We start from the raw sequence: 221,824 nt of genomic DNA, 5'->3' as shown, positions 1-221,824 counted from the left end.
GGTCAGATCGAAAATCTTTCCCATAAGCGTTTGGATATTCAGATCTTTCGTATTGCGCATTTTGACCTTTGCCGAATATGGCGAAGGCTTCACCGTGCGGTTGATCGTGCCATCCTGATTAACAACCGCATCGGGCTCAATGTTCGACTCGTCCAGATCAATCTCTCCAGCCGTACTGTAAGGGACGCCATCGATCGCTACGTCGATACGGCCGCCGACTGTTTCTCGTGCCATGCTAAAAGCTCCTAATTTGTGCTGCTTGAAAGGACGCGCCGGCGAGCGGCTTAGGCGGCCGTGATCGCGTTAGTTTGGTCGAGTTCGAGTTGCATCCAATTGACTGCCGCAGCCGCCAAAACGCGCAGCTGATTGACGTGATCAAGGTTCATCATCACATCGACGCGGTTCGGATCCTGAGCATTGCGCTCAACAACCAGCGACTGCTGAAACGCCTCGAGGTTCTCAAAAACGCCGTAGGTATCAACCAGCTTTTTGTAAGCGTGCGTGATCGTTGCCTTGATATCGTTCGGCGTGACGATCGCAGCGACGCGGCCAGGATTATCGTTCGCGAGCGCCTGGCGCCCATGCTTCGACGTAACCTCGGTCCGGATAAAGCGGATTCCGAACATCGATTGCGCCATCGTTTCGACATCGAGGTAAGTCCAATCCGGATCCCCCCAGCTGTTCGCATGGTAGGTCGTGATAAGTCGCTCGATCGCGACGTTTCCGGCAGTATTGATAAAGTAACCGGAAATGCCACTGAAATAGAGCGTCTGTTTGTCGACCAGCTGCAGCTGATCGGCGATTAACCGCGGCCCCTTGATGCCTTGGAGCTCGAGTGTCTGCAGAGGCCGTGAAAGCTCAGGAGCGTCCTGGAGGTGTGCGGCAGCAATGGCACCGATGGCCGCAATAACCTCGTATTGCGGCGAGAGGAATTTCCGGCAAGGGAAAAACGTAATGTGCTGGTTGTTGTACCCAGCGCCGAGAGTCTGCAGCGCACCAACGGTCGCTGTAGAGGGGCAGAAATAGTGCCCATAGATCTGTTGCGCCCAACTCCAACGACCTGAGACGTCGTTCAAGAGATCAGTAGCATGGCCGACGTTCGCTGCATCGGCATAGGCCGAGGCGATCCAATCAAATTCAGCACTGCCGAGGTTCGCGAAAGCAGTTCCGAGATCCGGATCACCAGCGCCGCTCGCCATCGCGGTGATTGTGAGCAGCGTTGCGGCTAGGTTGTTGCCGTCCTCGGTAACAATGCCGCTTTCGATCTCAACGGCGTTGCCGAGCGTGCCTTTATGCACGGCCGTGAGGTCGATCTGATAGGCAGTCGTACCGTTGACGGCGGCCGTAACCGGTAGGCCTTCGCTCGCTGCGACAGCATTGATCGCAGCAACCAGGTGCAGCGCGATCGTCGTTTTGGTGTCGGTTGTGAGAACGCCGCAGCGAATGCGTCGGCCGGCAATGTAGATCGTGAGCGTTGCAGCCTGCGAGAGCGCCGGATCGCCGACGACAATCGTGCCGGCCGCCTTTACGCCGGCGTTGAGATCCGCGACCGGCAGAGCCCAGATTTCCTGCAGCGGCGCATTCTTGCGCGCCTTGCGATACATATTCGCCAGCATGGAATTCTGGCCAAACAGAGCGCCGACCGTACCGTCGCGAACGAGTACGGGCTGGTTTTCCGTTGCGACGCCAGAGCTCAGTTTCTGGCCGACGAGCAATAGCCGCGCATTCGCGGAGTACGGCGTGCCGCCAGGCTGAAATTCGGCATAGAAAAACGGAACGCGGACGTTCCCAGGGATGTTGTTGAACAGCACGCCGCTCATTGTCGGAGTCTCCTAAATTTCGGGTTGTTTGGGTTTACTTTTTCGATGGCCTGGCCGCCGGCGCAGCTGTTGCCTCTGCAGACGCCGGCGAGATCGCCTCTGTTACGTCACCATCACGTAACCGCGCGCGCCAGTACGGCGTGAGCTCGACGAGCGCGCCCTCTGGCGGAAGTTTTGCCATGTTCCGCTCAGGCATAAGCACGACGTCGTGCTGGCCCGGTTTCACGAAAAGCGTGCTAGGCATTCAACAATCTCCTTTTGGGTGTCAGGTCGAATAGTCGATTTCGGCAACACCGTCGGCGCGAGGACCTGCAGCGTCGCCGGCCTCGTTTTTCCGCGCCTGGTTTGCTTCGATGAATCGAATCCGGTCGAGTTGCGGAAGGTTGAAAGGCGTTGCGCCAGCGTTGCCGAGCAGCTGCTCTTGAATGAGCGTCGCTGTCGGAGCGTGCGGACCGTCGCCGTCGATAATGGCTTGCAGCAAGCTGTTGTAAGGCTCTGGGATATACGGGTCGCCGCTCCCGATCCTCGGATCCTCTGGCTGCACCAGGCGCACCGCAAGAGTTATCTGCCGAGAGACGAGACGAATACTCGTTTCGTGATCGACGAACCGTTTCGATTCCCACGATTTGATGCGATTTATAACGGCGTCAAGTTGTGCGCCCCATGGGCCGGCTTTGTCGCGAAAAACGCGATAGATCTGCGCCTCGAAAGCGTCGATCGACGCCTCAAGTTCGGGCTCCGACTGCGGAGGTATGAGGACTAAAACCGGGTCGCTTTCATCATCGGCCTTGTATTCGGTGGCCTGTCCGAGCGTAATCTCAAGAATTAGATGCGTTTCGTGATCGAACGGCGGTCCGTCCTGGTTATTTGAGATCGCGTGCCCGATATCGTCGTCCGTGTAGACGATAACCATCGGCACGACTTGGCCGACCTCGATACCTTGAATTTGATCCTGGCGGCTATCGAAGACACGGTTTTGCGCCATCGTCGGCCAGGGTGCCGCATAGCCGTTCGTTAGCGCCATGACAGTTGCCAGGCGCAGCGCCGCTCTCTCGAGGCTCATGGGTTAGGCGTCCTTAAAACCGTCAGCGAGGCGGATTTTGTATCGTCGCTCGCCGTCCTGCATGATCTCGGCGACGTCGTAGACGATGTTGGTATCGAGACGTTTGAAACGATCCTTTTGCCGAGGACCCTGACCAACTGCGAATTGGCGTTCGTCAATGCTCAGCCAAATGTGCCGAATAACGGCCTGCGTTGAGCGCCTGGCGACCTCGCCGAGAGCTTTCGAAACAGAGGAACGGTCGTCGAAAGCGCCCGTTACCTGGCGAACAGCGCGGCTATTGTCGATCGCCGGCCGGCCGCCGCCGACGCCTGGCGTCATAGGACGGAATTCGAACAACTCTCCGAACACGGCGTCGACGTGGTCAGAGAGTTGATCCTCGAGGCCTGCGAAGATCGACGGCATTAGCGCGATCTCCGCGGCTTCGTTGTCGCCTGCGTCGCATCGGTTGAAGCTTCGGCAGATTCACTTGTTTTTGACGGCGTTTCGCCTGACGCGGGCGCCGGATCCGTAGGCAGCAAATCCGGATTTTCCTGCCGCAGCTGGTCGATACGATCGTAGTCGTTTGCCTTCGCCGCTTTCAAAATTTCGACGGCGAGAGCCTGGTCCTTTGTGAGAGGACTGCGCGGACGCGCGGCGCCGATCGCGATAGCATATGCTGCCGCTTCCTCGTCGAGTTCGCCACGCCATTTGAGAGGAAGAACGCGCGTCGTCCGCGCGTTCTCCGGATATCGATGCTCTCGAAGCATCTCGATCGCGATAACCGCCATTTTATGAGGCCATATCGGTCACGTTGTTACCGCCTGACCCGGTTGTGCCCTGAATTAGAAGTTCCGGACGAACCCAAATTGGCAGCACGTTCGACTGCGTGAGGATATCCCGGCCGCGGTTCCACTCGTCGGGCTTTTCCTTCGCATAGAACACCTGGCCCGGAATATTTGCCGACTCGGCGAAATCGCCAGGTGCGACGTAGGTATATGCCGAGTTTTGGGTACCTAGCGGGAAAAAGATCGCCCCGCCAGAAGGGATGGCGCGCTGAATAGACGACGTACCGTTTGCGGCGATGGACGAGAACGTCGCGTCGTACTCGACAAACGTAATGTCCTGCACCGTGAACGAGAACCGACGATCCGATAGCGTCGGATTGAGCGCGATGAAGTTTTGCCAAGCAGCCATCGCAGCATTATAGGCGGCCTTGATGTCCGCATTCGAGAACAGCATTTCCATGAATTCATACGATGCGAGACAGGCAACACCCGTCATCACTTCACCCATGAGACTGCGCTCGATCTGCCGTTTAATTGTGCGTAGGCGCGCTGGAATGTCAGCGCCGCCACCAAACGCCGCGACCGGCTTTGTAATGCCGAATTCGTCGTAGAGATCGAGCATAACGGAGCCGTCTGAATCGAGAATCTGGCCCTGCAGAGCGCCGATGCGATACCACTCATGCGTCACAAAATGCTTTGACGCCATGGTAACGAGCTTCTGCGCGACCATGTCCTCGAGATACATAGCCGCCGCGGACCCGAACGCACGTAAGTTCTGCACGTCCGCAACCTTAACGCTATCCTGATGCGTGATCTGCGGAATTTCGAAGATCTTTTTATCACGTTTACCGCGACTGCCGAGCGTGCCAGGTGCACCGCGTTCAGTTGCCGGCAACAGGTTGAGCGCCCAATTTTGCCGCTCGAGCGTAACGTGCGTTACGGGAAGCGGAATCGGATCCCCGAAAATCTTCATATTCGTGACAAGGCCGTACTTGTTCGGCACCTTGTTAATGATCGTCGTGAGCTCCGGAACGGAAAACTCGCGATCAGTAAACCCCTCGATAGCCAAGTCGGTCATTGGTCGATTTCTCCAATTGAGATTGAGCAAGCGCCGGCGGAATCGCGGGCGCAAAAATGCGAAACGCGGCCCTTTTTCGAGGACCGCGCTTTATTCGTGTGGCGTTGTGACGGAGCTTTAAGCGCTCTGGCGAGCCAAGATCAGCTTTTTTGCCAGAACAGCGAGTGCCGCGTCACGATGCGCCTGCGTCGTCACGTTCGCACCCCATTTCAGGCCAGCCGGCGATATCTCTGCTGGACCATTAGCGAGAATAACAGCGCCGGCGACGTCCGCGCTCGTTGCGTCGACCTTGTGCAACAGGACGCTGTCGGCGATCTGACTGCCGTCATTTGCCGTTGGATCGTAAGCCACCAATTTTCCTGAACCTGCAGCGACCGTAATATCGAAACCGTCGCCCGCGATGAATGCAGTACCCCCGGCCGCGATCGTAAAGCCGAGATCGTCGGCGAATGCTGTGCCGGTCGCACCGTTGCCGCCGATAACGTTTCCGTCAGGATCCAATACCTGAAACACGGTCGCGGCCGTAAATCGGACCTTGTAAACACCGGTTTTGGCGCCTTGGTTGACGGCAACGGCGCCGACAGTGCCCGTTCCGGTGTTGCCGCCGGCTTTTGCAGTAGCCGTCGCCGCGCCCGTCAATATTTTGCCGAGCACGAGGCCAATATCGCAAACGCCGGCGCCGCTCTTAATCACGCCAACCCCGCGGCAAAAATGGCCTTCCTTTTCCGACTTGAGAACGTCCGAAACGGCTGTCGGTTCGTCCCATGTCGCAGTTCTAAGCGCGCGTCCCATCGTATCGAGCTCCTAAATAATCAATTTTCAGATTGGTGAAAGCGCCGGCACTTAGACCATTGCCGCGAAACGCTTCGCTTGGCGTTCGATATTCGCTTGCGCGCGATCTTTGGGCTGCGCGTCGCCGCCACTTGTCGCGACGTTCGGCTTCCCGCCATTCGCGGCCATAGCGTCGTAAAACGAGCTCGCGCCGGCGGCCGGTTTTTCCTCGGCGGCCTTCGCCAGCATTTTCGAGCACTGTTCGGCACTCATATCGCTGCCGGTTGCAAGCTCGATCGCGAGTGCCTGGCGGCCTTTCGCTTCTGGCAGAGCCAGGATCGATGCAATGCGAGCGCGTTCCTCAGTACGGCCTGCCTTGACGCCATCGGCGCGCGCGGCGTCGAGAGCGGCCTGGTCCGTCCCGCTTGCCGCTTCCGCGGCCGGCTGGTTCGTCATAGCTTTCTTCTCCTTTGGGTTGCTTTCGTAGCCCGCCGGCGCCGCCGGCAGTTTTGTGATCTGCTGACTCATCACTTCCAGAACGCGATCAAACGTTGAAACACCGTCCGCCAGGCCGATCTTGACGGCGTCTTGGCCCATAAACACGGCCGCCTCAGTTGCTCGGAGATCGGCCTCTTTGAGGCTCGGGCGGCCATCGAGGACCGTCTCGATGAAAAGCGAGTGCAGTTTCTCGATCTCGGCTTGAAAATTGGCTTTCGTTACTCGAGAGAGCGGCTCGAAAGGATTGCCCTCGGCCTTGCGCGCCCCGGCGTGCAAAATCGTCGGCTTAATCCCCTCGTTCTGCATCTGCAAAGAGCGATCGAAGTGCACCCAAACGACGCCGATCGAACCCATCATGCCGGTTTGCGTCGTATAGATCTGGCTCGCCGCCGAGGCGATCGCATAGCCGGCCGAGCACGCCATATCGGCGACCATCGCGACAACCGGCTTTTTCTTGCGGATCTCCATTATCAAGTTCGAAACTTCGAACGTGCCCGCCGCTTCGCCGCCTGGCGTATTCATGTCGAGCAGGATCCCGCGCACCTCGGAATCCGTGCTCGCCTTTTTTAGCTGCTCGCTAATGCCCTCATAACTCGTGAGGCCGGAAGATGCGCCGATATAGGCACCGCGGTTAACCAGGCTGCCGATAATCGGAACGATAGCGATACCGTTCGACGTCACGCGATACGGGCCGCGCTGCGATTCCCGGCCTGCAAAACGGTTCGCATCCGGCGCCGGCGCCTGAAATACGTCCTCGATGCCGATCCGGCCGCCCAAAACTCCGAGAATTACCTCAAGTTTTTCGGTCGTGATTAGCAGCGGCTGGCCGATGATCCGGTCAGCCAAAAGCGGCAGCATTGTCATAGCGGTTAAACTCCGTCCGGCGAGTTGCTTTGTTCGTTCTGCAGCGGCGGCGCGAGCGGAGTGCTGCCGGGATAAGGCAGGCCGAGCCCTTCGAAATACTTCTTTTCGGTCGCGATCTGCTCGGCCTTGTCGCGCCAGTTCGCGCCTTCTTCGGCGGCAATATCCTCGACCGTTTCGACGCCCATTTGAACGCCAAGTTGCTGCGCCTGGCGTTCCTTGTAGGGATCAATCATTGGCTTGCCCCAGGCGATGAACTCGCCGCGGACGAGATAGGGTTTTGCCGCGAGAAAATCCGTCACACCGACCGGCAATTTGATCGTACCGATCGCAACACCTTCTTCCAACCAGGCGCTAAAGAACGGCATCGCCCAATGCTGCACCAGATGATTCCTGCGGGCGCGATACGTCCGCCAAACGGCAAGCAATGCGGCGCGCGCAGCGGAATAATTGACCTCTTTGTAATTTTTCGCGAGTTCATGCGCCTCAACACCGAGGCCGGCCGCCAAATTCTTGAGAAAGGCGCTCTCGAAACCGTCGAAATTAGTATTCGGATGCGTCGGTCGATTGAATTCTAGGCTCTCATTTGGCAGCAAATGAGGTATTTTGTTGCCGTTGAATGTAATATCATCGTTCGCATTGTGATAGTCGCTGGCGAGTTTCATTGCGCCCGTAATGCCGTCGACCAGCGGCCCGCCGCTGCCGCCCGCAGCCTTGGCACCGTGCAGGCCGATGACTTGAAACGCCGCGCCATAATCGAGCTCGGTTTTTATTACAGCGGTAAATCCCGCCTGCGTAATGGCCGACTGCAGTTCTGTGTCTCGATAGGTGCCGAGCATTTTGAATGCGTGAATAACCGACGCGAATTCTGAAACGCCGCGAGTCATCTCCGGGCGCTGCTTATTGAAAACGTGCAGCACAATCGGTCGGCCCCATGGTGTCTGTCGCGGGACACGTTGCCAGCTGAGCGATGAAAGCTCGACGCCGACGTCATCGGGATGCGATAGCCGAATATAGTACGCCAGCGGTTCTCCAACAGCGTCGCGCTCGATTCCGCCGCGAAGAAATTTTGTGTCCGGCGCTCCCATCGGGTTTGAAAGCCGGTCGATATCGATCAAATTTATGCAAGTTTGATAGGCTCCGGTGCCTTGCTTAAGTTCGAGCACAGCAAGCGCGTCGCCGTCGATAAACCGAGTGCGATTTACCAGAGCAAACATTTCTGAGAACGTGCTCTGCCTCTGAGCATCGGCCTGAAATTCAACGCCCTCCGCATAGGCTTCCCATTGGCGCGTGACGTAATCCTGCCATTCGCTCGCGATTTCCTTGTCATTGATGCCGAGCGACCGCCAGTCGATCCGCAAAGCGAGCTTGACGCCAGAACCAGAAACGGCGTCGTCGTTCATCCTAACGGCGTTTTTGGCGTGTGCGTTGTTGCGCACCAGGTCACGGGCCCGCGCCCTGAGCATGCCAGCATCATAAAGCGCCGCTTTGTCAGCCGAGAGGTTGCGCGGGCGCCAAACAGCGACCTCGCCACCGCCGCGAGTACGGCCGTCGCGATAGGCGTGCACCCATGACGTGAGCGCAGCCGTATGCAGCGCCAGATGATCGCCTGGTGCGTTCGCGTTGTCTGTCATGTGCAGAATTTACCTTGGAATGCGCGCCGGCGGGCCGCGTAGGACCATGCTCGAATCGGAAAGATCGACTAAGCCGCTATCAGCACCACACTGGCGATAAAAAACCCGGTACAGCTTCTGCAGATCCGGGATCTGCTGCTGATAGTATTGGACCGATCTTTCGCCAATGCTGACGCCGACGACGCGCTGACCAGAATTCAGAGCCATTATGGCATTGTATATCTTCGTCAGTTCTTCCACGCACGTTCCGGCCATTCGTCACCTTTTGAAAAAGCTCGCGATTAACGCGCCGTCGACCTTGCGCGCAGTGCCTTGCCGATCGGCCCGACGCTGGTCGTAATCGATCGCGAGCGGCGCGCGTGCCGCCATGGCATAAATGAAGGTATCGAGAGCTTCGTTTCGCTTGCCGCCGGCCGGCGGCATCCAAACGCGGACCGGACGCCCCTTGCGATAGTCGATCTTTAGCGTTTCAGAGACAAGCTGCTCGAAATATTTGAGCTCTAGGTGCTTCGGAAAGTGTACACGATAGCGCTGAATTCCAGCCTTTTCGTCCGGCACGACGGCGAGTTCGTGATAAAGCATCGTTTTTCCATCGTCGACGCCGATCAAATGCAACTTTGCGCCGAGTTTGAATTTACTCTCCGACTCGCGCATCAGCTGCCTACCTGCGCCGTCTTTGCCTTTGGTGGCATAGTACGGCTTGAAAGCGGCGCGGCTCGCGCGGACAAACTCCATAACGACCTGAAACCAGTTGCCGGCGTCGATTGCGACCGATTCAACCGCGAGCGTTTCGCCGTTCTCAAGGTCGAATTCTCGAAATAACAGCGCTTGTTCCATGCGTTCGAACGCGCCGGGCGCCGTGGGATCGTCGTAATGGATCACATGATCGAGGACAAATTTCTCATCGCCCGCGGCCCAGCCAATATATTGGCATTCGAAGCGATCGGCCTGGACGTCGACACCGGCCGTTATCGCGAGGACCTCGTCGGGAATGACATAGCCATTTGAGCTTGGTCCGTAATCTTCGCGGCGGTCGAATAGTTCTTGCGGTGTCGTCTTCGCCTTTTTCGACGGGTTATAGACACGGCCTAATTTTAGATTCCAGAAGGTCTGCTCCTCGGCCGGCTTGCCTTCGCAGTCCTCCCACTCTTTGACCAGGTCCGCCATACTTACCCATGGCGAATAAATGGCCCAGATCTTAAATCCGGCAACGCCATTGAACGGGGCGCGCGCTTTCCAGAGGCCTTTCCGGACTGCGAGTAAGACCTGGCGCTGATCCCACGGCTCACCGCAACCAACAATCTCGCCGGTTTTCTCGTCAGTATGACCACAATGATAACGGGCTGTTTCCGGCTTTCCCTTGTCCCATTTGACGGATTCCCATTCGAGCGCCTGAAACAGGCCGCAATGCGGGCAAGGGACCTCGAAATAACGCTGATCCGAGCGCAGAAACCAGGCGTCGATTGCGCTCGCGCCTTCGATCGTCGGCGTTGACGCCAGAAATTTCTTCCGATTCCAAAAATTCTGCGTTCGTTGAAAGCCCTGCTTGATCGGGTCGCCGTCGTTGCCGATCGAGGCTTTATACTTGTCAATCTCATCGAAAATCACGATGCGCCGCGGACGAGACGCCAGGCTCGACGCGGAATTCGCACCAGCGAAAACGATATCGCCACCGGCGTAAGATTTTTCGAGCTTCTTTTGATCGCTATCGCGCGACCTGGCACGACCGATCCGCTCGAGCAGCCGCGGCGACGCTTCGACGGTCGGCGAGAAACGGTTCGTCGAGAACGATTCCGCAAGGTTGAGATCCGGCAACACAAACATTTGTGGGCTCGGATCCTGGTCGATGTAGTAACAGGCCGCATTGAGCAGGACTTCGGTCTTACCGACCTGCGAAGACCATTCGAGCACGATAATTTCGACGTCAGGATCGCATGCTGCGTCCATCGGCTCTCGCGCGAATGGCGTCCGGTCGGTGTTCCAATGCCCAGGCTCTGGTCCGGTACCGGCCGCAATATGCCGATGCTCGTCGGCCCATTGGCTGATTTTGAGCCGCGGCGGTAATTCTAGGCCCTCAACCCAGCCCAATCTGACGACTGAGCGGATCGCCTCCGAAACACCTGCCAGCATTAGTCGACGTCGCCCTCGGAGACGCGCTGTGCGTCGGATTGAAGTTCCTTAACTAGCTTGTCGCATTCATCCGTCAGCATCTGCATGGCCTCGGACGGAATGAATTGCTGCAACTTTGTCGGAAAGCCGCCGATCCGGTCCCGGAGCTTGCGCGCAATGGCGAAATTCATGGCGACAACCTCGTCCCGCGGGATTAGTCGCCCTTCTTCCTCAAGCACGCGCAGCTGCGCCAAGCGCGCGTTCGATCGCTCGCGTTCCGTCTTTACGGCGGCGAAATCCATCTTTTCGAGCGAGAGTTCGCCCTGTTCGGGCTCGTCAGCGTCGCCCGCTGCCGCCGGCGAGATCGAGGTCCTAGTCGGCGGCGATCGGAGCGGCTCGGCCTGCGTGGCGCGAGCGCGTTCGCTATGCTGCCAGGCCATCTGTTTGAGCGGGTCGGCATGCGCCGCTCTGAGTTGCTTAAGCTTCTCGACGTCAATTTTGCCGTCGACCTTAACCTCAGGCCATCGCTCGGCGAGCTTGTTTACGCGCTGCCGGCTGATGCCTCCGAGCTCGGCACCGGCAGCCGCAGGCGATACCAAACGGACCGCCTCGATGGTCAAAACGTCCCCCATAGTGCAACCCCATTTGCAACCCCCTATTGCACCCCCCGTTGCACTTGTGAGGTTTTAGGCTCTAACCGATTCCAAAGACTCTAACTTTGTTGGTTTAAGCCCTTGAAACTCAAAGGGGTGCAACTCACAAAAAAAATTCGCACCTAGCACGGTTTCGGGGCTGCGTGGCCCGCAGAGGCAAAATCGACCCAGCAGGGACCCGTGGCGGGGTACGGGTTGCATGGGCGCCATTGCTCGCGTTGCATCGACCAATCAGCGGCGCGCGGCGCGCGCGACGGCCATCGCGAGCAGCCGCTCGCCGGTTGCCAAAACACGCGTTCGAACGATCGCATTAACTTCGGCTTCGACTTCGCCGCGATGCCGATCAATTTCGCGCGGCAAGGCCGGCCCCCATATCGGCGCGATAGGATACTTACTCGATCCGACCCGCTTAAATACCGGCGCCTTGCCAGGGATCATAAACGCATGGACCGCTAACTGCCTTCGATTCCAGGCGGAATGAACCGCCCCCGGATTGGCCCTCGACCAGGATGCTCCGAAATAGTCGGCCGTGATGCGCACAAACCTATCGCGGACGCGGATAACAGCGGCGAGCGTCGCCGGCGTTGAATAGACGGTCGATATAGCTCGCACGATGCGCGCCTGGTCCCGCAACCCGGTCCAAGCCTGCAGTTTGCGCTTGATGGTCGTATTGTATTTGCGCGCGCCGTCGTTGATTGCCTTCGACAGGATCGCATGACCCTCGGCGAGGATAATACCGGCAGCGGCGAGGCCTTCCGAGATTTTCAGAATATCGCGCGTGTCGATAATGATCTCGATTCCCGCACCGCCAACCATACTCGCCTCAGCCTTGCGCGCCATGTTCTGAACGCCCGCGCCGCTGCCGAGATAGCCGGCCTTCGCCATTCTCCGGAGCGATGCCATTGAGGCCGCGACGGGCGCTGTGGGCATGCCGGCCGCTTGTGCGGATCGCAGCGTCTCTGTTCCGGTTTGGATCAGAAACCCGCCCTTCGCCGTCATGCTGACGTTAGGCGTCGGATTGGCCGTCGGCAGCGCCAACGGTCCAGAGCCAACCGGCGCCGTTTTGAGATTGAGCGGCGCCGAGATCCGCCCGCGGGCGATCGGCGAGGCCGTATTGATGATCTGGCGATTAGCCATCGATTGCGAAATCGCTCATTTCGACCAGGATAGCGCGAGCCAAGCAGAGCGCCTCATCCGAATGCAGCGCGATCTCAGTCGATCCCGTGGACGTCGCCACTGTGAGAAACACCTTGCGATCCTCTGCCTCGGCATTGAACGACCAGGCGCCCTCGGACACTCCCATAAGCGGCTTTTTCATCGTTTACCCCTATTCGCAGCCAGGCGCGCAACAGCGGCCGTTTTGATCCGACCGACGTCTGCACGGGTAGCAGCCGCGAAATCGGCTGTGGCGGCCTGCAGCGCATCCTTATCGCCGTTTGCGATTGCGACCATGCCGGCTCGGATCGCTTCGGCTCGCTTTTGACAACCTCCGCAGGCCATTTACTTGCCCTGAATTGTGACGTTGACGCCGCGGACTCGTTGCGAGGCTGCTCGAGCCGCGTCCGTCCAACCGTGGTTGATATGAGCAACGCTCTCGGCCGCTTGGTGCGGCGCCTGCTTGTTAGGCGTCACGGCTGGCGGCGTCTGTGCCAACGGCGTCAATTCGAGCGTATGCTCACGCGCCGCAGCCTGGCGGCCAGCTGCTTTGCGATCAGACGAGACGCTCGCAGCGTCACGCTTGGCCGATCCCGCAAAGCGATCGAACAGGCGTTCGACCAGGCCCTTGCCTTCCGGCATCACGAGGGAACTCGGATCGAGCGCGTTAACGCCCTCTCGAACTGCGCCGCGAATCCCGTCCTCTTTGTAGCCTTTGACGGACTCAACGGTGGCAACGACTGCTGCGACCGGCAAAGCAATCTTACCACCGACCTTGCCGGCGACGCTCAGCACTCGGGATGCTAGCGACGGCGCTTTCGTTGCGACCTCGGCGGCAATGCCAGCCTCGCGCACCATGGCGCGGCCCTGCTCGACGAGCCCCAGAGCTTTAGCGTCGACCGTTTTTGTCGGTGCTGCACGGTTCGCAAGGTCCTTAACGCCGACAACTGCACCGGCCACCATTTCGGCAGTGCCAGACGCATTGAGCACGGTCTTAATCGTCTCGTTGTCCGTTTGCGAGGCAGCTGTGCGGCTGACAGCGCCAATTGCGAGCATACCGACGGCCGCAACCGGCCCTGCAGGTCCTCGAGCGACTTTCGTCAAGCCGATTTTATCGGCTGTCGTTACGAGCGCGTCGATTTTCGTTAGCGTCCGCTGCACCAGGTTCGCGGATTTTTTGGCGCCGGCTGCGGCGTCGACCTTGCCGATAAGCGGCGTCAGTTCCTTGGCGACCTTTTTGAGCTCTTTGTTTTTATTCGCCAAGCCCTCCGCAACTTTCGCGTCGATCGTCTTGGCGGTTTTTGTGCCAACGGCGACGCCAGCGGCATATGACGTTGCCGTTATCGATGTATCGAAAATCCGCTTACTCGTTTCCGCTGCCGCATCATCGGCACGTTTCTTCGTGTCAGCGTCAAGGCGCGTCTTTTCCGTCTCTGCGCGAGTCCTTTCCGCGTTCGCCTTCGCTTCCTCGGCTTTCGCGTTCGCCTCGGCCGCTGCTGCATCTGCCTTTTTTGCATCAACCGCATTCTGCGAGGCCTTGTATTGGCGCAGCGCGTTCTGCGTCTGAGGCCCATCGTTGCCGTCGACATTGACGTCATAGCCAGCGGCGCGCAGCATTTCCTGAATATGCCGGACGTCGGCTTTCTGGTCGGCCATGTCTCGAGATCCTTACGGCTTTTCCGATTTCATCTTTGCCGCCATGAGCAGCAGTTTCACTGGATCGGTCATTACAAAAATGGCGCGTCCATTTTCTTCCCTAACGCTCACAGCGCCGGGATGGCCGAATTCCTTACAGAGGTCGGCGATAGTCTCGCGAATTTCGTTGAACCGCGCCTTATCGCCCGGGAACTTTGATCGGAGCCGCGCGAGGATCTCGTCGCTGATTTGTTTGACAGCGATATCGACTAAACCGTGTTTCATCGCACCCCGAATATCGACAACCGCCATAAGCGAAATTCGGCCCAGCGCCGGAGCAATCTTTGTCGCTCGCGATCTTGAACGCGATCCCGGTGCGCAGACAAAACCTTGATCGCTTTTCGCGTTTGTCGGCGACGTGGCGGACCGATTTTTATCGGCCGGCGCCATCGCTTAATGTTCAATTCGACACCGGAGCCGTTGCAACAGCGCGGTGCTGACGCCCGCCTTCGATATCAGTCCAAGAAATCGAAACGTCGGAGATCTGCGCGTCGTCGTCGCTCAGGCTAGCCAACAGGACAGCGAGCAAAAGACGTTCGCTCGGGCATAGCGCATCTATGTATGTCGAGAGCACGCTCAGTCCGGCTTTCAACTTGATCGCATCACGGTCAGGCATCAAGCCCCCAGACATTTGATCGGCGGCAGCGACGGCTTTCGGTTGGTCCGGCTTGCTACATAAAATTTATGCTTCCGGGCGCGCTTGAATTGCGATCGCTTGAAATGGCCGCCGAGCTCCCGAGACTGGTCGCTTTCGCGGACAGTGTCCTCCAGCGCCTCGAGATCGGATCTCGAGTCGATATAGCCGTCCATCATCGCTCGAGCGCTCGTTCCGCATACCGAGAGGCATTGATCTGGTCCTGTGCGCCTTTGAGCAGCGCCACGACGCCGAGCCCTGTTACGATCGCGACCAGGACGGCCAGATGCGTCACCAAGATCCGGAGCAAGTCTCGGTTTTTGAACATTGCTGCACCTTTTGAATTTTTGGGCCGACGGATGCAGGCCCGCCGGCCCAGCGCCGCGAGATTGCGGACGGAAATACGCAAACCGGGCGCTATTCCTTTGGCATGTCCGCCATTGTGCGCATGGCGTTCGCAGCATTAAGCGCGGCTTGCGAGAATTTGAGAGCGTCGTCTGATTTCTCCGCAGCCGCCGCTTTGTCGATCATGCTCTCGATTGTCGTTGCTTGTGTCATCGGGTTCTATCTCCGAAAAACGATCGACGCTCGGTTGCTTATCCCAGCGGATGCGCCGACCAGAGACCCGCTGAAATGTCGTTGTGCGAATTGCTTCCCGCCCCCTGCCTGCTACGCGGCAGAGTCAATCGGTCCCATGAGGGTTGCGCGATGTATTAGCCGCAAATGGCAGCGGGAATTTCTTGTGCGATCGAGCGGGGAACGCGATACCGATCCCCTTTCGCTCGCAGGGTATTCAAGCCCAAGCGAAGAAACGGCCGAGACGGGCAGGCCCTCAACTGCCGATCTCGGCCGTTGTGCAGCGCTCCCGGTGCGGGCGGGATCGCAGATTAGGACCTGGCGAGATCGGTACTGATCTACACCTAACGCTTTCTTCAAAACGCCTGACGCTGATCTGGCGGTTACATGGCGGCCCCCTTTGTCAGAGAGTGGCGCGGCCTAGAGTTGCAAGGGCTCTGTCAGATATTCCGAACCGGGCGTGTTCTGCAGACCAACGCAAAAACCCGGCTCTTTCGAACCGGGTTTCAGTCTCGTGCACATCTATCGCGACGGTATCTGTTACATGCCCTGAATCATCGATTCTTAAAACACCGATTTCGCGCTAAGTGGAAATTTTGCGGACCAATGGCGAAAGTGAGTCAGAATTGCAACGATACTTGTACCGCCTATTCCTTGCGAACGGTCATCTCAGGCGTCGTGAATTTCGCGTATAAATCGACGGCCTGCTGCCGCAGAACGGCGGTTTCGTCGAGAAATCGTTTCTGCAGTTCCTGATATTGGCCGCTCATGTGCGCAATGTACTGGCCACCGAATATCTCATTCCCGCGCTCTGTGATTTTCCGCTGTATCTCGTCGTAGTGTGCCTTTGCTTCTTTGGACGTCCAACGGATAGAGGTTTCAATTTCCATCATCCCACCGCCTTTAAGAGGTTCTCGAGCAGGTCGCGAACGGCCTTTTTAGCGGCGCCGGCGCCTGGCTCGTAGGGCGAATTACCGAAATACGCAATCATGGCCTCGAGCTCGTCATCGCGGATCTTGCGCTTGCCGTTCACGATTTTGCTGATCATGGGCTCGGATGCCTGCAGCCCGGCTTTCTTCATGTGCCGCGCCAGACCGGCCTGAGACTTGCCGCTGGTTTTGATTTCTTGCCGCAGCCAGATCTGCGCCTGCGTCAGTCGCATGATCGCCATTTTTCAACGCCCCGTTAAAAATTACCAATACGGTACGGGATCGTTGCCACGTCGGCAATTCGTTTCGATTCAGCCGCAGCTAGAACCGCAGAACCTTTCCGATTTAGATTCTTTCGATCGGCGGCGGCAGTTTTACGGTGTAATGAACCTCTCGATTCTCGATGTCGATTGACAAAACCTCGACCTCGTAGGGAAAAAAATGCGTTATCAGCTGTTGGAGCGCAATCGCCTTTACCTCGGCCGCGGTCATGGCCTCGAGTGGCTTTGCGTCGGCGGACGATGCAATGCTGTCGGCGAGATATTTTTCGATCAACCCTGGCAACCAGGCGGCAGGATCTTTCGCCATGGCGCGGAATTTTTCGACAACGTCGTCTGTCATTGGTTTTCCGGATCCTCGTTCGCCTTGAGCTCGATCTCGTGTTTCCAGGTGCGCCGATCGCGAACGATCAGATTGCCGGCGTCGTCGAACGCGCATTCGACCTCCGAGCAGTATTCGCCAATGCCGGGGTCACAAGCGAAAAACCGCGTCGGCTCATCCTGCTCGATGAACCGCCGCCTAACCCAATTGTCTGTCTCGCTTGGCAAGGAGACGAGCCGATACACTGGAGCGCTCTTCGATCGCCACCGCTATCTAAATACGCGCGGACGCTGTCCGTTGCCGCTTTCCAGCCCTTAGCATAAGCCTTTGCAGCGAATTCTCTCAGCAATTGGATGCGAGTCTCATCGTCTCGTGCCACCACGATTTGCCGGGCGTATTCCTGGGCGTAATCCCCTAGAGGCTTATCATCACTGGTGTGGATCGAATCAATTGCCTCAGCCATTTGTGTGTTTCCGGAACGTCGACCAGTAGAGCGCGATCGCCAAAGGCACCGGCAAAATCAGTGCGCCCGGCACTCCCCAAAACCAGCCGCCCATCACAAGCCCAACGAGCAACCCGCCTGCAGCCATTCTCGCCGCTTCCTTTTCCGCCATCATGCGGGTTTGCTTTTTGAGCTCTGATAGGTGCGGATCATTTTGCATTTTGATAGTTCTCTATCATGCGACGCGCTTCATTCAGAGCGTCAATGACCGGGCCGGCCTTGATCGCCCTCTCATGCATGCGCGCGATGCCCATTGCCGCTATCATGCGATCAACCATCCGAGATTTGTTCTCGGCATTCAGGCGTGAGACAATGACGTCCTCATCTAGTATCAGCGTCGCAACACGAACGGCGAGGTCGCGATCGTGCTCCTCGCGCTGCTGCTGCTCATCTTTAATTGCCGTCATCGATCGCCCTTGATCTCAAGCACCTTGTCGATTTCACGATACCGCCGGATATCCCGGTCGACCATCGACTTTGCTCCACCCGTCACCAGCCAAGCTGCGATGCATGGCAGGCTGATAACGCCGGCAAGCTGTAGCCATTGTGTGAGAGTGAACATTTTTCAATCCTCAATGTTCTTGGTGTTCGCAACGGTTCGATAAGCACTGGCGATCGTCAACGCGAACCAGGCGAATTGCCCGAACAAATCCCGATCAAGTTTCGAAATCGCCACTCCGCGTGTGCCGTCGGACATTTCGCGGCATTCGCGACACACCTGGTCCCAGACGGTCGCGTGCATTGTCGCGTCCTCGATCTGTCGTTCTGTCGCTTCCACGGTCATTTCCGCTTACCTTTCTGCAGCGCCAGGCCCGCGAGAGCCAGGTCGCGAAGCGTGGCGCTGATGCCCTTCCCCTCTCGCTCGGCGAGCTTTGTAATCGCCTCGGCGTCCTTATCATCAAACGCCGCCTGAAAGACCGTTTTACGGCCAGTGCGTGGCCTTCCCCCAAGATTCTTAGGCGGTTCAGCCATGGCGAGTGCATCCATCACGTTTACTCCGGTTTAGGGGGTTAGGTTATTATATTTGAAAAACTTGGTCAAGGGGCTTGACTATGCCAGGTTATTTTAATAACGTAACAGAACCGACCAGCTGAAAACCCCTTGCTTGGAGCTCATGTTATGAAATTCGAAATCGGAAAAACCTACAGCTGCCGCTCGATCTGCGACTATGACTGCGTTTTTTCCTTCACGGTCGTTGGCCGCTCGGCCGCGTTCGTCTCGATCCGCAACTCGAGCGGCAAGGTAACGCGCCGCAAGGTCCGCGTTTCCGACGGCGTCGAGTGCATCGAGCCGCACGGCTCCTATTCCATGTCGCCCGTTCTTCGCGCTCAGTAAGGGGGAAACCATGTCCTACATGATCGAACGTCGCTTCGGCCGCTTCAAACGGGATTGGCTGCTGCATTTCGATCCGGCAGACGCTCAGCCGGTGTTCATGCTCGGCGCTCATCGTGCAGCGCTCTATGCGTCCAAGGCCGGCGCGAAGAAAGCCGCCGAGATCTGCCGGCAGGCTGCCCGCAAATGGGACAACGGCGCCGACTTCGAATTTGTCGTTATCCGTGATCGCCGGCATATGCCGAACTATTTCGCATCCATCGCAGCATGACGCGGCGTTCGGGAATTGGGGAAATTTTCCCCAATTCCCGCACCCTGCGCCATGCAGGAAACGAGCGAGCCCCGCAACGGCAGCCACCGCGGCGAGGCTCTTGATCTCAAACCTTACCTAGAAGGATTGAAACCCATGTTTAGAACTAAACCTCGGAGCGATGGCGAGGCAAGCCCAGCGCACGGCTCTAACCACGTAAATATTATCGGCCTCGGCGCCGCGCTGCTTTCCGGCACGGTGCTCTACTTCAACGGATCCTACGGCTATCGCGAGGCCGGTTTCGGCCTCTGCGTCGGCTTTCTCGGTTTCGCGGTCGTGAAAGACGGCGCCATGTCTTACGCCTGGTCGGCCCGCGGTGAATACGGCCGCATGGCTGCCGGGATCCTCTCGCTTATCGCCTTGTGCATTTCGTGCCTGGCGGCGATCGGCGCCGCCTCCAGCGGCAAGCAAGCGGCCTCGGATCCGAAAGCGGCAGCAATCGAGCGGTATGAGAGCGCCAGGCGGACGCGTGATTCTGCCGACAAGCGCCTCGCCGAGCTCGGATCCGTCAAGCTCTCGAGATCTCAGGCCGAGGCAAAGGCTGCGGATCTGCTGAGCAAAGTCGATCTGTCGATCTCCAGGCGGACCGGCGGCTGCACCGAGCTCGCGCCTAAGAGCAACGGACCGCGCCAGGTTGCCGCCAATCGCGAGGCGTGCCAGCCCTGGATCGAAGCAAAGGCCGTCGCTGCTACCGCCGGCGAGATCGAGGTGCTGACGGCCAAGCGTGACGCTGCAGAAACCGTTATGTCGGAGGGCAAGCCAGCGTCTGCCGATGCCCAGGCGTCAACGATCGCTTGGCTGCTGTCGCTTTTCACAAAACTGCACGGGATCGACAGCATTCAGGCCTTCACAAACCTGATGATCGGCCTCGGCCTCGAGATCTCGTCTCCCCTCGCCTGGGCTGTCTATGCCAGTGCGAAGCGGGGTCGCGGTAACAACTTCCGAAAGTCGACCTTCCCGAAGGTCGAAAAAGTGAAGTCCGAACCGTCTGTCGCTGCCGAACAGTCCGATTTCGTGGCGCTCGATGGCCCCGAACGGTTCGCCGAAGCCAAGGCGGCGTTGCTCGGCCCGAACGGTCCGTCGGCGGAAATCCTGGCATTTCCCCCGCCGAACAGTTCGCCGAACGGTTCGCCGAATGGTCCGAAGCCCGGCAACCGTGCGCGCACAGCGGCAAAAGAGGCCGCGCTCGTCGACCTGCAGGGGCGGATCGCGGCGGGCGAACGGTTCGGCGCGCAGGTTGAACTCGCCGATCGATACGACGTCGCCCCTTCGACAATGTCCGAATGGCTCGGCGAGTGGGAACGGTCCGGCCTGATCCCGCCGCGCATGTCCGTCGGACGATGCAAGGCTGTGGCCGGCGGCTAATTGGGGAGAATTTCCCCAATTCCACCTAGTGTAAATCAGCCCCGGCGCACCCAGCGCCGGGGCTTTCGCTTTAAGGGTGCAGCCCATAAAGCATGACGTCGATTCCGGCGAAAAACTAAAGCGTGGCAGCGCGCCGTCAGTTCGCCGACCACCAATTCCAGCAATCCTCGCACTCATACTGATAGACCATGCCATGAATGGTTCTCGGACGCTTCTGCATGTCCCGCTTTAATGGGCCTGACCGGCTCACAGCCTGCGATCTGCACTCGGGACACCGCACGCCCTTCACGTTGGTTTCCAGCCGCAGGGCACGCTCGTCTTTTAGCGGTCCGACGTGATGCGATGGCGCCATCATAATTACGTGCGTGCCGTTGCAGCGGCTGCATCTTATGCGCCGCTCCATTTGCCGGGATGATAGATTTGCCGCGATGTCACGATCGGAGACCAACGTCACCAGCGGCACGGTTCGGTCCCGATAGCAATCAGAGCAGTGCAAGCGGACGCGAATGTCAGCATCTACCATCTCGCGGAGGGTTAGGCGCTTCTCATCCATGCGCGTTATCAGTGAATAACGTTGATCCAATAAGCGGGCTCGGTTGCGAGAATACGAAGCAATTCGAGATACCGCTGCTCGTTAGGCCATCGACGCTCGATTATTGCAGCTTCCCATTTGTCAAACGATGACGGTCGGACAAGGTCCTCATTAGACGGTGCCGTGTGGTGAGGCAATTCAAACACCATGTCACCGAATTCCATATCGTTTTCGTGTTGTGCGTCATCCCATTGCGGCCAGGGCGACGTGTCGGGCTTTTCAATTCGAATGCTGACTTCCATTCCAAACCACCCCCAATTTGCTCACCATACCCATATCTCGTTTTAGATAAACCTGCCAAGCCGAGCAATATCCCGACTTAGGCGTGCTCCCTCGGTTTGGCGCCTTCGCTCAAACACGCTTCGATGCAACTCCGACAACAGAACATTGACGGGACCAGCGTTGCCGGATCCGCCGGCAGCCAATACCAATCGGCGACCTGGTCGTTTAGATGCCTGCAGGCCGTCTCTGCAGCGTCCGTCTCTCTCGATCGATGGCGCTCGATCTCTGCCTCTGTGACCGCAATTCTCTGCATGGCGGCCTCACAGTAATCGGCGGCTGATGTTGGGCGGCGGGATTCTCGATTTCGACGCGATGAAGTCCCTCGCGGTCGTACCCGCTCTCAACCCATCCGGTCGTACTCCGAGACGAGTGATTGTCGACATTGCTTCCTCTTTTGCCCCGCAATTAAAGAGCACCAGCGCCTTTTGCACGGTCGCAAAATCCTCGGCCGCTTGCTGTCGATCGTAAAGCGCAGCGCGACGCTCAATTCGGGCCGCAACTAACATAGCGAGAGCCGCCGCATACAGGATTACTGCAGCGATGAAGACTTGAACCGCGAATGACATTTGAACCCCCATCATCAGAATTCCCCGTTTTCGTACCGTTCCGGCGGCCGGCTGGCTTCAACGATCCATTTCGGCGTTTCGTCGGAATGCTCGAAACACCAGTGAGCCGCCGAATTGAATTTCCAGCCGAGCCAATCAAGGAAGCGCCGCCAGTGCTTCATCGCTCAATACCTCTTGCCGCCGGCGGCGCGGGCCTCGAGCTTGTGATCGGCGCGCTGTTGGTTGAAGCGGTTCTTTTCAATGATCGCGCCGGGAAGGTCCAAGCCGAGCGCCTGCGCGGTGTCGAAAATTCGGATAATGCAGTCAGCGAATTCGACCTCGATCCCGCTGCGGTGAGGCAGCTTGTCGTCCATCAGATTTTTGCGATCGGCCTCGAGCGCTTCCGAAAGCTCCGAGTGCATCAGCGCAACGACTTCACCGAAATTCCGCTTTACCGGCTCGCCCGTTTCAGGATTCCGGTACCATCCGGCATTTTCTGCCGTCGTGTGCGCTAGCCCCATGGCAGCGCTAATTCCGAGGTATGCAGAACGTTCTGCGGAATCCATTTTCTCAGGTACTGTTCTCGGCATTGCTAAGTCCCCCGTTGTTAAACTCTAAGCACCAACCTCGGCCTGCATCATTGCGACCATTGACGGCTGACGAACCGCACCACGTTCGACTGCAGCCTCATTCATCCAGAGGCTCTCGGTTCGCTTTTCCCCACGATCGGCGCGCGCTTGCAAATCGATGCGATGCCAACGACCCAGCGCATCGTCATAAATTTTGCTTCGGTAACCGGACAGAACGACCATACCGACACGCGAGCTCAAGCAATCCAAAAGCTGGCCGTGATCGTCATCGCTCATCTCATGGCGATAGCCGTGATATAGATCGCCCCCGAGGCGCTTCTGAGAACGGGTTGAAAAGACATATGGCGGGTCGACGTAAAACAGTGTGTCAGGCTCGTCGTGCCGCTCGAGCAGCGAGAGCGCCGGTCGCTTCTCGATCATTACGCCTTGCAGACGATCGACAATTGCCGGAAGCGCTTTCGGCCAGTTCGCCCAATCAATAGACGACGTTGTATGCTCTCGCTTAGACCCGAGGCGGAAACCGGTTTTATGCCCGCGGAGGCCGGACGATCCGTGCCCCATCCATGATCGGACGAGCGTTCTGCGGCTGCGCTCGAACTCGTCCGCCGTTTCGCCGTATGCTTCTTCAAACTCGGCCCTGGCGTAAGGCGTCATCGCAACCAGGTCGCGCAGCCGCTCAGCTTTCGCCGGGTCACGCAAGAGACGAAACAACGAGACAATTTCGTCGTCGAGATCGTTGTATATCTCGCAATAGGCTCGAGGCTTCCGCAAAAGAACAGAGGCCGCACCGCCATATGGTTCGACGTAGATCCTATGAGGCGGGAAATGCGAAATAATCCAGGGCGCGAGCCGCCACTTCCCGCCGTGATACCTGAGTACAGGCCGCGATGGTCCGCGTTCGCTCATGTCAAACCCATTGTTTCAGATACCTTGCGGGCAAGCTCCAACTGCCAAGTGAGACTGCGCAGCAACTCTCGATCGGTAAGCACTTCATACTTTTTCGAGATCGAAATTCTCCGGATCTCCGCGTCGATCAGATCGAGGCCGAAATCTGGATCAAACGACAGCCATGCGCCTTTGGCGTCCTCGTAGATTTCCCGGCGCATGAGTTCGTTAAGCAGATCGCAGCGGACGCGGTCGGCCATGTCGTAACTGTCGAACCACCAGCGGCCGATAAAATCCATGTCATCCCAGGGTAGCGCGTCGCGGCCCTCGAGCTTTTCGTCCTTACGCATGCCCCAGTACGCAGTGCAGCTGATTTTGATCGGCCAACCTCCGCGGTTATCGCCCCATCCGCGCGGGATCGCGCCGCGCAGAGGACCGGCTAGCCAAATGGCACCGGGAGCCATGTTGTTGAACGCAAGCTTTTCCTCTTGCGAGAGGACTCGGAAACGCAGCGGCCGATAAAGCGGCTGGTCGTCGTTGGCCCCGTGAAAGCTCATCGGCGCATGTCCTCTTTCTCTTTGATCTCGGCGAGGCCTTCCAAACGCTCGACGTGCGCCGGCCAATCCCAGTACGTGACGCTTTCCTGCTTTGCTGCGACCTCGAGCGCCGCCTGCACGTCGTCTGCAGTTCCCAGGATGATCGTTCGCTGATCGCCGAGGACCGCCTGACGGATCCGCTCAGCCTTCCCGCGACCCTCGACAAAGATCAGCGCGCCGAGCCTCGGCGTCATCGCCATGAGGCCGGCCCACTTGCTTGCATCGTTGGCAACCTTGTTCGGCTGCGTTCCGGTGAGCGACAGCTGCCAGGGTCCAGACGGCCAGAGCCCGATCGCGACAATCGCTGTTAGGTCGCGCCTTTCCTCGAGATCCTCACGCGCAGATTTCAAATATTTCTGATTTCCCTTCGGCTTGAGCTCGAGGATCGATGGCGGTGGCACGAACCCGCCGGGCTTCAACCCTTGCGGGCTCGTTTGCAATTGCCGTGAGCCGTTTAAAGACGGCGTCTGTCCCGCGTCGTGCGGCTTCATTATTGCCCCCAATGTGCTTTGCTACGGTCGAATAAGAAATGTCGCGAGCCCGCCACCAAACGAGCCACTGCTCAGGTGATAGCGGCAGCTTCCCCTTGCGAATGAGCGCCATGCGCTCTGCTGGTTTCAGGTTCAGAACCAGAAACCATTCGAGCGGCTCGTCCATGTCGCGCAGATGCGCGCGCGACGGCTCGAACTTGGACTTACGCAACGCTGAATCTTTATTGTCGTGATTTTCATCACGCGCGACGAGGTCGGCATATTCGGCGACTGTCGTCGGCCAGTTGACGCGATTGCCGGCGGTCAGGAATTTCCATTCGGGATCGCGCAACGCCTGCAGCGTCTTGATCGCCCAATAAAGCCGGTTTCTGACCTCGTCCTCTGTCAACTCTCCCGAACTCGCCGGCATGAGCTCGTCCGGCATTTCCTGCGCCGGCGGCCTGGCGTCGATTGCGAGCGGACGTTCGAATTTCACAGGTTCAGCAATGAGGGGGCGCGCAGGGAAAAAGTATTTAGGACGATCATGGTAGGGAATCGGAATTTCCTTGCCGCCGGCTAGCTCGTAAAACACGCGCTTATTTTTCGATCCCCTTGAGGCTTGCCAACGCCAAAAACCACGCACATCGCGCGTAGGAAGCGCGAGCAAGCCGATCGCGCCCTCTGCGAGGCTCTTGATAGGATGCGCGCCGATCGGCATGCGCTCGGCCTCGAGAGGTTCCTTTTTCGCCGGAGCAGAAATCGCCTCGATCGGCGCAGGTTTGCGCGGCGGCGGGATTCGCGAGTCTCGCCATTCGTGGCCCTTGACCTGGCGCAGCCGAAGAACACCGAGAGTAATTGCCCTTTCGGCAATCTTTGCGAGCAATCTTTCGCGGCGAACTCGTCTGCGCTCGCGAATTGCGTCTCCGACGCGCTCAGGCATCGGCGCCTGCAGCTGCCTGATCCACTCGCGATGACGGATAACATCGCCCGTCCGTTCTGGAAATGGCGGCGAAAGCATCACGCCGAGGCCCTCCATCCCTTCGGCCGGACGAGACGAGAGCGACCGTTGTGCCAAACCCAGAATGTAAGCGCACCGTTAAGAAAACGGCGCGAGGCCCAGCCGAGATAAACGACCTCGACGCCCCAACGGCGGCCGAGCAGCAGTTCGATATCGAGATCGAGCGGCGGCTCGACCGCAGTCCGCAGCCAGATCGAGCGCGAGTTGCCGCTATCGATCAACACCGGGCCGCGCCGCAGCTTTTCTAACGAAGATATGGCAGCGCGTTCGGCGCTAACAATCTCGGCAATAGACGGCTCGAGCTCGCACTCGGCCAAGATAGGATCTAGGCTCATGGCGCGACCTCAGTTCGGTTTGCCGCCGGGGAACTGAACGACCTTGCTCGATTTCTTGCGTTTGGCTTTCTTCTCGTCGGGATCCTCGGAGGCTTCCCGGCGAGCGCGTTCCTGCGCTTTCTCGAGGTCAGTCGCATTGCCGACAGCCTTGCGGTAGCTGTCGAGGACCATTTCGAGCTCAAGCTGCTGAGCTTGGAACCCAGCGCCTTTGCGCTTTTCCTTTACGACTTGGCTAAGCGCTTTAAGATCGTAACCGCTGGCCTTTGCGTTAGCCTTTATGTCGGCGAGACGGACCTTCGCGTCATCGATCTCATCCATAACGGCGATAATTTGATCGGCCCGGCTGTTCAGATCCGCGCTCTGATTGCCGCCGAGGATTTCTGGCTCATCAGACATTGACGCGATCCTGCGCAACGGCTTGCGCTACCGAGAGCGCGTCGTCGCCGATCGCGATCGGCGGCGCGTCATCCGATAGAAAATCACCCAGAATAAAGCCGAGCGGGACACCGAGCGCAGATTTCAACACGCATTCGTGCGTACCGAGATCGATTAGATATTTATCGTTCTCATGGACGAGAAAACCAGTCAGCACGCAGCGAATTATTTCACCATCATAACTTTCAAGAGGCTCACCGTACTCTGTACAGGTGAGCCACGGCTGCAACGCTTGTTCGGCTGCAGCATGCAGAGCCTTCAGATCGGGGTCTGCGGCGACGGCTGCGTTAATCTCCGCTTCGCGATCTTCCTCCGTCCTATCTTCGCCAGGCCGCACTGCTGCGATACCACGCGACACGCAGGCCTGCGTGAGCGCGACCTCGGCAACGTGCGCAGCCTGCCAAAGCTTTTCCGCGGACCGGCGCTGCTCAGCATCAGTAACGTTCGCGACAAAATTTGCGCGTTGTTCTGGCGTCATGTGCTCGCCCCCGTTTGAATGGTTTTGAATTCTACCGGCGGATAAAGGCCGACAAGATCACCGACAGCATTCAGCTGACCGTCGAGATAGTGCTGGCCACAACGACAGGGCACGAACAGTCCGCAATCGTCGGAATGGACGGTGACGCGCTGATCGGGGTCGAGACACGAGAAACCATCGTCCGCTATGAGCGTGTCACCAGGTTTAACTTGGCTGATGTGCATTTATTCCCCCTCAAAAAAGACTGTTCTGTTCAGACGCAACTGACATTCGTTTCGGCTTCGGAGCCGGTGCCGCAAGATGGCTGTTGCCCTGCAGATAGAGTTCGGCGAGCTCTCGAATTCGTGAGACGTCAGAGATCTGATCACGAGGCGCGCTGAACGGGTCGACGATGCCCTGACTTTGGGACGACTTGAGCGCCAGGACTCCAATCATCGACGGGTCGCTACCTCCATCCGCGTGAAGATATATTTCGTCGACCTGCTGCTCCTGGCCGGGTCGATCGAGCCGACCCGTGCATTGCTCATGGACTTTCGGCGACCAGTCGAGCTCACCGAATACGATCGTCCGGCAACGATGCTGCAGCCCGTTGAGCCCCGCTCCGGAACGCAGCGAAAGTATGAAAAGGTTCGAATGCCCTTCGCAGAACATCTGAACCGATTTCTTTTTCTGCCGCGGGGTCTCAGTGCCGGTATAAAAAACGGGATTGAAGTCGGCGAGCTCGCGTGCCCAAATTTCATAAACGTCACGGTGCCAGCCGCAGAGCACGACGGGCTGCCGGGCCTCGAGTAGAATTTTGACGAACGCTGCGACCTGTGGCGCTTTCGCGACGCCGGTCGCATGCCGCATCCTGAGATCAAATTCTCGCGCCGCGTTACCTGCTTCGCCACGCGCGAGTGGTGCAGTCGCCGTCACTCGTTCCGCGAGAGCTCTGATTGCGCCGGCGTCCGCGGCGAACGATTGCGCATCGAACGGTATTTCGTGAATGATCTTGTTCGGATATCGCCGCTCGTCGCCAATATCCGCCCGCGTCCGGCGCAAGGACAGGTGGATCTCGCGCAGGTGCGTACCGAGCGCCTGGGGATCGGTGACGATCCACTTGCCGCCCGGACCCATTTCGCACCATTCGGTTTTAAATTCGTCGAAAGTCCCGAGAACGCCTTCCTCAAGAAAATTGCAGATTTGCCAGGTTTCTGAGGCGTAATTATAAATTGGCGTTCCCGACAAGCCGATGATTAGGCTTGCCTGCTCACAGAACCGTTTTGCGGAAATGCCTTTTGACGTTTCGATGCCGTTGCGAAGTTCTTGAATCTCGTCGAACACGATCGACTTGAAACCAGCCGTGGGGGCATAGTCGATCCAGCCCGCGAGCTTCGAATAAGGATTAATGTAGACGTCGGCGCGCGGTAATTCATAGGGCTTCGTGCGCTTGATGATATGCGTCGTCAGCGTCGTGAATTCACCGATTTCGATTGCCCATTGTTCAGGCAAGTGGGTCTGCGGAACCACCATAGCCGGCAGATAATCCGGAGCTACAATTGCCGCTATGGCCGAGACTGTCTTTCCAAGGCCAAGCTCGTCCATAAGCAGCAAGCGGCCAGTGCGACGCGCAAGCTCAGCAGCGGCGCTCTGATAGTTCCAAGGCCGCTGATTGCCTTTGAAACCGACTATTTTTGAAGGCATCCAGCCCGGCGCAAGAATTGCTCCGAGCTCTTTCTGCCCGACTTCAAAAAGCGTTTTCTGCTCGTCCATCCGAGTCTTATCGGCGTCAGAAATCCGGAGTGGAAAGCGCAAGAGAAACCAGGCAAGCGTCGCGTCGACGTGCGCGCCCCCGGAAATCGTGAACGGCGGCTTAGCCGTCTTAGGGATGCGCGGGAAATTCGCCTTGAGCATGATCGCGACGTGCGGCTCGAGCTCGGTAATTTTCCAAGCATTCCCGTCGTGCTCGATCGCACCATAGGTCCGCTGATGATCAAGGAGCGTTTTCACAGCCACGCCCTCGCCATGTCGAATACGGCGACCGGTTTCCCGCCTATCGTCGGACCAAGAGCGACCGGCTTCGACGTTACGAGAATTAGACCAGAGATTGCTGGCTCGTCGGCATAGGCTCTCAGCTGGCGCATAATCGATGCGGCCTGACCTTTTATTTTTACCTCGATGCCAACATCATCAATCAGGAAGTCGATAATTCCGCCCGCGACGCGAACCTCACGCGATGCGCCGTACACCGTCTGAAAACGAAACACGTCCCAGATAGCGGACTGCGTCGCCTTCTCATCCTCGAGCGGGAAGCGCTTGCCGGTCAGCGCCACCATAATTTCGCGCATGAGCAGTGTCATGGCGCCTCCTGAAACATATCGGCGCCCACCGGAGGGCCAAAGCGTCTGCGATCGTCTGGATGCTCGAGGCTGTTGCGCTGTCCCGGCGGAATCCAAATCGTATCGGTCCGGCCGCCGCGGCGCTTTTCCCAGACAAACCAGATATAGCTGGTTGCGGTATCGCCGTCGGGCAGCCAGACGCCCTTATGCATGGGAATGCGTTCAACGGAGATCGCGATTAGCGTCGGCGGAATGACGCTGAAAATGTTTTCGTAACGCCCGATACCCTCGAGCCAGCGCATCGGCATGACAATCGCCACGCCTTCGGTCGCTTCCTGCAGCGCGCGAATGACAAATTGTTCCGCTAAACTGAAAGGCGGGTTCGTCACGATCCAGTGAGGCCGAAACGGGCACCGCGCCAAATCGTCGACTAGGCCTGTTTTCTCGACAACGAACGCCCCTTGCGCGTAGCCTCGACCGTAATCGAACACATCGGATGCGTACCCCTCAGCGAAAAATTCGCCGAGCACTTCATGCATATGACCTTCGCCTGCAGCCGGCTCCCAATATTTTTTCGTCGAAAGATCGATGCCGCAATGGTTCATCAGGACGTGTACGCAAAACGCCCTGGTCGCCCACGGGCCTGTGGGGAAAAACTCGAGCGAGTCTGGCGGCTCCCGACGCGAGGCCATGACTGCGCGATGATTTTTCGGCATGGCTTTCGGCTTTTTAGCCTTGTCTTTACCGAGAGCTTTTTTCGAGGCTTTGATTGCAACTGCTTTCATCGTGACACCTCGAGATCGGCGATAATTTTCCGCACAAGCGACAACGGCAGCAGAAGCTGTCGAGCAATGCCGCGATCTGACCAGCCGCGCTGCCTGAGCGAGCGGATGCGTGAAACGTTCGTCTGTGTGGTCGGATATGTAACGTCCATCTACTTCCTCGTTTGCTTACGGAGCTCGAGCAGGACGTTTGCGAGCTCGGCTAGGGCTTTGTGTGCTTCGTGCTCAGCAGCCGTCAGACGGCGCTGTGTGAGGCGCGCTGGCGCATTGCGAACCATCGTGAGAAATAGATCGGTGAGCTTGTCGTCGGCCGCAGCTGCGCGAGAAACGAGATCCGGCAGCGCTTTGCCGAACGGTTCGCCGAACAAGTCGGCCGCGGGTGGCGGGACGAGGTCGGGAAGCAGGCCTTTGACGATTGCCAACAGTTGCGGCTCGCAGTCCTGGCTTTTCGCGAACGCGATCGCGCTCTCGAGCATGGTTCTAAGCATTCCGAGGACCGCATTCCGAGGATCCTGATCGGCGATCGATTCACGGTCGATCGCGTGCGCAACGGCGCTCATCGTGTCGCCCCCTGTGTTTGTGCGATGAAATCGACGCTGGTTATGTTGGACTGGATCGCCTGACAGACGCGGCGAACGAGGTCGCCGTAGTGCTGCCGGATCCAATTGCAGACGAATGGCAGCGGCGCTTGCACGCGAACAATGTCGCCGGTCGTTTCAAATCTGACCTTCGAAAACCACGACTCGAAAACCTTCTCCCCGAGCTCGGCTCGCAGAGCTTGGCTAACCTTCACTTCAAAAGCAGAAATTGAATCTTCTCGCGCGCTTAGACGCGCATCTTCACTTGTACGGTTCTTAGTACGGTCTTCTATATGCCCGGACTCCTGTTGTCCGGTGCCCCCGGACAAAGCTGTGTCCGGTGCCCCCGGACAATCTGGCCGACCCCCCAGGTCATTTTGTCCGGTGGTAGTTGAGTCTGCCCCCCCGGACATTTTGTCCGGTTGTGAGTCATTTTTTGAACGACCCTTTCGGTTCCGCGTACGGTCAAGATACCAGACGTCAAAACCGACAATCTCGATCGCATCCTCGATCCGAGCGCCAGTGCTATCGAATTGAGGATGACGCTTGATGAAAACAGGCTCTACGACGCTCTGCGAGCCGTCAGCAGCGCGCTCAATACCTGAAAGCGTATCTAGGTGCCGCCGAAGCGTGCGCACAGACATGCGCCCAGCCTCGAAAGCAATCTGATCTTGACTGAGACGGCAGCGAAAACTGTCATTGAACGTGTTTTCGCCGAGCACGTACATAACGAAACGCGTCGCGGTACTCTCGCGCTCTCCAAGCTCAAGCATTTTCACGTAGGCGAGCGCCTCGACGGACAAGGAAAATCCCCTCAAAATTTCGCGACAAACCTCGCGCGGAAAAGCTGGCGCTATTCCGCGATTGCATTTCGTACTCTGTTGGAAACTCAACGCCGCACACACTGCACGCCGGCAACGGCTCGAACACGCGAAACCGCTACCGGCGGCAGATGACTGACGCGATGCCGATGAAGCTCCCCCCGGAGATCAGCAACCGTTACGCCACGCTACAAACGCAACTTCCCTCGGACGCAAAAAGCTCAGGCCGCTTTTAGTGGCCGATGTTGCAAATCAAATTTCTCTCGATCTTCGACGGACATAGAGGCGAGGTATTCGGCCCATGTGAGTTGTGGCATGGCCTCTGCGAGACGCCTTCGTTCGGCCATCTGAGCGGCTTCGCGTGCACTCCGCTCTGCCTTCGTCTCTCGCTTGCCTTTCGGCTTCTTCGATGCGCCGTCGTCGATATCGCCAAGCGCATAGAAGTAATCGCGTAGCGGCGTTCCAGCGGAATTCTTGAGAACCCGTCCTGAGCGAGGATCCTTCCTCCTCTCCCGCGTTTTTCGAATCCCCGGCGCGTTTCCGAGCAGATTGAGAAATATGCTTTCTGGCATTGCGCCTACCGCATGCACAGAAGCCCAATGCCGATACGCGGAAACCCAATCGGTAGCCGATCGCTTGAGGCTCGCTCCTACGGCATGCGCGATCTCGAAAGCGAGAAATTCGTTGATTTGATCGCGCGGGACCATCAGCAGCCGCACGTTATCGGCGGAAACCATATCAGGACTCGTTACCTGGGACTCTGCCAAAGGCCTGTTTTCTGGCTCGTTTTGCGTAGTCTCCGCCGCCGCAGGCCCTTCATCAGACCTCGACAATGACCCAGGTCCCTCGGCCGACTGCACCGAGGCCCGACCGTGGTACTCGTCCCGGATCAATGCCGATTGGGCCGGGACTCGGATCGAGGACTCGCGGCGGACGCGCGCGCGGACTCGCGACAATGTCCTACGCCTTCGTTCCGCTCCGTGCCGAAAATCGTAGATCGATATCCCAAGAATGCGCGCTTGCCGCCAGTCAACGACCCAGCGCCATGCTGACGTCGCTGCGAGTGTTGTGCTCGCAGTGACAATGACGGCTGGCGATAGCAAATCGAGGACCATTCCCACCCTCGAACCTACGTTAAACAATTTCTTTGAACGTCGTGCGGTACGGTCGCGGCGTGCGCTAAATCAGCGTCAAAGTCCGCGATAAACTTGTCGACTTTCTCGATCGTAGAGAGCCGGAACTCTCGCTCGCCCGAATTAAGGTCGGCGACGAAAGAACCGTCGTTCACGGCCTGCCTTCCGAATGCAGACGGCGACATGCCTGTCCGCTCGAGGAATCCGTTGATGCGATCTTTGAAGTCATCGGCGAGGCTGTGAGTCATGGGGAAAACTTATCGTCGGATTCTTCCGACGCGTCAACCCCATTGATCGGAAACCAAAACGAGTGTCTTTTCGTTAACCGACGGGTAGCGTTCCAGCATGCAAGATTCGAACGCTATCAAAGAGTTGATTAAGGAACGCGCGCGAGAACTCGATCTTGAGCTCGCGGACCTCTCTAAGCGCTTGGGAAAGAAGCGCGGATATTTGCATGATTATCTAGAGCGCGGTTCACCCAAAGCGATGCCGGTCGACCTCAAGATCAGACTTGCTACAGAATTAAAAATTCCGCCTCACAGGCTCGGGGTCAGTTTCGCAAATTTTCCGCGCCCATCGGGTCGCGCTAGCGACGTGGAGCCCGTCGTCGACGTGGCCGAATTCGCGCATATGTCCGCAAACATGGCCCCCTTTCGAGTACTGACGAATGTCCTCGACAAGAGCCATCCCAAGCGGATTCTTCCTGGCGAGATCCTCATCGTAAACATGGACGAACCATCCTCCCGGCAGCTAGCCCGAGGAGATATCATCATCGCATATGTCTATGACCGGGCACACCCAGATCCATACGCAACCGTTCTTCGAGAATTCATTCCGCCAGATTTCCTAGCCACCACAAGCAGCGGCCCCAATGAGATTATGGCGCTCAACGATCCCGACAACGAATTCCGATTCGAAGTCGTTGGCGTAGTCCACCACCAATATTTGCCACTGCGTCGACCCTGATTTCTGCCATAATTCGATTTTGATCGTCGGACGATAGTTGACATGTCGTCGGAAATATCCGACGCTGCACCCTCATTGCGATTGATTTGCTTCGGGGGCGGCCGATGTGCACTTCACGGTTAAAAGCACCGGCTCGGCCCGAATTTTTTGCCGCCGAGCTATCAGAGAGGGATTCCCGTCTTCTCCCGGACGCTCTCGACGGCATTCGGCGGCGAGCGCCGGAACCTCCATCTTGGTCGCTCGCCGTCACTGCTTCAGGCGAGGCCTGCTAATGAACGCGGTCGCGGCAGTGGGGCACGCCGATGTTGCTGCAGCGGATCCAGAGGTCGGCGCCTCTATGTCCTCTGCAGCAACGCTGCCCAGACCGACGATCGAAGATCAGCGCGACGAGGTTGCGAGAGAAATCCGCCAACGCGAGCGGCTCTATCCCGAATGGGTTCAGAAAGGCCGCTATAAGCCAGAGACGGCCGACAAAAAGATCCGCGATATCCGAGCGGCACATGCCTCGCTCGCCTTTCTAGCCCAATACGCCGAGGGCATACGCCTAGTCATCAAGGTTCTGCAGCGCGTCAAACGGTTCGGACCGGCGAGCGACGATACAATCATTTCCGATAGCGAGGCCGAGGACATGCTGCGCCAGCCGGCAGTGCGCGCACTCGTCGAGGCGTTCCCGAATGGCAAGGTGGAGTTTCGCCGAATTGGATCTCAGTTCTGCGCCGCCGGCGAAAGTAGCGACAGTGAGGAATAGCAATGGCGCAGCAAATTTTCCGCCCGCACGTCTATGGAAACTTTAAACCGAGCCAAGTCCAAAAGGAAAAAACAAAGCGCGCCGCGCCAAAAAAACGGCGAGAAAGCCGGACGGGAAATAGCGACGCGCACAAAGCTGCGATTTGCAAACTACCGTGCCTCATTCCTGGCTGCACTGTCGTCGGCGTTGAGCCGCATCATTTAAAACACGGTCCAGCTGCGAGAGAACGATCTGTCGGCAGGAAAGCAACCGACCGCTGGCTGCTGCCTCTCTGTCACAACCATCATATCAACGGCGTCGAAATCGACGGCAGAACGGCACGAACCGAGCCGAAATGGTTTCGAGACCAAGGCATCGCTGAACCGATAGAAATCGCGGCGGCTCTCTGGTCGGCGAGCCCTAACGCATCCGCCATGGCTCGCATTATCCTGACTCATAAAGGGCTTCTTCGCCAAAATCGCGGGGAGGACCAATCGTGAAGCCTCGCTGCAAACATTGCAATAGCGCATTCCTCGAGCTCGACGCTCGAGGCGCTCCACTTGCCGGAAAAATCAAGTGCGAAATCGACGACCAGGTGCACGATACCGCACACTCTTGCGATTATTTCTCTGCGGCATCGGGATCTGAGCCCGCAAAATGACCCAGCGCGGCGACCAGGTCAGCACGCAAGAGCTCGAGCAAACGCTTCGGGTCCTAGCGAAGCTCGTCGCCAGCAATGGGGGCGGTGACTATGTCCCGCTATTTGTGCGCATCGAGGACGAACTCAAGGCCAGGCGCGCATCAAGCGACGCCCGGTCAAGAGCGCGTGCTCTGCTGCAGCAGGAGCAAGCAATTTAATGTCCCCGGCGCACCGCAAATTCCTAAGCGAAGCGGCCTCAAACTATCTTGGCGTCGCAAAGCTGTTCAACACATGCGGTTACGCACGCCGGTCACGTCGAGCTATGGCGCAGCGACTTTGTGAAGAAGGGCTGATGCGCCGTTACGTCCACGGCAGCGACGAGTTCGAAATCACCGACAAAGGCCGCGCCGCTTTGTCTGATAGTGAGGGACGATGACGGTCCTCACCATTCGAGAATTGGATCTCGTGCGTGCACTTGAGAAGATTGCAACCGGCGCAAGCGGAGACGGTGCGCATACGGACGTTGTTGTCATGCGGCAGATCGCAGTGGACGCGTTGGCCGCAATTCGATGGGGCAATTACCGCGCATCACAGTCAGAGGGACAGGAACGATGACGTTTATCGTCAGCAAGCAATCAGGATGCGGCAAGGAAGGTTGCCACGCGGGCGTCGCGATGGACGACGACACCTATTTTGAAGGCTATGAGCCCGACGTCATCTATCGGCCGTGCCAGTGCCATCCGAAGTGCTGCCCGACTTGCGGTGGCTCAGGTGAAAAGGAAGTCGATTTCGGCACGGCGGACTGCCCCGATTGCAACGCCGGTTGGCGCGGCGATGCTGAGCATCCTGATTGCCGTTACAGCGATCCTGCTACGTGGCGCGAGATGATGGCGGAGAACGACGCGCCGCTGCCAAATCTCGAAACGAAGGTTCGCGCCCGCATCCAAGAGATAAGGGACGAACTCAACATGCTCGCGATCATGGGGGCGGTTCCCATGTGGGGATCTCTCATAGGACGGCTGGATGACATGGTCGAAGAATTGTTCGGCGCATCACAGAACAAGAAGGAAACTTGAGGATGACTGACCGGCGTATAGTTTGCTGGTTCAGCGCTGGAGCGGCGTCCGCTGTGGCGACGCGAATGATGCTGCGCGAGCATCCCGACGCCGTCATCGCTTATTGCGAAACCGGATCTGAGCACCCGGACAACGAACGCTTCATCGCCGATTGCGTGCGCTGGTTCAATCGGCCCATTGAGCGGTTAAAATCGGATCGTTACGCCGATACATGGGACGTCTTCGAAAGGCGGCGCTATCTCGCGGGAAACGATGGCGCGCCCTGCACGGTTGAACTTAAGATAATGCCGCGTTTGGCGTGGCAACAACCGACCGATATTCATGTATTTGGCTACACCGCCGACGCGCCTGACGAGAAGCGCGCTCAGCGCCTCCGTGACAACTACTTTGAATTGACGATCAAAACGCCGCTTATCGAGCGCGGGCTGACCAAAGAGGCGTGTCTAGCGATCATCGATCGCGCTGGCATCACGCCTCCGCCGATGTACGCGCTAGGCTTCCAGAACAACAACTGCATCCCATGCGTTAAAGCGACCAGCCCGGCGTATTGGGCGCTCGTTCGCAAGCATTTCCCGGCCGAGTTCGAGCGCATGTCGGAACTCTCGCGACAACTAGACGTGCGCCTGACGCGCATCGACGGCGAGCGCCGGTTCATCGACGAGATCCCCGACGACTACCCTACGATCAATCCCATTCAACCTGCTTGCGACTTCCTTTGCCACATCGCAGAGCAAGAATTTTCTGAGGCACCCACACCATGACAGACACAGCAGCGCCAGAACGGACGGCGGATACGTGCCGAGATTGTTCGCAGCTTATCGATGAACGCGACCGCGCTGAAAACGCGGCCGACGAGCTTGCGCACGCCATAGCCGATTATTTCGGTAGTGATGTTGGGGAGCATTCGAACCTCAATTGTCCCTGGACGAACGCGTTGAATGTCATCCTTGCCGCATCAGATACGAGGACAAAATGAGCGAAGCTGACGATAAAATGTTAGCGCGGTTGGACGCGCTCGACACCCTAGAACCCGGCGAACTTTTACCGTGCCCATTCTGCGGCGGGACGGCAGAGCGCATTGATTTTCAAGATGAGGAAGTCGAACCCGATAACTTCGGCGGCTCCTGCATATCCTGCACGCAATGTCACGTTTCAACGGCTGTCGTCTTTGGTTTCAAGGAAACGCTTCATTCGAGTTGGAATGAGCGAGTGAGGACAAAATGAGCGAAGCTGAAGCAATGGATAGGACGGCGGCAATTCGTGACGCTCTAAAACCGTTTGCAGACGCGGCGGAAATGTTCGCTTGGCCGGTATTCGAGCGAGACGACTACAATCTAGTTCCGGGCACCAAACTGACCGTTGGCGATCTCCGCAAGGCCCGCGCTGCATACGCCGAAATCGAACGTCTCGACCGCGCCGCATCTACGACAAAGGAAGGATAGAGGATGAGTACCCAAGCCAACACCTACATCATGCGCGGGGCGCTGTTCACCTACGACGAGGTGAAGCAGCATCTCGGCAACGAGATGCACGACCGGCTCAGACCGTACGAGGATAGCGCCTTCAAGGGCATCGAGCATCACAATGGCATCTGCGTGCTCTCAGACGGCATGAACGGCAAGTACGTCGCCGTCGGGCAAGTGATCGCCAAGACCGAGAACGGTCAGGGTTTCGAGGAAGTGCACGGCTTCGCGGACGGGGCATTCGGTGCCAACAAGGATCACGTGCTCGAACAGAAAATCTGGGAGTTGATCGACCTCCACGCCGACGTCGAGTGGCTGGTTTTAACGCATTACCGCTGAAAGCGAAGGACGCCTAGCCATGTCATCAGACCGCATCGAAACAATGACGCCCGCAGAGGTTTTCCCGCTCGCGCAGTATCTCGCGGAGGAAATGGAGGCGCGCAACTGGACGTGCTCGGATGTTGCCAAGCGGATGCAGACACCGAGCGGCTATAGCTTGGACTGTTTCCGCATTGAGATCCTACTAGCGGTTCAGGACGAACATCTAATCATCGACGACGAACTGATTGCGGGCTTAGCGCGCGCTTTCGGTGTGAGCAACGAATTCTTCCGCAACCTGCATCAGATTTGGCTCGATAACCCAGCCGCTCGCGTCGCGTTCAGATGCCCCGAGGGACTGTTCCATGACTGACATTGAAACCCTCTGCAGGCCAGCATTCGCGAAAGCAAGGGCGCTGACCATGTCATCAGACCGCAGCGCCCCAAACGCGCGCAATCCAGGTCGCGCGCTGTTCTAAAGACGGCCCACTACCATATTCAACCTCGCGAACAGCGTGTCCCATAAGCGCATCCTGCACGCGCTGTGGTGCCTCGAGAGCGATTAGCCGATCCTTGAACGTGTGCCGCAGAGAGTAGAGTGTATATTCCGGTGTCGGCCGTAGTCCTGACTCTGATAATGCTTTGTTGACCGTCGCGCTCAATGTGTCCGGTGCATCGCGATAGCGCGGGAAACCTGCTTTGAATTCTCTCATTGTCTCGAGCGCCAGGCCGACGAGCGGCATATCTCTCTCGCTGTGCCTGGTTTTCAGTTGCCGGGCTTCCGGCTTGATACTCACGTAGGGAATGTTCGCCTGCAGAAAGACCCGATTCTCAGACAGCGCGGCAACCTCTGACGGGCGCATGCCTGTCATTGCGACCATAACGGTTATGGCTCGAGCCTCCGCATTCAAATTGGACAGCCGATCGCCGGCGAGAAAGTTCTCGCGAACAAACTTCGCAGAATATGCAGTGCGCTTGTTGTGCTTCTCTCCCGAAACGCGCAGGCCCGCGAACGGATTATCTAGCTTCAGCCGCCAAGCCAGATCGAGTTCCTGGAACATCGCTTTCAAATGCCCCAGGTCCTTATTCGCGCTGCCTGGGTCATAATCTTCCTCAAGGACGCGATCGAGCCACCAAGCGCGGAAATCGAGGCCGTCGTCGCGCGATATCGACTCGAGCGTCTTGTCACCAACGACCTCAACGAAATTATTGACAGCGCGGATTCTCGGATTTTTCCATTTCCGCACCTGATCGACAGATTTTCCGCGCAGCCGGTCGCGACCATGTTCCTCGAATTTTTCGAACAGCTGCGAAATCAAAATCGATGGTTTCTTTGCTGCGCCTAGAACCGCGGCTGCAGCCGGCGGCGAGTCGGTCAAATTCTTTTCCTCAAGCAGCGCGACCCGACGAACGATTTCCGATAAGTCGCCTTCCGCAAGCTCGTTGACGGCGCGGTACGATACACCAAGCGTCCGCGCCATGCGGACGGACCTCTCAAATTCCTTGCCTGGATCCAGAGCCGCACCAGGTCGGCCCTTGCCATCACGAAGCGCGCACCAAAACGCCTCGAGCTCGTCGTTCACCTTTGTGGCGACAATAATCGCCGTTGCAAAGTTGTCAGTTTTCGTCGATCGCCAGATCTCGCGTCGACGATCAAGCGAACTCACGTCAGCGGGGACGCGACGACGGAAATGCCAAACGCCATTTCGTTGAAAAAGATATTCGCTTATCATGCTGCAGCGACCGTAAAGGTTGGCTCCCTGCTACACAATATGCTACACGGTTTGCTACACAGAAACAGAAAAAAGCGTTAAAAATCAATGGCGTTGTTGGCTCTGGAATCCTACCCGCGGAGCCATGATGCAATGCCGGAACATTCCCAAATTCCCATCAGATTGAGTTTGCGCGTGACCTCGCGCGGTTTCGCTCAATAATCGGCGTCTGATGGCTTAAGATGGCTGCACGACGCCGTCGTTTTTCGCTCTGGTCCGTGCATGGGCACATCCGCTACCCCCGACATCGAAACAGTTGTGATCGGCGCAGGCGTGATCGGTCTCGCAATCGCTGCTGAATGCGCGGAGGCGGGACAGCAGACCTACGTGCTGGAACGCCAGGCCGCCATCGGACAGGAAACCAGTTCGCGATCGAGCGAGGTGATTCACGCCGGGATCTATTACCCGCCGGGTTCGCTGAAGGCGCGGCTGTGCGTTGAAGGCAAAAGCCTGCTCTACGCTTACGCCAGAGACCACGGCGTCGCCGCCCGGCGCGTCGGGAAACTCGTCGTCGCGACGTCGGAAGCAGAAACCGCAGTTCTCGACGTCATCGCGCAGCGCGCGAAAGCCAGCGGCGTCGATGATCTCCAGTGGCTTGGCACGAGCGACGTACGGAAACTCGAACCCGCGATCAGTAGCGTCAAAGCTCTGTTGTCTCCATCGACCGGGATCGTCGATAGCCACGGCCTGATGCAAGCCCTTGCAAGCGACATCGAAAACCGTAGCGGCGCTATCGTCCTGCAGACGGACGTTCAGAATGTCATTCGCCGTGCGGACGGACTTTTCGAAATCGATATGGTGAGTAGCGGTGCGCCAGCGAGAATTACGGCTCGAAACCTGATTGCGGCGGCTGGCCTTGGGATGACCAAACTCGGCCCCCTGTTGCCGCGCGAAATGCGATATCTCCCGCCGGCGCTCCAATTCGCCCGGGGTCACTATTTCACTTATCGCGGCAAATCAGAATTTCAGCATTTGATTTATCCCGTACCGGTCGAGGGCGGACTCGGCACGCATCTCACGCTGGACCTTGAAGGCAACGTGCGCTTCGGGCCGGATGTGGAGTGGATCGAAAGCATCGATTATCGGTTCGACGATCGGCACGGCTCGCGGACGGCGGAATTTGAACGCTCGATCCGCCGCTATTGGCCTGGGCTCCCGGATGGCGCACTCAGCCCGGGCTATACCGGCATTCGCCCGAAGATTGCGCGGGGAAGCGCAATTGCGGAGGATTTTGCGATACACGCGTCAACCGAGCACGGCATCCAGCGTCTCGTCGCGCTTTACGGCATCGAAAGCCCCGGCCTGACATCCAGCCTCGCCATTGCAAAATATTGCAAGGCGCTGCTCGACGCGAATTGAAAGAAAAAATCGATTGAAATTCCGATGCTTGCGAAAAGACCCCCGGATCGGGATCCGGGGGTCTCGCAGGAAACGCAGCGATCCTACGGTTCACCGCGCCGGTCTTTCCACCAGCATGCGCTAGCCGGAGATGCAGACATCATTGACAGCGGGATTCCGAATGCGAAGCTCAATGCAATGAGAGACATGATTGCTTTTTTCATTGGAAATATCCTCTGCTAACCGAAGCGCAACGCTTCGAGCAATTCGAGGTTCCTTTGTGCGCACCCGTGTTTTTCAACTGAACGGCTTTTTGTTTGTCGCGCATCGCGCGAATAGCGACGTTAAGCATCGCGGTCCACCAGCGATCCAGTCTCTCTGACATGCGCGACCGCCGCTCTTCAAAACGGTAGACATCTCTGATCTGGCTCAATCTCGAATTAATTGATGAATCGCGATGTTCAGACAATCCGCAAAAATGCTATGGTTGCTTTCACAAAGCACGCGAAAAACATTTATCTGAATCAATCCGAAAAGTGCGATAACCGTTGATCAGCCATTATTAATATTGTGACCGTTGTTTGCTTGCTGACAGACGCCGGCCAATTACTGAATCTCATCATGTGAACGCTTTGGGCGGCGCGCCGGAGGTTCACTCGGAGGCGACGATGGCATCACACTCTCGCAATTCGGCAAGCCTGATCTTTGCAGTTCTCACCCTGTCAACCGCTGGCCTTTCGATTCCAGCGGTTGCCGACGATGTCCCTGAAAGTCTCAGGCTCGAACAGAAAGCCAAGAAAGCCTACTCGCAGAAGCCCGTCGTTCCGATCGATCGCGGCAATGCCCATCATCGCGATACCGGCGGCTCCGCAGGCGACGGCGCAACACCCGACAGGATTTCACCTGCGCTCCCGAACCCGACTGTGCAGCCGTCCGTGCAATCCGATCCCAAGAACTCGAAGCCGAAGTAGAGAGCGGCGGATCAAGGCCGGCTGCGGTGCTTCAAGGCTCTGCTTTCACCGTCGAGGTCACCACCGCCGCGACGGCCTTGGCGTCCTTGGCTGTCGGCTCTCGGTCACCCGGCACCGCTGTCGTTCCGGGCGATTGCTCGATTGCCGTCAGCCACTGCTCGGTGCGCGCGAAATCCGGATCGGCCAGGAAGCGTTCGCTCGGAGCAAACCCATCGGCCCGGCTGACGGCCTGCGCCACGAGCTTGCGGAATTCCGGCACATCGAAATACGAGGCGTGCACCAGTTCCTTCCAGGTGAAATACGTGCTGATCGCGGAGTCTGCGCTATGCGGCGGAACGGCGAACCGGATCTGACCGATCGCCTGCCGGAATTTCGCGATCGAAAGGCTTGCCGCCATATTGCTGTAGTCAGTGACCAGATCGGCGACAGCAGCGGGCAGACGCGGTTGCGACCGATCAAGCCACGCTGGACGGTCGGCCGCACCCGACACGACCTCGCCTTCGGTGTCGTTGCCGAACCCGGCGCGCTTCACCTCCGCGTTCGTGATGCTGTTCAGGAATTTGCTCGACACCCCGCTGATCACCGACGCCAGCGCCTGAATCGTCGCCATCAGCACGAGCGCGATGATGCCGAAGATCAGCGGCGTCACGACCATGGGCACCGCCAGCGACCAGATCCAGCGCTGACTGCTCATGCCGCGCGCGTTGTTCGCCCCCAGGAACCACGAAAGCTCGTCCGTCACGAGATGCAGCAGAAGCCCGCTATTGTACGTCAAGTCGCGGCCACCGCCGCAGATGACGCCGCCTTCGCACGGCTGCCCGTCCTTGGTCTCGAGAAAGCGCTGACGAAACCGCATGGCGCGCTCGATCTCGGAAAAATTGGGATACTTGGCCTCTAGCGCGCCACGCTTTTCGCGGAACTGCTTCCAAAGCGCAGACCGCTCCTGCTGCGTTCGCTCGGTCGGCGCCGCCGCAGCGGCCGAAGTGGCCGCTTCGGTCTCGCGGTTTCGACGAATGGCGCGCATCTCTTCTCGCAGCGCCTTCACGTCGGCTTCGGCCTCGGGCGTGAGGTTCACCTCGTAAACGTGCGTGTAGAGCCAGTTCGACAGCCCAACGATCGTCGGAGGCGAGAACAGGACCGCGAGATAGATCAGCGGCAGCGCAATGACGGACGTCAGCGTGATCGTCGAAATGGCGAACGACCGGTCGAAAAACGATAACCGCGCCTCCGGCAGCAAAGCCAGACCCTGAATGGCTTCATCGTCCGGGTGCGCTAAAGCCCGCCACCGATCGCCGAAACTTTTCCGCGCCCGCTTCGTCACGCGGCGGCGATGATCGAGCATCGAGCGAACGTCGAGATATTTGAAAAGAAAATAAATCAGGAATGCGGGAATGCTCATGAAGGCGATCGTCCAATACTGAACGCGCGGAAACAGTCCCCCGAACAACAGGCGATCGCCGGTGAGGATCGTTGCTGCCTGATAAATGAGCAGCATCAGCAGGAGCATCATAGACGCGACGAATATAACCTTGCGAACGAGGCTCAGGCGCGTCAGCAGCCACAGTTCTTTCCGCAGGTTGATGAAGGGCGTGCCGACCGTGATCCAGCGTTTCATGTTGGGGAGCGACCGCTTGCGCGCCGCGCATTCCAACAAAGCGGCCGAGACAACCGAGCCGCCGTGGCTATGGCCGATGACGCAGTACGGCTCGCTGCGAACCTCGAGATCGTGCATCATCCTCGCAAGCTTCGCACCGGCCTCGCGGCGCTCGACCTCGCTGTTATCCCCTGACCAGACGAACGGTTTCACGTCGAGCTTGCCGTCGCGTCCCTCGACGAGTTGATTGAGATCCTTCTCAAACGTGCTCTGCGATTCCCACCATTGGAGGTCCGGCTGCGGGCCGCCATCGGCATTCGCCTCCGTCGGCTTCGCAAACGTGCCGTGCACTGTAATGATGGTCGCCATAATCCCCTCGTTGCCCGCATCCTTCTCACCCTGCGATCACCAACCTTCTAGTTGAATGGCAGCGCGAACCGGCCTTATCCCGCGCGGAATACCGTGACGCCGGACGGTGACGGGATGATGCCGCAACTAAGCCGGTCCTGGCATTACAGACGGCCGAATAAGGGTCCGAATGTCTCCGGATGTGGCCCTAAAACCGCGGCCTTCCGCTTCGAGGAGCACAAATTCCGGCCAACCGTGCAAACCCAGGAAAATGTCTTTATCGCCACGATCTGGACCTGCGCCGCATGTTGGCGCCGAAGCGATCGCGCAAACTCCGCGCCGATACAGAACAAGCCATCTCCTCTTGGTTCTATTTTCAGAGCCCCGGTAATCGAGACTTGATGCGGCGGCTCGTGCTTTCTCGGCAAGTGTTTGCATGCTGATGAATGCCCTTCAGGGCTGGGAGACGCGACATGAGTCAGAACAATTCCGCACACTTTCAGCGATCAATCTTGCATCTGCTCCGCCGGGTCGATCAGTGCGCGACGCAACTTTACTCTGACGAAACAGGCGATAGCGACCTGACCCTCAGGCAGCTGGCGATCATGACGGCGATTTCGCGCGAGGATGACCTTAGCCAGACCGATCTCGTCGCCATTACCGGCATCGACCGCTCGACGGTTGCCGGAATCGTCAGCAGGCTGATCCGCAAGGGGCTTCTGGAACGTCGCCGCTCTCCGGTCGACGGCCGCGCGTATTGCGTGAGATTGACGAAACGCGGCCTCAAAGCCGTTGCCGGCGCCGATCGCCTATACTCGCGCATCGAGAAAAAACTGCTGTCCGGAGTTTCTTCGGCGGAAGCGGCTCAATTCGTATCGACTCTTAAAAGTATTCTCGGCTCGCAAACGGCCTAATTATACTCAAGCCCTTAATGTGCGCTTTAAGACATAAAATACCAACAGATATCCCGAATTTGCATTTGACCGGCTCAGCATAGAATTTATCATTCCGTGCGTTATCCGCACGGTGACCCTATGTCGAGCACGCCCCCATTGCGTCAAATCTCCCGGTGATATCGTGAAGCGCCGCGCCTCTGAGACGGCTCTCGTATCGACCGCCTCCGTACATCCGCGAGACCGCTTCGACTACTGGCATGAAGCGGCCTGCAAGGCCATGGTTCCGTTTGACTGTAGGCCGCGTGATCTCTCCACCTTCGAGGGCGAGATCACGGCCCTGCCGTTCGCCGGTGCGTTTCTCACAATCGCCAGCAACAACGGTCTGAGCACCTGGCGCACCTCCCGCCAGCTCGCGCAGTCGAAGAACTCCGTCTTCATCTGTGCGCAGATTTCCGGATCCACGAGGATCAGTCAGAACGGCCGCGACGTGGTTCTGAAGGCCGGCGATTTGACCCTCGTCGATAATGCCGCCGCAAGCACCTTCGAGTGTTCGACAGGGTGCAAAGAATTCTTGCTCGAGATCGAGCGGCGCAATTGCGAAGCCCGCCTCGGCCGCATCGGACAACTCACCACGCGGCGCATCGATGGGTCGAGCGGCGCCGGCGCGCTGGTCTCGAACTTCATCCAGCTGCTTCCGGTGCAATTGGCGCTGCTCAGTGACACTGCCCAGAAACAGATTTCGTATCAGCTGACGGATCTCGTCGCCTTGGCGCTTACTGAAGGCGACGGCAGATCGACGGCGCGCTCGTCAGGACGACTGATCTCGCTTCTGCGGCTCAGGGCCGTCGTTGACGCCAATCTCACCAACCCGAACGTAACGTGCGACGAACTCGCCGCGGCTGCGGGCATTTCGGTACGCTACGCCAACCAGCTTCTCGAAGCCGAGGAAACATCGCTACAACGTCTGCTGTTCACCCGCAGACTTGAAAAATGCCAGGATGCGCTTTCCGACCCTGCTCAGGCGCATCGGCAAATCAGCGACATTGCTTACTCGTGGGGATTCGGCGACGTCTCGCATTTCGGCCGCCTTTTCAAAAGCACGACGGGTCTTACTCCCAGGAGTTACCGGGTGCAGGCGCAGAACCCAGGCGCAAGAGTTTAACAGCTCTTTATCTTGCACATACGCCGGACCACTCCCGCACCCCGGAACCAGCGGCCGAGCGTCGTCGTTTTCATCAGCACCCGCATCATATGCTCCGCGATGGCGAAATTGCTTGAGCGGCCACCTCTCGCCCTAATCGAAACGTAACCAGGATATGCGATGCTGGCGCGATGCCCGCCAGATTTTTGTTGGAGCTTATGGTGAGCGCCCGGCACGAAGTTCTGATCCGCGCACGGGCGCTGCAAGCGCGCGCAAAGGTGCTGCAGGCGCGCGCCGAAGCGCTGCGGACTCTTGCCGTCGCCAGAGCGGTGCACTTTTTCATTCGCGCTTCGATCAACCTGTCGCGCGCCGTTTTCATCGGGCTGGTTCTTCTCGCCGTGTTGCATGCCTACCTGACCGAGCGCGGGCCAACCGCGCCCTCGATCGAAATCGTTCGGACGCATCCGCTCGCCCCGGATGCCCACGAACCGGACGCCGGTGCTCCCTCCGGAGCAAAGGAAGCGGCAGTGGATCCGGCGGCGCCATCCTCCCCGGCAACGGATCCAAAAGTTGCCGCTCCCGTTCCACCCGCCCTACAAAAAGTTCCCGAGTGGACCGAGACCGAAATCGCGGACGCCAAATCCGAGTGCGAGCGATTGCTCGATAAGGTGACAATCGTCACCGAGCCACTTCCGCCTGCGCGTGAGGGCGCCTGCGGAGCGCCGGCGCCGCGTGAGCTTCAGAGCCTCGGCGCGAGCAAGGTAAAGTTCCAGCCCCCGGCAACGCTCCGCTGTCCGATGATCGCCGCGCTCAACACATGGATTTCCGACAAGCTGCAGCCCGCTGCCAAGAAAAGCTTCGGCTCGCCCATCGCGCGCGTTCTGGCTGGTTCGTATTCATGTCGCAATCGCTATGGGCTGGCACGCGCACCCATCAGCGAGCACGCGTATATGAACGCGATCGATATCTCGGGTTTCGTGCTCGAGAACGGCAAAGTCATCCGGATTTCGAAATCTTGGGCCGCGCCCAAGGAGGAACCGGTCGCTGACGCCAAGAAGCCAGCAAGCACTCACGGGGCCCACGCGAAAACAGTGACCGTCGTCGCGGTTCGGATTGCTGCATCAAAGGTTGCCGCAACCGACGAAACCGACAAATCGAAGACCAAGCCGGACGAAACCAAAAAGCCGGAAAAAGACCCGACGTCCGAATTCCTACATGTGGCCCACAACGAAGCGTGCGAAATATTCGGAACCGTCCTCGGCCCCGACGCCAACGCGGCGCACCGCGATCACTTCCATCTCGACATGAAAGAACGGAAGTACCGTTCGATCTGCCATTAGCCGTTAGTCTACAACGGCGAACGCGCGCGGTGGCTCGCCGGCGCGTGCGATGTCGCACATCATGGAAAGCGCGCGCTCGAAGTTCTTCGTGTAGCGCATGCTGTCGAACAACGGAGCGGTTTCCCGCTGCCTTGAAAGTTTCGCATTGAGATCAGCAAGCTTGGATTTATCTCGCGCCAAGGCGAGTGCAAGCTCGGCATAGTCGTCGAGGTTTTTCGTGACAAGCTCCGGCAATCCCACTGCCGTCAACAGGCTCGCCGCAACGCGCCCGGAGAACGTTTCGCCCGTCGCGGTAATGACCGGCAGTCCCGCCCACAATGCGTCGCTCGCGGTCGTGTGGGCGTTGCAGGGAAGCGCATCGAGAAAGAGGTCGGCCAACCGATGCCGCGCGAGATGCTCCGCAATCGGCTTGCGGCTTGCGAACACGAGCCGGTCTGGATCGACTCCACGCTGAGCCGCCTCGCGCCGAAGATTTTCGCGGCATGTGGCTGTCGGGACGAGAAGCCAAAGCACGGAGCCGTCAACGTTCCGCAATAGCGACATCCAGACGTCGAACATCGTCGCGTTTAGCTTGTAGCTGTTGTTGAACGAACAGAAGACAAAGGCATCCTCGGGCAAACCGGCATCGGCCCGCGTCACGGGCAACTCTGAAATCGTTCGCTTGCGATCGTTCGGCTGATAGCAATCCGGCAGATGAACGATGCGCTCGGAATAATCTCCCTGATGCGCCATCGGCGCGACGATCGGATCGGCTACGATGTAGTCGATGCCGTCCATGCCCATCGAGCCCGGATAGCCGAGATAGTTCACCTGAATGGGTGCTGGCCGATAGCTGAGAATTTCCGGCCGCCCATCGCGCGTATAGCCTTTGAGATCGACGAGGATATCGATGCCGTCGTCGTGGATCGCGCGCGCCGCGTTGCGGTCGGTCATATTGCCGATCGGCACATAGTGATCGAACGCCGCCACGACCCGACGGCGCAGATCGCTGCCATCGTCCGGGCTGAAGCAGTACCCGAAAAGCTCGAAGCGGCTGCGGTCGATGTTCTCCAGAACCTCGACGAGCAGCATCGCCGTCGCATGATTGAAAAAGTCAGCCGACAGAAATCCGACGCGAATGCGCTGCCCGACTCCGAGGCCGTTGCGATGCTGCGTGAAGCGCAACGCAACCGGAGCCGACAGCGTCGCGGCGTTTTTTCGTCCGGCTTGCAACTGATCGGCACGCGTCGATGGAATAGAGATCAACTGGAAAGGGGCGACGAGTTCCTTGCGCTGGCGGAACTGATCGAGGCAATCCGCTTCCTCGCGATCAAGCCCCTCCCAGTCGCACAGAACGCGGCGCAGGTTCATCCGCTCGAAGCGGTTTGCGACCGAGTCCGGCGCATGCTCGACGGATCTGGAAAATGCAGCAAGGGCCTCGTCATAGCGCTCGCGCTCCTTGAGCGTTACCGCAAGATTGTAATGCGCGAGCGCGAGCGTCGAATTGAGATCGATCGCCTTTTCGTAGGCTTGGATCGCGCCGTCCGCCATGCCCATGCCGCGAAGCAGATTGCCGACGCTGGCGTAAGCTTCGGCACGATCGGGATCGATCGCGAGGCCCGCTTGATAGCTCGCAAGCGCTTCCTCTTTACGGCCGAGGCTCGTGAACGCGAGCGCCATGTTGAGCAGCGCATCCGCCGAACTCGGGTCCGTGAGCGCGGCGCGGCTGTAGACGTCGATGGCCTCCTCGTATCGCCATTGCGTCCGCAGATAGTCGCCGAGCTCGTTCAAGTTTTGGGCGATCTCTTCAGGGCTTTTTGTCTGCTCCGAAAGCGTCGCTTCGATTTCGTTGATCGAACCTGAAGCAGCGAGTATCCGCTGCTCCAGCCGCCGCAACTCGTCGAGCGAAGGATCGATCACGAGCGCCCGCCGGCAATACGTCAGCGCCTCGGAACACTTGCCACTTTGCAGCATCATTTCGGCAAGCCGCGCCAGCACGCGCGGCTGCTCCGGCTTCAAGCGGAGCGACGTCAGATAGGCGTCGATCGCCTCCGCGTTGCTCTCGGCGACTCGCAGCAGGTTGCCGAGCACTTCAAAGGCCGCCGAGTTTTCAGGCTGCAGGCCGACGCACTGCTTGCAGGCTTCAATGGCTTCCTGCGAGCGTTTGAGATCGGCAAGAATGATCGCGAGGTTCAGCCATGCCTGATGATATTTCGGATCAGACGCGAGGCTTTGGCGAATATAGTCGACCGCACGCGCGCCGTCGTTGCACTTGAATGCGATCAGTCCGAGGTGATGCAGGGTCGGCGGATGGCCGGGCGCTTTCGCCAAAACGCGCCGGTGCGCCGTTTCTGATTTCAGCCATTCGCCGGCCTGAAGATAGTTCACCGCCTCGCGATAATCGGCGGCGATCGCGGGATCGATCTGATGCGGCGCTACGCTGGCCGTCGCCTGCGCACGCCGTCGCTCTTTGCGATTCATGGCTCACTCGATGATAGCCGTTTCGGCACAATCGAGGATCAGACATGACTCCGCCAGCGTGCACGGAGCTTGCGAGCCTAAGGCAGTGACCAAGCTCCGGCGAATGCGTCGCCGGAGAGACTTCGCTATTCTGCGGGGTGGAGTTCAGGCTCTGCCCGCCGACGCCGGCCGAGGCCCGCGAGCCAGCGGCAGATCACGTAGAACACGGGCGTAAAGATCAAGCCGAACACCGTGACGCCGATCATGCCCGAGAACACCGCCGTTCCAAGCGCCTGACGAAGCTCGGCACCCGCGCCGACCGCCCAAACCAGCGGCACGACGCCGAGAATGAACGCCAGCGACGTCATGAGAATCGGTCGCATTCTGAGTCGCGCGGCTTCCGTTGCGGCCGCGAACCGATCCCGTCCTTGCGCCTCGAGTTGCTCCGCGAATTCGACGATCAGAATCGCATTCTTCGCGGCGAGGCCTATGAGCACGATGAAGCCGACCTGCGTCAGGATATTGTTGTCCATGCCGCGCAGGATGACGCCCGTGATCGACGCGATGAGACTCATCGGGACGATCAGAATGACGGCAAGCGGTAACGTCAGACTTTCAAACTGAGCCGCAAGAACCAGGAATACGAATGCAACGCCCAGCGCGAATGCAAATATCGCCGTGTTGCCGGCGCGAATTTGCTGGAACGCCAGATCCGTCCATTCATAGCTGAAGCCGGGAGGCAGCGTTTCGGCCGCAAGCTTCTGCATGATGTCGATCGCTTGCCCCTGCGAAAATCCGGGCGCCGCAGAACCATCGAGTTCTGCTGCCGGATACAGGTTGTATCGAGGAACGCGTGACGGGCCGGAGACGTCGCTGATGGTCGTGAACGAACCGAGCGGCACGGCATCGCCGTTGGCGTTCCTGACCCTGATGTTGAGCGCATCCTTGCTCGTCAGACGATAGGCGCTGTCCGCCTGCGCGGTCACGCGATACGTTCGGCCGATGATGTTGAAGTCGTTGACGTAGATCGAGCCGAGATACGACTGCAACGCCGCGAACACTTCAGGAATATTGATCCCGAGCATCTCTGCCTTGACGCGGTCGATGTCGAGATAAAGCTGTGGCGTCGCTGTTTCGAAGAGCGAGAACACCTGCATCACGCCCGGCGTCTGCGCCGCTTTACCCATCATCGCGTTGACCGCATCCTGCAGCACGGTGGACGATGCGCCGGAACGGTTTTCGACCATCATGCGGAAACCGCCCGCACTGCCGAGCCCGCGAACCGGCGGCGGCGAGACGACGAGAACCATGCCTTCCTGAATCGCCGAGAATTTCGCCAGCAGCGCGCTCTGAATTCCTTTTGCCGACTGCGCCGGATCGCGCGAGCGCTCTTCAAATGGCTTCAGCACGATGAACACGGCGCCGGCGTTCGAAGCGTTGACACGCGTGGCGCCGGAGAAGCCGACGATGCTGACAGCGTGGGCGACGCCAGGTACTGTCAGCGCGAGATCGACGATGCGCCTGTTGACGGCATCCGTCCGATCGAGCGCCGCAGCCGGCGGCAATTGCACGACAGTAATGAGATAGCCGCCGTCCTGGTCGGGAATGAACCCGATCGGCGTCTTACGGAACTCGTTCAAACCGAACGCGATCAAGCCGACATATACGACCAGCATGATGACCGCGAAGCGGACGATCTTGCCGACAAACCAGCTGTAGCCCGACGAAAGCTTGTCAAAGCTCCAGTTGAATAGCCGGAAGAATGCATGCACCGGCCACATGATCAGACTGGAGCGATGCGTCTCGGCATGAGGTTTCAGCAACAGCGCGCACAGCGCTGGAGACAGAGTCAGTGAAACGATCAGCGAGATGACCGTCGCGCCGGCGATCGTCAGCGCGAACTGACGATAGAACTGGCCTGAAATACCCGTGATGAACGCCGACGGCACGAACACCGCCGTCAGCACGAGCGCGATGGCGATCAGCGCGGTGCCGACCTCTTCCATCGTGCGATAGGACGCCTCGCGCGGGCTCAATCCGTTCGCGATATTGCGCTCGACGTTCTCGACAACCACGATCGCGTCGTCGACGACGATGCCGATTGCGAGCACCAGACCGAACAGGGACAGGTTGTTCAGCGAGAAGCCGAACATCGCCATGATGAAGAACGTTCCGACGAGCGACACGGGAATGGCAACAATTGGGATGATTGCGGCACGCCATGTCTGTAGAAAGAGAACGACGACAAGGACGACCAGAACGATCGCTTCCAGGATCGTTTCGACGACCGCGTTGACGGACTGCTGAATGTAATCGGTCGGATTGTAGATGATGTCGTACTTGATACCCGGCGGGAAATTCTTCGAAATTTCCTCCATCGTATCCTTGATCTTCTGCGCCGTATCGATGGCGTTCGAACCCGGCAGCTGGAAGACGCCGAGGCCGACGGCCGCCGTTTTATCAAGATAGGAGTTCACGCCGTAGTCGAGGCCGGCGAGCTCGGTTCGCGCGACATCCTTCAGCCGCACGACGGCATCACCGCTTCTCTTGACGATGATTTCGCCGAACTGTTTCGGATCGGCGAGACGGCCGAGCGTCTGGACCGTGATTTGAAATGCACCCGGATCTTTCATCGGCGGCTGATTGAGGATGCCGGCCGCAACCTGCACGTTCTGCCCTTGCAACGCTGTCACGACATCCCCGGCCGTCATCGCCAGGGATTGCAGGCGGTCGGGATCGAGCCAGACGCGCATCGAGTAGTCGCGGCCACCGAACACCGTGATCGAACCAATACCCTGAATACGGCTCAAGGTGTCGACGAGGTTGACGTTGGCGTAGTTCGAAATGAACAGCGTATCGCGCGAATTATCCGGCGATAGCAGATGCACGACCATCATCAGGTCCGGGGATGCCTTCGCCACCGTGACGCCGATGTTGCGAACATCGGCTGGCAAGCGCGGCTGCGCGATGGCCACGCGGTTCTGAACCTGCACCTGCGCAATATCGAGGTTGGTGCCAATATCGAACGTAACCGAGATCGAGAAGCGTCCGTCATTCGTCGAGTTCGACGAGATGAACAGCATGCGCTCGACGCCGTTGATCTGCTGTTCGAGCGGCGTCGCAACCGTCGCGGCCACCACCTCGGCGCTGGCGCCGGGATACTGACCGGTGACGTTTACGACGGGCGGCGCGATATCGGGATACTGCGCGATCGGCAGGCGCGTCACGGAAACCGCGCCGAGGATCATGATCACGATCGAGACGACGGCCGCAAAGATCGGGCGGTCGATGAAGAAATGCGAGATGCGCATTCGGTCTGCCTGTTCAGTTGGTGCGGACCGACTGGTCCTTCGCCGTCGCTGCTTCGGCTGTCGCCTGCTGAGGAGCAACCTTGACGCCCGGGCGCACGCGCATCAGGCCATTGACGATGACGGTATCATCGGCCGCAAGGCCTGCGGTGATGACCCTGAGGCCATCGACGACCGGACCGAGCGTCACGTACTTCGGCGTCGCGACATCATCCTTGCCGACAGCGAGAACATACTTGCGCACCTGCTCGGTGCCGATCGCGGTATCAGGCACGAGCAGAGCCTCGGCCGGCGGAGATGCCGAAAGCCGGATGCGGCCGAACATTCCGGGCGTCAGCTTGCCGTCGGCGTTTGCGAAGACGGCGCGCCCACGGATTGTCCCCGACGCTCGATCGATGACGTTGTCGACGAAATCAATCTTGCCGTTGTGCTTGAAATCCTGCTCGTCGATGAGCTTCAGCGACACGGGAAGCGTCATGCCGCGATCAACGGAGTTCGCCTGCGATCCCGACGCTGCGCGCAAATAACGGAGATAGGACTGCTCATCCATCGTGAATTCGAACCGGATCGGATCGACGGAAACGATCGTCGCGAGAAGCGTCGTCGTACCCGCGGAACCTCCGCTGACGAGATTGCCCGTGGAAACGCGGCGATCGCCGATACGGCCGGAAACCGGTGCTGCGAGTTCGGTGAAATCGAGATCGAGCTGCGCCTGGCGCGTTGCCGCCTCCTGCGCCGTCACATTGGCTTCCGCAACGCGCATCGTCTGCACGCGCTGATCCAAGGTCTGTTGCGTGATCGTCGTGCCGCGCACGAGACTTTCGCCGCGCTTCAAATCGGCTTCCGCGAAGGCGAGGTTCGCCTGCGCCTGCGAAACCGCGGCTTTCGATTGATCGAGCGCAGCCTGAAATGGGCGCCGATCGATCGTGAACAACGGGTCGCCCGCTTTCACCATCTGGCCGTCGGTGAAATGAATCTTATCGAGATAGCCCGAGACGCGCGCACGAACCTCGACGAAATCGACAGCAATGAAACGGCCGACATACTCGTCGTAATCCGAAACGAGCTTCTTAACGGGCTTGGCAACTGTCACGACGGGCGCGGGGGGAGCGGCGGCCGTCTGCGCATTCGACTTCTCCTCGCCACATCCGGACAGACCGAAGGCGACCAGCAGCGTCGACGTTGCGATGATGGCGGATCTGGTAAACAGCTTGAATCTCCGTCTGTCTGACTTTGCCGGTGGCTGCATCATTGCCGGAGCACCAGATGCGTTTTTTGTTGACGGCGCCCCATACGCATCGCCGCATCGCGTGACGTCTCGCAGGCCGAGAGCTGCATTGCCAAAGAAGCAAATGACAAGGAACTGCGAGTCATGATACTTGTTACCGATCGGTAACGCGTAGGTACCGACCGGTAACATCCTCGTCAAGGGGCCATGAACACACTGCAGATCAACAGATTGCGCATGGACGGCTCTCCGGAGCTCGCGGAACTGCCGCCGCGAGAGCGTATCATGGTTGCGGCACGCGACCTTTTTTACCGGTACGGCCTCCACCCCGTTGGGGTCGATGCCATCGCCGAGACCGCTCTTACCAATAAAATGACGCTCTATAGGCATTTCAAATCAAAGGACGATTTGATCGTCGCCTACATCAAACGGCTCGCAGACGAAGGCGACGAGGTCTGGGAGCGCATTATTTCCGAGAACTCCGGAAACCCCGAAAAGTGCCTCGATGCGTGGGTCGATTACGTCGAGGACGTCCTGACCAATAAGCTCGAACGCGGCTGCGCCATCGCCAATGCAGCCGTCGAACTCGACGCCGAGCATCCCGCGCGGGCCGTGATCGAGGCTTATAAGAGCCGCAAGCGCGCCAATCTGGTAAAACTGTTCAAGTCCGCGCGCTACCGCGAACCCGAGCTTCTCGCCGACGAAGTGTTTCTGCTGTTCGAGGGCGCACGGATCAACATTCAGTGCGGCAAGAAAGGTCCAGCCTCGCGCCTCGTCCGGATGTTGCGCAATTTGCTGGCGGCAGCGCCTCGCCTTCCGGCGTCAAAAGTCCGCCGAAGCCCGACGATTGCGTGAGAAAACCTGCCGCAATTTCACAACCCGTTGATTTTGAACAAGTATAGCAACCACCTATATATTCCAATGAGGCCGCGCGCATCTTGCGTAGCGGATGACTTGCACGACATGCTGGTGTAGCATCGGGAAGGTTTGGCAAACGCCAAGGACCGTTTGCTTGGCGATCTCTATCCTGGACAAAGAGGTAGCATGCGCAGCATAGCGATCCGGTCGGCAACATTGGCACTGCTTGGCATGGCGTTGGCGTTTGCAGCGCCGAACTCGCGCGCTGCCGACGACACAGCCATTTGGGACGGAATCAAAAGCGCCACCTTCGGCAGCCGCGATCTCTTGGACGGCGCCGGAAAAGTGAAGCTCGAGGCGCCTTATCGCGCCGAAGACGCCTCGACGGTGCCGATCACCATCCGCCTCCCCGCCGAGTTCGCGAAGGACGTCAAATCGCTGACGTTGGTCATCGACAAGAATCCTTCGCCCATCGTCGCGACATTCAACTACGGCGATGCAGCCGGGACCGGCGAACGGGTTCTCGCGACGCGCGTCCGTATCGATCAATATTCCGACGTGCGCGCCATCGCCGAGACGGCCGACGGCAAGCTCTACATGACATCGAGCTTTGTGAAAGCCTCGGGAGGCTGCTCGGCGCCGGCTTCGAAAGATGCCGAGGAAGCTGCCAAGTCGATGGGCAAGATGAAAATCCGAACGGCATTCAAAGATCCTGATGCAGCAGCCGTCCAGGAAGCCGAGGTCATGATCCGGCATCCCAACAATTCCGGACTGCAAATGGATCAGGTGACCGGCCTCTACACGCCGGCGCATTTTGTCGACAAGATCGAGGTTCGCACCGGCGACAAACTCGTCTTCGCGATGACGGGCGGAATTTCGATCAGCGAAAATCCGCACTTCCGGTTTTCGTATCAGGGCAATCCGACCGACGTCATGAGCGTGCACGCGGAAGATTCTGAGGGCATGGCCTTCAACGGCAAGTCCACACCGAGCCAATCGTAGCTTTCACGCCCACGGTCCATGACCGGTAAATTTTCAGACAGTGATCTGACGCCAATTGCAGGCGGTGGTCTTTTAGACCGCCGCCTTTTGCTTAAGCGCGGCGCACTCTTTGCGGTCGCCGCGGCGGCGACCGCCGAACCCGCGCGAGGCGATGCCGCGAAACCGGCGCAAGCTGAAGACTTCGCCGATCCGGCTTGGCTGCACCGGACAGGTGGCGCGTTCACCAGCTACGGCACGCCCTCGAAGTATGAAAAATATGTCGTCCGCAACATCGGCGGCAATCGCGAACCCGCTGGCGATGGCGTCTCTTGGACGCCGCTCGAAGATCTCGAAGGCATCGTCACGCCGAGCGGATTGCATTTCGAGCGCCATCATAACGGCGTGCCTGATATCGACCCGAAACAGCACCGCCTCGTGATCCACGGCCGCGTCCGTCGGGAACTTATGTTCACGATCGAAAACCTTCTCCGTTATCCGATGCGGTCGCAATTTTTGTTCATCGAGTGCGGAGGCAACAGCAACGCCGGCTGGCACGAAGAACCCATACAGCGCTCCGTCGGATCGTTTCACGGTCTCGTCTCATGCTCGGAATGGACGGGCGTACCGCTTTCCATTCTCCTTGACGAAGCGGGCGTCGATGAAGGCGCGTCCTGGGTCATCGCCGAGGGCGCCGATGCCAATCTTTTAAACGTCAGCCTGCCGCTCTCAAAACTCATGGATGATGCCATCGTCGGGCTCTATCAAAACGGCGAGCGCCTGCGGCCAGAGAATGGCTATCCTGTCCGTCTTATCGTACCGGGTTGGGAGGGCATCACGAATGTCAAATGGCTTCGGCGATTACACGTCACCGACCAACCCTCCATGACACGCAACGAAACGGCGAAGTACACCGAGTTGCTTCCCTCGGGCATCGCGCGAATGTTCACGTTCGTGATGGACGCGAAATCCCTGATCACATCGCCGTCGCACGGCCAAACCCTCGAGGGACCGAACGTCTATCAGATCCGCGGTTTCGCATGGAGCGGACGTGGCAAGATCGTCAAAGTCGAAGTCTCGGCGGACGCCGGCAAATCATGGGCGGATGCCCTTCTCGATGAGCCGGTGATGACACGCTGCTTCACGCGCTTCCGCATGCCTTGGCATTGGAGCGGACAGCCCGCAATTCTCAAGAGCAGGGCAACCGATGAAACCGGCTACGTGCAGCCCGAACGCGACGTTCTTATCAAGGAACGCGGGCGCAACGGATACTTCCACTACAATGCCATCGTAAGCTGGGCCGTCGACGAGGACGGAGCAGTCACCCATGTCTACGCCTAAGCTCACAAAGCTCTTCATGTGTCTTGCATGCGTGGTCATCGCGACCGACGCGGAGGCTCAAAGTCGCGCGCAAGCGCCGCAGCTCGGAACGCCGATGTCGAAGGCTGACGTTGCCAAATGGGACATCACGGTCTTTCCGGATGGTCGCGGCCTGCCTTCCGGCCACGGCACGGCGAAAGAGGGCCGAGCCATCTACGTGCAAAAATGTGCAAGCTGTCACGGCGACCAAGGTCAAGGCGCAACTGCGGAAGACCTCGTCAGCGGCCCAATGCCGCCGACGGCTGGCCATCCGAACAAGGCCATCGGATCCTACTGGCCCTACGCAACGACGATCTTCGATTATCTCCGGCGCGCGATGCCGCCTTCGGCGCCGGGCTCTCTGTCGTCCGACGAACTGTACGCACTGACGGCTTATCTTCTCGCGGCCAACAAGATCATCTCAGAAAGCGATGAAATGGACGCACTCTCTTTACCGAAGGTTGAGATGCCGAACCGAAATGGTTTCGTCCCCATCGACGCCAAGAAGTGAGCCGCCGAAAGCATTTGCACTGTCATAATCGGCGCCCGCCGCGCCGCAACGCTCCCGCAGCTCTCGCCCAATCGGCTAACGTCTTTGAATTAGTATTGAAATACCCGCCGACGTGCCCTATTTCCGGCCCCCAGCGATGCCGCCCAGGCGGCGGATCAAAACAGGAGCGGACGAGTGGACAACGTACTCATCATCGGGGCTGGCGCGGCGGGTTCGGTCGTTGCGAAAAAATGCGCGATGAACCGCGACGTTTTCAAGAAGATCCATCTTGCCTCGCGCCGCATCGAAAGCTGCAAGAAGGTCAAGGCCGAGTGCGTCTCGCCGATCGATATCTCGCAGGTCGATGCCGACAACGTCGCAGAGACGGTTGAGCTTCTCAACAAGGTCAAGCCCGACCTCGTCATCAACATGGCGCTTCCGTACCAGGATCTGCCGATCATGGACGCCTGCCTCGAAGCCGGCGTCAACTACATGGACACGGCGAACTACGAGCCGCGCGAAGAAGCGAAGTTCACGTACAAATACCAGTGGCCTTACCACGACAAGTTCAAGGCCAAGGGCCTGATGGCCGTTCTCGGTTGCGGTTTCGATCCCGGCGTGACGAACATCTTCTGCTCCTATGCGCAGGAGAAGCTCTTCGACGAGATTCACACCATCGACATCATCGACTGCAACGCCGGCAGCCACGGCAAAGCCTTCGCGACCAATTTCAATCCGGAGATCAATCTCCGCGAAGTGACCCAGCGCGGCAAATACTGGAAGAACGGCGAATGGATCGAGATCGACCCGCTGTCGATTTCGACGATGATCGACTATCCGGAAGTCGGGCCGGTCAAGTCCTACCTGATCTATCACGAGGAAGAGGAAAGCCTCGTCGAGAACATCAAGGGCCTGGAGCAGATCCGCTTCTGGATGACGTTCTCCGACAACTACATCAAGCACCTCGAAGTGCTCGAAAACGTCGGCATGACGCGCATCGATCCCGTCATGTACAAGGGCAACCCCGTCATTCCGATGGAATTCCTGAAATCGCTCCTGCCGGAGCCGTCGTCGCTTGCCGAGAACTACACCGGAAAAACGTCGATCGGCGTCGTGCTGAAAGGCGAAAAGAAGGGCAAGAAAAAGCGCTACATGATCTGGAACGTCTGCGACCACGCCGAGACCAACAAGGAAGTCGGCGCGCAGGCCGTGTCGTATACGACCGGCGTGCCGCCCGTCGTCGGCGCCATCATGATGTTCCGCAAGGAATGGAAGGGCAAAGGCGTCTTCAACGTCGAGCAGTTGCCGCCCGTCCCGTTCCTCGAAGAGCTTGGCAAGCAGGGCCTGCCGTGGCACGTGGAAGAGATCGAGAAATCCGATCAGAAGAAGCTCTTTGCCGTCGAGACCTGATGAGCGAAGCCGACATTCTCAGCGTTCGCAACGACCTGACCGGGCTCGTCATCTCGGTCGTGTCCGTTAGCTTCGGAATGATTTCGGCTTATATTGCCGGGCTCTGGCTGTTTCTGCGCGAGGCCCCGCTCTCGCTCCGGCTTCTCGCGTTCGCGCTGCTGTCGTGCGGCTTGGCCTTCATGGGGGCCGTGACGGCAGGCTTGAACGGTCTCCTGATCGGCACCGATCACGCCTGGGCGAAGTTGACGGCGCGCGCGACGGACATCGACAATTTCGGCGATGTCCGGCCGCCCTGGCTATATGGCTTCAGTCTTTACGAAGCTTCCGCCGGGCTCGGTGCGTTGGCATTCGGCGCAATCTATATCGCGCTCGCGTATCTGACGTTCGTCTACAAATGGCCCGGCACGACCGCCGGCCCCGTTCGCGTTACGAATTAGCGCGAGTTCGAACTCGAATTGGTGGCAGGATTGGCAGAGACCTCAGAGATTCTGGTGCAGTCGTCGGATTGGGTGCAGAGCATCGCAACGCCCTCGTACGTGCTCGACATGGCGGCGCTCAAGCGCAACCTCGCGCGCGCGGCCGAGATCAAGCGCGAAGCCGGTTGCAAGATTTTGCTCGCGACGAAGGCCTTCGCGCTCCCCGCTGCCTTCCCCGTGATGCGCGAAGTGCTCGACGGCACGACGGCCAGCGGTGAGTACGAAGCCCGCCTCGGCCACGAGGAATTCGGCAAGGAAGTGCACGTCTATTCGCCGGCCTATGCACCGGGCGAAGTCGAACGTCTGACAAAGCTGGCGCAGCACATCTATTTCAACTCGCCGGAGCAGATCGAAAAAAATCTCGCGACTTTGAAAGCGCATCCGAACGTCAGCGTCGGCCTCCGCATCAATCCCGGCTACTCCAACGCGACTCTCGGCGGCGCGCTTTACGATCCGTGTGCGCCCTACTCGCGCTTCGGCGCAACGCGCGAGATGCTCGACCGCGTACCGTGGGAGCACGTCGGTATCCTTCACGCGCATTCGCTCTGCGAATCCGGCGACGCCGGATCGGTCGGTCTCATCGAGCACGTCGCCCGCGCGTTCCCGGACTATATCCGCCGTGTCGATGCGGTGAACTTCGGCGGCGGCCATTTCATCAACAAGCCGGGATACGACATCCAGAAACTGATCGCGGCGATCAAGGCATTCCGGCGCGAATTCAATGTCGAAGTCATTCTGGAGCCCGGCGCGGGTCACGTCGTCGATGCGGGCTATCTCGTCGCGACCGTTCTCGATCTTCATCACAACGAGAAAGACATCGCGATCCTCGACGCTTCGGCGTCAACGCATATGCCGGACGTACTCGAAGTTCCCTACACACCCTCGATCGTCGGCGCCGGTGCACCCGGCGAAAAACCGCACTCCTATATTCTCGGCGGCAAAACCTGCATGACCGGAGACATCATCGGCGAATATTCCTTCGACCGGCCGCTGAAGCCGGGCGATCGGCTCGTCTTCACCGACATGATGCAATATTCCTTCGTCAAGAATAACACGTTCAACGGCGTCCCTTTGCCGGACCTCGCCGTCCTGAACGAAGACAACACGTGCACCGTGCTCCGCGCATTCGGCTACGATGAATTCCGTCGCCGCCTCGGCTGAGTTCGCGGGATAGCCATCCGCCGGACGATTAGTTATTGTCGCCTCGATCGTCCGGCGAACCCAATCCGAAGCAATTGCCGGCGCCGGGGCGCACATGAAATCAGAACATCCTAAGCCAGTTCTTCTCGCTGATTACCGCGCGCCCGAATACCTGATCGATACCGTCAACCTCGACATCGCGCTCGATCCGACAAAAACGCGCGTCGTCTCGAAACTGTCGATCCGCCGCAATCCGCAGTCGAAAAGCACCGCTAAAGCGCCGCTGAGACTCGACGGCGAATTGCTGCATCTCGAAAGCATTTCGCTCAACGGCAAGAAGCTGCGTCGCCCCGCGTATGCAATCGACGACACCGGCCTGACGATCGCGTCGCCGCCGAAAGAGCCGTTTACGCTTGAAGTGACGACGGTCGTAAATCCCGAGAAAAATACGGCGCTCCAGGGAATCTATCTGTCGCGCGGTGTCTATTGCTCGCAATGCGAAGCGCAGGGCTTCCGCCGCATCACCTATTTCCTCGACCGGCCGGATGTTCTCGCGCGCTACACCGTGCGCCTGGAAGCCGACGTCGCAACAGCCCCTGTCCTTCTCGCCAACGGCAATCCCGTGGCGCGAGCCACGCTCCCCGGCCGCAAACGTCACTACGCCGTTTGGCACGATCCGCATCCGAAGCCGTCCTATCTGTTCGCGATCGTCGGCGGCGATCTCGCTCTTTTGGATTCGACCTTCACGACCAAGTCGGGCCGCAAGGTCGATCTCGGCATCTACGTCGAGCATGGCAAGGAAGCGCGCGCGCATTGGGCGATGGATTCTCTCAAGCGCTCGATGCGGTGGGATGAAACCCGCTTCGGCCGCGAATACGATCTCGACGTCTTCAACATCGTCGCCGTGTCCGATTTCAACATGGGCGCGATGGAGAACAAGGGGCTCAACATCTTCAACGACCGCCTGATCCTCGCATCCGCCGAAACGGCAACCGACACAACTTACGAATCGATCGAAAGCGTCGTCGCGCACGAGTATTTTCACAACTGGACCGGCAATCGCATCACCTGCCGCGACTGGTTCCAGCTCTGCCTCAAGGAAGGTCTGACCGTCTATCGCGATCAGGAATTTTCCGCCGAAAGCCGCAGCCGCACGGTGCAACGCATCACCGACGTTCGCCAACTGCGCGCCCTGCAATTCCCTGAGGATCAGGGCCCGCTCTCGCATCCCGTGCGGCCGGACACCTACATCGAGATCAACAATTTCTATACGGCGACGGTCTACGAAAAAGGCGCCGAAGTCGTGCGCATGATCGAGACGATCCTCGGGCGCGAAAAATTCCGCGCCGGTATGGATCTCTATTTCGAGCGCCACGACGGACAGGCCGTCACCATCGAAGATTTCGTCGCGTGCTTCGCCGACGTGAGCGACCTCGACTTTTCACAATTCATGCGCTGGTACACGCAAAGCGGAACGCCAGAACTTGTCTGCGATCTGACGTTCGACCGCCGCAAGAAAGCCGCCGAACTTACCGTGCATCAGACGCTGAAGCCGTCGCACGGCAAGGCAAAGAAACAGCCGCAGTTCGTGCCGCTGGCAATCGCCCTCCTCGGCGAAAACGGCAACGAAATGGATTTTACCGTCGAAGAGGGTAAGGAAATTCGTCCAGGCGTTCTCGCCATCACCGACCGCACGACCAAGTTCCGTTTCGGCAACGTCACCTCGCGGCCCGTTCCTTCGCTGCTTAGGAATTTCTCGGCGCCGGTCAATGTCACGATCGCGCTCTCGGACGACGATCTCGCTTTCACGATGCATCACGACAGCGACCTCTTCAATCGCTGGCAGGCGAGCAACAAATACGCCGCGCGCAGCATCCTGACTTTGCTCGACGCGAAACGGCCAAAGCCGCTTGTCGCCTCCAAGGCAGCGAAGTTCGCCGCGGCGCTGGAGCACGCGCTGCGCAATCCTGACCTCGACGACGCCTACAAGGCCGAGCTCCTGAAACTCCCCTCCGTTGCCGACGTATCGCGCGAGAAATCCGTCCGCGTCGATCATGCGGCGATTTTCGAAGCGCATCGCGCCTTCAGCGGCGCGGTCGCCGAAAAGCTCGCCGACACGCTGGACGACGTTTACGCCCGCACCTCGAACGGTCGAAAATTTTCACCCGACGCCAAAAGTGCCGGTCGGCGTGCACTGAGGAATGCTGCACTGTCGCTGATGACGATGCGCGGAATGGACGAAGATTACACTCGCCTCGAAACGCACTATCGCAAATCCTCGAACATGACGGACGCGGCGCACGCTCTCGTCCTCATCGCCGGGGTGGACGCGCCGGCGCGCGAGAGCGTCATTCAGCACTTCTTCGAGCGCTGGAAAGACGATCATCTCGTGATCGACACGTGGTTCTCAGCGCAGGCGCAGTCGCCCCGCGCCGAAACGCTGGATGACGTCAAGGCGCTATGCACACATCCGCTTTTCAAGATCACGACCCCGAACAAGGTCAGAGCGTTGATCGGCGCGTTCGCGATGGGCAATCCGTTGCAATTCAACAGGGCCGACGGCGCGGGATACGATTTCCTCGCCGAGAAAGTTTTGGCGATCGACGCCCTCAATCCGCAGGTCGCATCGCGCATGCTCGGGGCATTCCGAAGCTACCGTTCGCTCGAGCCCAAACGCAAAAACCGGGCGAAAGCGGCCTTGAAACGAGTTGCAGACGCCACGCACCTCTCGCGTGACTGCCGCGAGATCGTCTCCCGCATGCTTGAAGACTAAATCGCGACGCCAAACATGGCGTCATGATTTTGCTCAATGCCACGCTTTCGAGATTTGATTCTCTGCCGATTTTTTCTCCCTCGACAGGTGAGTCGCAAATCGGTGATTGTCGAATCAATGGCACGCGGCACCGATTCGGTTCCGGCCAGGATTGGGGCACTTACAAAATTCGGCAGGGGAATTGGAAGATGGCGCGGACTTGGTCCGTTCCTCAACGGGGGAACTTTGCCAGCTTGACCGCAGACCGGACGCGCGCACACGCGCTGTCCCGGACACTGCTACAGGCAAGCCGCCGCGATATCCGGCGCGCCCCGCTGCTGATGGTGTCCGCTCTGCTGACGGTGATCGGCATTGCTGTCCTGAATATTGATTCGCAATCGTTGGGAACGATACTGCTCGTAGCTGGCGCGGGGCTGGCTGGCGCTCTTATCCTGTGTTCGGGAGAGAACTCGGACGCCTCGACGGGCCAGATCAAAGCCGCGCGCCAACCCGAAGCTACCCGATTCACCGAACTCCTTGCCAAGCCCCAGTCAAGCGCAGGCATCGACCGCGCTGCCTGGGCGAAACTCACCGCTCACATGAGCCACGAACTTCGCACCCCGTTGAATGCGGTTCTCGGCTTTTCCGAACTGATGTCGAAAGAAGTCTTCGGCCCCCTCGGATCGAGCGCCTACGGCGACTATGCTCGCGACATCCATGCCAGCGGCCGCGTGCTGTTGAAATCGGCGGAAGACGCCCTGGCCATTACAGCCCTCCTGACGGCCCCCTCTCACAAGGGAACGCCGCAGTCCTGCCAGCTCAAATGCATCGTCGATGAGGCCTGCGCGTTCGCCGCCTGCGATCTCGAAGCTCGCGCCATCACGATCGATTGCGATGTCAATGCCGACCTCGCGATCATCGGCGACCCTCAGGCTGTTCGGCAGATGCTGATCAACCTTTTGGCTCAAGTATCGCGCAATGCCTGCTCGGGCGCCGTCGTCCGCATCGATGTGCGAACCACGAACGACACCGCCGAACTCTCAATCAAATTGTCTGGTCAGGAATGCACCTGCGCCGCGATCGACGAAGACTTTCCCATGATCCTCGCACGGACGCTGTGCGAGCTTTCGAATGCCGAGCTTCGGGTCGGCAACACGCCTGAAGGCGTTCGCTCGTGGTCCGTGCAATTCATTGCAGCGACCCAGAATGACCTGTTCTCGGGACGCGTCTGACCGCACGCAAACTCTTCGAGACGGCGTCCGCTTAAGTGCGATTTCAGTCAGGCTTTATGTCGCCATCGGCCTTGTGAGATTCGACATCGCCGCGCCTGAGGAAGTTGGGCTTGCGCTTGTCGCGCCATGCCTGCAGGAGCTTGCGTTCTTCGGGCGTGACGCTCTCGGCAATCTCTGCGAACGAGTTGTTGAGGCCGGCTCTGAACTGACTTTCAGTCTCCCTGAGCTTCACCAACGCAGTCTTCAGCTTTTCCTTGTCGAAGGGTTCGCTGGTCAGAATGGCATTGACGTCGAGCCAGGCGCCTCGAACGGCTTCGCGCTCGTCCTTCAGTGAGGCGCGAGCCTCCAGAACTTGCTTACGAAAAGCGTCCTGGTGCTCCGGCGGCAACTGACGCGCAAAAGCCAGCAGGCCGAATTCACCGCGCACGTGGCGCTTATTGAAATGCCAGGCCGCCGCGGCCATTCCGCCAATGAAAAGCAGATTCAGCGCCAGCGATACAATCAGCGCGGGATAGACCAGACGCGAACGTCTGGAAGCACTCGCATTTCCGTCGACCGTCACAGCATATCCTCGTCGAGCAAGAAGTCGGCATCATCGGTTTGGGCGACCTGACGCGACGCGTACGCTGAATTCGTTCCAAGAAGCGAACTGACGACACTCGACTGTCCTGCCAGAACGCCAAGAACAAGCGACGCCGCCAGCGCCGTCACGGCCCAACCCTGACGATGGTGCGGAACCGGCCGGGGTAATGACACCTGAGGCTGGGTGACAACCAGGCGCGGCTGATGCGCCGCAGCCGAAACAATCCGCTGCTTGAGACCGTCGAGACGCGAGGCATCATACTGCGGCGCGCGATCCAGGAGCGTGTCGAAAAGCTCCGCATCGCGAAGCATCTTTCGTGCCTCGCTGCTGTCGGCGATCAGGGCAGACAATTCGTGCCGGAGAGGCGCAGGCCAACGCGTGCGATCAGCGCCGTACGTGTCGAGCGCCGCCTCCAATCCGTCAAGCCCTGCAGGCTTCAGGTTCCGTGTCATTGTCTCACCGTCTCCCGCATATCAGGGCTCGCTGTCATTGCGCAGCGATTCCCAATCCGATTTCAAATCCGCCTTCAATTGCCTGCGTGCCCGGCTCAGCAGCGATTCCACCGCCTCATCCGAAACGCCGAGGATATTTCCAATCTCGATCTGGCTGAGCCCTTCGAAGTGAAAGAGCGTCAGCGCCAGACGTTGCCTTTCGGGAAGCTTCTGCATGGCGTCGCCGACGCGATGCTGAACGTCCTGACTTTCGAGAGCGGCCAATTGCTTGGCCGGCTCCGGCACCTCCGGCAATTCATCAACCACCTTCACGCGCCCCTGTCCGCGAACGCGGTCAAGGCACAAATTCGAAACGACACGGCGCAGCCACGGCCTGATGCCTGCCGGCCCGATCTCCAACGTCGCGCCCGAACGCCAAAGCCGCAAGAACGCCTCCTGCGCAACATCTTCGGCTTCGGCATCGTCGCGAAGCATCCGCCGCGCCACCGACACCATCGTTCCGAGATGCCGTTCCATCAGCACACCGAACGCTTGGCTGTCGCCCTGACCGGCCCCGGCGACAAGGACAGCCTCGTCGTTTCGGGTCTCGGCCGCAGGTCGCGGACGAGGTGGGCTGCCGTCGGTCTTGATCGCCGCCACGTATCCCCTCGACATGCTTTTCGCTGCCTACCTGGCTTTCGACTGCCGCTCGGCGCACAAGGTTAAGGTCCGGCGCCAGTTTGCATCATTCGATGATAGGAACGCCATAGGCGGCGCGATCCGTCGCTGCCGCGGCGCTCAGACGATCAGACGGTCGAAAGCACCGCGGATCTCTGCGAGAGCGTCTTTCAGCTTGCGTTCCAAGTCGTCGAAAGACTGGGCCTCGCCGGCCCGTACAAGCAGGGATTTCAAGCCTTTCGGAGCCGAAGCGGGATGGAACGGCCCCTCGAGCGTGAGGCGCAGAATTTGCGTCAAATCATGCAAAAGCTGCCCGGCCGCCGACAGCCGGCGATGCTCCTCGACCGGGATCAAACCTTCGGAGGCAGCCACATCCAGCGCCACCAGCGTCGTCTGATCGAGGATGCGCGGATGCTCGGCGGCGAACACAAGTTGCAGATGCTGAACAATGAACTCCAGATCGACGAGCCCGCCGCGCACCTGTTTCAAGTCCCAGATGTCGCTCGTGGCCTTTTCAGCTTCGATCCGGTTTCGCATGTCGCGGATATCGGCCGCGATCCGCGCCCGATCGCGCGGCACCGTCAGCACATTGCGGATTTCCGTTTCAACGCGTGCTGACAATTCCGGCGAACCGGCGATCACGCGCGCCCGCGTCAGCGCCATGTGTTCCCAGGTCCACGCCTCATTCGCCTGATAGCTCGCAAAACTCGAAAGCTGCGTCGCGACCGGACCCTTCTGGCCCGACGGCCGGAGACGCATGTCGACGTCATAGAGCGCACCCTCCGCCGTGTGCGCGGTGAGCGCCGTGATCAACCGCTGCGTCAGTCGCGTGTAGTAATGCTGCGGCGCGAGCGGACGCGGCCCGTCCGACTGTTCCGCGCCTCGCTCGAAATCGTAAACGAGTATGAGATCGACATCGGACGACGCCGTCATCTCGCGCCCGCCGAGCTTGCCCATCGCGATCACGACCGCGGAGCCGCCGGGCACGCGTCCGTATTCGACCTCCATCTGGCGGCCGACTTCCCGCAGCAGCCCGGCGATCAGACGTTCCGCAACGATGGCATAGGCGAGCCCCGCTCCCGCCGCCGAGATGCTTCCCGTCAGCGCCCTGACACCGATTAGAAACTTCTGTTCGCTGCCGATGATGCGTGCTGTGTCGAGCACCTCCTGCATCGGATCGCCGGTGCTTGTCTCGCGTGCCGTGGCGAACGACCGGATCAGCAGTTCATCGATCGCATCCTCGTCCAGGCGGCTACCGAGGACATGCGGATCGAGCACGGCATCAAGCAGACGCCGCCGCTTCGACAGGATATGCGCGAGACGCGGCGCCGATCCCATGATGTCGGCGAAAAGCCGGATCAGACCCGGCTGCGCCTTGAGCAGCGAAAAGAACTGCACGCCGCCCGGCAATTCCGACAGGAAGCGATCGAAGCTCGCGATCGCGGCATCGGGATCGACCGTATCGGCGAGAGCCGCGATCAGCAGCGGCTGGACTTCGGTCAGGCGTTCGCGGGCACGCGGCGACCTGACCGACGGAGTCCGGCCGTGATGCCATCCACGAACGATGGCGAGGACTTGAGCAGGCTGCGAATAGCCAAGGCGCTTCAATTCAGCCGCCGTCTGGGGGTCATCCTCGGCACCGCTGAAGACCATGTTCGAGCTTTCTCCGCTCAATGCCGGAGCATCCTCGAACAGTTCGGAATAGTGCCGTTCCACCGTTTCGAGTTTTGCCGTCAACTCGGCCGCCAGCTCGTTCGTGCTGGGATAGCCCGCGAAATGCGCGAACGCCTCAAGCGTCGCCGGGTTCGCGGGCAACTCGTGCGTCTGCTCGTCGGCGACCATCTGCACACGATGTTCGAGACGGCGCAGATATCGGTAAGCTTCGTCGAGTTCGGCACGACAGCCAGCCTTTACCCATCCTCGCTCCTCGAGTGCCGCAAGCGCGTCGAGTGTCGCCCGTACGCGCAAATCCGGTTGCCGACCACCCGCGATCAATTGCTGCGTCTGGACGAAGAATTCGATCTCGCGAATGCCGCCGCGTCCAAGCTTCAGATTTTGCCCAGGAACGGTGATCCCGCCGATCTCGCGATACGCATGAATCTGACGCTTCATGGCATGGATGTCGGAGATCGATGCGAAGTCGAGATATTTGCGCCAGATGAACGGCGACAATTCACTTAGGAAATCGTTGCCCGCGCCGATGTCGCCACCGATCGGCCGCGCCTTGATCATCGCGGCACGTTCCCAGTTCTGGCCAACCGTCTCGTAGTATCCGTGCGCGGCAGCCGTCGAAAGCGCAACCTGCGTTGCCCCAGCATCGGGCCGCAGGCGAAGGTCCGTACGAAACACATAGCCGTCCGGCGTCCGCTCATCGAGCAACACGACGAGGTCGCGCGTCAGACGAACGAAAAACGATTGCAGATCGCCGGAGCCTGCGAGGCGCGATTTCTCGCGGTCGAAGAAAACGATCAGGTCGATGTCGCTCGAATAGTTGAGCTCGAAGGCTCCGAGCTTGCCCATCGCCAAGACGAAGTAACCCGACGCCTGTTCAGGGGCGGTAACATCGGGCGGCTGCCACACGCCTTGCTCGGTCGCCTTGCGAAACAGGAAACGAACCGCGGCCGCGACGGCTGCGTCGGCGCATTCCGACAGAACACGCGTGACCGTCATCACCGGCCAGACGCCGCCGAGATCGGCAAGCGCCGTCAGCACCGCGACTTCGGTCTTGTATTTCCGCAGAACTTTTTTTGCCGCCGCCATGTCTGGCACCGCGCTCATGGTCTGAGCGAGGTCTCGCGTCATCGCCGCGAAGTGATCCTCAGGCACCTGTGTCAGAACGCGGCCGAGCCGTTCCAAATCGAACGTCGCCAGCATCGTCAGAAACAGCGAGCCATCGAACGTGCCGCGCAGCAAGTCAGCGACCTTCGGATCGCGAAGCACCGCGGCGAGCGCCGGGGCATTGGCTTCCGCCTCCGTCATGAGCGAACTCAAGCGTTCCGCTCCCCGCCCGTCAGGCGCGGAAACCGGGGCTTCGACGATGCGGGAGGCGAGGCTCGATTCGATGGGCTGGTCCATGCGCTTATTGTGCCGCATCACCGGCCGCCACGTCACTAGGCGTGCTGACGCCGCCCGGCAAAACTGACGTCAAGCATTTCCCGGACAACAGCACCACGACCTTGAGGCCAGGATGATTGTCCTCGAGCCGAACTTCTCCATGATGCAGCCGCGCCACCGCAGCGACAAGGCTGAGGCCGAGACCCGTCCCCGGCTGCGTGCGGCTGGCCTCAAGGCGCACGAACCGCTTGAGCGCCCGTTCCCGGTCCTCGGCCGCAATGCCGGGACCATGATCGCCAACGGAAAACGCCGGCCTGCCGTTCTGCCGATAGGCGCGAACTGTGATGGCGCTGCCCGGCTCACCGGCACGCGAATATTTAATCGCATTGTCGATCAGATTGGCCACCGCCTGCCCGATCAGCTGACGGTTGGCGCGAACGCAAACGCCCTTCTCAGCCTCGATCGATAACGCGAAGCCCGCCTCCTCGGCGGCCGGCATGTAGAGTTCCGTCACGTCCTCGACGAAGCGCCCGAGATCGAACGTCTCGACGCTGTCCTCGAGCGGCCCCGCCTCCAGGCGCGCGATCAGAAGCAGCGCGTTGAACGTTTTGATCAACTCGTCCGATTTCTCGATCGTGCGTTCCAGGCCCTCGCGGTAGGCTTCCGCACCACGCGGATCGCGCAACGCCGCCTCTGCCGAGTTACGAAGACGATTGATCGGCGTCTTGAGATCGTGCGCGATGTTGTCAGAAACTTCACGCAGCCCGCTCATCAAGCCTTCGATGCGATCAAGCATCTCGTTGAGGTTTCCGGCCAGTTTATCGAGTTCGCCGTTTCCGCCGCTCGTCGGAATGCGGCGCGTGAGATCGCCGTCGATGATCGACCGGCTTGTCGCCGTGATCGCGTCCATGCGGTTGAGAATGAGACGGCTGACGGCCAATCCGCCAATCAATCCCGCAACCGACAGAATGCCGAAACCGAGCAGAAACGCCACGCGGATCGAATCCGCGAAGGCGCGCTGATCTTCGATATCGCGCCCGACGATCAGGCGGACTTCAGGGCCGAGTTCGACCGGAATGGCGACGGCGAGATGTGCGTGCGCGTTGCCCGCTTCACCTGCCGGTTGATAGTTGAACACGCCACCGCGCGCGTTTTCGACCAGTTCCGGCGGTATGCGGTTCAGGTTGCCCGCGATCTTCACGCCGTTCTCATCGGAGAGATAATAAAGCCCGGCGCCCTGCAGTCGCGACATCGCGCTGACCGTCTCGGCAAGCTTCGGCCGGCCACCGGCTTTCATCTCCGACGCCATGATCCGGGCTTCTGCCGTCAGCACGCCGAGGACTTGATTGGTCAGGAGATTATTGGTCTGCCAGAACAGGAATCCGACGACGATGGCGGCTGCGAGAAGGAAAAAAGCAACCGCCGCCGCGCTCAATCCGAATGCCGTTGTCGACGCCGCCTTTGCGACGCGTTCAAGTAGGGCCGTCACGGATCGTATATCCTGCGCCCCGAACCGTATGCAGCAGCGGCTTGTCGAAATTCTTGTCGATCTTGGCGCGCAGGCGCGAGACATGCACGTCGATGACGTTCGTCTGCGGATCGAAGTGATAGTCCCAGACATGCTCGAGCAGCATCGTGCGCGTCACGACCTGCCCCGCGTGCTGCATCAGGTATTCGAGCAGGCGATATTCGCGCGGCTGCAGAAGAATGTGCTCGCCGCTGCGCGTCACGCGATGGGACAGCCTGTCGAGGACAAGATCGCCGACCGAGATGCGCGTCTGCTGCTCTTCCGGTGCCGTGCGCCGTCCAAGCGCCTCGACGCGTGCCAGCAATTCGGAATAGGCGTAGGGCTTCGTCAGATAATCGTCGCCGCCAGCGCGCAGACCTTTGACGCGATCGTCGACTTCGCCAAGCGCCGAAAGAATGAGAACCGGCGTGCGGTTGCCCTCGGCGCGCAAAGACTTGATGACCGAGAGTCCGTCGAGAAGCGGCAGCATGCGGTCGACGATCAGAACGTCGTAGGCGCCGTCCGTCGCAAGCGCCAATCCCGCTTCGCCGTCACCGGCGAGATCGGCTGTGTGCCCATTCTCTTTCAAAGACTTCTGAAGGAACTGCGCCGTTTCCCTGTCGTCTTCGATTACGAGCACGCGCATGGCGTTTTTCTGATCCTGGCCGTCTCTCGAACTACTGTTTAGCTGGGCGGCGTCCAAACGTCGAGGCAGCCCCGTCGTGTGGTTGACGGGGCTGCCCGAGCTTGCCATGGCGTTAACCTCAGCCCTTCTTGGTGGACAGCTGAACGGCCACAAACCGTTTCTGATCAGACGATTTGATGTGCAGCAGCACGGCTTTGCGCTGCAGACCCTGGGCTTTCTTCACCCCGGCCGACACGTCGTCAGGCGTCTTAACGGTTTCGCCCGAGACCTCGAGGATCACGTCACCGGCCTTGAGCCCCTTCTCGGCGGCGTCCGATGAAGGATCGACCTCGGCGATGACGACACCTTCCTGGTTCGAGCCGGAGCGCGCCGGCATCAGCGTCACGCCAAGCTGGCTCAGCTCCGTCTGCGCAGGCTTGCTGTCTTCCTTGTTGCTGTTGTTGTCGTTCTGGTCGTTGTCGCCGCTCAACAAAGCTTCAGCGTTCTTCGGGAAGAGACCGAGTTTGACGTTGATCACCTTCTCGGCGTTGTTGCGCCACACCTTGATGTTGACGGGCGAGTCCGGAGACAGCTCTGCGATCTTGCGTGCCAGGTCACGGCTATCGGCGACTTTGGAATCGTTGACCTGCAGGATCGCATCCTGCGTCTTGATGCCGGCAGCCGCGGCCGGGCCGTTCGCGGTGACTTCGCTGACCAGCGCGCCGTGTGCCTCGTTCAGACCAAGGCTCGAAGCCGTATCTTCGTCGACGTTCTGAATCTTGACGCCGAGCCAGCCGCGCTTGACCGTTCCGGTCGCCTTGAGCTGCGTCACGACCTCAGACACCGTCTTGGCAGGAATGTCGAACGCGATGCCGACGTTGCCGCCCGACGGAGAGAAGATCGCCGTGTTGACGCCGATCACGTCGCCATCGAGGTTGAAGGTCGGACCGCCCGAGTTGCCGCGGTTCACGGCGGCGTCGATCTGCATGTAGTCATACGGTCCCGATCCGATATCGCGCGCCAGTGCCGACACGATACCGGCCGTCACTGTACCGCCAAGACCGAAGGGATTGCCGACCGCCAGTGCCCAATCGCCGACGCGAGGTGCCTTGGTCGAGAACTTCACGGCAGGAAACGTCTTTGTGCTGTCGATTTTGAGAAGCGCAACGTCGGTCCGCTGATCGGCGCCGACGAGCTTCGCTTCATACTTCGTGTCGTCGTTATCGAAGGTAATGACAATCTTCGTCGCGCCATCGATCACGTGATTATTCGTCACGACATAACCGTCGGGCGAGATGACAAATCCCGAACCCTGGCCTTGAACGATCTTCGGACGCTCTTCCTGCTGACCGAAATCCTTCGGCAGATTCTTGAAGAAATCGTGCAGCGGATGATCCGGAGGGAGGTCGGGCATATTGAAGTTGCCGCCGCCACGCTTGTCGAATTTATCGTTCTTCTTGTTCTCGGCCAATTTCGAGGCGCCGCCGTCATTGACGACCGACACCGAGACGACCGCCGGCTTCACGCGCTCGATGAGATCCGCGAAGGAAAGCGGAGCGCGGCCCATCGGCGTTTCGATGGTTTGGGCGGCATTGGTGTCGGCCCGGACCGTGTAGGACGGAATGAAATAGCCAAATCCTGCCGTTGCGACGGCGGCGAGCGCCACAAAAGACGGAGCAATTTTCGTAATACGAGAGGTAGCAATCTTTGGCGCGCGATTGGGGAACAGCATCCCTTGGGTCTCCAAACTGAAATGGCCCTTGTAGGCTTGGCGATTACAGGTAATGGAGCGGGGATTACCGCAGGATGTCAGTCACGTTAACAGTTGGTAATCTGCATCCAGCCAGCGAAGCTGTCCGCTGCGAGCGTCGACAGTGCGAGAGGATCGCGCTCGCTAGCTTTGGTCGCTGGAAAGGATTTTCGAGAGCTTGTCTTTCTCGTCATCCGAAAGCGCCGCACTTGGAGCAGCCTTCGGTCTCGCCGCGGCCCGCGCCGCCAACGTCAGCCCCGCGATGAACACCAGAATGGGCGTCAGCCAGAGCAGCAGCGTCGACAACTGAAAGCGCGGCCGCAACAGCACGAATTCGCCGTAGCGAGCGACGACGTAGTCGATGACTTGTGCATCGCTATCGTGAGCCACGAGGCGTTCGCGCACGAGACGGCGCAAATCCGCTGCGAGTGGGGCATCGCTGTCATCGATCGATTCATTTTGGCAGACGAGGCAGCGCAACTCGGACGAAATCGTTCGCGCCCGCTTTTCCAGCGCGGGGTCGGACAGCATTTCACCAGGTTGAACGGCAAGCACGCCCGCAGCGTTGGCGACGATCGCCATCGCAAAAACCGCAATCGCAAATAGCCGCCGCATCGCGCGTTACTCCGCTGGAACGGCGATCGCACGCCGTCCCCGACCCGCCGGAACGCCGATCCGCAGCCGCCGGTCGGAAAGCGAAATGCCGCCGCCGAGGAACATGATCAGCGTACCAAGCCAGATGAAGCGCACCAGCGGATTGAAGTACGCGCGCACCGCGTAGCCTCCATCCGGCTGTGAATCGCCGATGACGAGATAGAGATCGCCGCGCCAGGACGCGTGGATGCCGGCTTCCGTTGTCGGCTGCGGCGGAGCATCGTAGAGCCGCTTTGACGGACGCAAACGTCCGATCGATGTGCCGCTGCGCATGACATCGAAGTCCGCGAAGTCTTCGCGATAGTTCGGCCCGCGACCGCTTTCGAAGCCTGTGAACTTCACGTCATAGCCAGCCACTGAAAGTGTCTGGCCGGGCTTCATGACGAGGATATGTTCCTCGCGATAGGCGCTCGTCGCGATGATGCCGACGACAAGCATGCCGACGCCGAAATGCGCAAGCAGCGTTCCGTAGGCGGAGCGCGGGAGATTACGAGCGCGTCGGAAACTTTCCGACACCGGCGCCTGAGCAAGCTTGATGCGGCTCGCCCATTCCGCAATCGCGCCCATCATCACGTAAACGCCGAGACCGATGCCGAACGGCGCCAGCCACGGGCCGCGATGGCCCACGGCATAGGTGGCGACGATCGCGATGATCGCGGCCAGCACGGCGAAAGCCAAACGCTGCATGACACCTGCGAGATCGCCGCGTTTCCACGCGAGCATCGGACCGATGGGAAGCGCCAGCAGCAGCGGAATCATCAGCGGACCGAACGTCGAATCAAAGAACGGCGGACCGACCGAAATTTTCTCACCCGTCAGACCTTCGAGCGCCATCGGATAAAGCGTGCCGACGAGAACGGTCGCGGTCGCGGTAACAAGCAGCAGGTTGTTCAGTACGAGGCTGCCCTCGCGGCTGATCGGCTGGAAGATGCCACCGGTCTGCATCTCGCTCGCGCGCAACGCAAATAGCGCCAGCCCGCCGCCCGTGAACAAAATCAGGATGGCGAGGATGAACACGCCGCGCGCTGGATCGACCGCGAACGAATGCACCGACGTCAGCACGCCGGAGCGCACGATGAACGTCCCCATCAGAGACAGAGAGAACGTCAGGATCGCGAGCAGCACCGTCCATACTTTCAGTGCTTCGCGTTTTTCCATCACGAGCGCGGAATGCAGCAGCGCGGTCCCCGCGAGCCAAGGCATGAAGGACGCGTTCTCGACCGGGTCCCAGAACCACCAGCCGCCCCAACCGAGTTCGTAATACGCCCACCACGACCCCATCGAAATGCCGATCGTCAGAAACATCCACGCGGCGAGCGTCCACGGCCTGACCCAGCGCGCCCATGCGGCGTCGATGCGGCCTTCGATCAGCGCGGCAATTGCAAACGAAAACGCGATCGAGAAGCCGACGTAGCCTGTGTAGAGAAACGGCGGATGAAACGCCAACGCAGGGTCTTGCAGGATCGGATTCAATCCGCGCCCGTCGGATGGCGCCGGGACGAGACGCAGAAACGGGTTCGACGTCAGGATCGAGAACAGCAGAAACGCGACGGCGATCGATGCCTGCACCGAAAGAACGCGTGCGCGCAAGCTCGGCGGAAGGTTCGTGCCGAACAGCGCGACGGCAGCGCCGAACAGGGCCAGGATCAGCACCCAAAGCAGCATCGAGCCTTCGTGATTGCCCCAGACGCCGGCCATTTTGTAGATCAGTGGCTTCGTCGAATGCGAGTTCTCCGCGACGTTCGCGACCGAGAAGTCCGACGTCACATAAGCGTGCATCAACGCTACGAAGGCGATCGCAAGCAGGATGAACTGCGAGACGGCGGCAGGCTCGGCGACGCGCATCATACGTTCGTCTTTGAGAGATGCGCCGGCCATCGGCAGGACGACCTGCACCACGGCGACGAGCAGCGCCAGGATCAATGCGAAGTGTCCGAACTCGATGATCATGGCATGGCCTCCTTAAGGCGTCTCGGTTTTGGCACCCGAGGGATGCGCGCCCGAACCAAGTTTCACGCCCCTTTCTTCCAGAGCGTTCGCGACCTCTCGCGGCATGTAATTCTCGTCGTGCTTGGCGAGCACGCTGTCGGCCTTGAAGTCGCCGTCGCCATCGAGCACGCCCTCGGCGACGACGCCCTGCCCTTCCCGGAATAGATCGGGCAGAACGCCGGTGAATGTCACGGGGATTTCCTTCAAGGTGTCGGTCACCTTGAATTTGATCGTCGTTCCCTCGCGCACGACCGAGCCGTTTTCAACGAGACCGCCGAGCCTGATGCGCTGGCCGCTCGGCACGCCCTTTTCGGCGATGTCGCTCGGCGTATGAAAGAAGACGACGCTATCCTTCAGCGCGAAGAGCACGAGGATCAGCGCGACCGCGAGCGTCGCAACGCCACCACCGATCAGAACGCCGCGCTTTTGTTTCCGTGTCATTCGATACCCGCTTCCATCGCGCTTCAGCCTCCAAGTCCGAGCTCGCGCGCGAGATCATCGACGCGCGCCAGGCCGACCTGATCGTTTTTGAGATTGGTCCGCGCATCCGACAAGGCCTTCACCGCATCGTCCTGTCGTCCGAGAACCTGATAGGCGCGAATGAGCTTCAGCCAGCCTGCCGCGTCCGTGCCGTCGGTTTTGAGGCGCGCCGCCAGCCCATCGACCATTTGCGTGATGAAGGCTTGGCGCTGCTCCGGCGTCATCGACATGACCGCCGACGGCGATCCCTCCGGAGGCCGAGGCATGGACGTGTCGCCCGCGTCTTTCTTCGGCAGCGCTAGCACCGAAGGCGGCTTGCCGTCTGCGGATGTCAGATTGGCGAGGCGCGCTTCGAGCATTTGCCGCCATGGCGCGTCGGTCGGCGCCTCCTCGATCAGCTTGCGATAGTCGGCTGCGGCTTCCGCCAGCTTGCCGTCCTGCTCCTTTGCGAGCGCCAGCCAGATGCGAGGTTCTTTTCTCTCGGGAGCAATCACCAGCAGACGTTCGAGCGTCTTGCGCGCGTCTTCCGGAATGACGCCGTTCTCGAGCCGGATTCTCGCGTTCGCGAAACCTTGCAGCCGGTCCGGGGATTCGCCGACGATGCGGATTGCGTTGGCGTAGGCGTTCGCCGCGTCGGCATAGCGACCCATCGCGTAATAGACCGGCGCGATCACGCCCCAGCCCGTACCGTCCTCGGGGTGCGCGCGAAGCCGCTCCTCGACCTTGGCGACGAGATCGTTCGGGTTGTTGGAGTTCTCTCGTTGCGCGAGCCGAGTGCTCAGCGGATCGCCCGGCATTCCCGGTGCTCCGTACGCGAGATAAAGCCCGAGGCTGACGATCGGCAGCGCGATTGACGTCAGGATCGACGCGTAGGCGGCAAAACTCGCCCGCTTAGGAAGCTCAGCCGTATCGATCCGGTCTTTGTCTGCGGTCGAGCGAAGCAGCCGCCGCGCGATTTCGGAACGGGCGCTTTCCGCTTCTTCCGACGCAAGAGTGCCGCTTGCCTCATCGGCTGCGACTTCCTTGAGCTGATCCTTGTAGACCGCGATATCGGCGGCCGCCGTGACGGCGTCCGGGTCCTCGACCGTTTTCGGCGAAGCTCTGAGCAGCGGGCGCGTGATGACAAGCGTCACCACCGCCACAAGACAGGCCACTAGGATCCAGAAAACCATCGCCGCGCGTTCCTCGACTTTAGAAACGGAATAGGATCGCGGCGGCGGGCAGGCAAGTCAGCACTGCCCGTTTCAGCGCTTCTGTCGCGGATGTGACTTAACCTCGATGGTGGCCACAGCGCACTTCTGCAGTGCACGCGGCGTCATCAGCCGACGCCTTGCCACGTCCCATCCTGACCCCGGCAGGCCGTGCCGCGCATCTGTTGCGGCCGTCCGTCGACGTAGACGGTATGCGTGTAGTCGCGGCAGTCGGCGACGCCGCGCTTGTAAGGACGGCTCGGAACAACCTCGCCGTAATGGCCGGTGTCGGGATCACGCCACTGGCGCGAAACGCCGGACTGTCCGCGCTCGAGCGCATCGAATTCCGCTTCCTCGGCAAGACGCCGGTCGCGTTCGTCGAGATTCTTGCCGATCTGGCTGCCGACAATGCCGCCGACGACGGCGCCAGCAACGGTCGCGGCGACGTTGCCGCTGCCCTTGCCGAACTGATTGCCGACGAGCCCGCCGGCGACGCTGCCGAGAACGAGCCCCGTATTCTGATTATCTATGCCGCCCTGGCCATTGCTGCACCCGGCCAGCATGGCGACCGCCATCAGCGGAATCGAAAAGCGCACGACGCGCATGGCGAACCTCGTTCCCGTTTTCCCTCGCGCCATGCCCGATGGGGCGACCCGATCCGGCGCGTGTCCCTTATGTTGGCTAGACCGATATTGTGCGCGCGACAAGGCAGAAATCCACCACAATTCGGGCGAACAAACGACACTTGTCGATGATGCCGTCCGGCAACACGCGAACCGAGCACAAATAACGGAACAACAGCCCTCTAGGCCGCCGGAAGCTCTAGAATGGCTTTGAGACCCCCATGCTCGGAGGCGTCCAATGCCAGGCTCCCCCGGTATGACGTGGCAAGATCGCTGACGATCGACAGGCCAAGTCCCGAGCCGGGTTTGGTCTCATCGAGGCGCAGGCCGCGCTTGCCGATCTTGGCGCGTTGCTCGGCCGAAAGACCAGGACCGTCATCCTCGATCGTGATTCTGAGCCGCTTCCGCCGAGGCGCAGTCGCCGGGGCATCGACGGTCGCCGCCAGATAGGCGTGGGCTTTGCCCCACTTGCAGGCATTGTCGAGCAGATTGCCGAGCATCTCCTCGAGATCCTGCTTCTCGCCCTGGAATTGCGCGCCGGGCTGCACGGAGAAGGAAATCGCGATGCCTTTTTCGCCGTGAATACGTTCGATCGCGCGCACCAGCGGCTCGACCGTGGGGTCGACCGGCGTGACACGGCCGATGGCGCCTGCCCGCGCGGCCATCCGTGCCCGGTCGAGATAATGGCTGATCTGATCGCGCATCAATTGCGCCTGCTCGGCGACTTTATCGCCAAGCTTCGAGCGATCATCGCGCGCCTCATTGGTGATCACCGCAAGCGGCGTCTTCAGGGCGTGCGCCAGATTACCGACCTGCGTTCGGGCACGTTCGATGATGTCCTGATTGGAATCGATGAGCGCGTTGAGTTCGGTCTGCAGCGGTTCGATCTCGGCCGGAAGCTGCCCCTCGAGACGTTCAACCTCGCCGGACCGGATGCTCGCCAGTCCACGCTCGATGCGGCGCAACGGCAAAAGTCCGAAGCGCACCTGAAACACCGTCGCCGCCAGAAGTCCGATACCGACCAGCGCCAGCGCGCTCGTCAGACGGGTGCGGAATTTCTTCACCGTCGCTTCGAACCAATCGAGCGGGCCCGCGACAATGATCGAGTATTTCGTGTTCTCGGGGTCATGCCCCGGAGAATCGATGAATTCGAGAATGCGGATTGTGGAGTTCGTCGGTCCCGGGACATTCATCCAGCGCGTGCCGGACGTGTCGGTCGGAAATCTGCGCTCATAGGGAGAGGGAAGCACGGCGGTCGCGAGCGAGGGAGAAACCAGCGTTCGCCCTGGTGCGCCGTCGATCGGACGGATCTGCCAGTACCAGCCGGACTGCGTCACCTCGAACAGCGGCTCGTAAAGGTTCGGCGGAATGACGGGAACGTCGCCGCTCGTGCCCATGCTGTCGACGGTGATCTGCGTCAGCAGTTTTCGGAGCTGCGCGTCGAAGCTCAGCTGCACGTCATCGCGATACAGAGAATAGATGATGTAACCCGCAAGCGGCAGCGCCAGCAGCGTCCAGGCCGCCGAGGTCGCGAACAGCCGCAACGCGAGCGAGTTAAGCCTCATCGGGTCCTTGGCTCATGCGATAGCCGAGACCACGGACGGTCTGGATGACGTCGCCCGGGATTTTTTTTCGCAAGCGGCCGATGAAGACCTCGATGGTGTTCGAATCCCGGTCGAAGTCCTGGTCGTAAAGATGCTCGACCAGTTCCGTCCGCGACACGACGCGGCCGTTGTGATGCATCAGATAAGCGAGCAGGCGGAATTCGTGCGACGTCAGCTTGACGGGAAGTCCGTCGCACGTCACGCGCGCCGACTTGGTATCGAGACGGATCGGTCCGCATTCGATTTCGGATTTGACATGACCCGAGGCGCGCCGGATCTGCGCCCGGACGCGTGCGAGCAGTTCTTCCATGTGGAACGGCTTGGCGAGATAGTCGTCCGCCCCCGCATCCATGCCGGTGACCTTGTCGCTCCAGCGGTCGCGGGCGGTCAGCAGGATGACCGGCATCTTGCGGTCGCTGCGGCGCCATTGTTCGAGAATTGAAATGCCGTCGATCTTCGGCAGGCCGATGTCCAAAATCACGACATCGTAGGGTTCGGTATCGCCGAGAAAGTAGCCCTCTTCCCCATCGGCTGCAGTATCGACGGCAAATCCCGCATCCGCGAGCGCCGCCGCCAGCTGGCGATTGAGATCCTTGTCATCCTCAACGACGAGCGCGCGCACGCTGATCCACTCCCCTCAATCCCGAATCCGCAAGTTGTAGGGGTGTTGGAGCAAATTCGCTACCCCGGCAACCGCTACTCTTCACCGGACTTTCGCAGTGATGATGGTGGTTCGGAGTTGTCCCGTCGGTCCACGGACGACAATGCGATAGAAATATCCGTCGGGGGAACGGCACAGGGTGGTTTTTACCAGTTCGCCGATCCCGTCGGCGGCGAGCGATTGCGAGACTTCCTGGACGGTTATGAGATTTTCCCGCCGGACGATCTGCCCGGCCATGCCCCAGTCGGTCAGGCAGTCTTCCGCGCGCGCGGCGCCGGGCAGCACCATCGCCGCCGCAGCCGTCACCGCTACTGCACCCATAAATCCGGTCATACGCATGTCTTCCCGACGTTCGACCGCATTTAAAGGTATCTCGTTGAACGGTCCATGAACGTCATGGACCGCGACGACGTGCCGGCCCGTACCGTTAATTTTTCCGCAGGACGAGCGGCGTGTCGGCCTTGAGGCGTCCGTAAATGGCCAGAGCCGTGCCAAAGAGCCCCGCGAGCGCCTGCGCGGCGGTCACCACCTGATCGCCGAAGCTCGTGATCAGATCCGCCGGGAGAACGATACCGACGGCCGGACCGAGAACCGGAATGACGGTCGCGGCCGCAGTAATCAGCGTACCCCACATCGTCTTTGAGTTCAGCCACCATTTGCTGTCGTCGCTGCTTGAAATTTCAGTCTTCGACTTTTCACCCATCTTGCCTTCTCCTTTTGCGATTTGCTGGGGCTCGATCAGCCCCCTGTTCGTGGCCTCGGCCGCCGCCCACGTGCGCGCCAGCGCCAGCGTTGCGTCGACCCGCTTCAGCCAGCCGCGCCCGAAGCGCCAGAAATGCGGAAGCGCGCGGTAGCGTGCGCGCCGTGTCTCGGCATAATCGTCGAGCAGATCGGCGAGGCTTTTGGCGCCGATCGCCGCGAGCGTCTCGGGACCGATTTCACCATCGACCGTGACGCCGGCGACGCCTTGCAGCATCCGGATCGCAGCGCCGACACCATGGTTCACGGCGGCATCGAAATGCATCAGCGCCAACGGCGCGGTGAAAACCGGACACGACGCCGGATCAAAGTAGCGTTGCCGGTAAATTGCGGTGACGATCGCATCGGGGATGCGCTTCAGCTCCGCGATCAGCCGCGCACGCGTTCCGTCATCGAGTGTTTCTTTTCTGAATTTCGCATAGACCTCGAGCGTGATGCCGCGATTGGTCGGTCCTCCAGGATCATAAGGATCATTCGAAAATCCGCCCTCCATCTCGAGCACGTGCGCGAGCACTCTCGAAAAAATCGCGTCGTCGCCCTTGCTCGCAGCCTCGACGTTTTCCTTGGGCCAGCGAAGCCCGAGAAGCCGCGCCTTGTCGAAGCTCGCGACCGTCACCGCATCGCCCTGATTGCCGCCGAGCAGATAGAGCTTGCCGTTCGTATCGCTGAGCAGGAAACCGACATGCCCGGCGTTCGGATCGTCGCCGCGCGACAACACCGCAACGGCACCGAAGCGCGCGTCATCGAGCCGGTCACCCCAATCGAGATACGACCGCGCGAGCAGCGATCCCGTCCCCGCATAACCGGCGCGCTTCAGCATGGCGCCGAGAAACGCGGCGCACCACGGCGTCGCTTCCGTTTCGACGTTCGTATCGCCGGCATCCCGGAAATAGCGCAGGATTTCGGGCGCATCCTCCTTGCCTGGAATTTCGCGCACGCCGAATTCGGCCCACGCGGCTTGAAGCCACGGCGGCTGATCCATGTTTTGCCTCTGAGACTATGTTGCCGGAAAATTTGAGCGCACGCTCAACGTTCGGAGACCAGCGCGAAGCGCGATCGTACTAGCCCCGCGAATATTGCGTCATCGCCTCTGCATCACGCTCAATTAGTCGCCCACCCCTAACCCCTCCCCGCAAGGGGGAGGGGAATTAAGCGCGCAGTTCGCATGTGCTCTCGTCCTTGCAAGAAGGAGAAGAACAGAGCAACGAATGTTCCCATGCGTTGCTTCCCCTCGACAGCGAGAAGGCCAGATTAAATCGCAACGCGCTTCCCCTTCTCCCCTCCCCTTGACGGGGAGGGGTCGGGGGTGGGGTGAACAGCTAGGCGGATCTCTACGATCAATCGCGATGACGTCACACCACCGCCGCGCGCGGAGCCCCCCTGCCGAACAGCATGTTGGTCTGATAGATCCTCACCGAAACTGCCGGCTGCAAGCTGCCGAAGTCGACGATCTGCTCGGCGCTTGTGTAGACCGCATTCGGAACCGCCACGGAGATCGTGCGCTTGACCGTCTCGCCGTCGAGAATATCGACCTCATACGTTTCGCTGTCTTCTCCGAGCGGCACCTCGGGAAGCTCCCAGTTGTCGCCACCCGTCCGCGTACGGCGTATCCACGAGATGTTGAGATCGCTCGCCGCACGCACGCCCTTGATATGCACGGGCGACAACGGCCGTCGGCCAAGTCCTTGATACGCGAACGGCGACGTCGCGTAGGATGCGTCTCCGATATCGCGATTGCCCGGACCATACCGCCAGTTGAGCGCGAGCTTGAAATCGCTGTCCTGCAGCGGAACCCGGCTCACGGCGCCATCGAGCATGACGAATGGCGCGCCCGCAGCGAGCACGTCGCTCATCGCGCCTTCGGTTCCGAACTGCCCGCGCAGCAACCGGCTCAGTTCATACGTCTCCGCATCGACGAGCGTCGCATCGAGAAACTGGATGATCTCCCAATCGCCCGCCTCGTTGCGCACCGCTGCGAGGTTTGCGCCTGCAAGTGTCGCCAACAGATCCGCCGATGCGAGTGTGCCATATGGCAATCGCACACGCACGCGCGCCCGATTGTCGATCAGGCCTTCCGGACCACTGAACAGCGGATCGAGCGTCGCCCCCAAGGTCGCCGGAGCACTCGCGAGCGCGCGCAACTGATACGCGGTCGTCTGCGGCGAGACGTAAAGCGCAACGCTGCCCGGCCACGGCTTTTGCATCGCCGCGACGTAACCGGACTGCGCATCGGCGGACATTGTCCACGACGGCAAATCCATCAGCATAACGGCCGGCGCTCCAACCTGCACGGGCGCTGGTTCGATCGCTGTCCGCGACGGCACGTCGATCTGATCGTAGACATCAGGATCGATGCTGAGCGCCGCGATCTCGCGAATGCCGCGCTCCGTGACATCAGTGAGGCGCAGCAAGCGATTGCGCCCTGCGATATCGACGGAAACGACATCGCCCGGTTCGAGCGCCAGCGTCGAAGGCGGCAAGCTGAACGACGCACGTTCGCGCGCGGCCCACGTCTCATACAGCCAGCTCTCGACGAGCGATCCCGCAAGACTGTCGTCGAGAACGATCGCCAGATCCGCTTCGGCGACACGCCCGCTGGCGCCTGTCAGCCGTCGCGCCTCGGCGACCGCTTGCTGATAAACGTCAGCGCTCGAAATGTACCGCACTTTCGCGCTCGCAGGCAGATCGGTTTCCTGAGCGCGCGTCACTTCGTAAAGCGGATCGCCCGCGCTCTCTTCGACAAGTGCGTCCGCCATTAGCGTCATCTCGGGCGAAGCGCGCCCGCGATGGCGAAAGACGATTTTGCCTCCGCTTTCGATACTATCGAAGAAATACGCAAGGCTCAGCGGCTGCAGCGTATCGCGCACCGACATCGTATCGTCGAGCACATAGCCCGGCACTGTTCCTGTCAGACCTGACGCATCGAAGTCCGCGAAGTCATTGTCCTTCATAATTTGCGCAACAAGATCGCTGAGCGACGCGCTGCCCAGCCGTCCATTGAGCCAATGGCCGAGCATCCAGTTTCCGCCGTCGCCCCAATACGTCGTCGCATATGGAAACGCCGGATACGGCCGCGCATCCCAGCAATAAACATGCATGCGGCTGAGATCGACCATACGCGCGCCGGTGAGTTCTGACACCGGATTGAGGCCCGGAATATAACCACTCTTGGTCCAGTCGAATGCGTCGCGCAGCGCTTCGAGAAAACGCGTCTGCATGAAGTCGTCGCGAATGCCGCGCGAATAATAGGGCAGCATCGACTCCGAGCTTTTCGGATCGACGAAGACGTTCGGCTGATTGGCGCCCTTGTCGACGGCGGGACAGCCGACCTCCATGAACCAGAACGGCTTCGACTGCGGCACCCACGCCGTCGCCGTCGCGCTTTCGACGCCGCCCGGACGATTGTAGTGCGCATTGCTCCACCATGAGCGGATGTCCTTGTAACGGAACACCCAAGGCTTCCCCGCACCATCGGTGATCGGCGTGCGGACCTGCGCGTCGCGATCGGCGGCCGACGCATAATACCAGTCGAAGCCCTCACCGCCCGCCACGTTCGATCGCAAGTACGCGCCGTCATAAATTGACGTAGCACCTGCGATGGCATCGAGATGATCGCGTCCGTCGCGCCAATCGGCGAGCGGCCAATAGACATCGACGCCGATCGCATCGATATTCGCCGACGCCCACAGCGGATCGAGATGGAAATAGACGTCGCCCGTTCCGTCACCAGGCTGATGCCCGAAGTATTCCGACCAGTCGGCGGCATAAAGAACCTTTGTCGCCCCGCCGAGGATCGCCTTGCAGTCGGCAGCGAGCGTGATCAGCGCGCTGACGAACGGATAAGCGTTCGCGCTGGAGCGCACGTGCGTCAGACCACGCAGCTCGGTCCCGATGACGAACGCGTCGACACCGCCCGCAGCTTTCGCGAGATACGCTTGGTGCAGAACCATGCGCCGGTACGACCACTCGTTCGGTCCGGAGTAATGAATCGTGCTCCCCGACACCGAGAAGTCCGTGCGCGACGCTGAGCCAACGAACGACGCGATCTGGCTCGCCGCAGCCGCAGTCTTGTCCGGCGTGCCTGAAACGCCCGGCGCCGGATGGCATGTGATGCGTCCACGCCAGGGATAGACGGGCTGACCGCTGCCGCCATAGGGATTGGCAAGCACATTGCCCTCCGCGATGTCCATCAGAATGAACGGCGTCAGTGTCACGCTCAATCCGCGCGCTTTGAGATCGGAGATCGCCGCAATCACGGTTTGATCGGAGGGCGTGCCGCCATAGGCTGCGTTGCCGCCGCGCGAACTGATCAGGTGCGCGTTGTTTCTGTTGCGACCCGCGACAGACCAGTTCAGCGGCGATGTCTTTTTATGCCGCGTCTCGACGCCGGGTTCGATCGTGCAGTTGCCGGCGCGCAAATCGGTTCCGAACCAGCTGACGATCAGCGACACGGACTTTGCATTGGGCAACGATACTTCGAGCTGATCGACGGCCACCTGCCAGTCGGTCGGACCAATCAACTGGTGGACGTTCTCCGACTGCGAGATGCCGTCGTCGAACGTCTGATGCACCGGCTCCGTGGCGTAGACAAACTCGCCGGAGCCCGGAATCATCACGACGCCGCGAACGTCCTTCTCCGTGCTCGAAATACTACGGAACACTTCGAACGAAAGCTGCGGCACGCGATTGCCGAACTCAGCAAGCGGCAAACGCTCAAAGACAATGTAGGCGACACCGCGATACGCTGGCGCGTTCCCAGTCCCATCGCGCGCCGCGATGAGACTGTCCGGCTCTTGCGTCTCTGTGCCGGTGTGCAAACGAAATGACGTGCGTGACAGATCGAGTTCCTGCTCGTCGGCCCAGATGCGCCCGATGCGCGTCACGACGCCCTCGCCGAGCGCCACCGCGAAATTCGCATAATAGCGATATTGCGTCAGCGTTGCGCCGCTACCCGAGCCGCCTTTGCCGCTGCCCGCCGACTCCGTCGATTTGACGATCTCCTCTTCGAGATCTGTCGCCCAGATGATCTGACCGCCGACACGCGCGCGTCCATAAATGCGCGGCAACGGCGAACCTTCCGTCGACGCCGTAACGCGAAGATCGCTGAGGCGCGGACCTTCGACGGCGCGACCCTGCCCAGAGGCCCCGAACAAAGCTGCATCGACATAAGCGCCCGCGAACGCACCGACCTGCGATCCAATCGTCGCGCCGGACAGCGCCACACCGAGGAAGCCGACACCGGCAGGAAGCACGCTGCTGCCGACCGCAGCTCCGACAGCAGCCAGGGCAAGCGTCGCCATGTCTCAACATCCTTCGTTCAAATCTGGAAACCGGAACGCACCGGCCACGCGCCGTCGCCACCAGTGCGAAAACGACACTTCGCAGACCGACGCACCTTCCATCGCGTGGATCATCGTCAAAGCGCTGGCGACGATGGCCGCATGCTTCGCAACGACGCCTGCACGCAGCCGAAACACGACGACATCGCCCGGAGCGAGTTCCGGCGCTTCAATTTTTTCGAGATGCCGCGCCGCGGCAGCGAGCATCGTTTCCTCGCCGCCGGCTTCCGCCCAGTCGCGACTGTAGGCGGGCGGCATCTCCGCATCCAACCCGTAGACATCGCGCCAGACTCCGCGCACGAGGCCGAGGCAATCCGTTCCGATGCAACGGACGCTCGCCTGATGATGATAAGGCGTGCCGATCCAGAGGCGCGCCGCCTCGACGATGCCTGCGCGCGTCGCTCTTGCTTGCATCGATCAGCTCCGGCGTCCGACCTGCGTCAGGAATTTGTTGCCCGGCATCGACGGAAAGCCGCGAAAATTGATCACGTTCGCAAAGCGCGCTTTGCACGTCTCGACACGCTTGTCGCATCCGGCGGTGACAATGAAGTGGTCGCCCGCGGCAGGGATGCCTTCGGCGTCCGTCCACAGCTCGATGGCATCGGCGCCTGCGAGCTTCGCATGCGATTTGACTTCGATCTTCAATCCGTCCGACGCGCCAGATGTGAACGTCAAAAGCCCGCGCGCGAAAAATCCGCTTGCGAAACTCCCGAGCCCCGACACGGTGAAGCGACGCGCCGAAGCCGCCGAAACAACTGTTCCCGTACCGCAATAGGCTGGCGACGAGAGATCGACCTTGCAGCGCGCGTCCCCGAGATCGGCGTCGCACGTCAGCTGCAAAAGCCGGCCCTTCGGCTGCTGCAGATAATGGGCGAGACCGCGCAGCTCCGCCGCAAAGCTCGTTCCGCTGCGACGCACTTCGCCGATGCTTCCCGAACGCATCAGCACGCGCTGACTCGTGTCGTTCCAGTTGACGCGATGGATTTCGACGCGCGCATCGTCATAGCGCCCCGCCGCGAGATCGGCGTCCGTCAACGTCGCCGACGACAGCGCGCCCGACACTTCCAGGTTGTCGACGGCGAGGCCAAGGCCGTCCTTGATGTCGCTTGCGGTGAAGCCGCTCGCTGCCTCATACGTCGTGCCGTCGAACGTCAACGTCTTGTCGTGATCGGTGAACCCCATCACGACGCCGTCGCGGCGCGCGATGCGCCAGCACCAGCAGAGCCTGGTCGCTCCCGACGCGAGGTGCGCAGTGAACTCCGGAGAAAGCGCTTTCATAAACGCACCTCCACAATCGGAATATTCGGAATAGCGCCCGACGTGAACCCGGAGAGATTGATTTCCAGCTTGTCGGTGTCAAAACGCACAGGCACGTCGAATTCGAATCCCGCCGTCACGCTTTGTCCCGCAGCGGGGATGTGTCCTGCGAGAAACGTCACGACGCCGGTGGATGGATCGACTGCGAAGTCCGTCCCGCTCACACGCTCGACACCCGCGACGGCGATGCTCACCGTATTCGCAACCGGCTTTTTGATATCGCGCGCCCACGGAGCAAACGCAGTTCCATATATTCTGCGCAGCTGAAACTCTGTCTTCGCTCCGTCGCCACTGCCGAGATCCTGATCGAGCGGCGACACACTCGCGTTCGGCGCGCACGATTTCCAATCCATCGGATCGCGCCAGCGAAACGCGTGCAGCCGGCCGCGCCGTTCCTCGAAGAACGCGATGATCTGATGCAGATCGTCGAGCGACTTGGCTCCGTAGCCCGCATTATAGCTGCGACGGCTATCGGCCCAGCGGCTGTTGCGCTCTTCGTATCCGGAGCCCAGCACAACGACATCGGTGCGTCGCTCCGGTCCGCCTTGCGCATTGCGCGAGATCGCCGTCGGAAATCTGACGTCATGAAACGACATGAGATCACTTCTCTAGAGGTTGCGCTGACCATTCGCGGCGGCGCGTGCAATCATCGCCGCAATCTGCGTCTGCGAGCGGTTGAAGCTCGCCGCATCCGGCGTTGAAATATTGATCGTGATGTTCTGACCGCCGCCGCCAGATGCGGCGACGCCAAGACGTCCATCCGGGCCGCGCGTCAGCGGCATGATCGCTTCCGGACCTTTTTCGCCCGCGAGGCCCGAGGTGCCACCTGCGAGCGGAAATGTAATTGGGCTCGCGATGACCCCGCCGCTCGCGAACGGAACCGGCGTGCCATTCTGAATGACGCCGCCTTTCGCAAACGGCATCGCACCGCTGATCACGCCCTGAAACATCGAGGCAAGCCCCGCAGTCAGGGGCTGCAATGCCGCCTTCAATGCGAGATTGGAAATGTTCAGCGCCAGCGACTTGAAGACATCGCCGACGTTCTTGCCTTTGATGGCAATATCGCCAAACGCCGACGCAAGCCGGTTTGAAAACTGCTGTCCAAGGCGGCTCGTCGTCGCCAGGCTCGTCTCGAGTTCGCTCGTATCGGCGATAATTTTGACGTTCCACGTCTCGAGCTGTTGCTCGTCGGTCAACGGCATCGTTTCATGCCTCCCTGTCTGGGTATTGCCGCATCAAGGCATCGAGCTGCACGCGGGTCGGCGCTGCTCCTTCGCTCGAAACTCCGAATTTTCCGCGCAGGATGGCCTGCAGTTCGCGTGGCGTGAGGGACCAGAAGACGGCGGGTGCAAGTCCGAGCACACCCAATCCCGTTTCCATCACAAGGTCCCAGCGAAAGGGTCGCGCGCTTCCCCGCTCGCCTCCGCTGTTGTGTTTTGCACCTCGGCGTTTCCGCCGCCGAACGTCGCTGTCAGAAGACGTGCGACGATGTCGACGTAACCTGCCGCACCGGCCTCGCACTTCATCGCCGCGACATCGGCATCGCTCGCGCTGTGTCCCGCGCCTCTAAGCCCTGCCGCGATGACACGCACACAATCGCGCGCTGAGAGACGACCCGTCTCGAAGCGCGCCGCGAGCGCCAGCATGTCGCTATCGCCGAACGCGTCTTCGAGCTCCGCAAGCGCACCGAGCGTCAGCACGAGCTTGACGGTCGAACCATCCAGTCGCGCCTCGATCTCACCGCGATGTTTATTGGCCATGATCGTTCTTCCATTTCATTCGTCATCCTCGGCCGAGCGACAGCGAAAGCCGGGGATCCAGCACAAAAGTGCCGAAAGCTCGATACTGCGTCTTCGACAAGTTTTGTGCTGGATCCCCGAACGCACTCGCAAGCTCGTTGCGTTCGAGGATGACGAGGACGCTACGCCGCCGCAAACGTCAGCGCACCCGCGCTTTCGAGCGAAATATCGAACGTCACTTCAGCATCGTGACGTCCGCTGAATTCCAGCGCCGTGATCTGAAACGCGCCCTCGATCGTTCCGAAATCCGGAACGATGATCTGCCAGTCGCGGATCGTGCCGTTGAACGCGTAATCGCGGATCGTCGCATCGGACGCGCCGTCCTTGAACACACCCGAGCCCGTGATCCGCGCCGACTTCACGCCCGCGCCGGTCAGAAGCTCACGCCACTGCCCCGCGCTTTCGGTGTTGGTGATCTCGACCGTCTCGGCGCTGATCGAAAGACTGCGCGCGCGAAGTCCGGCGACCGTCATGTAAACGCCCGCGCCGGTCGTATCGACCTTCAGAAGAAGGTCCTTGCCTTTTTGTGCTGCCATGTTGGGGGACTCTTTTGTTTTGTGCCCGGCGACTCGCGTTCCGCGAGCCGGACGCCGGGCACGGACTTAGTGATCGAACTTCCGTCATCCTCGAACGCAACGAGCTTGCGAGTGCGTTCGGGGATCCAGCGCAAGACACGTCGAAGACGCAATATTTCTTACGCCGCTTCGACTTCCGTCACGGCGCGAAAGCGTGCGATGCCGTGAAATGTTTCGCCGTCGCTGTCGCGACGAGCTTCGGAAAACTCATGTCGCAAATTGATCAGCCGATGCCCTGAGAGCGACAGGTCCTGATCGTGCAATGCCGCACGCGCAGCCGCGATCACTTGCTCCGCTTCCCGCCTGCCACGCGCCCGCGACCAGACGTGCAGCGTCACCAGATGTTCGTAACCGTCATCGCTTCCCGTGGACCAATCGCGCTCGGACGATTGCCCAAACGTCACGAACGGAAACTCCGTGCGCGCCGGCGCGTCATCATAAATGCGCGGACCGCCGAGCGCCGCTAGCGTCGGCGCGTCACTCGTGAGTTTCTCGAAGATCGCCTTCTGAAGCGCAAAGCCTGCACTCGACATCATTTGCCTCGCGTGTGTTGATGCTGATCGTCGTTTTGACTGCCGGAGCTTGCGCGCCTTTCGCCTTGAGCTTCCGCCTCGCGCTTGGCGATCGCGTCGCGCACGAGCGCCAAGGCCCGCATGCGCGCCGCCGACGTCCCAATTCCACCGATACTGACGCTCATTTTCATAAATCACGCTCCTCCACCGGACACTTCAACCACGCGCCGCGATCCTCGACATCGATCACACCGAGAATGTCGAAGATGCGAACACCGAAACGGATGCGCATCTCGGGCCGGACGTCGCCGCGATGGCGGATCCAAACGTCGTGCGTCGCCGTTCCCGCGACGCGATCGAGTGTGAAATTCTCGTCCGCGCTCCGCGACCAGATCGCGGCCCAGACTTCCGCGATGGGCGTCCATTCCGTCGTCGAGCCCCCGGCGCCATCGCTCGTTCGCTCCGGCCGTTCGATAACGATGCGATGCCGGAGATCACCGGCTCTGACTGGTGCTTTCATAGCCGGATCGTTCGAAACGGAGTGATGAGGTCGCTGATGGCATCTGGAATGCGCGCGCCGTCTTGCCCGATCTCGCGCGGATCGCGGTGTTCGTACCAATGCGCGGTCAGCATCAGAATGGCGTGCTTCAGCGGCGCAGGAACGCTCGCCGCGCTATCGCCGAAACCCGCCGTCAAGTCGATCTCGATGCCCTTCGCGGCGCGCCCTGGCAGCGGCGGCACGCTGTTGTTCCAGATGAGACGCGGCGGCCGCGATGCGAGATCGACGAGATAGCTCTGATCCGAAACGGTCGTCGCATTCCCGGACGCGTCGATGACGCGAACACCTCCGACGGAGCGCAACGGCGCCAGTGGCAGCTCGATCTCGCGCGACTGCGGCCAGCGATCGAGCGTGAATTTCCATGACTGCGTGATGAGCGCCAGCGACAACGCCGTCTCGATGTGTAGCCGCGACGTCAGAACGAGGCTGCCGATCAGGATATCTTCGACATCGGTATCGATGCGCATGTGCGCCTTGGCTTCGGCAACCGTCACCGGTTCAACCGCCGGCGGACTCGTCATCACGAGAGACATTGCATTTCCTTATTTGTTGGCGCCCGGCGACTCGCGTTCCGCGAGCCGGCCGCCGGGCGCGACCGCGCGTTGCGGCCGGCTCCGCGAAGCGGAGTCGCAACGCGCAAACAAAAATGCGGGATCACCGTTTTGCGATGACCCCGCACACATTCCGCGCAGGCGGGAGGGGAACCCGCGAGGAATTGGGATGGACGTCATCCTCGAACGGCCGAGCCTGCGAGGTCGCATGCGCTCGGCCGAGGATGACGAGCGACGCTTACTCCGCGAACTTCAGGAGCTTGATCGCGTCGAAGTCCTGCACGCCGCCGCCGACACGCTTCGTCGTATAGAAGAGCACGTACGGCTTGGCGCTGTAGGGATCGCGCAGCACGCGAATGCCCGCGCGATCGACGATCAGATAGCCGCGCGAGAAATCACCGAACGCGATCGACAACGAATTGCTATCGATGGCGGGCATGTCCTCGCTTTCGGCAACGGGATAGCCCATCAGCGACGGCCATTCGCCTGGTGCGTTCGCCGGCTGCCAGAGATAATTGCCGTCGCCGTCTTTCAGCTTGCGCACCGCCCCGACCGTCGAACGGCTCATGACGAATGTGCCGTTGGCGCGATATGGCGCCTTCGTCGCGTAGATGAGATCGAGCAGCTTGTCGCCCGGAGCAACTGCAGGGAATGCCCCCGCCGCGCCCGTCGCGACGAACCCGAGCTTGCCCCACGCCCACGAGGCGTTGGCGACGGTATCGTAGGCCAGGAAGCCTTTCGGCTTGTTCGTGCCGTCACCCGTGACAAAAGCCGTGCCTTCCTGCTCCGCGAAGGCAATGCGGACTTCTTCCGCCAGCCACTCGTCGATGTTGACGATCGTGTCGTCGAGCAGCGACTGCGATGCGGCGGGCATCGCATAAAGCTCCATCGTCGGGAACTGCAGGTTGGCGAGCGTCGGCGTCGTGGTTTGCGTGCGTGAGGCGGTTTCCGCGACCCAGCCGGTGCCGACGCCAGTCGTTGCGAACGGACGGTTGTAAACGGAGCCCGAAACCTGACGCAGCCCGGAGATCGCGCGCATCGGCGAGATCGCTTTCAGCGCGCGATTGACGGCAGCTTCCGTTTCGGCCGGGACGAGATAGCCTCCGTCGGGCGCAGAACCCGCCGACAGCGCCTTCTCCTCGATCCGCGCGATGCGCGAAGCGTCGCCGCGGCGAACGTAGCCGTCGAACGCAGCTTTGTGCGCAAGTTCGGATGCCGGTGTTGCGCGGCTTCCGGCCAGATGCGGACGTGCCGACTTCAGCGCCAGGTTATCGGCAACGCGCTTCGTCGTGTCGAGCGTCTCTTCGATCCGCGCAAGCTTCTCGGCGACGAGTGCATCGGACGCGCCGCGCTGCTCGATCTCCGAGAGACGTTGATCGTTGGTTTCCTTGAAGGCTTCGAAGGCTTCGAGGAATTCTTCGAAGGCTCGCGCGGTTTCCCCGCCCGCCCCCTTCGTTTCGAGGGAAGTCGTATCGGTCATGTGATGTCCTGTTTGTTCGAGCTTACGTCATCCTCGGATGAGCTCGGCAAAGCCGTGTCGAAATCCGGGGATCCAGCGCAAGAGTCGTCGAAGACTCGATATTGAGCTTTCGGCGATTTTCACCTTGGATCCTCGAGCGGCCTCGCAAGCTCGTCCGTTCGAGGCTGACGAAATTAAGTCACCTGCATCAGCCGCGCAGCTTCGCGAAACCGCGAAGCGAGCATGGCATCGTCGTCGACTGAGCGGCGCGCATCCCGCAGGGCCTTCAGTCCATGAAAGCCCGAGCGGAGAACCGCCTGAGCTTCCGTTCGCGTCAGCCCAGCATCACGCGTAAGCCAACGCTCGAAGTCTCTCATCGTCGGAGCCGCCGTTGCGAACGGCCGCGTCTTCACGCTTTGCACGCGCGCGCCAGGCAGCATCGGAAACGTGACGACGGATATTTCCCAAAGATCGATCTTTTCCAGGCGCCGCACGCCGCTCGCCGCGTCGCGCCGTGCCTTGACCGTCTTGAAACCGATCGACAGCCCGTCGAGTGCACCGGCGCGCATGAGCGCCAAGACCTCTCGCGCTTTCGAGACGGCGGTCATCAATCGTCCGCGTACGTAGAGACCGCGCGCATCCTCGTGGATTTCATCCCAGACGCCGATTGGCTCGGCAGGATCGTGCTGAAACAGCATCTTGATGCGCGCGGCGCCGCGGCTCGCGAGACTTTCGCGAAACGCACCCGGCGCAATGACGTCGTGCCCGAGATCCTCGCGATTGAAGAGGCTGGCGTAGCCCTCGAACACGCCGTCATCGAGCGACTTCGCCTCGAACGGCAAGGCGCGGCTGCGTTTCGACAGCGAAGCAGGCAGCAGAAATTGTTCGGTCGCGTGCATGTGCGCTCCGTCGGTTTGCATACTGATGTTATGAGTTTCGACCTTGCTGGCGACCTAGATTTTCCCAACGCGCCGAGCGGCCGGCTCGACGAAGGAGAGTCGCTCGGCGCAACTAAGAGAGAGGCGTTTCCAGAGTGCATCGCGTTCGGGCGAGGGGCATAGGCTTAACGCTTCGGTCGCCACCAATTGTGACCAATTTTCTCCACCACCGAGACGCTCTTCTCAAATCCAGCATCTGTGAGGATCACCTCAGGCTCTGGCGTTTGATAATAAGGCGGTCCGCCAAACCGCGAATCCAACCAGATGCCATCGCTCGGGTGGAATTTATAGTGGGCCGATATTTTCCCAATCTCGGCCAACCCCTCGTCATCGGTGAGAGATTCCCGCCCGCGGGGAATGCATACCGTCCCCATCACAATCAGGCCGTCTGCAAACAGTTCACGAAGGCATCTTTCGAACATCGCAGGCTCCGTCGGATCGCCCGTAGGATCGATGACTGTATTCAAAAGCGCATCCGCATGCTCATTGCCAGCTTCTTCGAGAGCGGCGAAAATTCTTTTTTTCATCTCTGTGCTATCGATCATGACTTTCAGTCTTTCTGCGGTTTATCTGGAATCGTTATGTGACTCCCTTCTGGCTTTCCTTTACCCGGTCGATACCGGTAATAAAACGAATTATAATGTTTTTGATCACTATCGATTCTGCACCTCTGACGTGGCCGCTCCATTATGCGCACGGTCGCACCAGACGAGTTTTCGTACTGTAATCCAGGCGCTCGTGTCGGCCCATCGAGACTGAAGCCGCGATCATAGAGTTCTTTGGTTAGTCTATTCACACCCCAATCAGGATTAGTATTCGGAATCGCATCTCGATGAAGTTCCTGAAGCCGCGCTTCCGCTTCGCGAGCCTGTGCCTCATTTGCACGGATCTCACCCTCGATGGTTTGTGAGAACTCGGGAGTCGGACGCCAGTTGGGGTCGAGTCGACGAGCACGCGCAATCGCATCTCTTGCCCATGCGTCCGAAACTGCCCAGCGTGCCTCTTGTGCAGGCGTTGCTCCAGGAAAGCGCGCGAGGATTGGTGATCGATCTCGACCACCGCGCGCTTGCGCCACACGAACGCGACCATCATTTGAGCCTGACCCGCCGCCATCCGTCCACTGCCCTCCGCCGGATTGGCCTGCGGGAACGCGTGGTTGGTCGTCTCTATATTTGGCGCTCGGCGACTCGCGTTCCGCGAGCCGGCCGCCGAGCGCATCATATCCCGCCGCAGCCCGTTTCTCGTCGCTGGTGAGGAAGCTCGCGGCCTCTGACGCGCCGAGCGGCCGGCTCCGCGAAGCGGAGTCACTCGGCGCAATCAAAAGCTAGGCGTTTCCAGAGCGCATCGCGTTTGGGAGTAAGGATTTAATCTTTTTGACGCCACCACTGATAGCCAAATTCCTGAAGAATTTTTCTTCCTTCGACTTTACCCATCTCGGTATAGACGACTTCGGGCCAGGGTCGTGCGCCTCCTGTCCAGTGTCCCGATTGTGTTTTAAACACGAGGTGCTCTGTGATTCGAGTTAGCAGAGCAAACGAATCCTCATCAGACATATTTTTGAGCCGCCTGTTAGCGTCTCGCTCCAATCCAATTTTTATGAACCCATTCTGCAGCAAATTGGTCAGCGCAGTTTGAAATTCATTTCTCTCGCTTGCATTCCCAGTAGGAGTGACAATTGTGTTGAGTAGTGTTGGGAAGTTTTCCTGGCCCGCCTCTTCGAGTTCGGACAATATTCGTTTCTCGAATTCTCGCATCTTGATGTCCACTCATAATTCCTAGTGCTTATCCGGTATTGTTATCGCGGCGCCCCACGGCTGATCATCTGCTGGCCGATAGCGGTAATAATTTTCGTTGTAAAATTTCTGAGCGGTTTCATTTCTAGACGGACCACTTGTGGGTCTTCTCATTATCCGAACTTGCTCCCTTGTATCGTCATTTCTGTACACTTCGCCCGGACTTCTCGCAGGTCCCTCGTATATGTATCCTCTGTTCCGAAGCTCCTTGCCCAATCTATTAGCGCCCCACGATGAATTTGTATTGGGTATCGCATCTCTACGAAGTTCCTGAAATCGCGCCTGGGCCTGACGCGCTTCGGCTTCGCGGGCTGATATTGCGCCTTCGACCGTTTCATAGACCTGCGGCGACGGACGCCAGTTCGGGTCTATTTCGCGGACCCGTGCCGTTGCAGCGTTCGCTGCAGTCGTCGCGTTCGACAAACGCATGATCTCAGCCGGGGTCGCTTCGACCGGTTGTCCGCCAATTCTGATAGTCGAGGAAGGTCGACGTGCCTGTGCTACACGCGTTTGGCCGTCGCTTGGTGCCGTGGCACCATCCGCGTGTGTAAAGCGACCAAGCTCGTCATGATAGGGGTTGTACTTTAATCCGCCCGCGCTGCCGGCTTGCGCATCATATCCCGCCGCGGCGCGCTTCTCGTCGACGGTTAGGAAGCTTGTTGCCTCCAGACGTTTCCACAGCGCGTCGCGTTCAGGCGCAAGCGCTTCGATCTGGTCGAGGTCTGGCCTCAACTCTAGAAACAAGCCCGTGCCTCGCGGCCGGCTCGCGGAACGCGAGTCGCCAAGCGCAAACAAAGACTCATCCCTGGCTCCGAACGCCGAGTGTCTCTCAAACCCCGGCGCCAGCCAGTTCGCCAGCGCCCGCGCCGTGCGATTCACCAGCGGCAGAACGGTTTGACGCCAGAAGGCGCGCTGCGCTTCCTGATAGTTCGAGTACGTATTGTCTCCCGGAATGCCGAGCAGCATCGGCGGCACGCCGATCGCCAGCGCGATTTCGCGCGCGGCGGCGTTCTTCGCCTCGATGAAGTCCATGTCCTTGGGCGACAGCGACAACGGCTTCCAGTCGAGACCGCCTTCGAGCAGCAACGGACGTCCGGCTGCGCGCGCACCCTGGAAGTTCGTTTCGAGTTCGCTTTTCAGGCGCGTAAACTGATCGTCCGTCATCTGACCGTTCGACGCGGCATAAACGAGAGCGCCGGACGGCCGCGCGGAGTTGTCGAGCAGCGCCTTGTTCCAGCCCGCTGCCGTGTTGTGAATATCGATCGCGGTTGCCGCCGCCTCGATCGGGCTCATGCCGTAGTGATCGTTGACGGGATGAAAGAGCTTCAGATGCAGGATCGGGCGCACGCCCTCGACAACATCGTCGGCGAAACGCACAGACCGTCCGTTGACGGAGTATTCGTAACCCTCTGGCCAGCCGTCGACGCCCGGGATCACCTTCATGCGGTCGGGGCGCAGAATGTGCAGCTCGCGCAGCTCTCCATCGAGAGCAACGGCTTCGACGTAGGCGTTGCCCGAGACCAGCAAGAAGCCGTACCAGGCTTCCAGAAAATCGGTGCCGGTGTGATCGAGGCTCGGCCGCCGGAGCAGCCCGATCAGCGGATGATCCTCGATCTCCGTCGTGCCCTCGTAGAGAAGCAAGGGGATCGAGGCGGCGGCCTCCGCTATCATGCGCACGCAGCGATAGACGATGGCATTCTGCATGAAGCCTTCGCGTGCGAAGGCGGAGTAGTCACGCGGCGCCCACACCGGCTCACCGAGATTATGATAAGCAATGAGCGGACCCGTCGCGGTGGCTTTTGCTTCTCTTATATTTGCGCCTTCCGACTCCCCTCCGGGGAGCCGGCCGGAAGGCGCAGTCGCACCTCGAAACGTATCTGAACTTTTTGTGCCACCTTCCGACGCCGCTTCGCGGAGCCGGCCAAAAGCGCCAGTCGCACCGCCTATGTTGCCTGGCGCGCGCAGATGCATCGGCAGCCAGCGCGTCAGCGCCTCCGAAAAAATCGACATGCATTGTCCTTTTGAAGTTCTGCAGGCGTCCGCTCTCCCCGCACGCGGAGAGAGGAAGTGAACCAACCTTCCCTCTCCCCATTCTTCATGGGGAGAGGGTCAGGGTGAGGGGCAGCCTCGCGAGCAGTACTTGCCGCCGCCCCTCACCCCAACCCTCTCCCCGCACGCGGGGAGAGGGAGAAGATCACAACATCCTCACCGTCGGTTTCAGCGCGTCGCTCAACAGCAAATCCGTGATTGCCCAGACGAGCGCGTCGGAGCGATCGGGGCTGCGGCCCTTGACCGTGCCGTCGGACCCAAACGTACACATCTGATCCTCGAGCGCGTCGAGCCGGCCGACGTGCGCCACGCGGCCTTCCGCGTAGAGCGCCGCGACCGGCTCGGCCCTAACCCATTTTCCCCGCGTCGCTCTGACTTTGACGACGGGGAAATTCTGTCGAAACTGCTGCAACACGGAGACGACGAGATCTCCGCCTTGATTGACTTCGGCGACCATGCGGTCGGCTTCGTAATCGTCGAACGCGGAAAGCGCCGCACGCGCCCAGATTTCAGGCGTTCGTCCCTGTACGGTGCGATCGGCGAGAACGTAGGCGCGCTTGTCGACACCCAATCCCGCAACGACAATTCCGCACGCATCCGACGCGGCCGTCGCCGTTACCGGCGGATCGACAGCCACGACGACGCGTTGCATCTCGGGCGCCGCATCGACGCGCGCCTCCTCGATCCAATGCCGCCGCCACAGGCCGTCGCTCGCATCCTCGACGATTTCGCCGAGCAATTCCTGCCGCCCGATCGCCGAGCCCGCGTAACGCCGCGTCATCTCCGCGAGGAACGTCGGCGCGAGGTTCAACGCGTTGTCCGCCGTCGCGAGATTGACGGTCACGGTCGCTTCGTCCGCGATAATCGATTTCAAAAGCTTCGTCGCTCGCGGCGTCGTCGTCACGCAGGCGCGCGGCGCATCTCCGAGACGAAGCGCAAACTGCAGCATGTCCCACGCCTTTTCCGCGTTCCGCCATTTCGCAAGCTCGTCGCACCAGGCGGCGGTGAACTGCGGCCCGCGCAGAGCTTCCGCTTCGTCCGCCGAGAACAATTCCGCCACCGCGCCGTTCGGCCATATCAGCCGCCGCTTCGACGGCTCGAACACCGGCCGTTCGCGCGCCGGATGCACCGCGAGCAAACCCGATTGCCCTTCGATCATCACGTTGCGCACGTCTGCGAGCGTCTTGCCGACTAGCGCAATGCGCGGGGATTCTTTTGTTGGCGCTCGGCGACTCGCGTTCCGCGAGCCGGCCGCCGAGCGCGGCCCTGGCTCTTCGCCGCAGGCAAGGCCTCTGATCCACTCCGCACCTGCGCGTGTCTTTCCCGACCCGCGTCCGCCAAGCAGCATCCACACGCGCCATTGTCTGATTGCGCCTTGCGACTCCGCTTCGCGGAGCCGGCCGCAAGGCGCGGCGTTGTTGGGCGAATCTCGTGCATCATCGAGCGCGCTCGGCGGCCGGCTCGCGGAACGCGAGTCGCCGAGCGCCAACAAAGGACTCAACTGTTCGTCCCGCGCCCACAATTCCCAATCATGCGCGATGAACTCCAGCTCGGCGGCGGAAAGCTCATTCAGAATGTCGCTGAGACGTCCGTTTGCGATTGAGGCGTTCAAGACGTTCCGCAATTTCGCGGCGTAAGTCTTCCGCATGAGCCAGCGCCTCCTTGCTCTTGGCGTCGCCTCCCGTTGCCTTTCGCTTCGTCATCTCGCGTTGCATCTCAACGGCTTTCTCCAATGCATTGACCATCTGCGACAGAGCCCGGGACGCACGCTCGCGATCCTGCGACGTGAGCCCCTTCTGCTTTTCGAGTTTTTCGAGTTCGCCATCGATCGTGTTGTAGACACGTTGCACGAGGGCGCCAGGTTTTGACTTCTTTGCTGGCGCGCTGCGACTCCCCTGCGGGGAGCCGGCCGCAGCGCGCGGGGCAATTTTCTTCGAGCGGACACGCGTCGTCGTTCGCCGCGCGCTCGATGCCGCTGCCATGCACTGCTCACCTTTTGAAGATTTCGGGAAACGCGTTCGGCGCAACGGCCAGGATTTCGGTGAGATCGTCGTCTCACACTTTCCGCGTTATACAGAGATGATGCCCGAGAAGCGTCACGCTGTCAATTGAGAAAACGACATAACTAATTGAAAATATTTGAAATTATAGAGATCTGGAAGTCAAACCGTCCAAGTATAAATCAGCTCCGGCAAGCGAGGATAAGTTTCTCCGCGTCAACGTGATCGACCCGAAGAAGCCACGCGTTCCTTGCGTTGGCGAGGCTGCTCAGGCGCAGCCTGCTGCTCCTCAGTGCTTAAATCCGGGATGATGTAGCGCCAGTAGTTCTCTTCCTTGACGCGCTTCTCGCTCATCGCGAACGAGCTGACCGCGATGCCCGCCTGATGCACCGTCTCGGGCGACCCGGAAATCAGCGGATGCCACCACGGCAGATCGCGCCCTTCGTCGACGATGCGATAGCCGCACGTCGGCGGCAGCCATTTCAGCTCGCGCGCCCGTTTGACGTCGATCTGCAGGCAATCCGGCATCTTGCTGAAGCGATTCGCATAATCCTTGCACTGGCAGGTCCGCACGTTCAGCATACTGCAGGCGAGCTTCGTGGTGTAGACCTCGCTCGTGTCTTCGTCCTCGAGCTTGATCAGGCAGCAGCGGCCACAGCCGTCGCAGAGCGATTCCCACTCTTCGGGCGACAGCTGTTCAAGAGTTTTGGTCTTCCAGAAGGGTTGGCTGTCGCCGTCCAACGTCAGTCTCTCTTTCACTTGCCAGCGCCGCCGAATTGACCACAATTTGGTCGCCTTGCGACGCCTAACGTCCGTCGCTGAAGGTTTGCGGTGCATCCAGCAGGGAGGCGCCGCAATAGTGCTTGCAATGCGTCACGTGTTTTGGTGCTGAAGGGGCTTAATCCCACGTGCCCCGCAAGGCAAGTCTGCCGTCGGGTCGACGTGGCAAGGGGTGACGGGTCTTGAACGACTGGTTCTTCAGACAGGGCGGACGCGACCGTTTCATCAACTGGCTTGCCCTTGATTCGAAACTCAACTCGACGCTTGGCGAGGCTTGGTCTCGCATCAAGGATTACTGGAACGCCGGCTCGAGCTACTTCGCGCGCTTCCAGCTCGTCGGCTGGCGGCGCCTGCTGAACGAATTCGCCTCCGAAGGCCTGACGATGATGTTCGGAGGCCTCGTCGTGCTCTACGGACTCGCGCTCCCCGCCTTCCAGGAATTCGACGAAAGCAAGTTCCTCACCGGCAAGTTCGCCGTCACGTTCCTCGACGTCAACGGCAACGAGATCGGCAAGCGCGGCATCCTGCACAACGACGCGGTGCCGCTCGATCAGATTCCAGACGTCCTCATCAAGGCGACGCTGTCGACGGAAGACCGCCGCTTCTTCGAGCACTACGGCATCGACGTGCTCGGCACGATGCGCGCCCTGCTGACGAACGTGCAGGCGAACGAGGTCGTGCAGGGCGGCTCGACGCTGACGCAGCAGCTCGCCAAGAACCTGTTCCTGTCTTCCGAACGCTCGCTGCAGCGAAAAATCAAAGAGCTGTTTCTCGCCTTCCTGCTTGAGAGCCGCTACACGAAGCGGCAGATCCTGAAACTCTATTTCGATCGCGCCTACATGGGCGGCGGCACGTTCGGCGTCGAAGCCGCGTCGCAGTATTATTTCGGCAAGTCGGTGCGCGACATCACGATGGCGGAAGCGGCCATGCTCGCCGGACTGTTCAAGGCTCCGTCGAAATATTCGCCGCTCGTCGATCTCGCGGCTTCGCGCGCCCGCACCAATCAGGTGCTCGATAACCTCGTCGAAGCCGGATACTACACGGCAGGGCAGGTTCATGCCGCGCGCATGAGTCCGGCGCGCGTCGCCGAGAACCGCACGTCGACGAGCCCCGACTGGTTCCTCGATTGGGCGTACGAAGAAGTTCAGCGGCTCGCCGAAGGCAAGGACCAGTACGTTCTGACGGCGCGCACAACCGTTGATCTCACGCTGCAGCGTCAGGCAGAAGAAGCGCTCAACGCCACGCTGAAACGCAACGGCCGCTCCGATCATTTCAATTCCGGCGCCATCGTCGTGATGGAAACTGACGGGAAGGTGCGCGCCATCGTCGGCGGCCCCGACTACGGCGAAAGCCAGTTCAACCGGGCGACGCGCGCCAAGCGTCAGCCCGGCTCGTCGTTCAAGGTCTACGTCTACGCGGCAGCATTGGAGAACGGCTACAAGCCCGACACGATGGTGCGCGACGCCTCGCGCTCATGCGGAAACTGGTCGCCGTCGAACTACGGCGGCGGCGGCGGCTCGGGCGGCAGGCTTCCGCTCTGGCAGGCGCTGGCGAAATCGCTGAACACGGTCGCGACGGAACTCTCCTTCGCGGTCGGGCGCGAGAAAGTCATCGAGATGACCAAGCGTCTCGGCATCGAAGGCGTCAAGAAGACGTGCTCGATGGCGCTCGGAGACGGCGGCATTACGGTGCTCGAACACACCGGCGGTTTCGCGACCTTCGCCAACGGCGGCAAGCGCGCCAAGCCCTACGGCATCCTCGACATCACGACGTCGAAGGGCGACCTCCTCTATTCGCGCGAACGCGATGAGCCCCCGGCCGAGCAGGTTGTCTCGCGGCAGGTGGCCGAAGGCATGAATACGATGCTCTATCGCGTCGTCAACGAAGGCACCGGCGGCATGGCCAATCTCGATTTCACCAACGTCGCGGGCAAAACAGGCACCTCGACCGGCCCGAAGGACGCGTGGTTCATGGGCTTCACCGGCAAGTACGTGGCGGGCGTGTGGATCGGCAACGACGACAATCACGCGATGCGCATGGGCGTCACCGGCGGCCATCAGGCGGCGCCCGTCTGGCATGATTTGATGACAGTCGCACACGCTGACATGAACATTCCGACGATCCCGGGTCTGCAACCGCATCCGCGTCAGATCGAGGAGCAGCAACGATTGGCGGCGATCAAGGCCGCGCAGGTCGCGGCCGGACTTGAACCGGCGACGAAGGACGAAACCGGCAAGCCCGAGACCATCATGTCGGAAAAAACCCGCGCCGTGCTGAAGTCGCTGACGACGGCGCTACGCAAGGCCGAAGGCGGTCCTGGCGATCCAGCGACGCCGCCGCCATCCAATGCGCCGCAAGATCCGAAGGATCCCAAGACTCCCGAACGCGCCGACCGGCGCGCGACGCTGTTCGATTCATATTCCGGCGAGCCGGGCGCATCCGGCGCCCAGCGCGCGCAGTAGGAGGATCAGGGCGTGGCGTCGCTCGAACTCAAATCCTATGAGCGACCGTCGGCGCTGGCGCTTGTGCGCACCGTGGCGGCGATCATCTTCCGCGCCGTCAGTCTGATCGCGGCCGTCGCACTCGCAACCGGCGTCGGCGTCTGGTCGAGCCGCTATATGATCTCGCGCGGCTCTCCGCTCTCCGTCGATTCCTACGGACCTTGGCAACACTGGCGCGGCCTCGGCCGCGAAAATGCCGACCCGTATTCGAAGGCGCATCTCGCATCGACCGGCAAGCTCAGGATCTCGGCCGATAGCGCCGGCATCTTCGAAGCACGGACGGACTCCCAAGGCGCGCGCCTGCACTCTTCCTGCAACTACAAGATCGATGGCGCTAGCTTGCCCGGACTTTGGTGGAGCCTTTCGGTCTTCGATTCCCGTGGCCGCCTGATCCGCAATGATGCGGATCGCTACACGTTCACCGCCGATACGATCGCACCCAATCCGAACGGATCGTACGTCGTGACGCTCGGCCGCGACGCGCGCCCCGGCAACTGGATACCGACCGGCGGCGCCGGACGCCTCGTTCTCGTGTTCACCGTGCTCGATCCCGCGAACGGCCTCTCCGACGAACAGCGCGTTGAACGCAACAAGCGGCTACCCGTCATCACGCGGGAGAGCTGCTCATGAACCTCTTCAAGCGGATCGACTGGCGGCTTTTGGTGATCTTCGTTTTGGTCGCGGTGATCGTCCATATCGTTGCGACGTTCCTCGCCGTCAACGATCAGCGCGGCACGGCGTACGCCCGCCTCGCGAATGTTCTGCCGCACAACACGATGACGATCGTCGGGCCGGTCGACACGCAGCAGGCGCTGCTGCCGTATCTGTCGCCGGACGCGCGATACGCGTTCTGCCCGTTCGATACGGCTGACCGCGCGATGCGCGTGCATGCATTGCTGCCCGACCTCGGATGGACCGTCGGAGTCTATGCGCCTGACGGGACGAACCTCTATTTCGCCGCCGCCTCGTCCGAGCGCGAGACGACGATCAATCTCTCGATCATTCCGGCCGATGATCGCTTCTTGGGCCTCTCGAGCGAAGCTCCGCAAACCGGCGATACCGATCAGACGATCGCCGCGCCGAAAGGCTTCATCGTCGTGCGCGCACCCGACCGGGGCGATCCCTATCGCACCGAAACGCAGTCCGTCCTCGAAAAAGCCTCGTGCTCCGTCCGGCGCACTTAATGCTCGCTGCCCGGCGCGTCAGCTATCGATGTCCAGCGTGTCGCGACATGGCTTGCTCTTCTTCGGCTTTTCGGCCGCAGGCTCCTCGGGCCGTTCATACCTGACACCCGGAAAGAAAACGATGTCGGCCGAACCGCCGGCGTTGACCGGCCCGGAGTTCACCAAAGACTCGGTTCGTCGCGAAGTGCTCCTGAATTCCACGATTGTCGCCATGCGTGGCCCCCCAAAACACGAAGCTCCCTTCGTGCATGCGGCTCCGCCCGTCATGAGGCTCGTCAACCACCCCGTTATGACACCGTACAAAAACGGTTGCGGCGAAGATGCGTTGCGGCCGCTCGAATCAGCGCATGCCTCGATTACAGGCGCCGAGGCATTAACGGAGTGTAAATCTTCCAGCGTCGCGCGCGGAAGCAGCCTCCACTATGGCAGCAATTCATCGCCGAGGAAATTGCGCCCCTCGCGATCCTCGATTTCGACGATCCAGAGATCGCTGTCGAAACTCGTTTCGCGTTTCAGAAGCGTCTCGGCCTCCGCCTCCGGAACAAAGCCCGGATCGAAGCGCGCCACCCAGCGCCGGTCGTGATCGGCGTCGTCAAGTCCGGCCGGAGCCGGCGCATAGACGGCCGCCATCAGATCCTGACGCACGATCTTGATGAAGATTGCACCTGCGTCGTCATCGCCGTGGCGCACGACCACACCGCTGGCGCCGTTGACGGTGCACCGGCGCAAATACGCCTTGACCCAGATTTCCGATTTAAGCCGCATGCTCTCAAGTTAACAGCAAGACCGGCGCAACGCCTAGCGCGAGGCGGAGCGCGACGACGCACCCTGGCGCAACTTCGCCTGACCCTGAAGACGGATCAGCCGGCTCATCATCGGGCCTGAGATGCGGCCGCTGGCCTTGAGCTTCTGCTCGGTCTCGAATTCGCGGATCGCGCGCCCGAGTTCCGGCGTCAGCGCCCCGCCCGCGGCCCCCGTCTGATAGCCGAGCGCGGCAAGCTTCAGCTTGACGTCGCGTACCAGCGCCTCGCCATCGGGCGAGATCGTTTTGCCCGGCCGCGCGCTGTTCTGTTCGAGCGACGACGAGCCGAGAACGATCTGGCTCAGCAGCGGCTCGCTCGGCTTGCCGGTCAGCACCAGCCCGTTGTCGTATTCGTAAGCGAAGATCGCAGCGCGCGTGACGAGCCCTGCGACGCCATCCGGCTGCCCGACATCATAGCCGCGCGCATCGAGTTCGCGCTGAATGCCGCGCGTGACTTCCGCCGTGTTGGCATCGTCCTTCAGCGGACCTGTCGGAGGATCGGTTGGCCCCGGCAACGGCGGCGCGGCCGACGGCGGCGTTGTCGGCCCCATTCCGAGGCCCGGACCTTCCACCCATCCGCCGCGCGACGGCAACCCTCCGGTCTCGATCGCGCTGGCCTGACTTGCTCCCGGTCCCTTACCCTGGAACGCAGCCATGTTGACGGCGACGCTGAGCGTCATCAGCACGGAAGCGCCGATTGCGATTTTGCGATCCCACCCGATCATGTCTCAACGGCTCCGTTCGCCCCTGCGCGGTATCGCAAGACTATGCCGGCCAGCCGTTAAGGTCTTCTTAACTGTCGGAACTTGGCCCGACAGAGATGCGAAGCATTTTATCAAAATTTGCCTCAAATTCGCATCGAAGACTGATCGAATTGTAGCGCACACGCTAGCGTCGTCTTGAATTGGCTTTGGTATGAGAATGCTGCGGGAGCCTCACGTCTTTCCCGCTCAACTCTGCGAAGGTCGACCATGGGCTTGTTGCGTACCGCCATAATCGTTGCCATCGGGGTTGCCGTGCTGCCATCGGATCACGAGCAGCAGCAGCGCTTGTACGAGCGCGCCGGCGCCACCGCGCAATGGGTCGTCACGTTCTGCGATCGCAACGCCGGAACGTGCGCGAAGGGTTCGGAATATTGGTCGGTGTTCGTTGCGAAGGCCCAGTTCGGAGCCAAACTTGCCTACGACATGATGCGCGATAGGCAAGGTGGGGCAAGTGAGACGGCTGCGGCCGATCATGACGATCGGCCGTATAAGCCGGCCGTGCTCGAACGCGAGATGGGAACGCTCACTCCGCTCGACAAAGAACCGGCCTGGCGCGGCAAAAAGTCAAGCAAGGGTAGCATCTAGGCTCAAATCGAGCCTTGCCGCGACAGGGTCCGGCCACCTATTTTCAAGTAATGCCCGATAAGCGGGCTGCTTGGAATTTCCGATGACGATTGACGACATCCGCGCCGATTTCGCGCTCCTCGACGATTGGGAGGACCGTTACCGGTACGTGATTGAACTCGGCCGGGCGCTCCCGCCGCTCCCCGAAGACCTGCGGACTGAGGCGAACAAGGTTCGCGGCTGCGCCAGTCAGGTCTGGCTCGCGACAAAGCCGGTCGCGAACGCGAGTTCCGGCAGGGCAAGCGGCATGGACATGCAGGGCACAAGCGATGCCATGATCGTCCAGGGACTGATCGCCGTGTTGTTCGCTATTTACCAGGGCAAGACGCTGGAAGAGATCGTCGCCACAGACGCGCAGCGCATCTTCGGCGAACTCGGATTGAGCGAGCATCTGACCCAGCAGCGTTCGAATGGCCTCGCCTCGATGGTGAAGCGCATCCACTCCGACGCCGAGATGATGCTGGCTGCCTGATCACGCGCTATCCTGCTCGATCGCCGGACGATAATCGCTCGCACCCCAGTGCCGGACCTTGACGGGTCTCGCGCCGGACGGCTCCGGCGCGCGCAACAAACCATAGTGACGGGCGAGCTGACGCAGCGCGATCTGCAGAATGATCTTGCCGGAGCGTTGCGGCCATCCGCTCGCCTTCTCGCTGGCTTCGAGCCCTTTCAAGTGACAGCAGACGTCGATCAGAACACCGGCGAGATCCGGCCCGACGCTCGCCAGCGCGCGCCGCACCCGCTCGCCCGCCGCGATGACGGAATCTCGCATGTCCGGTCCGAGGTCCGGCGCACCCCGGATGCCGCCGCCGCCACCGAGCAGCAGCGACCAGTTTGCGGTGACACGCGGCGTCATCTGAGCGAACCAGAAATCGGCGCGCAGACGCTCTCCGGCATCGAATTCCTCATCTGACAGCATCGGCCGTCCGTCCTTGTCCTTGCGTCGCGCGAGCCACGCCAGCGGGCTCTCCTTAAGATCGCGCTCGGGCGTTTGATGGTCAGCAGCTCTCGCTGCCGAAGCCGCGGAGCTTCGTCTCGTCGCCATCGTCTTACCTCGTGGGGATTTGGTTGCTTAAGAAAGTCGCGTCAGTGCGGACGTCGCTTTTCGGCGCGCATGACGAGCGTCGGCAATGCCCAGCCGAGAAGGTCTAGCGTCCGGTCCAGGATCGGATCGTCACGCCGGTATTCGACCTTCAGACAACCATAGGAAACCGTCGTCCGATCCCTGCCGAACATCGTGCCGACGTCCGTCAGCGTCATCCCGCACGACACGTGGGCGAGATACATCGCAATCTGGCGCGCAGACGCGATGCCTTTAGCGCCGCGCGTGCCGTGCCAAAGCGCGCCGCTCTCGACGCCGAATACGCTCGACATGGCGAGATCGAGCGCCAGTCGCGCCTGACGATAGTGCTGCTCTTCCAGGGCATCGGAAAACGCCGGGCCGCGCGGACGCGTTTTCAACGCGAGGCTGCGAGAGACTTCAAGCATGTGTTCTTCTTCTCATGTGCTTAGATCGGCTTCTCAACGCGGGATGCGCTTCGTTGCAGTCGGGGCCGGTAAAGATCGCTCTGCGGTTCGATGCAGAAGCGACGAGCAGAAGATAGAACCGGCGCGAGCAGCGGGGATAAGTTTTTTGTTCGCGCATCCGTTCACCTTACTCAAAAAACAAATCCCACGAACTTATCCCCGCGCCCGTGCAGTGCAGCACTGTGTGGCGCCATGCCAGATAACGTCTCGATACGGAACATCACTACGCGGACGAAAAGCTCAACGGGCTCCCGCTTCAATTCGAAGGCCAAATGCGCGGACGATCTGCAGCGCGCATTGCCGCTGTGGCCGCGCGAGCGCGATGATCGAAGCGTGGAGGGTCGCGAGAAACTTATCGTGGCGCTCGAACGCGCCTTGCGGAGGGAGCGGCGGAACGGTCGCGCAGGGCATCCCGCCTACGACCTTGAACGCCACGCATCGCTCAATCGGATTCTGAAAATGGAACGCGCCGCACTTGCGGCGCTTCCATGTCGTATTCACCAATCGCGGCAGCAGCCGCAAAAGTAAAATGATGCGGCGCGACGAAAATCAGCGCCGCGTCCCGAGGCCCATCTTCTTGGCAAGCTGCGAGCGGGCGTTGGCATAGTTCGGCGCGACCATCGGATAGTCCGGAGGCAGGCTCCACTTCTCGCGATATTCCTCGGGCGATAGATTGTAATGTGTCCTGAGGTGCCGCTTCAGCGATTTGAACTTCTTTCCGTCCTCGAGGCAGATGAGATAGTCCGGCATCACGGATTTCTTGACCGCGATTTTGGGCTTGGCCTCCTCGCGCTCCGCCGGCGCGCTGCGGCCTGCGGCACGGCTCAGCGCGGCATGCGTCTCGGCGATCAGACCCGGCAGATCCGTTGATGAGATTGAGTTATTGCTGACATAGGCGGCGACGATGGTCGCTGTGATGGTCACAAGCTCAGGCTGGGACGGACTGTCCATCGTTATGTTTTCCGCTGCTGTTTCTAGCCGAGTTCAGAGGTGCGCCTAACAGATGGCAAGCTTCGACGCAGATCGCTTTGACGACGTCTTAGCCATATTTTGCCGATGTCTGAACTCGCCCCGAATAGAACTTGTCTTCACTTATGAAAGCTTTGACTACAGCTAATGTTCATTGTCAATTGCGGCTCCTCAACACTTCACAGCATCACTAATGCTTGGCGCGATCTGAACTCCATTGTGACGTTGCTTCAAATTGAGGCCCGCGCGTTGACGCGGGCGCTTAACGCGTGAAGAAACCATGCAACGCCATGCGCTTCCCAATGAAAGGCCTCCCCAAATCATGACCGCGCCGATCGCCTCCGCTTCTCCCGATCAGGTTCCTGCGAACGAACAGGTCTGCCCGCCCTTGGCGCGCCGCGAACCTGTGACGGCGATCCATCACGGCATCACGCTCACGGACGATTACGCCTGGCTGCGCGCCGCGAACTGGCAGGAGGTCATGCGCAAGCCTGAGACGCTCGCGGCCGACATCCGCGCCTACCTCGAAGCCGAGAACGCCTACACAGATGTGAAGCTCATCGACACGAAAGCTCTGCAGGAAACGCTGTTCCTCGAGATGAAGGCGCGGCTCAAGGAAGACGATCGGCAAGTGCCGCAGCCGGATGGCCCGTACGAATACTTTCCGCGCTTCGTTAAAGGCGGCCAATATCCCGAGCTGTGCCGCATCCCGCGCGGCGGCTCGGCCGACGACGCCGAGGTGCTTCTCGACGGCAACGCCGAAGCCTCAGGCAAGAAGTATTGGGACCTCGGCGGCACGGCCCATTCCGAAGACCACCGCCTGCTCGCCTACTCCACCGACGACAAGGGCTCGGAGCTTTACACGGTCAGAATCCGCGACCTCGCGACCGGCAAGGATCTCGCCGACGAAATTCCCGACACGCGCGGCAGCCTGGAATGGTCGCGCGACGGCTCAACCCTGTTCTATATCAAGGTCGACGATCACCAGCGTCCGCTTTTCGTTTACAGCCACAAGCTCGGGACGCCCGTATCCGACGACAAGCTCGTCTATGCCGAACAGGACTCGGGCTTCTTCGTCGGCCTGTCCGCGACGCAGTCGGGCAAGTTCATCCTGATCGACATCCACGATCACGAGACGAGCGAAGTTCATCTGATCGACGCCGACAGTCCGGAAGACGCGCCCCGCCTCGTCGCCGCCCGCCGCGTCGGCCATCAATACAGCGTCGAGCATCACTGGTCGCTGCTGGTCATCACCACCAATTCCGCCGACGCAGAGGATTTCCGCATCGTCGTGACGCCGGTCCATGCGACCGACGAGGCGAACTGGCGCGAGATCGTTCCGCACAAACCCGGCCGCCTGATCCTCGACGTCGGCGTCTATGAGAATTTCATGACGCGCCTCGAACGCGAGAACAGCCTGCCGCGCATCGTCGTCACGCCGATCACCACGGGCATCGTCGTCGATCGCGACGTTCTCGATCTCACCAAGGAGCACACGATCGCCTTCGAGGAAGAAGCATACGCTCTTGGCCTCGCATCGGGCTACGAATTCGATACGAGCCGCATTCGCTTCACGTACTCATCGCTGACCACGCCCGCCGAAACCTACGACTACGACATGGCGACCCGCGAACGCGTTCTGCGCAAGCGCCAGGAAGTCCCGAGCGGCCACAACCCGGCCGACTACGTGACGCGACGGCTGCTCGCGCCCGCCGAGGACGGCGCGCTCGTTCCGGTCACGCTGCTCTACAAGAAGACAACACCGCTCGATGGCTCAGCACCGCTGTTTCTCTATGGGTACGGCGCGTACGGCATCTCGATGCCCGCATCGTTCTCGACCGCGCGGCTGTCGCTCGTCGACCGCGGCTTCATCTACGCGATCGCACACATCCGCGGCGGCAAGGACAAGGGTTTCCGCTGGTACACCGACGGCAAGATGAAGAAGAAGAAAAACACCTTCACCGACTTCATCGCAGCCGGCGAGTATCTCGTTGCACAGGGCCTCACCCAGCGCGGACGCATCGTCGCCAACGGCGGTTCGGCGGGCGGCATGCTGATGGGCGCGATCGCCAACATGGCGCCGGATCTCTTTCTCGGCGTCATTGCCGACGTGCCGTTCGTCGATGTGCTGAACACGATGCTCGACAAGGATCTGCCGCTGACGCCGCCGGAATGGCCGGAATGGGGAAATCCGCTGACCAGCAAGGACGACTTCGACTACATCCGAAGCTATTCGCCCTACGACAACGTCGAAGCAAAGCGCTATCCGCACATCCTGGCTTTGGCCGGCCTCACCGATCCGCGCGTCACCTATTGGGAACCGGCAAAGTGGATCGCGAAACTCCGTGCGCGGAACACCAGCGATAATCTCGTGTTGCTGAAGACCAACATGGGCGCAGGACACGGCGGCGCTTCCGGCCGCTTCGACGGCCTCAAAGACACCGCCCTGAATTTCGCGTTCGCACTGAAGGTCGCGGAGCTGGCGGAATAGCGGCGCGCGACGCCATCGTGCTTCGTCACGCCCCAAAAAGTTATGGCCGCGAAAGCGGCCATTCACATCGTCTGAAAATTTCTTCGAAACAAACCTCCAAAAACAAAAAGGCCCGCAAAAGCGGGCCTTTCGTTTCAAAGGAGCAGCGCTAGGCTGCGACCGTGCCGAAGGTAGGCGATTTCGTAGCCTCCTCGAGTGCCATGTCGGATTTGAGTGCGATACCAATATACCGGACTCGACCGGCCACCTTCTCCTTTTTCACGCCAAGCTCGGCGAATTCACGCGCGAAGCTCGGAAGTGCTGCGGGTTCCTTGTTCTTGGAGTCACACCAAGAGCAATAGTCCTCGTAAAGTTCAGTAGCCGTTACACTTGATCCGTCACGGACCTCGACATTCTCCTTGTAGAAACGTTCGGTGTTATTTTCAGGGGCGAGACGCGCAACCGGAGCTGCGACTCTCGCTTCGACAACCTTCTGCTCGACCTGATGCACTTCTGCGGGACGAGCTTCGATTGCTGGCACTTGGACAACTTCGCGTTCGAGAGGAATCTCGATCGAGCGGTTGTCGTTGGCGCCGGAACGCGGCTTGCTTGTCTCAACGGCGATCGGTGTAAGCACCGGAGCCGCCACCGCTGCCGCAGCGGTGATTTCCTCTGCCCTCGCCAGTTTCGGCGCGGCAGACTGACGGTCATAGAGCCGCCACTGACTGAATGCGACGTACATACCGAATCCAGAACCGATTTCGAGCAGCAGCGCCACGAACAACGTCAGGGCCATCTGCACATTCTCGATCTTGACGCTCGGGAAGAAGGCCGAGGCAAGCTCAGTCAGAACCTTGGCTTGCGGATCGGCTTCCGACAGCGCAGGCTTGCCTGCAGCCGCGTCGATCTTGGATCGGAGCTCGGAAATGCGAACGTCGGCGGTCTTCGCAGCGCTCGCCGAAGCAAGCTCAGCGTCAAGACCGGTCAGCTTCTGACAGAAGCCGCGCTCCGTCTTCGAATTGACGTCCTTGCAGCCGTTCGTCCACTTCCAGGCTCTCTGCATCTTGAGACCGTCGATCTCACTCTGCACCGCCTCATAGGGCCGATGCTGAGGAATCCAGCCAGCTTGCTCTTCGGCACGCTTCAGCTCGGTTCTCAGATCCTGATACGACTGAGCTTCCTGCGCGCGTTGCCCGGTCGAGTCGAAGCGGTTCAACGCTGCGTGTCCGAGCGCCGAGGTCATGGAATAGGTCGTCACGACCGTCCAGACCAGCGCCGACGCAGCCGCCTGCGACCAGATTCGATTTCGAACAGCGGCGAAGAAGAAGAATGGTATCAGTGCTTTTAAACAGTCGGCCGCAGCGGATGCTGCGCCATAAATCTGGCCGTCCAGCTCGGACCGTCCGAGACTGAAGCCAAAACGCCAGTTCATCGCGGCCGACACGGCTAATAGAACGCCGGCTGCTAGAACCCCCAACACGCCTAAAACGTGTCTCATTTCGTGTGCCCTCTCCTGTGAGGGCCGGTTTACGTGACGCGATACAGACCGGCCATTTCGGCTTGTGGCTGCGCACCTGAGGAGGGAGGCGGCGACCAATGCTCCGGAACGCACAACCGGCACGGCTGCGAACGATATCCTGTTTGACCGACTGTGAGCTCCACTGTCATCCCCATGACAGTGGCAGACGAGCAACTGGGATACTGCGCAACCACGCGAGCCAAGAGCTACCAATCTCCGCCGAGTTGAAGATGCCATACCGGTTCGCCGCTCGAATCCGGTGGATGACTTTTCCTCAAGGTCGACGCGAGGCTGGAAAACGTAAACGCGAATTAAACTCCCCTCGCCCCCAGCCGTAACTGAGTCGACCTGGGTTGTGAATCGTTTTGATAGGAGAATCAGAATTCTAGGTTTCGCCGCGCGCTGAGTTTTGAACCTCGCGCGCCTCTGTGCACAACAACTAGGCGCAGTTGATAACAGAGCGGTTTTCAAGAGGTTTTGCACCGCTTGTCCCAGCTTTGTCATACGAACAGGCTAGCCGCGCAGGCGATCGACGCGTTTGCGATGAGGCGAGCAAATCCGCAGCCCTGTGTCGATCATGTTACACGCGCGCGACACGAGTTACCTCTTACAACCGCCTGCGCTTTGGTGCATGCTCGGAGGTGGCGCGGATGTATGCGGCCGCGCGACCGCAGAACCTTCAGCTGGCATGTTCGAGGCAATGCGCAGCCGCTGAAAGGGACGAGGCTCGAACTCGCAAATCGCGATGTCGATCCTGCTTCTGCGCGTCGCCGAGTTGAGTGGAGTTTCGCCATGCAGCAGTTCGGTGGATGGCTGTTGTTGCTCTCAGGCGTCGTAGCGTTGGGCGGTTATCTGACATTGCCGCCGGCATCGGACGAGGTTGCCGCTCCCGCCGAAGTCTCACACGTCTCGGTCGTGCCCTATCATGCTCGCCGCCCCGGCGAGGCCGTCACGCGCACCTTCTCTCCTGTCTCCGCGACCTATCGCGAAGCCGTGCTTGCGAATGGGCAGCCGCTCCCGGCGCGCCAGCCGCAAACCGCGACATGGGCCGCGACCGTAATTTCCGAACCATCGCCCAGCGCGGTGCTCAGATCGGCGAAACCGGCCGACGCACGCACACGCTACGAGCTTGCGCGCGATGTGCAGAAGGCGCTCAAACGCGCCGGATGCTATTGGGGCGAAATCAACGGCCTCTGGAATCCTTCGACCAAACGCGCGATGTCGGCCTTCATGGATCGCGCCAACGCGACGCTGCCGATCAAGTCGCCGGACTACATTCTCCTGAGCCTCGTCGAGAACCGCCGGGAGATTTCCTGCGCGTCCGGCTGCCCGACGGGTCAGGCGATGGATCATTCGGGACGCTGTGTGCCGAACGCGGTCATGACGCAAGCTTCGAAACGGTCGAAGCGGCTCGAGACGCGCTACGCATCCGAAACTCGCGCGCCTGCTGACTCCGGTCGGATCGCCGCGACCAAGGCCGAACAACTGCCCTGGCTCGATCGTAACGGCCGCTCGATCGTTGCAGACACGACCGCACGCGCCGCGCCGCCACCCGGCATGATGTCCGTCGGCGGCCCCAGCGCCGGGCTCCAGCCTGCTCCCGCGTTGCCCCTCGCACAAAAGGTCGTCATCGAACATGACGACGATCGCATGGTGGCCGAAACCGCGAACGGCGCCGATCCGACAGCGAACCCCGATAAGCTTGCAGCCCTCGCGTCCGATGACGCGACAGCGCCCGAGTACACGCCCGTCGCGAAGCCTGCGAAATCCCGCCGTGCGCGCCACACGCGCGAATGGCGAGACGACCGTCCTCGCCGCTCCGCTTACGGAGGCCGCTCGCGGCGTGGCGATCCAAGGCCCGGAACAATCCGCTATAATGTGGCGCAAGTGCTCGGCGGCATCTACTGACGGCGAGCGAGCAAGCAGCTGACGATCAGAGCTTCGTCCCTTCGCGAACCCAGTTGAGATATTCGGCGTTTCCGCCGGAAACGGGCAGCACCAGCACCGCCGGGGTTTCGTAGGGATGATGCGCAAGAATGTGAGCGACGGCGCGCTCCGCGCCTTCTGCTCCGAGCTTGGCGATCAGCACGGCCTCGTTCGACGTCTCCGTCACGCCCTTCCAGACATAGACCGATGTCATGCCTGGAAGCACATTGACGCAGCCCGCGATCCCCTGCTCCACCATGGCCCTCCCGGCCTCAAGGGCCGCGTCACGATCCGGGTACGTCGCATAAATCATGACCACGGCTCCCGCTGGCGCGGCAACACCTGCTCCTTTATCAGCCACTAGGGGCTTGTCGTTTCCCGGCACTTGAGCGAGCCTCCCTGCCGCCATAGGCCCGCATCAGCCGCAAAGCCATTCATGTCCAAAGAGAAAAACAAGTTTGAACGCATCGCCTTCGTCGCGAGTGACGTGCCAGAGGCGATCGAGGCCCGCGAAGCGCTGATCAAACGCTACGGCAAGACCGATCCGGCGAACGCCGATGTCATCGTCGCCTTGGGCGGCGACGGCCTGATGTTGCAGACGTTGCACCGGTTTATCAATGACAAGATCCCGACCTACGGGATGAATCGCGGTTCCGTCGGCTTCCTGATGAACGACTACAGCGAGGACGATCTCCGTGAACGTCTCGCCGCCGCCGAGATCAGCCGCATCCATCCGCTGTCGATGATCTCGACCGATAGCACCGGCAAGGCCCAAAAGAGCCTCGCGATCAACGAGGTCTCACTGTTCCGGCAACGCTATCAGGCCGCCAAGCTGAAAGTCGCCATCGACGGCAAGGTTCGCCTTGAAGAGCTGATCTGCGACGGCATTCTCGTCGCGACGCCTGCCGGATCGACAGCCTACAATCTTTCGGTGCACGGGCCGATATTGCCGATCAAGGCCGCGCTCCTCGCCGTGACGCCGATCAGTCCGTTCCGCCCCCGGCGCTGGCGTGGCGCGCTCGTCTCCAACAAGGCGCACATCACGATATCGGTGCTGGAAGCGCAGAAGCGTCCGGTCAGCGCCGCCGCCGACCATTTCGAAACCCGCGATGTCGTGAAGGTCGAGATCGAACAGGCGCGCGCCATCGAACTCTACATGATGTTCGACCGCAACCACGGCCTCGAAGAGCGCCTGCTGGCGGAGCAGTTTAGTTATTGATCGACACTGCGATCCAGCCGCAAAACTGGGACGTGAGCTAAGGCCCGCTACCGTAGATGGCCGCCTCCGCGGCCATGACGGGAAGTTGCGCTGCTATCCCGCTCGCTTTTTGCCATCGTCAAAAGTCAGATAATTCGTCATGGCCGCGCAGGCGGCCATCCACGACCGGCCTGTGCGGAACGATCACGACCCCAAAAACCGACTGGCCTCCTCGGCCGGACGGGAGAACCCGAGGGCGGAGAAGGCCATGATTTGGTGAGTACGCTCTCGGCATCTCTGCCGCTGGCGGAGCGGTGCTGATCCCGCCGCAACGGATGATGCCCGGAGCACGCATTTCGTTAGAATGCCGCCGATCCCGTTAACAACCGGTTAAGATTTCCAGATCGAGGGGCCAAAAGCCGACGCGACTATGCCGTCCACTCGGTGATGAGGTTTTCGATGACCGGCCGCTCGCGCTCTTCCGGCTTCTCCATCGGCTGCCCGATATAGAGGAACCCGGCGATCCGCTCCGACTCCTTGAGACCAAGCGCCTCGCGCACCGTTTTGCTGTAGGCGATCCATTCCGTCAGCCACGTCGTTCCAAAGCCCAGCGCGTTCGCGGCGAGACACGTGTTGTAGCAGACAGCCGCCGCGGAAAGGATCTGCTCCCATTCCGGCGCGCCGGGCCGCGGCTTCAGCGACGAGACGACCGCCACGACCAGAGGCGCACGCAGGAATCGCTCTCGCTCCATGTCGAGCCGGACATGCGAAGGCGGCTGGCTTTCTTCCGCTTGGCAGGCCTTGGCGAAAACTTCCCCAACACTTTTTCGCGCGTCGCCTTCGAAAACGATAAACCGCCACGGTGCCAGCTTTTTATGGTCCGGAACGCGCGCCCCGACCGTCAGAATCTGCCGCAATTGCTCAGGCGTCGGTCCGGGCGCTGCGAGACGATCCGGCTTCACTGAACGCCTTGCCGCAAGAAATTCAAAAATCGGGGTATTCATGTCTTATTCCGTCTCGTTCTGGTTGCCGTCTCGCTATCGCAGGCCGCCGCCTGTTACAATTGGAATCAGGACGAAATCGGCGTGAGGGGACGATGCGCCTAAGGATTCTGCAATTCGCCGCAGTGGTGACAGCCGCGAGCGCTGCCGCGCTCTCGGGCGCGCGCGCCGACGATGCACCGACGGCCATGCTGATCGTCGACGGATCGGGGTCGATGTGGGGCCGCCTTGCACCCGACAACAAGCCGAAGATCGACGTCGTGCGCGAGAAGCTCGCGACAATTCTGCAGACGCCGTCGTCGACGCGTGTCGGGCTCGTATCGTTCGGCCATCGCCGCCGCGGCGATTGCAACGACGTCGAACTGATCGCCTCGCCCGACAGCGAACGCGCCGCGCTTCTCGGCCCCCTCGCGAAATTGAATCCAAGAGGCCCCGGTCCTGTCACCGCAGCTTTGGAAATTGCAGCCGACGCGATCGGCACGTCGCGACCGGCGCAAATCATCATCGTGGGCGACGGCGCCGACAACTGTCAGCAGGATAGCTGCGCCGCCGCGAACGATTTCGCGAAGTCGGCGCCGGGCGTCGCCGTTCAGGTCATCGGCATAGGCGTGCCCGCGACGGAACGGCCGCGCATCGCCTGCGTCGCCCAGGCGACGGGCGGACGTTACTACGATGTCACCGACGCTGCTGGATTGAACGCGGCGCTCGATGAAGCGACGCAACTCGCGATCCTTGCTCCCGGCGCACCGGCCGTGGCCGCGAAACCCGACGAACCGGCTGCTCCGCCACCGCCCGCAGGCGCGACGCTGCGCGCGTCGGCAAACCTTGCCGAAGGCAGCCCGCTCCTCACCGTGCCGATGCGCTGGAGCATCTTCAAGGCCGGCGAAAAGGATATCGCCGGGCGCTCGACCGGTCCCGACATCAGCGCCAAGCTCGCGGCCGGCAGCTACGATATCGAGGTCGAGCTTGGCTCCGTCGTCGCTCGGCGGCAGATCACCGTCACGGACGGCGCCGCGGAAAGCATCATTATTCCGATCGACGCCGCGCACCTCAAGGTCAACGCCATCGCCGCCAAAGGCAGCCCGCCATCTGAGACTGCGACGATGACGGTTGCGGCGGGAGACAAACCCGTAGGGCTCGCGCGCAACGGCGTGATCGATCTTTATCTGCCGCCTGCGGACTACACCGTGACCATCGCCGATGGCGTCGCGCATGCGAGCCGCACGATGTCGCTCAACGCCGGCGACGTCAAAACCGAAAACGTGACGCTCGGCACCGGCCGCGTCGAACTCTCCGCCACGACGGGTACGAACGGCGTCGTCCCCGATGACCTCATCTACACGATTTACGAGGACGATCCCGAAAGCCCGACCGGGCGGCGCGAAGTTGGCCGCTCGCACGCCAGCGAAGCGAGTTTCGTTCTGCCGTCCGGAACGTATTACGCCAGCGCGCGATCCGGCGCCGCCGATGTGCGCCAGCGCATTGCGATCGGAGCCGGCGAGACCGTGAAGCAAACGCTGACGCTCGCACTCGCGCCGCTGAAGCTTTCGACGGTCGTCGCAGGCTCACCCGCGACGGCAGCGCAAGGCATCGTCTATCGCATCGACAAGGCAGATGGCGACAAGGCGCGCATCGCCCGCGCCGTCGGGCCGGACGCAGCCTTCTCCTTGCCACCCGGCCGCTATAAAGTGACCGCTACGCTCGCCGCTTATCCGCTGTCGACGGCGCAGGACTTCACGCTCGAAGCCGGCAAGCCCGTCGAAGCGACACTCAGGATCGAGGGCGGCATGGTCAGCTTCCGGCCACCCGCGGACATCGCGACCAGCGACGTCTACTGGGAAGTGATGGACTCGAGCGGCGCGCCGGTATGGCGTAAGACGGGCCGCGATGCGAAGACGCTGCTCGCACCCGGCCGCTACAAAGTTCGGGTTGAATCGCAAAGCACACGCCGTGAAACCGACTTCGACGTTCGGGCCGGCGAAACGAAAGAAGTTGAGATCGGCCGAGGATGATGCAGGCTTCGAAACAATCGAACCTCCGCAGTGACGGTGCCCGTAAAACGGCATCACGATCGAGCATGCTGATGCGTGCGGCAGCCCGAACGCGATTGGCAATCCTGGCGCTCGCCGCGACGGTCCTGCTCTCGGTTCCGCAGCCGGCGCTCGCACTCGATCCCATCCCCGACGGACCGCCGAGCGGTCCGCTCAATCTGCATATCCCGCCGCACAAATCGGCGCCGAAATCACCCAACACGACGGTCATCGAACGCGAAGGAAAAACCGGATTGCCGTCGCTCAGGCTCGTCGCGCTGCTCACCGGCGACGGACAGCAGATCGATGAAGGCCTCGTCTGGAGAATTTTTCAAAGTACCGGCCCGACCGGCAAAGCGAAGCTCGTGCTGGAATCGCATGAGGCGACGCCGCTCGTGAAGCTTCAACCCGGAGACTACACCGTCAATGCCGCCTTCGGCCGGGCGAACCTGACGCGCAAGATCGCCGTTAAAACCGGCGGCCCACCGTATGAAGCCTTCGTTCTGAACGCAGGCGGACTGCGCCTCGGCGCGACCGTCGCGGGCGCGCCTGCGGCTCCCGGAGCCGTGACGTATTCAATTTATGCCGACGATCACGACCAGTTCGACAGCCGCTCCGTCGTCATCAGCGGCGCCAAGCCCAATCTCATCATACGGCTCAATTCCGGCATCTACCGCATCGTATCGCAGTACGGCGACGCCAACGCGAAAATCGAAGCCGACGTGACCGTCGAAGCGGGCAAGCTGACCGAAGCGAGCGTCACGCACACCGGCGGCAAGGCGACATTCAAGCTCGTCACGCGTTCCGGCGGCGAAGCCGTGCCCGACACGCGCTGGACGATCCAGACCGACGACGGCGAAATGGTGAAAGAAAGCGTCGGCGCTCTGCCGACGCACGTGCTGGCGCCCGGCAAATACATCGTCACGGCGTCATCGGGCGGCCATCTCTACAAGAACCGTTTCGAGATCGCGGACGGTGAAGTGAAAAACGTCGAAGTGCTGATGGCGGCGTCGGCCCTTGGCGCCCGCTCGGCCGGTGCGACCGATATCGCTCCGACAACCGGCGACAGCCTCGACGGCATCGGCAAGCCGTCGTTCGATTTCAAAACTCCGTAAGCACCCAGTCTGTCGGGCAGCCGTTTTCGCGCATCAGCTTTTCGACGCGGGCATGCTCTTCCGAATGGCCGCTGGCGTGAAAAGCCTCGCGCGCCAGATGCCAGTGCTCGCAGGCGCTCGTCATGTCGCCGGTGCTGCGCGCGGCATCCGCCAGATGCATCCGTGCGATGGCATGCGTCGACTCAGGACCATGAAGCGCGGCATATCCCGCAGCAGCCGTCAGCGCCGTCATGCGTGCTTTCTCATCACCGAGCTTCTGATAGGCAAGCGCCTGAGCAAGGTAGAGATCTGCGACCGCCACGTTGTTGTTCCCCGCCTTCGCTGCCTCGATCCGAGTTGCAATCGCGCCTGCGTCGTCGACCGGCATCGCATAGGCGTGCGCGACCGTATCGCGACGCCCCTTAGCCCGTTTGATCGCTATGCGCCGCAATAACAGAAGCACCAGCGTCAGCAGGACGGCTAACGGAATCGCAAAAATCACTTCGCCCGGCAGCGTCTCGAATATCCTCTGGATGGTCACTACACTGCTCTTTCAACGTGAACCGGAATTCCCGTGACCAAGCCGTTCGCCTGTTAGCGCATCGGCACCGAATACATCAGCCCGCCCTTAGTCCAAAGGTTGTTCAACCCGCGATCGAGCTTCAGCGCCGATCCCTGCCCGAGCGTGCGATCGAAAATTTCAGCGTAATTGCCGACCTGCCGGACGACCTGATAGGCCCAATCGCGCGCCAGCCCGAGCGGCGCGCCGATGTCCGCCTCGAGACCCAGGAATCGGCGAACGTCGTGCGATGGCGAAACTTTCATCATCTCGACGTTGCTGCTGTTGATGCCGAGTTCCTCGGCGGCAACGAGCGCCATGTACGTCCAGCGCACGACCGCAAACCAGGAATCGCGTCCGACTTTCACGGCCGGTCCCAGCGGCTCCTTGCTGATATATTCCGGAAGCAGCATTTGATCGGCGCCGTTGGCCAGCCGGCTGCGCTCGTAAGCGAGCAATGAAAGATCGCCGGTAAGAACCGTGCATCCGCCGCTGGAGTACGTCTTGACCAGCTCATCCCAACGATCCGATGTGATCAGCTGGTAGCGCATTCTCCTGGCACCGAAATAATCCGCGACCGCGCTGGCATCCGTCGATCCCGGCAGTACGCAGATCGATGCTCCGGAAAGTTCGAGCACGCTCGAAATCGAGTGGTTGCGCGGCACGATGAAACCTTGCCCATCGTAGTAGAGGGCCGCCACGAAGCGCGCGCCGAGCTCGGTATCGCGCGTAAGCGTCCACGACGTCGCCCCCATCAGCACGTCGATTTCATTGTCCCGGAGCGCGTTGAATTTGTCGCTGGGCATCAAGCTCAGAAACTTGACGGAGTCCTTGTTGCCTAAAACTGCGGCAGCGAGCGCTGAACAGAATTCAACATCAAAACCTTTCCAGGTCCCACTGCCACTGATTTCGCTGAAACCGGGAGCGCGTTCGCTGACGCCGCAGACGACGTGCCCGCGCTTGCGAATGGTGTCGATGAGGCTGGCTTCGCTCCAGGCCGGGCCGCAAAATCCACCAACCATCGATCCGATGGCCAGGATCAGCGCCGCACACCTCATTGCAATTTTCATATGCACTTTCCAGCGAACCCTTTACCGGGCATTCGATTGCTTTGTTGCCCGGCGAGGAACACGATCGCCCGTCATGGTCCGTTAATCGTCTCGATCGCAGGGGCCACACACATCCCGCGCCAGAGCTTAGCGGTCAAGGCCTTGACCGCGCACGAAACTTGCGCCACGAGGTCCGATCCTACGGCCGGAGACGCGAAGAAATGACGGATAAAGACGATCATTCAAAGCCTGCGACGCGTCCGGAAACAAAGGTCGTTCACCTCGGTCGCGAACCCTTTGAACAGCATGGCTTCGTCAACCCGCCGGTTTATCGCGGTTCAACGGTTCTCTACAAAACGCTCGACGCCATCAACTCGCGAAAGCAGCCCTACACCTACGGCCGCCGTGCGACGCCGACGACGCGCGCGTTGGAAGACGCAATCACCGATCTCGAAGGCGGCGCGGCAACGATCCTGACGTCATCGGGACTCGGCGCGGTATCGACGGCTCTGCTCGCATTCGTGACTGCCGGCGATCATATCCTTATCACCGACAGCGCTTATCAGCCCGGACGCGCGTTCGCGGACCGCATGCTCAAGCGGCTCGGCGTCGAGACGACATATTATGATCCGCACCTCGGCGCGGACATCGTGAAACTCTTCCGCCCGAATACGCGTCTCGTGCTCGTCGAGAGTCCGGGATCGCAGACGTTCGAAATGCAGGACATTCCAGCCATCGCGAACGCGGCGCACGCACGCGACATCTGGGTGCTGGCCGACAACACCTGGGCGACGCCGCTCTTCTGCAAACCGCTGGCGCTCGGAGCCGATGTCTCGATCCAAGCGGCGACGAAGTACACCGTCGGTCATGCCGACGCGATGCTCGGAGCGGTAACCGGCAACGCCCGCGCGGCGCGCTTGCTCGATCACGCCAAGGAAGCTCTCGGAACCTGCCCGGGCTCGGAAGAAACCTACCTCGGCCTGCGCGGGCTTCGGACGCTCTCCGTCCGTCTCCAACAACACCAGAAATCGGCGCTCGCCGTTGCCGAATGGCTGGCCGCGCGCCCCGAGGTCGATCGTGTTCTCTATCCGGCTTTGCCGAGCGATCCCGGACATGCGCTCTGGAAGCGCGACTACACCGGCGCGAGCGGATTGTTCGGCGCCGTTCTGAAGCCCGTTTCCGAAACCGCGCTGGCGGCATTTCTCGATGGATTGAAACTGTTCGGAATGGGCTACTCGTGGGGCGGCTACGAAAGCCTCGTCATCCCGTTCGACCCGACGAGCTACCGCACGGCGACGAAGTGGATTGGACCCGGCCCTGCGCTGCGCTTCCACATCGGCCTCGAAGCCGTCGAAGATTTGCTGCGCGATCTCGACGCCGGGTTCGAGCGGCTCAAAACCGCGTAACCCGGGCTCTGATCAGAACCCGAGCTTCATACGGATGATGTCGCCGACGCTATCGTTGTAGCGTTTGTAACCCGCGCTCGAGAAACTGTTGGTGACGCCCATCGGCGCGCCAAAACTGTCGCCACCCTTTTTCACGCGACCTTCTCCACGCAGCCGCACCTGCTTCAACATCGACGTGTCGATCTCTGCGAGGTGATCCTTACCGACGTCGATCTGTTTCCATTTGCCCGCCAGCGCAAGCGTGATGCGCTTCTGGTGACCGTAGTAGTCCTTGAAATACTGCGGCTGGCCGTCGTCGCCGACCCACACCGTGAAGTATCCGACGTGCACCGGAATTGGCGTCTCGAGGGTCACGTTGTTGTCCTTCGGACCCTTGCGGACGAGGCGTTTGACGTCAAAGGCCGCCGCACCGCGATCGATATCCAACAGATCCTGAGCGAAGACCTGCGGGTTGCGCACGCGCACGCAGCCATGACTGTAGAGGCGCACGCGCTCATTGAAGAGATGCCGCGACGGCGTATCGTGCAGGTAGACCGCGTGCTTGTTCGGAAACAGAAACTTGACGAGACCGAGCGCGTTGTCGTCGCCCGAGGGCTGGAAGATCGTGTACTCGCGCAAGTTGGCCTTGGCCCAGTTGACACGCGTGCTGTCGATCGTGCGCCCGTTACGCATGACGACGTAGCCCTGCTGTTCGACTGAGCGTCCCGACAGCAGCGCGGTCAATTTGATCGAGTCCGGCAAATTCCATTCCGGCCGGAGCACGATCGTCTTCATGCTCTTCGAAAAGATCGGCGTCTGTTTGTCGGCCGTCCCGACCACGACACGATCTTCGAATACCGGTGCACCGTCTTTCGTCAGGCGGATGGAGAACGCAGGAATGTTGACGAAGACGTTCGTCGCGCCGAGCTCTTGTGGCATCCAGCGCCATTCTTCCATGTTGGCGATGACCGCCGCGATCCTGTCGGCATTGTTTTCGGGACCGCCGCCCGCAAGCGCGGCGCGCGTCGCCGGACCGACAAACCCATCCGCGCGCAAGCCTGCGGAAGCTTGGAACGTCTTCACAGCCGCGACGAGCGCGGCATCGAACACCGTTTCTTCGCCTTGAGCCGACGCAACACCGAAGCGCTTCTTCAGTGTCGCGACTTCAGGACTCTTCGACTTGGACTGCAACGACGATCCGCGGCGCGCGATCTGGAGATCCTGCGGTTCGCCGGACTGCTTGCTGCGCAAGTCGGAGAGCAAAGCCTTCAACTTCAGAAACTGGTCTGCCGACGGTTGCCATTCGCGTAGCGTAATGTCGGGCTCCTGCGATTGCGAAATCTTTGCCAGGATGTCCTGCGCGCTCGAAAGCGAGGGTTGCCGATCGATGTAGGACGACAGTTGCACTTCCGGGTTCGGAATGCGTCCGCCTTGCGCCTGATGCGCATAACGGAGAACCGACGCCGTGATCTCGAGCTCCGCGTCGGCGGTCTCGTCGCTCGTCCAACGCCCTTCTGCTTTCGGCCGGCTGAGAGCCGCGAAGGGGAAATTGGCCGACCTCAGTCCCCATTCGTCGGCGCGGCGCATTTCGGCGATGGCAAGGTCCGCAGCGCGCGTCGTTCCGGTCTCGTCGACCCACAAGGGACGGCAGTCCCGCGCCGCATAGAAGGCGGTAACGGCGGGACGATCCTCGCTATCGAAGCCGTCGAGAGCCCCCAACGCTGTCCTCGCGCAAATGGCGGACTGGGCCATGCTCCGATCGTCCGCGAAGCTCCGCGACGCGGTTACCGGAAGTGAGACGGACAATACTGAAAGGAGCCAAAACATGGCTTTGAAGGTCGGACGCACCACGAAACCCACTCTCTTCAATCACGATGAAAATTGGCTCGTTCAATATAGGGCGTTTTTGCGTCACGACCACAACCGCGCCGTAAAAACGGCGCCGCTGCTTAACCCTTTATGACCGTGTCATGAGAATCGGCGAGTTGGCGATCCCGGCAGGGGTCGAACCTGCAACCTTCGGAGTCGAATTCCGACGCTCTATCCATTGAACTACGGGACCGCAGCGCGACGCGAGTCGCTAGGCGATTTCTTATCGGCTGGGACCAGAGTTGTCGACACCCCACACGCGCCCAGATGTCAGTCAGGGATCGGCGCCTGGTTAATACGAAAAATTTTTAACTCCGATATCGGAACTTCGGCGCGCCGCACAGAGTTGGGAACATTTGGGGAGTTGGTGTGCAAACTTCTACTCAGGGAATGCGAACCTGATGACCTACGTTGATCGTCAAATCGGAAATGCAAGCACTGTGCATATCCGAAATCACCTCGACGCCATATTCAGCGGTGCAGCCGCTGTCCGGAAATTTCTGGGAGAAGCGCATTCCGCGTGCTCTTCCCTTCTCGCCTTCATTTCACATGCGCACGGTCCGACCCATTCGGCGTCGGCGCTCGTCTACGGCGGCGTCGCAGCTGCCGGCACTGTGCTCTACGAAGCATGGGATGACGCCGCCGAAGAAGGCCGCCCAACCCGCGGCTTGATGTGCGAGCGCGGATGTCTCCGCCGTTTGTCGAAAAGATTGCATGTCAAAGCGACCGACGAACTCCGTCTGCATCAGGATGTTCTCGATCGGCGCTTCCGTTATCGGGCGCGGACGCTGAGATCGCTGCGAAGTGCCAACCGTTGAATTTTCCACGGTGACGATAGTCCAATAGAATTTCGAGCGCCGGTCTGACAGGTCGGCGCTTTTTTTGCGTCCGACCTTACGCGCCATACCCGCCGATCACCGGCAGGATCTCGCCCGTGATGTAACTCGAACAACAGGGCGCGGCCATGAACACGAAGGCGGGCGCGATTTCCTCGGGCTGAGCCGCTCGATGCATGGCCGAGGTCGTGCCAAATTTCGCGACATCTTCCGCTGGCCGGTCCGCTGGATTGAGCGGCGTCCAGACAGGTCCCGGCGCCACGGCATTGACCCGGATACCTTTGTCGATGAGTTGCGACGACAGCGACCGCGTAAACGCATGGATGCCGCCCTTGGTCATCGAATAGTCGAGCAGTTCCTTGCTGCCTTCGATACCCGTGACAGAGCCGGTCATCACGATCGATCCGCCCGGCTTGATGTGCGGGATAGCGGCGCGCGCCATGTAGAAATAGCCGTAGAGATTGGTCTTCAGCGTGCGATCGAAATGCTCGTCGGTGAGATCCATGATGTCGGACGTGTGTTCCTGAAAAGCAGCGTTATTGACGAGCACATCGAGCTTGCCGAAGTCCGCGACGGTTTTCTCGACCGCCGCCTTGCAGAAATCCGAATTCGAAACGTCGCCCTGGATCAAGATGCAGCGCGCGCCTTCCTTCTCGACCGCAGCCTTCGTGACCGCCGCATCGTCCTTCTCTTCCAGGAAGCAGATGCCAACGTCGGCGCCTTCCCGCGCGAAAAGCACGGCAACGGCGCGTCCAATCCCGGAGTCGCCGCCCGTAATCAGCGCGACCATATTTTTGAGCTTCTGCGAACCCTTGTAACCCGGTGCTTCGAACATAGGCTTCGGCTCGAGCAGTTCCTCGCTTCCGGATTTCCTCTGATGCTGCGCGGGAAACTTCGAAGGATATTCCCTCACGCCTGCCTGCATCGGCGCTTTCGCGCTCTCCGATTTCGACGACGATGACTTCTCGTCGACGACATCCACACCGGCCTGCACGCGCCGCCCCTCTTCGGCAGTTTCTTTCGCTTGTTTTGGTTTTGAAGCCATCGAAGGAAGTCCTCTTGAACAAACATCAGCGTGCGCGCCGAGAGGCGCGTGAAAGCATACGGAAGTCATTGATGAACTGTCCGCGCGCTGCACAGTTCCTGCGCTTTTTGAGGAACCGCCGGATCAGCAAGACGTTGGATCGCACACCATAAAGGCTGCGCGATCGGACGAATGCGGTGTTCGGCCAGAGGCTCAGTCCTTCGCACAAGGAGGTTGATCTAATGAACTTCAAAGCTCTTTTGACAGCAGCTGCCATTCCGGCTTTCGCGACGGTCGCATACGCGCAAACAACGACACCCGCTCCTTCGACCGCGCCGTCTGCAACTACGACCACGACACCGTCGGTAAGAGCAACGGGCGATGCGATGGCTCCGCAATGGTATTCCACGCAGCAGGGCGAATGGCGCACGAGCAAGCTGATCGGTTCGAAGGTGCAGAATAAAGCCGGCGAATCCATCGGCGACATCAACGAGATTATTCTCGCGAGCGATGGCTCCGCCGCGGCTGCCGTGATTGGCGTCGGCGGATTCCTCGGTATGGGCGAGCATCAGGTCGCCGTGCAGTTCAAGTCGCTGAAGATCGGCCGCGACACCAACGGCAACAGCGTCATCACGCTCGACACGACCAAAGACGCTTTGAAGAGCGCGCCGTCGTGGAGCAAGACCAATACCTGATTGATGGCATCTCGAACGTCTGTGCGCGGATTTCGTATCCGCGCACAGACAGCAGTCTCAAACGAACATAGATGGAGACAGTAATGAACCCTGAAATGACAATGCTCGAGACCAGCAAGGTGCCGGGAACATCCGTTTATGGCGCTTCGCGCGAGTCGATCGGCGAAGTCGACGATTTGATCGTCGACACGGTATCGGGCAAAGTACGTTATGCCGTCTTGAGCTTCGGCGGCTTCCTCGGACTCGGCAAGAGCAGCTACGTTATTCCCTGGACGTCGCTGAAGTGGGATCAGGAACTCAACGGCTACGTGACAGGCGTCACCGAGGAGCAGTTGAAATCCTCGCCCGATCTCGATCCAACGTCTTTGCGCAGTCGCGATTTCGAGCAGCGGTTGCACACCAACTACGGCGCGCCAAGCTACTGGGACCTCGAAACGCGTACCAACTGACTGACTGACTGACTGACGAAAAATACACGTCGATCGGGCATTCGCGAGCTTCAGCTTGCGGATGTCCTTTCCTTTTGCGACGTCGTCAAACCTTCGTCGGAGCCGACCCGAAACCATCGTGAACGGAATTTTCCGGATCGAGCATCATCAAGGCTCGATTGACTTCATCGAGCAGGTTTGGCTCCTCGCCGCCCATATTTTCATCGGTGGCGCGTTGAAGCGCGCGCGCGTCCAGTTCCCAGCGCTTCAGGATTTCGATCTTCTGATCCCACGACAGCCCGGGACACGCGACCACTTCGAGCGGAAAATCGAATACCGAAACCGGACTCGTGATCGCATCGGCGAGTTCCTGCTTCGTCAGAGTGACCGACTCCGTCTTCATCGCAATGATCCTGGCGAATAAATTTCACTCTCGTAAAACGCGTGCGAATAAACCGCGGTTCCGGCCAGCACCTCCGCCGCTCCGTGCGCGAGAGCGTCGAAAGACCTCGCCACTTCTCTGGAACAAAGACTTGCAAGGCCGGGTTTTCCGACCTGGACAGCAAGAAAAGGAGAAGATGAATGAATGTTCTGAAAATTGCAGCTTTAGCAGCTTCGTTGTCGGCTCTTGGCTGCGCTGGCGCGATGGCTCAAAGCAACGATACCGTTCAGCGGCCGCCGTCGATGGCGCCATCGGAGACTCCGTCAACGACAGCGCCTTCCAGCGAAGGCGTGAGCTCGGGTGAATCTGGCGTGACGTCTCCGGCCGGCATTCCGGCTGATCCGAACACCAATCAGAATGTGCAGCCAGGTCCGTCGACCGGCACGCCATCGGATCCAGCCGCTGGCTCGAACCCTGGCGCGCGCGTTTCGACTTCGCCGCCAGGCACCGGAACGTCCAGTCCGTAATTCGCGGAACACACGCCGCAAAAAGAAAGGATCCGAGCGAGCGCTCGGATCCTTTTTATTTCAGCCTGCTACACGACACGCTTTTAGTACGTGCATTGCTCATAACGCCGCCACCAATACGGGCTTCCGGTCGTGATCGCTCGCCGATACAGCCAGCCGCAATCGCTACCGTAATAACCGTCGTTGTAATAACCGTAGTCGTAGAAGTAGGGCGCTCCGATGAAGATGCGCCGGCCGCGATGATGCCGCCAACGACCGTGATTGCGCCCGCCCCAATTCCCGTGGCGCGCGAAGTCCCGGCCGCGCATACCGCGACCGTCACCGAAGTTGCGGCCGGGCGTAAACGATCGCCGGTTGAAGTTGCCGCCACGGAAACCGCCCGAACGCGGACCGCTGAATGCACGATTTCCGCTGAAACCGCGATTGCCGCTAAACCCGCGGTTTCCGGCAAAGCCACCGCCGCCGAAGCTGCGACCACCGCCACCGAAACTGCGGCCACCACCACCGCCGCCGCCAAACCCGCCGACGCTCGGACCGCCGCCACCGCCACCCTGAGGCCTTGCCTCGGCGACAGCGCCGCCCAGCGCCAGGAGCAGAACCGCTCCCGAGGCTATTACGAATTTTCTGATCATTGCTTTAGGCTCCTAGCTGGATTTCCGTCGTGCACGTATTCAACAAACCGAAAATATCAACGCTCAGTTCCTGCATTGCTGCTTCGCCCGAATGAGCGACGGAATTGGAACAGCGCGGATTAAGGCGCGTTGTAGTCTGGCGCTTTCATAAATCGATAACTCCTATGGCAGCCCAGGACTTTGAGCAAAGCCCCGCCGTCGGCCCCAGTAAACCACGTCTCTTCAAAGTTTTAGGGCCCGGCCTCATCACGGGCGCCTCGGACGACGATCCGAGCGGCATCGCGACGTATTCGCAGGCTGGAGCACTGTTCGGCTTCGGGCTGTTATGGACGATGGTCCTTGCCTATCCGTTGATGGCAGCCGTGCAGGAAATCAGCGCCCGCATCGGCAGAACCACTGGCAAGGGCCTCGCGGCCAATATCATTCCCAATTATCCGCCAGTCGTCGTGTTCGGTCTCGTCGGCCTTTTGTTTATGGCTAACATCATCAACATCGGCGCCAATCTCGGAGCGATGGGTGACGCCGTTGCGTTGCTCGCAGGCGGCCCGCGACTGATCTACGTCATAGCATTTGGCGTTCTTTGCACTCTGATGGAAGTCTTCATGAAGTACACGCGCTACGTCGCCGTACTGAAATGGCTGACGCTCGCGCTCTTCTCCTACATCGCAACAATGTTCGCGATCGACATCCCGTGGACCGGCGTCATCTCCGGCCTGCTGGTGCCGAAGCTCTCGACCGACGGCAACTACTGGCAAACCGTCGTCGCAATCCTCGGCACGACGATCAGCCCCTATCTGTTTTTCTGGCAGGCCTCGCAGGAGGTCGAAGACATTCATGAAATCCCCAAACGCGAACCGCTTCTGACGAGCCCTCGCCAGGCTCCGTCCGCCGAACATCGCATAAGGATCGATACCCTCGTTGGCATGGCGTTCTCGAACATCGTCGCGATCGCGATCATCGTTACCGTCGGAGCGACGCTTCACCCGGCCGGCATCACGGACATCGAAAGCTCTGCACAGGCGGCATCGGCATTGAAGCCGATCGGCGGCGCGTTCGCGTTCGACCTGTTCGCGCTCGGCATCATCGGAACTGGGATGCTTTCAATTCCCGTTCTCGCAGGCTCCGCCGCTTATGCGTTCGGCGAAGCGCTCAAGTGGAAAGTCGGACTGTCGTTGAAACCGACGGAAGGCAAAGCGTTCTACGGTATGATCGCTCTTGCAACGCTCGTCGGCATTGCGATCAACTTTTCGGGATTGAACCCTATCAAAGCGCTATACTACAGCGCCGTGATCAATGGTCTCGCGGCCGTCCCCATCATCGCGATCATGATGCTGATGGCTGGAAATAAGAACGTCATGGGTCAATTTACGGTTCACGGCTGGCTGAGCTACCTCGGCTGGGCGACCGCCGCCGTAATGGCGCTCGCGAGCGTCGCTATGTTTGTTGGAATGCTCTAACAAGCGACGCCGATCTCAGCCTTTGTCGCCATCGCCATCATCCGAAGTCAGCAGCCCGTAATCCTGCGATCTCAAAGGCTTCACGGCTCCTTCCAGCTGCTTGATGCGAAGGCCGACATTCAACAACTGACGTATCGCAGCCGCGCGGCTCGGCATGCGCTGTTGAAACCGCCAATTGTCGATGGCCGCCAATTCCTCGTCGCTCAGCATGAGCTGGATGCGCGTTTCGCGAGACAATCCGCCCATAGCCTCTTCCCTTCCCGCGCCTGCGACTAGCGTTACTTACTCATTCGACATCAAAACGGCATTTGTTGTAGAATGTTCCCTCATTGCATTAACCTCGGATTTGGTATTTCGCGGATGGTTTCCCCTACTGAGATGCAGTATGCCGTCGAGCTGAAGGTAGAGTCAGTGAGCAACATGTCCTCAGGGTTTAATGTGTTCGGACCGGAAGAACTCGACCGCGCCGAAAGTATCCTCAGCGAAGTCTGGAACTCGGTTCCGGGCGACGTTCGCAAAGGCCCCGGGGCTGACATCTTGCGCGAACGCATGGCCCGCCACGTTCTCGCAGCTCTCGCAAACAGCGGCGCCGACCGCGATGAACTCAAAGCCTCGGTGATGAGAGCTGGTGAGTCCGACTGGGCTCGCGCGTAGCCGAAATCGGGCGGGAACTTTCTTCCTCATTTTGTCGTTCTTAAACCAGACGCATGTACCAACGTGTGTCAGGCGCCGAAAGGTGCTGGGCCGTCCGGGAGCCTCCATGACTCCCCGGCGGCTTTTTTCTTTATGTTTGCGGCATCCGCTGGCGGCAGGCGCAAGCCGCAGCTAAGCTCTCGAAACTTTTCGCGGAGACTGAGGGATGGCGTCGAAGCAGCTTTCCGAATATCGCGCCAAACGCGATTTCACCAAGACAGCCGAACCCAGCGGCGCGAAATCGGTCCGCCCCGCCAAGCATCTCCGCTTCGTCATCCAGAAGCACGACGCAACCCGCTTGCACTATGACCTGCGGCTTGAACTCGATGGCGTGTTCAAATCCTGGGCCGTGACCAAGGGGCCGTCACTCGATCCGAAAGTCAAACGCCTCGCCGTCGAGGTCGAGGATCATCCTCTCGATTACGGGGACTTCGAGGGGACGATCCCAAAAGGACAATACGGCGGCGGTACCGTCATGCTCTGGGATCGCGGCTTCTGGGCGCCGCTTGGCGACGAAACACCCGAGCAGCAATTGCGCAAGGGCGATCTGAAATTCGTGCTCGTCGGCGATAAGCTCGAAGGAAGCTGGGTTCTGGTCCGCATCAAGAACGACCGCGCCGGCAACAAGCGAACGAACTGGCTCCTGATCAAGCATCGAGATCAAATCGCGAAGCCCGGCGACGATGACAGCATTCTGGAAAAGGATCGCTCCGTTGCGTCCGGCCGGTCGATGACCGATATCGCTGCCGGGCGCGGCAAAGGCCCCGAGCCCTTCATCTCGAAACGCCGTCACGCCGCCAAGCCGGACGCCATTTGGAATTCGAACCGCGCCGACGGCCAAGCGAAGGAAGACGAGAAAAAACCGGTGCCGTTGCGCCGCGTTCTGGTCAAAAAAACAACGAAGGCCGACAATCGCCCGGCAAGCCAGCGCTCGGCAAAGAGTAATGACGGCGGCCCGAACACCGTCTGCGGAATCACGATCTCGAACCCCGATAAAAAGTTGTGGCCAGCGAATACCGGCGCCGCGGTTTCGAAGCTCGACCTCGCGCATTATCTCGAGGCGGTCGGACCTTGGATGCTCGAACACATCAAGGGCAGGCCGTGCTCCGTCATCCGCGCGCCCGACGGCATCGACGGGGAAACGTTCTTTCAGCGCCATGCGATGCGCGGCATGTCCTCCGAGATCGACCTCGTCCGCATTTCCGGCGATCGCGAACCCTATATCGAAGTCAACAGCGTCGAAGCGCTCGTGGCGCTCGGGCAGATTGCAGCGCTCGAATTCCATCCTTGGAATTGCGAACCACTCGAACCGGATGTGCCGGGCCGCCTGGTGTTCGATCTCGACCCGGCGCCGGACGTTCCTTTTGATCGTGTCGTCGATGCCGCCAACGAATTGCGCGAGCGCTTGCAGGCGATCGGCCTTGTGCCCTTTTGCAAGACGACCGGCGGCAAGGGTCTGCATGTCGTGACGCCGTTGAAGCCGCGCCGCGGTGACGGCATCGGCTGGAACGAAGCGAAGACGTTCGCCGGCGCGCTCTGCCAGCAGATGGCGGCCGACGATCCGAAGTCGTATCTGATCAAGATGACGAAGAAGCTGCGCACAGGCCGGATCTTCCTCGACTACTTGCGCAACGATCGGATGGCGACGGCGGTCGCGCCGTTGTCGCCGCGTGCGCGGCCGGGTGCGACTGTCTCCATGCCGCTCACCTGGAGCCAGGTTCGCAAAGGCTTAGATCCAGCGCGCTTCACCGTGCACACGGTTCCTGATCTGCTCGCCAAATCCAAAGCATGGAACGACTATTGCGACTCTTGCCGTCCGCTCGGAGCTGCGATCAAATCGCTGCTCGGCAAGTGAGCCGTCTGGTGGCGCGCGACAGGACGACCATCGGAGCACGAACGCGGGCTGCAACGACGAAACCGACCGCAGCGTCTCGCAACGGTACGCGAACGCCCAAAATGCCCGTCGCTGCCGTCAAAAGCACGCTTCCCGACTTCGTCGATCCCTGTCTTGCGACGCTCGTCGCGGCGCCGCCCGAAGGCGACGATTGGGTGCACGAGATCAAATTCGACGGCTATCGCATTCAGGCCCGCATCGACGGCGGCGACGTTCGGCTCATCACGCGCAGCGGACTGGATTGGACCGACCGTTTCGGTGCGCTTCCCGAATGGTTGCTCAAAGTCCATCGCGGCAAGGCGCTGATCGACGGCGAACTCGTCGTCGAAGACAGCTCCGGACATTCGAACTTCTCAGAACTCGCCTCAGCGCTGAAGAGCGGAGATTCGGGACGCTTCGCTTTTCAGTGTTTCGATCTTCTGCATCTCGACGGCTTCAATCTGATGCCCACTCCTCTGATCGAACGGAAAGATCTGCTTCGGCAAATGCTGATGCGCCGCCAAGTACCTGGCATTCGCTATAGCGAACATCTGACCGGCGACGCCGCGCGCATGCTGAGCGAAGCATGCCGTCTCGGCCTCGAAGGACTCGTCTCCAAACGCGCCAGCAGACCGTATCGCTCAGGCCGTCACGACGACTGGCTGAAGAGCAAGTGCATCGAAGTCGATGAATTCGTCGTCATCGGATACGTCGTCTCGAATGTCTCGGCGAATGCCGTCGGCGCACTGGTCGTCGGCTATTTCGACCGCAAGCGCCTGGTGTACGCCGGACGCGTCGGAACCGGCTTTTCCCAAAAGTCAGCCGCCGATCTGATGAAGGAACTGAAGCCGCTCGCAATTGCCACGCCGTCCTTTGCTTCCAGTTTGACCGGGCTTCAGCGGAAGGGCGTCGTCTGGGTCCAGCCCGTGCTCGTCGCGCAAATCGAATATCGCGCCTGGACCGGCGACAACCTGCTGCGCCACGCGGCTTTCAAAGGCTTGCGCGAGGACAAGCCCGCCGTCGATGTCCGCCGCCCTGTCGTCAAGTCTCCGAAAATCTGATCCGCCGCGCCTGCCTGATCATCCGCGCGCGCGAGTTTTGGATTTCGGTTTCGGCTTGCTGCGCTTTGCCGGCTCGCGTTTCTGCTGCGAAGCCGCTGTTTTAGCCGAAGGTCGCCCGCTCTTCGCCGGAGCCTTACCGGTCGAGCGGCGCAGCGCATCCATGAAGTCGATGACCGTGCCGCCGACCGGGCGCTCGTCTCCGCCGCCGACTTCCGTCGACTCTCCGCCCTCGACCTTCTCCTTGACGAGATTGCGAAGCGCCTCGGCATAATGGTTCTTGAAATCGCCGGGTTCGAATTTGCGCGTGCGTTCCTTAATGAGTTGCTTCGCCATTTCGATCAGCTCCGGCCGAAGCTTGCCGTTGCTGATTTCGGAAAAGACGTCGTCGGCATCGCGCACTTCGTTGGCGTACCGCAGCGTCTCGATCATCAAACCATCGCCGCTCGGCTTCATCGCGATCAGATTCTCGCGTCCGCGCATCGTCAGCTGTCCGACGCCGAATTTCTTCGACTCCTTCAGCGCATCGCGGATGATGCGATAGCCTTCCTCCGCGACGTCGCCGTCAGGAAGCACGTAATACGGATTATCGAAGTACAGCGGATCGATGGAGCACGCATCGACGAATTCCGTCAGCTCGATCGTGTGCCGCGTCGAGAGCTTGAGCTTGTCGAGCTCGTCCGGCTCGAACAGCACATAACTGCCGTCATCGAGCTCATAGCCTTGCACGATGTCGGATTGCGGCACGACCTTGCCGGTCTCTCCCGCCACCTTCTGATAGCGGATACGCTGTTTCGATTTACGATCGACCTGGTGCAGCGCGATCTTGTCCTCGGAAGAGGTCGCGCTGACGAGCCGGATCGGAATGGTGACAAGAGCCAGGCGGAGATGCCCCTTCCAGAACGACCGCGCGGTGGCCATGATTTACTCCCTGGGACGCAATACAATGGGAGGATTATAGCGCAGAAACGCGCGAAATCCCCCGTTTACGCCGAAGAACGCCGCGATGCGGGCAACAGTTCCGCTTAACGCTGTTCCGGTTGGTTATTTCGGCTCCGTGATCGCCACCCAGTGATAGCGGTTGGTCAGCGTACGCCGATGCTCCTCGGCCTCTTGCCTCGTTGCAAACGTCATCGCGTCATCCACGTCCGGGACGCCGCTGTTGCCCTTGCCCAGATAGATTTCCGTGCCGCCGGAATAAATGACATCGGGCTTACGTTCGACGAGCATCCACTTCATCGCCAGGCTCTATGATCGCTTCCGGCCCCCGCGCGACCATCGGCCGGGCCCGAACGGAAGTTGTAGCCGAACGGGCAGCCGGAGAAATTGACAATTCTGGCGTACTCCAGCTTTTTTTCACCTCCAGCCACGCCCGATGCCTGCCTCGACTGACGATGCCGGTGTCAGCCGACGGCACGAGCCGCGGGCCGGCGTTCGGACAGGTCGCCGGCGTCGAAGTTGACAAGATCTTCCGCCCCGCGCGGCGGCGAGAAATAGTAGCCTTGGAAGCTGCCGCAACCCATGCTCTGCAACAGCACGAACTGCTCGTACTTTTCGACACCTTCGGCGGTGACGCGCAGTCCGAGGCTCTGTCCGAGCTGAACGATGGCCTTCACGATCGACAAACTTTCGTGGTTCTCGTGCATGTCCTGAACGAACGAGCGATCGATTTTCAAGCGGTCGATCGGGAACGCCTTGAGATGCGTCAGCGACGCGTAGCCGGTCCCGAAATCGTCGAGCGCGACTTCGACGCCCAGCGCGTTGATGCGATGCATCGCATCCGCGATGTTCGTGACGCCGCCGCCGAGGAAGACCCGTTCGGTAACCTCGATGCAGAGCTTGCTCGCCGGCACATGATAACGCGCCAGCGTCGCCTGAAGCCGCGTCGCAAGACAGCCGATCGTGAAATCCGCCGACAGGACGTTGACGGCGATGCGCCCGAACTCCTTGCCTTGCGCCATCCATGTCGCCGCTTGCCGTATCGCCATCTCGATGACGTAGCTGCCGACGGAGGAAGCCAATCGCGGGTCGTCGAGCACTTCCTCGAAAAGCCCTGGCGTCAACAGGCCTTCCACCGGATGCTTCCAGCGCAGCAGGGCTTCGAACGATACCGGACGCTTGGGATCGGCAGCGATGATCGGCTGGAAGTGCAGGATGAACTGACCGGATTCGAGGCCGTGACGCGCTTCCTGTTGCAATTCCACGCGTCTGCGCAACGCGCGCCGCATGTCGGGAACGAAATGGACGACGCGATCGCGCCCATCGGATTTGGCGCGATACAGCGCAAGATCGGCGCTTTTCAGAAGCTCGCCTGCCGTCGTTGCGTCTTGCGGAAACTTGGTGACGCCGACGCTGATCGTGCAGATTCGGCGCGTGCCGCCGATCGCGAGCGGTTTTTCCAATGCTTCATGAATGACGTCGAAGGCTGCAGCGATTTCCTTGTCCTGCCCTCGTATCAGGACGGCAAACTCATCGCCGCCCAAGCGCGCGATCTTTCCGATCCCGCCCAACGCGTCCTTCATCCGCGCCGCCAATTGCTTCAGCATCTGATCGCCGACGTCGTGGCCGAGCGTGTCGTTCACCTCTTTCAGCCGATCGATATCGAGAAGCGCGACAGCAAACGACGCGCTGGTCAATTGCGCGAACTGTATTTCGTTGAACAGCAGTTCGTTGAACGACAGCCGGTTCGGCAGCGACGTCAGGACGTCGAGGTTCGCGAGCCGCCACAGCTCATCGCGGATCTTGTTCCGCTCCGAAACCTCCTCCGTCATCATCATCATGCCGCCGATGCTCTGATCGGGCAGATACCAGGGACGGACTTCCCAGCGAATGATGTTTTCGTGGCCGTCGGCCCTGATGAATTTCTCTTCCTCGCAGCGCTCCATTGCGCCTGCGAGGATGCGCTGATGCTTGCGCTTCCAATGCTCCGGAATTTCAGGGAACACGTCGTAGTGACAGCGTCCGGTGAGATCGGCGGTTCCAAGACTATAATCCGCGAGCCAGCGATCCGTGTAGGCGACGTAGCGCATGTCGCTGTCGAACATCGCAACCGCCGCTGGCGCATGCTTGACGAAGGCCTGCAGCCGGGAGTTTGCCTCCTTGAGCGCTTGCTGCGCGCGGCGCTTGTCGCTGACGTCGACACCTACTGTCGTCAACGATTGCAGGACGCCTTCTGCATCGCGCACTGGCACGACGATCGCGCTCATCCACACCAGCGATCCGTCCTTGGCCTGATCGCAGAACTCGCCGCTCCAGGACTTTCCCGCGCGGACCAGTGGCCACATCTCTGAGAGCGAGGCATTTTCGTCGTCGATCTGATGCCGTGGCAGCTTGCGCAGCTCTTCGAGCGTGTAGCCGATGCGCTCGAGATACCTCTCGTTCGCGTCAACGAGCTGGCCGGCCACGTTCCACTTCAGCACGTAAAAGAATTCTTCGATGGACGCGTCGTGGGGCTCCAAATGCCCGACGCGGAGCTGCCGGTTCGACGTAAAAACCGCGGCGCCCGCAATCGTGATCGCAAATGAGGAAAGAACTGCAGCCGTTGCAGCGGCCCAAATGGAGACGTCCGTTAACACGTAGACCAGCACGCCTTGCGCGACGCCGAATCCAGCAACCGCCCAAATGCGTGGGCTCATTACATATTTAGCGATATTCCAACTCGTCATGCTTATGCACGCTTCTTAATTCAATTTCGGAACCTCCACAGCGTAAGTCAAAATGCTAAACGGACGGCGAACAGACGCATCATTTCGCGCTTGCGAAGCGCTATTGCGTCGCACGATCAAAACATCGCCTTACGATTTGATATGGATCAGCGTTTTTGCGCACCGCACATTAAGTGGCCGTCGCGCGCCGTTCGTTTTACCGATGCGCCTGCTCAGCGACACCGTGGTAACGGCGGAACGCTTCGGAGGGCAGTTCCCCGAACATCATGTTGTAGTCGCGCGCGAAGCGGCCGAAATGCCAGAAGCCCCAGAGAGTCGCCGCCTCCGCGACCGAGCTTTCCGTCTTGATCGCGCGGCGCGCGCCGTTCATGCGAACGGCCCGCATATAAACTGATGGCTTCACGCCGAGCGTGTCCTGAAACGACTGCTGCAGCGCCCGCCGGCTGACACCCAATTCACGACAGAGATCGGCGATCCCTTTCAAATCCTGCGACCATTCCGAAATCAGGTCACGCGCATCGCGGACGATCAGCGCCCGCCTTGCCTGCGGAACGTCGAACCGGTCGCCATAGCCGTGCGCCAGACCGCTGACGATCGCTGCGATCAGATCGCGTGACATCGACGATAGCCGCACCCGGTCTCGAGCCGAAGCATCAGGCTCCGCCAGGATCTCGCAGACATCGAGAAAAATGGAGCGCATGCGATTGAGCGCGGCGATATCCGCGAACCGCAGATGCGGTATTGCGAGCGACGGCATGACGTCCTCGAGTTCGTCATGTGTCAGGGCGCTACGCAGATCGCTTTCGTCCAGCACGAATCCGACGATGTCCAATCCCCGCGGCGAGAAGAATTCGAATTGATCCTTGCCCGAGAACACGTGCAGTTGCTGGCCATTGCAAGACCGCCCGCAAAAGGTGGCGCTGCCATGCAGCGACAGCGGCGCGCCGACGGCGATCGTCCCCTCAGGAAGTGCACCCGTCTGCTGCAAGGAATTGCTGGTGACTTCGCGAAACAATTGAACGCAGTCAATTTGCGTTTCGAGAAACGAGCCATTGAAGCGCCCAGCTGAAATCTGTTCGTAGGTCTGGTTCCAGCCACGCAGCAGAGCCGCTTGCTCGTCGATGTCGGACGTGCTGGCCGCGTGGATAATGGCAGTCTCGCCCGCAGGCACGCTCATCGGAAGTTCGTGAGAGTCGGACCGCAATTCCATCCCGCACAACACCCTATCTCAAGTGCTTCCGATTGCCGTTCGCGCACTGGACTTAAGTCGGCGTGCACGCGTGCCGAAAATGGATAGACGGCATATTAGCGCAGTCCTACCGTCCTACGCTACTCGGAACCAATGCGTTCCGTCGCTCCTTTTGGGGCCAATGATGATGCCGGCAGTAATCGTCACTTGCAGCACTAGGCGTGCCCTTCGGTCCGGCTAGCCGGATGCGCCGCCACTCGGAAAAAATAATAACATTCAAGAGGATTGGGTATGGAGACGACGGGACAGGGTGGAGTCGAATACGACAAAGTCGGTAATGAATACTTCGAGAAAAGGCAGCTGAAGCGCGGCGCAGCCGGATGGCTGCTGCTCGTCGGCCTCGGCGTTGCTTACGTGATTTCAGGCGATTACGCGGGCTGGAACTTCGGCCTCGCGCAGGGCGGCTGGGGCGGTCTGTTCGTGGCGTCGCTGTTGATGGCGACGATGTACACGTGCATGTGCTTCGCGCTTGCCGAACTCGCGACCATCGCTCCAACAGCCGGCGGCGGCTACGGCTTCGCGCGTCGTGCGTTCGGTCCGTGGGGCGGCTTTCTTTGCGGCATCGCCATCCTGATCGAATATGCGATCGCCCCCGCTGCAATCGCAGTTTTCATTGGCGCTTACTGCAATTCGTTGTTCGGCATCGACGGCTGGGTCGTCTATCTGGCCTTTTATGCTGTATTTTTAGGCATCCACCTCTATGGCGCGGGCGAAGCCCTTCGTCTGATTTTCGCGATCACGGCGCTCGCCGTCGTGGCGCTGATCGTCTTCCTGGTCGCGATGATCCCGCACTTCAATGCCGACAACCTGTTCGACATTCCGGTGACCGACGCCGCCGGAGCAAGTCCGTTCCTGCCCTTCGGTTACATCGGCATCTGGGCAGCCATTCCCTACGCCATCTGGTTCTTCCTCGCGATCGAGGGCGTTCCGCTCGCGGCGGAAGAAACCAGCGATCCGAAACGCGATCTGCCGCGCGGCTTGATCGGCGGCATCCTCGTGCTGCTCGCGTCCTGTGCTCTCATCCTGCTGTTCGGACCCGGCGGAGCCGGCGCCGACGCTCTCAAAGCCTCGGGCAATCCGCTCGTCGAAGCGCTCGAGTCGGCGAAAGTCTACGGGGGGCCGACATGGGTCAGCCGCTTCGTCAACTTCGTCGGCCTTGCCGGTCTGATCGCGAGCTTCTTCTCGATCATCTTCGGCTACTCGCGTCTGGTGTTCGCGATGTCTCGCGCCGGTTACCTGCCGCGAGCCCTGTCGCTGACCAACAATCGCAAGACGCCGTACGTCGCGCTCATCGTTCCGGGCATCATCGGCTTCCTGCTGTCGCTCAGCGGCCAGGGCGATCTTCTGATCTTGATCGCCGTCTTCGGAGCGACCATTTCCTATGTGATGATGATGGCGGCGCACATCGCGCTGCGCGTGCGGGAGCCCGATCTCGAGCGTCCATATCGAACGCCGGGCGGCATCCTGACATCCGGCATCGCACTCGTACTCGCGTGCGTTGCGGTCGTCGCCGGCTTCCTCGTCGACCCGCGCGTCGTGATCGGTGCCGCCGTTGTCTATGCGGTATTCATCGCATACTTCGGACTTTATAGTCGCCACCATCTCGTGGCGGCGGCGCCAGGCGAAGAAGAAATTTTCTAAGCTCTCGAACCTCCAGCAACGGCGAGTGTCACATGAGCTACACCTATTCCATCGGAGGACACCGGTTCAGCTTCGAGAACCTCAAGGTCCTCATGGCGAAAGCCACGCCTGCGCGATCCGGCGATTATCTCGCCGGTGTCGCGGCGGGCGACGACGAGGAACGGGTTGCCGCCCAGATGGCGCTCGCCGATGTCCCGCTCAAGGAATTCCTCGTCGATCATCTCATTCCTTATGAGATCGACGAGGTCACGCGTCTGATCATCGACGATCATAATGCCAAGGCGTTCGCGCCCGTTTCGCATTTGACCGTCGGCGCATTTCGAGACTGGCTGCTTTCGGATGAGGCGACGGAACGGTCCCTCGCTATGCTCGCACCCGGACTGACCCCGGAAATGGTCGCGGCGGTTTCAAAAATCTGCCGCGTGCAGGACATGGTTCTGATCGCGCAGAAATGCCGTGTCGTGACCAAGTTCCGCAACACGATCGGGCTCAAAGGTCGACTTTCAACGCGCTTGCAGCCCAATCATCCGACCGACGATCCGACCGGCATCGCGGCGAGCATCGTCGATGGGCTGATGTACGGCAACGGCGACGCCGTGATCGGCATCAATCCCGCGACCGACAGCACCGCCGCCGTCACGACGCTGATCGAGATGCTGCACGAGATTATCCAGCGCTATAACATTCCGACGCAATCGTGCATCCTCACGCACGTCACGACCAGCATCGCCTGCATCAACAAGGGCGCGCCCGTCGACCTCGTGTTCCAGTCGATCGCAGGCTCGGAAGCAGCCAACGGCAGCTTCGGCATCAATCTCGCGATGCTGAAGGAAGGCTACGAAGCGGCGCAAAGCCTGCAGCGCGGCACGGTCGGCAACAACGCCATGTACTTCGAGACGGGTCAGGGCAGCGCGCTTTCCGCCAACGCCCACCACGGCGTCGATCAGCAGACGCTCGAAGCCCGCGCTTACGCCGTTGCCAGAAAATTCGAGCCGCTGCTCGTCAACACCGTCGTCGGCTTCATCGGCCCCGAATACCTTTACGACGGCCGCCAGATTATTCGCGCCGGACTGGAAGATCACTTCTGCGGAAAGCTCCTCGGCGTGCCGATGGGTTGCGACATCTGCTATACAAACCACGCCGAAGCCGACCAGAATGACATGGACACCTTGCTGACGCTGCTCGGCGTCGCCGGCATCACGTTCATCATGGGCATTCCGGGCTCCGACGACATCATGCTGAATTACCAGACGACGTCGTTTCATGACGCGCTCTATGCCCGCAAGGCGCTCGGATTGAAGCCCTCGCCGGAATTCGAAGACTGGCTCTTGAACGTCGGCATTTTCGAGGACGGCGATGCCATGAAACTCTCCGACACGTTGCCCAAACCGTTCCAGCGCGCACTTGCACATCTCCACTGAGGTCAAGCACGGCCATGTCGGATAAAAAGATGCCGGATGAAAAGAAGCCCGTCGTCGTCACCAATCCCTGGGACAAGCTCCGCCAATACACGCCCGCGCGCATCGCGCTCGGGCGCGCCGGCACGAGCCTGCCGACGAAGCCGCATCTGGAATTTCAACTTGCCCACGCCCGCGCACGCAACGCCGTCCACCACGAGCTCGACACCACGGCACTTCAGTCGGCGCTCAAGACGCGCGGTCACGACACGTGCCTCATGCACAGCGCCGCCGCCAACCGTCCGATGTACCTGCAGCGCCCGGACATGGGCCGCCGTCTGGATGAGGAGTCACGCGCCGCGCTGACCGACATGGCGCGCGCAGGCAGCGGTTACGACGTCGTCTTCGTGATCGGCGACGGCCTGTCGTCGTTTGCGATCGAAGAGAACGCCGCTCCGTTCCTCGACGTCATCCTGCCACCGCTCGTCAAGGAAGGCTGGCGCATCGCGCCGCTCGTCATCATCCGCGAAGCCCGCGTCGCCGTCGGCGATGAGATCGGGCAGCTGCTCGGCGCCAAGATGGTCGTTGTTCTGATCGGCGAGCGCCCCGGCCTCAGCTCTCCCGACAGCATGGGCATCTATATGACGTTGAACCCGCGCGTCGGGCTAACCGACGAAGCGCGCAACTGCATCTCCAACGTCCGGCGCGAAGGGCTGAACTACGAAGGCGCCGCCCACAAATTGTTCTACCTGATGACCGAAGCGCGCAAGCGCGGCCTCTCCGGCGTGCACCTGAAGGACGAAGCCGAGGCGCATCAAAGCGCAGTTTCAACGTCGAGCAAGAGCTTCCTGATCGAACCGGATTCATCACCGGGTAGCTGAGCGTGATCGCTTTTCCGCCAACACATCACGCAGCACGACCGCCTGATTGTGCTCGGTATCTTTTGCGCCGTAGAGCAGCGTGACCGGCTCTTTTTTCGCGCGGGCCCGCAATTCGTCCAGCTTATCGCCAAGCTCATGCAGTTCGGCCCGATACTTTTCTTGGAATCCAACCCACCGCGCCGGATCGTGGTTGAACCATTTGCGCAGCGCAGTCGACGGCGCGATGTCCTTCATCCAGAGATCGATCTGCGCGGCGTCCTTGCTGAGTCCGCGCGGCCAAACCCGATCCACCAGCACGCGATATCCGTCAGATTTCTGCGGCGGTTCGTAAATGCGCTTCAGCTGAACTTGCACCATGACGGCCTCTCGCGTTTTGGCTCGACGCTTACCTAAGCGCCAATTTCACGGCATCGCGAAGCTCCGGAACGACCTCGGCTTCGAACCACGGATTCTTGCGCATCCAGATCGTGCTGCGCCAGCTCGGATGCGGCAGCGGAAAGAACCGCGGCGCGTACATTGAAAAATCTCTGACCGTCGCCGTGACCGAAGATGCGCCGCGCAACCCGAGATAACGACGATGCGCATACTGCCCGACCAGCACCGTCAGCTGAACCTCGGGCAAATGCCTGAGCAATCGTTCGTGCCAATGGGGCGCGCATTCCGGCCTCGGCGGATTGTCGCCGCCTGATTTGCCGACGCCCGGATAGCAGAACCCCATCGGCAGCAAGGCAATCTTCGCAGCATCGAAAAACGTATCGCGGTCGAGCCCCAGCCACTCGCGCAGCCGGTCGCCGCTGGCGTCATTCCACGGCACACCCGTCAGATGCACTTTCCGCCCCGGCGCCTGACCGACGATCAACAGCCGCGCGCCGCTTCCGAGCTGCACGACCGGACGCGGACCGAGAGGCAACTCCGCCGCGCAGATCCGGCAGGCGCTGACATCGCGCAACGCTTTCGCCAGGGATGCGGAATTTTTTTGCATCGAAACCGGAATTCAAACGCTCGCCGTCAGGCGATCAATCCATTTGCGCCCAAAATCGCAAGCGGACGAGACTAGTTTACGCAACCCGGCGCGACACTTCGAGCCTGGCGGTGCTCCGATGGCGAATTTCCGTCCAGAGCCGCCTTGATCTATGATGGCCCGACAATGCTCCGTTGACAGTACGTTCGCATGAAATTATCTGCCGCAGACGCAGGGGCGGCGCATTCGTGTATATCATCACGATCACGACCAGCATTCGAGCCAGCATTCGAGAAAGCCGACTGAGGACTGCCGATGACCGCGCGCATTTTCAAGCCAGCCAGATCCGCGATGCAGTCTGGCGAAGCTCGCACCAAAGAGTGGGTTCTGGAGTTCGCCCCGGCGACGCCGCGTGCGGCCGACCCGCTCATGGGATGGACGAGCACCCGCGATACGCAAACGCAGGTGCGGCTCGAGTTCGAAACCAAGGAAGAGGCGATCGCCTACGCCGTGCGCGAAGGCCTGAGTTACTCGCTCGCCGAGCCGAAGCCGCGGAAGCCGATCCGCAAATCCTACGCCGACAACTTCCGCTTCGGACGCGCCACGAACTGGACGCACTGAGCACCCTGCCGTCGCACAGTCCTACGCGTTGATCGGCGACTTTGATCCGCGCATCCCGCGCGGCCGAAAACCGGCCGCGCAACGACGCGGCTCGTAATCACCCGAACAACGCCACCGCTTTCACCAGCGTATTCCAGACGCCCCACAGGAACGGTATTCCAACGGCGAGCCACGCGAGTAAGACCGCAGGGCTGAAGCCGCCGAAGCCGATGCCATGCGAGCCATCCGGCAACGTCGCCGTCGAAGCTTTCGTCTTGAGCGCCGCAAGCTGCTCATCCGTCATCATGTATTTATGATCGACCGGTCGTACGAGCGCGTTGGCGATGAGGCCGATGAGCAGGAAGCCGGTCAGGATATAGAGCGTATAGTCGTAGACGGCGGCGCGCGGCACGCCGGCCGCGATTTCCGCGTCGCGAATGTATCCGATGACCAGCGGCCCCAGAATGCCGGCCGCCGACCACGCCGTCAGGATGCGGCCGTGAATCGCGCCGACGAACTGCGTGCCGAAGATATCGGCGAGATACGCCGGAAGAGTCGCAAAGCCACCGCCGTACATGCTGATGATGATGCACAGCGTACCGACGAACAGCGCCACCGATCCCATGTGCGCCAGCGTCGGCGCCAGTACGTAGAGGATCATGCCCAGAATGAAGAAGGAGAAATAGGTCACCTTGCGCCCGAGGATATCGGACAGCGACGCCCAGGCGAAACGACCGCCGCTATTGAATAGCGACAGGAGGCTGACGAACCCGCCTGCGATACCGGCAATCACAGCATGCTGCGAGGCGTCGAGGTCGCCGAATTTCAAGTCAGGGCGGCCGATCAGCGATCCGCCGAAGATTTCCTGCAGCATCGGCGACGCCATCGACAGCACGCCGATACCGGCCGACACGTTCATCCACAACGCGACCCAGATCAGCCAGAATTGCGGAGTCTTGTGCGCATCGTTGAGATGCACGTGGCCGGTCGTGATGAGCGCGTGCGTTCGCTCCTTGGATTGTGTCCATCCGTCGGGCTTCCAGCCGTCGGGCGGCACGCGGTACCCGAAGGCGCCGCACAGCATGAACACCAGATAGATGCAGCCCATCACGGCCATCGCCTGCGCGACGCCGGACGATTGATCGTCCTTGAAATGGTTCATCAGCAGGATGGCCAGCGGCGAACCGATCATCGCGCCGCCGCCAAAACCCATGATCGCCATGCCGGTGGCCATGCCGCGCCGGTCCGGAAACCATTTGATCAGCGTCGAGACCGGCGAGATGTAGCCGAGCCCAAGTCCGATGCCACCGATTACGCCGAGGCCAAGCCAGAACAGCCAGAGCTGATGAATATAGACGGCGAGCGCCGCGAGCAGGAAGCCGCCGCCCCAGCAGAGCGCCGCAGACACGCCCGCCCGGCGCGGGCCAGCCCGCTCGAGCCAGCCTCCAAACGCCGCGGCCGACAGCCCGAGGAAAACGATCCCGAGTTCGAAGGTCACGAGCAGGCTGCTGACGCGCCAGTCACACGTCGTCGTGAACAGTTCCTGCATCAGCGACATGTCGGGACACGCCACCGGCTTCGAAATGCCGAGAGCCTGCGACAGGGGCAGCCAGAAGACGCTGAGCCCATAGCTCATGCCGATGCAGAGGTGGATCGCAAGGGCGGCGGGGGGCACGAGCCACCGGTTGAAGCCCGCCCGCGCAACGATGCGGCCGCGGTCCAAAAGCCCCGGTGCCTGATCGGACGCCATCGCCGTCATGTTCCCCTCCCCACGATGAATCTGTTCTTTTTCGTTTTTTGCCGGTGTTGTCGCACGGGATCTGCGACACAATCAACAGCGTTGCCGGGCTTGCCGTTCCGAACGATTGATGCCGGCGATGACTTGCGCTCGGGAGCGGCGGCCATTATCGGTTTTTCGCGGCGCTGACGGAGCGTCGTGCCGCCGGTTCGGCTGATAAGGGCGAACTTGTGGCACCGCAGCAATGCGGGATCCCGTAGCTCAGTTGGATAGAGCATCTGCCTTCTAAGCAGAGGGTCGCAGGTTCGAATCCTGCCGGGATCGCCAGCTGCACGCTGGTTCGAGTGTCCGATGAGGTTTTGCTACCCCAGCCCGAGGAACCGCTTGATGCGGTGGCGCGGCGAAACATCGACTCGTCGCAGCTTTGCGCCAAGGCCAGGAACGTGCTGCTCGCGATCACGCGCGACCGCCTGCATATAAATGTCAGCGAAGAATGCCCGCTCCTTGCGCTTCGCAAGATCGATCCTGCCGAGCATTGAGGGCTGATAGGAATTGTCTGTGAAGATCGGCGGGATCTGATCCGTCGCGATCAGAAACATCAGCTTCGTTCGAACGCATTTCTGGCAACGCCCGCAGTTGACGGGCCGCGACTTGCTATCGGTACAAAATGAAATCGCATCGCACGCCATCTTGTTTGCAGCGATGGCCTCGATCTTTTCCGTTCTCGAAAAGTCGCTCGTGACCGTTTTGAGCGACCAGTCGGAACCAGCGAAATACCTGTTCGTGACGTGGTTCGTGCCCCACGGCCACGACATCATGTCTTGCTCCCAGGTGTAGTCGGCCGCGATCTGTACCGTTCCGAAAACATCGGAGAGCAAGCTCGCGCAGCCGGCGAGCGTGAAGCCATGCAAGATGGTTGCTTTGCCGTATTGCGCGACGTCGCTCTTGATCGTCACACGCTCGATTCCAAAATGCTTCAGAAGCGGCTCGGTCTTTCTGACGAGCGCAAGAAAATTGCGGTCATTGTCCGGCTTGTAATCCATTCCGTGGATCGTCAAAGCGCGCGACGGCAGATCGTCTTTTGGCGATGCCATCAAATGGAACGTTGAATCGACGCCGCCCGAATAAAACGCGAGCACACTGCGCTTGCCGCGCTGCGGCGCTACGACCTTCGATGCGTGGATTTTGACGGGCTGCAATACGCCCGGGCTCCACATGGACCAGACGCGGGCGAGCTTTTCTCCATTGGCGATAACGACAGGATCGACCGGGCCATCGATCTCGATATCGCGCCCCGTCAGCATCGCGGTCGGCAGCGTATGCCAGACCGCGAAACTGTGATCGGAAAGCTGCGGCAGTTCCAACCCTTCGACTTGGTAGCTTATCGTCCGGCCGCTGTCCGACAGCCTGACCTGGTTCCCGTCCTGCTCGACCTTCCACATTGCAATCGCCTTTTCCCGTCAATTCCAATCACGACTGCACAAATGGCAGAAGAGCGTCAGGACAATCGGGCTTCTTTCGCCAATGCTCAAGCGCCGTACTGACGGATATTCATAAATGGCAGTTCAGGTCTGGCGCGCCACCAGCAATCGGTGTGCCGCAATGGAACGCGCACCGCTTGCAAACCCGGCGCGACCGGCTGCTGTATCGTCTTAGATATGTCGCTGCCGGGACACGTTACGCGCGCGCGCGTTCAACCGCGATCTGCGCGACCACGTCATCGAAGCACTCCGCAACGGCTTTCTGGGCGTTCGCGACATAGCTTCGGCAACGAGCTTGGTCCGCGTCGCTCCACGTTGCGGCGGCGAACAAACTATCGAGGCGCGTCGTCGACTTCAAAGTTTCCAGGTCGATGAGCTTGTGCGAGAGCTGCGCGTCATCCAGCAAGCTTTCCACTTTGTGCGTGATCGATCGCACCGCCAGAAAAGGGACGCCTAATCTCATGGCGAGACACGCACCGTGGAATCGTCCGGAAACGATGAATTTCGTACCGCCTGCAATAGCGCGAAGAAAAGCGTCCGCTGACCCGACGGAGCATCCGAAACGATCGGCCGTGAAATTTCCAGGCAGCACATTTCCAATTTTGTGCCGCACCTCGTATTTCACGATCCGCATAAAAGCTTTTTTGCTCGAAAAGATCGGCACCTGCGGACGTGTTCTCATCGGCAGAAACGCGGCGTGCGTGCGGCGCGCGAATGCATGAAGCAGCTTATTGACCGAGCCGAGCGTCGAATCCGTGACGATGACTTTCTCGCCCGCGTGCCACTTGATATCTTTTGGCGTTTCGATTGCGAGCGTGACATCGGGACAAAGCTTCGCCGTCGCGCCGTATGACTTCGCCCTCTCGAGACTTCTCGGTTCTCGGCAGAACACGCCGGTCAGAGCGGGAAAGCCTTGAATGACCTCCTCGTCACATTCGTCGATGACGGTATTCACGAGAAAACAGGGAATGCCAATGTCTCGTGCGCGCCGGGCGAATTGGGATATCAAAAGCGCCTTTGGACTTCGAACGTGCAGCGCGCCCTCACCGTTGATGACGACCCCGTCGAATGTACGAAGACGCGCAACGTCGAATTCGGAGCGAACCGGCCCTGCAATGGCGGCATCGGCACCCCGATTAGCCAACTCGCGCACAATGGCTTCCATAACCAGCGTGCTGCCATGGTGACCGACCGCACGCGTGTCGCCCATCACTAAAATCTTAGGACGCCGGCCGCCCACAAAAGATGTTGTTTCTGTAAGCATATCTGGTTGGCAACCCGGCAGCAGCGATAAAGCGTCCGTGCCCGTTCTACGTGACGGGGTGCACCTTGCCAACCACGACGACGCAATCGCCAACAGCGAATTGCCAGATTACATAGGCCGCACCACTATTTGCGTGCCTGAGTACGCAAGCACTCGACGAAGCACACAAAAATCCGGTGCTGAAAAACTGGTCTACTCTTTGCGAAGCGAGAAGATGTAACCGGCCAGATCGCGGATCTCCAATCGCGTGAGACTGAGATTGGGCATCGGCGGATGCGGCTCGGTCAGCCATGTCGTCAGATGATCGAGCGTCTGGTTCGGGCGATTGGCGACGCCTGAAAAGCTGGGCACGTCAGCCTGAACGGGTCGATCCGATGCTTGCCCAATCAAGTGACAACTCGTGCACAGCGTTTTCGCCAGCCGCGCGCCGTTCTCGATATCGGGCTTTGAGGATTCGAGTCGTCCCGGCTCTTCCCGGATGACCGGACCTTGCGGTTCCACTTGCGCGACAGCCGCTGACGAATGCGCCGCGAACGCCAATCCGGCGGCAAACAGGCAAGCAACTGTTCGCGTTGCAATTAGAAATGCGCCCGCCATATTTCCCTCCCGCTGCTGTTCAAGATCAAAACGCTTCTAGGGTGCGCGCGATATGCTGGAATTGATCGAGCGCAAACGCTTTCGAGGGAGACGACATGGGATTCAATCTTCGCGCCGATCGGGTGGCGCTGGTCGCGAGCCTGTTGTTCTGGCTCGGCGGTGGCACGGCCGTTGCTGCGCCCGACACACCGCAAATCGACGGCGCGGCAATCCTCGAAAAGAATTGTTCCCGCTGCCATGCAATCGGCATGACGGGCGACAGTACGCACAAGGAAGCGCCGCCGTTCCGCGAGATCGTCATGCGCTACCCGCCCGAGAACCTCGAAGAGTCCCTCGCCGAGGGCATTGTCTCCGGCCACGCGGATATGCCGGAATTCACATTCTCATCGGAAGAGGTCAGCGCGATCGTCGGCTATTTGAACGATCTCAAAGCTCAGGTCACCGGCAAGTGAGGGGCGACCGCGAGAGCGCCTGAAGCGCGCACTCAATTGAGCGAAAGACTTGGTCGGGGCGACATGATTCGAACACGCGACCCTCTGCTCCCAAAGCAGATGCTCTACCAGGCTGAGCTACGCCCCGACAAAAGACGGGGCTTAGTAGCATGTTCGCCCGCGCGAACAAATGGACATTTGCAGAACGAATAGCCGCGCCCCGGCGGGTGATCGACGCTCCGGCCGGGTCGCAAGCGGTCTCAAGCAGTCGCAGGCGGCCGCGCCGGCCGGAAGTGTCGATCCCGTGCCACGCCCGTCCGGCTGATTGGCATCAGTGGCGACAGTTGCCTTTGCCAAAGCCCCCCTGAAATAGTAGCGAATTGGTGAAGCTCGGCCGCCCCGTCTGGCGGTCCCGTATTGTTCTGTTCCTGTTGGCGTTGCTCGCGAGTGCGTATCGTGAATCTCGTGCGTTCCGTTTTGCCGAATGCGTATGCCGCCAAGGCACGAGGTATCGTGCTCAGCGCAATCGCCCTCAGTGCGTTTTACGTTTATTACCTCGCCGTCGACGCGGACGACGCCATCCCACCGGCCGCAGCCGAAGCGATGCCAATGCCCCCTGTCGTTCGGGCATCTTCGATCACATCTCCGATTTATATCATCCCCGACGCTTCGGCGCAGGAAACGCCACGACCGGCAGCGCCGCCGCGCGCCGAGCTCGCACGCGACTTGCAGGTCGCTCTGGCGAAGGCGCACTGTTACGACGGCCCAGTTTCGGGACGGTGGAGTGCCGCCTCGCAGACGGGCATGAGCGCATTCCTAAGCGTCGCGAATGCTCACATGTCCGTCGACGATCCTGATGAAGCGCTTTTGGCGCTCGTCTCGTCAAATACGGACGTAACGTGCTCGACTCTCCCGACGCGCGTCGCCGATGCGAGCAATATGCATGCGGTCGCGACCTATGATCGAAGCGCCCTGCAAACGAAAGTCGCGATTGCGACTGACGCGCCCGTCGCTTCACCGGCAGGCTCTGTCTCTACAGTTGCGGGCGACGAGCGATCGATGCTGGATCATCCTTGGGCGCAGCCGGAAATGCTCGTGCCCGCCGCTGGGATGACGCCGCCTGCGCCCGCCGTGAGCCCCATCTCGACGAGTAGCACTCGCCCGGCAGGTCGCGAGGCAATCCAGAGCGTAGAAGATCCGAAGCCCGGCATCGCCGCCGAGCCTCCTCCGCCAGTCGCGACCGTGACGAAGGTCAGCACCGCCGCGAGCGAGCAATCCGGATTGCGCTTTGAGGGCGGCAGCGTCATCGCGGACGAAAAGCCGGAACTCACGCCCGTACCGCGTGCGGCCCTGAGCCAGCCCGCGGCCGTCAACGACGCGACGGAGTCAAGTCCGCCGGCAAAAGTCGTCACCCAGCGCAAGAAGACTACGAAGCGCCGGGCTCCACGGCCCGATGACTCGGGCTTCGGCGTAAGCTTGGATTCAATTCAGCGATCGCTGACGTCACTGTTTAACTGATGCGACCGAAACACCTCACATCCGCAAACCGAAGGCTAACGCTTTGCGCCTTTGAATAGCGGATAGATCACCTTGTCGCCCGCCTTGATGCCAAGTCGCGCGGCCGTCCCAGCCTGCAACTCAAGCACGGCCGCCACAGCAACCCTCGACGAGATGACCCGATCTGAAAGCGGCTCGGCGCGTTCCTCGATGCGCGCAATAGTGCCGTTCGCGCGGATGAACACCATGTCGAGCGAGATGTAGGTGTTGTGCATCCACATCGAGATTTCGCGCTCGACGCCATACGGGAACAGCATGCCTTCGCTCTCGCCGATGCTGGTGCGATACATCAGACCGAGACGCTTTTCCTGCTCGCTGGAGGCGACCTCGATATCGAAGGCGTGGCCTTGTCCGCCCGCCGCCGGCTCGATCGTCAGCTTGTCCCGCCGCATCTTGGCGTAGGCCGGCGTGACGAACTCGAGAAGCCCCGCTTCCCGGAGCGCAGGAAGGCTCGCTCCCGCAAAAGCGAAAAGGGCCACGCAGATGGCGGCCCTTTTCGTAAAACTCGCTGACACGATCGTCATGAATCCCGCGTTTAATTCCGCGACGGCAGTCCTGTCGACACGCCATCCGGGCGAAGCTCAGCAGCCATGCAGCCCTTCGAACCGTAGCCCCAGCGGACCTGAACGATCTGACCGGGACGAAGCTCGGTAAAGCCGAAGCGCCGCAACGTCTCCATATGGCAGAAGATATCAGGCGTGCCCTCGCCGCGTGTCAAGAAGCCGAAGCCCCGGACGCGATTGAACCACTTCACGTAAGCCCGTTCCCAATCGCTTTCAGGCTGCACGATGACGTGCGTGCGCTGCGGGAGCTGAGAGGGGTGGATGGCCGTGCTTTCATCCATGCTGAGAATGCGGAAAGCCTGCATTCCCTTGGAGCGGCGCAGAACTTCGCAGTGAACGCGTGCGCCTTCATATGCGGTCTGGAAACCGCCAGCGCGCAGGCACGTCACGTGCAGAAGAATATCAGGCAGTCCGTTGTCCGGGACGATGAAACCGAATCCCTTGGAAGCGTCGAACCATTTTATCATTCCAGCGACCTCGAAAACCTCGATCGCCGCGTCGTCCATCACTTCCGGTCCGGCCGAAACCGGTTGTAGATCATCCAGAAGACCGGGACGCTTTGTATCCCCCATCACTTGATACCCCGCATACTGTGCGTCAAACGATTATGACAGCTCGCGTCCGAAGCTTCGGTGATCGGTTCTGGAAGAGCCCTCTTCAGAATCGAACACCACCGCATCATCGCGAAGCGGCACGAAACATAACACCGGCTCTGCGCAGGGCCAGCGGCATTTTTTTGGCCCGCCTCTTGACGCTTGTTTCCCCTGATTCAATCCACATTCGATGACGCACCTTAAGCGTATGATCGGACAGCGATAAAATCGAATTTCGATTCATCCCCAGTTTCGCACGGGCACATGTTTGCGCTGCAAAGCCATCCACACCACCACATTCGTCAAGTGTGCACGAATTGCGTTTTCACTGATTCGATTTTTACGCACGAATAGCGATGCTTTTGAACGCTCGCTCGCGATGCGCTCGCCGATTTTTCCAAAGGTCTTGCACAGGCGGCAAAAAATGACACTGACATCGTCCGGACACGCCGTGCGCGATTCGAAGTCGAGTGTGGCAATGCTGCCGCTCACGGCGTGGCGCTCGATGCCAAACCTCGACAGCGCCGCCAAAATTCGCAATCCCAGACGCAACATCCGTGCGACGCTTCACACACGGTGTCCGCTTCGTCTGCTTGGTTCGGAGGATTTCAGCGTTGGTTCCCACGCAATGCAGGAAGAAAACATCGCGACTCACGAACGTGACGAACAACGCTCTGGACGTTGATCACAGCACGGATGCTTTCGGCATGGGCTCATTATGACGGTCGCGCCTGAAACCTCGCGGAAGGTCGCCATCGTCGGCGCCGGGCCAGCCGGACTTTTCGCAGCCGATATCATCGCCGCGCGTGGACACCACGTCACCATCTACGAACGGATGGCATCGCCAGCGCGAAAATTCCTGCTCGCCGGGCGCGGCGGCTTGAACCTCACGCACAGCGAGAACACCGCCGCCTTCCTCGACCGTTACGGCGACGACGCGCGTTGCGTGCGCGCGGCCGTCGAACGCTTCCCTCCCGAAAAGCTGATCGCATGGGCGAACGGCCTCGGCGCGGAGACGTTCGTCGGCAGCAGCGGCAGAGTTTTTCCGCGCGCGATGAAGGCGTCACCCTTGCTTCGCGCGTGGCTCCGCCGTCTCACTGGTCTCGGCGTGACGATCAAGACCCGGCATCGCTGGACGGGCTTCACGCCGTCGGGCGGCCTGCAGTTCGAACTCGCAGACAAATCGCAGATCGAAGTCGATGCCGACGCCGTTTTGCTCGCACTCGGCGGGGCGAGCTGGCCGAAACTCGGCTCCGACGGATCGTGGGTCGAACCCTTCAAACAGACCGGAATTGACGTGACGACTCTCGCGCCCGCCAACTGCGGCGTCATTGTTCCGTGGTCTGACATCTTCCGCACGCGCTTCGAAGGCTCCGCCCTGAAGCGCATTGCGCTGACGATCGACGGCACGACCCGGCGCGGCGAGGCGATCGTCACGCGCGACGGCCTCGAAGGCGGGGCCGTCTATGCCCTCGGCCCATATATACGTGCAGCCCTTGGCAGAGATCGGACCGCAACGCTGCTCGTCGACCTCAAACCGGACATGACGCATGCCGACCTCGTCGCGCGCCTCGCTCGGCCGCGCGGCAAGGACACCGTGACGAACTTCCTCCGCAAGGCCGTCCATCTCGACGCTGCCGCAGCCGGGCTGTTGCGCGAGGCCGGATTGCCGGACGGGGTGGACGCGCTCGCGACGCGGATCAAGGCCGTTCCAATCCAGATGACGGGTCTCGCCCGGATCGAGCGCGCGATCTCAACGGCGGGTGGAGTTGCATGGCAATCTCTGACCGGCGGCCTGATGCTCTCGACGCGGCCGGGCGTATTCCTCGCTGGAGAGATGCTGGACTGGGAAGCGCCAACGGGCGGCTATTTGCTGCAGGCGACCTTCGCAACATCAGCCGTCGCCGCAAATGGTTTGCTCGATTGGCTGCGCACGCAGGATTAACCCGTCCTCAAAGCGCGCCTCCGGACACGCCTATGCTCAGGCGTCGACAAAATGGAAAACGGCAATAAGCGCCGATCACAGAAATAATATCCTATTCAAGTTTAGTTATATGGCTTCTCATGGGAAAAATATTCCCATATGGTGGGTTCAACCGGAGGCCCTTTATGACTTTGTTCGAAGCAACCGCGTCCCCCGCTAGCGGAGGGGCGAGCGACCCTCATGCCGCGACGCAGCAGGCGACGGCTGCCGACCTCGATCGGGTCCTGGGCGACCTGCCGACGCTCGGCGAGCGGATCAAAGCCATTCGCGCAGCCATCGACGGCACGATCGCGTTCTCGACCAGCCTCGGCATCGAGGATCAGGCGATCACCCACGCCATCGCCGAGACCGGTGCCGAGATCGACATTTTCACCCTCGATACCGGACGCCACTTCCCGGAGACGCTCGACACCCTGTTCGATACCGAAGGCAAATACGGCCTACGCATTCGCGTCATGTATCCCGACGCCGCGGAAGTCGAAGACCTGGTCGCCAACGACGGCATCTACGGCTTCCGGTACTCGGTCGACGCACGCAAGGCATGCTGCGAGGTACGCAAGGTGCGTCCGCTCAACCGCGCGCTGAACGGCGCGGCGGCCTGGGTCACGGGACTTCGACGCGAGCAATCGCAAGGCCGCGCCCACGTGCACTTCGCGACCTATGACCCGGCGCAGAAGCTCATCAAGCTCAATCCGATCGCCGACTGGTCGCTCGCGACGCTCGAGGATTACGTCGCGACGAACAAGATCCCCGTCAACGCGCTGCACGCGAAAGGCTTCCCGTCCATCGGCTGCCAGCCCTGCACGCGCGCCATCAAACCGGGCGAGGATATTCGTGCCGGTCGCTGGTGGTGGGAAAGCGAAGACAAGAAAGAATGCGGACTTCATACGCAACGTGAAGATCCGGGATTTGAAGAAAAGGATCACGCCGCATGACGGCCTCACCTTCCCATCTCGATCTCCTTGAAGCGGAGAGCATCCATATTTTCCGTGAGGCTGCGGCGCAGTTCCGCAAGCCCGTGCTGATGTATTCGATCGGCAAGGACTCGACCGTTCTGCTGCATCTCGCGCGCAAGGCGTTCCATCCGCAGAAGCTGCCGTTTCCGCTGCTGCACGTCGACACGACGTGGAAGTTTCGCGACATGATCAAATTTCGCGACCAGCAGGCGAAGGAGCTTGATCTCGATCTCATCGTCCACACCAACGAGGACGGCATCAAGCGCGGCATCAATCCGATCGATCACGCTCCGTCCATTCATACCGACGTTCTGAAAACGCAGGCACTGAAGCAGGCGCTCGACAAATACGGGTTCGACGCAGCATTCGGCGGCGCCCGCCGCGACGAGGAAGCGAGCCGCGCGAAGGAACGCGTCTTTTCGTTCCGTGCGAGCGGCCATCGCTGGGACCCGCGCCGCCAGCGTCCGGAGATGTGGAATCTGCTGAATGGCCGCCTCGGCACAGGCGAAACGGTTCGCGTGTTTCCGATGTCGAATTGGACGGAGAAAGACGTCTGGCGCTACATCCTGCGCGAGAAGCTCGATGTCGTGCCGCTCTATTTCGCCGCCGAACGCCGGACCATCGTCCGCAACGGACAGATCTTGATGCAGGACGATGACCGCCTGCAGCCGCGCCCCGGCGAGAAAGTCGAAACGCGCAGGATCCGCTTCCGTACGCTCGGCTGTTATCCGCTGACGGCCGCTGTCGAATCCGACGCCGACACGATCGAAGCCGTCGTCGCCGAGACCATCAACGCGCAAACCTCCGAACGCCAGGGCCGCCTGATCGACCACGATCAGGCCGGCGCAATGGAAAAGAAAAAGCAGGAAGGCTATTTCTGATGTCCATCCACGCTCTCAAAACCAATCCTGGCCTGCAGACGCCTGCGCGTGCGCAAGACGTGCCGAACCTCGTTCGCGAACTTGGCGGCATCACGCATCTTCTGACCTGCGGTTCCGTTGACGACGGCAAGTCGACGCTGATCGGGCGCCTGCTCTGGGATGCCTCCGATCTTTACGAAGATCAGCGCGAGAACGTTCGCCGCTCGGGACGCAAGGCCGCCGGCACCGATCTTCCCGACTTCTCGATGTTGCTCGACGGTCTGGTGGCCGAACGCGAGCAAGGCATCACCATCGACATCGCCTGGAAGTATTTCGATACCGATACGCGCCGCTTCGTCATCATCGACTCGCCAGGCCATGAGCAGTACACGCGCAACATGGCGTCGGGGGCTTCCCATGCCGACGTTGCGATCGTGCTCATCGATGCGCGATCCGGCGTCAAGAAACAGACCAAGCGTCATACGGCGATCCTCGACCTCGTCGGCGTGAAACACGTCATTCTCGCCGTCAACAAGATGGATCTCGTCGGCTGGTCGGAAGACGTGTTCCGCAAAATCGAAGACGATTTCCGCACGCTGTGCTGGAAGTTCAACTTCTGGGATTCGACCGCGATCCCGCTCTCGGCCGTTTTCGGTGACAACGTTTCGGCGCCCTCCACGAACATGAGCTGGTATTCGGGCCCAACGCTCATTCAGCACCTCGAGAAAGTGCCGAGCCGCGTCAACGAGGCGGGCTCCGTCTTCCGCTTTCCCGTGCAGATGGTGCTTCGCGACGGCCAGGATTTCCGCGGCCTCGCAGGCACGGTCGCCTCCGGCACGGTGAGAGTCGGCGATACCGTCACCGACGCGCTCAGCAACGCCAGCGGCAAGGTCGTCCGCATCGCGACGTTCGATCGCGATCTGCAAAGCGCGTCCGCCGGCGAAGCGGTTTCGCTGCAGCTCGATGTCGATATCGACGTCTCGCGCGGCGCCGTGCTTTCCGCGCCGGAAATGCGCCCCGTCGCGGCGCAAACGCTCGAAGCGCGGTTCGTCTGGCTTTCGGAAGACGCGTTCAGTCCGACAGCCGGTTATCTCGTTCGCACGGCGACCGACCTGATTCCGGTTTCCAACATCGAGATCAAAGCCCTGCTCGATCTCGAAACGATGGCGTCGCGCCCAGCCCGCGCGTGCTCGGCGAACGATATCGCCATTGCGAAAATCTCGCTCGGCCGCGCCGCGGCGATCGACGTTTTTTCGGAAACGCCGGAAACCGGCCAGCTTCTGCTCGTCGATTCCGTTTCGGGTGCAACGGTCGCTGGCGGCATCGCGACATCCGTCGATGCCAAGGCCGAAACTCCGTCCGAAGGTCACTTCGTTCTGAAGCGCGATATGCTCGCCAACGGCTTGAACCGCGATCTCTCGATGAACTCGAAGGATCGTGAAGAGTTCATGCGCCGCGCAAACGAGGTCGCGATCATTCTGCGTTCGGCTGGCGTATCGGTCGCCATCGAGCCACCGCCGCCGCTGGACGACGGCCTCGATCCGGGACTCTGATCTTCACTCGTAGCCGATCAAGGAAACCGCGAGACAGCTTCCACCACACCGACACCAAAACAGCGAGGATTCTGCAATTGCAGCCCTCGCTATTCTCGCGTACCTCAATCTTTCGCTTTTTTTCGGACCAAAATGCCTGACGTCGATCTCCAAACACTTTGGCCGATGATCATCTCCGGCGGCTTCGTCGTCGGATTTCTCGTTGGGTTGACCGGCGTCGGCGCCGGCTCGCTGATGACTCCGTTTCTGATCACGAAGATCGGGATCTCTCCGGCGCTTGCCGTCGGCACCGACCTGCTGTTCGCATCGATCACGAAGGCATCCGCCGCCTGGCCGCACCACAACTTCGGCAACGTCAACTGGCGGCTCGTCGCCTGGCTCGCGGCGGGCAGCGTGCCGGGCTCGCTTGCGATGCTGGCCATTCTGCACGTGCTCGACCCCGATACCGCGCGCCTCGCCGCGCTTATTAAGCACGCACTGATAGCGGCTCTCGTGATCAGCTCGCTCGCGATCATTTTTTATCCGCTCATCACGCGGCGCGGTGCGCAGGTGGTCGAGCCGACCGACGTCCCGGTTCGCCATCTCTCCACGCTGCTGCTCGGTCTCTGCCTTGGCTCGATCGTGACGCTGACGTCCGTCGGCGCCGGCGCGATCGGCGTCGTTATCCTGACGCTGCTCTATCCGACGCTCAGAACGCGCCGCTTGATCGGCACCGACATCGTGCACGCCGTGCCGCTGACGCTGGTCTCGGGCCTCGGCCATATGTCGATCGGCAACACGAGCTTTGAATTGCTCGGGCTGCTGCTCGTCGGCTCGATCCCAGGCATCGCCATCGGATCGCGCCTGACGGGCCGCTTGCCGGATTGGCTGCTGCGCCTGTTCCTGGCGACGATCCTCTGCTTCGCAGCTTATCAGCTCGCGCAAAAGCTCTAGCGGACGAGCCCCGGCCGTGTTTCAGCCGGGAACCTGAAGCTGCATCGTGCGATTGCCGCGCTTGACCGCGACCTGCCACATGCGCTGCCGCTCAGCGACGGCATGTTCGGCATCGATCACGTTGGCAATCTTCTTGCCGCCAATCGACACGATGATGTCGCCCGGCTGGAATCCGAGACTTTGCGCAACCGATCCATTGCGCACCGACGTGATCACAACGCCCTCGGTCTCATCGATGCTGAGTTCGTCGGCGACCGACGGCAGGATGTTCGAAACGCGCGCGCCGTCGAGCGGATTGTTGCCCGAGAGATTGCGGGCATCGTCCTTTTCCGGCTTCGGAGCGACGACCAGAGGCAGCGGAATATCGACCGGCTGGTTCTTGCGAATGACGCTGAGATGCGCCGTCTGACCGATGCCCTTGGTCGCAAGACGATAATAAACCGCGCGCGCGTCGGCGACTTCAACGCCGTCGACATTCGTGATCACGTCGCCTTCGCGCAACCCGGCATCCGCTGCCGGACCTTTGTTGTAGAGCCTTGTCACCACCGCGCCCGCAACGCGATTGAGACCGAGCCCTTCCGCAAAATCATGCGACATCGCTTCGAGCTTCGCGCCGATCCACGGCCGCTCGACCTTGCGTCCGTTGGCAGCGCTTTCAGCATAGACGCGAACGAGGTTCGAGGGAATGGCGAAGCCGATGCCGACCGATCCTCCCGACTGCGAATAGATCATCGTGTTGATGCCGACGAGACGGCCGTTCATGTCGACGAGCGCGCCGCCGGAGTTGCCGGGATTGATCGCGGCGTCCGTCTGAATGAAAACCTGGCTGTCCGACGCCGCCATTTCCGATCGCGACAGCGCGGACACGATACCGCTCGTCACGGTCTGGCCGACGCCGAACGGATTGCCGATCGCAAGCACGAGATCGCCGACATCGAGCCGGTCTGAATCATCGAACTGCAGAAACGGAAACTTGCCGTCGCCGCCTTCGATCTTCAGGACGGCGATATCGGCTTTCTCATCCTTGCTGATGACTTTCGCATCGTACTCGCGACGGTCCGACAGCGCGACGCGGATTTCCGTTTCGCCTCGTCCCCTGACGACGTGATTATTCGTAACGACAAGGCCATCCGGATTGACGATGACGCCCGAGCCGAGCGAACTCATGACGCGTTCCGTCGGCTGACCGAAAGCATCGCCGAAGAAACGGCGAAACCACGGATCGTTCGCGAAGGGCGACGCGATCGTTTGCACGTGCGTTCTGACGTAGACGTTGACGACGGCAGGCGCGGCCTTGCGGACGATCGGCGCGTAAGAAAACTGGATCGCCTCGCGCGACGGCGGCGCGACTTTCTCCTGCGCAAGCGCGGTGCTCGGAGGGGTCTTCGGCGCAAGCGCAAAAACGCCGGCGACTGCCGCAAGCCCGATCATCACTACCCGTTTTTTCATCATCATCCGAATGCTCCACATGAGCGCGATTGCAGGTGCCGCCGGGACAATCCGTCGGCGGCCAGACTCGTATGGCAGAGGAATATGTAGGGTTCGCGCCTCAGATCAACCTAAGGTCTCGTAATGATCGGACGGCCGCCGTCACCGCGTCGTCGGCGCTCCGGAGGTTCAGCCCGAGGTCCGTGCGAACCCTTGCATTTGTGTAATCTTTCTCAGCCCCAAGCTCAGGGAGGATCGTCCGCAACCGCTTGTCGAACACGGCAAGCGCGCGAACCGCGGCATCCGGCAGTTCGAACTTCGGCACCTTGCCGCGCAGATCCGGCAGCTCGCGCGCCAGGACCCGGCCAAGCTCATAAAGGCGAAACTGGCCCTCGCCGATCAGATAGCGTTTCCCCGCCGCCTCCGGCCGGAGCGCCGTTTCCGCATGCGCCGCCGCAACGTCGCGAACGTCGGTGACGGGAAAGCGAATGCGCGGCGCCGCCGGATAAAGCCCGCGCGCCATCAGACGGAACAGTTCATGCGACGTCGACAGATCATCGTCGAGCGCCGGACCTTGCACGAATGCAGGATTGATGACCGCCAGCTCCGGCGCGCCCGCGGTTTCCTTGACGAACTGCCACGCCGCCTTTTCCGCGATCGTCTTCGACTTGATGTAGGGCGTCAGCCCGGCGCGCGTTTCGTCGGTGAAGTCATCTTCGGAATAGATGTGCTCCGGCGGCAGTCCGCTTCCGTAGAAAATCGCAACCGACGAAGACGTCAGCACCACGCGCTTCACCTGCGCGCGCGTCGCCGCTTTGAGAACGCGGAGCGTGCCCTCGCGTGCCGGGCGGATGACATCATCCGCATTGTCAGGCTGCGCGATCGGAAACGGCGACGCCGTATGCACGACGATGCCCGCGCCTGCGATGGCATCGTCCCAACCCGCATCGCTCTCGAGATCGGCGACTGCGAAGGAAAGTTGCGAGGGATCACAGCCGAGCCGCGTCACCGCCCGGCGCACCGTATCCGCCTTGTCCAGCGTGCGAACCGTACCGCGCACCAGATAACCGCGCTTCAGGAATTCGCCGATGACATACTTGGCAACGAGGCCTGACGCGCCCGTCACGACGACCAGAGGTTCCGTTGGCATTGAGTCCCCACGGATGGCGGCCGCAGAGCCAGCGGCCTCTGCAGGCATAATCCGCCAGAAGATGACAGCAAGGCAATTGCATTGAGCGGCGCGCGAAAACAAAAACCCCGGCGTTGCGCGCCGGGGTTTTCAGAATTCTCAAGGTCGCCGCTTGGCGATCAGTTGGACTCGGCCTGCTCAGCAAGCTGAGCTGCGTGCCGGGCTTTGTCTTCGGCGCCCTTCACGCTCTCGTCGCGATCGACGAGTTCGATGACGGCGCGAGGCGACGCGTCGCCATAACGGAAGCCGGCTTTGAGCACGCGCGTGTAGCCGCCGTTGCGATCCTTGTAGCGGGCCGCGAGCACGTCGAAGAGCTTCTTGACCTGATCTTCGTCGCGAAGGCGCGCTGCCGCGAGACGGCGCGAGTTCAAGTCGCCGCGCTTGGCGAGCGTGATGTACTTGTCGACAACGCGCTTCAGGTCCTTCGCCTTCGGCAGCGTCGTGATGATCTGTTCGTGCTTGATGAGGGCAGCAGCAAGGTTCGAGAACATTGCCTGGCGGTGCCCGACGTGACGGCCGAAACGGCGGCCGAGTTTCTTGTGTCGCATCGTAGTGTTCCTTTGTTGTGAGATTGTTTTTGGGAGGTTCTACGGCCTCGCCTTTTGATAGGGACTAGGGATGAGGGAATAGGGATTATTCCCTAGTCCCTAAAACCTAATCCCTAAATCAGTATTGGTCTTCGAAGCGCTTCGCCAGCTCGTCGATGTTGTCCGGCGGCCAGTTCGGCACTTCCATACCAAGATGCAGGCCCATCGTGGCCAGCACTTCCTTGATCTCGTTGAGCGACTTGCGCCCGAAGTTCGGCGTGCGCAGCATCTCGGCTTCCGTCTTCTGGATCAGGTCGCCGATGTAGACGATGTTGTCGTTCTTCAGGCAGTTCGCGGAACGCACCGAAAGCTCGAGCTCGTCGACCTTCTTGAGAAGCGCGGCGTTGAACGCCAGCTCCGGATGACGCTGCTCTTCCTGCGCCTTCTTCGGCTCTTCGAAGTTGATGAAGACTGCGAGCTGATCCTGCAGAATGCGAGCGGCAAGCGCGACGGCATCCTCGGGACGAACCGAGCCATCCGTCTCGACGACCATCGTCAGCTTATCGTAATCGAGGATCTGGCCTTCGCGCGTATTCTCGACCTTGTACGAAACCTTCTTCACCGGCGAGTAGAGGCTGTCGACCGGGATCAAGCCGATCGGCGCGTCTTCCGGACGGTTGCGGTCGGACGCGACGTAGCCCTTGCCCATGTCGGCCGTGAATTCCATACGGATCGATGCGCCCTGGTCGAGGTGGCAGATCACGTGGTCCGGATTCAGGACTTCGACTTCGGACGATGCTTCGATGTCGCCCGCGGTGACGGGGCCGGCGCCTTCCTTCTTGAGCACCATGCGCTTCACGCCTTCCGAGTGGATGCGCAGCGCGATTTCCTTGATGTTCAGGATGATGTTCGTGACGTCTTCGCGGACACCCGGGACGGACGAGAACTCATGCAGCACGCCGTCGATCTGCACCGTCTTGATGGCGGCGCCTTGCAGCGACGACAGCAGCACGCGGCGCAGCGCGTTGCCGAGCGTCATGCCGAAGCCGCGCTCGAGCGGCTCTGCGACGACCGTCGCGATGCGCGAGCGATCGCGGCCCGTCTGGATCTCAAGCTTCGAGGGCTTGATCAGGTCTTGCCAGTTCTTCTGCAGAACGTTCACGAGATACCTCGTCAATTATGCGCGGACGGGGGAGCGGGCCGCGGAATCTCTTAAGCGGTAACATGCGTCAGCGCGCCGGAAAGCGGCGCGCGATCGATGATCTCTTAGACGCGGCGGCGCTTGCGCGGGCGGCAGCCGTTGTGCGGGATCGGCGTCACGTCGCGGATCGAGGTGATCTGGAAGCCGACGGACTGCAGCGCACGCAGCGCCGACTCACGGCCCGAGCCCGGACCGCAGACTTCGACTTCGAGCACCTTCATGCCGTGCTCCTGCGCCTTGCGGCCGGCGTCTTCGGCCGCGATCTGCGCCGCATACGGCGTCGACTTGCGCGATCCCTTGAAGCCCTTGGTGCCCGACGACGACCAGGCAATCGTGTTGCCCTGAGCGTCCGTGATCGTGATCATCGTATTGTTGAAGGAAGCATTCACGTGAGCGACGCCCGACGTGATGTTCTTCTTCTCGCGCTTTTTGACTTTGCCGCGCGCTGCACTTGCTTCTTTGGCCATTGCGTCCGTTACTCCTAGCCTCTCCGATGCCGAGGCGAAAATTCAGTTTGTGCGCCTCGACGGAGGTGCGAATGCGATATCGCGCCGAACTACTTCGTCGCCTTCTTCTTACCGGCGATCGGAACGGCCTTGCCCTTGCGGGTGCGAGCGTTCGTGTGCGTGCGCTGGCCGCGGACCGGGAGGCCCTTGCGGTGGCGCAGACCGCGGTAGCAACCGAGGTCCATCAGACGCTTGATGTTCGTCTGCACTTCGCGGCGAAGATCACCTTCGACGGTGTAATCGCGGTCGATCGTCTCGCGGATCTGCAGCACTTCGGCGTCCGTCAACTGGTTGACGCGGCGCTCAGCCGGGATGCTGCATTTCGCGCAAATCTCTTTCGAGAATTTGGGGCCGATGCCATGGATGTAACGCAGCGCGATTTCGACACGCTTGCCGGTAGGAATGTTGACGCCTGCGATGCGGGCCACTTCGGTCTCCTGACTTTATCTCGTCGTTTTGTTTCGTCTTGTTCAAACGTGTTTGGTCGAATTTCGATTTCTGAAGCTACCGGAACGCGTTGCAGCGTTCTTGCCAATCCTCAAAAGCCAATAGGCGCAACGATCGCGAAACCGGAGCTACCGCCCAGGTCCGGATCAAGTTGAGCCCTAAAAGAAAAGTGGGCTGTTTTAGCTCGGTCGCTCCCTTCCGTCAATGCTCGCTTTTTACCTTAAGCCACCTGGTATTTGTTCAGAATTTCATCGATTTGCTGGCTGACTTCGGCGATCGGAGCCATCCCGTCGATCGATTTCAGCAGACCGTGGGCGAAATAGTAACCAATGATCGGCGCCGTCTCGCGGTAGTAGGCCATCAGGCGCGTTTTGAGCGCTTCGGCGTTATCGTCCGCGCGTACCGTGCCGCCAGCCGCCAGAGTCTCGCGGGCGCGATTTTCGATGCGGTCGACCAGCTTGCCGTCGTCGACCTTGAGCTCGATCACGCAGTCGATTTTGCGGCCCTTGGACTTCAGAAGCTTATCGAGCGCGTCGGCCTGAGCCAGCGTGCGCGGGAAGCCGTCGAGAATGAAGCCCTTGCTGCAATCAGCTTCGGAAATCCGGTCCGCGATGATGCCGATGACGATCTCATCGCTGACAAGACCGCCTGATGCCATGACCTGCTTGGCCTTGAGGCCGACCGGCGTCTCCGCCTTGACGGCCGCCCGTAGCATGTCACCGGTCGAAAGCTGAGGAATACCGAGCTTCTCGGAAATCTGCTGAGACTGTGTTCCCTTACCCGCACCAGGCGGGCCGAGCAGCATCAGGATCATCGGCGTGTCCCACGAAGCTTGGCCTTCTTGATCAGGCCTTCATACTGTTGGGCGATGAGATGGCCCTGGACCTGAGACACCGTATCCATCGTCACGCTGACCGCGATCAGCAGCGATGTGCCGCCGAAGTAGAGAGGAATGCCAGCGTACGACGTCAGAATTTCAGGCAGGACGCAGACTGCAGCCAGATAAAGAGCGCCGACGACGGTAATGCGGGTCATCACGTAGTCGATGTATTCCGCGGTCTTCTCGCCGGGACGAATGCCAGGCAGAAAGCCGCCGTATTTGCGAAGGTTGTCGGCCGTCTCTTTCGGATTGATGACGACAGCCGTGTAGAAGAACGTGAAGAAGATGATCATCGCCGCATAGATAAACAGATGCAACGGCTGGCCGCTGCCGAGCATCGCGACGGCGGTATTCAGCCACTCCGGCCCCTGGCCCGCCGTGAACTGCGCGACGGTGATCGGCAGCAGCAGCAGCGACGAGGCGAAGATCGGCGGAATGACGCCCGACGGGTTGAGCTTCAAAGGCAGATGCGAGGCTTCCCCCTGGAACATCTTGTTGCCGACCTGGCGTTTCGGATACTGCACCAGCAGCCGTCTCTGAGCCTGTTCGCAGAACACGATCGCCGCGACGACAGCAAGCGCGAGAACGATAAAGAACAGCAGGATGGCCGGGGAAATCGAGCCCGTGCGCGACAGCTCGAAAAGCTGCACGACTGCGCCCGGAAGTCCGGCGACGATACCGGCAAAAATGATCAAGGACGTGCCGTTGCCGACGCCGCGCTGCGTCACCTGTTCACCGAGCCACATCAGGAACACGGTGCCGCCGACCAGCGTGATGACCGTCGTCGCGCGGAAGAACAAGCCCGGATCCAGCACGACCGCGCCAGCAGAGTTCTGCGAACCCTCGAGACCGACCGCGATTCCGTACGCCTGCAGCGCTGCCAGAACGACCGTCAGATAGCGCGTATACTGGTTGATCTGCTTGCGGCCCGCCTCGCCTTCCTTTTTCAAGGCTTCGAGCTTCGGCGAGATCGACGTCATCAACTGCATGATGATCGACGCCGAGATGTACGGCATGATGTTCAGCGCGAAAATCGCAAGACGTTCCAGGGCGCCGCCCGAGAACATGTTGAACATGCCTAGGATGCCGCCGGCCTGCGACTTGAACGTCTCGGCGAACGCCGCCGGATTGATGCCGGGCATCGGAATGAAAGTGCCGAGGCGATAGACGATGAGGGCGCCCAGGGTGAACCACAGGCGCCGCTTCAGATCCTCCGCCTTCGCGAAAGCGCTAAAATTCAGGTTCGAAGCGAGCTGCTCGGCAGCGGAAACCATTGCTGTCTTCTCCTAAGCGCCGTCGCGGTGCTTTTGGAAGCAACACGTCAGCCTAGACCTGATGCCCGCGATCATGCGCGAGCCTCGGTCCGGATACGAGCACACGGGAGAACGACGCGCTATCGTCTCCCGCGCGATCGTTATTCCTCGGTTTTCGCGGCCGGCTTCTTGCCCGAAGCTACTTTCTTCGCCGCAGATTTTTTGCGCTTCTCTTCGTCGGCCGCAATCACCTTGCGTTCGATCAGGCTGATGCTGCCACCGGCCTTTTCGACGGCGGCTTTCGCCTTCTGCGTCGCGTGATTGACGGTGATCGAGATCTTCGCCTTGATTTCGCCGTCGCCGAGCAAGCGCACGCCATCCTTGGGACGACGAACGATACCAGCTGCGACCAATGTGGCGAGATCGAGCGGCTTCGAGCCGTCGAGACGCTTATCGTCGATCGCCTGCTGCAGCGTGCCGACGTTGATCTCGTTGAAATCCTCGGGGCGCCACTTGTTGAAGCCGCGCTTCGGCAGACGGCGATGGAGCGGCATCTGACCGCCTTCGAAGCCGCCGATGGCAACGCCGGTACGGGCCGTCTGGCCCTTGCCGCCGCGGCCACCCATCTTGCCGAGACCCGAGCCGATACCGCGACCGATGCGGACGCGCGTCTTCTTCGAACCCGGATTATCTTTGATGCCGTTGAGCCGCATAGTCGTTATTTCCCTTCTACGACCTGCACGAGATGCTGAACTTTCTTCAGCATGCCACGCACGGCCGGCGTATCTTCGAGCGTCGATTTGCGGCCAATCTTGTTGAGTCCGAGACCAATCAGCGTCTCGGTCTGCCGCTCGGGGCGACGGTTCGTGCTGCGAACCTGCTCCAATGTGATCGTTTTCTTAGCCGCCATATCGTTACCTCAAGTCCATTTGTGAAGCGGCACTCCGGCCACTCCGCCATACTTTTTAGGCGTCAGCGCCGGCATCGGCGGCAGCCGAGCCATCACGGCGACGCGACACGATGTCGGAAACCTTCTTGTTGCGGCGGGCCGCAACGGCGCGGGGATTTTCCTGCGCCTTGAGAGCGTCGAACGTAGCGCGGACGACGTTATACGGGTTCGTCGAGCCCATCGACTTGGCGACGACGTCATGCACGCCGACCATCTCGAACACGGCGCGCATGGCGCCGCCCGCGATGATGCCGGTACCGGCAGGCGCGGCGCGGAGAACGACCTTGCCCGATCCGTGACGTCCGACGCTATCGTGATGCAGCGTACGCGCATCGCGAAGCGGCACGCGGAGCAGGTTGCGCTTCGCACCTTCCGTCGCCTTGCGGATGGCTTCCGGCACTTCGCGCGCCTTGCCATGCCCGTAACCGACGCGACCCTTCAGATCGCCGACGACGACGAGCGCGGCGAAGCCGAACCGCTTGCCGCCCTTGACGACCTTGGCGACGCGATTGATGTGCACCAGCTTATCGGTGAACTCGCTGTCGCGCTCCTCGCGGTCTCTGCCACGGTCTCTCTGGGGTCCACGTGCCACGATTTCGTTCCTCTCGGGTCTTTAAAACTTCAATCCGCCTTCGCGGGCGGCATCGGCGAGCGCTTTCACGCGCCCATGAAAGAGAAAGCCGCCGCGATCGAAAATGACCTCGGTGACGCCGGCCTTGACGGCACGTTCGGCGACAAGCTTGCCGACGGCCGCAGCCGCAGCCTTGTCCGCGCCGGTCTTGCCCGAACTCTTGACGTCCTTCTCGAGCGTCGAAGCCGCGGCGAGTGTCACGCCCTTCACGTCGTCGATCACCTGAGCGTAGATGTTCTCCGACGAGCGGTGAATCGAGAGCCGGGGACGGCCGTTCGCGCTCTTCTTCAAAGACCGGCGAACGCGCGCTTTGCGGTTCTTGAATTTGTCGTTGATGTTGGCCATCGTTGCCGTTCCTACTTCTTCTTGCCTTCCTTGCGGAAGATGTATTCGCCTTTATAGCGCACGCCCTTGCCCTGGTAGGGTTCGGGCTTGCGAGACGCGCGGATCACCGACGCCATCTCGCCGACCGCCTGCTTGTCGATACCGGACACCGACAGAAGCTCCTGCTTGGCGCCGCCGACCTTGACTTCGACGCCGGCCGGAACCTTCAGCACGACGTCGTGGCTGTAGCCGACCGAAAGGGTAAGGGTGTCCTTGCCCTTCATCGCCGCCTTGAAGCCGACGCCGTGGATCTCGAGATCCTGCTGGTAGCCTTCCGTGACGCCCTTGATGAGGTTCGCGATCTGCGTCCGCGACATACCCCATTTCGAACGTGCGAGCTTGGAATCCTCGAGGAGCGAGATATCGATCCCCTCGTCCGTACGCTGCACCTTCAAGGCGTCAGGAACCGTAAAGGCGAGTTCGCCCTTCGGGCCTTTCATTTTCACGGTCTGGCCGCTGATCGTCGCCGTCACATTGGACGGGACGGGGACGGGCTTTTTACCGATGCGCGACATGACTTCTCAAAACCTTGTTTCGTTCGGCCGGCGTGCCGGCCATAGCCTTAGAAGATGCTGCAGATGACTTCGCCGCCGACGTTCGCTTCGCGCGCCTTCGAGTCCGACATCACGCCCTTCGGCGTCGACAGAATTGCAACGCCCAAACCGTTCGCCACCGTCGGGATATCCTTGACGGGCGAGTAAACGCGGCGTCCCGGCTTCGAGATACGCTCGATCTCGCGGATCGCAGGCTGGCCATTGTAATACTTCAGCTCGATCTCGAACTGCGGGATTTCACCCTTCAGTTCGACGCGGCTGTAGCCACGGATGTAGCCTTCATCGGCGAGCACGTCGAGGACGCGCGCGCGGAGGTTTGAAGCAGGTGTTGCGACTTTCGGCCGGCGGCGCATCTGCGCGTTCCGGATACGTGTCAGCATATCGCCCAATGGATCATTCACGGACATCGTGCGTTCCTTTTACCAGCTCGACTTGACCATGCCCGGGATACGCCCCTGGCTCGCCAGCTCACGGAGCTGGTTGCGGCACATCTTGAGCTTGCGGTAGTTGCCGCGCGGGCGGCCGGTGATTTCACAGCGGTTGCGGACGCGGACCTTCGAGCCGTTACGCGGCATCTCGGCGAGCTTCAGCCGTGCGGCGAAGCGCTCTTCCGGCGTCTTCGTCTTATCCTTGGCAAGGTCTTTGAGACGCTTGCGCTTCGGAGCCTGTGCCAGCGCCATCTTGCGCCGGCGGTTGTTCTTTTCGATCGAACTGGTCTTTGCCATTTCTTCTCCTCCAAAGGCCTTTCGGCTTCTGTCGCCGAGGTCCTCTAGCTACGGAACGGGAAGTTGAAGCCCTTGAGCAATTCACGGGCTTCATCATCAGTGCGGGCCGACGTGCAAACGATCACGTCGAGACCCAGAACGTTGTCGACCTTGTCGTAGTCGATCTCGGGGAACACGAGATGCTCCTTGAGGCCGGTCGCGTAGTTGCCGCGGCCGTCGAAGCTCTTCGGGTTCAGACCGCGGAAGTCCTTCACGCGCGGCAGCGCGATCGTGACGAAGCGGTCGAGGAATTCATACATGCGGTCGCCGCGCAGCGTGACCTTGGCGCCGATCGCCATGCCTTCACGCAGCTTGTAGGTCGCGATCGCCTTGCGGGCGCGGGTCACGACGGGCTTCTGACCGGAGATCAAACCGAGGTCGGTCGCCGCGTTGTCGACTTTCTTGCGATCGTTGACAGCTTCGCCGACGCCCATGTTGAGCACGATCTTCTCGATGCGCGGAATCTGCATGACGTTCGCGTAGCCGAACTTTTCCTTCAGCGCGTCGCGGACGACTTTCTCGTAATGCGCTTTGAGACGCGGCTTGTAGTCCTTCGGACGCGGCGCTGCGGGAGCGCGCGGCTCGGAGGCAGCAGCCTTCGCGGCTTTCGCCTTCTTCGCGGCGCCGCCCTGGGCAGCCGCGCCTTGCGGCTTTGCAGCTTTCGCTGGTTTGTCTTTCTCAGCCATGGCCTAGTTCTTCTCCGGGATCTGCTCGCCCGAGCGTTTTGCGATGCGGACCTTCTTGCCGTCGGTCAGGACCTTGAAGCCGACGCGGGTCGGCTTGCCGTCCTTCGGATCCTCGACTGCGATATTCGACAGGTCGATCGGACCCTCTTTCGAAATGATGCCGCCTTCCTGGCTCGCGGACTGGCGCTGGTGGCGACGCACCATGTTGACGCCACGAACGAGCGCGCGATGCTCACCGGGGCGGACCTCGATGACTTCACCGCTCTTGCCTTTGTCGCGGCCGGCGAGGACGACGACCTTGTCGCCCTTTTTGATTTTAGCAGCCGACATCAGAGAACCTCCGGCGCAAGCGAAACGATCTTCATGTGGTTCTTGGCGCGAAGTTCGCGCGTGACGGGTCCGAAAATACGCGTTCCGACCGGCTCGCCGTTGGCGTTGATCAGCACGGCGGCGTTGCGGTCGAAGCGGATCAGCGAACCATCGGCGCGGCGGATGCCCTTCGCGACGCGGACGATGACGGCCTTCATCACCTGGCCCTTCTTGACGCGGCCTTTCGGGATCGCCTCCTTCACGGAGACGACGATGGTATCGCCGACGGTCGCGTATTTGCGTTTCGAGCCGCCCAGCACTTTGATGCACTGAACGCGGCGCGCGCCCGAGTTGTCGGCGACGTCGAGATTGCTCTCCATCTGGATCATCGCGTCGTTCCTTCTTTTTCGGCTTCGTCAGAAGCCCTATTCTTGTTTGCCTTTGGGCTCGCGGGGTCTTGGGAAATATCCCAACGCTCCTACGGCTTCAAAGGCGCTCTCAAATCGAACCGCGTGAGAGCGAGGCTAACGCCTCACTGTGAAATCGCGATCCAACGTTTGTTCTTGGAGATCGGCCGGGTCTCTTCGATCGAAACCTGGTCGCCAACCTTGAACGAATTCTTCTCGTCATGCGCGTGATACTTCTTCGTACGACGCACCGTCTTCTTCAGCAGGGGATGTGTATAGCGGCGCTCGACCTGAACGACGATGGTTTTGTCGTTCTTGTCAGATACCACCACACCCTGCAACACGCGCTTCGGCATAATCTATATCTCCCTCACGCGCCTTTTCTGACGCTGCCAGCGCGCTTGGCGCTCGCCTCGGTTTTGATACGCGCGATATCGCGGCGGATGATCCGGATGCGCGCGGTGTTCTCAAGCTGACCCGAAGCCCGCTGGAAGCGCAGGTTGAACTGCTCCTTCTTGAGCTTCACCAGCTGGTCGTCGAGCTGATCGAGCGACATGCCTTTGAAATCGTCGGCCATGGCTGTTCCTCAACTCCTATTCGAGACGCGTAACGACGCGCGTTTTGATCGGCAACTTCGCGGCGCCAAGGATCAGTGCTTCCTTGGCAACCTGCTGATTGAGACCGCCGAGTTCGAAAATGATGCGGCCCGGCTTCACGCGCGCCACCCAAAGCTCGGGCGAACCCTTGCCCGAACCCATGCGAACTTCGGCCGGCTTTTTCGACACCGGCACGTCCGGGAAGATGCGCAGCCACATGCGGCCGGCGCGCTTCGTGTGGCGTGCGATGGCGCGGCGTGCGGCTTCGATCTGGCGCGCGGTCAGGCGCTCCGGCTCCATCGCCTTCAAGCCGACTTCGCCATAGGCGAGCGTCGTGCCCGACTTGGCGGCGCCGTGAATGCGACCCTTGAACTGTTTGCGGAACTTCGTCCGTTTCGGTTGCAGCATATCTTAAGTGCCTCTCGGGTCCTTACGCTTCCGGCGTCGATGATCCGGCGTCTGACGCTGCGGGAGCGCTGCCGCCTGATCCGGGGCCACGTCCACCGCCACGTCCGCCACGGCCGGGACGGCGATTGCCGCGATCCTGACGGTCGCCATCGTCGCGACGCGGGCGCGGCGCGCCGCTTTCCTGCATTTCAGCAAGCTTCTTGTCGGCAGCCATCGGATCGTGCTCGATGATCTCGCCCTTGAAGACCCAAACCTTGATGCCGATGATGCCGTAAGCCGTACGCGCAACGCCGTAACCGAAGTCGATGTCGGCGCGCAAGGTGTGCAGCGGCACGCGGCCTTCGCGATACCATTCCGTGCGCGCGATTTCAGCGCCACCGAGACGGCCGGCGACGTTGATACGAATGCCGATGGCGCCGAGACGCAGAGCCGACTGGACGGCGCGCTTCATCGCACGGCGGAACGCAACGCGGCGCTCGAGCTGCTGGGCGATGCCTTCGGCGATCAGCGTCGCATCGATCTCGGGCTTGCGGATCTCGAGAATGTTCAGGTGAACTTCCGAGCTCGTCAGCTTCGCGAGGTCGGCGCGCAGGCGCTCGATCTTCTCGCCCTTCTTGCCGATCAGGATGCCGGGGCGCGCGGTCTGCACCGTGACGCGGCACTTCTTGTGCGGGCGCTCGATGACGACCTTCGAAATGCCAGCCTCGCGCTGCTCCTTCATGATGTGATTGCGGATCGCGCGATCTTCATGCAGCAGCTTGCCGTATTCACCACGGGCCGCGAACCAGCGGCTGTCCCAGGTGCGGTTGATGCCAACGCGAAGGCCGACGGGATTGACTTTTTGACCCATATTACTTGGCCTCCTTGGACTTCGCCTGAGCCTTGCCGGCAGCCGGCTTCTTAGCGGCCTTCTTCTCGGTCTTTTCCTCTTCGACCTGACGGACGACGACGGTCAGCTGCGAGAAGGGCTTCAGGATCGCCGCGCCGCGGCCACGGCCACGGGCATGGAAACGCTTCAAGACCATGTTCTTGCCGACATAAGCCTCGGCGACGACCAGATCATTGACATCGAGCGAGTGGTTGTTCTCGGCGTTGGCGACAGCGCTCATCACGCACTTGCGGACATCGCCCGCAATGCGCTTCTCGCTGAACTCGAGTTCGGCGAGCGCCTGTTCGACCTTCTTGCCCCGGATCAATCCCGCGACGAGGTTGAGCTTTTGCGGCGAGATGCGCAGCGACTTCGCAACCGCCTGGGCCTCGGTATCCGCGAGGCGCCGCTGATGGCTAGGCTTGCCCATTATCTCTTCACCGCTTTCTTATCGCCGCCGTGCCCGTGGAAAATGCGGGTCGGTGCGAATTCCCCGAACTTGTGGCCGATCATGTCTTCGGTCACGGCGACCGGGATATGCTTCTGCCCGTTGTGCACGCCGAAGGTCAGGCCGACGAACTGAGGCAAGATAGTGGAGCGGCGGCTCCAGATCTTGATCACCTCGTTGCGCCCCGACGAGCGCGACTTATCCGCCTTCTTCAGGAGGTAGCCGTCGACGAACGGGCCTTTCCAGACTGAACGTGTCAAAGTCGAATCTCCTTCAATTCGCCGCTACTTCTTCGCCTTCTGGCGCGAGCGTACGATGTATTTGGTCGTGGTCTTGTTCTTGCGCGTCTTGAAGCCCTTGGTCGGCTTGCCCCAGGGCGTCGCCCAGTGCTTGCCGCCCTTGGTACGACCACCGTTCGGGTGATCGACCGGGTTCATCGCAATCGAGCGAACCGTCGGACGACGGCCGAGCAAACGCGTGCGGCCGGCCTTGCCAACCACGGTGTTCATATGATCGGGGTTCGACACCGCGCCGACCGTCGCCATGCATTCGGCGCTGACCTTGCGCGTCTCGCCCGAGTTGAGGCGAATAACGGCGAAACCTGAGTCACGGCCGACGAGCTGCACGAACGAACCGGCGGAACGCGCGATCTGACCACCCTTGCCGGGCTTCATCTCGACGTTGTGGACGATCGTGCCGATCGGCATCGCGGCGAGCGGCATCGCATTGCCCGGCTTCACGTCGACCTTGGTGCCCGCGACGACCGTGTCGCCAACACCGAGACGCTGCGGAGCGAGGATGTAGGCCTGCGTTCCGTCCTCGTACTTGAGGAGAGCGATGAATGCGGTCCGGTTCGGATCGTACTCAAGGCGCTCGACGGTCGCCGGCGCATCGTACTTGCGGCGACGGAAGTCGATCCGGCGATAGGCGCGCTTGGCGCCGCCGCCGATGTGGCGCGACGTGATGCGGCCATCGCTGTTGCGACCGCCCGTCTTGGTCAGGCCCTCGACGAGAACCTTGACCGGCTTGCCCTTCCACAGCGTCGACTTGTCGACCTGAATCAGGTGGCGGCGTCCGGGCGACGTCGGGTTGTATGTCTTAAGCGCCATGATGCGTTTCCCTTAGAGCCCTGTCGTCACGTCGATCGAATGACCGCTCTCGAGCGTCACGACGGCCCTCTTCGTATCGCTCAACACGGCTTTGACGCCGCGGAACGCCTTCAGCTTGCCCTTGCGAACGATCGTGTTCACCGACTTGACCTTGACCTTGAAGAGGGTCTCGATCGCGTTCTTGATCTCGGTCTTCGTTGCGTCAGGCTTGACCTTGAAGATCACCTGGTTGGCTTCGGACGCAAGCGTTGCCTTTTCCGTGATGACCGGCGCAACGATGACGTCGTAAGCGGAGCGTTTCGTCGTCATTTGAACCGCGCCTCCAGCGCTGCAACGGCCGCGCGGGTCAGCACCAGCTTTCTACGACGCAGAATGTCGTAGACGTTGATACCCTGAACCGGGAGCACGTCGATATTCGGAATGTTGCGCGCCGCGCGTGCGAACGTCGGCTCGAGCTCGGCGCCGTCGATGATCAGCGCGTTGTCGAGCGACAGCTTTGCGAACTGTGCCTTCAGCGCGCCGGTCTTGCCTTCCGACGTTGCCTTGTCGATGACGACGATCTCGCCGGCCTTTGCCTTCGAAGAGAGAGCGTGGCGAAGAGCCAGCGCGCGAACCTTCTTCGGCAGCTCGATCGCGTGCGAACGAGGCTTCGGACCGAACGCCTTGCCGCCGCCGCGGAACTGCGGAGCCGACTTGTCGCCGTGACGTGCGCCGCCCGTGCCCTTCTGTTTCGTCATCTTCTTGCCGGTGACGGCAACTTCCGAGCGATCCTGGGCGTGATGCGTGCCAGCCATGCGCTTCAGAGTCTGATAGCGCACCATGCGGTGAATGAGATCGTTGCGGACCTCGAGACCGAAGATCTCGTCGGCGAGATCGATGTCACCAGCCTTGCTGGCGTCGAGGTTCGTGACTTCAGCTTTCATCACGCGCCTTCCTTCTTCGCTTCGCCGCGGGGCGTGAATGCGCCCGGCTTCGGCAGATCCGCCGGAGCGGCTTTCTTCACCGCGTCGCGAACGATAACCCAACCGCCCTTCGAGCCCGGAACCGCGCCGCGCACCATGACGAGACCGCGAGCCTTGTCGATCTTGGCGACGACGAGGTTCTGCGTCGTGACGCGCTCGTCGCCGAGATGACCGGCCATCTTCTTGCCCTTGAACACTTTGCCCGGGTCCTGGCGCTGACCGGTCGAACCGTGCGCGCGGTGCGTGACCGAGACGCCGTGCGTTGCGCGCAAGCCGCCGAAGTTCCAGCGCTTCATTGCGCCCTGGAAGCCCTTGCCCTGCGTGGTGCCCGTCACGTCCACGAATTGACCCGGAACGAAGTGGTCAGCCGTGATTTCGGCGCCAACATCGATCAGGTTCTCAGGACTGACACGAAACTCTGCAATCTTGCGCTTCGGCTCGACTTCAGCCTTCGCGAACGTGCCGCGATCAGCTTTCGTCAGCCGCGAAGGCTTGCGCGTTCCACCACCAACCTGGATGGCGGTGTAGCCGTTCTTTTCAACCGTGCGATGCGAGAGAACCTGAAGGTTCTCGAGCCTCAGCACGGTCACAGGGACATGCTCGCCTGCATCGGTAAAGATGCGGGTCATGCCGACCTTCTGTGCAATTACCCCGGAACGCATGTGCATTCCTTCCTATCGTTGGGGCCATTCGCGTTACCGCCAGAGGGCCCTTAAAAACCTTGGTTTAAAGTTTGATCTCGACGTCGACACCGGCGGCAAGGTCAAGCTTCATCAATGCGTCGACCGTCTGCGGCGTCGGATCGACGATGTCGAGGAGACGCTTGTGAGTCCGCATTTCGAACTGCTCACGGCTCTTCTTGTCGATGTGCGGCGAACGGTTGACCGTAAAACGCTCGATGCGGGTCGGCAGCGGAATCGGACCACGAACCTCAGCACCGGTGCGTTTAGCCGTATTCACGATCTCACGGGTCGATGCATCGAGAATGCGATGATCGAACGCCTTGAGCCGGATGCGGATGTTTTGGCCGTGCATTGCTTTGCTCCACTCTCCCCCTCCCCGCCGCGGTTACGGCGGGGAGAAGGAAAACCCCTACTCGATGATCTTCGTGACGACGCCGGCGCCAACCGTACGGCCGCCTTCGCGGATCGCGAAGCGCACCTTCTCTTCCATGGCGATCGGCGAGACGAGCTCAACGGTAACCGAGACGTTGTCGCCCGGCATGACCATTTCCGTGCCTTCGGCCAACTTGACGGTGCCCGTCACGTCGGTCGTGCGGAAGTAGAACTGCGGACGATAGTTCGTGAAGAACGGCGTATGACGGCCGCCTTCTTCCTTGTTCAGGATGTACGCCTCAGCCGTAAACTTCTTATGCGGCTTGACGGAGCCCGGCTTGCAGAGAACCTGGCCACGCTCGACAGCTTCCTTGTCGATGCCGCGCAGGAGGCAGCCCACGTTGTCGCCAGCCTCGCCCGAGTCGAGCAGCTTGCGGAACATTTCGACGCCCGTGACGACCGACTTCTGCGTGTCGCGGATGCCGACGATTTCGACTTCTTCGCCGACCTTGATGACACCGCGTTCGATACGGCCGGTGACGACGGTACCGCGACCCGAGATCGAGAACACGTCTTCGATCGGCATCAGGAACGGCTGATCCTTCGGACGCTCCGGGATCGGAATGAACGTATCCATCGCCTCATAGAGCTTGATGATGGCTTCGTCGGCGAGCGGGCCCTTCTCACCGTTCAGCGCCTTGACGGCGGCGCCGCGGATGACCGGGGTGTCGTCGCCCGGGAAGTTGTACTTCGAGAGAAGCTCACGAACTTCCATTTCGACGAGGTCGAGGAGCTCTTCGTCTTCGACGATGTCGCACTTGTTCAGGAACACGACGATCTTCGGCACGCCGACCTGGCGGGCGAGAAGAATGTGCTCACGCGTCTGGGGCATCGGGCCGTCAACGGCCGAGACGACGAGGATCGCGCCGTCCATCTGCGCAGCGCCCGTGATCATGTTCTTGACGTAGTCGGCGTGGCCTGGGCAGTCGACGTGTGCATAGTGACGGTTCGGCGTCGCGTATTCGACGTGCGACGTGGCGATCGTCAGAATCTTCGTCGGGTCGCGGCGACCCTGAGACTCGGATGCCTTCGCAACTTCGTCATACGCGATCGACGTCGACGTCCAGCCGCGATCGGCCGAAACCTTCGTCAACGCTGCGGTCAGCGTCGTCTTACCATGGTCGACGTGTCCAATCGTGCCGACGTTGCAGTGCGGCTTGTTCCGCTCAAATTTCGCTTTGGCCATCGTTGGCTCTCCTCAGTCTTCCTTACTCGGCCCCGGCTCTCACCGGAGATCTCTCAAAAACGTCTTTAGGCGTACTTTGCTTTAACCTCGTCCGCGACGTTACGCGGAACGTCCGCGTAATGTGCAAACTGCATCGTGTACTGCGCGCGACCGGTCGACATCGAACGCAGCGTATTGATGTAGCCGAACATGTTGGCGAGCGGGACATACGCACGGATGACCGTTGCGTTGCCGCGCATCTCCTGCGTGCGGATCTGACCGCGCCGCGAGTTGATGTCGCCGATGATACCGCCGACGAATTCGCCCGGCGACACGACTTCGACGTCCATGACGGGCTCGAGAATCTTGACGCCCGCCTTTTCGCAGCCTTCCTTCATGGCAGCGCGCGTCGCGATTTCGAATGCGATCGCGGACGAGTCCACTTCGTGGAACGCGCCGTCATAGAGGTTGACCTTCATGTCGACCATCGGGAAGCCGATCAGGATACCGTTGTCCCAGACCGACTTGACGCCCTTTTCGACGCCCGGAATGTATTCCTTCGGGATCGAACCGCCGACGATCGACGTCGAGAACTCGTTGCCTTTGCCGACTTCGTTCGGCTCGAGCTTCAGCTTGACGCGTGCGAACTGACCCGTACCGCCGGTCTGCTTCTTATGCGTGTAGTCGATCTCCGTCGGACGCGCGAGCGTTTCACGGTAAGCGACCTGCGGAGCGCCGGTCATCGCTTCGACGCCGTAGGTGCGCTTCAGGATATCGACCTTGATGTCGAGATGAAGTTCGCCCATGCCCTTCAGGATCGTCTCGCCCGACTCGGGGTGAACCGAGACGCGGAAGGACGGATCTTCGAGCGACATCGTATTGAGCGCGATAGCCATCTTCTCCTGATCGGCCTTCGTCTTCGGCTCGATCTTCATTTCGATGACGGGTTCCGGGAACTCCATCTTTTCGAGAATGACGGGCTTCGACGGATCGCAAAGCGTTTCGCCGGTGCGCGTGTCCTTCAGACCCTGCAGAGCGACGATGTCGCCCGCATAGGCTTCCTTGATTTCTTCGCGGTCGGCGGCATGCATCAGATACATGCGGCCGGCGCGCTCTTTCTTGTCACGCGAGGTGTTCGCGAGCGCCATGCCCTGCTCGAGCTTACCCGAGTAGATACGGCAGAACGTGATCGAGCCGACGTGCTCGAAGCTCATGATCTTGAAAGCGATCAGCGACAGCGGCTCGTTGTCGGACGGCTTGCGGAGAAGCTCGTTGCCGGTCTTCGGATCCGTGCCCTTGTAGGCTTCGCGATCGATCGGAGCCGGCAGGAAGTCGACAACCGCATCGAGGAGCGGCTGCACGCCTTTGTTCTTGAAAGCCGAACCGCAGTACATCGGATAGAAGACGCCCTTGACGGTCGCCTTGCGAACCAGCTTGCGCAGCGTGTCGGCGTCGGGCTCCTTGCCTTCGAGGAAGGCTTCGAGCGCAGCGTCGTCCATTTCGACGGCGGCTTCGATCATCGCGGCGCGATATTCGTTGGCCTTGTCGACGAGGTCTGCCGGGATTTCACCCTCGACCATCTTCGAGTCTTTGCCGTCGCCGTCCCAGATGATCGACTTCATCGTGATGAGATCGATGACGCCCTGGAAGTTCGACTCGGCACCGATCGGAATCTGCATCGGCACGGGACGCGCGCCGAGCTTCGCCTTGATGTCGTCGACGCACATGTAGAAGTCGGCGCCGGTCTTATCCATCTTGTTGGCGAAGATGATGCGCGGAACGTTGTACTTGTCGCCCTGACGCCAGACGGTTTCCGTCTGCGGCTCGACGCCCTGGTTCGAGTCGAGAACGCAAACCGCGCCATCCAGCACGCGCAGCGAACGCTCGACTTCGATCGTGAAGTCGACGTGGCCTGGGGTGTCGATGATGTTCAGGCGGCGCTTCTTGCCGTCGCGGCCGGTCCAGAAACAGGTCGTCGCAGCCGACGTGATCGTGATGCCGCGCTCGGCTTCCTGATCCATGAAGTCCATCGTCGAGGCGCCATCGTGCGTCTCGCCGATTTTGTAGTTACGGCCGGTGAAATAGAGGATTCGCTCGGTGGTCGTGGTTTTTCCAGCATCAATGTGCGCCATGATGCCGAAATTGCGATAATCCTCGATCGGGTACTGTCGGGCCATTGGGTGCCTCGAAAATCCTTAAAGGTCTGTCCTACCAGCGGTAGTGCGAGAAGGCGCGGTTGGCTTCCGCCATCTTGTGCGTGTCTTCCCGCTTCTTGACGGCGGTGCCGCGATTGTTTGCTGCGTCGAGCAATTCGCCCGAAAGCTTGTCGATCAGCGTCGACTCGTTGCGCGAACGTGCGGCAGCGATGAGCCAACGGATCGCGAGAGCCTGACGGCGCTCGTTACGAACTTCGACCGGCACCTGATACGTGGCGCCACCGACGCGGCGAGAACGAACCTCGACTGCCGGCATGACATTGTCGAGCGCCTGACGGAAGAGATCGAGCGGGTTCGCCTTGCCCTTCTGTTCCATCTTTTCGAACGCACCATAAACCATGCGCTCGGCAACCGACTTCTTACCATGTTCCATCACCGCGTTCATGAACTTGGTGACGACGAGGTCGTTGAACTTCGGATCCGGGATCACTTCCCGCTTTTGCGCCGCGTGACGACGAGACATTCTGACTGACCCTTCGCTTCAATTCTGCTTGTGGTGGGCCAGACAATCCGGCCCGAAACATCGGCCGCTTACTTCGGCCGCTTCGCACCGTATTTCGAACGCCGCTGACGGCGGGCTGCAACGCCCTGCGTATCGAGCACGCCGCGGACGATGTGATAGCGAACGCCCGGCAAGTCCTTCACGCGGCCGCCGCGGATGAGCACCACAGAGTGCTCCTGCAGGTTATGGCCTTCGCCCGGGATATAGCCGATGACTTCAAAGCCGTTGGTCAGCCGGATCTTGGCGACCTTACGAAGCGCCGAGTTCGGCTTCTTCGGCGTCGTCGTATAAACGCGCGTGCAGACGCCCCGCTTCTGCGGGCAGGCTTCCATGTGGCGCGACTTCTCGCGATAAACCGGCTTTACGCGCGGCTTGCGGATCAACTGTTGTATCGTCGGCATTCGCCCAATCCTGACCTCATGACCCATCCCCGATTGGGAATACGCCAAGCAAACCTGCCAGGTGCGAAGTCGCCCCTAGCATGAAAAAACCAGAGGATCGTGCCGCCCGTTCAGGTGGCAGATCATGGCCCGTCGATATGCTCTGCTTTATAAACGGGAGCGTTTAGGCCCAAAATGGCGCTAAGAGCGCCGGACGACCTACCACCTTCCGTGAGAGTGGGCGGAGCTATATATGCACCCGCAATATTGGTCAACAGCCCGGCCCGCATCGGAAGAGATTATTTTCGCCCGTTCATGCCGAAATGGGCAAATAGAGCTGCGACCGGTTGTCTGCCCGAAGAATTTAACGCCGTCACCGCAACGTAAATTTAAGCACGCGCTGCGCGACGGCTTTGATTCAGTCGCCTCGCGCTAAAAAAGAACGGCCGCCTCTTGAGGAGACGGCCGTTCAAACAATCAATCAGCTCGGATCGAAGCCGCGCATCACTCTGCGGCTTCTTCCTGCGGACGGCGGCGGCGGCGCGCTGCCGGACCTGACGTTCCGTCGGGCGAAGGCAGATTGCCCGACTTCGCCTTCTCCTTGGCGATCAGATCATCGCGCTGCGCCGCAACCTTGCGAAGCTGGCGCAGCATACCGCCCGTACCGGCCGGAATCAGACGGCCGACGATTACGTTTTCTTTCAGACCTTCGAGCGTATCCGACTTGCCGTTGACGGCGGCGTCGGTCAAGACGCGCGTCGTTTCCTGGAACGATGCTGCCGAGATGAAGGACCGCGTCTGCAGCGAGGCCTTGGTGATACCGAGCAGAACCGGCGTCGCCGTTGCAGCCCGCTTGCCGGCCTTCTGAGCCACGGCATTGACCTCGTCGAACTCGATCCTGTCGAGCTGCTCGCCCTTGATCAGTTCCGTCTCGCCGGCGTCGGTGACCTCGACCTTCTGCAGCATCTGGCGAACGATCACCTCGATGTGCTTGTCGTTGATCGTCACGCCCTGCAGACGATAGACGTCCTGGATCTCGTTGATCAGATAGTTCGCGAGTTCCTCGACGCCCTTGATCGCCAGGATGTCGTGCGGTGCCGGGTTGCCGTCGTAGACGAAATCGCCACGCTCGACGCGATCGCCGTGCTGGACAGCCAAGCTCTTGCCGCGCGGGATCAGGTATTCGACCGGCTCTGCCGACTCGTCGTCAGGCTTGATCGTGATGCGCTGCTTGTTCTTGTAGTCCTTGCCGAACTCGATCGTGCCCGAGATGTCCGCCAGGATCGCGTGATCCTTGGGACGTCGCGCTTCGAAGAGTTCCGCAACACGCGGCAGACCGCCCGTGATGTCGCCCGACTTCGCCGATGCCGTCGGAATACGCGCAAGCACGTCGCCCGCCTTCACTTCGGCGCCGCGATCGACCGAAAGCACGGCCTCGACCGACAGCAGATAGCGCGCATCGCCACCACGCGCGACCTTGATCGGCTTGCCCTTGGAGTCCTTGATCACGATCGCCGGCTTCAGCTCGGCGCCGCGCGGAGAGGCCCGCCAATCGACGATGACGCGGTTCGACGTACCCTTCATTTCGTCGGTCTGCTCGCGAACCGATGCACCTTCGATCAAATCCTCGAAGTCGACCGAGCCGTTGGCTTCCGATAGAATCGGACGGGTGTACGGGTCCCACTGCGCGATCTTGGTGCCGCGCTTCACGGTATCGCCTTCGTCGACGAAGATGCGGGCGCCGTAGGTGATCTTGTGCGTCGCGAGTTCCTTGCCGGACTGGTCGACGATGATCACCGACATGATGCGGCTCGTCGCGACGTTCTGGCCCTTCGAGTCCTTCGCGATGGCGCGGTTCTTGAGCTTCACCGTGCCGTTGAAGTTGGACTCGATGAACGACGAGTCGACGAGGTTCGCCGTGCCGCCGATATGGAACGTACGCATCGTGAGCTGCGTGCCGGGTTCACCGATCGACTGCGCGGCGATGACGCCGACAGCTTCACCGATGTTGACCGGCGTACCGCGCGCGAGGTCGCGGCCGTAGCACTTGGCGCAAACGCCGCTGATCGTTTCGCAAGTCAGCACCGAGCGGATGCGGACTTCCTGGATCTCGGCCTTGGCGATCGCCTCGGCATGGCGTTCCTCGATGAGTTCGCCATTGGCAACGATGACTTCGCCCGAAATCGGATGCTTGATGTCTTCCGCTGCCGTACGGCCGAGCACGCGCGCCGCGAGCGACACGATGACCTGACCGGCGTCGACGACGGCCTGCACGTTGATGCCGGCATCGGTTCCGCAATCGACTTCCGAGATGATCGCGTCCTGAGCGACGTCGACGAGGCGGCGGGTCAGGTATCCGGAGTTCGCCGTCTTCAAGGCGGTGTCGGCCAGACCCTTGCGGGCGCCGTGCGTCGAGTTGAAGTACTCGAGAACAGAGAGGCCTTCCTTGAAGTTCGAGATGATCGGCGTCTCGATGATTTCGCCCGAAGGCTTCGTCATCAGGCCGCGCATACCGGCGAGCTGCTTCATCTGCGCCGGCGAACCGCGCGCACCCGAGTGGCTCATCATGTAGACCGAGTTGATCGGCCGATCGCGGCCGGTCTTCGGATCTTTCTGAACCGCGGAGATGCGATCCATCATCTCTTTCGCGATCTGGTCGGTGCAGCGCGACCACGCGTCCACGACCTTGTTGTACTTCTCGAGCTGCGTGATCAGGCCGTCCTGATACTGTTGCTCAAAATCGCGAACTTCGACGTTGGTCTTCTCGACGATCTTTTCCTTGCTGTCCGGGATCTGCATGTCGTCCTTGCCGAACGAGATGCCGGCCTTGAACGCATGGTGGAAGCCCAGCGCCATGATGCGGTCGCAGAAGATCACCGTCTCTTTCTGACCGCAGTTGCGGTAGACGGCGTCGATCATGCCCGAGATGTTCTTCTTCGTCAGAAGCTGGTTGACGAGCGCGAACTTGACGCCCGGCATCTTCGGCAGGTTCTGAGCCAGAAGCAGGCGGCCCGGAGTCGTCTCGTGAATCTCGACGACCTCTTCGCCAGCCTCGTTCGTCGTGATGAAGCGGCCCTTGACCTTGGCGTGCAGCGACACGGCCTTGGCTTCGAGCGCGTGCTGCACTTCGTTGATCGAGCCTAACAGCATGCCTTCGCCAGGCTCGCTGTCACGCTGCATCGAAAGGTAGTACAGGCCGAGCACGATATCCTGCGACGGCACGATGATCGGCAATCCGTTTGCCGGATGCAGGATGTTGTTCGTCGACATCATCAGGACGCGCGCTTCGAGCTGCGCTTCGAGCGACAGCGGAACGTGCACGGCCATCTGGTCGCCGTCGAAGTCGGCGTTGAACGCGGCGCAGACCAGCGGGTGAAGCTGGATCGCCTTGCCTTCGATCAGTTGTGGCTCGAACGCCTGAATGCCGAGACGGTGCAGCGTCGGCGCACGGTTCAGCATCACCGGATGCTCGCGGATGACCTCGTCGAGAACGTCCCAGACTTCCGGCTTCTCTTTTTCGACGAGCTTCTTCGCCTGCTTCACCGTCGCCGCCTGACCGAGGGTCTGAAGGCGCGCATAGATGAACGGCTTGAACAGCTCGAGCGCCATCTTCTTCGGCAGGCCGCACTGGTGCAGCTTCAGTTCAGGACCGACCACGATGACCGAACGGCCGGAATAGTCGACGCGCTTGCCGAGCAGGTTCTGGCGGAAGCGGCCCTGCTTGCCCTTCAGCATGTCGGCGAGCGACTTCAGCGGACGCTTGTTGGCGCCTGTGATGACGCGGCCGCGGCGGCCGTTATCGAACAGCGCATCGACCGCTTCCTGAAGCATGCGCTTCTCGTTGCGGATGATGATGTCGGGCGCACGCAGTTCCATCAGCCGCTTCAGACGATTGTTGCGGTTGATGACGCGGCGATAAAGATCGTTGAGGTCCGACGTCGCGAAGCGGCCGCCGTCGAGCGGCACGAGCGGACGCAGCTCCGGCGGGATGACCGGAACCTGCGTCAGGATCATCCACTCCGGACGGTTGCCCGACTCCATGAACGCTTCGATGACCTTGAGGCGCTTGCCGAGCTTCTTGGGCTTCAGCTCGGTCGTCGCCTCAGCGATTTCCTGGCGGAGATCGACGGCGATCTTCGGCAGATCCATCGCCGACAGCAGCTCGCGGATCGCTTCCGCGCCGATGCCGGCCGTGAACGTATCGGAGCCGTACTCATCGATCGCCTGGTTGTACTGCTCTTCCGTCAGCAGCTGCTTTTCCTGGAACGGCGTCGTGCCCGGCTCAATGACGACGTAGTTCTCGAAATAGAGCACGCGCTCGAGATCCTTGAGCGCCATGTCCATGAGCAGGCCGATGCGCGACGGCAGCGACTTCAGGAACCAGATGTGCGCGACCGGCGCCGCAAGCTCGATGTGGCCCATGCGCTCGCGGCGAACCTTTGCGAGCGTCACCTCGACGCCGCACTTTTCGCAGATCAGGCCCTTGTACTTCATGCGCTTGTACTTGCCGCACAAGCATTCGTAGTCCTTGATCGGTCCGAAGATGCGCGCGCAGAACAGGCCGTCGCGCTCGGGCTTGAAGGTCCGGTAGTTGATCGTCTCGGGCTTCTTGATCTCGCCGTACGACCAGGAAAGGATATCCTCGGGCGAGGCGATCGAAATGCGGATCTGGTCGAAGGTCGGGATCGGAGCCTGCGATTTAAAGATATTGGTGATTTCGTTCATCGGCTGTCTCCTCGAGGGCTCAGCGGGGCAACGCCAAGCCCGTGGAATTTTCAGGCCCTCATCCCGCAGGACGGGAAGAGGGTTCGGGTAAGGGGCAGCAGCGTCGTCGCGTGAGGCTGCCCCTCACCCCGGTCCTCCCCCCGCATGCGGGGAGAGGTGGGATTGTGTTATTCGGCTGCCGGCGGCAGCTGTGCCTGAGGCGCTTCCGGTTCGGCTTCTTCCACTTCCGGAGGCTGCGCTTCGCTGTTGACGAGCTCGACGTTGAGGCCGAGCGCACGCATTTCCTTGACGAGCACGTTGAAGCTTTCCGGAACGCCGGCTTCGAAGGCATCGTCGCCGCGAACGATCGCTTCGTAGACCTTGGTACGGCCCGCGACGTCGTCCGACTTCACCGTCAGCATTTCCTGCAGCGTGTAGGCGGCACCGTACGCTTCGAGCGCCCAGACCTCCATTTCGCCGAAACGCTGACCGCCGAACTGCGCCTTGCCACCGAGCGGCTGCTGCGTGACGAGCGAGTACGGCCCGATCGAACGTGCGTGGATCTTGTCGTCGACAAGATGGTGCAGCTTCAGAACGTACTTGTAGCCGACGGTAACTTTCCGATCGAACGGCTCGCCGGAGCGACCGTCGAAGAGCGTCACCTGACCTGACGTGTCGAAACCTGCAAGCTGCAGCATCTCGACGATATCCTTTTCGCGCGCGCCATCGAACACCGGCGTCGCGATGGGAACACCATTGCGCAGGTTTTCGGCGATACCGACGAGTTCATCGTCCTTCATCGTCGGCTTGATCTCGTCGCCGTAGACCTTCGCCATTTGATCGCGCAACGCCTTCGCCTGCCCACTCTCGTGGAACTGATGCAATGCGTCGTCGATCAGGCGGCCGAGACCGCGGCAAGCCCAGCCCATGTGCGTTTCGAGGATCTGTCCGACGTTCATGCGGCTCGGCACGCCGAGCGGATTCAGAACGACGTCGACCGGCGTGCCGTCCTCGAGGAACGGCATGTCTTCCGACGGAACGATCATCGACACGACGCCCTTGTTGCCGTGACGGCCGGCCATCTTGTCGCCCGGCTGGATCTTGCGCTTCACGGCGACGAAGACTTTGACCATCTTCATGACGCCCGGAGGCAGCTCGTCGCCACGCTGCAGCTTGTCGACCTTGTCGGCGAAGCGCAGGCCGAGACCCTTCTTCGCGTCTTCGTACTGCTTCTGAATGGCTTCGACTTCAGCCTGCGCCTTTTCGTTCGCGAGACCGATTTCCCACCACTGGCTGCGCGGAATGTCGTCGAGGATCGCGGTGTCGATCGTGGTGCCCTTGCGAGCGCCCTTCGGACCCTTGGCGACTTCCTTGCCCATCAGCGCGTCTTTGAGACGTGCGTAGACGTTGCGGTCGAGAATCTGCAGCTCGTCGTCGCGGTCCTTGGCGAGGCGTTCGATTTCCTCGCGCTCGATCGCCATCGCACGCTCGTCTTTCTCGACGCCGTGACGGTTGAAGACGCGCACTTCGACGATCGTTCCGGCGACGCCCGGCGGCAGACGCAGCGACGTATCGCGAACGTCGGACGCCTTCTCGCCGAAGATGGCGCGGAGAAGCTTTTCTTCCGGCGTCATCGGGCTCTCGCCCTTCGGCGTGATCTTGCCGACGAGAATGTCGCCCGGATGCACTTCGGCGCCGATGTAGACGATGCCGGCTTCGTCAAGGTTCTTCAGCGCTTCTTCCGAGACGTTCGGAATATCGCGCGTGATTTCCTCAGGCCCGAGCTTCGTGTCGCGCGCCATCACCTCGAATTCCTCGATGTGAATCGAGGTGAACACGTCCTCCGAGACGACGCGCTCGTTCATCAGGATCGAGTCTTCGAAGTTGTAGCCCATCCACGGCATGAACGCGACGAGCACGTTCTTGCCGAGCGCCAGCTCGCCGAGTTCGGTCGACGGACCGTCGGCGATGATGTCGCCCGCATGCACATGGTCGCCGACGTTGATCAGCGGCCGCTGGTTGATGCAGGTGTTCTGGTTCGAGCGCTGGAACTTGCGCAGACGATAGATGTCGACGCCCGGCTTCGAGGGATCCTGCTCTTCCGTCGCGCGGATAACGATACGCGTCGCATCGACCTGATCGACGATGCCGGTCCGGCGCGCAGCGATCGCGGCGCCCGAGTCATGCGCGACGCGCTCTTCCATGCCGGTGCCGACCAGCGGCGCTTCCGCCTTGATCAGCGGCACGGCCTGACGCTGCATGTTCGAGCCCATCAGCGCGCGGTTGGCGTCGTCGTTCTCGAGGAACGGAATCAACGCCGCGGCGACCGACACGAGCTGCTTCGGCGACACGTCGATGTAATCGACCTTGTCCGTCGGGACGAGCGTCACGTCGCCGTTGTGGCGGATGGTGACGAGGTCTTCCGTCATCTTGCCTTTGGCGTCGATCTCGGCGTTCGCCTGCGCAACGTGATGGCGCATCTCTTCCATGGCGGAAAGATAGACGACCTCGTTCGTCACGCGGCCGTTGATGACCTTGCGATACGGGCTCTCGATGAAGCCGTACTTGTTGACGCGCGCGAACGTCGCGAGCGAGTTGATAAGGCCGATGTTCGGGCCTTCAGGCGTCTCGATCGGGCAGATGCGGCCGTAGTGCGTCGGATGCACGTCGCGGACTTCGAAGCCCGCGCGCTCACGCGTCAGACCGCCCGGTCCAAGTGCCGAAAGACGGCGCTTGTGGGTGATTTCCGACAGCGGGTTCGTCTGGTCCATGAACTGCGAAAGCTGCGAGGAACCGAAGAACTCGCGCACGGCAGCGGCGGCCGGCTTCGCGTTGATCAGATCCTGCGGCATCACTGTGTCGATATCGACCGACGACATGCGCTCCTTGATGGCGCGCTCCATGCGCAGCAGGCCGACGCGATACTGATTTTCCATCAGCTCGCCGACCGAACGCACACGGCGGTTGCCGAGATGGTCGATGTCGTCGATCTCGCCCTTGCCGTCGCGGAGATCGACAAGCGTCTTCACGACCGCAAGGATGTCTTCCCTGCGGAGCACGCGCATCGTGTCCGGCGCGTCGAGTTCGAGGCGCATGTTCATCTTCACCCGGCCAACCGCCGAGAGGTCGAACCGCTCCGGGTCGAAGAACAGGCCGTGGAACAGCGCGGTCGCCGCTTCGATCGTCGGCGGCTCGCCCGGGCGCATGACCCGGTAGATGTCCATCAGCGCTTCCTGCTGATTGGCGTTCTTGTCGATGTTCAGCGTATTGCGGATGAACGCGCCGACGTTGACGTAGTCGATGTCGAGGATATGGAATTCCTTGACCTTCTGCTCCTTGAGTTCGGCGAGCAGGTTGGCGTCGAGCTCATCGCCCGCTTCCGCGAAGATCTTGCCGGTCTCGAGATCGACGATGTCTTCCGCGATGAAGCGCCCGGCGAGATCTTCCGCCGAGATCAGGATTTCCTTGACGCCGCTTTCGGCAAGCTCACGCGCACGCCGCGCCGTGATCTTCTCACCCTGGCGCGCGATGACTTCGCCCGTCTTCGCATCGGCGATGTCCGACTGCGGTGTGATGCCCCGGAACTTCTCCGGAATGTACGGCATCTTCCAGCCGCGCTTCGATTCCTTGATCGGGATGTGCTTGTAGAAGTGCGCGAGGATCTGCTCGTCGTCGAGGCCCAGCGCATACAGCATCGTCGTCACCGGCAGTTTGCGGCGACGGTCGATGCGCACGTAGACGATATCCTTGGCGTCGAACTCGAAGTCGAGCCACGAACCGCGATACGGAATGATGCGAGCCGCGAACAACAGCTTGCCGGACGAGTGCGTCTTGCCGCGATCGTGGTCGAAGAAGACGCCCGGCGACCGGTGCATCTGCGAGACGATCACGCGCTCGGTGCCGTTGATGATGAAGGTGCCGTTCAGCGTCATGAGCGGCATGTCGCCCATGTAGACGTCCTGCTCCTTGACGTCCTTGATCGACTTGGAGCCCGTCTCTTCGTTGATATCAAACACGATGAGGCGCAGCTTCACCTTGAGCGGCGCCGCATACGTCATGTCGCGCTGCATGCACTCGTCGGTGTCGAACTTCGGCGGTTCGAACTCATAGCTGACAAATTCGAGGGTCGACTTGCCGGCGAAATCCGAAATCGGAAACACGCCCTTGAAAACCGACTGCAAGCCGAAATCATCCGACCTGCCGCCCGGAGGTTCCTTGACCATCAGAAAGTCGTCATAGGATGCTTTCTGAACCTCAATGAGATTCGGCATCTCAGCGACTTCGCCGATCGAACCAAACTGCTTGCGGAGGCGTTTGCGGCTTGTGAGGGTTTGAGCCATGTCGGTCCCTTCGTGCTCTCGTATGCGGGGGAGGCCCCGCGATCCAATTTTCGGCCGTCGAGCACCCCAAACTGACGGGGGCGCTCCTGAAACGGTTCACCGGAAGGCCCTTTTCGAGGTTGCTCGAACCTCAGGCCCTCCGGAAAACCGTTCTTCATTTGCGCCTTCCGACTCTCGATCCAGAGAGCCAGCAGGAAGGCGCGGTATGAATAGACATCGACACCGACCGGGAGCGGCCCGGCCGGTGTCGATGGATCATCACTTCACTTCGACGACGGCGCCCTGATCTTCGAGCTGCTTCTTCAGCTTCTGGGCTTCGTCCTTCGAGACGCCTTCCTTCACGGTCTTGCCGCCGGCCTCGACGAGGTCCTTGGCTTCCTTCAGGCCGAGGCCCGTGATGGCGCGAACTTCCTTGATGACGTTGATCTTCTTGTCGCCACCCGACTTCAGGATGACTGTGAACTCCGTCTGCTCTTCGGCAGGAGCGGCAGCAGCGCCAGCACCCGGAGCAGCAGCGACGGCAACGGCAGCAGCGGCCGAAACGCCCCACTTCTCTTCGAGAGCCTTGGCGAGTTCAGCAGCTTCGAGCACGGTGAGGCTCGACAGGTCATCAACGATTTTCTCGATCTTTGACATATATAGTGTCCTTACGGTTTGAACCTAGAGGTTGAGTTGCAGCACCCTGTCCCAGGGCTTGCGCTGCGATTGCGTTTGCGGGCTCGAAAGCCCCACAACTGTCGTCAGCCAGCTATGCGGCCTCGCCTTTTGCTGCCTTGGCCTGAATGACGCGTGCGAGCTGGGCTCCCGGCTCCTTGACGGTCCGGGCGATTTTCGTCGCCGGAGCGTTGAGAAGACCGATGAGTTTGGCGCGCAGTTCATCAAGCGACGGCAGGTCGGCGAGCGCTTTCACGCCGTTCGCGTCGAGGATGGTCTTGCCCATCGCGCCGCCGAGGATCACGAGCTTTTCGTTCGCCTTGGCATACGTGACGGCAGCCTTCGCCGCGGCGATCGGGTCTTTCGAGAAGGCCAGAATGGTCGGCCCCTTCAACAAACCTGAAAGCTGTTCGGCGTCGGTATCCTTGAGCGCGAGCTGCGCCAGCTTGTTCTTGGCCACTTTCACAGAGCCGCCAGCGTCTTTGACGCGCTTGCGGAAATCTGCGGATTGGGCGGCCACGAGGCCGGTGTTGTGGGCGACCACAACCACGCCGGTGCTTTTCAGCTCGGCATGGAGATGATCGATGAGCTCACGTTTCGCGGCTCTATCCACGTCTCGTCTCCTTGCTGCGGAGCCTCATTCACGAAGCTCCGCGGGTTGCACCTTGCCGCCCATTCCGCGAGCGGAATCGGACGACGGGTAGTCTGTCCTCGTTCCCGTGCACTGCTTGAACGGCGGCACGGTGCTGACCCAGAAGGTTCAAACCGAATGCGAGGCCTGCACCTCAAATCCGATCTACTTCTGTCTCATGCAGGCTCTCCCGGAAGAGATTTCGGCCGACCCGCGAACGGGCTGGCACCTACAGTCTCGGACAGTTTCGAACCGGAGCTCGAAAGCCCCGGTCCGGGTTTTCCGGGTTGCCCCGGAATTCGCAAATATCTTAGACCACCGGTCCCGACGAAACGGTCGCGGTGTCGAGCTTGAGGCCAGGCCCCATCGTCGACGACACCGACACCTTCTTCAGGTACGTGCCCTTGGAACCCGTCGGCTTGGCCTTCACGACCGCATCGACGAACGCCTTGATGTTCTGGACGAGTGCTTCCTGCGAGAAGCTCGCCTTGCCGACGCCGGCGTGAACGATGCCGGCCTTTTCGACGCGGAACTCGACGGAGCCGCCCTTGGCGCCCTTGACTGCGGTGGTGACGTCCATCGTCACCGTTCCGACGCGCGGGTTCGGCATCAGGCCGCGCGGGCCCAACACTTTGCCGAGGCGTCCGACAAGACCCATCATGTCCGGCGTCGCGATGCAGCGATCGAAGTTGATCGTGCCCTTCGAGACGATCTCGACGAGGTCTTCCGCGCCAACGATGTCCGCGCCTGCTGCCTTGGCTTCGTCAGCCTTGGCGCCCTTCGCGAAAACAGCGACGCGCGCCGTGCGGCCCGAGCCGTTCGGCAGATTGCAGACGCCGCGAACCATCTGGTCGGCGTGCTTGGGATCGACGCCGAGGTTGACGGCGACTTCGATCGTCTCGTCGAACTTCGCCTTGGCGCGGTCCTTCAGGATCTTCACGGCTTCGTCGACACCGTAAGACTTGCCTGCGGGCAGGCCCTGCTTGACGGTGAGCATGCGCTTGCCGCCGGCTTCGCGCGTTTCCTTGATCTTCTCAGCGCTGATTTGAGCTTTTGCCATCGGACTACTCCACCACCTTGAGACCCATCGAGCGCGCGCTGCCTGCAAGCGTGCGGGCGGCGGCATCGATATCGTCGGTGTTCATGTCCTTGAGCTTGCCCTTGGCAATCTCTTTCAGCTGCGCAATCGTCACCTCTCCGGCAACCGCACGGCCCGGCTCCTTGGAGCCCGTGCCGCCCTTGCCCGTCGGACGAAGGCCCGCGGCCTTCTTGATCAGGAAGGTTGCAGGCGGGTTACGCATCTCGAACGTGAAGGAGCGGTCGGAATAGACCGTGATCTTCACCGGGATCGGCGTGCCCTGCTCGAGGTCCTTCGTCTTCGCGTTGAAGGCCTTGCAGAATTCCATGATGTTGACGCCGCGCTGGCCAAGCGCGGGACCGATCGGCGGCGACGGATTCGCCGCGCCTGCCGGCACCTGTAGGTTGATATAGCCGTCGACTTTCTTCGCCATAGTCCCCTTCACTCATTAGAGCGTGAAGACGTCGTCGGACGTCACGCTCAGGGTTAGCGGTTCAACGGGCCGGATCGCTTGCCACGAACTCTGCCCTCCCGCACGTCACCGCCCCAGAGCCGAAACCCCGCCGCGGTTCCCGATGCTGAAGCACCGGAATTCTCAAACTCTCGCGCAATGTCCCGGCATAGCCTTCGCCGGAACGTCGCCCTCAACTCGCAATCTTCTCGACCTGCCCGAATTCGAGCTCGACCGGCGTCGGACGGCCGAAGATCGACACCGCGACCTTGACCCGCGACCGCTCCTCGTCGACGTCTTCGACGACGCCCGTGAACGACGCGAACGGGCCGTCGGCAACCTTGACGTTCTCGCCAATCTCGAAGGTGATCGTCGGACGCGGACGCTCGACGCCTTCCTTCACCTGATTAAGGATGCGCAGCGCCTCATCCTCGGGGATCGGCATCGGTTTGTTGTCGGCGCCGAGAAAGCCCGTGACCTTCGGCGTGTTCTTGATCATCACGAACGCCTGGTCGGTCATCTTCATTTTGACGAGCACATAGCCCGGCAGAAACTTGCGCTCGGTCGGAATCTTGCGGCCGCGCTTGACCTCGACAACCTCTTCGGTCGGCACGACGATCTCTTCGAACAGATCATCAAGACCACCAGCCTTCGCGCGTTCGCGAATGGCGTCGGCGACCTTGCGCTCGAAATTCGTGTAGGCGTGGACGATGTACCAGCGCGTTCCGGCCACCGACTTTTTTTCTTCGCGATCTTGCGCGACAACCATTCTCAAACGCCCTCTAGCGCGTCACCAAGCCAAATACCGAGAGCTGATGCTCAACTGCCCACCCCAAGAACGAAGCGCACGATGTGGCTCAAAACCTGATCGACGAGCAAAAAGAAAACAGAGGCGAACGCGACCATGATGAGCACCATCAAAGTCGTGATCCACACCTCTTTCCATTTCGGCCAGGTGACCTTGGAGACTTCCTGCCGAACTTCCTGGATAAAGGTTATGGGATTGAACTTCGCCATTAAAGTGCTTTCTATGCGCAGATGCGACAACATGCCGCTCCAGCCCCGTCGTTGATTGACCGGGCCGGTCGGCAGATCAGACCTAGCTGAGGCTGGCAGGGGCGGAGGGTCTCGAACCCCCGACCTTCGGTTTTGGAGACCGACGCTCTACCAATTGAGCTACACCCCTTAAACCCGACGCGAGCAAAAGCCCGGGCGTCGCGCAGCCTCTTTCGGGGCGTGTTTCCTTAACTGATGTCATCGCCCTTGTCAGCCCCATGCGCGAGCTTTTTTGTCCCGGCTGCCGTTATTCAATAGGAAATGTCGAACTGTCGGCTTCAGCGGCCGGTCCAGGGACCGGGAGCACCGGCAGCACCACCCGGCGACGACTGCGCCGAACCCGCGATCGGCTCGACAACGACGGCCGATCCATAGGCCAGCACCTCGGTGACGGCGGATGCAATCTCGTTCGCATCGTATCGCATCGCGATAACGGCATTGGCGCCCATGCTTTGCGCGTGCTCGACCAAGAGATCGAAGGCTTCCTGGCGGGCTTGTTCCGCGAGCTTGGTATACACGGAGATATTGCCGCCGAAGAAAATCTGAATTGCGGCGCCGAGGTTGCCGACGACACTGCGTGACCGCACCGTCAAGCCGCGAACCAGGCCGAGATGGCGCACGACGCGGTAGCCTTGAATCTCATTCGTCGTAACAACCAGCATGAAAATCCCCTGTTTCGCCGTGCGGGCGGAATTGCGCAGTCTGAACGCAACTTAATGCAATAGAGCTTGGCTGGCGACCGCTGAAGTTGCAATGCTCGACGCTTGCGCGCCGGGATTTGCGCTTCGCACCCCAGCGCCTGCCGTCGATCGCCGAACCCAAAGTTGCATCAACACGATCTGACTTGAAGGGGCTTGTCGTCGTCACGCCTTACGTTATCAGCTTAATTGCCTCACATTCGCGGCGGCACCTGCCCGGCCTCGATACGTTGCCTTTCTGACGATGACTAAATCCCGCCCCTATTATTCGTTCAAAGCCAGCGCCATGACATTCACACCGCATCGTCGAGATGTTCTTTCCGGAGCCTTGGCCGCATCGGTCGCGGGCTGGGCGCTTCCCGCACGCGCCGCCTCTGTCGGAGCCATGGCGCTCGGAAATGCGGAGCCGTTCTCCTTCGACGACCTCAAGACGCGCGCCAAGGAGCTGGCGAAGGCCCCTTACACACCGCCTCCGAAGCCGGCTGACTCCGATCCTCTGCGCGGCATGACGTTCGATACGTTCGCGCAAGCCATTTATAAGCCCGAGATGGAGCTTTGGCGCGACGTGCCGGGGGCACAGAAGGTGCGCCTCTTTCCGCAAGGACGTTTCTACGCGGAACCGGTCAGCATCTACGTCATCGAGAACGGCCAGGCGCGTCAGGTCGTCTATACGCCCGACCTGTTCAACATGCCCTCCGACCATCCGTTGCGGACGTTGAAGTCTGCCGGCTTCGCGGGCTTCCGCCTGATGAGCCGCGGCGGCGTCAGCGACTGGCTCTCCTATCTCGGCGCATCCTACTTCCGTGCCTCTGACCCGCAGGATCAGTACGGCGGATCGGCACGCGGACTCGCCATCAACACCGGACGACCGGAAGAATTCCCGCGTTTCACCTCGTTCTGGCTCGAACAGAACGGTGCGGGCATGACGATCTACGCTCTTCTCGAAAGTCAGAGCGTGACCGGCGCCTACCGCATGGACAGCCGCCGCATTCAAGGCGGACAGGGCGGCGCATTGCAGGACGTCGAATGCGAACTCTTTTTCCGTGCGCCTGTCGACTTGCTCGGCATCGCGCCTTTGACCGGCATGTTCTGGTACGGTGAAAATTCGGGGCACTTCCGCGGCGACTGGCGCCCTGAGGTTCACGACTGCGACGGCCTCTCGCTGTGGACCGGCACCGGCGAACGCATCTGGCGTCCCGTCGCCAACCCGCCGCGCATCGTCACCAACAGCTTTTCGGATGAACATCCCAAAGGCTTCGGCCTCGTCCAGCGCGACCGCAACTTCGAGAACTATCAGGACGACAGCCTGTTCTACGATCGCCGCCCGAGCATGTGGGTCGAACCGCTCGGCGATTGGGGCAAAGGCTGTGTCAATCTCGTGCAGTTGCCGACGACGAACGAGACCGAAGACAACATGGTCGCGTTCTGGACGCCTGAGCAGAAAATCGTCCAAGGCACGGTGATCAACACGAAGTATCGGCTGTATTGGGGCGTCGATGGCCCACCGACCGGCGACGTCGGCCGCATCGTCGCGACGCGCATCGGGCTCGGCGGTCTCGGCGGACGCGACCTCGATCTCCGCCACACCAAGCCCGGCGCGCGCAAATTCATGATCGACGTCGAAGGCAAGGTTCTCGAAGAGCAGACCCGTTTCGGCGGCACGCATACGGTCGTGACGACCACGCGCGGCAAGATTACCGGCGTCGAAGCTTTCCCCGTCGTCGGCACCAAGCGTTGGCGGATGATGTTCGACCTCTCCGATCTCGACGGACAGGAAGCCGACCTGCGCGCGTTTCTGCAAAAGGACGGCGTCGCACTGAGCGAAACCTGGATCTATCAGGCGTTTCCGTAAGCGCCGATCCGAATTCTCAAACGACGCGAACGCTAATTCTTGAAGTCCCTAATCCCTAATCCCCAATCCCCTCACTGAAGCCCAATTGTTGCCATCGATTGACGCGACGCTGTGTTACCGCCACGCACTCGGCCTAACCGGTGTCGCATGTCCTATCGCGTCTTCTCAATTCCGCCCAAGGTTCGCATTCGGGAGAACATCGATTTTCCCGGTCCGGTCGTCATTGACGGCACCGTTCTGGGCGACATCAGCTGCATGTCGCTCGTCGTCGGCGAGCGTGGCATTGTCGACGGCACGATCAAGGCCGACCGCGTGACCATCCTCGGCGAAGTCTCGGGCGAGATCTTCGCGACACACATCACTCTGAAGCCGTCGTCAGCCGTCGCCGCAAATATTTTCCATAAGCATCTCTCCGTAGAAGACGGCTGCCTGTTCGAAGGCAACTCGCGCCGCCACGCCGCTCCACTGGAATTGACTTGAGGTCTTCGCTGCTCGTCCAACGCAAAGATTGCAAAGCGTTGGCAAGCGAATTTGCCAGACCTCCACACCCGCTCGATTGATCTGCGGCACCGGCCAGCTAAAACCGTTGCTGGCGCGGATGCTTTGTGGGTAGCGCCGATTTTATCGCGAGCGCCGTTGCGGCCAAGCTTGAACGCTGAACGGCGCTAAGCATGCTGCCATAGCATGCATTCCTTTTTCTAACTCGAAGCCAGGAGTGCCGATGTCACGCTCGAAGTACATCCTCTTTGCCTTCGCGATCGCAGCTCTAACATTGACCGGTGCCGGTACCGGCGCGGAAGAAATCAATCACGAGAGCGAAGCGTCCTGGGCCAGCATCCGAAAGGATACATTCGGCCAGCAGGACATGATCGACGGCAAGGGGCTCCTGTCGCTGGAGGCTCCGGAACGCGCCGAAGACGCCGCCGTGGTTCCGATCACGATACGTCTGGCGCCTGAACTTGCGGACAACGTCAAATCGCTGACGCTGATCGCCGACGAAAATCCAGCTCCGGTCGTCGCAACCTTTACGTACGGAGAAGCGGCGGGACGCGGACCGCGCACCCTGGCGACACGCATTCGTGTGGACCGCTACACGTTCGTACGCGCCATCGCGGAAAGCTCGGACGGCAAACTGTATATGACGAAGGCTTTCGTCAAAGCGTCCGGCGGCTGCTCGGCGCCAGCAAGCCGCGACGCCGAGGAAGCAGCGAAATCCATCGGCAAGATGCGCATAAGGACCGCCACGGGCAACGCCGGCAAGTCTGACCTCGGCGAAGTCATGATGCGGCATCCCAATATTTCAGGTTTGGCGATCGACCAGCTTTCGGGAGGGTATCCGCCCGCGCGCTTCATCTCGCATCTGTCCGTCACGGCGGACGGCAAGCTCGTCTTCGCCATGGAAGGCGGCATCTCGATCAGCGAAGACCCGCATTTCCGGTTCAGCTATCTGCCCGGCGCAAGCGACCGCCTCGAAGTCACCGCTGAAGACACGGATGGGACGAAGTTCTCAGGACGCTCCGGCAACCCGTCCTGAGGCCGGCACCGCCAACAGGCGTCCGCCGCGAGGTTATGGAGCGGGTGATGGGAATCGAACCCACGTATTCAGCTTGGAAGGCTGCTGCTCTACCATTGAGCTACACCCGCATCCTGTAGCGAAAGCAATTACTTAGGCAATCGCCGCGGCGCCTGGAACACTTTGTTCCCAGAGCATCCGGTTCTATAAATGCCCGCGGCTGATTTTGGAAGCGACAGATGCGCGGCGGAGTGACGTAATTTTCACAACGCACGGCGGACGGATTAGCCCGCATCCGGCGCTCCCAAGTCTCGGAACGGCCATCAAGCGGCGCTACCCGCCCCGCAGGCGGGGATGATACGCTTTGCCGGGGTTGGGGGCGTCGCGGGAACCGCAAAGAGCGGGTGGGGAACGATGAGAAAGGGCAAAGGCTGGTACGCGGCTTTCGCGTTTCTCTTCATAGCGTCTTTCGTGGCGATCTACGCCGCTACCGGACAAGACGCCATAGGAGCGGCCGCGCGATTTCTGTCGAACGGCGTCATCCTGGTCCGCAACATCATCGCACGTTCCGCCGGAAGCTTCCTGAAACTCCTGGCACAGGGCGTCGGATTGCGGCGGCTTTCGCGGTTTCTCGCGGCCGGGGCGAGCATAGGCCTCGGATATGCCGCAAGCGTCGTCGTCAGCGACAAGACCGTCCGGCGAGCACATGGCTGGCGCGAGAAAGTCCATACCGCAGCCAGGTTCGCCCGACGCACATGGCATGAAGCGCCTTTACTCGCGAAAATCGCTGCCGTCGTTTGCCTGATCGCCAGTCAGGTTTATTTGCATTTCTTTCTCGTCGTGTTTCCGATCGCGTTTCTCGTCCCAGCCGTACGCAAAATCTGGGTGCGTGCCGCCGACATGATGTTCGGCAGCTGGTATTGGAAAACCTTTGGATCGACGCACCGCGCAATCGTCACGGGAATCAGAAGCTTGCCGTTCATGCGTGTGCTTTTCGATGCGGTGCGCCTGATGCGTCTTCGCTATCTCAGCGCCTGGCGCATATGGCGCTATGATCCCCGCTATCGCGATCAGGCAAGTCAGGCGCGCTTCGTCAGCTTCATCGAGCCGTGGCGTCTTTTGCGGCGCGGCGAACTCGATCGCTATATCGGCCGACCGCTCCTCGCCGGACGCGAACGTCAATACTTGATCGAAGCCGAAGCAAGCGCCTAACGGAAACGCATCGAGCAACGAAATCTGCGTCTAAGCGATGATACCCTTGCTCGCGGCGATGGCGAGACGGAGCGACTGCGCGATCCGTTGCGAGCGATCGACGAACAAGGCTGCGGCCTCCGGCGGACAGACCGCCTTCGCAGTCTCGGCGAACAGCTCCAACCAACGCAAAAAATGCTCTTCGCTGATTTCGGAAATGGCGACATGAGCGGGCATCGGCTGGCCTTTGTAGCGCCCCGTCATCAGAACGACGGAAGACCAGAAGGCGCTGAGCTTCGCCAAGTGCTCGTCCCAATCCTCGATGCGCGAATTGAAGACCGGACCGAGCAACTCGTCCTGCCGCACCTTGGCGTAGAAACGATTGACCAGATCCGCAACCATGACCTCGTCAATCCCGACGGATAGTCCAGGCGCTTTTGGATGCGGGGGATGATACGACATGGCGGAGGCTCTTGCCGTTAGACTTCATAAGATGTACTGAGATTGCACCTTAAAGTGTTTTGCCTGTTCCCGGCAACCGTTCGACGGACCCTCCGATGCGGCTAACAGTCCATTCCGACTACGCGCTTCGCGTACTCATGTACCTCGGAGCGCGAGAGGACCGCCTAGCGACGATCCAGGAAATCGCGAAAGTCTACGCGATCTCCGAAAATCACCTCATGAAAGTCGTCAACAAGCTTGCGAGGCACGGCTTCGTCAAGACGTTGCGGGGCCGCGGCGGCGGTCTTCGTCTCGGACGCCCCGCCGAAGACCTGACGATCGGCGAAGTGCTGCGGGTCGTCGAAGAAGATTTTCATGTCGTCGAATGCTTCGGCGAATCCAACATGTGCCGCATCTCGCAAAGCTGCCGGCTGCGGCTCGCTTTGCGGCGCGCAATCGACGCCTTCCTCGCGGAACTCGATGAATGGACGCTGGCTGACATTCTTTCAAACAGGAATTCGATCTTACGCGAGTTACGACCCTTCATAAGCTGAGGGCCGGTTATGAAAGGGGGAACGGCGTGCTCAAGACACGACTGACGGAACGGCTTGGACTACGGCATCCAATCATCTGCGCACCGATGGCATGGGCAGCGGGCGGTCGTCTCGCGGCGGCGGTGTCCGCGGCCGGCGGCCTTGGCCTGATCGGCGGCGGATACGGCGACGCGGACTGGATCGCACAGGAATTTCGCGCGGCCGGCAATCAACCCGTCGGCTGCGGGTTCATCACTTGGTCGCTCGCCAAGCAGCCGGCGCTTCTCGATCTGGCGCTTTCGAACAAACCGAAAGCCATCATCCTGTCGTTCGGAAATCCCGAGCCCTTCGCCAAGCGCATCAAGGACGCGGGCGTAACACTGATCTGCCAGGTGCAAACCCGGCGCGACGCGGCGCACGCGATGGCATGTGGCGCCGACGTTATCGTGGCCCAGGGCGCCGAAGCCGGCGGACACGGACAAAGTCGCGGAACCCTATCGATCGTCCCCGAAGTCGCGGACCTGATTGCGAAAGACTATCCCGACACCATTCTTTGCGCAGCGGGCGGAATTGGCGACGGCCGCACAGTCGCCGCCGCATTGATGCTCGGCGCTGAAGGAGTGATGGTCGGATCGCGCCTTTGGGCGTCAAAGGAAGCCAACGTCAGCCAGCGCATGCACGACACCGCGTTGAGCGCGACGGGCGACGAAACCATTCGTTCGCAGACGATGGATCTGGCGCGCAAGCTCGAATGGCCGAAGCAGTACAGCGCCCGAGTTCTCATCAACGAATTCATTTGCCGCTGGCACGGACGCGAAGCCGAACTGATCGCGGTCGCCGATGAGGAAGCTGCGAAATACCGTGCCGGCTGGATCGAAGGCGATCCCGAAAAGAGCAACACCTTCGTCGGTGAGGTTGTCGGCCTGATCCGTTCGATCGAACCTGCAGCAGAAATCATCGAACGGCTGATGCGCGAAGCGGAAGACCTGCTTTTATCGAAGCCCCGCGAAATCGTCTCGCAGGCATAAATCACGGTGCGCGACTGCACGCAGCAGCGGTAATCTGAAACGCAAAGCTTCCACCGGCTGCGGCGAGCAGCCGGCTTCACGTTGTGTCAAAATCAGTACCGTCCGAGTCGCGCGCGCCTATGGGCCACGGCGGACCAATCGCAGAATGAACAGCAAGAGACACGCGCCGACGACGGCAGCAATGATGGATCCGACAAGCGGGTTACCAAACGCAAAGCCGAGCCTTGGGAACAAGATACCGGCGATGAACGCTCCGACGATGCCGACGATGATATCGCCGACGAGACCAAATCCGCCGCCTTTCATGATTTGCCCAGCGAGCCAACCGGCAATAGCACCGATAAGCAGCCAGATGATCAGTGACTGGAGATCAATATCCATGTCTTCCTCTCGGTTTGAGCCTCCACGCACACGAATCGGTTCGACATGATCATCTGCGGCAAAACGGCCGTTGACAAGCTTGCAAACAAAGTTCCTGCGAGGCAACAAAACGCGCGAGAGGTTGTGCGGCGCGGCTATCTCTGACTTTGCCGGGCATCGCCGAGCCATTGCGACAGGCTCTTGAAATCGGCGGCGCCGGAAAATGTCGTGACCGTGCCGTCGCGTGCGATGAGGCGCGTGTAGGGTAGTTCGCCCATCCAATCGTGATCGACGGCGAAGCGCAGCTTCTCTTCAAACCCGTTCGCAAGGCTAAAGCTCTGGACGTTGCCAAGGCCGGTTTTCAGGAGCGCTTTTTCGATGCGCTTCGGATCGGCGCCGCGGCGGTCCCAATTCACGAATGCGATCGTCGTGTCCGCATGCGCGACTGCAAATTTCCCCCAGTCTTCCAGCTCGACCATGCAGTTGCCGCACGAAAAACCCCAGAAGTGCACGATCACCGGCTGGCCCTTGCGTCCATCGAGAAGCGTCTGCCAGCTCGCGCTGTCGAACGTGCGCGGCGGCTCGGCCAGCGCTTGAACGCACGCACACCAGACGAACATCAGAACGGACGCAATACGCACAACAGCGTTCATGACTGCGGCTCCAGGGGGATCAGTCGATAGCCTTCTTTCGTCGTCAGCCATGACAGATAAACGCTCGCCTGCTGCGCGATGAGCAACGGATGATCCGACGCATTTGCCGCCGACGCGACAGTCCGCGGCTTGCTCCACGTGCGTCCGCCGTCGTGCGACGTCATCAGATCGATGCTGGTTTTCTCGCCGTCGAAGGATTTGTAGGCGAGGTAAACCGTGCCCCCTGCCGCCAAGACATACGGGCGCGAAATCTGCGCGCTCTGATCGCCAATCCGCAGCGGCTCCGAAAACGTCTTGCCGCCATCCTCGGAGTGCGCGTAGTAGACGCCCTTCAGCTTGCGCCCGAGTGCGAACCACGTCGCGTGATAAGCGCCGTCGCTGCCGATTGCGAGGCTCGGTCCCTGATGCGGGCACGCGTCGATCTTCGCGTCATCCTCGCTCACGCGATATAGCTGCCCGGGCTTTCCAGCGTCCGAGAACGTGATCGTCGCGTGATCGCGAATGCCGCCGTCGAAAATGTTGCGGAACATTACGACCGGCTCGCCCGAGCTTTTGAACGCAACGGCGATGCGGCAGCACTCGCAGGAATTGTCGCGGGCGATGGATGCCGCTTCGAGCGCGCCGCCCGGCTTGTCGTCCCACGCGTAAGCGAGCGCCGCGCCTGCATACTTTTTGCCCTGCTTCTTCGCGGCGGCGACGTTGCGTTTGTCGATCCAGGCTACGAACACACGCCCATTCGGATCGAATGCCGCCGTTTCGAAGCGTTGGCTCGGCGAGCCCGTGGTGATCGGCTGAGGCTCGGAGAACGTTTTGCCGCCGTCAGCCGATCGCGCGATAAACGCATGTCCGTTGTATTTTTCGTCGCGCGACGCGTACGTGACGGCGACACGGTCGTTGGGTCCGAAGGCGAGTTTCGGACGCGCATCCGGTCCGTCATCGAGCGGCAGCTTCGTCGCAGGCAGCGTGACCGGCGTCGAAAATGTTTTCCCGAGATCCGGCGAGCTTGCGATCGAAATGCGCCCACCCGCAGACCACGTCAGCCAGAGCTTGCCGTCTGGAGCAAACGCGCCGGTGGCGACGCTCGCGCAGGCAAGCTCCGAGGACGCGCACGCCGCAGCCGTTTCATGATGATGCGAAGCTCCGTCGTGCGCTTGCGCAAGATTGGCGACGCCTGCGGAGGCAGCGAGCAAAAGCAACGCGGCCAATTTGAGATGTGTACGCATCACTCAGAACCTCACTTTCATGCCGCCGTAAAACGTGCGCGGCGCGCCGGCGTAGATGGAACCCGTTCCAGTTTGAGCGAGCGTCTCCGCCGTCGACCCGTCCCTGTCTGCGATATTGTTGGCGGACGCGATATAGACTTCGTCAAGCACATTGCGGACTTCGAAATAAGCGAGGAACGATTTGATCGGTCCCCAATTCAGTGTCCGCTCATAATGTACGTTGACGTCGACCGTCTGGTATCCGGGAGCCCAAAGCAGGTTGGCGTTTTCCATGTAGAAGCCGTCATGCCACTGGTATTCGACATAGGCGCCGACGCCCTTGTAAATCCCGGACGGCGTGTCGTAGCTCACTCGCGCCGTCAGCTCATTGGATGAGATACCCGGGATTTTGTTCCCGGCCCGGCTGACCGCATTCGGCGCGCCGGACACGACTTCATCGTAGTCCGTATAGATCTGATTGTTGTAGAGATACGCCGCCGTCAGTCGCACGCTGTCCGTCAACGCGACATTGGCCATCAGTTCGACGCCGCGATGCTCGGAGGCTGGCGCGTTGTAGCTGAAGTTCGATCTGCCCGGCGTCAGCGAAGCTTGCGAAACGATCTCGTTGGTAAAGAACTCGTAGAAGCCGGTGACGCTCAGCGTCACGCCTTTGACGGGCGTCCAGTCCGCGCCGAGATCGTAGCCGATGTTCGATTGCGTTTTGAGATCCGTGTTGTTGCCCGGGTTTCCGTCCTGCTGGATGAACAGATTGGAAAACTGCGGCGTCCCGTACCCCGTGCCGATACGTGCGCGAAGCTGCCATTGATCGTTCGGCGTATAGAGCAGGCCAATTTCCGGCGCGACATTTGTCATCTCGCGTCCGACGCTGACGGTCTGGGTAATCGCGCCGCCCGCACTGTAACTTCGCTGCGTGCCATCCAACGAGGTGCGTTCAACCGTTGCACCTGCGATGACGGCCACGTCATCCGTAAGCTTGACCTCATGACGCGCCCGCGCGCCAAAATTCTCCGTTGAGCCGACTTGATCCGACTGCAGACGATCATTCAGCACGCTATCGCGCGGCGCGAGCAGGATGGTCTGAGCGTCGACCGGCAGGTAATTCCAGAACGCGCCGAGATAGGAACGCATCGGCAAACCGGCGAACGTCGCGGTGTTCGTGACACCGGCGGTGACGTTGTAGGAAAGATAATCGCCGAGCCCGCGCGTCGTCCCAGTGGGCTGACTGATGTTGCGATCGTCGATGACGACCTGCACCTGCCCCGTCGTCGAAGCGCTGAATTCGTGATCCCAGCGCACGCCTCCGATCGTCCGCCGGTCGTCGCGGTTTGCGCCAGCCTGCTCCGCCGTCTGACGCGTGCCCATGAAGCTGAGCGTCTCGCAGCCCGCCGCCGCCGTTGCGTACGTTTTGCAGCCTTTCTGGAAAGGATTGGTATTGAAGTTGTTCAACGACATGCGGAACGGCAGTTCCGTGTAAACATTATTATTGATGAACTTGAACGTGAACGTGTCCGTCGACGAGGGCTGATAGGTGATCAGCGCATTGACGGTCTGGGTGTTGAAATCGCTGTAGCCGTAATATCCATCACCGCGAACGTCGCTCGAAAAGATCGACGCTTCCCAGTTCTCGCCCTTCTTGCCGCCGACGACATAATTGTTCAGGTAGTTGAAGCTTCCGACGTCGACGCCGTATTCGATGCCGTCGATGACGCCGCCCGGCCACGTGCGGAAGTTGATCGCGCCGCCCGTCGCGTAATTCCCGAACAGGGCCGATGACGGCCCGCGCCATACGTCGACGCCCGAATAGGCGTGCGGATCGATCAGGTCGCTGCGCGATAGACCGTCCGGCTGGGTGACGGAGAACCCGTCGTCGAGAATGACGATGTTGCGAATGCCGAAGCCATTGCGCGCATTCGATCCGCGGATCGAGATGCCCATGTCGCGGGGGCCGTTGCCTTGCTTCAGCGAAACGCCCGGAACGTCATGCAGGATGTCGGTGACGGAAAAGACCGGCGTGTTTGCATACCGCGCCATGTCGATGCCGGTTGCCGTTTGCGCTCCGGCGCCCGAGGCGCCCGGAACGGAAGCGACCGAACTCGACGGGGCTCCCGGATTTCCGGCCGCAGGCGAAAGCGAGAGATTGGCCCCGGGCAACGGCGACGGCGCGCCCGCAACGTCGGTCGGCGCGGGCGCGGGCTTCGGAACGCCGGAAGGCGGCGCCGATCGCTTCGCAACGACTTTCTTTTTAGCGGTTGACGACGGCTTCTGGGCGGTCGCCTGAGCCGCCGCCTTCTGCGCCTCCTGCTGAACGGTGACGTCCGGAAGACTGATGGACTCCTGCGCCTGCGCGTCCTGAGCTTGCGCCGCGTCTCCGGCCGCCATCAACGACAGAACGGCAAGCAGAGCAAAAGTGCTGCTGTGAGAGGTGATGTGGAGCTTGCGCGTGGTACGCGGCCCCGCCTTGAGGCGATCCGCCTGAATGAGCATTTCCCGATGACCCGACTGAACTGAAGCTGCGACGATGCGAGGCCGGGACTTGGTAGTCTCTACGGCGATCGCGCTTGGACGCGAATTACTCAGATCAGAACGGCAGGTGGACCGCGCGCCGATTGCGCGCCTGCGGTGGGCGTAGCGCTGAAACGTTCGCGCGTGATCCGGAACGTCAGCTCCGCATAGTGGACGGTTCGAGCGAGCAGATGCGGGGTATCATGGTCGACATCGACTGCGCCAACCGGGGCATAGGGACAGATGTCCTTGCCGGACAACGGAGTTTTCTGCTGCAACGGCGCGCCGGTATCGTCGACCGTCAGCGGACCGTGACCGGTACAGATCACGATGCCGATATCGCCTGCGTTCGCGCTCGTAGCCGCGAGCATGAAGCCGACAGGCAACAAGCTGCGCACGACGAACGCGAGGCCGATCAGAAAACTGACGTAACGGCGCATGTGATCTCTTCGCCGAAGCGGAATCGGACGCGGCCACATTAGCTTCGCCCGCCAGGGGTCGCAACCGGGGGTGACTACGTGGTCATCTGGACTGCCGCAAATACCGGCATTCGCAGATTGGAACGCTTACAGCTTGAGCAGAAAAATCAGCGCTTGCGGCTCTCCGCTCACTTAATCGAGCGACATCAGCGCTCTACCAGCCTGCCTCGATCTGGCACGCTCCTTGTTTAACGCCTATGACGGGTTCTGATGGAAAGCACGACAACCGTGGGCCACGACCATTCGTATGGCTACTCCGTCGCCTATGAGCGCGAGGAGCTGCAGTTCCCGGTCTACGTCGTGGCCGTGATCGCGGCCGGACTAGCGACGGCGGGCGTTGTGCTCGACAACCTTCCCCTGATCGCGCTGTCGCTCATCGCTTTCGGCTACGCCTATCATAACTATCCCCTGCTCGAGACCGGCAGACCACGCATCGGCGCAAGTCAGTACGGCATTTTCGCCGACGGCCTCGGCGTCATCTCCTGGCGATCGATCAAGCAGATGGAGATGGTGTGGACCGAAATCCGCGGCTCCGGCAGCCATGAACTTCTCATCACATTGCAGGAACCAATCGGGCGCGCGCTGCTCGCCGACTGGCGCAAACGCCCGCTTCATCGCTTTCTGATGCGCCTGCCCTGGACGATGGCCGCGAAAGACGTCGTCCGCATCCCGCTCGGCGTTTTCGATCAGCCCGCTGACGACATTCACCGCACCTTCACGCGCATGATGAGTTTCTACCGCCGCTGACCCCGGCACCGATGATACGCGCAGCCGGATGGCGACCATTCCAGGCGACGGCGCGGCGACAAAAGGCCCCGCAGCCAGGACATTAAACGGCTTCCGCTTCGGTTTGTTGTGTTAAGGTCGGCGCGGGTGGCACGGGGGACTGTCGATCTATGCTTCAGGAAGAGATCGTTCTCGTCGATCGCGACGATAACGAAATCGGCATCGCGGAAAAACTCGAAACGCATCGGCGGGGTGACCTGCACCGGGCGTTTTCCGTGCTGATCTGGGATAGCGCCGGACGCCTTCTGCTGCAGCGTCGCCAGATCGGCAAATATCATTCGGGCGGGCTCTGGACGAACTCCTGCTGCGGCCATCCTCGTCCCGGCGAGCGAAGCGGTGACGCGGCGCTGCGGCGTCTCGGCGAAGAGATGGGCTTTGCGTGCGCGCTGGCTCCAATCGGAACTTTTCTCTATCGCGCCGAACTCGATGACGGGCTGGTCGAGCACGAGCTGGTGCATCTTTTTCGCGGCACCTACGATGGCCCCATCGCGCCCAATCCGGAAGAGTGCGACGGCTTCAACTGGCTCGCCCCGGACGCGATCCGCCGGGAGATCGCAGCCGCTCCAGAAACTTTTACCATCTGGTTCCGGAAGTACGTCGAGGCTGGCTGGCCGCTATCGCCGCCGCTCGAAGTCGCCTGACGCGCGACACTCGGAGCGAACCCCGCGCGCCTCGGATTTTTCCAGCGGCGCGTTGACCACAGCACGAAAATTATTGTCGTTCCCGGCGCAGCCAAAGCGCGGTCTCAGGCGTTTCTAATCGTTTGGAAAACGCAAACTGAGCGGGAAACCCGATGGCCAAAGAAGAAGCTTTGCCCCAAGCCGACTTGCCTGGGCACGGGGCTGATGTCCTCCCGAGCGTCACGGTCGACAGCTACAACATCGAGATCGAAGACCAGGACGGTTTCATCGGCGACAAGGCGAGCCGAAGCGCCTTCATGGAATACGTCGACAAATGGCGGAAGCCGCTGCGGGAACTCGGCGAAGACCCTTTCGGCGACAAGCCGACGGAAGAGCTGAGCAAGAAGAAGCTTGCGGATCTCCTCGCAACGGGTGAACCGGAGGCGGCGGGTCTAGTGCTCAGCGCCATCGAAGAGTTCGCGCAACAGCTCGCATTCGTCATTCGCCGGTATCTGCGCACGAAAGAGTGGCGCGACACCGAATGCGTGTCTATCGGCGGCGGATTTCGCGGCAGCCGGCTGGGCGAACTCGCCGTCGCTCGCGCTGCGCTTCTGCTGCGCGCCGAGGACATCGACATCGACCTCGAACTCATTCGCCACGATCCGGACCAAGCCGGTCTGATCGGCGCGGCGCACCTGCTGCCGCCCTGGATGCTCAAAGGCCACGACGGAATTCTCGCCGTAGATATCGGAGGAACGAATTTTCGAACCGGCGTCGTCGAGTTGAACCTCGGCAAATCGGCCGACCTCGCGAAAGCGAAGGTGGCGAAGTCCGAACTCTGGCGTCATGGCGACGAAGAAGTCGACCGCGAAGGCGCCACCGACCGTCTGACGGAAATGTTGCAGGACCTGCTCTCCTGGTCGCGCAAGAACAAGATTGAACTCGCGCCGGTGATCGGCATCGGCTGCCCCGGCATCATCGAGGACGACGGCTCGATCGATCGCGGCGGTCAGAACCTGCCGGGAAACTGGGAAAGCAGCCGGTTCAATCTCCCGCAGATCATCCGCGAGAACATCGAACAGATCGGCGACAGCGAGACGATGATCGTGATCCACAACGACGCGGTCGTCCAAGGCTTGAGCGAGCTGCCCTACATGAAAGACCGGTCGCATTGGGGAATTCTGACGGTCGGCACCGGCCTCGGAAACGCCCGATTCACGAACCGCAAAGCTCCCAAAAAAACAAAGTGAAGCCCAGCGCTCACTGAGCATAGTCACCGCAATCGATGAAGTCGCACCCGTCAGGCTTTGAAGCTGCGTTTCTCAGGCGTCAGAACGCGGTCGAATGCCGGCTGGTAATCGAGGCGAATGAGATCGGCGGGACCGAAGTTGCGTTCCCACTTGGCGGATGCCACCGAGACGAGCCGGCGAAGCTCAGTCGCGGAATATCCCGGCTGTGTGGGATCGATCTCGCGCGACGTCTCGATGACTAGCACGGTGCGGCCCGTGAGCTGCCCGCCTTTGACTTCACCCTCGATGTACATCAGCCCGATGTCTTGCATCATGCGGCTGTTCCCCCCGTCGCAGCGACCTCCCCCACTCTCCGGCTTCGATTGCGGCAAGTGAAGATGTCGCACGAGTTATGCACTGTTTGATTTTCATAAGGCGAAATTCAGAGCGAACGGCTACGAATTTATTTTCGCCAGCATCCGCACCGGATTTGCAGACGGCCGCGACATCAGGATCGAGATGAGCAAAGACTTCTATTGCAATGTTATGCCGAGCCTTATGCGTCAGCGCTTCGCTCGCTTGATGCACGTCGCTCTGGCGGCAGCGGCCTTGGCGCTCGCATCTCCGGCATTTGCCGACCAAGGTTGCGAGGACATGCGCCAGCTCTGCAAGGACGCGACGGCCAACGCCGACAAGTGCGCCAAGGCGGGAAAAAGCGAAGCGCCGCCCAATTGCAAACCGCTGATCGATGTGCGGGAGGCCTCCTGTACGCAGGCCGAGATCATCTGCAAACCGGAGACAAACGAGCAGCAGCGCTGACGGCCCCGCAGGTTGAGATGGAGTCCAAACAAAAAGAGAGCGGCGCTTTCGGCCGCTCTCTTTTGAGCTTATCGCCCCGACAGAACCGCTATTGGGGACGGCGTGTGTTCTGCCTCAGCCGATATTGACTTCGGGGGAGAAGTCATCCCGTAAATCCGGGAGCAACAACTACGCGGCACGACTGCTGCCGTCGGCATACGTAAACAATCTGATTTGGGGATAAATGGGCAAGTCCACTTGTGGTGCGGCGGACTGATTTCAGCGCGGTTGTGACGCGTCCGCATCAAGTTGCAGGACGAACCCATTCAAGAACGGCAATTTTAGGAGAAATGCCGAACTACATATCGGCCCGCAGATGCCGCTGGATGAGCTGCGCGGTCGTTTCGTGGAATTCGATCGGCGGAACAGGAGCGCGGACCCGCTTGATCCACCCTGCGACCCGCGGCTTGACCGTTCTCGCCGCAAGCTTCGGTGCGGTCGCCGGGAGAGCTTTCTTAGGCAGGACAGCGGCCTCGGCCGTGTCCATCGCCATGGCCAAAGCCACGGCGGAGGCGTCGGTCGCCGGATAAGCGTGGAGTTCGATGACGTGGCTGACTGGCTGGAAGTCAGAGACCCGGGCCTCCACCTCGAGGCCCTTTTCGACCCGCGAAACCGGCTGATCTGGTCGTTCTGCCAACAGAAGCAGGCCAGCCGTCTGCCGCGCCATAGCCGTGCCGACTTCGGCGATGGCCGCAGTTAAGCCGGTCACCAGCGTCGCATAGAGAACCAACACTACAATCGAACGGGAGTTCACGGTAATTGCCTACGCCACCGCCACCGAACAACAAACGAGCGAACCCCCGGCCCGTTCCCCGCCTCCTAAATGAAATGCGCCGGAATGGCTCGGGAAAGATCCCGGCAGAGTAAACGCTTCAGCAATCACGTTTCCGTTCTTGCACCAATGCCTCGTCGCACATTTCCCAGCCATCCAGTGTCTTTTCGACGTCCGCTAGGAAATCGGCGCCGACGAAGGGCGCCCGGCACCGGATGCTTTGAGAGCGTCGATCCGGCGTCTTAAGGCCCCCGCCGCGCCGAAGGCACAGGCTTCGCCAGTCATCCGACGCCATCGCGAACCGCGACACGATCGGGCGAGTTCCGCTAATGTGGCCGGAGCGCCAGGAGCCGATGATGACGAAACCTGTTTTGGTTACCATTCCACATAGCCTCGGCAGGGAGGAAGCTATCCGCCGGCTGAAGTCGGGCCTCGGATCGGCGTCCGCGAGCCTGCCGGTCCTCAAGATCGACGAGGAGACGTGGACCGACAACCGGCTCGCTTTTCGTTTCACCGCCCTCGGCCAGACCGCGGAAGGAACAGCTGACGTCGAAGACGACAGCGTGCGCATCGAAGTCTTGCTTCCTTGGTTCCTGCAGAAGGTCGCCGAGGTCGTTCAATCGACAATCAAGTCGCGCGCTCAGATCCTGCTCGAAAAGAAATAGGCGGAGGACCGGCTCGGTACGTCAGTTGGCGCAAGCAGTCATTTGATCAGATCTTCAAGACACGGATACGCCGAGATCAGGGCGTTGGTCGCAACCCTTACGAACGGCGACGACAGACTGTCCGGCTCGGCCTTGAGCTTGCGAACGATGACCACGCGCAAATCTTCGAGTTTGATGATTTCCGGCGCGCACCACTGGACATGGTATCCGTTTTCACGCTCGAGATTGTTGATGTCGAGCAAAGCCTGCAGATACCCGATGCAGGCCATGTCGGACTTCTGACAATGCGGCAGCCAGAATTTCGCCGTGTGGACATCCGGCTCGGCGCTGACAGGCGTTGCTTGAAGCATCAACACGCACAACGCGACAATAGAGAAAATCTTGGCCAGCGAACTATCCTTCGGGTACGTGCGGCCCAAGCCGCTATCATTCGGATCGAGAGTTTGAAACGTCAAGTCCACGGATCGAACAAACGCGATCGTTCTGCGTTTCTATCTAATTTTATGTACGGTGATTTGAGCCAGCGAAACCCTGTGTCGCTGCGCCATTCTCAGTGCCCTCTTTCGAAACGGTTTTCAAGGTGCCCGCGTCAGTCTATTTTTGAGGCGAAGGTTGCACGCCCCGCGCGGCTCAGAATTGGAGCAAGGCTGTTGAGCGACGATCCATACAAGGTGCTTGGCGTCGCACGTGACGCATCGCAGAATGACATCCAGAAAGCCTATCGCAAGCTTGCGAAAAAACTGCATCCCGATCTCAACCCCGGCAACAAGGCCGCCGAGGACGAGTTCAAGAAAGTTTCGGCGGCTTACGAACTCGTCGGCGACGCCGACAAGCGCGCGCGTTTCGACAAGGGCGAGATCGATGCGTCGGGCGCTGAAACGCCGAAGCGGGAGTATTATCGCAACTACGCCGGGGGCGATGCCGATTCCTACGCGAACGCAGGCGGATATTCCGACTTCGCGAGCGACGACGATCTCTTTTCCTCGATGTTCCGCCGTTCCTCGACGTCCCGTAGCAACGTCCGCATGCGCGGCCAGGATGAGCACTACAAGCTCGCGTTGGATTTCCTCGATGCCGTCAACGGCGCAAGCCGCCAGGTGACGCTGCCCGACGGTTCCGTGCTGGATGTATCCATCCCGGCCGGAACGCGCGACGGGCAAACACTGCGCCTGCGCGGCAAGGGTTCGCCCGGCTTCAACGGCGGCGAGCCAGGCGACGCGCTCGTCGAGGTCGAGATCCGGCCGCATCCCGTATTCACGCGCAAGGGCGACGATATTCAAGTCGAGCTGCAGTTGCCGCTCGCCGATGCCGTGCTCGGCGGCAAGATCAAGGTGCCGACGATCGACGGCACCGTGACGATGACCGTGCCGAAATGGTCGAACAGCGGCCGCACGCTTCGTCTCAAAGGCAAGGGCATCAAGCGGGCCGACACGCTACCCGGTGACGAGTACGTCACCCTGAAGATCATGCTGCCGGAAAAGCCCGACCCCGAGCTCGAAAAACTCGTCTCGGAATGGCAGCAAGGCACGGGCGCCGCCCGGCACGACACGGAGGCATGAGATGCAGTATCGAGAGTTTCTGGTTCGCGCCCACCTCGAAGACAACGTCGTCAAGGAATGGGTGACGGCCGGCTGGCTCATCCCTGCCGGTGACGAAGGCCAGGCGGAATTCACCGAGGTCGACATAGCCCGCGCCCACCTCATAACCGACCTCAAGGGCGGCATCGGCGTCAATGACGAGGGGGTGTCCGTGGTCTTGCACCTGCTCGACCAGCTGCACGGTCTTCGGCGAACGCTCGGCGATATCCTCGCCGCCGTCCACGCGGGACCGGACGACCTGCGCGAGCAGCTGCTGTCACACCTTGGTAATTTTCCGGCACAGTCTGATCGGAACCCGGACAAATAAGCCTACGTTTGTAGCTCGCAACCGCAGCCATCGACCCTTCCGAGGCGATATCTCGGTGTTTAACGATGCTTTTCACCTGTCGTTAAGCACAGGATAAGACAGGCTTTTCCCGTTAACGTCATGGATGGCGGTGCTCGCGTAGGGTCGTCCTCGGCCAGGTGCTGGCCGCGAAATTCGGACAGAGAAAGTTTTGCGTAATGTCGCTCGAGTTGATGGCGCGGCCCAGAGCCGAACCCACCGTCGAACACACTGTCGAACCCAATCTTTGGATTGATACCCCGGAAGACATCGCCGAGATGATGGCCGAGGCAGCCCGCGTCGATGCCATGTTCCAGAGCGGCGCGATTTCGACACTCTTTCCCTACGCGTTTTCCGACCTTGTCTCGGTGACCGAAACCGAGATCGAACAGGATTGTGAACAGGCGAGCGCCTGAGCCGCTCGCACGTCATGCCTTGGCGCGATGCGGATGATGACCGCACGCGCCAAGATGCACATCACAACCTCTGGCACGATGCGCGCCACTCGGAACCGCGCTGTCTCCAAATCTCCAATCGAAAATCACCCACCGCCTCGCAGCCGGCAGTGTGACATTTGTCATACGCTGCCGTGCAATCGCGAACGGCGCACGTATGCCGGCCGCTCTAAGCCGTTCGGTTGTCTGAATATTCATTTCGCGGGCTTGCTGACGCCACGTTTTCGAATAGTGTCACCAAACTGAAACAATTCTCTTCGGTGACCTGGGCGGAGGCAAATTTGAACCAGATCGCATCGGGCGCGAATGTCCGTTCTGCTCTCAAAAGTGGCCTCGCCAGCATTCTCATTTCAGGACTTTCCCTTTTTATTCCGAGTGATGCAGGTGCCGAAGTCTCGGTCGGCGAGCCGCAGTCGTCCTCGACGATCGCGCCACCCGAATACGTTGACGAACGCGACCTCCCCTTCGAACTGCGCCCGCTCGTTGCGAAACGGCTCGAAATGCCGTGGGCAATCGCATTTCTGCCCGATGGGCGCGCGCTGGTGACGGAACGCCCCGGACGGCTCCGCCTCATCGAAGGCGACCACATGCTGGATGAGCCGATCGCAGGCGTACCCGAGGTTGCCTTCGGCGGCCACTCCGGCCTGCTCGACGTCCTCGTCGACCGCGATTTTCCGACCACCCGGCGCATCTTTCTCTCGCTGATGCATAACGGACCGGACGGTTCGACCATTCGCATCGTCAGCGCACGCCTGGAAGACAAGGCGCTCGAAGACACGAAGGTCATTTTCGAAAGCCGTCCCGCAATCAAGGCCACCGACCAGATCGGCGGCCGTCTCGCCTTCGGGCCGGACGGGATGCTCTATCTGACGATCGGCGATCGCTTTCAGATGCAGCGCGCGCAAAATCTGCTCGACGACGGCGGCAAGATCATCCGCATCAACACCGACGGCAGCATTCCCCAGGATAACCCCTTCGTCGGCCGTGACGACGCGCTTCCCGAAATCTACAGCTACGGCCACCGCAATCCGCAGGGTATCATCGCCAATGCCGGTGACGGCCAGCTCTGGTCGATCGAGCAAGGCCCGAAGGGCGGCGATGAACTCAACATCATCACCTCGGGAAGCAACTACGGCTGGCCGATCGTGACCTACGGCGTCAACTACGACGACACCACCATTTCAAACCTCACGACGGCTCCTGGCATGGTCGATTCGGTGCACCATTGGGTGCCGTCGGTCGCGACCGCGAGCCTCGTCGCCTACAGCGGCAACGTCATGCCGGACGACTGGCAGGGCAACTTCCTCGTCGGCACGCTGGTCGGACAATGCCTGATCCGTCTCGAAGTGACGAACGGAGTCGTGACCCGTGAACGCCGTTATTTCCACGACAAGATCGGCCGCATTCGCGACGTCGCGGTCTCTCCGGATGGCTTCATCTACCTTCTGACCGACGGCACCGAAGCTTCGCTGTATCGGCTCGAACCGACCCAAGACCTCGTGGCCAAAGCCAGGCCGTTCTAGCCGCATCGGATGACGATCTGAACGCACGGGCTGCACGCCTTGCAGTCCGTGCTCCCACCACCTTTGCGAACGCTCCGGATTACACCGCTTCAGCTCGACGTGCGGTCCGAGAAATTCGCGACGCCCGCAATGAACGCATCCATCGAAGCGCTGAAGGCCAGATCCGGATCGAGCCCCTTGAGCGCTGGAATGAGGGCCCGCGTCGACTTGTAGGCATCGGCGTCCAGCGCATCGAGTTCTGCTTCGTCGGCGTCGTTGATCGGTCGCAGCAAGCCTTCGGCTTCGGCCAGCGCGAAACCAAGCACGAACGCGTAGAACGCAAGCCCGAGACCCGCCGCACGATCATCAGGAAGACCCGCACGCCGCATCGCGCAATAGACGATCTCGCTCGCGACGTGATCCGCGGGACCGGTCGCATGGTAGCGAAAATGTAAATGGAAGACGCGCGGGTAGCGATGCGCCAGCGAGCGAAACGTGTTGGCGACGGCCTTGAGATCGTTCTGCCAGCTTTCCGTCGCTCGGGGTATCTCGACGCCCCGCACGGCATGATCGGCGATCGCCCGTAAGAGTTCGTCTTTCGACCGGAAGTGATGCAGCACCGTCATCGGGTCGACCCCCACGGACGCCGCGAGCTTGCGAATGGAAAAGCCGGATTCCCCCTCCTCGGCGAACAGCTCGAACGCCGCCTCGAGGATCGCCTGCTTATCGAGCCGGCGCCGCGTCTTAGGTCTCAGGTCAGTCATGCCGATACGGGCCCTTGACACTTCTACGGTGTAGAGTATTCCTTCTTATTACTGAGCATGTAAAGACTGCATTTGCTGTCTGCTCGGCGGCCGACTTGCCCGCCGAAGGTCGACTATTCTTGGAACTCTCGTTGATGGTATCGGCGCTTATCCGGTTGCCGTTGGAGATTTCGCACCGCGCTTGGCCGGGTGCGAGGCAGGCATGGGTTGCGCCCAAGCCTCACGCGAAACGCGAGCTGCTGAAGCTTTGCGCCCGCATCGGTTACACACCACACTGATTAAACGATCCAGCCCTCCGTTATCGCCCCCGCTCTCTCAAATCGCTGGAGAAAAACCCGTGTCAAACCGGCTTCAGACCGCGCAGATCCAAGAGCTCGATTCTCAGCACCATCTTCATCCGTTCACGACGCATCAAACGCTGCGCGCCGGGCCCGGCCCGCGCGTCATCGTGAAAGGCGAAGGCGCCTATGTCATCGACAGCGAGGGCAACCGCATCCTCGACGGCATGGCGGGCCTTTGGACGACGAACATCGGCTACGGCAACAAGGAACTCGCACAAGCCGCCTACGACCAGATCCTCGAGCTGCCGTTCTACAATACGTTCTTCAAGACCACCCATCCGCCCGTCGTCGAGCTGTCGCGCAAGCTCGCCGAACTCGCGCCCGCGCATCTCAATCAGGTGTTCTTCGGCTCGTCCGGATCGGAATCGAACGACACCGCGATCCGCCTCATCCGCCACTACTGGGTGCTGAAGGGCCAGCCGAAACGGCGCATCATCATCAGCCGCAAGAATGCCTATCACGGCTCGACGATCGCCGCGGGCTCGATGGGCGGCATGACCCACGTCCATCAGCACAGCTATCCGGTTTACGAAGGCTTCCGCCACGTGATGGACCCGTACTGGTATGGCGACTCCTTCGCTGGCGAGAGCCCGGAAGACTTCGGCCTCCGCGCCGCGCGCGCCATCGAAGAGGAAATCCTGCGCTGCGGTCCTGATAACGTCGCTGCCTTCGCAGGCGAACCCGTGCAGGGCGCGGGCGGCGTCAAGATCGCACCCGACAGCTATTGGCCGGAAGTGCAGCGCATCGTCGACAAGTACGGCATCCTGCTGCTGGCGGACGAAGTCATCACCGGCTTCGGCCGGCTCGGCACGTGGTTCGGCTCGGAATACTACGGCATCCGCCCCGACCTGATCACGTTCGCGAAGGCCGCGACGTCCGGATACGTGCCGCTCTCCGGCGTGCTCGTCGGAGACAACATCGTCGATGCGCTTATGGCCGAGAACGACGACTTCAATCACGGGTATACGTTTTCCGGACACCCCGTTGCGTGCGCGGTGGCGCTCAAGAACCTCGAAATCATGGAGCGCGACCGCCTCGTCCCGCGCGTCAAGGAAACGACCGGCCCGGCCCTCGCGCGTATGCTCGAGCGCTTCAAGGATCATCCCCTTGTCGGCGAAGTTCGCTCCATCGGCATGATGGGCGCCATCGAGCTCGTTGCCGACAAGAAAACGCGACGCCGCTTTACCGATCCCGGCCGCGTCGGCCTCATCTGCCGCGACCACTTCTTCCGCGACGGCTTCATCATGCGCGCCGTCTTCGACACGATGGTCTGCGCGCCGCCGCTGATCTGGACGGACGCAGAGTTCGAAAAAGCCGGCGCCGTCATCGAGAGCGCGCTCAACAAAACCCTTCAGGATGTCAAAGGAGAATTGACGGCATGACCCGTCCGATCGTTGTCATACCGGGCTGCAGCAAGTCGATCGGCGGCTTGACGTTCGACGCCGTCGGACGGAAGTACTCCGCCGCCGTCGCGGAAGTCGCCGAATGCCAGCCACTGCTCGTTCCGCTCGGCCAAAGCATGGCGGACATCGGTGCGGTGCTCGATATCGCTGACGGCATTCTGCTGCCCGGAAGCCTGTCGAACGTCGAGCCGAAACACTATGGCGACGAAGACCCGCTCGATCCCGCGACCGTCGATCGCGACCGCGATGCCGTCACGCTGCCGCTGATCCGTTCCGCCCTCGAACGTAAATTGCCGCTGTTCGCAATCTGCCGCGGCTTTCAGGAATTCAACGTCGCGCTCGGCGGTACGCTGCATCAGGCCGTGCACGTCGTCGACGGCCACCATGATCACCGAGAACCGACGGACGAAGACTTCGACATCAAATTCGGGCCGAAGCACAAAGTGCGCCTCGCCGGCGAACTGCAAAGCTGGCTCGGCCAGGACCTGCTGACGGTGAACTCGCTGCATTGGCAGGGCATCAATCGGCTCGCAAAACCGCTGGTCGCCGAAGCCTTCGCCGAGGACGGCCTCGTCGAAGCCATTCGCGCGCCTGCGGGAAATCCATTCTCTCTCGGCGTGCAATGGCACCCGGAATGGCGGCCGCTCAACAATCCTGCGTCGATCGCCCTATTCCGCCGCTTCGGCGACGCCGCCCGGAACCGCACCGCGAAGGGCCAGGCCGCATGAGCGATACCTACATCACGATCGATGAAACGGAAGCATTCCTCGCCGCCAACCCGAGCGTCACTTGGATCGATCTGATCCTGTTCGACCTCAACGGCATTCCGCGCGGCAAGCGCTTCCGGCGCGACGACATCGTCGCTGTCGCAAAGAACGGCCTGATGATCCCCTCGACGGTATTCGTGATGGACCCGCGCGGCAATTGCATCGAGGAAACTGGGCGCCTTTGGGAAACGGGCGATCCCGACGAACCATTCCGCATCATCGCGGGCTCGTTGCGCGCTGTTCCGGTGGGCGACGGACGCCACGCGCAGGCCGTCATCGCAGTGACTGAGCCTGATGATCTTTGTCCGCGCGGCGTTCTCGCAAAGCAGGTCGCGGCATTCGCGGACCAGGGTTTAACACCTGTCGTCGCGGCCGAACTCGAATTCTACGTCACGAAGCCGCAAGCGAACGGCGCGTTCAAGCTCGAAACGCCCGACGGAATTTCGGATGATCCCGAACGTCCGATGACGTTCCAGTTCGACGAGATCGACACGCTCGGCCCGCTCGTCGACACGATCTACAAAATCGCCGACGTCCAAGGCCTGCCGATCGACGCGGTGATGCAGGAGTCGGGTCCCGGGCAATTCGAAATCAATCTGAAGCACAAAGCGGACGCCGTCTCCGCCGCGACCGACGCATTGCTTCTGAAACGCGCGATCAAGGCCGCAGCGAAAGCGCATGGTCTCGAAGCGACATTCATGGCCAAGCCGCATCACGACTGGCCGGGCTCGGGCATGCACCTGCACGCGAGCCTGATCGACGGAAAGGGCAATAATGTTTTCGCGGGCGATCCGATCTCGCCCCTATTCCGCAATGCCATCGGCGGCTTGCAATCGACGATGTGCGATTTCATGGCCATCTGGGCGCAGTCGGCGAATGCTTATCGCCGCTACGTGCCGAAAAATTACGTGTCGCTCGCCGCGCATTGGGGACTGAACAATCGCAACGTCGCCCTGCGCATTCCGCGCGCCACAGGAGCCGGAACGCGCGTCGAGCATCGCGTTGCAGGCGCCGACGCCAATCCCTATCTCGTGTTGGCGGCAATCCTCGCCGGCATGCGGCATGGCATTGCCAACAAGATCGAGCCGGGACCGATGGCGGACGGCGAAGCCAATGACACCGCCGCGCCCGAGCTGCCGACGATCTGGTTCAACGCGCTTGAACGTTTTCGCGCGTCCGATGTTGTCCGCAATGCGTTCGGCGCGGAGTTCCAGAAAGTTTATTACTTGTTGAAGCAGACCGAACGCACGGAATTTGAACGCGTGGTGACCTCGCTCGACCACGCCTGGTACGCTCAGATAGCATAAGGGTTCGCGTCATGACCTCGCTCGCACACTTCGAAGCGGTTGCCGGTTCGCTCAAGCTTCCGGGCGAAGCGGTCATCGACGGCAAGCTCCGGGCGAGCGCGTCGGGCAAAACCTTCCCCAACGTCACGCCCCGCAACGGCCGCGTGCTGAACCACATCGCTCAGTGCGATGTTGCCGACGTCGACGCCGCGGTCAAAAGCGCCCGGCGCGCCTTCGAAGAGGGACAGTGGCGGAAGTCGCATTATCGCGACAAGAAGCGCGTGCTGTTCAAGCTCGCGGATCTGATGCGTCGCGATGCCGAGCAATTGGCCGTGCTCGAAAGCCTCGACGTCGGCAAGCCGATCACCGATGCGCTCAAGGTCGATATACCGGGCTCGATCCGCACGATCGCGTATTACGCCGAAGCGCTCGACAAAATTTACGGCGAAGTCGGCCCAGAAGCTCCGGACCGTTTCTCGTTCGCCGTGCATGAGCCGCTCGGCGTCGTCGCCGCCATCGTACCATGGAACTTCCCGTTGCTGATGGCGATGTGGAAGATCGCTCCTGCGCTGGCGATGGGTAATTCGGTCATCCTGAAACCGGCGGAACAATCGCCGCTGACCGCACTGAAAATCGGCGAGTTGGCGCTCGAAGCCGGTTTGCCGCCCGGCGTCCTCAACGTCGTACCAGGCTTCGGCGCGGAAGCCGGCAAAGCACTCGCGCTCCATAACGATGTCGACATGATCGCGTTCACAGGCTCCGGCGCTGTCGGCAAGCTGTTGATGCAGTATTCCGGTCAGAGCAATCTGAAACGCGTCAGCCTCGAGCTTGGCGGCAAGTCTCCGCACATCATCTTCGCTGACTGCCCCGATCTCGACAAAGCGGCGACGCAAGCCGCGTGGGGCATCTTCTATAACTCGGGACAGGTCTGCACCGCCGGATCGCGCCTGCTCGTGCAGCAGGACGTTGCGGATCAATTCGTCGACCGGCTGCTCGCCGTCGCGCGCAAGATCGTCGCCGGTGATCCGCTCGAGCCCGCGACGACGACCGGCTCGATGGCGAGCGAAGAGCAGATGAAAACGGCGCTGCGCTACATCGAAACGGCGAAGCGCGAGGGCGACGCGCTGGCTCTCGGCGGCAACCGCACGCGCACCGACAGCGGCGGCTTTTACGTCGAGCCGACCGTCTTCGATCAGGTGAAGCCCGAGAACACGCTGGCACGCGAAGAAGTTTTCGGCCCTGTCCTCGCAGTCACGCGCTTCAAGGACCCCGACGACGCGATCCGCATTGCCAACGACACCAACTACGGCCTCGCCGCCGGATTGTGGACGAAAGACATCTCGCTCGCCCATCGCGCCGCGCGCGAAATCCGCGCCGGGCTCGTCTGGATCAATGGCTGGGACAGCTGCGATCTGACGATGCCGTTCGGCGGCTTCAAGCAGTCGGGCTTCGGTCGCGACCGCTCGCTGCACGCGC

General features: G+C 60.7%; 243 protein-coding genes, 5 tRNA genes and 1 pseudogene (2 of these 249 only partly in view). 76 read left to right on the top strand and 173 right to left on the bottom strand.

The genetic code is table 11. The annotated features are described in order from the left end of the window. The 29 genes from HDEN_RS06045 to HDEN_RS05910 form a co-directional block, all read right to left on the bottom strand. Positions 1 to 234, bottom strand: partial view of a phage tail tube protein gene (locus HDEN_RS06045; protein WP_013215255.1) — the 5' portion only. The gene continues 132 nt to the left of window position 1, outside the view; the window shows 234 of its 366 coding nt (coding positions 1-234); it begins with the start codon at positions 232 to 234; its stop codon lies off the left edge, out of view. Positions 235 to 284: 50 nt separating this feature from the next. Next, on the bottom strand, positions 285 to 1,820 hold the full coding sequence (locus HDEN_RS06040) for a phage tail sheath C-terminal domain-containing protein (RefSeq protein WP_013215254.1): 1,536 nt from the start codon (positions 1,818 to 1,820) through the stop codon (positions 285 to 287). Between the two features lie 34 nt (positions 1,821 to 1,854). After that, the gene (locus HDEN_RS18620; RefSeq protein ID WP_425337341.1) at positions 1,855 to 2,001 is read right to left on the bottom strand and encodes a DUF2635 domain-containing protein; all 147 of its coding nucleotides are present in this window, start codon (positions 1,999 to 2,001) and stop codon (positions 1,855 to 1,857) included. Between the two features lie 84 nt (positions 2,002 to 2,085). Next, the gene (locus HDEN_RS06030; RefSeq protein ID WP_013215252.1) at positions 2,086 to 2,883 is read right to left on the bottom strand and encodes a hypothetical protein; all 798 of its coding nucleotides are present in this window, start codon (positions 2,881 to 2,883) and stop codon (positions 2,086 to 2,088) included. Positions 2,884 to 2,886: 3 nt separating this feature from the next. Beyond that, positions 2,887 to 3,285, bottom strand: coding sequence for a hypothetical protein (locus HDEN_RS06025; RefSeq protein ID WP_013215251.1), 399 nt, complete (start codon positions 3,283 to 3,285; stop codon positions 2,887 to 2,889). Further along, on the bottom strand, positions 3,285 to 3,650 hold the full coding sequence (locus tag HDEN_RS06020; RefSeq protein ID WP_013215250.1) for a hypothetical protein: 366 nt from the start codon (positions 3,648 to 3,650) through the stop codon (positions 3,285 to 3,287). The genes HDEN_RS06025 and HDEN_RS06020 overlap by 1 nt, the downstream gene beginning before the upstream one ends. Position 3,651: 1 nt before the next feature. Beyond that, the gene (locus HDEN_RS06015) at positions 3,652 to 4,725 is read right to left on the bottom strand and encodes a major capsid protein (RefSeq protein WP_013215249.1); all 1,074 of its coding nucleotides are present in this window, start codon (positions 4,723 to 4,725) and stop codon (positions 3,652 to 3,654) included. A 117-nt stretch (positions 4,726 to 4,842) separates the two neighbouring features. Beyond that, positions 4,843 to 5,517: a head decoration protein gene (locus HDEN_RS06010; RefSeq protein WP_013215248.1), complete on the bottom strand. Its 675-nt coding sequence runs from the start codon at positions 5,515 to 5,517 to the stop codon at positions 4,843 to 4,845. A 51-nt stretch (positions 5,518 to 5,568) separates the two neighbouring features. Continuing rightward, on the bottom strand, positions 5,569 to 6,858 hold the full coding sequence (locus HDEN_RS06005; protein WP_013215247.1) for a S49 family peptidase: 1,290 nt from the start codon (positions 6,856 to 6,858) through the stop codon (positions 5,569 to 5,571). Between the two features lie 5 nt (positions 6,859 to 6,863). Continuing rightward, positions 6,864 to 8,489 (bottom strand): phage portal protein, encoded by a 1,626-nt coding sequence (locus HDEN_RS06000; protein WP_013215246.1) that lies wholly within the window; start codon positions 8,487 to 8,489, stop codon positions 6,864 to 6,866. A gap of 9 nt (positions 8,490 to 8,498) precedes the next feature. Next, positions 8,499 to 8,729 (bottom strand): hypothetical protein, encoded by a 231-nt coding sequence (locus HDEN_RS05995; RefSeq protein WP_169305480.1) that lies wholly within the window; start codon positions 8,727 to 8,729, stop codon positions 8,499 to 8,501. An 18-nt stretch (positions 8,730 to 8,747) separates the two neighbouring features. Then, positions 8,748 to 10,619: a phage terminase large subunit family protein gene (locus HDEN_RS17705; RefSeq protein WP_013215244.1), complete on the bottom strand. Its 1,872-nt coding sequence runs from the start codon at positions 10,617 to 10,619 to the stop codon at positions 8,748 to 8,750. Beyond that, a complete protein-coding gene (locus tag HDEN_RS05985; protein ID WP_013215243.1) occupies positions 10,619 to 11,230 on the bottom strand; it encodes a hypothetical protein in 612 nt (203 codons plus the stop codon). Before HDEN_RS05985 ends, HDEN_RS17705 begins: the two co-directional genes overlap by 1 nt. 252 nt (positions 11,231 to 11,482) lie before the next feature. Next, positions 11,483 to 12,388, bottom strand: a complete 906-nt coding sequence (locus HDEN_RS05980) for a hypothetical protein (protein ID WP_013215242.1) — start codon at positions 12,386 to 12,388, stop codon at positions 11,483 to 11,485. After that, positions 12,381 to 12,569: a hypothetical protein gene (locus tag HDEN_RS05975; RefSeq protein ID WP_013215241.1), complete on the bottom strand. Its 189-nt coding sequence runs from the start codon at positions 12,567 to 12,569 to the stop codon at positions 12,381 to 12,383. The genes HDEN_RS05980 and HDEN_RS05975 overlap by 8 nt, the downstream gene beginning before the upstream one ends. A gap of 182 nt (positions 12,570 to 12,751) precedes the next feature. After that, the gene (locus HDEN_RS05965) at positions 12,752 to 14,062 is read right to left on the bottom strand and encodes a peptidoglycan-binding domain-containing protein (protein ID WP_013215239.1); all 1,311 of its coding nucleotides are present in this window, start codon (positions 14,060 to 14,062) and stop codon (positions 12,752 to 12,754) included. Between the two features lie 12 nt (positions 14,063 to 14,074). Beyond that, a complete protein-coding gene (locus HDEN_RS05960; RefSeq protein ID WP_041921576.1) occupies positions 14,075 to 14,491 on the bottom strand; it encodes a hypothetical protein in 417 nt (138 codons plus the stop codon). 10 nt (positions 14,492 to 14,501) lie between these two features. After that, positions 14,502 to 14,717 (bottom strand): hypothetical protein, encoded by a 216-nt coding sequence (locus HDEN_RS05955; protein WP_013215237.1) that lies wholly within the window; start codon positions 14,715 to 14,717, stop codon positions 14,502 to 14,504. A gap of 193 nt (positions 14,718 to 14,910) precedes the next feature. Then, positions 14,911 to 15,063, bottom strand: a complete 153-nt coding sequence (locus tag HDEN_RS18305; RefSeq protein ID WP_013215235.1) for a hypothetical protein — start codon at positions 15,061 to 15,063, stop codon at positions 14,911 to 14,913. Between the two features lie 89 nt (positions 15,064 to 15,152). After that, entirely contained in the window at positions 15,153 to 15,293 is a 141-nt protein-coding gene (locus HDEN_RS18300) for a hypothetical protein (protein ID WP_013215234.1), read from the bottom strand. Positions 15,294 to 15,958: 665 nt separating this feature from the next. Next, a complete protein-coding gene (locus HDEN_RS05945; protein ID WP_013215233.1) occupies positions 15,959 to 16,201 on the bottom strand; it encodes a hypothetical protein in 243 nt (80 codons plus the stop codon). Beyond that, positions 16,201 to 16,482 carry a helix-turn-helix domain-containing protein gene (locus HDEN_RS05940; protein WP_013215232.1) on the bottom strand — a complete coding sequence of 94 codons (282 nt, stop codon included), beginning with the start codon at positions 16,480 to 16,482 and terminating at the stop codon, positions 16,201 to 16,203. Before HDEN_RS05940 ends, HDEN_RS05945 begins: the two co-directional genes overlap by 1 nt. 103 nt (positions 16,483 to 16,585) lie before the next feature. After that, positions 16,586 to 16,861, bottom strand: coding sequence for a hypothetical protein (locus tag HDEN_RS05935; protein WP_013215231.1), 276 nt, complete (start codon positions 16,859 to 16,861; stop codon positions 16,586 to 16,588). Next, a complete protein-coding gene (locus tag HDEN_RS05930) occupies positions 16,858 to 17,085 on the bottom strand; it encodes a hypothetical protein (RefSeq protein ID WP_013215230.1) in 228 nt (75 codons plus the stop codon). The genes HDEN_RS05935 and HDEN_RS05930 overlap by 4 nt, the downstream gene beginning before the upstream one ends. 210 nt (positions 17,086 to 17,295) lie before the next feature. Beyond that, complete coding sequence (locus HDEN_RS05925; protein WP_041921574.1) at positions 17,296 to 17,502, bottom strand: hypothetical protein; 207 nt, start codon at positions 17,500 to 17,502, stop codon at positions 17,296 to 17,298. Next, positions 17,492 to 17,749 (bottom strand): hypothetical protein, encoded by a 258-nt coding sequence (locus HDEN_RS05920; protein ID WP_013215229.1) that lies wholly within the window; start codon positions 17,747 to 17,749, stop codon positions 17,492 to 17,494. The genes HDEN_RS05925 and HDEN_RS05920 overlap by 11 nt, the downstream gene beginning before the upstream one ends. Further along, entirely contained in the window at positions 17,746 to 17,904 is a 159-nt protein-coding gene (locus HDEN_RS18295; RefSeq protein WP_013215228.1) for a hypothetical protein, read from the bottom strand. The genes HDEN_RS05920 and HDEN_RS18295 overlap by 4 nt, the downstream gene beginning before the upstream one ends. A 3-nt stretch (positions 17,905 to 17,907) precedes the next feature. Then, a complete protein-coding gene (locus tag HDEN_RS05915) occupies positions 17,908 to 18,120 on the bottom strand; it encodes a hypothetical protein (protein WP_150103206.1) in 213 nt (70 codons plus the stop codon). Positions 18,121 to 18,122: 2 nt separating this feature from the next. After that, positions 18,123 to 18,329 (bottom strand): ribbon-helix-helix protein, CopG family, encoded by a 207-nt coding sequence (locus tag HDEN_RS05910; protein ID WP_013215226.1) that lies wholly within the window; start codon positions 18,327 to 18,329, stop codon positions 18,123 to 18,125. Positions 18,330 to 18,461: 132 nt separating this feature from the next. Between HDEN_RS05910 and HDEN_RS05905 the strand changes: the two genes are divergently transcribed. From HDEN_RS05905 to HDEN_RS05895, 3 genes are all read left to right on the top strand, one after another. Further along, positions 18,462 to 18,677: a hypothetical protein gene (locus tag HDEN_RS05905; protein WP_013215225.1), complete on the top strand. Its 216-nt coding sequence runs from the start codon at positions 18,462 to 18,464 to the stop codon at positions 18,675 to 18,677. A gap of 10 nt (positions 18,678 to 18,687) precedes the next feature. Next, positions 18,688 to 18,945, top strand: coding sequence for a hypothetical protein (locus HDEN_RS05900; protein WP_013215224.1), 258 nt, complete (start codon positions 18,688 to 18,690; stop codon positions 18,943 to 18,945). A gap of 135 nt (positions 18,946 to 19,080) precedes the next feature. Continuing rightward, positions 19,081 to 20,349, top strand: a complete 1,269-nt coding sequence (locus HDEN_RS05895) for a hypothetical protein (RefSeq protein ID WP_013215223.1) — start codon at positions 19,081 to 19,083, stop codon at positions 20,347 to 20,349. A 561-nt stretch (positions 20,350 to 20,910) separates the two neighbouring features. On the opposite strand, the gene HDEN_RS05885 is transcribed toward HDEN_RS05895, so the two are convergent. From HDEN_RS05885 to HDEN_RS05805, 17 genes are all read right to left on the bottom strand, one after another. Further along, positions 20,911 to 21,183 carry a hypothetical protein gene (locus tag HDEN_RS05885; protein ID WP_013215222.1) on the bottom strand — a complete coding sequence of 91 codons (273 nt, stop codon included), beginning with the start codon at positions 21,181 to 21,183 and terminating at the stop codon, positions 20,911 to 20,913. 300 nt (positions 21,184 to 21,483) lie between these two features. Beyond that, positions 21,484 to 21,804 carry a hypothetical protein gene (locus HDEN_RS05880; protein ID WP_013215220.1) on the bottom strand — a complete coding sequence of 107 codons (321 nt, stop codon included), beginning with the start codon at positions 21,802 to 21,804 and terminating at the stop codon, positions 21,484 to 21,486. A 149-nt stretch (positions 21,805 to 21,953) separates the two neighbouring features. Beyond that, complete coding sequence (locus HDEN_RS05875; protein WP_041921570.1) at positions 21,954 to 22,289, bottom strand: nucleoside triphosphate pyrophosphohydrolase family protein; 336 nt, start codon at positions 22,287 to 22,289, stop codon at positions 21,954 to 21,956. Between the two features lie 93 nt (positions 22,290 to 22,382). Further along, positions 22,383 to 23,264, bottom strand: a complete 882-nt coding sequence (locus tag HDEN_RS05870) for a DNA adenine methylase (protein WP_013215217.1) — start codon at positions 23,262 to 23,264, stop codon at positions 22,383 to 22,385. Next, on the bottom strand, positions 23,261 to 23,800 hold the full coding sequence (locus HDEN_RS05865; protein WP_013215216.1) for a hypothetical protein: 540 nt from the start codon (positions 23,798 to 23,800) through the stop codon (positions 23,261 to 23,263). Before HDEN_RS05865 ends, HDEN_RS05870 begins: the two co-directional genes overlap by 4 nt. Next, entirely contained in the window at positions 23,797 to 24,189 is a 393-nt protein-coding gene (locus HDEN_RS05860; RefSeq protein WP_013215215.1) for a hypothetical protein, read from the bottom strand. The genes HDEN_RS05865 and HDEN_RS05860 overlap by 4 nt, the downstream gene beginning before the upstream one ends. After that, positions 24,173 to 25,027: a DUF6362 family protein gene (locus HDEN_RS05855; protein WP_150103205.1), complete on the bottom strand. Its 855-nt coding sequence runs from the start codon at positions 25,025 to 25,027 to the stop codon at positions 24,173 to 24,175. The genes HDEN_RS05860 and HDEN_RS05855 overlap by 17 nt, the downstream gene beginning before the upstream one ends. A gap of 299 nt (positions 25,028 to 25,326) precedes the next feature. After that, on the bottom strand, positions 25,327 to 25,662 hold the full coding sequence (locus HDEN_RS05850) for a hypothetical protein (protein ID WP_013215213.1): 336 nt from the start codon (positions 25,660 to 25,662) through the stop codon (positions 25,327 to 25,329). A 9-nt stretch (positions 25,663 to 25,671) separates the two neighbouring features. Continuing rightward, positions 25,672 to 26,058 (bottom strand): GapR family DNA-binding domain-containing protein, encoded by a 387-nt coding sequence (locus HDEN_RS05845; RefSeq protein ID WP_013215212.1) that lies wholly within the window; start codon positions 26,056 to 26,058, stop codon positions 25,672 to 25,674. Next, entirely contained in the window at positions 26,051 to 26,575 is a 525-nt protein-coding gene (locus HDEN_RS05840; RefSeq protein ID WP_013215211.1) for a hypothetical protein, read from the bottom strand. The genes HDEN_RS05845 and HDEN_RS05840 overlap by 8 nt, the downstream gene beginning before the upstream one ends. After that, positions 26,572 to 26,799: a hypothetical protein gene (locus tag HDEN_RS05835; protein WP_013215210.1), complete on the bottom strand. Its 228-nt coding sequence runs from the start codon at positions 26,797 to 26,799 to the stop codon at positions 26,572 to 26,574. Before HDEN_RS05835 ends, HDEN_RS05840 begins: the two co-directional genes overlap by 4 nt. A gap of 10 nt (positions 26,800 to 26,809) precedes the next feature. Continuing rightward, on the bottom strand, positions 26,810 to 28,564 hold the full coding sequence (locus tag HDEN_RS05830) for an SNF2-related protein (RefSeq protein WP_013215209.1): 1,755 nt from the start codon (positions 28,562 to 28,564) through the stop codon (positions 26,810 to 26,812). Continuing rightward, positions 28,561 to 28,914: a hypothetical protein gene (locus HDEN_RS05825; protein ID WP_013215208.1), complete on the bottom strand. Its 354-nt coding sequence runs from the start codon at positions 28,912 to 28,914 to the stop codon at positions 28,561 to 28,563. Before HDEN_RS05825 ends, HDEN_RS05830 begins: the two co-directional genes overlap by 4 nt. Next, a complete protein-coding gene (locus HDEN_RS05820) occupies positions 28,911 to 29,678 on the bottom strand; it encodes a hypothetical protein (RefSeq protein ID WP_013215207.1) in 768 nt (255 codons plus the stop codon). The genes HDEN_RS05825 and HDEN_RS05820 overlap by 4 nt, the downstream gene beginning before the upstream one ends. 149 nt (positions 29,679 to 29,827) lie before the next feature. Then, positions 29,828 to 30,235 (bottom strand): hypothetical protein, encoded by a 408-nt coding sequence (locus HDEN_RS05815; protein WP_013215205.1) that lies wholly within the window; start codon positions 30,233 to 30,235, stop codon positions 29,828 to 29,830. After that, complete coding sequence (locus HDEN_RS05810; RefSeq protein ID WP_013215204.1) at positions 30,232 to 31,056, bottom strand: DnaA N-terminal domain-containing protein; 825 nt, start codon at positions 31,054 to 31,056, stop codon at positions 30,232 to 30,234. Before HDEN_RS05810 ends, HDEN_RS05815 begins: the two co-directional genes overlap by 4 nt. Before the next feature lie 239 nt (positions 31,057 to 31,295). Continuing rightward, on the bottom strand, positions 31,296 to 31,934 hold the full coding sequence (locus HDEN_RS05805; protein ID WP_169305479.1) for a hypothetical protein: 639 nt from the start codon (positions 31,932 to 31,934) through the stop codon (positions 31,296 to 31,298). Between the two features lie 618 nt (positions 31,935 to 32,552). Between HDEN_RS05805 and HDEN_RS05795 the strand changes: the two genes are divergently transcribed. The 9 genes from HDEN_RS05795 to HDEN_RS05755 all read left to right on the top strand — a co-directional run bounded on the left by HDEN_RS05795 (position 32,553) and on the right by HDEN_RS05755 (position 37,770). Next, complete coding sequence (locus HDEN_RS05795; protein ID WP_013215201.1) at positions 32,553 to 33,173, top strand: helix-turn-helix domain-containing protein; 621 nt, start codon at positions 32,553 to 32,555, stop codon at positions 33,171 to 33,173. A 337-nt stretch (positions 33,174 to 33,510) separates the two neighbouring features. Continuing rightward, positions 33,511 to 33,921 (top strand): hypothetical protein, encoded by a 411-nt coding sequence (locus HDEN_RS05790; RefSeq protein WP_150103203.1) that lies wholly within the window; start codon positions 33,511 to 33,513, stop codon positions 33,919 to 33,921. Between the two features lie 2 nt (positions 33,922 to 33,923). Beyond that, complete coding sequence (locus tag HDEN_RS05785) at positions 33,924 to 34,400, top strand: hypothetical protein (protein WP_013215199.1); 477 nt, start codon at positions 33,924 to 33,926, stop codon at positions 34,398 to 34,400. A 751-nt stretch (positions 34,401 to 35,151) separates the two neighbouring features. After that, on the top strand, positions 35,152 to 35,616 hold the full coding sequence (locus HDEN_RS05775; protein ID WP_013215195.1) for a hypothetical protein: 465 nt from the start codon (positions 35,152 to 35,154) through the stop codon (positions 35,614 to 35,616). Between the two features lie 53 nt (positions 35,617 to 35,669). Further along, positions 35,670 to 36,377 (top strand): hypothetical protein, encoded by a 708-nt coding sequence (locus HDEN_RS05770; protein WP_245256742.1) that lies wholly within the window; start codon positions 35,670 to 35,672, stop codon positions 36,375 to 36,377. A 211-nt stretch (positions 36,378 to 36,588) separates the two neighbouring features. Further along, positions 36,589 to 36,840, top strand: a complete 252-nt coding sequence (locus HDEN_RS18135) for a Lar family restriction alleviation protein (protein ID WP_013215193.1) — start codon at positions 36,589 to 36,591, stop codon at positions 36,838 to 36,840. Beyond that, on the top strand, positions 36,837 to 37,058 hold the full coding sequence (locus tag HDEN_RS05765) for a hypothetical protein (RefSeq protein WP_013215192.1): 222 nt from the start codon (positions 36,837 to 36,839) through the stop codon (positions 37,056 to 37,058). Before HDEN_RS18135 ends, HDEN_RS05765 begins: the two co-directional genes overlap by 4 nt. Positions 37,059 to 37,061: 3 nt before the next feature. Further along, a complete protein-coding gene (locus HDEN_RS05760) occupies positions 37,062 to 37,418 on the top strand; it encodes a hypothetical protein (RefSeq protein WP_013215191.1) in 357 nt (118 codons plus the stop codon). A gap of 19 nt (positions 37,419 to 37,437) precedes the next feature. Beyond that, a complete protein-coding gene (locus HDEN_RS05755; protein WP_013215190.1) occupies positions 37,438 to 37,770 on the top strand; it encodes a transcriptional regulator in 333 nt (110 codons plus the stop codon). A gap of 55 nt (positions 37,771 to 37,825) precedes the next feature. Here the strand turns inward: HDEN_RS05755 and HDEN_RS05750 are convergent, their stop codons facing one another. Both HDEN_RS05750 and HDEN_RS18615 read right to left on the bottom strand, forming a co-directional pair. Next, entirely contained in the window at positions 37,826 to 38,878 is a 1,053-nt protein-coding gene (locus HDEN_RS05750) for a tyrosine-type recombinase/integrase (RefSeq protein WP_169305478.1), read from the bottom strand. A 75-nt stretch (positions 38,879 to 38,953) separates the two neighbouring features. Further along, positions 38,954 to 39,130: pseudogene (locus HDEN_RS18615) on the bottom strand (DUF6538 domain-containing protein); the annotation flags it as partial. Between the two features lie 261 nt (positions 39,131 to 39,391). Here HDEN_RS18615 and HDEN_RS05745 point away from each other — a divergent pair. Together HDEN_RS05745 and HDEN_RS05735 are read left to right on the top strand one after the other, a co-directional pair. Beyond that, complete coding sequence (locus tag HDEN_RS05745; RefSeq protein WP_013215188.1) at positions 39,392 to 40,528, top strand: NAD(P)/FAD-dependent oxidoreductase; 1,137 nt, start codon at positions 39,392 to 39,394, stop codon at positions 40,526 to 40,528. A 647-nt stretch (positions 40,529 to 41,175) separates the two neighbouring features. After that, complete coding sequence (locus tag HDEN_RS05735; RefSeq protein ID WP_013215185.1) at positions 41,176 to 41,478, top strand: hypothetical protein; 303 nt, start codon at positions 41,176 to 41,178, stop codon at positions 41,476 to 41,478. Positions 41,479 to 41,509: 31 nt separating this feature from the next. Here the strand turns inward: HDEN_RS05735 and HDEN_RS05730 are convergent, their stop codons facing one another. After that, entirely contained in the window at positions 41,510 to 43,441 is a 1,932-nt protein-coding gene (locus HDEN_RS05730) for a hypothetical protein (protein WP_013215184.1), read from the bottom strand. Positions 43,442 to 43,893: 452 nt separating this feature from the next. Between HDEN_RS05730 and HDEN_RS05725 the strand changes: the two genes are divergently transcribed. The 3 genes from HDEN_RS05725 (at position 43,894) to HDEN_RS05715 (ending at position 46,797) form a co-directional block, all read left to right on the top strand. Further along, on the top strand, positions 43,894 to 44,334 hold the full coding sequence (locus HDEN_RS05725; RefSeq protein ID WP_013215183.1) for a MarR family winged helix-turn-helix transcriptional regulator: 441 nt from the start codon (positions 43,894 to 43,896) through the stop codon (positions 44,332 to 44,334). Between the two features lie 163 nt (positions 44,335 to 44,497). Further along, positions 44,498 to 45,478, top strand: a complete 981-nt coding sequence (locus HDEN_RS05720) for an AraC-like ligand-binding domain-containing protein (RefSeq protein WP_013215182.1) — start codon at positions 44,498 to 44,500, stop codon at positions 45,476 to 45,478. Positions 45,479 to 45,675: 197 nt separating this feature from the next. Beyond that, complete coding sequence (locus HDEN_RS05715; RefSeq protein WP_081446225.1) at positions 45,676 to 46,797, top strand: extensin-like domain-containing protein; 1,122 nt, start codon at positions 45,676 to 45,678, stop codon at positions 46,795 to 46,797. 3 nt (positions 46,798 to 46,800) lie between these two features. On the opposite strand, the gene HDEN_RS05710 is transcribed toward HDEN_RS05715, so the two are convergent. From HDEN_RS05710 to HDEN_RS05700, 3 genes are all read right to left on the bottom strand, one after another. Next, a complete protein-coding gene (locus HDEN_RS05710) occupies positions 46,801 to 49,257 on the bottom strand; it encodes a tetratricopeptide repeat protein (RefSeq protein ID WP_013215180.1) in 2,457 nt (818 codons plus the stop codon). A gap of 125 nt (positions 49,258 to 49,382) precedes the next feature. Then, a complete protein-coding gene (locus HDEN_RS05705; RefSeq protein ID WP_013215179.1) occupies positions 49,383 to 52,547 on the bottom strand; it encodes an efflux RND transporter permease subunit in 3,165 nt (1,054 codons plus the stop codon). Between the two features lie 13 nt (positions 52,548 to 52,560). Continuing rightward, positions 52,561 to 53,796 (bottom strand): efflux RND transporter periplasmic adaptor subunit, encoded by a 1,236-nt coding sequence (locus HDEN_RS05700; protein ID WP_245256741.1) that lies wholly within the window; start codon positions 53,794 to 53,796, stop codon positions 52,561 to 52,563. Between the two features lie 183 nt (positions 53,797 to 53,979). On the opposite strand from HDEN_RS05700, the gene HDEN_RS05695 reads away from it, so the two are divergent. The 9 genes from HDEN_RS05695 to HDEN_RS05655 all read left to right on the top strand — a co-directional run bounded on the left by HDEN_RS05695 (position 53,980) and on the right by HDEN_RS05655 (position 64,467). Then, complete coding sequence (locus HDEN_RS05695) at positions 53,980 to 54,627, top strand: TetR/AcrR family transcriptional regulator (protein ID WP_013215177.1); 648 nt, start codon at positions 53,980 to 53,982, stop codon at positions 54,625 to 54,627. Between the two features lie 189 nt (positions 54,628 to 54,816). Further along, positions 54,817 to 55,632 carry a quinoprotein dehydrogenase-associated SoxYZ-like carrier gene (locus HDEN_RS05690; RefSeq protein ID WP_013215176.1) on the top strand — a complete coding sequence of 272 codons (816 nt, stop codon included), beginning with the start codon at positions 54,817 to 54,819 and terminating at the stop codon, positions 55,630 to 55,632. An 18-nt stretch (positions 55,633 to 55,650) separates the two neighbouring features. Continuing rightward, positions 55,651 to 56,949, top strand: a complete 1,299-nt coding sequence (gene soxC, locus HDEN_RS05685) for a sulfite dehydrogenase (RefSeq protein ID WP_013215175.1) — start codon at positions 55,651 to 55,653, stop codon at positions 56,947 to 56,949. Beyond that, complete coding sequence (locus tag HDEN_RS05680; protein WP_013215174.1) at positions 56,936 to 57,478, top strand: c-type cytochrome; 543 nt, start codon at positions 56,936 to 56,938, stop codon at positions 57,476 to 57,478. The genes soxC and HDEN_RS05680 overlap by 14 nt, the downstream gene beginning before the upstream one ends. Positions 57,479 to 57,652: 174 nt before the next feature. Next, positions 57,653 to 58,867: a saccharopine dehydrogenase family protein gene (locus tag HDEN_RS05675; RefSeq protein ID WP_013215173.1), complete on the top strand. Its 1,215-nt coding sequence runs from the start codon at positions 57,653 to 57,655 to the stop codon at positions 58,865 to 58,867. After that, the gene (locus HDEN_RS05670) at positions 58,867 to 59,304 is read left to right on the top strand and encodes a hypothetical protein (protein WP_013215172.1); all 438 of its coding nucleotides are present in this window, start codon (positions 58,867 to 58,869) and stop codon (positions 59,302 to 59,304) included. The genes HDEN_RS05675 and HDEN_RS05670 overlap by 1 nt, the downstream gene beginning before the upstream one ends. A 30-nt stretch (positions 59,305 to 59,334) precedes the next feature. Beyond that, positions 59,335 to 60,504, top strand: a complete 1,170-nt coding sequence (nspC, locus tag HDEN_RS05665; protein ID WP_245256740.1) for a carboxynorspermidine decarboxylase — start codon at positions 59,335 to 59,337, stop codon at positions 60,502 to 60,504. A 94-nt stretch (positions 60,505 to 60,598) separates the two neighbouring features. Continuing rightward, a complete protein-coding gene (gene pepN, locus HDEN_RS05660) occupies positions 60,599 to 63,256 on the top strand; it encodes an aminopeptidase N (RefSeq protein WP_013215170.1) in 2,658 nt (885 codons plus the stop codon). 233 nt (positions 63,257 to 63,489) lie between these two features. Then, positions 63,490 to 64,467, top strand: coding sequence for a sensor histidine kinase (locus tag HDEN_RS05655; RefSeq protein WP_245256739.1), 978 nt, complete (start codon positions 63,490 to 63,492; stop codon positions 64,465 to 64,467). A gap of 43 nt (positions 64,468 to 64,510) precedes the next feature. Here the strand turns inward: HDEN_RS05655 and HDEN_RS05650 are convergent, their stop codons facing one another. The 36 genes from HDEN_RS05650 to HDEN_RS05475 form a co-directional block, all read right to left on the bottom strand. Further along, positions 64,511 to 65,029, bottom strand: a complete 519-nt coding sequence (locus HDEN_RS05650) for a periplasmic heavy metal sensor (protein WP_013215168.1) — start codon at positions 65,027 to 65,029, stop codon at positions 64,511 to 64,513. Further along, a complete protein-coding gene (locus tag HDEN_RS05645) occupies positions 65,026 to 65,502 on the bottom strand; it encodes a hypothetical protein (protein ID WP_013215167.1) in 477 nt (158 codons plus the stop codon). The genes HDEN_RS05650 and HDEN_RS05645 overlap by 4 nt, the downstream gene beginning before the upstream one ends. Before the next feature lie 21 nt (positions 65,503 to 65,523). Beyond that, a complete protein-coding gene (locus HDEN_RS05640; RefSeq protein WP_041921564.1) occupies positions 65,524 to 66,156 on the bottom strand; it encodes a sigma-70 family RNA polymerase sigma factor in 633 nt (210 codons plus the stop codon). Between the two features lie 123 nt (positions 66,157 to 66,279). Then, complete coding sequence (locus HDEN_RS05635; protein WP_245256738.1) at positions 66,280 to 69,234, bottom strand: bifunctional [glutamine synthetase] adenylyltransferase/[glutamine synthetase]-adenylyl-L-tyrosine phosphorylase; 2,955 nt, start codon at positions 69,232 to 69,234, stop codon at positions 66,280 to 66,282. A gap of 4 nt (positions 69,235 to 69,238) precedes the next feature. After that, on the bottom strand, positions 69,239 to 70,702 hold the full coding sequence (locus HDEN_RS05630) for a sensor histidine kinase (protein WP_013215164.1): 1,464 nt from the start codon (positions 70,700 to 70,702) through the stop codon (positions 69,239 to 69,241). After that, complete coding sequence (locus tag HDEN_RS05625) at positions 70,686 to 71,366, bottom strand: response regulator transcription factor (RefSeq protein WP_049775191.1); 681 nt, start codon at positions 71,364 to 71,366, stop codon at positions 70,686 to 70,688. Before HDEN_RS05625 ends, HDEN_RS05630 begins: the two co-directional genes overlap by 17 nt. A 118-nt stretch (positions 71,367 to 71,484) precedes the next feature. Next, positions 71,485 to 73,077, bottom strand: a complete 1,593-nt coding sequence (locus HDEN_RS05620) for a Do family serine endopeptidase (RefSeq protein WP_013215162.1) — start codon at positions 73,075 to 73,077, stop codon at positions 71,485 to 71,487. A 162-nt stretch (positions 73,078 to 73,239) separates the two neighbouring features. Then, positions 73,240 to 73,710 carry a cytochrome c-type biogenesis protein gene (locus HDEN_RS05615; RefSeq protein ID WP_013215161.1) on the bottom strand — a complete coding sequence of 157 codons (471 nt, stop codon included), beginning with the start codon at positions 73,708 to 73,710 and terminating at the stop codon, positions 73,240 to 73,242. Between the two features lie 6 nt (positions 73,711 to 73,716). Then, on the bottom strand, positions 73,717 to 75,699 hold the full coding sequence (locus HDEN_RS05610) for a heme lyase CcmF/NrfE family subunit (protein WP_013215160.1): 1,983 nt from the start codon (positions 75,697 to 75,699) through the stop codon (positions 73,717 to 73,719). A 12-nt stretch (positions 75,700 to 75,711) separates the two neighbouring features. Next, positions 75,712 to 76,179, bottom strand: a complete 468-nt coding sequence (gene ccmE, locus HDEN_RS05605) for a cytochrome c maturation protein CcmE (protein ID WP_013215159.1) — start codon at positions 76,177 to 76,179, stop codon at positions 75,712 to 75,714. A 23-nt stretch (positions 76,180 to 76,202) separates the two neighbouring features. After that, positions 76,203 to 77,390 carry a c-type cytochrome biogenesis protein CcmI gene (gene ccmI / locus HDEN_RS05600; RefSeq protein WP_013215158.1) on the bottom strand — a complete coding sequence of 396 codons (1,188 nt, stop codon included), beginning with the start codon at positions 77,388 to 77,390 and terminating at the stop codon, positions 76,203 to 76,205. Between the two features lie 146 nt (positions 77,391 to 77,536). Beyond that, positions 77,537 to 78,013 carry a glycine zipper 2TM domain-containing protein gene (locus HDEN_RS05595; protein WP_013215157.1) on the bottom strand — a complete coding sequence of 159 codons (477 nt, stop codon included), beginning with the start codon at positions 78,011 to 78,013 and terminating at the stop codon, positions 77,537 to 77,539. A 200-nt stretch (positions 78,014 to 78,213) separates the two neighbouring features. Then, positions 78,214 to 79,596: a sensor histidine kinase gene (locus HDEN_RS05590; protein WP_013215156.1), complete on the bottom strand. Its 1,383-nt coding sequence runs from the start codon at positions 79,594 to 79,596 to the stop codon at positions 78,214 to 78,216. After that, positions 79,586 to 80,257 carry a response regulator transcription factor gene (locus HDEN_RS05585; RefSeq protein WP_013215155.1) on the bottom strand — a complete coding sequence of 224 codons (672 nt, stop codon included), beginning with the start codon at positions 80,255 to 80,257 and terminating at the stop codon, positions 79,586 to 79,588. The genes HDEN_RS05590 and HDEN_RS05585 overlap by 11 nt, the downstream gene beginning before the upstream one ends. An 81-nt stretch (positions 80,258 to 80,338) precedes the next feature. Continuing rightward, the gene (locus tag HDEN_RS05580; protein WP_013215154.1) at positions 80,339 to 80,629 is read right to left on the bottom strand and encodes a hypothetical protein; all 291 of its coding nucleotides are present in this window, start codon (positions 80,627 to 80,629) and stop codon (positions 80,339 to 80,341) included. Between the two features lie 94 nt (positions 80,630 to 80,723). Then, positions 80,724 to 82,037, bottom strand: coding sequence for a TIGR02594 family protein (locus HDEN_RS05575; RefSeq protein ID WP_013215153.1), 1,314 nt, complete (start codon positions 82,035 to 82,037; stop codon positions 80,724 to 80,726). Between the two features lie 370 nt (positions 82,038 to 82,407). Beyond that, positions 82,408 to 86,355, bottom strand: a complete 3,948-nt coding sequence (locus tag HDEN_RS05570; protein WP_013215152.1) for a baseplate multidomain protein megatron — start codon at positions 86,353 to 86,355, stop codon at positions 82,408 to 82,410. Positions 86,356 to 86,358: 3 nt separating this feature from the next. Further along, positions 86,359 to 86,808 (bottom strand): NlpC/P60 family protein, encoded by a 450-nt coding sequence (locus tag HDEN_RS05565; RefSeq protein ID WP_013215151.1) that lies wholly within the window; start codon positions 86,806 to 86,808, stop codon positions 86,359 to 86,361. A gap of 3 nt (positions 86,809 to 86,811) precedes the next feature. After that, positions 86,812 to 87,672 carry a DUF2163 domain-containing protein gene (locus HDEN_RS05560; protein WP_013215150.1) on the bottom strand — a complete coding sequence of 287 codons (861 nt, stop codon included), beginning with the start codon at positions 87,670 to 87,672 and terminating at the stop codon, positions 86,812 to 86,814. Continuing rightward, a complete protein-coding gene (locus HDEN_RS05555; protein WP_013215149.1) occupies positions 87,669 to 88,307 on the bottom strand; it encodes a DUF2460 domain-containing protein in 639 nt (212 codons plus the stop codon). The genes HDEN_RS05560 and HDEN_RS05555 overlap by 4 nt, the downstream gene beginning before the upstream one ends. A gap of 12 nt (positions 88,308 to 88,319) precedes the next feature. Beyond that, positions 88,320 to 88,913 (bottom strand): phage tail tape measure protein, encoded by a 594-nt coding sequence (locus HDEN_RS05550; protein ID WP_013215148.1) that lies wholly within the window; start codon positions 88,911 to 88,913, stop codon positions 88,320 to 88,322. 4 nt (positions 88,914 to 88,917) lie between these two features. Then, positions 88,918 to 89,091 carry a phage tail assembly chaperone gene (locus tag HDEN_RS17915; RefSeq protein ID WP_013215147.1) on the bottom strand — a complete coding sequence of 58 codons (174 nt, stop codon included), beginning with the start codon at positions 89,089 to 89,091 and terminating at the stop codon, positions 88,918 to 88,920. Beyond that, positions 89,091 to 89,471: a gene transfer agent family protein gene (locus tag HDEN_RS05545; protein WP_013215146.1), complete on the bottom strand. Its 381-nt coding sequence runs from the start codon at positions 89,469 to 89,471 to the stop codon at positions 89,091 to 89,093. Before HDEN_RS05545 ends, HDEN_RS17915 begins: the two co-directional genes overlap by 1 nt. Positions 89,472 to 89,632: 161 nt before the next feature. After that, positions 89,633 to 90,046: a phage major tail protein, TP901-1 family gene (locus HDEN_RS05540; RefSeq protein WP_013215145.1), complete on the bottom strand. Its 414-nt coding sequence runs from the start codon at positions 90,044 to 90,046 to the stop codon at positions 89,633 to 89,635. Positions 90,047 to 90,204: 158 nt separating this feature from the next. After that, a complete protein-coding gene (locus HDEN_RS05535; RefSeq protein WP_245256737.1) occupies positions 90,205 to 90,621 on the bottom strand; it encodes a DUF3168 domain-containing protein in 417 nt (138 codons plus the stop codon). After that, complete coding sequence (locus HDEN_RS05530) at positions 90,618 to 90,788, bottom strand: hypothetical protein (RefSeq protein WP_013215143.1); 171 nt, start codon at positions 90,786 to 90,788, stop codon at positions 90,618 to 90,620. The genes HDEN_RS05535 and HDEN_RS05530 overlap by 4 nt, the downstream gene beginning before the upstream one ends. Then, positions 90,785 to 91,117, bottom strand: coding sequence for a phage head closure protein (locus HDEN_RS05525; RefSeq protein WP_013215142.1), 333 nt, complete (start codon positions 91,115 to 91,117; stop codon positions 90,785 to 90,787). Before HDEN_RS05525 ends, HDEN_RS05530 begins: the two co-directional genes overlap by 4 nt. After that, the gene (locus HDEN_RS05520; RefSeq protein ID WP_013215141.1) at positions 91,114 to 91,689 is read right to left on the bottom strand and encodes a head-tail connector protein; all 576 of its coding nucleotides are present in this window, start codon (positions 91,687 to 91,689) and stop codon (positions 91,114 to 91,116) included. Before HDEN_RS05520 ends, HDEN_RS05525 begins: the two co-directional genes overlap by 4 nt. A gap of 256 nt (positions 91,690 to 91,945) precedes the next feature. After that, the gene (locus HDEN_RS05515) at positions 91,946 to 93,187 is read right to left on the bottom strand and encodes a phage major capsid protein (protein ID WP_013215140.1); all 1,242 of its coding nucleotides are present in this window, start codon (positions 93,185 to 93,187) and stop codon (positions 91,946 to 91,948) included. Between the two features lie 173 nt (positions 93,188 to 93,360). Next, positions 93,361 to 94,065, bottom strand: a complete 705-nt coding sequence (locus HDEN_RS05510) for an HK97 family phage prohead protease (RefSeq protein ID WP_013215139.1) — start codon at positions 94,063 to 94,065, stop codon at positions 93,361 to 93,363. 164 nt (positions 94,066 to 94,229) lie between these two features. Continuing rightward, on the bottom strand, positions 94,230 to 94,649 hold the full coding sequence (locus HDEN_RS05505) for a hypothetical protein (protein WP_013215138.1): 420 nt from the start codon (positions 94,647 to 94,649) through the stop codon (positions 94,230 to 94,232). A gap of 819 nt (positions 94,650 to 95,468) precedes the next feature. Continuing rightward, positions 95,469 to 95,870: a hypothetical protein gene (locus HDEN_RS05495; protein ID WP_041921563.1), complete on the bottom strand. Its 402-nt coding sequence runs from the start codon at positions 95,868 to 95,870 to the stop codon at positions 95,469 to 95,471. A 9-nt stretch (positions 95,871 to 95,879) separates the two neighbouring features. Next, complete coding sequence (locus HDEN_RS05490; RefSeq protein ID WP_013215135.1) at positions 95,880 to 97,907, bottom strand: phage portal protein; 2,028 nt, start codon at positions 97,905 to 97,907, stop codon at positions 95,880 to 95,882. Between the two features lie 184 nt (positions 97,908 to 98,091). Continuing rightward, a complete protein-coding gene (locus tag HDEN_RS05485) occupies positions 98,092 to 99,594 on the bottom strand; it encodes a DNA-packaging protein (RefSeq protein ID WP_013215134.1) in 1,503 nt (500 codons plus the stop codon). Beyond that, positions 99,512 to 99,928 (bottom strand): hypothetical protein, encoded by a 417-nt coding sequence (locus HDEN_RS05480; protein ID WP_041921562.1) that lies wholly within the window; start codon positions 99,926 to 99,928, stop codon positions 99,512 to 99,514. The genes HDEN_RS05485 and HDEN_RS05480 overlap by 83 nt, the downstream gene beginning before the upstream one ends. Before the next feature lie 234 nt (positions 99,929 to 100,162). Then, positions 100,163 to 100,705 carry a YcgN family cysteine cluster protein gene (locus HDEN_RS05475; protein ID WP_013215133.1) on the bottom strand — a complete coding sequence of 181 codons (543 nt, stop codon included), beginning with the start codon at positions 100,703 to 100,705 and terminating at the stop codon, positions 100,163 to 100,165. A gap of 203 nt (positions 100,706 to 100,908) precedes the next feature. Here HDEN_RS05475 and HDEN_RS05470 point away from each other — a divergent pair, with 203 nt between their 5' ends. From HDEN_RS05470 to HDEN_RS05460, 3 genes are read left to right on the top strand one after another with little or no spacing between them, the layout of a single operon-like run. After that, positions 100,909 to 103,188 carry a transglycosylase domain-containing protein gene (locus HDEN_RS05470; RefSeq protein ID WP_013215132.1) on the top strand — a complete coding sequence of 760 codons (2,280 nt, stop codon included), beginning with the start codon at positions 100,909 to 100,911 and terminating at the stop codon, positions 103,186 to 103,188. Between the two features lie 12 nt (positions 103,189 to 103,200). Continuing rightward, complete coding sequence (locus HDEN_RS05465; RefSeq protein WP_013215131.1) at positions 103,201 to 103,857, top strand: DUF1214 domain-containing protein; 657 nt, start codon at positions 103,201 to 103,203, stop codon at positions 103,855 to 103,857. After that, positions 103,854 to 104,411 (top strand): DUF1254 domain-containing protein, encoded by a 558-nt coding sequence (locus tag HDEN_RS05460; protein WP_013215130.1) that lies wholly within the window; start codon positions 103,854 to 103,856, stop codon positions 104,409 to 104,411. The genes HDEN_RS05465 and HDEN_RS05460 overlap by 4 nt, the downstream gene beginning before the upstream one ends. 18 nt (positions 104,412 to 104,429) lie before the next feature. On the opposite strand, the gene HDEN_RS05455 is transcribed toward HDEN_RS05460, so the two are convergent. The 3 genes from HDEN_RS05455 to HDEN_RS05445 form a co-directional block, all read right to left on the bottom strand. After that, a complete protein-coding gene (locus tag HDEN_RS05455; RefSeq protein ID WP_013215129.1) occupies positions 104,430 to 104,624 on the bottom strand; it encodes a hypothetical protein in 195 nt (64 codons plus the stop codon). Between the two features lie 207 nt (positions 104,625 to 104,831). After that, positions 104,832 to 105,176: a DUF1491 family protein gene (locus HDEN_RS05450; RefSeq protein ID WP_013215128.1), complete on the bottom strand. Its 345-nt coding sequence runs from the start codon at positions 105,174 to 105,176 to the stop codon at positions 104,832 to 104,834. Positions 105,177 to 105,209: 33 nt separating this feature from the next. Beyond that, positions 105,210 to 105,938, bottom strand: a complete 729-nt coding sequence (locus tag HDEN_RS05445; protein ID WP_013215127.1) for a peptidoglycan-binding domain-containing protein — start codon at positions 105,936 to 105,938, stop codon at positions 105,210 to 105,212. Positions 105,939 to 106,184: 246 nt separating this feature from the next. On the opposite strand from HDEN_RS05445, the gene HDEN_RS05440 reads away from it, so the two are divergent. Both HDEN_RS05440 and HDEN_RS05435 read left to right on the top strand, forming a co-directional pair. Continuing rightward, entirely contained in the window at positions 106,185 to 106,562 is a 378-nt protein-coding gene (locus HDEN_RS05440) for a DUF5330 domain-containing protein (protein ID WP_013215126.1), read from the top strand. 82 nt (positions 106,563 to 106,644) lie between these two features. After that, positions 106,645 to 107,073, top strand: a complete 429-nt coding sequence (locus HDEN_RS05435) for a SufE family protein (protein ID WP_013215125.1) — start codon at positions 106,645 to 106,647, stop codon at positions 107,071 to 107,073. Here HDEN_RS05435 and HDEN_RS05430 read toward each other — a convergent pair whose 3' ends face one another. The 3 genes from HDEN_RS05430 to HDEN_RS05415 form a co-directional block, all read right to left on the bottom strand. Continuing rightward, complete coding sequence (locus HDEN_RS05430) at positions 107,074 to 107,646, bottom strand: DUF6456 domain-containing protein (protein WP_013215124.1); 573 nt, start codon at positions 107,644 to 107,646, stop codon at positions 107,074 to 107,076. It lies immediately after the preceding gene. A 41-nt stretch (positions 107,647 to 107,687) separates the two neighbouring features. Then, entirely contained in the window at positions 107,688 to 108,089 is a 402-nt protein-coding gene (locus HDEN_RS05425; protein ID WP_013215123.1) for a helix-turn-helix domain-containing protein, read from the bottom strand. Positions 108,090 to 108,677: 588 nt separating this feature from the next. Beyond that, positions 108,678 to 109,079, bottom strand: coding sequence for a Ros/MucR family transcriptional regulator (locus tag HDEN_RS05415; protein ID WP_013215122.1), 402 nt, complete (start codon positions 109,077 to 109,079; stop codon positions 108,678 to 108,680). Between the two features lie 340 nt (positions 109,080 to 109,419). On the opposite strand from HDEN_RS05415, the gene HDEN_RS05410 reads away from it, so the two are divergent. Next, positions 109,420 to 111,588: a S9 family peptidase gene (locus HDEN_RS05410; RefSeq protein WP_013215121.1), complete on the top strand. Its 2,169-nt coding sequence runs from the start codon at positions 109,420 to 109,422 to the stop codon at positions 111,586 to 111,588. A gap of 148 nt (positions 111,589 to 111,736) precedes the next feature. Here HDEN_RS05410 and HDEN_RS05405 read toward each other — a convergent pair whose 3' ends face one another. Beyond that, positions 111,737 to 113,065, bottom strand: coding sequence for a hypothetical protein (locus tag HDEN_RS05405; RefSeq protein WP_013215120.1), 1,329 nt, complete (start codon positions 113,063 to 113,065; stop codon positions 111,737 to 111,739). An 813-nt stretch (positions 113,066 to 113,878) separates the two neighbouring features. Here HDEN_RS05405 and HDEN_RS05400 point away from each other — a divergent pair. Continuing rightward, entirely contained in the window at positions 113,879 to 114,994 is a 1,116-nt protein-coding gene (locus tag HDEN_RS05400) for a hypothetical protein (protein WP_013215119.1), read from the top strand. Between the two features lie 25 nt (positions 114,995 to 115,019). Here the strand turns inward: HDEN_RS05400 and cutA are convergent, their stop codons facing one another. Beyond that, positions 115,020 to 115,325 (bottom strand): divalent-cation tolerance protein CutA, encoded by a 306-nt coding sequence (gene cutA, locus HDEN_RS05395; RefSeq protein ID WP_013215118.1) that lies wholly within the window; start codon positions 115,323 to 115,325, stop codon positions 115,020 to 115,022. Positions 115,326 to 115,448: 123 nt separating this feature from the next. Here cutA and HDEN_RS05390 point away from each other — a divergent pair, with 123 nt between their 5' ends. Next, complete coding sequence (locus HDEN_RS05390) at positions 115,449 to 116,231, top strand: NAD kinase (protein ID WP_013215117.1); 783 nt, start codon at positions 115,449 to 115,451, stop codon at positions 116,229 to 116,231. Between the two features lie 407 nt (positions 116,232 to 116,638). On the opposite strand, the gene HDEN_RS05385 is transcribed toward HDEN_RS05390, so the two are convergent. Beyond that, positions 116,639 to 117,214 (bottom strand): nitroreductase family protein, encoded by a 576-nt coding sequence (locus HDEN_RS05385; protein WP_013215116.1) that lies wholly within the window; start codon positions 117,212 to 117,214, stop codon positions 116,639 to 116,641. A gap of 92 nt (positions 117,215 to 117,306) precedes the next feature. On the opposite strand from HDEN_RS05385, the gene HDEN_RS05380 reads away from it, so the two are divergent. Beyond that, positions 117,307 to 119,223 (top strand): vWA domain-containing protein, encoded by a 1,917-nt coding sequence (locus HDEN_RS05380; RefSeq protein WP_013215115.1) that lies wholly within the window; start codon positions 117,307 to 117,309, stop codon positions 119,221 to 119,223. Positions 119,224 to 119,294: 71 nt separating this feature from the next. Continuing rightward, positions 119,295 to 120,356, top strand: coding sequence for a hypothetical protein (locus HDEN_RS05375; RefSeq protein WP_013215114.1), 1,062 nt, complete (start codon positions 119,295 to 119,297; stop codon positions 120,354 to 120,356). Here the strand turns inward: HDEN_RS05375 and HDEN_RS05370 are convergent. Together HDEN_RS05370 and HDEN_RS05365 are read right to left on the bottom strand one after the other, a co-directional pair. Then, positions 120,343 to 120,876, bottom strand: a complete 534-nt coding sequence (locus HDEN_RS05370) for a hypothetical protein (RefSeq protein ID WP_013215113.1) — start codon at positions 120,874 to 120,876, stop codon at positions 120,343 to 120,345. The genes HDEN_RS05375 and HDEN_RS05370 overlap by 14 nt on opposite strands. 53 nt (positions 120,877 to 120,929) lie before the next feature. Next, a complete protein-coding gene (locus HDEN_RS05365; protein ID WP_013215112.1) occupies positions 120,930 to 121,964 on the bottom strand; it encodes an amino acid ABC transporter substrate-binding protein in 1,035 nt (344 codons plus the stop codon). Between the two features lie 200 nt (positions 121,965 to 122,164). Between HDEN_RS05365 and metC the strand changes: the two genes are divergently transcribed. Further along, a complete protein-coding gene (metC, locus tag HDEN_RS05360) occupies positions 122,165 to 123,349 on the top strand; it encodes a cystathionine beta-lyase (protein ID WP_013215111.1) in 1,185 nt (394 codons plus the stop codon). Positions 123,350 to 123,361: 12 nt separating this feature from the next. Here metC and HDEN_RS05355 read toward each other — a convergent pair whose 3' ends face one another. Further along, on the bottom strand, positions 123,362 to 125,047 hold the full coding sequence (locus HDEN_RS05355; protein WP_245256736.1) for a L,D-transpeptidase family protein: 1,686 nt from the start codon (positions 125,045 to 125,047) through the stop codon (positions 123,362 to 123,364). Between the two features lie 267 nt (positions 125,048 to 125,314). Beyond that, a tRNA-Arg gene (locus HDEN_RS05350) sits at positions 125,315 to 125,390 on the bottom strand. A 208-nt stretch (positions 125,391 to 125,598) separates the two neighbouring features. Here HDEN_RS05350 and HDEN_RS05345 point away from each other — a divergent pair. Next, entirely contained in the window at positions 125,599 to 126,015 is a 417-nt protein-coding gene (locus tag HDEN_RS05345) for a hypothetical protein (protein ID WP_041921560.1), read from the top strand. 76 nt (positions 126,016 to 126,091) lie between these two features. On the opposite strand, the gene HDEN_RS05340 is transcribed toward HDEN_RS05345, so the two are convergent. Then, complete coding sequence (locus HDEN_RS05340; protein ID WP_013215108.1) at positions 126,092 to 127,078, bottom strand: SDR family oxidoreductase; 987 nt, start codon at positions 127,076 to 127,078, stop codon at positions 126,092 to 126,094. A gap of 221 nt (positions 127,079 to 127,299) precedes the next feature. Between HDEN_RS05340 and HDEN_RS05335 the strand changes: the two genes are divergently transcribed. Both HDEN_RS05335 and HDEN_RS05330 read left to right on the top strand, forming a co-directional pair. After that, positions 127,300 to 127,752, top strand: a complete 453-nt coding sequence (locus HDEN_RS05335) for a PRC-barrel domain-containing protein (RefSeq protein ID WP_013215107.1) — start codon at positions 127,300 to 127,302, stop codon at positions 127,750 to 127,752. Positions 127,753 to 127,835: 83 nt separating this feature from the next. Then, positions 127,836 to 128,201: a PRC-barrel domain-containing protein gene (locus HDEN_RS05330; RefSeq protein WP_013215106.1), complete on the top strand. Its 366-nt coding sequence runs from the start codon at positions 127,836 to 127,838 to the stop codon at positions 128,199 to 128,201. An 85-nt stretch (positions 128,202 to 128,286) separates the two neighbouring features. Here the strand turns inward: HDEN_RS05330 and HDEN_RS05325 are convergent, their stop codons facing one another. Continuing rightward, positions 128,287 to 128,583, bottom strand: a complete 297-nt coding sequence (locus HDEN_RS05325; protein ID WP_013215105.1) for a hypothetical protein — start codon at positions 128,581 to 128,583, stop codon at positions 128,287 to 128,289. Between the two features lie 179 nt (positions 128,584 to 128,762). Between HDEN_RS05325 and HDEN_RS05320 the strand changes: the two genes are divergently transcribed. Continuing rightward, positions 128,763 to 129,089 (top strand): hypothetical protein, encoded by a 327-nt coding sequence (locus HDEN_RS05320; protein ID WP_013215104.1) that lies wholly within the window; start codon positions 128,763 to 128,765, stop codon positions 129,087 to 129,089. Between the two features lie 83 nt (positions 129,090 to 129,172). On the opposite strand, the gene HDEN_RS05315 is transcribed toward HDEN_RS05320, so the two are convergent. Next, positions 129,173 to 129,721 carry a hypothetical protein gene (locus tag HDEN_RS05315; RefSeq protein ID WP_013215103.1) on the bottom strand — a complete coding sequence of 183 codons (549 nt, stop codon included), beginning with the start codon at positions 129,719 to 129,721 and terminating at the stop codon, positions 129,173 to 129,175. 164 nt (positions 129,722 to 129,885) lie between these two features. Between HDEN_RS05315 and HDEN_RS05310 the strand changes: the two genes are divergently transcribed. Next, the gene (locus tag HDEN_RS05310) at positions 129,886 to 131,178 is read left to right on the top strand and encodes an NRAMP family divalent metal transporter (RefSeq protein WP_013215102.1); all 1,293 of its coding nucleotides are present in this window, start codon (positions 129,886 to 129,888) and stop codon (positions 131,176 to 131,178) included. A gap of 15 nt (positions 131,179 to 131,193) precedes the next feature. Here the strand turns inward: HDEN_RS05310 and HDEN_RS05305 are convergent, their stop codons facing one another. After that, entirely contained in the window at positions 131,194 to 131,424 is a 231-nt protein-coding gene (locus HDEN_RS05305; RefSeq protein ID WP_013215101.1) for a hypothetical protein, read from the bottom strand. 174 nt (positions 131,425 to 131,598) lie between these two features. Here HDEN_RS05305 and HDEN_RS05300 point away from each other — a divergent pair, with 174 nt between their 5' ends. The 3 genes from HDEN_RS05300 (at position 131,599) to ligD (HDEN_RS05290) (ending at position 134,805) form a co-directional block, all read left to right on the top strand. Further along, complete coding sequence (locus HDEN_RS05300; protein WP_150103197.1) at positions 131,599 to 131,832, top strand: hypothetical protein; 234 nt, start codon at positions 131,599 to 131,601, stop codon at positions 131,830 to 131,832. 205 nt (positions 131,833 to 132,037) lie between these two features. Beyond that, on the top strand, positions 132,038 to 133,726 hold the full coding sequence (gene ligD / locus HDEN_RS05295; protein ID WP_013215099.1) for a non-homologous end-joining DNA ligase: 1,689 nt from the start codon (positions 132,038 to 132,040) through the stop codon (positions 133,724 to 133,726). 101 nt (positions 133,727 to 133,827) lie between these two features. Then, positions 133,828 to 134,805: a non-homologous end-joining DNA ligase gene (gene ligD / locus HDEN_RS05290; RefSeq protein ID WP_150103196.1), complete on the top strand. Its 978-nt coding sequence runs from the start codon at positions 133,828 to 133,830 to the stop codon at positions 134,803 to 134,805. Positions 134,806 to 134,823: 18 nt separating this feature from the next. Here the strand turns inward: ligD (HDEN_RS05290) and ku are convergent, their stop codons facing one another. The 4 genes from ku to HDEN_RS05270 form a co-directional block, all read right to left on the bottom strand. Then, positions 134,824 to 135,723, bottom strand: a complete 900-nt coding sequence (ku, locus tag HDEN_RS05285; protein WP_013215097.1) for a non-homologous end joining protein Ku — start codon at positions 135,721 to 135,723, stop codon at positions 134,824 to 134,826. Between the two features lie 123 nt (positions 135,724 to 135,846). Continuing rightward, entirely contained in the window at positions 135,847 to 136,032 is a 186-nt protein-coding gene (locus tag HDEN_RS05280) for a hypothetical protein (RefSeq protein ID WP_150103195.1), read from the bottom strand. A 173-nt stretch (positions 136,033 to 136,205) separates the two neighbouring features. Next, a complete protein-coding gene (locus HDEN_RS05275; protein WP_245256735.1) occupies positions 136,206 to 138,437 on the bottom strand; it encodes a putative bifunctional diguanylate cyclase/phosphodiesterase in 2,232 nt (743 codons plus the stop codon). 226 nt (positions 138,438 to 138,663) lie between these two features. Beyond that, complete coding sequence (locus HDEN_RS05270) at positions 138,664 to 139,644, bottom strand: helix-turn-helix domain-containing protein (RefSeq protein ID WP_245256734.1); 981 nt, start codon at positions 139,642 to 139,644, stop codon at positions 138,664 to 138,666. A 303-nt stretch (positions 139,645 to 139,947) separates the two neighbouring features. Between HDEN_RS05270 and eat the strand changes: the two genes are divergently transcribed. Genes eat through eutC form a run of 3 tightly spaced genes read left to right on the top strand, consistent with a single transcriptional unit; the run spans position 139,948 to position 143,635 of the window. After that, positions 139,948 to 141,357, top strand: a complete 1,410-nt coding sequence (gene eat / locus HDEN_RS05265; protein WP_013215093.1) for an ethanolamine permease — start codon at positions 139,948 to 139,950, stop codon at positions 141,355 to 141,357. Between the two features lie 32 nt (positions 141,358 to 141,389). Continuing rightward, positions 141,390 to 142,778, top strand: a complete 1,389-nt coding sequence (locus tag HDEN_RS05260) for an ethanolamine ammonia-lyase subunit EutB (RefSeq protein WP_013215092.1) — start codon at positions 141,390 to 141,392, stop codon at positions 142,776 to 142,778. Positions 142,779 to 142,792: 14 nt separating this feature from the next. Further along, positions 142,793 to 143,635: an ethanolamine ammonia-lyase subunit EutC gene (gene eutC, locus HDEN_RS05255; RefSeq protein ID WP_013215091.1), complete on the top strand. Its 843-nt coding sequence runs from the start codon at positions 142,793 to 142,795 to the stop codon at positions 143,633 to 143,635. Here eutC and HDEN_RS05250 read toward each other — a convergent pair. Both HDEN_RS05250 and HDEN_RS05245 read right to left on the bottom strand, forming a co-directional pair. Beyond that, positions 143,621 to 143,992: a DUF488 domain-containing protein gene (locus HDEN_RS05250; protein ID WP_013215090.1), complete on the bottom strand. Its 372-nt coding sequence runs from the start codon at positions 143,990 to 143,992 to the stop codon at positions 143,621 to 143,623. The genes eutC and HDEN_RS05250 overlap by 15 nt on opposite strands. Before the next feature lie 28 nt (positions 143,993 to 144,020). Further along, positions 144,021 to 144,617, bottom strand: coding sequence for a uracil-DNA glycosylase family protein (locus HDEN_RS05245; RefSeq protein WP_013215089.1), 597 nt, complete (start codon positions 144,615 to 144,617; stop codon positions 144,021 to 144,023). 294 nt (positions 144,618 to 144,911) lie between these two features. On the opposite strand from HDEN_RS05245, the gene HDEN_RS05240 reads away from it, so the two are divergent. After that, the gene (locus HDEN_RS05240; protein WP_013215088.1) at positions 144,912 to 145,217 is read left to right on the top strand and encodes an ETC complex I subunit; all 306 of its coding nucleotides are present in this window, start codon (positions 144,912 to 144,914) and stop codon (positions 145,215 to 145,217) included. Between the two features lie 97 nt (positions 145,218 to 145,314). Here HDEN_RS05240 and HDEN_RS05235 read toward each other — a convergent pair whose 3' ends face one another. Next, a complete protein-coding gene (locus tag HDEN_RS05235) occupies positions 145,315 to 146,955 on the bottom strand; it encodes an OFA family MFS transporter (protein WP_013215087.1) in 1,641 nt (546 codons plus the stop codon). Positions 146,956 to 147,184: 229 nt separating this feature from the next. Here HDEN_RS05235 and HDEN_RS05230 point away from each other — a divergent pair. Beyond that, positions 147,185 to 147,261 (top strand) — tRNA-Arg (locus HDEN_RS05230). 35 nt (positions 147,262 to 147,296) lie between these two features. On the opposite strand, the gene HDEN_RS05225 is transcribed toward HDEN_RS05230, so the two are convergent. From HDEN_RS05225 to HDEN_RS05215, 3 genes are all read right to left on the bottom strand, one after another. Then, positions 147,297 to 148,376: a hypothetical protein gene (locus HDEN_RS05225; RefSeq protein ID WP_013215086.1), complete on the bottom strand. Its 1,080-nt coding sequence runs from the start codon at positions 148,374 to 148,376 to the stop codon at positions 147,297 to 147,299. Positions 148,377 to 148,611: 235 nt separating this feature from the next. Continuing rightward, positions 148,612 to 149,772 (bottom strand): polysaccharide pyruvyl transferase family protein, encoded by a 1,161-nt coding sequence (locus HDEN_RS05220; protein ID WP_245256733.1) that lies wholly within the window; start codon positions 149,770 to 149,772, stop codon positions 148,612 to 148,614. Between the two features lie 99 nt (positions 149,773 to 149,871). After that, on the bottom strand, positions 149,872 to 150,276 hold the full coding sequence (locus HDEN_RS05215; protein ID WP_013215084.1) for a c-type cytochrome: 405 nt from the start codon (positions 150,274 to 150,276) through the stop codon (positions 149,872 to 149,874). 95 nt (positions 150,277 to 150,371) lie between these two features. Between HDEN_RS05215 and HDEN_RS05210 the strand changes: the two genes are divergently transcribed. Next, on the top strand, positions 150,372 to 150,728 hold the full coding sequence (locus HDEN_RS05210) for a c-type cytochrome (protein ID WP_013215083.1): 357 nt from the start codon (positions 150,372 to 150,374) through the stop codon (positions 150,726 to 150,728). Between the two features lie 50 nt (positions 150,729 to 150,778). Here the strand turns inward: HDEN_RS05210 and HDEN_RS05205 are convergent. After that, a tRNA-Pro gene (locus tag HDEN_RS05205) sits at positions 150,779 to 150,855 on the bottom strand. A gap of 299 nt (positions 150,856 to 151,154) precedes the next feature. On the opposite strand from HDEN_RS05205, the gene HDEN_RS05200 reads away from it, so the two are divergent. Continuing rightward, on the top strand, positions 151,155 to 152,225 hold the full coding sequence (locus HDEN_RS05200; protein WP_245256732.1) for a hypothetical protein: 1,071 nt from the start codon (positions 151,155 to 151,157) through the stop codon (positions 152,223 to 152,225). 35 nt (positions 152,226 to 152,260) lie between these two features. On the opposite strand, the gene HDEN_RS05195 is transcribed toward HDEN_RS05200, so the two are convergent. The 3 genes from HDEN_RS05195 to HDEN_RS18125 all read right to left on the bottom strand — a co-directional run bounded on the left by HDEN_RS05195 (position 152,261) and on the right by HDEN_RS18125 (position 153,975). Beyond that, complete coding sequence (locus HDEN_RS05195) at positions 152,261 to 152,743, bottom strand: DUF192 domain-containing protein (RefSeq protein WP_245256731.1); 483 nt, start codon at positions 152,741 to 152,743, stop codon at positions 152,261 to 152,263. A 56-nt stretch (positions 152,744 to 152,799) separates the two neighbouring features. Then, entirely contained in the window at positions 152,800 to 153,399 is a 600-nt protein-coding gene (locus HDEN_RS05190; RefSeq protein ID WP_013215080.1) for a cold-shock protein, read from the bottom strand. 261 nt (positions 153,400 to 153,660) lie between these two features. Further along, the gene (locus HDEN_RS18125; protein ID WP_150103194.1) at positions 153,661 to 153,975 is read right to left on the bottom strand and encodes a hypothetical protein; all 315 of its coding nucleotides are present in this window, start codon (positions 153,973 to 153,975) and stop codon (positions 153,661 to 153,663) included. Between the two features lie 163 nt (positions 153,976 to 154,138). Between HDEN_RS18125 and HDEN_RS05180 the strand changes: the two genes are divergently transcribed. The 5 genes from HDEN_RS05180 (at position 154,139) to HDEN_RS05160 (ending at position 159,706) form a co-directional block, all read left to right on the top strand. Then, positions 154,139 to 155,365 carry a BaiN/RdsA family NAD(P)/FAD-dependent oxidoreductase gene (locus HDEN_RS05180; protein ID WP_013215078.1) on the top strand — a complete coding sequence of 409 codons (1,227 nt, stop codon included), beginning with the start codon at positions 154,139 to 154,141 and terminating at the stop codon, positions 155,363 to 155,365. A gap of 164 nt (positions 155,366 to 155,529) precedes the next feature. Beyond that, complete coding sequence (locus HDEN_RS05175; protein WP_013215077.1) at positions 155,530 to 156,339, top strand: phosphoadenylyl-sulfate reductase; 810 nt, start codon at positions 155,530 to 155,532, stop codon at positions 156,337 to 156,339. Then, the gene (gene cysD, locus HDEN_RS05170) at positions 156,336 to 157,241 is read left to right on the top strand and encodes a sulfate adenylyltransferase subunit CysD (RefSeq protein WP_013215076.1); all 906 of its coding nucleotides are present in this window, start codon (positions 156,336 to 156,338) and stop codon (positions 157,239 to 157,241) included. Before HDEN_RS05175 ends, cysD begins: the two co-directional genes overlap by 4 nt. Continuing rightward, a complete protein-coding gene (locus HDEN_RS05165; RefSeq protein ID WP_013215075.1) occupies positions 157,241 to 158,773 on the top strand; it encodes a GTP-binding protein in 1,533 nt (510 codons plus the stop codon). The genes cysD and HDEN_RS05165 overlap by 1 nt, the downstream gene beginning before the upstream one ends. A gap of 132 nt (positions 158,774 to 158,905) precedes the next feature. Next, positions 158,906 to 159,706 (top strand): sulfite exporter TauE/SafE family protein, encoded by an 801-nt coding sequence (locus HDEN_RS05160; RefSeq protein ID WP_013215074.1) that lies wholly within the window; start codon positions 158,906 to 158,908, stop codon positions 159,704 to 159,706. 21 nt (positions 159,707 to 159,727) lie between these two features. On the opposite strand, the gene HDEN_RS05155 is transcribed toward HDEN_RS05160, so the two are convergent. The 43 genes from HDEN_RS05155 to HDEN_RS04945 form a co-directional block, all read right to left on the bottom strand. Continuing rightward, on the bottom strand, positions 159,728 to 161,158 hold the full coding sequence (locus tag HDEN_RS05155) for a Do family serine endopeptidase (protein WP_013215073.1): 1,431 nt from the start codon (positions 161,156 to 161,158) through the stop codon (positions 159,728 to 159,730). A 97-nt stretch (positions 161,159 to 161,255) separates the two neighbouring features. Continuing rightward, a complete protein-coding gene (locus HDEN_RS05150) occupies positions 161,256 to 162,284 on the bottom strand; it encodes an SDR family oxidoreductase (RefSeq protein WP_013215072.1) in 1,029 nt (342 codons plus the stop codon). A 158-nt stretch (positions 162,285 to 162,442) separates the two neighbouring features. Further along, entirely contained in the window at positions 162,443 to 162,871 is a 429-nt protein-coding gene (gene rplQ, locus HDEN_RS05145) for a 50S ribosomal protein L17 (RefSeq protein ID WP_013215071.1), read from the bottom strand. 118 nt (positions 162,872 to 162,989) lie between these two features. Further along, a complete protein-coding gene (locus tag HDEN_RS05140) occupies positions 162,990 to 164,012 on the bottom strand; it encodes a DNA-directed RNA polymerase subunit alpha (RefSeq protein WP_013215070.1) in 1,023 nt (340 codons plus the stop codon). Between the two features lie 104 nt (positions 164,013 to 164,116). Continuing rightward, positions 164,117 to 164,518: a 30S ribosomal protein S11 gene (gene rpsK / locus HDEN_RS05135; protein ID WP_013215069.1), complete on the bottom strand. Its 402-nt coding sequence runs from the start codon at positions 164,516 to 164,518 to the stop codon at positions 164,117 to 164,119. An 89-nt stretch (positions 164,519 to 164,607) separates the two neighbouring features. Then, positions 164,608 to 164,985 (bottom strand): 30S ribosomal protein S13, encoded by a 378-nt coding sequence (rpsM, locus tag HDEN_RS05130; protein WP_013215068.1) that lies wholly within the window; start codon positions 164,983 to 164,985, stop codon positions 164,608 to 164,610. Positions 164,986 to 165,224: 239 nt separating this feature from the next. Beyond that, positions 165,225 to 165,818: an adenylate kinase gene (locus HDEN_RS05125; protein ID WP_013215067.1), complete on the bottom strand. Its 594-nt coding sequence runs from the start codon at positions 165,816 to 165,818 to the stop codon at positions 165,225 to 165,227. Beyond that, positions 165,815 to 167,158: a preprotein translocase subunit SecY gene (gene secY, locus HDEN_RS05120; RefSeq protein ID WP_013215066.1), complete on the bottom strand. Its 1,344-nt coding sequence runs from the start codon at positions 167,156 to 167,158 to the stop codon at positions 165,815 to 165,817. Before secY ends, HDEN_RS05125 begins: the two co-directional genes overlap by 4 nt. Before the next feature lie 140 nt (positions 167,159 to 167,298). After that, positions 167,299 to 167,850 (bottom strand): 50S ribosomal protein L15, encoded by a 552-nt coding sequence (rplO, locus tag HDEN_RS05115; protein WP_013215065.1) that lies wholly within the window; start codon positions 167,848 to 167,850, stop codon positions 167,299 to 167,301. Positions 167,851 to 167,855: 5 nt separating this feature from the next. After that, positions 167,856 to 168,047 carry a 50S ribosomal protein L30 gene (gene rpmD, locus HDEN_RS05110; RefSeq protein WP_013215064.1) on the bottom strand — a complete coding sequence of 64 codons (192 nt, stop codon included), beginning with the start codon at positions 168,045 to 168,047 and terminating at the stop codon, positions 167,856 to 167,858. 55 nt (positions 168,048 to 168,102) lie between these two features. Next, positions 168,103 to 168,678 (bottom strand): 30S ribosomal protein S5, encoded by a 576-nt coding sequence (rpsE, locus tag HDEN_RS05105; RefSeq protein ID WP_013215063.1) that lies wholly within the window; start codon positions 168,676 to 168,678, stop codon positions 168,103 to 168,105. Between the two features lie 21 nt (positions 168,679 to 168,699). Next, positions 168,700 to 169,062 carry a 50S ribosomal protein L18 gene (gene rplR / locus HDEN_RS05100; RefSeq protein WP_013215062.1) on the bottom strand — a complete coding sequence of 121 codons (363 nt, stop codon included), beginning with the start codon at positions 169,060 to 169,062 and terminating at the stop codon, positions 168,700 to 168,702. A gap of 11 nt (positions 169,063 to 169,073) precedes the next feature. Continuing rightward, complete coding sequence (gene rplF / locus HDEN_RS05095) at positions 169,074 to 169,616, bottom strand: 50S ribosomal protein L6 (RefSeq protein ID WP_013215061.1); 543 nt, start codon at positions 169,614 to 169,616, stop codon at positions 169,074 to 169,076. Between the two features lie 47 nt (positions 169,617 to 169,663). Continuing rightward, positions 169,664 to 170,062 carry a 30S ribosomal protein S8 gene (gene rpsH, locus HDEN_RS05090; RefSeq protein WP_013215060.1) on the bottom strand — a complete coding sequence of 133 codons (399 nt, stop codon included), beginning with the start codon at positions 170,060 to 170,062 and terminating at the stop codon, positions 169,664 to 169,666. 12 nt (positions 170,063 to 170,074) lie between these two features. Further along, on the bottom strand, positions 170,075 to 170,380 hold the full coding sequence (gene rpsN, locus HDEN_RS05085) for a 30S ribosomal protein S14 (RefSeq protein ID WP_013215059.1): 306 nt from the start codon (positions 170,378 to 170,380) through the stop codon (positions 170,075 to 170,077). A 44-nt stretch (positions 170,381 to 170,424) separates the two neighbouring features. Further along, positions 170,425 to 171,105 (bottom strand): 50S ribosomal protein L5, encoded by a 681-nt coding sequence (gene rplE, locus HDEN_RS05080; protein ID WP_013215058.1) that lies wholly within the window; start codon positions 171,103 to 171,105, stop codon positions 170,425 to 170,427. Between the two features lie 3 nt (positions 171,106 to 171,108). Then, positions 171,109 to 171,435: a 50S ribosomal protein L24 gene (rplX, locus tag HDEN_RS05075; RefSeq protein ID WP_013215057.1), complete on the bottom strand. Its 327-nt coding sequence runs from the start codon at positions 171,433 to 171,435 to the stop codon at positions 171,109 to 171,111. Then, positions 171,435 to 171,803, bottom strand: a complete 369-nt coding sequence (gene rplN / locus HDEN_RS05070; RefSeq protein ID WP_013215056.1) for a 50S ribosomal protein L14 — start codon at positions 171,801 to 171,803, stop codon at positions 171,435 to 171,437. Before rplN ends, rplX begins: the two co-directional genes overlap by 1 nt. Before the next feature lie 143 nt (positions 171,804 to 171,946). Then, positions 171,947 to 172,177, bottom strand: coding sequence for a 30S ribosomal protein S17 (gene rpsQ / locus HDEN_RS05065; RefSeq protein ID WP_013215055.1), 231 nt, complete (start codon positions 172,175 to 172,177; stop codon positions 171,947 to 171,949). Between the two features lie 14 nt (positions 172,178 to 172,191). Further along, a complete protein-coding gene (gene rpmC / locus HDEN_RS05060) occupies positions 172,192 to 172,398 on the bottom strand; it encodes a 50S ribosomal protein L29 (RefSeq protein ID WP_013215054.1) in 207 nt (68 codons plus the stop codon). A gap of 16 nt (positions 172,399 to 172,414) precedes the next feature. Continuing rightward, entirely contained in the window at positions 172,415 to 172,825 is a 411-nt protein-coding gene (gene rplP, locus HDEN_RS05055; RefSeq protein WP_013215053.1) for a 50S ribosomal protein L16, read from the bottom strand. A gap of 22 nt (positions 172,826 to 172,847) precedes the next feature. Continuing rightward, a complete protein-coding gene (rpsC, locus tag HDEN_RS05050; protein WP_013215052.1) occupies positions 172,848 to 173,675 on the bottom strand; it encodes a 30S ribosomal protein S3 in 828 nt (275 codons plus the stop codon). Position 173,676: 1 nt separating this feature from the next. Then, on the bottom strand, positions 173,677 to 174,123 hold the full coding sequence (gene rplV / locus HDEN_RS05045; RefSeq protein ID WP_013215051.1) for a 50S ribosomal protein L22: 447 nt from the start codon (positions 174,121 to 174,123) through the stop codon (positions 173,677 to 173,679). Further along, the gene (gene rpsS, locus HDEN_RS05040; RefSeq protein ID WP_013215050.1) at positions 174,123 to 174,401 is read right to left on the bottom strand and encodes a 30S ribosomal protein S19; all 279 of its coding nucleotides are present in this window, start codon (positions 174,399 to 174,401) and stop codon (positions 174,123 to 174,125) included. Before rpsS ends, rplV begins: the two co-directional genes overlap by 1 nt. A gap of 24 nt (positions 174,402 to 174,425) precedes the next feature. Continuing rightward, the gene (gene rplB / locus HDEN_RS05035; RefSeq protein ID WP_013215049.1) at positions 174,426 to 175,250 is read right to left on the bottom strand and encodes a 50S ribosomal protein L2; all 825 of its coding nucleotides are present in this window, start codon (positions 175,248 to 175,250) and stop codon (positions 174,426 to 174,428) included. Positions 175,251 to 175,262: 12 nt separating this feature from the next. Further along, positions 175,263 to 175,559 (bottom strand): 50S ribosomal protein L23, encoded by a 297-nt coding sequence (locus HDEN_RS05030; RefSeq protein WP_013215048.1) that lies wholly within the window; start codon positions 175,557 to 175,559, stop codon positions 175,263 to 175,265. Further along, entirely contained in the window at positions 175,556 to 176,173 is a 618-nt protein-coding gene (gene rplD / locus HDEN_RS05025; protein ID WP_013215047.1) for a 50S ribosomal protein L4, read from the bottom strand. Before rplD ends, HDEN_RS05030 begins: the two co-directional genes overlap by 4 nt. Then, complete coding sequence (gene rplC, locus HDEN_RS05020; protein ID WP_013215046.1) at positions 176,173 to 176,874, bottom strand: 50S ribosomal protein L3; 702 nt, start codon at positions 176,872 to 176,874, stop codon at positions 176,173 to 176,175. The genes rplD and rplC overlap by 1 nt, the downstream gene beginning before the upstream one ends. 64 nt (positions 176,875 to 176,938) lie before the next feature. Beyond that, the gene (gene rpsJ, locus HDEN_RS05015) at positions 176,939 to 177,247 is read right to left on the bottom strand and encodes a 30S ribosomal protein S10 (protein WP_013215045.1); all 309 of its coding nucleotides are present in this window, start codon (positions 177,245 to 177,247) and stop codon (positions 176,939 to 176,941) included. A 57-nt stretch (positions 177,248 to 177,304) separates the two neighbouring features. Then, positions 177,305 to 178,513 (bottom strand): elongation factor Tu, encoded by a 1,209-nt coding sequence (gene tuf / locus HDEN_RS05010; protein WP_013215044.1) that lies wholly within the window; start codon positions 178,511 to 178,513, stop codon positions 177,305 to 177,307. A 65-nt stretch (positions 178,514 to 178,578) separates the two neighbouring features. Then, complete coding sequence (gene fusA, locus HDEN_RS05005; RefSeq protein WP_013215043.1) at positions 178,579 to 180,669, bottom strand: elongation factor G; 2,091 nt, start codon at positions 180,667 to 180,669, stop codon at positions 178,579 to 178,581. A 31-nt stretch (positions 180,670 to 180,700) separates the two neighbouring features. After that, positions 180,701 to 181,171, bottom strand: coding sequence for a 30S ribosomal protein S7 (gene rpsG / locus HDEN_RS05000; protein ID WP_013215042.1), 471 nt, complete (start codon positions 181,169 to 181,171; stop codon positions 180,701 to 180,703). 68 nt (positions 181,172 to 181,239) lie between these two features. Then, on the bottom strand, positions 181,240 to 181,611 hold the full coding sequence (gene rpsL / locus HDEN_RS04995) for a 30S ribosomal protein S12 (RefSeq protein ID WP_013215041.1): 372 nt from the start codon (positions 181,609 to 181,611) through the stop codon (positions 181,240 to 181,242). 483 nt (positions 181,612 to 182,094) lie between these two features. Next, entirely contained in the window at positions 182,095 to 186,315 is a 4,221-nt protein-coding gene (gene rpoC / locus HDEN_RS04990) for a DNA-directed RNA polymerase subunit beta' (protein ID WP_013215040.1), read from the bottom strand. A 167-nt stretch (positions 186,316 to 186,482) separates the two neighbouring features. After that, the gene (gene rpoB, locus HDEN_RS04985; RefSeq protein ID WP_013215039.1) at positions 186,483 to 190,634 is read right to left on the bottom strand and encodes a DNA-directed RNA polymerase subunit beta; all 4,152 of its coding nucleotides are present in this window, start codon (positions 190,632 to 190,634) and stop codon (positions 186,483 to 186,485) included. A gap of 258 nt (positions 190,635 to 190,892) precedes the next feature. Then, complete coding sequence (gene rplL / locus HDEN_RS04980) at positions 190,893 to 191,270, bottom strand: 50S ribosomal protein L7/L12 (RefSeq protein ID WP_013215038.1); 378 nt, start codon at positions 191,268 to 191,270, stop codon at positions 190,893 to 190,895. 112 nt (positions 191,271 to 191,382) lie between these two features. Then, positions 191,383 to 191,901: a 50S ribosomal protein L10 gene (gene rplJ, locus HDEN_RS04975; protein WP_013215037.1), complete on the bottom strand. Its 519-nt coding sequence runs from the start codon at positions 191,899 to 191,901 to the stop codon at positions 191,383 to 191,385. Between the two features lie 328 nt (positions 191,902 to 192,229). Continuing rightward, positions 192,230 to 192,916, bottom strand: coding sequence for a 50S ribosomal protein L1 (gene rplA / locus HDEN_RS04970; protein WP_041921870.1), 687 nt, complete (start codon positions 192,914 to 192,916; stop codon positions 192,230 to 192,232). Positions 192,917 to 192,983: 67 nt separating this feature from the next. Beyond that, the gene (rplK, locus tag HDEN_RS04965) at positions 192,984 to 193,430 is read right to left on the bottom strand and encodes a 50S ribosomal protein L11 (protein WP_013215035.1); all 447 of its coding nucleotides are present in this window, start codon (positions 193,428 to 193,430) and stop codon (positions 192,984 to 192,986) included. Positions 193,431 to 193,641: 211 nt separating this feature from the next. After that, positions 193,642 to 194,217 carry a transcription termination/antitermination protein NusG gene (gene nusG, locus HDEN_RS04960; RefSeq protein WP_013215034.1) on the bottom strand — a complete coding sequence of 192 codons (576 nt, stop codon included), beginning with the start codon at positions 194,215 to 194,217 and terminating at the stop codon, positions 193,642 to 193,644. 50 nt (positions 194,218 to 194,267) lie between these two features. Then, on the bottom strand, positions 194,268 to 194,465 hold the full coding sequence (gene secE / locus HDEN_RS04955; protein WP_041921556.1) for a preprotein translocase subunit SecE: 198 nt from the start codon (positions 194,463 to 194,465) through the stop codon (positions 194,268 to 194,270). A gap of 93 nt (positions 194,466 to 194,558) precedes the next feature. Then, positions 194,559 to 194,634: transfer RNA gene (locus tag HDEN_RS04950), tRNA-Trp, on the bottom strand. 148 nt (positions 194,635 to 194,782) lie between these two features. Next, the gene (locus HDEN_RS04945; RefSeq protein WP_013215032.1) at positions 194,783 to 195,166 is read right to left on the bottom strand and encodes a YbjQ family protein; all 384 of its coding nucleotides are present in this window, start codon (positions 195,164 to 195,166) and stop codon (positions 194,783 to 194,785) included. Positions 195,167 to 195,488: 322 nt separating this feature from the next. Between HDEN_RS04945 and HDEN_RS04940 the strand changes: the two genes are divergently transcribed. The 3 genes from HDEN_RS04940 to HDEN_RS04930 all read left to right on the top strand — a co-directional run bounded on the left by HDEN_RS04940 (position 195,489) and on the right by HDEN_RS04930 (position 198,588). After that, on the top strand, positions 195,489 to 197,054 hold the full coding sequence (locus tag HDEN_RS04940) for an OpgD/OpgG family glucan biosynthesis protein (protein ID WP_041921555.1): 1,566 nt from the start codon (positions 195,489 to 195,491) through the stop codon (positions 197,052 to 197,054). A gap of 147 nt (positions 197,055 to 197,201) precedes the next feature. After that, complete coding sequence (locus HDEN_RS04935; protein ID WP_013215030.1) at positions 197,202 to 197,534, top strand: bactofilin family protein; 333 nt, start codon at positions 197,202 to 197,204, stop codon at positions 197,532 to 197,534. Between the two features lie 241 nt (positions 197,535 to 197,775). Beyond that, entirely contained in the window at positions 197,776 to 198,588 is an 813-nt protein-coding gene (locus tag HDEN_RS04930; protein ID WP_013215029.1) for a quinoprotein dehydrogenase-associated SoxYZ-like carrier, read from the top strand. Positions 198,589 to 198,624: 36 nt separating this feature from the next. On the opposite strand, the gene HDEN_RS04925 is transcribed toward HDEN_RS04930, so the two are convergent. After that, positions 198,625 to 198,698, bottom strand: a tRNA-Gly gene (locus tag HDEN_RS04925). A 283-nt stretch (positions 198,699 to 198,981) separates the two neighbouring features. Between HDEN_RS04925 and HDEN_RS04920 the strand changes: the two genes are divergently transcribed. Further along, positions 198,982 to 199,779 (top strand): hypothetical protein, encoded by a 798-nt coding sequence (locus tag HDEN_RS04920; RefSeq protein WP_041921554.1) that lies wholly within the window; start codon positions 198,982 to 198,984, stop codon positions 199,777 to 199,779. Positions 199,780 to 199,809: 30 nt separating this feature from the next. Here HDEN_RS04920 and HDEN_RS04915 read toward each other — a convergent pair whose 3' ends face one another. Continuing rightward, positions 199,810 to 200,220: a group III truncated hemoglobin gene (locus HDEN_RS04915; protein ID WP_013215027.1), complete on the bottom strand. Its 411-nt coding sequence runs from the start codon at positions 200,218 to 200,220 to the stop codon at positions 199,810 to 199,812. A gap of 95 nt (positions 200,221 to 200,315) precedes the next feature. Between HDEN_RS04915 and HDEN_RS04910 the strand changes: the two genes are divergently transcribed. Both HDEN_RS04910 and HDEN_RS04905 read left to right on the top strand, forming a co-directional pair. After that, positions 200,316 to 200,753 (top strand): Rrf2 family transcriptional regulator, encoded by a 438-nt coding sequence (locus HDEN_RS04910; RefSeq protein WP_013215026.1) that lies wholly within the window; start codon positions 200,316 to 200,318, stop codon positions 200,751 to 200,753. A 26-nt stretch (positions 200,754 to 200,779) separates the two neighbouring features. Next, the gene (locus HDEN_RS04905; RefSeq protein ID WP_013215025.1) at positions 200,780 to 201,760 is read left to right on the top strand and encodes an NAD(P)H-dependent flavin oxidoreductase; all 981 of its coding nucleotides are present in this window, start codon (positions 200,780 to 200,782) and stop codon (positions 201,758 to 201,760) included. A 117-nt stretch (positions 201,761 to 201,877) separates the two neighbouring features. Here HDEN_RS04905 and HDEN_RS04900 read toward each other — a convergent pair whose 3' ends face one another. The 5 genes from HDEN_RS04900 to HDEN_RS04880 form a co-directional block, all read right to left on the bottom strand. Next, complete coding sequence (locus HDEN_RS04900; RefSeq protein ID WP_041921868.1) at positions 201,878 to 202,135, bottom strand: GlsB/YeaQ/YmgE family stress response membrane protein; 258 nt, start codon at positions 202,133 to 202,135, stop codon at positions 201,878 to 201,880. 140 nt (positions 202,136 to 202,275) lie between these two features. Then, on the bottom strand, positions 202,276 to 202,773 hold the full coding sequence (locus HDEN_RS04895; protein WP_013215023.1) for a TlpA family protein disulfide reductase: 498 nt from the start codon (positions 202,771 to 202,773) through the stop codon (positions 202,276 to 202,278). Next, the gene (locus HDEN_RS04890; protein ID WP_013215022.1) at positions 202,770 to 203,996 is read right to left on the bottom strand and encodes a sialidase family protein; all 1,227 of its coding nucleotides are present in this window, start codon (positions 203,994 to 203,996) and stop codon (positions 202,770 to 202,772) included. Before HDEN_RS04890 ends, HDEN_RS04895 begins: the two co-directional genes overlap by 4 nt. A 3-nt stretch (positions 203,997 to 203,999) precedes the next feature. Then, positions 204,000 to 206,480 carry a TonB-dependent receptor family protein gene (locus HDEN_RS04885; RefSeq protein WP_013215021.1) on the bottom strand — a complete coding sequence of 827 codons (2,481 nt, stop codon included), beginning with the start codon at positions 206,478 to 206,480 and terminating at the stop codon, positions 204,000 to 204,002. Positions 206,481 to 206,569: 89 nt separating this feature from the next. Continuing rightward, complete coding sequence (locus HDEN_RS04880) at positions 206,570 to 206,938, bottom strand: DUF2946 family protein (RefSeq protein ID WP_013215020.1); 369 nt, start codon at positions 206,936 to 206,938, stop codon at positions 206,570 to 206,572. Between the two features lie 249 nt (positions 206,939 to 207,187). Between HDEN_RS04880 and HDEN_RS04875 the strand changes: the two genes are divergently transcribed. The 3 genes from HDEN_RS04875 (at position 207,188) to HDEN_RS04865 (ending at position 209,633) form a co-directional block, all read left to right on the top strand. Further along, on the top strand, positions 207,188 to 207,724 hold the full coding sequence (locus tag HDEN_RS04875) for a hypothetical protein (RefSeq protein ID WP_013215019.1): 537 nt from the start codon (positions 207,188 to 207,190) through the stop codon (positions 207,722 to 207,724). Between the two features lie 149 nt (positions 207,725 to 207,873). Beyond that, complete coding sequence (gene idi / locus HDEN_RS04870) at positions 207,874 to 208,404, top strand: isopentenyl-diphosphate Delta-isomerase (RefSeq protein WP_013215018.1); 531 nt, start codon at positions 207,874 to 207,876, stop codon at positions 208,402 to 208,404. Between the two features lie 152 nt (positions 208,405 to 208,556). Beyond that, on the top strand, positions 208,557 to 209,633 hold the full coding sequence (locus tag HDEN_RS04865; protein ID WP_013215017.1) for an ROK family protein: 1,077 nt from the start codon (positions 208,557 to 208,559) through the stop codon (positions 209,631 to 209,633). A 50-nt stretch (positions 209,634 to 209,683) separates the two neighbouring features. Here the strand turns inward: HDEN_RS04865 and HDEN_RS04860 are convergent, their stop codons facing one another. Then, positions 209,684 to 209,947 (bottom strand): hypothetical protein, encoded by a 264-nt coding sequence (locus HDEN_RS04860; protein WP_013215016.1) that lies wholly within the window; start codon positions 209,945 to 209,947, stop codon positions 209,684 to 209,686. A gap of 184 nt (positions 209,948 to 210,131) precedes the next feature. Between HDEN_RS04860 and HDEN_RS04855 the strand changes: the two genes are divergently transcribed. Continuing rightward, positions 210,132 to 210,431: a hypothetical protein gene (locus tag HDEN_RS04855; RefSeq protein ID WP_013215015.1), complete on the top strand. Its 300-nt coding sequence runs from the start codon at positions 210,132 to 210,134 to the stop codon at positions 210,429 to 210,431. Between the two features lie 337 nt (positions 210,432 to 210,768). On the opposite strand, the gene HDEN_RS04850 is transcribed toward HDEN_RS04855, so the two are convergent. After that, positions 210,769 to 211,203, bottom strand: coding sequence for a hypothetical protein (locus HDEN_RS04850; protein WP_245256778.1), 435 nt, complete (start codon positions 211,201 to 211,203; stop codon positions 210,769 to 210,771). 395 nt (positions 211,204 to 211,598) lie between these two features. Here HDEN_RS04850 and HDEN_RS04845 point away from each other — a divergent pair, with 395 nt between their 5' ends. Then, positions 211,599 to 211,907: a polyhydroxyalkanoic acid system family protein gene (locus HDEN_RS04845; RefSeq protein ID WP_013215013.1), complete on the top strand. Its 309-nt coding sequence runs from the start codon at positions 211,599 to 211,601 to the stop codon at positions 211,905 to 211,907. Positions 211,908 to 211,945: 38 nt separating this feature from the next. On the opposite strand, the gene HDEN_RS04840 is transcribed toward HDEN_RS04845, so the two are convergent. Then, entirely contained in the window at positions 211,946 to 212,368 is a 423-nt protein-coding gene (locus tag HDEN_RS04840) for a Rap1a/Tai family immunity protein (protein WP_013215012.1), read from the bottom strand. 189 nt (positions 212,369 to 212,557) lie between these two features. On the opposite strand from HDEN_RS04840, the gene HDEN_RS04835 reads away from it, so the two are divergent. From HDEN_RS04835 to HDEN_RS04820, 4 genes are all read left to right on the top strand, one after another. Then, positions 212,558 to 213,466, top strand: a complete 909-nt coding sequence (locus HDEN_RS04835; protein WP_013215011.1) for a DnaJ C-terminal domain-containing protein — start codon at positions 212,558 to 212,560, stop codon at positions 213,464 to 213,466. A gap of 1 nt (position 213,467) precedes the next feature. Next, a complete protein-coding gene (locus HDEN_RS04830) occupies positions 213,468 to 213,812 on the top strand; it encodes a chaperone modulator CbpM (protein WP_013215010.1) in 345 nt (114 codons plus the stop codon). Positions 213,813 to 214,009: 197 nt separating this feature from the next. Beyond that, on the top strand, positions 214,010 to 214,246 hold the full coding sequence (locus HDEN_RS04825) for a hypothetical protein (protein ID WP_013215009.1): 237 nt from the start codon (positions 214,010 to 214,012) through the stop codon (positions 214,244 to 214,246). Between the two features lie 320 nt (positions 214,247 to 214,566). Further along, positions 214,567 to 215,808, top strand: coding sequence for a PQQ-dependent sugar dehydrogenase (locus HDEN_RS04820; protein ID WP_013215008.1), 1,242 nt, complete (start codon positions 214,567 to 214,569; stop codon positions 215,806 to 215,808). 89 nt (positions 215,809 to 215,897) lie between these two features. Here the strand turns inward: HDEN_RS04820 and HDEN_RS04815 are convergent, their stop codons facing one another. After that, complete coding sequence (locus HDEN_RS04815; protein ID WP_013215007.1) at positions 215,898 to 216,551, bottom strand: TetR/AcrR family transcriptional regulator; 654 nt, start codon at positions 216,549 to 216,551, stop codon at positions 215,898 to 215,900. Positions 216,552 to 216,888: 337 nt separating this feature from the next. Between HDEN_RS04815 and HDEN_RS04810 the strand changes: the two genes are divergently transcribed. The 4 genes in view from HDEN_RS04810 to HDEN_RS04795 are tightly spaced (at most 11 nt apart) and all read left to right on the top strand, a layout consistent with a single transcriptional unit that may run on beyond the window. Then, positions 216,889 to 218,274 carry an aspartate aminotransferase family protein gene (locus tag HDEN_RS04810; RefSeq protein WP_013215006.1) on the top strand — a complete coding sequence of 462 codons (1,386 nt, stop codon included), beginning with the start codon at positions 216,889 to 216,891 and terminating at the stop codon, positions 218,272 to 218,274. Beyond that, positions 218,271 to 219,023 (top strand): gamma-glutamyl-gamma-aminobutyrate hydrolase family protein, encoded by a 753-nt coding sequence (locus tag HDEN_RS04805; RefSeq protein WP_013215005.1) that lies wholly within the window; start codon positions 218,271 to 218,273, stop codon positions 219,021 to 219,023. The genes HDEN_RS04810 and HDEN_RS04805 overlap by 4 nt, the downstream gene beginning before the upstream one ends. Next, the gene (locus HDEN_RS04800) at positions 219,020 to 220,369 is read left to right on the top strand and encodes a glutamine synthetase family protein (protein ID WP_013215004.1); all 1,350 of its coding nucleotides are present in this window, start codon (positions 219,020 to 219,022) and stop codon (positions 220,367 to 220,369) included. The genes HDEN_RS04805 and HDEN_RS04800 overlap by 4 nt, the downstream gene beginning before the upstream one ends. A gap of 11 nt (positions 220,370 to 220,380) precedes the next feature. Beyond that, a protein-coding gene (locus HDEN_RS04795) for an aldehyde dehydrogenase (RefSeq protein WP_013215003.1) crosses the window boundary here: on the top strand, positions 220,381 to 221,824 show its 5' portion. 44 nt of this gene lie beyond the right edge of the window; the window shows 1,444 of its 1,488 coding nt (coding positions 1-1,444); the start codon lies at positions 220,381 to 220,383; the stop codon falls past the right edge of the window.

The organism is Hyphomicrobium denitrificans ATCC 51888 (assembly GCF_000143145.1).
GTDB lineage: Bacteria > Pseudomonadota > Alphaproteobacteria > Rhizobiales > Hyphomicrobiaceae > Hyphomicrobium_B > Hyphomicrobium_B denitrificans.
This window is presented reverse-complemented; position numbering and strand designations above follow the sequence as displayed.

Excerpts from the sequence above, each read along its gene's own strand:
- HDEN_RS06040 (WP_013215254.1), bottom strand. The coding sequence starts at position 1,820 with ATGAGCGGCGTGCTGTTCAACAACATCCCTGGGAACGTCCGCGTTCCG.
- HDEN_RS18620 (WP_425337341.1), bottom strand. The coding sequence starts at position 2,001 with ATGGCAAAACTTCCGCCAGAGGGCGCGCTCGTCGAGCTCACGCCGTAC.
- HDEN_RS06030 (WP_013215252.1), bottom strand. The coding sequence starts at position 2,883 with ATGAGCCTCGAGAGAGCGGCGCTGCGCCTGGCAACTGTCATGGCGCTA.
- HDEN_RS06025 (WP_013215251.1), bottom strand. The coding sequence starts at position 3,285 with ATGCCGTCGATCTTCGCAGGCCTCGAGGATCAACTCTCTGACCACGTC.
- HDEN_RS06020 (WP_013215250.1), bottom strand. The coding sequence starts at position 3,650 with ATGGCGGTTATCGCGATCGAGATGCTTCGAGAGCATCGATATCCGGAG.
- HDEN_RS06015 (WP_013215249.1), bottom strand. The coding sequence starts at position 4,725 with ATGACCGACTTGGCTATCGAGGGGTTTACTGATCGCGAGTTTTCCGTT.
- HDEN_RS06010 (WP_013215248.1), bottom strand. The coding sequence starts at position 5,517 with ATGGGACGCGCGCTTAGAACTGCGACATGGGACGAACCGACAGCCGTT.
- HDEN_RS06005 (WP_013215247.1), bottom strand. The coding sequence starts at position 6,858 with ATGACAATGCTGCCGCTTTTGGCTGACCGGATCATCGGCCAGCCGCTG.
- HDEN_RS06000 (WP_013215246.1), bottom strand. The coding sequence starts at position 8,489 with ATGACAGACAACGCGAACGCACCAGGCGATCATCTGGCGCTGCATACG.
- HDEN_RS17705 (WP_013215244.1), bottom strand. The coding sequence starts at position 10,619 with ATGCTGGCAGGTGTTTCGGAGGCGATCCGCTCAGTCGTCAGATTGGGC.
- HDEN_RS05985 (WP_013215243.1), bottom strand. The coding sequence starts at position 11,230 with ATGGGGGACGTTTTGACCATCGAGGCGGTCCGTTTGGTATCGCCTGCG.
- HDEN_RS05980 (WP_013215242.1), bottom strand. The coding sequence starts at position 12,388 with ATGGCTAATCGCCAGATCATCAATACGGCCTCGCCGATCGCCCGCGGG.
- HDEN_RS05975 (WP_013215241.1), bottom strand. The coding sequence starts at position 12,569 with ATGAAAAAGCCGCTTATGGGAGTGTCCGAGGGCGCCTGGTCGTTCAAT.
- HDEN_RS05965 (WP_013215239.1), bottom strand. The coding sequence starts at position 14,062 with ATGGCCGACCAGAAAGCCGACGTCCGGCATATTCAGGAAATGCTGCGC.
- HDEN_RS05960 (WP_041921576.1), bottom strand. The coding sequence starts at position 14,491 with ATGGCGCCGGCCGATAAAAATCGGTCCGCCACGTCGCCGACAAACGCG.
- HDEN_RS05955 (WP_013215237.1), bottom strand. The coding sequence starts at position 14,717 with ATGCCTGACCGTGATGCGATCAAGTTGAAAGCCGGACTGAGCGTGCTC.
- HDEN_RS18305 (WP_013215235.1), bottom strand. The coding sequence starts at position 15,063 with ATGTTCAAAAACCGAGACTTGCTCCGGATCTTGGTGACGCATCTGGCC.
- HDEN_RS18300 (WP_013215234.1), bottom strand. The coding sequence starts at position 15,293 with ATGACACAAGCAACGACAATCGAGAGCATGATCGACAAAGCGGCGGCT.
- HDEN_RS05945 (WP_013215233.1), bottom strand. The coding sequence starts at position 16,201 with ATGGAAATTGAAACCTCTATCCGTTGGACGTCCAAAGAAGCAAAGGCA.
- HDEN_RS05940 (WP_013215232.1), bottom strand. The coding sequence starts at position 16,482 with ATGGCGATCATGCGACTGACGCAGGCGCAGATCTGGCTGCGGCAAGAA.
- HDEN_RS05935 (WP_013215231.1), bottom strand. The coding sequence starts at position 16,861 with ATGACAGACGACGTTGTCGAAAAATTCCGCGCCATGGCGAAAGATCCT.
- HDEN_RS05925 (WP_041921574.1), bottom strand. The coding sequence starts at position 17,502 with ATGCAAAATGATCCGCACCTATCAGAGCTCAAAAAGCAAACCCGCATG.
- HDEN_RS05920 (WP_013215229.1), bottom strand. The coding sequence starts at position 17,749 with ATGACGGCAATTAAAGATGAGCAGCAGCAGCGCGAGGAGCACGATCGC.
- HDEN_RS18295 (WP_013215228.1), bottom strand. The coding sequence starts at position 17,904 with ATGTTCACTCTCACACAATGGCTACAGCTTGCCGGCGTTATCAGCCTG.
- HDEN_RS05910 (WP_013215226.1), bottom strand. The coding sequence starts at position 18,329 with ATGGATGCACTCGCCATGGCTGAACCGCCTAAGAATCTTGGGGGAAGG.
- HDEN_RS05905 (WP_013215225.1), top strand. The coding sequence starts at position 18,462 with ATGAAATTCGAAATCGGAAAAACCTACAGCTGCCGCTCGATCTGCGAC.
- HDEN_RS05900 (WP_013215224.1), top strand. The coding sequence starts at position 18,688 with ATGTCCTACATGATCGAACGTCGCTTCGGCCGCTTCAAACGGGATTGG.
- HDEN_RS05895 (WP_013215223.1), top strand. The coding sequence starts at position 19,081 with ATGTTTAGAACTAAACCTCGGAGCGATGGCGAGGCAAGCCCAGCGCAC.
- HDEN_RS05885 (WP_013215222.1), bottom strand. The coding sequence starts at position 21,183 with ATGGAAGTCAGCATTCGAATTGAAAAGCCCGACACGTCGCCCTGGCCG.
- HDEN_RS05880 (WP_013215220.1), bottom strand. The coding sequence starts at position 21,804 with ATGATGGGGGTTCAAATGTCATTCGCGGTTCAAGTCTTCATCGCTGCA.
- HDEN_RS05875 (WP_041921570.1), bottom strand. The coding sequence starts at position 22,289 with ATGGGGCTAGCGCACACGACGGCAGAAAATGCCGGATGGTACCGGAAT.
- HDEN_RS05870 (WP_013215217.1), bottom strand. The coding sequence starts at position 23,264 with ATGAGCGAACGCGGACCATCGCGGCCTGTACTCAGGTATCACGGCGGG.
- HDEN_RS05865 (WP_013215216.1), bottom strand. The coding sequence starts at position 23,800 with ATGAGCTTTCACGGGGCCAACGACGACCAGCCGCTTTATCGGCCGCTG.
- HDEN_RS05855 (WP_150103205.1), bottom strand. The coding sequence starts at position 25,027 with ATGCCGATCGGCGCGCATCCTATCAAGAGCCTCGCAGAGGGCGCGATC.
- HDEN_RS05850 (WP_013215213.1), bottom strand. The coding sequence starts at position 25,662 with ATGAGCCTAGATCCTATCTTGGCCGAGTGCGAGCTCGAGCCGTCTATT.
- HDEN_RS05845 (WP_013215212.1), bottom strand. The coding sequence starts at position 26,058 with ATGTCTGATGAGCCAGAAATCCTCGGCGGCAATCAGAGCGCGGATCTG.
- HDEN_RS05840 (WP_013215211.1), bottom strand. The coding sequence starts at position 26,575 with ATGACGCCAGAACAACGCGCAAATTTTGTCGCGAACGTTACTGATGCT.
- HDEN_RS05835 (WP_013215210.1), bottom strand. The coding sequence starts at position 26,799 with ATGCACATCAGCCAAGTTAAACCTGGTGACACGCTCATAGCGGACGAT.
- HDEN_RS05825 (WP_013215208.1), bottom strand. The coding sequence starts at position 28,914 with ATGACACTGCTCATGCGCGAAATTATGGTGGCGCTGACCGGCAAGCGC.
- HDEN_RS05820 (WP_013215207.1), bottom strand. The coding sequence starts at position 29,678 with ATGAAAGCAGTTGCAATCAAAGCCTCGAAAAAAGCTCTCGGTAAAGAC.
- HDEN_RS05815 (WP_013215205.1), bottom strand. The coding sequence starts at position 30,235 with ATGAGCGCCGTTGCGCACGCGATCGACCGTGAATCGATCGCCGATCAG.
- HDEN_RS05795 (WP_013215201.1), top strand. The coding sequence starts at position 32,553 with ATGCAAGATTCGAACGCTATCAAAGAGTTGATTAAGGAACGCGCGCGA.
- HDEN_RS05790 (WP_150103203.1), top strand. The coding sequence starts at position 33,511 with ATGTCCTCTGCAGCAACGCTGCCCAGACCGACGATCGAAGATCAGCGC.
- HDEN_RS05785 (WP_013215199.1), top strand. The coding sequence starts at position 33,924 with ATGGCGCAGCAAATTTTCCGCCCGCACGTCTATGGAAACTTTAAACCG.
- HDEN_RS05775 (WP_013215195.1), top strand. The coding sequence starts at position 35,152 with ATGACGTTTATCGTCAGCAAGCAATCAGGATGCGGCAAGGAAGGTTGC.
- HDEN_RS18135 (WP_013215193.1), top strand. The coding sequence starts at position 36,589 with ATGAGCGAAGCTGACGATAAAATGTTAGCGCGGTTGGACGCGCTCGAC.
- HDEN_RS05765 (WP_013215192.1), top strand. The coding sequence starts at position 36,837 with ATGAGCGAAGCTGAAGCAATGGATAGGACGGCGGCAATTCGTGACGCT.
- HDEN_RS05760 (WP_013215191.1), top strand. The coding sequence starts at position 37,062 with ATGAGTACCCAAGCCAACACCTACATCATGCGCGGGGCGCTGTTCACC.
- HDEN_RS05755 (WP_013215190.1), top strand. The coding sequence starts at position 37,438 with ATGTCATCAGACCGCATCGAAACAATGACGCCCGCAGAGGTTTTCCCG.
- HDEN_RS05750 (WP_169305478.1), bottom strand. The coding sequence starts at position 38,878 with ATGGCGCGGACGCTTGGTGTATCGTACCGCGCCGTCAACGAGCTTGCG.
- HDEN_RS05745 (WP_013215188.1), top strand. The coding sequence starts at position 39,392 with ATGGGCACATCCGCTACCCCCGACATCGAAACAGTTGTGATCGGCGCA.
- HDEN_RS05735 (WP_013215185.1), top strand. The coding sequence starts at position 41,176 with ATGGCATCACACTCTCGCAATTCGGCAAGCCTGATCTTTGCAGTTCTC.
- HDEN_RS05730 (WP_013215184.1), bottom strand. The coding sequence starts at position 43,441 with ATGGCGACCATCATTACAGTGCACGGCACGTTTGCGAAGCCGACGGAG.
- HDEN_RS05725 (WP_013215183.1), top strand. The coding sequence starts at position 43,894 with ATGAGTCAGAACAATTCCGCACACTTTCAGCGATCAATCTTGCATCTG.
- HDEN_RS05715 (WP_081446225.1), top strand. The coding sequence starts at position 45,676 with ATGGTGAGCGCCCGGCACGAAGTTCTGATCCGCGCACGGGCGCTGCAA.
- HDEN_RS05710 (WP_013215180.1), bottom strand. The coding sequence starts at position 49,257 with ATGAATCGCAAAGAGCGACGGCGTGCGCAGGCGACGGCCAGCGTAGCG.
- HDEN_RS05705 (WP_013215179.1), bottom strand. The coding sequence starts at position 52,547 with ATGCGCATCTCGCATTTCTTCATCGACCGCCCGATCTTTGCGGCCGTC.
- HDEN_RS05700 (WP_245256741.1), bottom strand. The coding sequence starts at position 53,796 with ATGATGCAGCCACCGGCAAAGTCAGACAGACGGAGATTCAAGCTGTTT.
- HDEN_RS05695 (WP_013215177.1), top strand. The coding sequence starts at position 53,980 with ATGAACACACTGCAGATCAACAGATTGCGCATGGACGGCTCTCCGGAG.
- HDEN_RS05690 (WP_013215176.1), top strand. The coding sequence starts at position 54,817 with ATGCGCAGCATAGCGATCCGGTCGGCAACATTGGCACTGCTTGGCATG.
- soxC (WP_013215175.1), top strand. The coding sequence starts at position 55,651 with ATGACCGGTAAATTTTCAGACAGTGATCTGACGCCAATTGCAGGCGGT.
- HDEN_RS05680 (WP_013215174.1), top strand. The coding sequence starts at position 56,936 with ATGTCTACGCCTAAGCTCACAAAGCTCTTCATGTGTCTTGCATGCGTG.
- HDEN_RS05670 (WP_013215172.1), top strand. The coding sequence starts at position 58,867 with ATGAGCGAAGCCGACATTCTCAGCGTTCGCAACGACCTGACCGGGCTC.
- pepN (WP_013215170.1), top strand. The coding sequence starts at position 60,599 with ATGAAATCAGAACATCCTAAGCCAGTTCTTCTCGCTGATTACCGCGCG.
- HDEN_RS05645 (WP_013215167.1), bottom strand. The coding sequence starts at position 65,502 with ATGACACGGAACCTGAAGCCTGCAGGGCTTGACGGATTGGAGGCGGCG.
- HDEN_RS05640 (WP_041921564.1), bottom strand. The coding sequence starts at position 66,156 with ATGTCGAGGGGATACGTGGCGGCGATCAAGACCGACGGCAGCCCACCT.
- HDEN_RS05635 (WP_245256738.1), bottom strand. The coding sequence starts at position 69,234 with ATGGACCAGCCCATCGAATCGAGCCTCGCCTCCCGCATCGTCGAAGCC.
- HDEN_RS05625 (WP_049775191.1), bottom strand. The coding sequence starts at position 71,366 with ATGCGCGTGCTCGTAATCGAAGACGACAGGGAAACGGCGCAGTTCCTT.
- HDEN_RS05620 (WP_013215162.1), bottom strand. The coding sequence starts at position 73,077 with ATGCTGTTCCCCAATCGCGCGCCAAAGATTGCTACCTCTCGTATTACG.
- HDEN_RS05615 (WP_013215161.1), bottom strand. The coding sequence starts at position 73,710 with ATGCGGCGGCTATTTGCGATTGCGGTTTTTGCGATGGCGATCGTCGCC.
- HDEN_RS05610 (WP_013215160.1), bottom strand. The coding sequence starts at position 75,699 with ATGATCATCGAGTTCGGACACTTCGCATTGATCCTGGCGCTGCTCGTC.
- ccmE (WP_013215159.1), bottom strand. The coding sequence starts at position 76,179 with ATGACACGGAAACAAAAGCGCGGCGTTCTGATCGGTGGTGGCGTTGCG.
- ccmI (WP_013215158.1), bottom strand. The coding sequence starts at position 77,390 with ATGGTTTTCTGGATCCTAGTGGCCTGTCTTGTGGCGGTGGTGACGCTT.
- HDEN_RS05595 (WP_013215157.1), bottom strand. The coding sequence starts at position 78,013 with ATGCGCGTCGTGCGCTTTTCGATTCCGCTGATGGCGGTCGCCATGCTG.
- HDEN_RS05590 (WP_013215156.1), bottom strand. The coding sequence starts at position 79,596 with ATGAGGCTTAACTCGCTCGCGTTGCGGCTGTTCGCGACCTCGGCGGCC.
- HDEN_RS05580 (WP_013215154.1), bottom strand. The coding sequence starts at position 80,629 with ATGACCGGATTTATGGGTGCAGTAGCGGTGACGGCTGCGGCGGCGATG.
- HDEN_RS05575 (WP_013215153.1), bottom strand. The coding sequence starts at position 82,037 with ATGGATCAGCCGCCGTGGCTTCAAGCCGCGTGGGCCGAATTCGGCGTG.
- HDEN_RS05570 (WP_013215152.1), bottom strand. The coding sequence starts at position 86,355 with ATGGCGACGCTTGCCCTGGCTGCTGTCGGAGCTGCGGTCGGCAGCAGC.
- HDEN_RS05565 (WP_013215151.1), bottom strand. The coding sequence starts at position 86,808 with ATGCAAGCAAGAGCGACGCGCGCAGGCATCGTCGAGGCGGCGCGCCTC.
- HDEN_RS05560 (WP_013215150.1), bottom strand. The coding sequence starts at position 87,672 with ATGAAAGCGCTTTCTCCGGAGTTCACTGCGCACCTCGCGTCGGGAGCG.
- HDEN_RS05555 (WP_013215149.1), bottom strand. The coding sequence starts at position 88,307 with ATGTCGTTTCATGACGTCAGATTTCCGACGGCGATCTCGCGCAATGCG.
- HDEN_RS05550 (WP_013215148.1), bottom strand. The coding sequence starts at position 88,913 with ATGCCGTTGACCGACGAGCAACAGCTCGAGACGTGGAACGTCAAAATT.
- HDEN_RS17915 (WP_013215147.1), bottom strand. The coding sequence starts at position 89,091 with ATGGAAACGGGATTGGGTGTGCTCGGACTTGCACCCGCCGTCTTCTGG.
- HDEN_RS05545 (WP_013215146.1), bottom strand. The coding sequence starts at position 89,471 with ATGGCCAATAAACATCGCGGTGAGATCGAGGCGCGACTGGATGGTTCG.
- HDEN_RS05540 (WP_013215145.1), bottom strand. The coding sequence starts at position 90,046 with ATGGCAGCACAAAAAGGCAAGGACCTTCTTCTGAAGGTCGATACGACC.
- HDEN_RS05535 (WP_245256737.1), bottom strand. The coding sequence starts at position 90,621 with ATGATGTCGAGTGCAGGCTTTGCGCTTCAGAAGGCGATCTTCGAGAAA.
- HDEN_RS05530 (WP_013215143.1), bottom strand. The coding sequence starts at position 90,788 with ATGAAAATGAGCGTCAGTATCGGTGGAATTGGGACGTCGGCGGCGCGC.
- HDEN_RS05525 (WP_013215142.1), bottom strand. The coding sequence starts at position 91,117 with ATGAAAGCACCAGTCAGAGCCGGTGATCTCCGGCATCGCATCGTTATC.
- HDEN_RS05520 (WP_013215141.1), bottom strand. The coding sequence starts at position 91,689 with ATGTCTCTCGTGATGACGAGTCCGCCGGCGGTTGAACCGGTGACGGTT.
- HDEN_RS05515 (WP_013215140.1), bottom strand. The coding sequence starts at position 93,187 with ATGACCGATACGACTTCCCTCGAAACGAAGGGGGCGGGCGGGGAAACC.
- HDEN_RS05510 (WP_013215139.1), bottom strand. The coding sequence starts at position 94,065 with ATGCACGCGACCGAACAATTTCTGCTGCCTGCTTCGCTGTCGAAACGC.
- HDEN_RS05505 (WP_013215138.1), bottom strand. The coding sequence starts at position 94,649 with ATGATCGATAGCACAGAGATGAAAAAAAGAATTTTCGCCGCTCTCGAA.
- HDEN_RS05490 (WP_013215135.1), bottom strand. The coding sequence starts at position 97,907 with ATGTCGATTTTTTCGGAGGCGCTGACGCGCTGGCTGCCGATGCATCTG.
- HDEN_RS05485 (WP_013215134.1), bottom strand. The coding sequence starts at position 99,594 with ATGCGGAAGACTTACGCCGCGAAATTGCGGAACGTCTTGAACGCCTCA.
- HDEN_RS05480 (WP_041921562.1), bottom strand. The coding sequence starts at position 99,928 with ATGGCAGCGGCATCGAGCGCGCGGCGAACGACGACGCGTGTCCGCTCG.
- HDEN_RS05460 (WP_013215130.1), top strand. The coding sequence starts at position 103,854 with ATGAACCTCTTCAAGCGGATCGACTGGCGGCTTTTGGTGATCTTCGTT.
- HDEN_RS05455 (WP_013215129.1), bottom strand. The coding sequence starts at position 104,624 with ATGGCGACAATCGTGGAATTCAGGAGCACTTCGCGACGAACCGAGTCT.
- HDEN_RS05450 (WP_013215128.1), bottom strand. The coding sequence starts at position 105,176 with ATGCGGCTTAAATCGGAAATCTGGGTCAAGGCGTATTTGCGCCGGTGC.
- HDEN_RS05445 (WP_013215127.1), bottom strand. The coding sequence starts at position 105,938 with ATGATCGGGTGGGATCGCAAAATCGCAATCGGCGCTTCCGTGCTGATG.
- HDEN_RS05440 (WP_013215126.1), top strand. The coding sequence starts at position 106,185 with ATGGGCTTGTTGCGTACCGCCATAATCGTTGCCATCGGGGTTGCCGTG.
- HDEN_RS05435 (WP_013215125.1), top strand. The coding sequence starts at position 106,645 with ATGACGATTGACGACATCCGCGCCGATTTCGCGCTCCTCGACGATTGG.
- HDEN_RS05430 (WP_013215124.1), bottom strand. The coding sequence starts at position 107,646 with ATGGCGACGAGACGAAGCTCCGCGGCTTCGGCAGCGAGAGCTGCTGAC.
- HDEN_RS05425 (WP_013215123.1), bottom strand. The coding sequence starts at position 108,089 with ATGCTTGAAGTCTCTCGCAGCCTCGCGTTGAAAACGCGTCCGCGCGGC.
- HDEN_RS05415 (WP_013215122.1), bottom strand. The coding sequence starts at position 109,079 with ATGGACAGTCCGTCCCAGCCTGAGCTTGTGACCATCACAGCGACCATC.
- HDEN_RS05410 (WP_013215121.1), top strand. The coding sequence starts at position 109,420 with ATGACCGCGCCGATCGCCTCCGCTTCTCCCGATCAGGTTCCTGCGAAC.
- HDEN_RS05405 (WP_013215120.1), bottom strand. The coding sequence starts at position 113,065 with ATGAGACACGTTTTAGGCGTGTTGGGGGTTCTAGCAGCCGGCGTTCTA.
- HDEN_RS05400 (WP_013215119.1), top strand. The coding sequence starts at position 113,879 with ATGCAGCAGTTCGGTGGATGGCTGTTGTTGCTCTCAGGCGTCGTAGCG.
- cutA (WP_013215118.1), bottom strand. The coding sequence starts at position 115,325 with ATGATTTATGCGACGTACCCGGATCGTGACGCGGCCCTTGAGGCCGGG.
- HDEN_RS05390 (WP_013215117.1), top strand. The coding sequence starts at position 115,449 with ATGTCCAAAGAGAAAAACAAGTTTGAACGCATCGCCTTCGTCGCGAGT.
- HDEN_RS05385 (WP_013215116.1), bottom strand. The coding sequence starts at position 117,214 with ATGAATACCCCGATTTTTGAATTTCTTGCGGCAAGGCGTTCAGTGAAG.
- HDEN_RS05380 (WP_013215115.1), top strand. The coding sequence starts at position 117,307 with ATGCGCCTAAGGATTCTGCAATTCGCCGCAGTGGTGACAGCCGCGAGC.
- HDEN_RS05375 (WP_013215114.1), top strand. The coding sequence starts at position 119,295 with ATGCGTGCGGCAGCCCGAACGCGATTGGCAATCCTGGCGCTCGCCGCG.
- HDEN_RS05365 (WP_013215112.1), bottom strand. The coding sequence starts at position 121,964 with ATGAAAATTGCAATGAGGTGTGCGGCGCTGATCCTGGCCATCGGATCG.
- metC (WP_013215111.1), top strand. The coding sequence starts at position 122,165 with ATGACGGATAAAGACGATCATTCAAAGCCTGCGACGCGTCCGGAAACA.
- HDEN_RS05345 (WP_041921560.1), top strand. The coding sequence starts at position 125,599 with ATGACCTACGTTGATCGTCAAATCGGAAATGCAAGCACTGTGCATATC.
- HDEN_RS05340 (WP_013215108.1), bottom strand. The coding sequence starts at position 127,078 with ATGGCTTCAAAACCAAAACAAGCGAAAGAAACTGCCGAAGAGGGGCGG.
- HDEN_RS05335 (WP_013215107.1), top strand. The coding sequence starts at position 127,300 with ATGAACTTCAAAGCTCTTTTGACAGCAGCTGCCATTCCGGCTTTCGCG.
- HDEN_RS05330 (WP_013215106.1), top strand. The coding sequence starts at position 127,836 with ATGAACCCTGAAATGACAATGCTCGAGACCAGCAAGGTGCCGGGAACA.
- HDEN_RS05325 (WP_013215105.1), bottom strand. The coding sequence starts at position 128,583 with ATGAAGACGGAGTCGGTCACTCTGACGAAGCAGGAACTCGCCGATGCG.
- HDEN_RS05320 (WP_013215104.1), top strand. The coding sequence starts at position 128,763 with ATGAATGTTCTGAAAATTGCAGCTTTAGCAGCTTCGTTGTCGGCTCTT.
- HDEN_RS05315 (WP_013215103.1), bottom strand. The coding sequence starts at position 129,721 with ATGATCAGAAAATTCGTAATAGCCTCGGGAGCGGTTCTGCTCCTGGCG.
- HDEN_RS05310 (WP_013215102.1), top strand. The coding sequence starts at position 129,886 with ATGGCAGCCCAGGACTTTGAGCAAAGCCCCGCCGTCGGCCCCAGTAAA.
- HDEN_RS05305 (WP_013215101.1), bottom strand. The coding sequence starts at position 131,424 with ATGGGCGGATTGTCTCGCGAAACGCGCATCCAGCTCATGCTGAGCGAC.
- HDEN_RS05300 (WP_150103197.1), top strand. The coding sequence starts at position 131,599 with ATGTCCTCAGGGTTTAATGTGTTCGGACCGGAAGAACTCGACCGCGCC.
- ligD (WP_013215099.1), top strand. The coding sequence starts at position 132,038 with ATGGCGTCGAAGCAGCTTTCCGAATATCGCGCCAAACGCGATTTCACC.
- ligD (WP_150103196.1), top strand. The coding sequence starts at position 133,828 with ATGCCCGTCGCTGCCGTCAAAAGCACGCTTCCCGACTTCGTCGATCCC.
- ku (WP_013215097.1), bottom strand. The coding sequence starts at position 135,723 with ATGGCCACCGCGCGGTCGTTCTGGAAGGGGCATCTCCGCCTGGCTCTT.
- HDEN_RS05280 (WP_150103195.1), bottom strand. The coding sequence starts at position 136,032 with ATGCTCGTCGAACGTAAGCCCGATGTCATTTATTCCGGCGGCACGGAA.
- HDEN_RS05275 (WP_245256735.1), bottom strand. The coding sequence starts at position 138,437 with ATGAGCCCACGCATTTGGGCGGTTGCTGGATTCGGCGTCGCGCAAGGC.
- HDEN_RS05270 (WP_245256734.1), bottom strand. The coding sequence starts at position 139,644 with ATGAGCGTGCCTGCGGGCGAGACTGCCATTATCCACGCGGCCAGCACG.
- eat (WP_013215093.1), top strand. The coding sequence starts at position 139,948 with ATGGAGACGACGGGACAGGGTGGAGTCGAATACGACAAAGTCGGTAAT.
- HDEN_RS05260 (WP_013215092.1), top strand. The coding sequence starts at position 141,390 with ATGAGCTACACCTATTCCATCGGAGGACACCGGTTCAGCTTCGAGAAC.
- eutC (WP_013215091.1), top strand. The coding sequence starts at position 142,793 with ATGTCGGATAAAAAGATGCCGGATGAAAAGAAGCCCGTCGTCGTCACC.
- HDEN_RS05250 (WP_013215090.1), bottom strand. The coding sequence starts at position 143,992 with ATGGTGCAAGTTCAGCTGAAGCGCATTTACGAACCGCCGCAGAAATCT.
- HDEN_RS05245 (WP_013215089.1), bottom strand. The coding sequence starts at position 144,617 with ATGCAAAAAAATTCCGCATCCCTGGCGAAAGCGTTGCGCGATGTCAGC.
- HDEN_RS05240 (WP_013215088.1), top strand. The coding sequence starts at position 144,912 with ATGACCGCGCGCATTTTCAAGCCAGCCAGATCCGCGATGCAGTCTGGC.
- HDEN_RS05235 (WP_013215087.1), bottom strand. The coding sequence starts at position 146,955 with ATGACGGCGATGGCGTCCGATCAGGCACCGGGGCTTTTGGACCGCGGC.
- HDEN_RS05225 (WP_013215086.1), bottom strand. The coding sequence starts at position 148,376 with ATGTGGAAGGTCGAGCAGGACGGGAACCAGGTCAGGCTGTCGGACAGC.
- HDEN_RS05215 (WP_013215084.1), bottom strand. The coding sequence starts at position 150,276 with ATGGCGGGCGCATTTCTAATTGCAACGCGAACAGTTGCTTGCCTGTTT.
- HDEN_RS05210 (WP_013215083.1), top strand. The coding sequence starts at position 150,372 with ATGGGATTCAATCTTCGCGCCGATCGGGTGGCGCTGGTCGCGAGCCTG.
- HDEN_RS05190 (WP_013215080.1), bottom strand. The coding sequence starts at position 153,399 with ATGGGGGATACAAAGCGTCCCGGTCTTCTGGATGATCTACAACCGGTT.
- HDEN_RS18125 (WP_150103194.1), bottom strand. The coding sequence starts at position 153,975 with ATGTTGCGTCTGGGATTGCGAATTTTGGCGGCGCTGTCGAGGTTTGGC.
- HDEN_RS05180 (WP_013215078.1), top strand. The coding sequence starts at position 154,139 with ATGACGGTCGCGCCTGAAACCTCGCGGAAGGTCGCCATCGTCGGCGCC.
- HDEN_RS05175 (WP_013215077.1), top strand. The coding sequence starts at position 155,530 with ATGACTTTGTTCGAAGCAACCGCGTCCCCCGCTAGCGGAGGGGCGAGC.
- cysD (WP_013215076.1), top strand. The coding sequence starts at position 156,336 with ATGACGGCCTCACCTTCCCATCTCGATCTCCTTGAAGCGGAGAGCATC.
- HDEN_RS05165 (WP_013215075.1), top strand. The coding sequence starts at position 157,241 with ATGTCCATCCACGCTCTCAAAACCAATCCTGGCCTGCAGACGCCTGCG.
- HDEN_RS05160 (WP_013215074.1), top strand. The coding sequence starts at position 158,906 with ATGCCTGACGTCGATCTCCAAACACTTTGGCCGATGATCATCTCCGGC.
- HDEN_RS05155 (WP_013215073.1), bottom strand. The coding sequence starts at position 161,158 with ATGATGAAAAAACGGGTAGTGATGATCGGGCTTGCGGCAGTCGCCGGC.
- HDEN_RS05150 (WP_013215072.1), bottom strand. The coding sequence starts at position 162,284 with ATGCCAACGGAACCTCTGGTCGTCGTGACGGGCGCGTCAGGCCTCGTT.
- rplQ (WP_013215071.1), bottom strand. The coding sequence starts at position 162,871 with ATGCGACACAAGAAACTCGGCCGCCGTTTCGGCCGTCACGTCGGGCAC.
- rpsK (WP_013215069.1), bottom strand. The coding sequence starts at position 164,518 with ATGGCCAAAGAAGCAAGTGCAGCGCGCGGCAAAGTCAAAAAGCGCGAG.
- HDEN_RS05125 (WP_013215067.1), bottom strand. The coding sequence starts at position 165,818 with ATGATCCTGATGCTGCTCGGCCCGCCTGGTGCGGGTAAGGGAACACAG.
- secY (WP_013215066.1), bottom strand. The coding sequence starts at position 167,158 with ATGGTTTCCGCTGCCGAGCAGCTCGCTTCGAACCTGAATTTTAGCGCT.
- rplO (WP_013215065.1), bottom strand. The coding sequence starts at position 167,850 with ATGCGGCTCAACGGCATCAAAGATAATCCGGGTTCGAAGAAGACGCGC.
- rpmD (WP_013215064.1), bottom strand. The coding sequence starts at position 168,047 with ATGGCGGCTAAGAAAACGATCACATTGGAGCAGGTTCGCAGCACGAAC.
- rplR (WP_013215062.1), bottom strand. The coding sequence starts at position 169,062 with ATGGCCAACATCAACGACAAATTCAAGAACCGCAAAGCGCGCGTTCGC.
- rplF (WP_013215061.1), bottom strand. The coding sequence starts at position 169,616 with ATGTCGCGCATCGGTAAAAAGCCCGTCCCCGTCCCGTCCAATGTGACG.
- rpsH (WP_013215060.1), bottom strand. The coding sequence starts at position 170,062 with ATGTCCGTGAATGATCCATTGGGCGATATGCTGACACGTATCCGGAAC.
- rpsN (WP_013215059.1), bottom strand. The coding sequence starts at position 170,380 with ATGGCAAAGACCAGTTCGATCGAAAAGAACAACCGCCGGCGCAAGATG.
- rplE (WP_013215058.1), bottom strand. The coding sequence starts at position 171,105 with ATGGCTGAGAAAGACAAACCAGCGAAAGCTGCAAAGCCGCAAGGCGCG.
- rplX (WP_013215057.1), bottom strand. The coding sequence starts at position 171,435 with ATGTCGGCTGCTAAAATCAAAAAGGGCGACAAGGTCGTCGTCCTCGCC.
- rplN (WP_013215056.1), bottom strand. The coding sequence starts at position 171,803 with ATGATCCAGATGGAGAGCAATCTCGACGTCGCCGACAACTCGGGCGCG.
- rpsQ (WP_013215055.1), bottom strand. The coding sequence starts at position 172,177 with ATGCCGAAGCGCGTGTTGCAGGGTGTGGTGGTATCTGACAAGAACGAC.
- rpmC (WP_013215054.1), bottom strand. The coding sequence starts at position 172,398 with ATGGCCGACGATTTCAAAGGCATGTCGCTCGATCAGCTCGACGACCAG.
- rplP (WP_013215053.1), bottom strand. The coding sequence starts at position 172,825 with ATGCTGCAACCGAAACGGACGAAGTTCCGCAAACAGTTCAAGGGTCGC.
- rpsC (WP_013215052.1), bottom strand. The coding sequence starts at position 173,675 with ATGGGTCAAAAAGTCAATCCCGTCGGCCTTCGCGTTGGCATCAACCGC.
- rplV (WP_013215051.1), bottom strand. The coding sequence starts at position 174,123 with ATGGGCAAGCCTAGCCATCAGCGGCGCCTCGCGGATACCGAGGCCCAG.
- rplB (WP_013215049.1), bottom strand. The coding sequence starts at position 175,250 with ATGGCGCTTAAGACATACAACCCGACGTCGCCCGGACGCCGCCACCTG.
- HDEN_RS05030 (WP_013215048.1), bottom strand. The coding sequence starts at position 175,559 with ATGACGACGAAACGCTCCGCTTACGACGTCATCGTTGCGCCGGTCATC.
- rplD (WP_013215047.1), bottom strand. The coding sequence starts at position 176,173 with ATGAAAGCTGAAGTCACGAACCTCGACGCCAGCAAGGCTGGTGACATC.
- rplC (WP_013215046.1), bottom strand. The coding sequence starts at position 176,874 with ATGCGTTCCGGGGTAATTGCACAGAAGGTCGGCATGACCCGCATCTTT.
- rpsJ (WP_013215045.1), bottom strand. The coding sequence starts at position 177,247 with ATGCACGGCCAAAACATCCGCATCCGGCTCAAGGCGTTCGATCATCGC.
- tuf (WP_013215044.1), bottom strand. The coding sequence starts at position 178,513 with ATGGCCAAAGCGAAATTTGAGCGGAACAAGCCGCACTGCAACGTCGGC.
- fusA (WP_013215043.1), bottom strand. The coding sequence starts at position 180,669 with ATGGCCCGACAGTACCCGATCGAGGATTATCGCAATTTCGGCATCATG.
- rpsG (WP_013215042.1), bottom strand. The coding sequence starts at position 181,171 with ATGTCTCGTCGTCACGCGGCGCAAAAGCGGGAAGTGATCCCGGATCCG.
- rpsL (WP_013215041.1), bottom strand. The coding sequence starts at position 181,611 with ATGCCGACGATACAACAGTTGATCCGCAAGCCGCGCGTAAAGCCGGTT.
- rpoC (WP_013215040.1), bottom strand. The coding sequence starts at position 186,315 with ATGAACGAAATCACCAATATCTTTAAATCGCAGGCTCCGATCCCGACC.
- rpoB (WP_013215039.1), bottom strand. The coding sequence starts at position 190,634 with ATGGCTCAAACCCTCACAAGCCGCAAACGCCTCCGCAAGCAGTTTGGT.
- rplL (WP_013215038.1), bottom strand. The coding sequence starts at position 191,270 with ATGTCAAAGATCGAGAAAATCGTTGATGACCTGTCGAGCCTCACCGTG.
- rplA (WP_041921870.1), bottom strand. The coding sequence starts at position 192,916 with ATGCTCACCGTCAAGCAGGGCCTGCCCGCAGGCAAGTCTTACGGTGTC.
- rplK (WP_013215035.1), bottom strand. The coding sequence starts at position 193,430 with ATGGCGAAGAAAGTCGACGGCTATATCAACCTACAGGTGCCGGCAGGC.
- nusG (WP_013215034.1), bottom strand. The coding sequence starts at position 194,217 with ATGGTTGTCGCGCAAGATCGCGAAGAAAAAAAGTCGGTGGCCGGAACG.
- secE (WP_041921556.1), bottom strand. The coding sequence starts at position 194,465 with ATGGCGAAGTTCAATCCCATAACCTTTATCCAGGAAGTTCGGCAGGAA.
- HDEN_RS04945 (WP_013215032.1), bottom strand. The coding sequence starts at position 195,166 with ATGCTGGTTGTTACGACGAATGAGATTCAAGGCTACCGCGTCGTGCGC.
- HDEN_RS04940 (WP_041921555.1), top strand. The coding sequence starts at position 195,489 with ATGACATTCACACCGCATCGTCGAGATGTTCTTTCCGGAGCCTTGGCC.
- HDEN_RS04935 (WP_013215030.1), top strand. The coding sequence starts at position 197,202 with ATGTCCTATCGCGTCTTCTCAATTCCGCCCAAGGTTCGCATTCGGGAG.
- HDEN_RS04930 (WP_013215029.1), top strand. The coding sequence starts at position 197,776 with ATGTCACGCTCGAAGTACATCCTCTTTGCCTTCGCGATCGCAGCTCTA.
- HDEN_RS04920 (WP_041921554.1), top strand. The coding sequence starts at position 198,982 with ATGAGAAAGGGCAAAGGCTGGTACGCGGCTTTCGCGTTTCTCTTCATA.
- HDEN_RS04915 (WP_013215027.1), bottom strand. The coding sequence starts at position 200,220 with ATGTCGTATCATCCCCCGCATCCAAAAGCGCCTGGACTATCCGTCGGG.
- HDEN_RS04910 (WP_013215026.1), top strand. The coding sequence starts at position 200,316 with ATGCGGCTAACAGTCCATTCCGACTACGCGCTTCGCGTACTCATGTAC.
- HDEN_RS04895 (WP_013215023.1), bottom strand. The coding sequence starts at position 202,773 with ATGAACGCTGTTGTGCGTATTGCGTCCGTTCTGATGTTCGTCTGGTGT.
- HDEN_RS04890 (WP_013215022.1), bottom strand. The coding sequence starts at position 203,996 with ATGCGTACACATCTCAAATTGGCCGCGTTGCTTTTGCTCGCTGCCTCC.
- HDEN_RS04885 (WP_013215021.1), bottom strand. The coding sequence starts at position 206,480 with ATGCTCATTCAGGCGGATCGCCTCAAGGCGGGGCCGCGTACCACGCGC.
- HDEN_RS04880 (WP_013215020.1), bottom strand. The coding sequence starts at position 206,938 with ATGCGCCGTTACGTCAGTTTTCTGATCGGCCTCGCGTTCGTCGTGCGC.
- HDEN_RS04875 (WP_013215019.1), top strand. The coding sequence starts at position 207,188 with ATGGAAAGCACGACAACCGTGGGCCACGACCATTCGTATGGCTACTCC.
- idi (WP_013215018.1), top strand. The coding sequence starts at position 207,874 with ATGCTTCAGGAAGAGATCGTTCTCGTCGATCGCGACGATAACGAAATC.
- HDEN_RS04865 (WP_013215017.1), top strand. The coding sequence starts at position 208,557 with ATGGCCAAAGAAGAAGCTTTGCCCCAAGCCGACTTGCCTGGGCACGGG.
- HDEN_RS04860 (WP_013215016.1), bottom strand. The coding sequence starts at position 209,947 with ATGATGCAAGACATCGGGCTGATGTACATCGAGGGTGAAGTCAAAGGC.
- HDEN_RS04855 (WP_013215015.1), top strand. The coding sequence starts at position 210,132 with ATGAGCAAAGACTTCTATTGCAATGTTATGCCGAGCCTTATGCGTCAG.
- HDEN_RS04845 (WP_013215013.1), top strand. The coding sequence starts at position 211,599 with ATGACGAAACCTGTTTTGGTTACCATTCCACATAGCCTCGGCAGGGAG.
- HDEN_RS04830 (WP_013215010.1), top strand. The coding sequence starts at position 213,468 with ATGCAGTATCGAGAGTTTCTGGTTCGCGCCCACCTCGAAGACAACGTC.
- HDEN_RS04825 (WP_013215009.1), top strand. The coding sequence starts at position 214,010 with ATGTCGCTCGAGTTGATGGCGCGGCCCAGAGCCGAACCCACCGTCGAA.
- HDEN_RS04815 (WP_013215007.1), bottom strand. The coding sequence starts at position 216,551 with ATGACTGACCTGAGACCTAAGACGCGGCGCCGGCTCGATAAGCAGGCG.
- HDEN_RS04805 (WP_013215005.1), top strand. The coding sequence starts at position 218,271 with ATGACCCGTCCGATCGTTGTCATACCGGGCTGCAGCAAGTCGATCGGC.
- HDEN_RS04800 (WP_013215004.1), top strand. The coding sequence starts at position 219,020 with ATGAGCGATACCTACATCACGATCGATGAAACGGAAGCATTCCTCGCC.